The sequence below is a fragment of the Microbacterium aurantiacum genome (assembly GCF_021654035.1).
Lineage (GTDB): Bacteria > Actinomycetota > Actinomycetes > Actinomycetales > Microbacteriaceae > Microbacterium > Microbacterium aurantiacum.
In genome coordinates this window covers 341,584-570,579 of the sequence record NZ_JAJPDW010000002.1, presented here as the reverse complement: position 1 = coordinate 570,579, position 228,996 = coordinate 341,584, and the positions used below count along the sequence as shown (strand labels likewise).

The window sequence follows — 228,996 nt, the reverse complement described above, 5'->3', positions numbered from 1 at the left end:
CGCCGCTCCCTCGGCGTGGCCGCCTGCCCGCGCGCGACGCAGGGCACCCGCCCTCCGTGTGAAGAACGCGGGAGAAACCGACGCCCGCGCGGCGTGTCGGGGCCGGAAACGTCGATATCACCCAGGGGTTTCACCGCCCCCGGACGCGCCCACCTCGGTGCACGCGAAAGCGCGGCACTCAGTCCACACCTCACTGAGACTCGGTACCACTAGACTAGCCAGCGCCCGCCGACCCCAGGAGTCCCCCGCATGAGCGACGAATTCCAGCCCCGCCCCGGACAGAGCGTTCCCCGTTACGACCTCGCCGAACGTCTGGACACCGACTACTACGCCGTGTTCGCCGACATCCCCGCGGCCGACCGCGAGGTGTGGAACCGCGCGAAGGCCTTCGTCGACGGCCTCGGCGACCGGATGCAGCGCGCCTGGGATGCCGCGGAGTACCCGCTGGATCTCGCCATGAGCCTCGGCGCGCATGATCTCTTCAACGACGGCATCGAGCACCCCGACCTCACCTTCTTCTCCCCGCTGGCCGCGGGTCTGGTGAACATGGAGATCTCCCGCGGAGACGGCTCGCTCGGAACCGTCGTCGCCGTCCAGGGCGGCCTCGCCCTCCGCACCCTCGCGGCCTACGGCAGCGCCGAGCAGCAGGCGCGCTGGCTCTCCCCCCTCGCCCGCGGCGAGGTGCCCGGCGCCTTCGCCCTCACCGAACCGGACCACGGCTCCGACTCGGTGGGCCTTGCCACCACCGCGCGGCGCGAGGGCGACGAGTGGGTGCTCGACGGCGCGAAGAAGTGGATCGGCAACGGCGCGTCCGGCGGCGTCACCTTCGTCTGGGCGCGCGTCGACGACCCCGATGCCCCCGAGCACGACGCCGTCCGCTGCTTCCTCGTCGAGCAGTCGGTGCCCGGGTACACCGGCACCGTCATCGGCGGCAAGGCGTCGCTGCGCGGCATCCATCAGGCCCTCATCACCCTCGACGGCGTGCGCCTGCCCGCGGACGCCGTCCTCCCGGGCGCGCGGAGCTTCAAGGACGCCTCGCGCGTGCTGTACGCCACCCGCTCGGGGGTGGCGTGGTCGGCGCTCGGTCACGCGACGGCCTGCTACGAGGCGGCGCTGTCGTACGCGCAGCAGCGCACGCAGTTCGGCAAGCCCCTCGCCCGGTTCCAGATGGTGCAGGAGCGGCTCGCGCAGATGCTCGAGGAGCTCACCGCGATGCAGCTGTACTGCCGCCACCTCGCCGACCTCGAGCGGTCGGGCGGACTCCGCCCGACTCAGGCGTCGCTGGCGAAGTACCACAACACCCGCGCCGCGCGGCGGATCGCGCAGACCGCCCGCGACCTGCTCGGCGGCAACGGCATCCTCATCGAGTACGGCGTGATGACGCACATGGCCGACATCGAGGCGATCCACACCTACGAGGGCACCGAGTCGATCCAGGCCCTCCTCATCGGGCGGGACATCACCGGGATGAGCGCCTTCGCCTGAGGCTCTCGGAACGGATGCCGCGGCCCGACGCGACCGACGCGACCGGGACTATCACCGCGGGTCGAGCGCGGCAAGCCGTCGAGACGACGTCCGCGCGACGGCTACTCTCGCACCCATGGGCCTGTTCCGTGGTGAGCCGAAGACCGTCCGCATCGAGAGCGAGGGCGTCGAGCTGAAGGCGTCGCAGCCGCCGTTGCGTCAATGGGCCGACGGCTTCGGCATCCTCGCCACCCGGGCGCTGCAGGTCATCCTCGTCGTCGCCGTCGCGGCGGGGATCATCTTCGCGATCCAACAGCTCACGCTGGTGACGATCCCCGTGGTGATCGCCCTCATCCTCGCCTGCGCGTTCGCCCCGGTGATGAGGTGGATGCGGGCAAAGGGGGTCCCGTCGCTCCTCGCGACGATCCTGGCGCTGCTGACGATCGTCCTCCTCCTCACCGGTGTCGGCTGGCTCATCGTCTGGGCGGTCCGCGACCAGTGGGACGACCTCTACGCGCAGGCGGAGGACGGCCTCCGATCCCTCATCGACTGGGCTCAGCAGCTGCCGTTCGCACCTACGCAGGCGCAGCTCGACGAGTGGTTGGACACGCTCGTCGACTTCGTCACGAGCGCGCAGTTCGGCTCGGGCGCGCTCGCCGGCGTGAGTGCCCTCGCGAGCTTCGTCACGGGGCTCGTCCTCATGGTCGTGACCCTCTTCTTCTTCCTGAAGGACGGCCCGCAGCTGTGGGAGTTCCTCCTCCGCCCGTTCCGCGGCGAGCACTACGCCCGCGGCCGCCGCATCGGCGACAAGACGGTCACGGTCCTCGGCTCCTACGTCCGCGGCACGGCGACGGTCGCCCTGGTCGACTCGATCGGCATCCTGATCGGTCTGCTCATCCTCCAGGTGCCGCTGGCCGTCCCGCTCGCCGTCCTGGTGTTCCTTTTGGCCTTCATCCCGATCGTCGGCGCGACGCTCGCCGGCACCCTCGCCGCGCTTGTGGCTCTGGTCGCCAACGACCTCGTCACTGCCCTCCTCGTGGTCGGCGTGGTCGTGCTGGTGAACCAGCTCGAGGGGAACCTCCTTCAGCCGGTGCTGATGAGCCGGGCGATGAAATTGCACGCCTTCGTCGTCCTGATCGCCCTGACCATCGGCACGGTCCTCGGCGGCATCGTCGGCGCGGTCCTCGCCGTGCCGATCACCGCCGCGGTGTGGGGCGTCATCCAGGTGTGGGACGGCCCGAACACGCCGGCACGCTGGGCGCGGCCGAAGAAGACCGTCGACGCTTGACCGACCCGGCCGCCGAGCCCCCTACCGGGCAACCGACACCGCGGGCAGGATGAGGGGATGCCGTACGACATCCCCCAGCCGATGCTCGCCAAGGCCGTCCCGGCGGTCCCGGACCCGGCGAAGACCCCCGGCGGGCTGAGCTTCGAACCGAAGTGGGACGGTTTCCGCGCCCTCGTGTCGTGGGACGGCACGGACGTCGAGATCGGATCACGTGGCGCGAAGCCTTTGACGCGGTACTTCCCCGAGCTCGTCGCGGCGTTCCGGGAGCTCCTCCCGGCGCCGTGCCTCATCGACGGTGAGATCGTGGTGCCGACCGGACCCGCGGGAGCGCAGCGTGTGGACTGGGAGGCGCTCAGCCAGCGCATCCACCCCGCCGCCTCACGGGTCGCGACGCTCTCCGCCGAGACCCCGGCGATGTTCATCGGCTTCGATCTGCTGGCCCGGGAGGATGCCGATCTGATGGGGCGTCCGTTCGCCGAGCGTCGTGCCGCGCTGGTCGATCTGCTCGCGGATGTCCCGCACCCGGTGCACGTCACCCGCGCCACCGACGATCCGTCCGTCGCCGAGCGATGGCTGACGGAGTTCGAGGGCGCCGGTCTCGACGGTGTCATCGCGAAGCCCCTGGCCGCAGCCTATGCGCCCGGGAAGCGGGCGATGTTCAAGGTCAAGCACGCCCGCACCGCCGACGTCGTCCTCCTCGGCTACCGCATCCATCGCTCGGGCTCCGGCGTCGGGTCGCTCCTGCTCGGTTTGTACGACGACGCGGGCGAGCTAGTCTCGGTCGGCGGCGCGTCCGCGTTCACCGACCGGCGCCGACGCGAGCTCGCGACCGAACTCGAACCGTGGGTCGAGCGAGACGCCGACGGCGCGGCGGTGACCGCCGAGTCCGACCGCTCCCGTTTCAGTGGCTCGAAGGACGTGTCGTTCGTGCGCCTGCGCCCGGAGCGGGTGCTCGAGGTGCGGTACGACCAGCTCGAGGGGCGGCGGTTCCGGCACACGGTGCAGTTCGACCGGTGGCGACCCGATCGCGACCCCCGCTCGTGCACCTACGACCAGCTCGAGAGCGTGGCCGCCTACGACCTCGCCGACGTCCTGGTCTGAGACCGATCCGGCACCGAGCGCCCGTCAGCTCACTCCGCATCCGGGGTGCGGGCGCGCGAGGGCTGGACCCGCGGCGGCTCCCCCGGCATCTTCGGGAACTCGGGCGGGAACGGCAGTTCCCCGAGGCCTTCGGCGAGGTCGCGCTCCCACCACTCCAGGAGCGTGTCGATGCGTCCGGGGGCCGCGAACATCGTCGCCCACGGGTCGCCGCGCTCGGCGAGGCGACCCGGCACCGTGCGGACGGTGAAGTCGGCGGGGTCGACGTCGACGAGCTCGTCCCACTCCAGCGGCGTGGACACGCGCGCATCCGGCAGCGCCCGCGGACTGTAGGCACCCGCCATCGTGCGGTCGCGGTTGGCCTGGTTGAAATCGATGAAGACGCGCTCCCCCCGCTCCTCCTTCCACCACGCGGTGGTCACGCGGTCCGGCATCCGTCGCTCGACCTCGCGTCCGGCGGCGATCACCGCGTGACGGACCTCGAGGAACTCGTGGGTGGGCTCGATCGGACAGAACACGTGGAGTCCCCGGTTGCCGCTCGTCTTCACGAACGCGGTCAGCCCCGCCTCCGCGAGGACGTCGCGCAGCACCGGCGCCACCAGCGCGGCATCCGCGAAGTCCGTGCCCGGCTGCGGGTCGAGGTCGATGCGCAGCTCGACCGGGTCGTCGGTGTCGGCGGCGCGTGAGGCCCAGGGGTGGAAGACGACGGTGTTCATCTGCACCGCCCACACCGCCGCGGCCGCCTCGGTGAGGACCAGCTGCGGGTGCCGGCGCCCGCTGTTGTAGGTCACGGTCACCGTCTCGACGAACGACGGCGCGCCTTTCGGCGGATTCTTCGAGTAGAAGCGCTCCCCCTCGATCCCCTCCGGGAAGCGCTCGAGGGACACCGGCCGATCGCCGTTCGCCGCGAGGAACGGCCCCTGCACAGCGACGATGTACTCCGCCAGCTCGCGTTTGGTGATCCCGAGCGCGGGCCACAGCACGCGGTTCGGGCTCGAGAGTCCCACCTCACGGTCGCCGTGGGGTCCCGCAACGGTCAGGGTGATGCGCTCGGACGCCATGGTCCGACCCTAGGACGTGCGGATGCCGAGCACAGCCCCGTCGCGGAATCGACCACGCGGTGCGCCCGAGCCGTCACCTCAGCCGGCGTCGGGGGCGGGCGCAGCCGAGCCGGGAGCGGGCGTCTCGTCCGGAAGCGCGAGCACCGGGGCGAGGTCGTCGCGTCGCAGTCGGATCCACGGGCCGGCCGGGTCGATCACGACGCCGGCGAGCTGGGTGTCGCGGCGGAGGGCCGCGGCGAGCTGCGCGCCCGTGACGGGGGCCGCACGGTCCTTGCGCTGCAGCACGGCGAGCTCGAGCGGGTGCGAGAAGAGCTCGAGGAACCGCTCGCCCTCGGCCGATCGCGCCTCCGCGAGGCCGGGGCGTCCGTCCGGGGTCTGGCCGACCGCAACCCACAGCGGTGCGCGGGTGAGCGCGTCGGCGACGGCGGACGGCGTCTGGTCGGTGCGCGCACCGGCCAGCAGCGTCTTGACCGCGGCATCCGCGTCGTGAGTCTCAAGGGCCTTGGTGAGGAGCTCGATGGGGATCACGGCGCGGGCGGGCGCTGAGTAGTTGTCGACGATGAGACCGTCGTACCCCTGCGCGAGCACGTGCCGGAGGATGCTGAGCGAAGGCTGCGCGAGAGCCGATGTCTCGGCGTCGCCGTCGGCCTGGATGCTGGCCTGCAGCGCGGCACCCGAGGAGTAGGCCATGACGAACCGGCGCTCCCCCACGGTCGCGACGGCGAGCGGGATCTCGCGCCCCTCGGACAGGAGGGCGCGCGCGTCGCCCTTCACGCGCAGGAAGAGGTGCCCCTGCATCAGCTGACGCGCGACCTGCAGCAGCTCGGTGGCTGCGGGGGGCGTGCTGAGGTCGGCCAGCGCCGTGCGCACGAGGATGTTGTCGCGCAGCCCGGGAACGGATTCGACGCCCTCGGTGGGCGCCGTCTCGGGCCCGAGCACGCGCTTGGTCGCTCCCTCGGGGGCGGCCGGAGGGGCTGCCGGCGGCGGAGTCGCGGGGCCGGAGCCGAGTCCCCCGAACGACGTCATCGAGATCGACACCGACGGCGCGGGCTCGGCCGTGAGTGCCTCCGCCGAGGCGTCGCCGGACGGCGTCGCGCCGGTCGCGTCGCTGTCCGCAGTCACGGCATCGTCGGCCGGGACGGCGGCGTCGTCGTCGGGAGTGGGGTCTTTGGGTCGGCGCGAGAAGAGAGCCATCGCTCGAGCCTAACGGTCCCGTCCTGTCCCCGCGGTTCCGTTCCCCCTCCGTTCACTTGTCGCCTGTTGCGGGTGCGGACGGCCGGAACCCACAACAGGAGACAAGTGAACGGAATCGCCCCGGCGCCCGAACGGGCCGCGGCGCCGGTCGCCAGTCGCCGGTCAGAGCTTGGTGATCGGGGCGATCTTGATGAGGAGCTTCTTCATGCCCGCGCCGTCGAACCGGACGTGCGCGACGCGCTTGGCCCCCTCGCCGGTGACGGCGTCCACGCGGCCCTCGCCGAAGTCGTCGTGACGGATGCGGTCGCCCTGCGCCAGCTCGAGGTCGCCGTTGTCGCGCACCTTGGCCGGGATCCGGTTGGCGAACTTGTCGATCGATCCGCCCGAGCCCGACGGTGAGCGCTTCGCGAGCGGGACCAGGTCGTCGCCGTAGCGTTTGCCGGTCCCGAAGCCCGAGCCCCCGCCGGGTCGGCGCGCGTTGAGTGCGCGCGACTGCGTTCCCCCCCGACTGTTGACGTCTCCGGGCGACTGACGCCACTCCAGCAGATCCGACGGGATCTCCTGGAGGAACCGACTCGGCATCGCCACGGTGACCTCGCCGAACTGCGCGCGGGTCATCGCGAGCGAGAGGTACAGGCGCTTCCGGGCGCGCGTGATGCCGACGTAGAAGAGGCGTCGCTCCTCCTGGGGACCACCCGGCTCCCCCGCCGAGATGCGGTGCGGGATGAGGTCTTCCTCGACGCCGGTGAGGAACACCGCGTCGTACTCCAGCCCCTTGGCGGTGTGCAGGGTCATGAGCGAGACCGAGCCCGAGGCGTCCTCGAGGTCGTCGGCATCCGAGACGAGTGCGACCTCGGTGAGGAAGTCCAGCAGCGTCCCCTCGGGGTTGTTGCGCGCGAACTCCCGCGTCACCGCGACGAGCTCGTCGAGGTTCTCCACGCGCGCCTCATCCTGCGGGTCCTTGCTGGCGCGGAGGGCGTCGTAGTAGCCGCTCTTGTTCAGCAGCAGCTGCAGTCCTTCCGAGACGGCGGTCGGCGGGGCCAGCTCACCGGATGCCGGGAGCATGATCTCCGCCGCTTCGGCGAGCACGGCATCCAGTCGGGAGATCGCCTGCTGGATCTTGGGCCCGACCCCGATCGCCGAGGCGTTGGCGAGGGCGTCGCGGAACGTGATCTGCTCACCCTGGGCGTAGCGCGCGATCGTCTCGATCGTGACGTCGCCGATGCCGCGGCGCGGCCGGTTGATGATGCGGCGCAGCGCCATCTCGTCGGCGGGGTTGGCGATCGCGACGAGATAGGCCAGCGCGTCCTTGATCTCGGCGCGCTCGTAGAACTTCGTGCCGCCCATGATCTTGTAGGGCACCGCGGCGCGGATGAAGATCTCCTCCAGAGCGCGGGACTGCGAGTTCGTCCGGTAGAACACCGCGATCTGGTTGTAGTCGACCCCGGCGCGATGCAGCGTCTCGATCTCGTCGGCGATGAACTGGGCCTCGTCGTGCTGCGAGTAGCCGGTGAAGCCGACGATCGGCTCGCCCGCCCCCACATCGGTCCAGAGCTTCTTGTCTTTCCGATCGAAGTTGTGGCTGATGACGGCATTCGCGGCGGAGAGGATGTTCTGCGTCGACCGGTAGTTCTGCTCGAGCAGCACCACCTTCGCGCCCGGGTAGTCCTTCTCGAACTCGGCGATGTTGCGGATGTCGGCGCCGCGGAAGGCGTAGATCGACTGGTCGGAGTCACCCACCACGGTGAGCGACGCGGGCTCGGGAGCATCGGCGGCCGGCGCGTCGAAGATCATCATTCCGCTGTCGGCATACTCGTCGCCGCCGCCGCTCGACACCGGTCGCGTCAGCTCGTGGATGAGCGCGTACTGCGCGTGGTTGGTGTCCTGGTACTCGTCCACCATGATGTGCCGGAACCGCCGCCGGTAGACGTCGGCGACGTGCGGGAACGCACGGAACAGGAACACGGTCTGCCCGATGAGGTCGTCGAAGTCGAAGGCGTTGGCGCGCTGCAGTTCGCGCTGGTAGGCGCTGAAGACCTCGACGAACACGCGCTCGGCGGGGTCGCTCATGTTCGCCGACCGGGCGTAGGACTCGGCATCCGCCAGTTCGTTCTTGAGCTTGGAGATCCGCCCCTGCGTCGCCGCCGGCGTGAGCCCGTAGGCGTCGGCCTCGTGCTCTTTCACGAGCCGCTTGATGAGGGCGCGGGAGTCGCCCGAGTCGTAGATGGTGAACGACGTGGTGAACCCGAACTGGGCAGCTTCCCGACGAAGGATCCGCACGCACGCCGAGTGGAACGTCGAGATCCACATGCCGCGCGCGCTCTCACCGATCAGCTGCCCGACGCGCTCGCGCATCTCGCCGGCGGCCTTGTTCGTGAACGTGATGGCGAGGATCTGGCTCGGCCACGCCTCGCGGGTGCGCAGGAGCGACGCCACACGCCGCGTCAGCACGCTCGTCTTGCCCGACCCGGCACCCGCGACGATGAGCAGGGCGGGTCCGCGGTAGGTGACCGCCTCGCGCTGCTGCGGGTTCAGCCCCTCGAGCAGGTCGTCGTCGGGTCGCGGTCCGCTCCCGGGAGCGGCGCCCCCCGTGCGCGGGGAACGGTCGTCGCCGACCACGAGAACAGGGGCGGATGCCGCGCGAGGCGCGGGCGCAGAGGCGTCGGTCATGTCGGTCCCAGTGTAGGCGCGGGCTCCGACACCGCCCTGGGGATCACGGAGGGGTTGTGCGTAGGCTGGGCCCATGACGCGGTGGCGCATCGACGTGGGTTCCACCCACACCCTCCTCACCGAGGTGCTCGACGCCGCCGCAGACGCCGCGACGCCGATCTCCCGCGGCGAGCAGGCACTGCGGGACGCCGCCTCCGCCCTGGCCGGTGTCGACGGCGTCGGGTCCGCCGTGTCCGGTCTCGCGGAGGAGTGGGACGGGCACGGCGCGCGGATCGCATCGCTCGTGCACGCGGGTGTGTCCGCGGTGGGCGCGAACCTCGTGACCTACATCGACGCCGACGAGACGATGGCGTCATCGACCGGATCCGCGGACACGGCATCCGCCTCCGGCGCCCTCCCCGCGCCCCCGCTCCCCGGCCGCGGCTTCGGCCCCCTCGGGTCCACCGGTCCGCAGAGGTCGCTGCGGTGACCGCGAGCGCGACGATCGCGCTGGTCGGCGTGAGCATGATCCCCGACCTCCCGGCAGATCCCGCGAGCGTCGCGGCCGCCGCGACGGCCGTCCGCGCCTCCGTCGACGGCGTCGCCGACGCCGGTCGCGACGCGGTCCGCCGCTGGGGAGGCCTGGTCGCGGCGTACGAGACACCGGAGACCGCCACCGCCGTCGCGAGCCTCTCGCCGGTCGACGACGCCGCCGCCGAATGGGCCACCGCGGCCACCGCGATCGCCCGCGCGCTCGAGGACTACGCCGAGATCCTGGAGCAGCAGAAGCGCGAGATCGACCAGCTGCACCGCGAGATCTCCGGCTTCCTCGCGGGGCTCCGCTCCTTCCAGCGCTCCCAGCGCGAACAGTTCGCGCCCGACGGCGAGGATCTGCCGAGCCACCTGCTGTTCGACCCGTCGCACCTGGTCTACAACGATGATCTCCGCGCGCGCTGCCAGCACGTCGCGGCGATGCTCGACATCGCCGCTGAGACCTGCCGAAGCGACCTCGGCGCCGTGTCGGGCCCGACCACCTCCCTCCCGCCCGCATCCGTTCCCGCGCCGCTGTCGACCCTCGGACCGACCGGCATCGCGACTCTCGACGACCGGGTGGCGGCGGCGATCCTCGACGCGCTCGTCCGCGCCGCCGGAACGGATGCCGACGCCGACGCGGTCGCCGCTCTCCTCGCCGCCCACCCCGACTACCTCGACGTCCTCGCCGCCGGCACCGCAGATCCGGCCGCGGTGGCCGCGTGGTGGGAGTCGGACGTCGTCCCCGGCTCCCCGCTCGCCGCGGCGCTCATCTCCGGCGCGTCGCTCGCGGTGGGCGGCCTGAACGGAATCCCCGCCCCCGCGCGCGTGGCCGCCAATCGAGAGACGGCCGCACGGCGGCTCGCCGAAGCCCGCGCCGAGCTCGAGGACACCCCCGCGTACATCCACCAGGGACGCGTCCTGCGTTCGAACGCGTCCGAGCGGACGGCGCTGGAGGCCGAGATCGCCTATCTCGAACGGGTCGCCGCCGGCGAGCGGTCGCTCTACCTCTACGACCCGCGGCGGGAGCGGATCATCGAGATGATCGGAGACCCGTCACGCGCGGCCTACTCGATCACGTACGTCCCGGGAACGGGCACCAACATGGCGAGCTACTACTCCGGCGGCGTGCAGTCCGTCGCGCAGTACCTGGTCGAGCAGGACACCACCGGTCGCTCCGTCGCCTTCGTGTACACGGACGGGCCGTGGGCGTCGTGGGGCCTGCCCTTCCAAGAGACCAGCAACGCCAACCGCGATTTCGCGAGGGACGAGGGCGCTCAACTCGCGCGGTTCGAAGACGGGCTGCGCAGCGACGCGCAGCTCGCCTCGGCGACCCGCGTCGGCATCGCCCACAGCGCCGGGATGAGCGTCCTGTCGAGCGCGGAAGTCGCGGGAGCCGAGTACGACCAGGTGAAATCCCTCGCCGGGTCCTGGCTCCAGGACGGGTGGAGCGCACGCGAGGGCACGGATTACGCTCATCACCAGTACGGATTCGACGCCATCAACTACCTGAACCCGTTCTACGACACCCCGCAGGAATCGTCCGCGTTCGTACAGCACGAGTACACCCCGTCGTCCTTCCTCGGTATCCAGAACGAGCTCGACAACCACGTGCGGGTGACCGAGGGGCCGCGGCGCAACAGCGAGGTCCTCCGCGACCTCTACAGGGAGATCCATGAATAGGCGGGTGACCCTCGTCGCGGCGGCGGCCGTGCTGATCGCGACGCTGACCGCCTGTCAGCAGCCCACGGAAGGCACCCCCATGACCCTCGACGAAGCGAAGTCCGAGTACCTGGCGGCGCAGGCGGACCTGCGGTCGTCGATTCCCGCGGATGTCGCGCTCGAGGATCTCGGGACCGTCGAGACGGCCACCCTGCTGCCGTGCGACACCGATCCGGAGCGGTTCATCTGGCCCGGCGCGATGACGGTGTCGATCGCCCCGGTCACCGACACGGATGCCGTGCTCGACGGGATCGCCGACGAGTGGGCCGCGAAGGGGGGCTGGACCCCCGAGCGGGGTGCGACGTCCGGCGGGGCACCCACGCTCGATCTCGCCCACGAGGACGGACTCTCGATCGGCATCGCCGCCCTCGAGGGCAACACGGTCCTGCAGATCTCGGGCTTCAGCGCCTGCTTCGCCATGGACGAGTACGACCCGCTCGAGAAGTACTGACGCCCCCACGGGCACCCAGCCGGGTGTCGGGAGCGCCTGGCACAATGAGCGCGTGCGCACCCTCCTGAACATCATCTGGCTGATCTTCGCCGGTTTCTGGCTTTTCGTCGGCTACATGGTCGCGGGGGTGCTCCTGTGCATCCTCATCGTCACCATCCCTTGGGGCATCGCCTCGTTCCGGGTCGGCCTGTACGCACTGTGGCCGTTCGGCCGCGAGGTCGTCTCCAAGCCGACCGCGGGCGTCGGGTCCTTCCTCGGCAACGTCGTCTGGGTCATCCTGGCCGGATGGTGGCTCGCGCTCGGCCACATCATCTCGGGGATCGCCCTGTGCATCACGATCATCGGCATCCCGCTCGGGATCGCCGACTTCAAACTCGTCCCCGTGTCCCTCATGCCGCTCGGCAAAGACATCGTCTCGACCCGCCGCGGCGCGTTCGACCGCACCCTCACCGCGCGCTGACCGCGGCGAGCGCCGGCGGTCCGGACCTCACGGGACGGGAAGGCGCTGCGGCTCCGGCATCCGTGCGAGCACCACGCCGACGACGGCGATCACGACGGCGACGCCCGCGGCGATCCACGGCGCTCCCACCGGGAGCAGCGCGATCGCGTCGAGGACGCGTGCCAGACCTGCGGGAAGGAGCTCGACGTCGGCGGAGGTCGCGGCGGCGAAACGGATGCCGACGAACCCGAGGATGACGGCCGGCACGGCGAGGCCCGCACCGAAAGCCGCGAGGACGGCGCCGGCCGCGCGGCGCGCGCCGATCTGCGCCTCGAGTGCCCACCCGATCGCGATGAACAGCCATCCGAACAGCGCGACACCCACGGCGACGACCAGGGTCGAGGTCGCGGGAGCCGCCCACACGACCGTCCACGCGACCTCGGGGCCGGAGACCGCGATCACCGCGAGTTCGACCACGCACTGGAGGACGACGACGCCGCCGGCTGACGCGATCGCGGGCCACGGCGAGCGATGCCAGATGAACAGTCGCAGCACGACGGCGAAGGGGATCAGCGCCGCGGCGGTGAGGAGGAGCGGCATCCAGAGCACGAACGACGCCTCGATGAGGCGCGTGGCGATGAGGAGCGCCAAAGGGACAGCGAACATCAGCCAGCGGTCGAGCTCGAGCATCCCGAGCGTCGACTCCCGCGCGCGCCACGGACGGGTGGAGGACAGCCAGGACGCCCGCGCGGCAGCCGCACCCGGCCGTGCGACGAGCCGTGTGCGGGCGGCGAGCATGCCGATGACGAGCCACGCGAGAGCGAGGACGAGCACACCGCGGGCGAACCAGGTCATCAGCGCGTTGCGTTCCGGATCGCGTAGGCCGGTCGGCTCCGGCACGGTCGGGGCGAACGCGCCCGCGGCGAGGACGCCGAGGAACAGGCCTACGCCGAGAAGGAATCCGGCCGTGGCGACAGCGAGAATGATCCGCTGTGTCGCCCGCGCCATGGGTCAAAGTTACTCCGATCGAACCTGTGCGTTGACCGGGGAGACGATCCGGACCGCAACGGCTCGCAACAGCGCTAGATTCGGCCTATGTTCGAGGCCGCCGCGACCCTATCCCGCATCGAGGACGAGGAGCGCGAGCTCGTCTTCCCCCGCTTCGACCTGGAGGATGCCTGGATCCTCGGGTCCGCGCTCCGGTAGAGCGCGCGGGAGCGCAGCCTTCCGATCGTGATCGGCATCTCGCTCGGCGAGGCGCGGGTGTTCCACACCGCTCTCCCCGGCTCGTCGTCCGACAACGACGAATGGCTCGAGCGGAAAGCGCGGGTCGCCCGGCGGTACGGACGTTCGTCGTACGGCGTGGGCATGCTCTTCCGCAGCCGCGATCAGGACTTCGACACGCACTCGCGACTGGACCCGAGCGTCTACGCCGCGGCGGGCGGGGTCTTCCCGATCCTCGTCACCGGCGTCGGCATGGTCGGCACCGTCGGCGTCTCCGGCCTCCCCCAGGCCGACGACCACGCCCTCGTCGTGGAGCACCTGCGCGCGCACCTCGCCTCGCGTCGCTGAGCGGCCGACGTCGTCCGCGTGACGTCCCGTGACCGATCGTGACGACGGATGACGCGCCGACCGCGACCCCCCTGGTCCGTGTCGGCGACCCGGGTTAGCGTGGAGGACATCGCGGCGATCCGGGTGGTCCCGGACCCCGGCTCATACCCGGCGGTGTTGCGGGTTCGACTCCCGCCGTCGCGTCGACACAGGCTCGTCACCATGCGCACATGCTCTTAGGCTGGAGCCGTGACAGATCCGACGACTCCCCTCTGGGCGATGCTCGTCACCGTCGTGGGTCTCGGAGCCGCAGGTGTGGCGCTCGTCATCCTGGCGCGCCGGAGCCGCGACGGTCGCCTGCCGCGCAATCAGATCGCCGGCATCCGGACGGCGCTGACGCTGTCGTCGGATGCCGCGTGGTACGCCGCGCAGAGGGCATCCGCTTCGGCGAATGAGATCGCAGGATGGGGCACACTCATCGGCGCCGCCGTACTCGTCGCCATCGTCGCCGCGCCGCTCCCGTCCGGGGTGGCGTTGCTGACGACCGTCGTGGTCGTGCTCGGGACGGCGGCGTGGATGCTGGTCTGGGTCCTGATCGGCGCTGCTCGTGGTCAGCGCGCCGCGCACGCGCACCGCTGAGCGCGGGTCAGTCCGCGGCGTCGTCCAGGGCGTCGAGCTCGGCGAGCGCATCCTCGGCGCGCCGGCGGCGGTCCGCGAGCGTGATCTCCCACCATGGGTCGCCGCGCTCGCCCAGACCGTGCTTCGCGAGCCCCACCCGTCGGCGGGCGAGAGCGACGGCATCGTCGTCGCCGGCGGACTTCGCCGCGCGCACTCCGGACCGCCCGCGACCGAGGTGGGAGGTGAGCGCACGCACGGTCTCCTCGGCGAGCTCGGGGTCGGTGCGGCGCCAACGGCGGCCGTTCACGACGAGCCAGCGTTCGTCGTCGACGCTCATCCCCCCGTCGCCTCACGGGAGACGGGGATGAGCGTCACGTCGCGCAGGACGCCGGCATCCGCCACCGCGGTCATGATCGTGCACTCCGGCTGCCTGCGGCGATCAGTGGGCGAACCGGGGTTCAGCAGCCGGAGGCCGGCGGGCGTTCGCGAGTCCCACGGGATGTGCGAATGACCGAACACCAGGACGTCGGCGTCGGGGAAGGCGGCGTCCATCCGCGCCTCCCGCCCCGACGCTGCGCCGGTCTCGTGCACGACCGCGATCCGCACGCCCTCGACGTCGCGGCGGGCGATCTCGGGGAGCCGAGCCCGAAGGTCCGGACCGTCGTTGTTGCCCCAGACCCCGACGACCTCGCCGTGCTGCGCGAGGTCGTCGAGCACGGACTCTCTGACCCAGTCGCCGGCGTGGACGATGAGGTCGGCGGCATCCGCGGCCCTCCGCACCGCATCCGGAAGGGCTCGCGCCCGCGCCGGGATGTGGGTGTCGGCGAGGAGGAGGAGACGGGAGGTCACGGGCGCACCAATCGCGTCAGGCGATGCGCGTGCCGGGCGGTAGACGGCGCGCGGGGGTGTCGGTGCGACGCCACGCCCACCACAGCAGCAGGGCGGCGAGCGCGATCTGCAGCGCGAGGCCGACGAACCAGCTGGGGGTCGACCCGGCGATGATCTCCTCCGGCGTCGGCTGATCGGTCGGTGGCGTCGGCGCGCAGTCGTCCCAGCGCGTCTCGGTCTCCGGTGCCTCCTGCGCGGCACGGATGCCGAGCTTGATCTGCCCGAAGAGGTCCACGGGGTAGCCCGAGCTGTCGAACGCCGTGGGGGTGGCGTCGGCGAGGATCACGAAGGGGTTCGCCGCCAGCATCCACCACACGGTGTCGAAGCGCGGAGCCTCGTATGTGCTCGTCTGCCAGGGTCCGCAGGTGATCTCCGCCTCCTCGTCGCACGGGTAGGCCGGCGACGAGCTCTCCCCGGGGAAGCACGGCGGGATGCCGTCCGGATCGACCGAGGTGTACTCGAAGGAGCGGTACGAGTTCGTCACCTCGGTCCGAACGGAGGCGCCGACGAGGAGGAAGGCGACGAGTGTGCCGATCACCAGGGCAGCGACGACGAGATAGGTCGTCGCCACCGAGAAGAGCGGACGCGCCAGGATGCCGCTCATGGCCACCCCGATCGCCGCGACGACGCCGATCTCGACGATGAGGACGGCGAGCGCCACCAGCATCGTCGCCGCCGACGTGCCGCCGGCCAGGGTGGCGATGAGGAGGAACGGGATCGAGACCGCGACGAACGCCAGTCCGGTGATCCAGGCGGTGAGGAACTTCCCCATCAGGATCTCGGCGGTCGTGGCGAGGGTCACCTGCACCGGCGCGAGCGTCGCGGCCTCCCGGTCGCCGTTGATCGCATTGCCGCTGAGGGTCGGTGAGACGAGCACCACCAACAGCAACGTGATGTAGACGATGGTCGAGAAGACCCCGGACCCGGCGTCCCGCGGCACGACGCCCCACGCGAGGAACGACAGCGCCGTCACGAGCACGAGCACGAGGGCGAAGACGCCGAGCAGCACGTACCAGGCGACACTCCGCGTCCGCTGCATCAGCTCGAGGCGGACGATCGTGCCGAGTCGCTGCGCGTTCATGCCGTCTCTCCGTCCGCGCCGGAGTCCCCGACGGGGTTCGTCGGCGGGTCCTCGTCGCTCGTGGTCCCGAGGTCGAGGAAGGTCCGCTCGAGGCTCCCCTGCGCCGCGGCGAACTCCACGACGGGGACGTCGGCGGCGACGAGGGCGCGAAGGGCCGCGGCGGCCTCGGACTCCGACGCGAAGGGGACGAGGAGATCCCGCCGGTCGACCGTGATCGTCTCCGCGTCGCGTCCGAGGACCTCGGCGATCCACCCGGCGCTGTTCGCCACGGCGGCCTCGGCACCGGCGGCATCCCCGGCGATCCGGAGACGCCAGGGCCGTGTGCGGGCGGATGCGGCCGCGACGCGGTCGGCGTCGACGCTCCGCCCCTCGACGAGGAACACGGCGTCGTCGACGACTTCCTCGAGCTCGGACAGGATGTGGCTGGAGACGAGGATCGTCCGCCCCTCGGCGGCCATGCGGCGCAGGAGCACGCGCAGCTCCACCCGCGCCTGGGGGTCCAGGCCCGAGGCCGGTTCGTCGAGGAGGAGGATCCGCGGGTCGTGCACGAGCGCGCGAGCGAGGCCCAGGCGCTGCTTCTGCCCGCGGGAGAACACGCGCGCGGGGGCGTCGGCGAGCGGGACGAGCCCCACCTCGCGCAGGAGCACCTCGGCGCGGGCCGCGGCATCCGTCTTCGTGAGCCCGTAGAGGCGCCCGGTCATCACCAGCGTCTCGCGGGCGGTGAGGGTCCCCCACGCACCGAGTGCGTCCGGCATCCACCCGGTGCGAGCGCGCGCGGCGTGCGGGTCGGCGATCGGATCGACGCCATCGAGCCGGATCTCGCCCGCGTCGGGGGCCAGGAGCGAGGCGAGCATCAGCAGGAGCGTCGTCTTCCCCGAGCCGTTCGGGCCGACGAGGCCGGTCACGGCTCCCGGTCGGGCGTGCAGGGTGACGTCCTGAACGGCGTGCACCGATCCGAATGACCGGCGCACCCCCGTCACGACGATCCCCTCGGCGACGGGACTCTCGACGATTCCGGCGCTGGTCATGCGCTCACCCTAGGCGGCGGTCCTCGCCGTCGTCGGCGTCCGCGCCGAAGAACCGCACCCCGAGATCGGCGTGGTCGACGAAGACCCCGTCGATGCCGGATGCCGCCAGCAGCGCCCACTCCCCCTCCCAGTCGCCGAACGCGGCCTTGCCGCCGCGCGTGCGGAACTGCGGGATCAGGAAGGCGTTCTCGCACCGCGCCGTCCACGTGAAGACGCGGAGGCCCCGTACGTGGGCGTCGGCGACGATCGGCGACGGTCCCGTCGCGCGACCGAGCCGGTCGGGCGCGAGGATCATGCGCTTGTCGACGCTGATGCCGTCGACGGTGCCGACGAGGGCGTCGAGACCGGAGGGCGCCGCTGTCTGCGCGTAGGTGGGCGCCGCCTTCCCCTGCGCGGCGACGAGGTCGAACGGACTCCCGGAGGCTTCGAGGAGGTAGATGTACGTGGCGGGCACCGCGCGGGCGCGGAGGTCGGCGAGCACGGTCGATTCGAACGACTCGATCGTGAGCGGCAGCTGCCCCGCCCCCCATCCCGCCGCGTGCAGCTCGTCGGCGACGAGGCGCGCGACGTCCCAGCCGAGGGCGGCGAAGTACGTGGGGTGCTTGATCTCGAGCACCACGCCGATCTCGCGTCCCGCCTCGAGCGACCCGCGCCGCACCAGGTCGAGCACGTCCCGCAGGAGCAGCACCGGCTGGGTGTCGTCGAAGGTCGCGCTGGTGGAGCGGATGCCGGGGATCCGCTCGCGGCAGCGCAGGCTCTGCAGCTCCGCCGCCGTGAAGTCCTCGGTGAACCACCCCTCGAGCTCCTCCCCGTCCACGCGCTTGCGCGTACGGCGGTCGGCGAACTCGGGCCGGTCGGCGACATCCGTGGTGCCGGAGATCTCGTTCTCGTGCCGGACCACCAGCACCCCGTCGCGCGTGACCACGACGTCGGGCTCGACGGCATCCACCCCCATCTCCAGGGCGAGGTCGTAGGACGACCGCGAGTGCTCGGGGCGATACCCCGGGACACCCCGATGGCCGATGACGAGCGGGCGGGATCGTCGCGACACGCTCACACAGTACCCGCGGGCGGCCCGCGTCGAGCGCACTCCCAGCGGGAACAAAGGCGTTTCGAGCGACGTTCGGATATCGTGGATCCACAGCACAGCGCTGTGAGAAAACCCCGACTTTGGAGTGTGAGAGCAGTGGCCCTCAACAACCCCGCGTTCAACAACCCCGCGTTCCAGGATCCGAAGGCCGTGCAGACCTATCCCGGTGGTGCGCAGGCGGCGAACCTGGGTGGTCCCACGCAGTTCGCCACCGCGCAGCGCGCGGGAACGGATGCCGCGGCCAACGCCCGCCTGGAGGGCATGTACGCCGCCCCCACCGCCGGTGCGACCGAGACCGACCGGATGACCGTCGAGGACACCGTCATGAAGACGGTCGGCCTCTTCGCGATCCTCCTCGTCACCGCGGCGGTCGGCTGGGTCTGGACCCTCGGCGGTCTCACGATCACCGGCGACACCGCGCAGCAGATCTCGATGGCCCCGTGGCTCATCGGTCTCGCCGGCGGCTTCATCCTGTCGATGGTCGTCATCTTCACCTCGCGCAAGAAGGTGCGCCCCGCCCTCATCTGGGCGTATGCCGCGTTCGAGGGCCTCTTCATCGGTGGCATCTCGGCGTTCTTCGAGGTCCTCTACCCCGGCATCGTGATGCAGGCGACCCTTGCGACCTTCGCGGTGGTCGGCGTCACCCTCGCCCTCTTCGCCAGCGGCAAGGTCCGCGCGTCGAAGAAGGCCACCAAGATCTTCATGATCGCGATGATCGGCTACATGGTCTTCGCCCTGCTGAACCTGGTCCTCATGTGGACGAACGTCCTCCCCGCCGACCAGGCCTTCGGCCTCTACAGCGCTCGCATCATGGGCATCCCGCTGGGCCTCATCATCGGCGTCCTCGTCGTGATCCTCGCCGCGTACTCGCTGGTGCTCGACTTCGACATGATCCAGCGCGGCGTCCGCAACCGCGCGCCGCGTCAGTACGCGTGGCTCGGGGCCTTCGGCATCATGGTCACCGTCGTCTGGCTGTACGTCGAAATCCTCCGGATGATCGCGATCATCCGCGGCAGCAACTGACATCCCGCGCGATCCTCGGGTCGCGAGTACGAGGGGGTCGCCCATTCCGGGCGGCCCCCTCGTCGTTCGCCCGCGTCCGTCGGGGCGGCAGGCGCTGGTTAGAGTGTCAGAATGGCCGCGTTGCTGCGCACCACCGTCGCTCTGACCCTTCTGGTCCTCGGTGGCGCGCCCTCGGCATCCGCGGCCGCGGCGACACCGGCCGCCGAGACGGTCGCCGCACCCACCGCCGTCACGGAGGAGCTCGACGAGGTCCGCTGCCCGGTGCCCGTCCCGAACGGGCAGGGCGCACGCCTCACGTGCGGCGTCCTGACCGTGCCCGAACGGGGTGCCGGCGACCCGGAGAACACCGTCGCGCTGCCGATCATTGTCATCGACAGCGTGAGCGAGTCGCCGTCGGACGACCCGCTGGTCGTGCCCGTCCTCGGCGATGCCGATGCCTTCGCCCAGGCGCTCCGGACCTTCACCGGCGCGGGGTGGACCGGCGACCGCGACGTCATCCTCGTGGGGCACCGCGGCACCGAGCTGTCACGTCCGACCCTGGACTGCCCCGAGATCGGGCGCGGCCTGGTGGTCGAGGACGGCCGTCTGCTCACCGGAGCCGAGGCGACGCCGCAGCGGATCGCGGAGATCACCGCGTGCCGTGAGCGCCTGACGGAGGAGGGGATCGACATCGCGGCGTACTCGACGCGCGCGATGGTGGACGATCTCGCGGAGTTGCGGGCGACCCTCGGCTACGACCGCTGGAACCTCTACGCGTCCGACCGGGCGACGCGTCTGGCGCTGTCGACGATGCGTTTCGCCCCGGACGGACTCCGCTCCGTCGTCCTCGACGGCACCGTGCCGCCCGGGGTCGACGCCCTGGCCGAAGAATCCACGGCCTTCCGCGCCGCCGCGAGCAGCGTCATCGAGGCCTGCGGCGCCGAACCGGAGTGCCGCGAACGCGCTCCCGGTCTGGAGTCGGCGCTCACCTCGGTGCTCTCGAGCGCCGCATCCGACCCGGCCACCGTCACCGCCGTCTCCCCCGGGGACGGCGGGCGCCTGGACGTCGTCCTCGACGAGGCCGAGGTCGCCCGGACGCTCGCGTGGGCCACCGCCGACGCGGCGACGGTCCGGGCGGTGCCGTTCGTCATCGACCAGCTCGCCTCCGGCAACGCCGAGGCGATCGTCCCGCTCCTGCAGCGTCGGCTGGACGCCCTGACGGCCACCGGCGCCGGGCTCGGCCTCACGCGTGTCTGCGCCGAGCAGGTGCCGTTCACCGCCGCCGAGGGGCTTGCCCTCACGGCCGAGTGCGAGGCCTGGGGTGTCCCCGCACGGGACGGCAGCGAAGCGGAGCGGGTGACGAGCGGCATCCCGACGCTCCTTCTGACCGGCACGTACGACTCCGTCGCGACACCCGCCTGGTCGGATGCCGCGGCGGAGGGCCTCGAGCGCGGAACGGTCGTGCGCGTCCCCCACGCCGGGCAAGGCATCCTCACCGGATCCGGAACGCGCGCGGACTCCCTGGCCCGCAGCTGCGCCGCCCGCGTGGCCGCGGATTTCCTCCGGGACCCCGCCGAGGTGCCGGATGCGGAGTGCACCGTGTCGCTGCGGCCGCCCGCCTTCCTCACCACCGCGCAGATCGATCCGACGACGGCGCTGTTCCGGGCCGATCGCGACCTCGTGCAGCAGCGCGCGCCGCTGCCGCTGGCGATCCTCGGCGCCGCCCTCCTCGCGAGCGTCGGGACGCTGGTCTACGCCGGCCTGTACGTCCTCCGCGGCAGCGCCCGCCGGTCGGGCGATGCGCCTCCGGGGACAATCCTCGCCGCGAGCGCGGCGGCCGGCGGGAACCTCCTCTACGCCGGCATCCTCGTGCTGATCGCCGCGAACGCGGACCCGCTCGCCCTCGCCTTCGGCCTCCCGCCGGCGGTCTGGCCGGTTCTGCTCATCCCCTTCGTCGCCGCGGGCGCGGGCATCCTCTTGGCGGTGCTCGTCGTGCGCGCGTGGATCCTCGAGGAGGGCACCCGAGCGCACCGGATCGCGGTCACCGCGTCGGCGGTCGCCTCCCTGGGATTCACACTGTGGCTGCTGGCCCGCGGCCTGCTGATGCTCTGACCCAGAGGGCGCGGTTCACGCGCGCGGCTGCCCCCGCAGGGCGGACTGGAGCCGGTCGAGGCCCCAGGAGAATGCCGCCTCGACGTCTCCGCCGAGCCGGAAGGCGCCGGCCCGCTCCATCGCGATGAAGCCGGTCATCCATGCCGTCATCAAGCGTGCTCCCGCGAGAGCGTCGCGATCCCCGACCAGCGCCGCGACGGCTGCGAGAACCGGAGCTGCAGCGTCCGCGAGGCGGTCCACCGAGGCGCGGGAACCCAGAATCAGCGCGAAGGCCCCGGGATTCTCCGCCGCGAAGGCGCGGTAGGCCCGGGCGAGCGCGGCAAGCGTCCCCTGGGCATCGCGCAGGCGCTCGGCGAGATCATCGACCGCCGCATCGGTGACGAGCACCAGCATCTCCTCCCTGTCGCGGACGTGCTTGTACAGCGAGGGAGCACGTACGCCGACCCGGGAGGCGACGGCGGCCATGGTCACGGCCTCGACGCCGCCGGTTTCGAGGAGGGCGCGCGCCGCCGAGATGATGTCGGCACGCGTCGTGCGGGCGGGAGTGGGCATCGTCCTTTTCCAAAGCTAAGAATCATAGCTATGATAGCTAGCATCCGTAGCAATCATAGATCCGACACACCCGAGGATTCCATGCAGATCGCGCCGCACCTCCACCGCATCGGCAACGACATCGTCGCCGCCTATCTGATCGTCACGCCCGACGGCATCACCGTCATCGACGCCGGCCTCCCCGGTCATTGGCGAGACCTGCAACGCGAACTCGTCACCCTCGATCGGTCGCTCGCCGACATCCGCGGCATCATCCTCACCCACGGCGACAGCGATCACCTGGGTTTCGCGGAGCGCCTGCGCCGCGAAACCGGCGCGCCGATCCACATCCACCCCGCCGATGCCGACCGCGCGCGCGGAGGGGAGAAGCCGAAGACGCCCTTGGGCCGCTTCCGCGCACTCCCCGTGGTCTCCTTCGCCGCGTACGCGCTGAGGAAGGGCGCCGCGCGTACCACCTATGTCACCGAGACCACCGACATCTCCGACGGCCAGGTGCTTGATCTGCCCGGATCGCCGCGGGTGATCGGCCTCCCGGGGCACTCACCCGGCAGCGTCGCCATCCTGAGCGCCGACGTCCGCGCGCTCTTCGTCGGCGATGCTCTCACGACCCGGAATGTCCTCACCGGCGATCGTGGGCCCCGACCGGCACCCTTCACCGATGAGCCCGCGCAGGCCGTCGCGATCCTCGACCGACTGCGCGGCACCGACGCCGAATGGATCCTGCCCGGGCACGGAGCTCCGTGGCGCGGCACCCCCGACGCGGCGATCGACGCGGTTCAGGCGCTCGTGTCGTAGCGCCCGTGGTACCCGAGGAGCACCGGGTGCGGCAGCTCCGCGCGGGCGATCTCGGTGAAACCCTCGGCGTCGAGCACCAGGAGGAAGGAGGTGCCGCGCTCGGAGTCCAGGACGACCGACAGCACGACGCCGTCGTCTTCGCGCTCGCGTCCGGGGCGGCCCGCGAACACGCCCTCCCCCGGGTAGCATCCGGGCTCGGACCAGATCTTCGTCGACCGGCCGCTCCCGTCGGCGGCACCGGTGTCGATCTTGACGAGCCGGTCGTAGAACCCGCGCTCCCCGCTCAGGCCCACGCCGTAGACGTAGCGCTGATCGGGGCGGGTGTTCATCCGGTCGTAGTCGAGGCTCGGCAGTTCGATCCCCGTGGGCGAGAGCTCCTCGCCGGTCACGGTACCGTCACCCCCGCGCACGGGAAGCCGGAACCGCCGGAGCGTCCCCGGCGGGATCCGCGCATCCGGCTCCTCCAGACGGTGGAGGTAGAACGCGCCGATGATGTCGGCATCGTCGTAGCCCACGAGGTCGACGACCACGTCGTCGCCGTCGTCGTACGCGTTGACGTGGTGGAACGCGAAGAACGCCGGGGCACGCAGGGTCCGCACGTGGGCGCCCGTCTCGCGGTCGAACAGGTGGAAGCGCGCGCCGCGGGGGGGCTCCCACCGGAAGTTCTCGATGTAGGGACGGAGCCACAGCAGGAGCGAGATCGGGTTGACCACGAGGGGGAATTCCGCGAGCACCAGGTAGCGCCCCGACATCCCGAACGAGTGGATGTACGACGGCTTGGCTACCCGCCGGGTGGCGAGATCGGTGCCGTCCAGCGCCCCGCCGTCGGCGAGGTCCACCTGACGGAAGACGTATCGGCTGGAGGCGCCGTAGCGGACCACGAGGTTCACGGCTTCGCCGCGGTCGCCATCGACGTGGGGGTGCACCGTCGTCATCCGCCCGAAGGTGGAGGTGTCCCAGCTGTCGACACCGACGGTCTTCAGGGTCTGCGGGTCGAACTCCACCTGCACCGGCGTCTCCGCCAGCGCCAGGTAGCGCTCGGCGAGGCGGGTGATGTTGACCTTGGCGCTGTCGGTGACCTGCGGGTCGAACACCGCCATCGCGCGGGCGAAGAGCGACCGGCACGGGTCGGTGGCGAACTCGGGGTACGCGATGCGTCCGTCGTCGCGGGCGGCGGAGTAGGCCTTCGTCTCGAGGAACCGGTTCGCGTACGACACGCGGCCGCCCTGGAGGGTGAAGCGGTGCAGCATCGCGAGTCCGTCGAACCAGTGCCGGTACCGGCGCTCCCCCACCTGGAACGTTCCGGGACCGTTGCGCAGCAGCGTGCCCTCGAGCCAGTCCGGCAGGATGCCGCGCACGGGCACGTCGTCGAGCTCGACCTCGGGGCTGTCGCCGAAACCGTGGGTGAGGAAATCCGGGGTGGTCACGAGGCGCTCCGAGCGGATCGGGCCGAACGGGCGGAAGTGCCCGCGCCCGTGCGCTCGGCGATGAGGGTCGCGGCGATCTTGCCGGAGGCGAGGACCGCGGGGACGCCGGCACCCGGGTGGGTGCCCGCGCCGACGAGATACAGACCGTCCACCTTCGGCGAGCGGTTGTGCGGTCGGAACCATCCGGACTGGAACAGCGTCGGTCGAAGGGAGAACGCCGCTCCGCGCGGGGTGTTCAAGACGTCGCGGAAGTGTTCGGGGCCGATGGCGTGTTCGACGACGAGATGGTCACGCAGGCCCGGGAGGTAGCCGGCCTCGAGCACGTCGAGCACGCGGTCGCGGACCCGGGCGTCGACGGCGGCGGCGACATCCGGACCCTCGGGTCGGGACGGGAGCGGCGGCGACGCGACGAGCACGTAGAGCGCCTCGCACCCGGGCGGGGCGATGCTCGCGTCGGTGCGCGTCGGGACGTGGACGTAGAGGAAGAGGTCGTCGGTGGCGTCGGGGGCCGCGCGGCGGCCGCTGCCCGAGCGACCGAACACCCGCCGGAGTGCCCGGTCGGGATCGCCACGGAAGAGCAGGTTGTGGTGGTGGAGCGGCGACGCGGGCCACGTGCGATCGGCGCCGAAGTAGAGGACGTGCAGCGACATGCTCGGCTCGACGGGGCGACGCGACGACGGGCGACGCGCGGCCGAGGCCGGCGCCTTCTGCAGCAGCTCACCATAGGTGTAACCCGGGTCGGCGTTGGAGACGACGACATGCGCCTCCCATTCCCGCCCGTCCCGCGCGCGGACACCCCGCACCGCACCGTCGTCGACGAGGATGCGCTCGACGTCGACGTCGCAGACGATCGTGCCGCCGAGGCGGGTGAAGAGGTCTCCGAGGGCGTCGACGAGCGCGCCGGTCCCCCCGACGGCGTAGTGCACGCCCCAGCGGCGTTCGAACTCGGCGATGAGTTCGTACAGCGCCGGAGTGGATGCCGGGTCGCCGCCGATCAGGAGCGGGTGGAAGGAAAGCGTGCGGCGGAGGAACGGGTCACGGATGCAGCGGTCGACCACGCGCCGCACCCCGAGCGCGGCGCCGTGGCGGAGGAGGTACGGCAGCATCCGGACCATGGCGCGCAGCTGCATCAGCGGCCGCTCCGTGTACGGGTAGAACACGTCGAAGATCCGGCGGATGTGCTCCTGGAGCCTCCGGAATCCGGCGGCATCGCGCGGGCTGCGGCGAGCCACCTCGGCCTGGAGCGCGTCGTCGTCGGCGTGGAAGTCGAACGGCGCACCGTCACCGTCGAAAGCCCGGTAGAAGGGATCGAGCGGCACGAGGGTCACGTGGTCGGCGAGGGTCTCCCCCGCGAGCGCGAACAGCTCCTCGAACATGAACGGCGCGGTGAGCACCGTCGGTCCGGCGTCGAACCGGAAGCCTTCGAGCTCGTACTGGTACGCCCTTCCGCCGATGCGGTCGCGCTTCTCGAGGATCGTCACGTCGTGACCCGCGGCGGACAGCCGGATGGCGGCGGCAAGACCACCGAATCCGGACCCGACGACGACCGCCCGCATGAGGGAATGCTAGTGGCGGAATCCGCACCCCGGGGCGGCCGCAGGAAAACCTCAGGGGAACCGACGCGATCCTCCGGGCATAGGGGATCAGCCCGGGAGCCTCCGTGCGGGGTGCGCGAGCGCCAGGGCGCACGCCGCGGCGAGGGCGGCGGCGGCGTGGGCGGGGTCGACCGCGCGCGCCGACGGCACCGCCTCCGCCGACAGCCGATCGCGGAGCGCGGCATCCCGAAGCACGCCGATGAGCGTCTCGGCGAGCGCGTGCTCATCGCCGTCGGGCACGAGCACGCCGCCTCCCCGCGCGAGGAGTTCGCGCGGGCCGTACGGGGCGTCGTAGGAGACCACCGGGCATCCGGTCGCCAGCGCCTCGGCGAGGGCGAGGCCCTGCCCTTCATACGCGGAGGTCGACAGGAACACGGCGGCCTGGGCGAGGATGCCGACGGGGTCGTCGGTGCGCCCCCGGAGGCGCACGACCCCGGCCAGGCCGAGGCCGTCGATCAGACGCTCCAGTGCCGCGTGCTCGGCCCCCTCGCCGTAGACGTCGAGGGTGGCATGCGGCACCGCCGCCCGCACGTCCGCGAACGCCCGGATCGCGTGGTCGACGCGTTTGCCGGGGGCGAGACGGTTCAGCATCACGACGCGGCCCGCGTGTCCGGTCGATCCGGGCGCGGGGATCGCGGTCGCGGGGATCTCCACTCCGTGCGGCGCGACGACCGACCCGGGGGCGTCTCCGAACCGGCGCGCGACGTCCGAGCGCTGTGCCTCGGTCGGCCACAGGATCGCGTCGAACCGGTCGGCGACGGCGAACCACCGGCTCCACAGCGCGTTGATCGGGGCATCCGGGGTGTACGGCGGCTCGAGGTGGATCGTGTGGATCGCGTGGACGATGCGCGCCCCGGGATCGGACCACGGCACGAGGAGCTCGCCGAGCTGACGCGACTCGCACACGACGACGACCGGCCGCGGGCCGGAGGGTGCGATCGCGCGTTCTCCCGCGACGACATGGTCAAGCCATGCTCGGTACAGGGCGCCGAAACCGGCGAGCGTGCCGACGACGGAGCCGTTCCGCCCGTGCACCCGCACGGCAGCGGTCGAGGTGTGCCAGTCGGGGTCACAGGCGATGACCGGCAGCCCGATCACCGGAGCCCCGTCAGCGCCGGTGATCGCGCGGTACTCCGGGGCGTCGACGGGAGCCGCGGCATCCGCGTCGGTCCCGCGGGCGACCGCCGCCTCCCGAAGCCAAGCGGCCGCGCCCCCGTCCGGATCGGCGGCCTCGTCGAAGAGGTTCCGCATCCGCTCCGGATGCCGCACGAGACCCCGCTCGGCGAAGATCGCGCGGTGTCGCGCGTGATCGGCCGGGCTCCCCGGATCCACCGTCAGCAGGAGCGGACCGGCGCCGCCGGCGACACCGGCATCCGCCATCTGCCGTGCCCGTGCGAGGGTCGCCAGGGTGAACCCCCCGTCGAGATCGGGGATGAGCCGGCTCGACAGCACCAGGTACGCGGCATCCGGGAATGTCGCGTGCGGGGCGGGATCCTGCCGCGGGATCACTCCCACTCGATGGTGCCCGGGGGCTTGGAGGTCACATCCAGCACGACGCGGTTGACGTCGCGGACCTCGTTGGTGATGCGGTTGGAGATCTTCGACAGCACGTCGTAGGGCAGGCGCGTCCAGTCGGCCGTCATCGCGTCTTCGCTGGAGACGGGGCGCAGCACGATCGGGTGACCGTACGTGCGGCCGTCGCCCTGGACGCCCACCGAGCGGACGTCCGCGAGGAGCACGACCGGGCACTGCCAGATCTCGTTGTCCAGGCCCGCCGCCGTCAGCTCCGCGCGGGCGATGGCGTCGGCCTCACGCAGGATCTCGAGACGGTCAGCGGTGACCTCACCCACGATCCGGATGCCGAGGCCGGGCCCCGGAAACGGCTGACGACCCACGATCGCCTCGGGAAGGCCCAGCTGGCGCCCGATCGCACGGACCTCGTCCTTGAAGAGGGTCCGCAACGGCTCGACGAGCTCGAACTGGAGGTCTTCGGGGAGTCCGCCGACGTTGTGGTGGCTCTTGATGTTCGCCGTCCCGCTGCCGCCGCCGGACTCGACGACGTCGGGGTACAGGGTTCCCTGCACGAGGAAGCGGATCGGATCGCCCTCGGCCGCGGCGTCGGCGATGAGGTCGGCCTGCACCTTCTCGAATGCGCGGATGAACTCGCGCCCGATGATCTTGCGCTTCTCCTCGGGGTCGCTGACGCCGGCGAGGGCGTTCAGGAACGTCTCGCGCGCGTCGACGGTGATGAGGCGCACGCCGGTGGAGGCGACGTAGTCGTTCTCGACCTGCTCGCGTTCACCCTTGCGCAGCAGTCCGTGGTCGATGAAGACCGCGGTGAGCTGGTCGCCGACGGCTTCGTGCACGAGCGCGGTGGAGACGGCGGAATCGACGCCGCCGGACAGCGCCGACAGCACGCGGCCGGACCCCACCTGCGCGCGGATCTTCTCGACCTGCTCGGCGATGACATTGCCGCTGTTCCAGTCGGCGGGAAGCCCCGCGGCCTTGTGGAGGAAGTTCTCCAGCACCTGCTGACCGTGATCGGAGTGCTTGACCTCGGGGTGCCACTGCACGCCGTAGAGCCGGCGCTCGTCGTTCGCGAAGGCCGCCACCGCGGTCGCAGCCGTGCGCGCGAGGACCGTGAATCCCGCGGGTGCCTCGGCGACCTGGTCGCCGTGACTCATCCACACGTTCTGCTCGACCGGCTGGCCCTCCAGCAGCACGTTCTCGGTGATGATCGTGGCGTCGGTCGCGCCGTACTCGCGGAGACCGGTGTTGGCGACCTCTCCCCCGAGAGTTCGGGCCATGACCTGGAAGCCGTAGCAGATGCCGAGCGTGGGGACCCCGAGCTCGAAAACGCCGGGGTCGAGGCGCGGCGCCCCCTCTTCGTACACCGACGACGGCCCCCCGGAGAGGACGATGCCGACGGGGTTCCGCGCCGAGATCTCCTCGGCCGAGACGGTGTGCGGGACGATCTCGCTGTACACCCCCGCCTCGCGGACGCGACGTGCGATCAGCTGCGCGTACTGCGCGCCGAAGTCGACGACGAGGACGGGACGTTGGGACGTCTCGGTCTGTTCGGTCACCGGGTGCCTTCCGAAGCGGGGACGGTGGACGACGCGGATGCCGCGGCTGCGGCCTCGCGATCGGCGAGGTAGCGGCGGACCTCACGGGCCACCCGCGCCTCCATGAAGAACGACAGCAGCGGCACGACGCCGCCGAGGGCCAGGGTGATGAAGCGCAGGAACGGCCAGCGCATGAGGCTCCAGATGCGGAAGCACGCGAACAGGTACACGACGTAGAACCAGCCGTGCGCGACGAGGATGAACAGCGAGATGTTGAATCCGTCGCCGGTGGAGATCATCTCGCAGGAGTTCGTGCTCGGGAGGAACAGCGACCACCACTGACAGTCGGCGCCGGCGATGACCGGGGCGAACCACAGGAACCCGCCCGTTCCCCCGAGGAAGAGCTCGATGTGCATCGGGGTGTACTTCAGGATCATCTCCGCCACGAGGAGGAGCAGACCGACACCGGTGATGATCGAGGCGATCTGATAGAACTTCAGCGCACCGCGGATGGCAGGGAAAGACGCGAGTTTGGGGGCGCGGGGCATGCCCCCAGTGTAATCGCGCGCGCGTATCGCCCCGCCCCCGCGGGAGGCTCCCCCAATTCCATCCCGTTCACTTGTCGCCTCCTGCGGGTGCGAAGGCCTCCGACCCGCAGGAAGCGACAAGTGAATCGAGGAGGGGCGTGCTCAGTGGCGCCGTGATGCGGGCGCGGGCGGCTCGGACCCGCCGGAAGGCGCCACCGAGCGCCACCCTGCCCCGCGAGGACCGGGCGACACGCGTCGGGTCAGACGCGCGCGGCGATGATCCCTCCGTCGACATCGATCGTCGCGCCGTGGATGTAGGCCGATTCGTCCGAGGCCAGGAAGCGCACGGCGAACGCGACGTCGACCGGTCGACCGGGTGTGCCGGCCGGCGATCCACTGGTCATCGCTTCGAGTATCGCGACAGCGTCGGCGTTGCCGGGAGTCAGGGTGGCGCCGGGGGCGACGGCGTTCACCCGCACACCGTGCCGACCGTACTCCGCCGCCCAAGCCTTGGTGAGATGGCTCAGCGCGGCCTTGGTCGCGGGATAGAGCGCCACGCCCGGGGTTCCCACGTTCGCCATCCACGAGGTGATGTTCACCACGACACCCCCACCACGCGCCGCCATGGCGGGAGCGAGAGCGCCCACCAAGTCATGCGGGACGCGGATGTTGGTCGCGAGGAGCGCCGCGACATCCGCATCGGGAAGATCAGCGGTCGGGCCGACCGGGAAGATCCCCGCGTTGTTCACCAGGATGTCCACCTGCCCGCCGAGCGCCTCGACCGCACGTGCAGCGAAGTCTCGCGCGGCGGCGGGACTCTCGGCAAGATCTCCTGTGACCACGCTCGCTCTGCCGCCGCGCCCGGTGATGTCGGCGGCGACGGCCGCGGCGCGCGCCGTGCTCCGTCCGTGGACGACGACGTGTGCGCCTGACAGGGCAAGGACGTGCGCTATCGCTTCACCGATCCCACTGGAGGAGCCGGTGACGATCGCTGTCCGACCGGAGAGACGGTCGTCGCGGGAAAGAGGAGGAGGAGAGGAGGTAAGCGTCATGGTTCAAGACTCCCGCTCGACATGACGGGCAGCTTGATCTTCGTCGGCACGACCTTGACGGAAACCGTCTGGGATTGAATGGTCGAATGGATGCTCGCACGTCGACGATCCTCGAGCGAGCGGCCGACAAGGCTCGCCGCCACGTCGGCAACCCTGCCCGCGCGGAGACACTGTCGCTGACGCTCGGACGCACAACAGCGCCGACGCCGATGCTGTTCGTGCGGTACCCGCCCTGCCTCGCGATGGTGCTCCGCGGTCGCAAGCGCACACTCGACGCCGACAGCCTCGAGACGGAATGGGGACCGGAGAGCTTTCTGATCACCCCGGTCAACCTGCCCGTCATCGCACGGGTGATGGAGGTGGGCGAGGAGGGCGACTTCCTCTCGCTGAACTGGCGGCTCGATCCCGCCGTCGTCAGCGAAGTCGCCGGCGCCCTTCAGCGGGACGCTCGAACCGCGCCGCCCGAGCGGTTGGGGACGACGACAGCCGAGATCGCGGACGCCGTCGACCGGCTTCTCGGCCTGCTCGACGCCCCGGAGGACGCCCCGGTCCTGCTTCCGCTCATCACTCGGGAACTCACACTGCGACTGATGCGCAGCGATCAAGCGCCACGTCTTCACGCCGCAGCGCAACACGCGCATGCGGACTCGGTCTCGATCGCGATCGACCACTTCTCCGCCGATCTGGCACGGGCGTGGACGATCGACGACGTGGCTGCGCTCTGCCACATCAGCACCGCGACCCTGACCCGGCGATTCCGCGACGTCACCGGGCTCACGCCGATGCGCTACCTGAAACGTCTCCGTCTGGGCGAGGCCCGTCGTGTGCTGCTCGTTGACGGGCGATCTGCGTCACAGGCGGCGTCGGCCGTGGGCTACCTCAGCGCGGCGCACTTCTCTCGCGACTACCGCGCGGCCTACCAGGTCCCGCCCACCGAAGACATGCGGCGCCTGTCGCGCGGATGAGGCCCGCATTCGCCGAAACCGGTGGGTTAGCCCCGTTCACTCGTCCCGAAGTGCGGGTGCGGAGGCCTCAGACCCGCCAGAGGCGACAAGTGAACCGGGTGGGGCGTCGGGGTCGGGGGCGTCCGCGCCGTCGGGGTCGTCCTCGAGGTCTTCGAGCTCCTTCTCCCACTGGTCGCGGGCGAGGCGGTACCAGAGGTAGAAGGCGAAGCCGGCGAAGATCGCCCATTCCAGCGCGTAGAAGATGTTCAGCCAGTTGACCGGCGACGACGCCTCGGGCGCCGGCGAGTCGATCTCGACGAGTCCCGGAGCGGCCAGGTCATCGACGATGAAGGAGCGGTAGACCGCGAGCCCGTCGGTGTCGCTCCACTGCGCGAGGAGCGCGGGGGGCGACATCCGCGTGATCGTCTGCGGGTCGTCGCCGCTGTCGGGAAGGGCCGGACCCTCGTCGGAGATGAGGCGTCCCGTGATGTCGACGACCTCCCCCTCGGATGCCGCGGCGGCGGCGGTCAGGTCGTCGACCGCGTCCTGGGCGACGGCGGCGTCCGCCGCCCAGCCGACCGCCACCGCGATCGAGGTGGGGACGGCCGCGTCGGCGAGCCGGAGCTGCCCGGTCACCCAGTACCCCTCGACGCCGCCGTTGAAGCGGGAGGAGACGATGAGGAAGTCGCCGGGCACCCACGACCCGCGCGTCTCGACGCGCTGACCGACGAACGGCTCGGGGAGGTACTCGCCCGGCTGGGTGATCTCCTCGAGCGGCTGGACCTGCTCGGTCGCACCGGGCGGCGGCGGGTCGGTGTCGATCGCGCGCGAGAGCTGCCACTGACCGAGCCACGCGAAGATCCCCGCGATCACGAGGCACAGCGCGAGAAGCGCGATCCATTGCGGACGCAGCATCACCTCACGGAGGGTCGGGGGGAACACCTCCGCGTCACCCGGCTCCGCGGGCGGGGCGTCCGGGGTGCGGGTCGTGCTCATCCGGTTCCGTAGGGAGCGACGACGACCTCGACGCGCTGGAATTCCTTCAGGTCGGAGTAGCCGGTCGTGGCCATCGACTTCTTCAGCGCGCCGATGAGGTTCGCGGTGCCGTCGGCGACGGGGGCGGGGCCGTAGAGGATCTCCTCCAGCGGCGCGACCTGGTCGACCTTCACGCGGCGGCCGCGCGGGAGCTTGGGGTGGTGGGCCTCGGGACCCCAGTGGTAGCCCTGACCCGGCGCGTCGGTCGCCCGGGCGAGCGCGACGCCGAGCATGACGGCATCCGCTCCCATGGCGAGGGCCTTCACGATGTCGCCCGAGGTGCCGACACCGCCGTCGGCGATGACGTGCACGTAGCGCCCGCCGGATTCGTCGAGGTAGTCGCGGCGGGCCCCGGCCACGTCGGCGACGGCGGTCGCCATCGGCGCGTGGAGACCGAGAGTCGCGCGGGTGGTGGATGCCGCTCCGCCGCCGAAGCCGACGAGGACGCCCGCGGCGCCCGTCCGCATGAGGTGGAGGGCGGCGGTGTAGGTGGCGGCGCCGCCCACGATGACCGGGACGTCGAGGTCGTAGATGAACTTCTTGAGGTTCAGCGGCTCGTCCACGCTCGACACGTGCTCGGCGGACACCGTGGTGCCGCGGATGACGAAGAGATCGACCCCGGCGGCGACGACGGTCTCGTACAGCTCCTGCGTGCGCTGGGGCGTGAGGGATCCGGCGACGGTGACACCGGCGGCCCGGATCTCGGCGAGACGGTCGCGCACCAGTTCCGGACGCACGGGCTGGGCGTACAGCTCCTGCATGCGGCGGGTCGCCGCGGACTTCTCCATGCCGGTGATCTCGGCCAGCAGCGGCTCCGGGTCGTCGTACCGGGTCCACAGCCCCTCGAGGTCGAGGACGCCGAGGCCGCCGAGCTGCCCCAGCATGATGGCGGTGCGCGGGCTGACGACCGAGTCCATGGGGGCGCCGAGCACCGGGATGTCGAACTGAAAGGCGTCGATGGACCACGCCGTCGAGACGTCCTCAGGGTTGCGCGTGCGCCGGGAGGGCACGACGGCGATGTCGTCGAACGTGTACGCGCGACGGGCGCGCTTGGCGCGGCCGATCTCGATCTCCATGGTCACGCCCTCCAGCCTACCCGGCGCCTGCGACGGGGAACCGGCGTTCGGTCCGACGCGCGAACACGCGCGAGAGCGCCGGATCCAGGGCGAAGAGGAGGAAGGCGATGGAGCCGATCCACGGCGCGGCGACGAGCACGACGGCGCTCAGGGTGAGCGCGCTGGCCGAATCGGCCCCCATGACGGCGGCCTCGCGGCCGGTGACATCCGGCATCAGCTCCTCGCGCCGCCGCCGCGCCCACACGAACTGCAGCCGGCTGAACAGCACCGCGCCGAAGAACACCACCGGCATCGCCAGGCGCCCCGCGAACCACTCCGAGTACTCGGTGGTGACATTGGTGGCGAACGGGACGAGGACGACGAACAGCAGGCGGCCGTTGTTGAGCCACAGCATGACCGCGTCCACCCGCGCGATGTATTCGAACTGCGAGACGTGCACCATCCACAGCAGGCACAGCAGGACGAAGCTGAGCACGAAGTTGAACACCTGCACGGTCATCCCGGTCAGCGCGGACCACATTCCGGCGTCGGAGGTGACGGCCCCGAGGGAGTATGAGGTGAGGTCGAGCACCAGCAGGGTCGCGGCGATCGCGAACACCCCGTCGGTGAAGGCCTCCAGGCGCGTGGTGCGTTGCGTGGACTCCGGATGCCGCCGCGACCTGATCACGCGACCAGGGTAGCGTCCGACCCGCGGGCGTCGAGGGCTACCGCTTGTAGTTCGGCGCCTCGACGACGATCTGCACGTCGTGCGGGTGCGATTCCTTCAGACCCGCCGCCGTGATGCGCACGAACTTGCCCTTCGCCTTCAGCTCGTCGATCGTGCGCGCGCCGACGTAGAACATCGACTGCCGCAGTCCCCCGACGAGCTGGTAGGCGACCGCCGAGACGGGGCCGCGGTACGCCACCTGCCCCTCGATGCCCTCGGGGATGAGCTTGTCGTCGCTGGGCACGTCGGCCTGGAAGTACCGGTCCTTGGAGTAGGAGGTCTTCTTGCCGCGGGTCTGCAGCGCCCCGAGCGAGCCCATCCCGCGGTACAGCTTGAACTGCTTGCCACCCTGGAAGACGATCTCCCCCGGCGACTCGTCGGTGCCGGCGAGGAGCGAGCCGAGCATCACGGTGTCGGCTCCGGCCACCAGCGCCTTGGCGATGTCGCCCGAGTACTGCAGTCCACCGTCGGCGATGACCGGGATGCCGGCCTCGCGGGCGGCCTGGAACGCCTCCCAGATCGCGGTGACCTGGGGCACGCCGACACCGGCGACGATGCGGGTCGTGCAGATCGAGCCGGGCCCGACGCCCACCTTGACGGCATCCACGCCCGCTTCGACGAGCGCCTGCGCACCCTCGCGGGTGGCGACGTTGCCGCCGATGACGTCGATGTGTTCGAACGACGCGTCGGCCTTGATGCGACGGAGCATGTCGATGACGCCGGCGGACTGTCCGTTCGCGGTGTCGACCACGAGGACGTCGACACCGGCGTCGCGGAGCGCCTCGGCACGCTCCCACGCGTCGCCGAAGAAGCCGATGGCCGCGCCGACGCGGAGTCGTCCGTGCTCGTCCTTGGTCGCGAGCGGGTACTTCTCGCTCTTGTCGAAGTCCTTGATGGTGATGAGTCCGGCGAGCTTGCCGTCGTCGTCGATGAGCGGCAGCTTCTCCACGCGGTGCCGCGCGAACAGCGCGATCACCTCGTTGGCGCCGATGCCGACGCGACCGGTGATGAGACCCTCGCGGGTCATGACGTCGCGGACCTTCGTCGTCTGGCGCTCGAACCCGGAGACGAAGCGCATGTCGCGGTTCGTGATGATGCCGAGGAGGATGCCGTCCTCGTCCACGACCGGAAGCCCCGAGATGCGGTACGTCGCGCACAGCGCGTCGACCTCTTCGATGGTCGCGTCGGGGGTGGTGGTGATCGGATCGGTGATCATGCCCGACTCGCTGCGCTTGACGCGGTCGACCATGGACGCCTGCTCGGCGATCGCGAGGTTGCGGTGGATGATGCCGAGGCCGCCCTCGCGGGCGATCGCGATCGCCATGCGCGCCTCGGTCACGGTGTCCATGGCGCTGGAGATCAGCGGGGTGGCCACGGTGATGCGGCGCGTGACCCGCGACGAGGTGTCGGCTTCACTCGGGATCACGTCGGTGTGCCCGGGGAGGAGCAGCACGTCGTCGTAGGTGAGACCGACGAAGCCGAAGGGGTCGTGCTGATCCATGGTTCTCCTGCGCTCGGGGGCATCGCGGGCACGCTCGCGCGCGTGCGCGGGTCGTGCTGACGATTCTAACGTCGGCACCCCGCCGCTATTCCCGGCGAGTCGCGGCCATGCACTCTGCCCGTGCGGCACCGCTCCCAGATCACATCTCGGTATCCGCATCGATCGGAAAGTAGGCGAAACACCGACGAAACAGTAACCTCGTACCGTCGTTCATCACGGCCGATGCGACCCGGACTTCGGCGTGCGCGTGGTGCTGAACTGGAGGTTCCGTGGGTCCTACGACTGTGACCGCAAAGCAGCTGTCGCGCGGTCGACCACTGCATCGGGTGGTGATCATGGCCGGTGCACTGATGGCGGCGGCCATGATGCTGCTGGCCACCCCCACCGGAGCGAATGCCGCTCCTCCCGCATCCGCCGACGCCGTCGCGTCCGCCGACACCGAGATGGCACTCGTCGCTCCCGATGAACCGGGCGGCGACCAGGAGCAGACGCAGTTCTACTTCTCGGGACTCATCAACTTCGAGGACGACCCCGTCCCCGGTGTCGAGGTCTCGATCGAGGGCGGCGGATTCGACGCCACGACCGTGACCGACGCCGACGGCCGCTGGCGCCTGTACGTGCCGGAAAAGGACACCTACACCTTCATCGTCGACGAGGACACGCTCCCGGAGGGCGTCATCGTCGACCCGACCCTCCTGCCCGAGGGCATCGCGCCGGTGCAGGGCACCTCGGCGTCGTTCGAGGTGGAGTTCGGACTCACCAACTCTCGCGTATTGAACCTCTTCCTCGGCGAGGGAACCCGCGTCACCACGTCGTTCGTCGACCAGTTCACCGAACGGATCGTCAACGGCATCAACTTCGGCCTGCTCCTCGCCCTCGCCGCCGTCGGCGTCTCGCTCATCTTCGGGACGACGGGCCTGACGAACTTCGCGCACGCCGAGATGCTGACCTTCGGCGCGGTGATGGCTCTGCTCTTCGCAGGGTTCGGCTTACCCATGTGGATCGTGATCCCCCTGGTCCTCGTCGCCGGCGTCGCCCTGGGATGGGGATTGGATGCCGGGCTCTGGAAACCGCTGCGACGGCGCGGCATCGGGCTCGTGCAGCTGATGATCGTCAGCATCGGTCTGTCGCTGGCCGGCCGCTACGTCTTCCAGTTCTTCATCGGCGGCGGCACCTACCAGTTGCCTGGCGCCGGCTCGCCGAAGATCGACCTGATCGGCCCGATCAGCCTCTCCGTCATCGACATGTGGTCGATGGGCATCAGCGTCCTCGCACTGGCCGGGGTGGCGTACTGGCTGCTGCGCACCCGCATCGGCAAGGCGACGCGGGCCATCTCGGACAACCCGGGACTGGCCGCGGCATCCGGCATCAACGTCGACCGGGTCATCCGGGTCGTGTGGATGCTCTCCGCATCGCTCGCGGCGATCGCCGGCGTGCTGTGGGCCTACTTCCGCCCGGGCGTGAAGTGGGACATGGGCATGCAGGTGCTGCTGCTCATCTTCGCCGCGGTGACCCTCGGCGGTCTCGGGACGGCGTTCGGCGCCCTGATCGGTTCGCTGATCGTCGGCATCCTGGTGGAAGTGTCCACCCTCTGGATCCCGTCGGACCTCAAGTACGTGGGGGCCCTCGTGGTACTGATCCTCATCCTGCTGGTGAGACCTCAGGGAATCCTGGGTCGCAAAGAGAGACTCGGGTAGGGGCCGACCGTGGACTTCGGACAGATCATCAACCTCAGCCTCGGCTACATCTTCAGCCCGGTCACCATCGCGTACGCGCTGGCGGCGGTGGGCCTGGCGGTGCACTTCGGCTACGCGGGCCTGCTCAACTTCGGCATGGCCGGCTTCATGGCCATCGGCGCCTACGGGTACGCCATCTCGATCCTCAGCTTCGGCCTCCCCTGGTGGGTGGGCATCCTCATCGGCTGCGTGGGCGCGATGATCTTCGCGTTCATCCTCGGTATACCGACGCTGAGACTTCGGGCGGACTACCTCGCCATCGTGACGATCGCCGCGGCCGAGATCGTGCGCCTCCTCTTCACGACGCAGGTCTTCGACGAGTACACCAACTCCGCCGACGGTCTGGGCGGCTATCACGCGGGCTTCCGCGGCGCGAACCCCTTCCCGCCGGGAACGTACGGCTTCGGCCCGTTCACCTACTCGGCCGACCAGCTGTGGGTGCGCGTGTTCGGCCTCGTCCTCCTCGGCATCGCGGTCTACCTCGTCTGGGCGCTCATGCGCAGCCCCTGGGGCCGCGTCCTCAAGGGCATCCGCGAAGACGAGGACGCCGTCCGCTCGCTCGGGAAGAACGTCTTCGCCTACAAGATGCAGGCCCTCATGATCGGTGGCGTCTTCGGCGCCCTCGGCGGTGTGGTCTTCGCCCTCCCGTCGGCGGTGGTCCCCGCCGTCTACCAGACGTCGCTGACGTTCTTCATCTGGACGATCCTGCTCCTCGGCGGCGCCGCGACGGTGTTCGGCCCCGTGGTGGGCGCGGTCATCTTCTGGGTGCTGATGGCGTTCCTCGACGCCTTCCTCCCGGCCCTCGCCGCGGTCGGCGTCCTGCCGATCACCTCGATCCAGGCGGCGACCCTGCGATTCATCCTGGTCGGTGTGGCGCTCATGCTCATCGTGATCTTCCGCCCCCAGGGCATCTTCGGAAACAAGAGGGAGCTGACCTTTGTCAAGTAACCCGTCATCCAGCCCTGCTCCGGGCGCGCGTCGCCCGAAGACCACGGGCCTCGCCACCGGCGAGGCGGTCCCCGGCGTCGCCAAGACCGATCCGATCATGGTCATCGACCACGTCACGCGACGCTTCGGCGGTCTCACCGCCGTCGACGTCGAGCACCTCGAGATCCCGCGGAACGCCATCACGGCCCTCATCGGACCCAACGGCGCCGGGAAGACGACCCTGTTCAACCTGCTGTGCGGCTTCGACAAGCCGAACTCGGGCACCTGGTCCTACGACGGCACGCAGCTCTCCGGCATCCCGTCGTTCAAGGTGGCCCGTATGGGTCAGGTGCGCACCTTCCAGCTGACCAAGGCGCTGTCGCTGCTGACGGTGCTCGAGAACATGAAGCTCGGGGCCGCGCACCAGAAGGGCGAGAGCCTTTGGGCGAGCATCATCCCCGCGATCTGGCGCAAGCAGGAGAACGACATCGAGGCGAAGGCGCGCGAGCTCCTCGCCCGCTTCAAGCTCGACGCCAAGTCCGATGACTACGCGGCATCCCTCTCGGGCGGTCAGCGCAAGCTCCTCGAGATGGCGCGCGCGCTCATGAGCGCCCCGCAGCTGGTCATGCTGGACGAGCCGATGGCGGGTGTGAACCCGGCCCTCACGCAGTCGCTGCTCGATCACATCCTCGACCTCAAGGACCTCGGGATGACCGTGCTGTTCGTCGAGCACGACATGCACATGGTCCGCCACATCGCCGACTGGGTCGTCGTCATGGCCGAGGGCCGCGTCGTCGCCGAGGGTCCGCCGGACACGGTCATGAACGACCAGGCCGTCATCGACGCCTATCTCGGCAGCCATCAGGATGTCGACCTCGGCGTGGTGACCGGCCGTGTCGCCGGCGAGATGAACACCGAGGCGATCCAGCTGGTGGAAGAGATCAAGGAGGCCGAGGAGGCCGCCGTGCACGAGGCCGAAGAGGAGCAGAAATGACCGCCGATCCCACCGCCTCCCCCACTCCGCCCGCCGCCTCGACGGCGACGGAGGACCTGGTCGTCAACGTCAAGGACCTCTATGCGGGCTACCTGCCGGGAATCAACATCATCAACGGTGCGAACCTCACCGCCCGTAAGGGCGAGCTGATCGGGATCATCGGCCCGAACGGCGCCGGCAAGTCCACGCTGCTCAAGGCGATCTTCGGCATGGTCAAGGTGCGCGAGGGCGAGATCACCGTCGACGGCAAGAGCGTCGTCGGGCTGAAGTCCGACAAGCTCGTCGCCCGGGGCATCGGTTTCGTACCGCAGAACAACAACGTGTTCTCATCGCTCTCGATCGAAGAGAACCTGCAGATGGGGCTCTACCAGAATCCGAAAGCCTACGCCGAGCGCCTGGAGTTCGTCACGGGCATCTTCGCGGAGCTCGGCAAGCGCCTCAAGCAGCGCGCCGGGTCGCTCTCGGGCGGCGAGCGCCAGATGGTGGCGATGTCGCGCGCCCTCATGATGGACCCCTCGGTGCTGCTTCTCGACGAGCCGTCCGCGGGTCTGTCCCCCGTGCGCCAGGACGACGCCTTCATCCGCGTCTCCGACATCAACAAGGCCGGCGTCACCACGATCATGGTCGAGCAGAACGCCCGCCGGTGCCTGCAGATCTGCGATCGCGGGTACGTCCTCGACCAGGGTCGTGACGCCTACGAGGGCACCGGCCGCGAGCTGCTGAACGATCCGAAGGTCATCGGCCTCTACCTCGGCACGCTCGGGTCCGAAGAGGACTGAGCGCACACGCACACGACACAAGAGAGGAGCCCCCGGGATGATTCCCGGGGGCTCCTCTCTTCCTGCGTGAGTGAGACTCAGAGGTCGATGCGGTTGAACATGTTGTCCGCGTCGAACTCGAAGATGCCGATCGTGGCACCCGTCGGGTCGCCGTTCTCGTCGAACGAGATCGGTCCGGAGTAGCCGTCGTAGTCGGCCACGCCGCCACCGAGGATGATGTCCGCGCACTCCTCGTACGTGGTGCAGGTCTCGCCGTCACCGGTGCCACCGGAGACCTCCTGGAGCTTGCCGGCGATGTCGGCGGCATCCGTGGAGTTCGCGGCGAGGGCCGCGAGGGCGAGCAGCACGACGGCGTCGTAGGACTCGTTGGCGTACGCGAACTCGGCGAGATCCGAGTTGCCCTCGCCGACCCACCACTCGTTCAGGCGCTCCTGGAAGTCCTCCGGCGTGTTCGGGCCGGCGGGCGTGGTGCCCTTGGCGCCCTCGAGGCTCGCGCCCTCGGGCCAGTCTTCCGACTCGCCGAACTGGGCGAGGTTGCCGTCGACGAAGTACAGGTCCGAACCGGGGAAGCCGGCGTTGATCAGCGCCGGGGCGATCGTGTAGACCTCGTCGAAGGTGATCAGGACGATCGCGTCCGGGTCCTCGGCGAGGACGGCCGAGATCTGCGCGTCGAACGTGGTGTCACCGGCGTTGAACGACTCGGACGCCACGACGGTGCCGCCGGCGGCGGTGAACGCGTCGGTGAAGAACTGGTTGAGGCCGGTTCCGTACGAGTCGTTGAGGTAGATCGTGGCGACGTTCTGGCGGCCGTCTTCGGCGACCAGGTTGCCGAGCACCTCACCCTGGAGCACGTCCGAGGGAGCGGTGCGCCAGTACAGGCCGTTGTCGTCCCACGTGGTGAACTCGGCCGAGGTGTTCGCCGGCGAGAAGGTGATGACGCCCGCGGCGACGTGGTCGTCGAGGAAGAGCTTGGTCACACCGGAAGACGCCGCACCGATGGCCGCGGTCACGCCCTCGGAGATGAGGCGCGGGCTCGTGGTCTGCCACGCGTTGTTCGCCGCGTCGCCCGAGTCGCCCCAGACGATGTCGTCGATGGTGAGGCCGGTCGTCTCGGAGTACGCGTTGACGTCGGCGGCGGCGAGGCCGACACCCGCCTCCTCGGGCGGGCCGAGGAAGGCCAGCGCACCGGTCTGCGGGAGGATCGTGCCGATCTTGAGGGTGAGGTCGCGCGTATCGACGGGCTCGCCGGTGGCTCCGCCGCCCGAGTCGCCACCGGCGCAGCCGGCGAGGACGAGGGCGCTGGCGCCGGCGAGCGCGATGCCGCCGAAGGCTGCTTTGCGCGAGCGGGTGAAGACGCTCATCTTGCTCCTTGTGGGTTGTGATCGCGGGAACGGCTCGGGCGCCGACCCAGTGCCCTAAACCTAGTGCGGGCCCCGCGTCGGGAATGTTGCCATTCGTTAACGATGTGTAACGCACCCGAATCGTTACTTCGCGGGCCGAGATTGTGCAGATCGCTCGATTCCCGCACCCGATACCCAGGAGGGGTATACGATGGTGCGTTGCACCCCCCCTCCCGTATTCCCCACGAAGGAGTCCACCGATGACCCAGACCTCCACGTACCAGGTGACCGGTATGACCTGCGGCCACTGCGAAGCGGCCGTACGCACCGAAGTGACGAAGATCGACGGCGTGCGCGACGTGGCCGTCGACGCCGGCACCGGTGTCCTCGCGATCACCAGCGACGCAGCCCTGACCGACGACGATGTCCTCGCCGCCGTGGACGAAGCCGGCTACGAGGCGGTCCGCTCCTCGTGAGCGTCGTCCCGCCCGACAGCCTCACCGAGCCGCGCGCCCGGATCGGGCTCGACATCGGCGGGATGACGTGCGCCTCGTGCGCCGCGCGGATCGAGAAGCGCCTGAACCGGATGCCGGGGGTCTCGGCATCCGTCAACTTCGCCACCGAGCGCGCCGTCGTCACGGCCCCGGTCGATCTCGACCCGGCCGACCTCGTCGCGGAGGTCGGCCGGACCGGATACTCCGCCACGCTCCCCGCCGCCCCCGGAGACGCCGGCACATCCGCCGAGCCCGCGCCCGGTGCGGATGCCGGCAACGAGGCTCCGCGCGAGGGCACCGAGCTCCGCGCCCTCCGGCAGCGCCTCATCGGCGCCGTCGTCCTGTCGGTGCCGGTGATCGTGCTCGCGATGGTGCCCGCGCTGCAGTTCACGTACTGGCAGTGGGCGAGCCTCGCCCTCGCGGCCCCCGTGGTGGTGTGGGGCGCGTGGCCGTTCCACCGGGCGGCGGCGATCAATCTGCGCCACGGCGCAGCGACCATGGACACCCTCATCTCGATGGGTGTGACGGCGGCGTTCCTGTGGTCGCTGTACGCCCTCTTCCTCGGACACGCGGGGATGCCGGGCATGACGCATTCCTTCGAGTGGACCGTCCAGCCGAGCGACGGCGCCGGCGACATCTACCTCGAGGTCGCCGCGGGGGTCACCACGTTCGTCCTCGCCGGCCGCTACATCGAGATGCGCGCGAAGCGTCGCGCCGGGGCCGCACTCCGCGCGCTCCTTGATCTCGGTGCGAAGGACGCCGCGGTCCTCCGACCGGACGCCGAAGGCGTCCTGGTCGAGTCCCGCGTGCCGATCGCGACCCTCGCCGTCGGCGACCGCTTCATCGTGCGCCCGGGCGAGAAGGTCGCCACCGACGGAGTCGTGGAGGCGGGCACCTCCGCGGTCGACGTCTCCATGGTCACGGGCGAGTCGGTCCCCCGCGACGTCGCGCCGGGCGACGCCGTCGTCGGCGCGACCGTGAACACCGCCGGCCGCCTCGTGGTGCGCGCCACCCGGGTGGGCGCCGACACCCAGCTCGCCCAGATGGCGCGGCTCGTCAACGAGGCCCAGTCCGGCAAGGCCCGCATCCAGCGCCTCGCCGACCGGATCTCGGGCGTCTTCGTCCCGATCGTGCTGGTGCTCTCCGCCCTGACCCTGACCACCTGGCTCGTGCTCGGCGCCCCCGCGTCGTTCGCCTTCACCGCCGCGGTGACGGTGCTGATCATCGCGTGCCCGTGCGCGCTGGGTCTCGCGACCCCCATCGCGCTCCTCGTCGGCACGGGCCGCGGCGCGCGGCTCGGCATCCTGATCAAGGGTCCGGAGGTGCTCGAGTCCACGCGACGCGTGGACACCGTGGTGCTCGACAAGACCGGGACGGTGACGACCGGGCGGATGTCGGTCACCGAGGTCCGCGCTTTCTCCCCCGCCACCGAGGCCGACCTTCTCCGTGCCGCCGCGGCGCTCGAGGACTCCTCGGAGCATCCGATCGCGCGTGCGATCGCCGCGGCCGCCTCCGGGGAGACTCCGCTGCCTGCGGTCGAGGCGTTCCAGAACATCCCGGGGCTCGGCGTCTCGGGACAGGTCGAGGGCCGGGCGGTGCTCGTCGGACGCGCCGCCCTGCTGCGGGAGTGGGCCGTCGCCGTACCGGACGAGCTCCTGGAAGCGCAGACGGCGGCCGAGGCCGCCGGACGAACGGCCGTGCTGGTCGCCCTCGACGGAATCGCGGCGGGGCTGATCGTCGTGGCCGACGCGCCGAAGCCCGACGCGCGTCAGGCCGTCGCCGACCTCCGCGCCCTCGGGCTCACTCCGATCCTCCTCACCGGCGACAACGCCGGGGCGGCTCAGGCGGTGGCCCGCGAGGTCGGGATCGACGAGGTCGTCTCCGACGTCCTCCCCGCCGACAAGGTCGACGTGGTCCGGAAGCTCCAAGAGTCCGGTCGCGTGGTGGCGATGGTCGGCGATGGCGTGAACGACGCCGCCGCCCTGGCGCAGGCCGACCTCGGCATCGCGATGGGAACGGGAACGGATGCCGCGATCGAGGCGTCGGACCTGACGCTCGTCCGCGGTGACCTGCGCAGCGCCGCCGACGCCATCCGCCTCTCGCGCGCCACGCTCCGCACCATCAAGACCAACCTCTTCTGGGCCTTCGCGTACAACGTCGCCGCACTGCCGCTGGCGGCTCTGGGATTGTTGAACCCGATGATCGCCGGGGCCGCCATGGCGCTGTCCTCGACGTTCGTCGTCGCGAACAGCGCACGGCTCCGCTCGTTCCGGGCACTGCCCGCCGTCCCGTCACCCACCGTCCCGTCGCCCACCGTCTCGCACGCTCCCTCCCCCTCGCCCGCCCCGATGAAGGCACCCTCGTGACCGACGCCCCCGACCCCACGCACGACCACGCCCACCACGGGTACATCACCGACAAGGAGAAGTACCTCGCTCGCCTCAAGCGCATCGAGGGGCAGGCGCGAGGGGTCCACCGCATGGTGGACGAGGAGAAGTACTGCATCGACATCCTGACCCAGATCAGCGCGCTCACGAGTGCGCTCGAAGCGGTCGCCGTCGGGCTGCTCGAGGATCACCTGCGCCACTGCGTCGTCGACGCCGCGCGCCTCGGCGGCCCCGAGGCCGACGAGAAGATCACCGAGGCGACGCAGGCGATCGCGCGCCTGGTCCGCTGAGGGACCCGGGTCGCCGGCCGGTCAGGTCAGCTCGGCGACATCCGAGACCCCCCGTCGACGCGCGTTGACGAGCGAATCGACGGTGAGGACGGCGAGCGCGACCCAGACCAGGGCGAATCCGATCCACCGCTCCACCGGCATCGGCTCCTGGAGGACCCAGACGCCGATGAGAAACTGCAGGATCGGCGCGACGAACTGCAGCAGGCCGATGACGGTGAGCGGGACGCGTCGCGCTCCGGCGGCGAAGAAGAGCAGCGGCACCGCGGTGACGGCACCGACGCCGACCAGGAGCACGGTGTGCAGGGTCCCGGCGGTGCCGAGGGTGAGGCCGGTCGTCATACCGACATCGGTGAGGAGCACCGCGGCCACCGGCATCAGCCACGCCGATTCGAGCGTGAGACCACTGACGGCATCCACCGTCGGTCCGACCCGCTTCTTGACCAGGCCGTAGAGGCTGAAGCTCGCCGCGAGGGTCAGCGCGATCCAGGGGAAGCTCCCGTACCCGACGATGATCACGGCCACCGCGACGGCGGCGAGGCCGATCGCGATCCACTGCGTGATCCGCAGCCGCTCATGCAAGACGAGGACGCCGAGGAGCACGGTCGCGATCGGGTTGATGAAGTAGCCGAGGCTCGTCTCGATCACGTGCCCGGTGAGGGCGCCGATGATGAAGACCTGCCAGTTGACGTAGATGAGCCCGCCCGCGAGCGCCGTGAGCCCGAGGAGCCGCGGCTGTCGGACGATCCGTGCGAGTCGCCCCCACGACCGCGTCACCGACAGCAGCAGCGCGCAGAAGACGAGCGAGAACACGATCCGCCAGGCGACGAGCTCCCACGGCCCGGTGGGGACGAGCAGGACGAAGTAGAGCGGCAGGAACCCCCACAGCAGGTACGCGCTGAAGGCGTAGATCCCGCCGACGGTGCGTTCGCGCGGGGTGTCGCTCGGGGCGGCGTCCCGCGCGCCGGGCCGAGCCGATTCCGCGTTCACCGGATCAGCCTAGGCGCTGTGCTGCTCACGCCGAGCCGCTCCAGGGCGCGGGGACGATCACCCATAGCGCGACCGCCGGCTCGCCTCCCTCGACGCGCCACGTGTGCGGCTCGCGCCCCGGGAAGGTGAGGGCGTCGCCGGCGGTCATCGTGATCGTGCGATCGGTGAAGCGGACGCTGACGGTGCCCGACACGACGTGCAGGGTCTCGACCTCGCAGGTGATCGTGTAGAGGTCCGCGCCGCCGTGCGCGTCGGGCGCGAGGTCGGAGCGCAGCAGCTGCACCCGCTGCTCCCCGCGCGGCGAGAGCAGACGCTCGTCGGCGTTCACCCCGCCGAGATTGATCCGCGGCGCATCCGCGAGCGTGACGTGCTGGACGTCGGGCGCGGCGAAGAGGGCGCCGACGGGCAGGGAGAGCACCTGGCAGAGCTGGACGAGGGTGGCCACGCTCGGCGAGGTCTCGTCGCGCTCGACCCGGCTGAGGAACCCCTTGCTGAGCCCGGTGGTCTGCGCGACCTGCGCGAGCGACATCCCCTGCGCGGTCCGCGCCGCGCGGAGCTTCGCGCCGATGGGGGTCTGCGCCGCGTCGGCGGCGGGGTGGATGGCGCGCACGGAACTCCTGAACGGGTTGACGGCGGTGGCGCACCGCGCGTACGGTGATCGCGATAGTTGACCATAGAGTATCGAAGGTTGCCAAATATGCAACACCCCTCCTCGTCGGACGCGTCCACACCGATCGGCCCGGTGGACGCCAGCGTCGTGCCCCGGTTCGCCGGGATCGCCACCTTCGCGCGCCTGCCCCGGATCGAGGATGTCGCGCACGCCGACATCGCCGTCGTCGGCGTCCCCTTCGACAGCGGCGTCAGCTACCGCCCGGGTGCCCGCTTCGGTCCGGCGCACGTCCGTGAGGCCTCGCGCCTCCTCCGCCCCTACAACCCGGCGCAGGATGTCTTCCCCTTCGGCAGCCAGCAGGTCGCGGATGCCGGAGACATCGCCGCGAACCCGTTCGACATCACCGAGGCCGTCGCCGCCGTCGAGGCCGGTGCCCGCGCGCTCCGCACCCGCGCCGACCGCCTAGTGACCATCGGCGGCGACCACACGATCGCCCTCCCGCTCCTACGAGCCGTCCACGCCGAGCACGGCCCCGTCGCCGTCCTCCACTTCGACGCGCACCTGGACACGTGGGACACGTACTTCGGCGCTCCGACGACCCACGGCACCCCCTTCCGCCGCGCGTCGGAGGAGGGCCTCATCGACATGACGGCGAGCATGCACGTCGGCATCCGCGGCCCGCTGTACTCGAAGGGCGACCTGGAGGACGACGCGCGGCTCGGGTTCGCCGTCGTCACCTGCGAGGACGTCGAGGAGCGCGGGCTCGATGCCGCGATCGAGCGCATCCGCGCGCGCATCGGCGACGCGCCGCTCTACATCTCGATCGACATCGACGTCCTCGACCCCGCGCACGCCCCCGGCACCGGCACCCCCGAAGCCGGCGGGCTCACGAGCCGCGAGCTGCTGCGGATGATCCGCGCCCTCAGCGACCGGCGGATCGTCGGCGCCGACGTCGTGGAGGTCGCGCCCGCGTACGACCACGCGCAGCTGACGGCGGTGTCAGCGAGCCACGTCGTCTACGAGCTGCTGAGCGCCATGGCTCCCCGCGGGGGTGCGCGATGACCGGCGCAGCGCTTCCGGCCCCGACCGAGGACGACGTGCGCGCGGCCGCGGAGTCCATCGTCCGCGCGTTCGCCGCGAACGACGGCGACACCTACTTCTCGCTGTTCAGCGAGGACGCCACCTTCGTCTTCCACACCGAACCCGCGCGCCTCGACATCCGCTCGGCGTACGAGGATCTCTGGCGCGCCTGGATCGCAGAGGGCTGGCGGGTCGCGTCCTGCCGCTCGAGCGACGCCCGCGTGCAGACCTTCCCCGGCGGTGCGGTCTTCACCCACACGGTCCACACCACCGTCGACACCGCCGAGGGGCCGGAGTCCTCGATCGAGCGGGAGACCATCGTCTTCCGGACGACGGATGCCGGGCGACTCGTCGCCGTGCACGAACACCTCTCCCCCCAGCCCTGACCTCTCGCCGACCCGACCCGATTCCCTGAGGAGCCCCGAAGATGTCGCTCTACTCCCGACTGGAGACCCGCCTCCAGAGCAACGCCGATGACGCCGGCCCGGTGCGGGGGACCTCCTCCACCGGCCGGATCCTGATGATCTGGCTCGCCGCGAACCTCGTGGTGACGACGCTCCTGACCGGCACCCTGTTCGTCCCCGACGTGTCGTACCCGCTCGTGATCGGGCTCATCGTCGCCGGTACGGTGCTCGGCGCCGGTGTCCTGGTGACGATCGGCGCGATCGGCACCCGCACGGGTCTTCCGACCATGGCCCTGACGCGCGGGCCCTTCGGCATCCGCGGGAGCCTCCTCGCCGTCGCGGCGAACGTCGTCATCCTCATGGGGTGGAGCTGGGTGCAGGCGATGCTCGCCGGCATCGCCCTCAACTTCCTCGTGGCGACCCTCACAGGCTTCTCGAGCCCCGTCCTCTTCGCGGTGCTGTGCCAGACGATCGTGGTGATCCTCGCGATCTTCGGCCACGCCGGCGTCGCCCGCGTCGAGCCGTGGTTCGCCGCGGCGATCCTCGCCCTCGCCGCCTACATCTTCGTCGTCGCGTTCACCACGTACGCCCCGGCGGACTTCGCGTCCCTCGCCGCGCCGACGGAGCCGTTCTACACGCCGGGTCTCGCGTTCGACGTGGTGCTCGCGACCGCGATCTCGTGGACGGTGCTCTCGGCCGACTTCAACCGCTTCGCCCGCTCGCCGCGACGCGGGGTCATCGGCTCGGGAATCGGCTACACCCTGTCCACCGTCATCGCCATGACCCTCGGGGCCACGGCGATCGGCTACGTCGCCCTGCAGGGGCTGGAGGTCATCCCCTTCGACCCGGTCACGATCATCGAGCCCTTCGGCGCACCGCTGGCGGTCGCGATCTTCCTGTCGGTGATGGCCACGAACACGATGGTCGTCTACGGGATGGTCACGAGCGTCGTCAACGCCCTGCCGGGGAAGCGGGTCCGCTTCCTTCCGACCGCGCTCGTGCTCGGCGTGATCTCGGTGATCGGGGCGACCTTCTTCGGGCTCCTCGACCAGTTCACGACCTTCCTCGTGACGATCAGCGCGCTGTTCGCGCCGGTGTTCGCGATCATGATCGTCGACTACTACGTGATCCGGCGCGGCCGCTACGGCGCCGACATCCTCTCCGCCCGCGGCGGGTCGTTCTGGTACACCGGCGGCGTGAACGTCTGGGCCGTGCTGTCGTGGGTCGTCGGCGCGACCTCGGCCTACGTCTGGGCGTACGTGTGGCCGCTGCCCTTCGGCGCGACCGTGCCCGCGTTCATCCTCACCTTCGTCGTCTATCTGCTCGCCTCCCTCCCCCGCCGGTCGGCTGAGCCGTTCGGGCCGGCCGTCCATCTCGCGGATGCCGTCGACGAGGCGTCGGGATCGGAGCCGGAGACGGGCCCGCGACGGGCGGCGAAACGTGCGTGACCTGTCACACCCGGTTCGTGCGGGGATGACGGTCTACCCGGGCGACCCCGCGGTGTCGTCGGAGGAGGCACTGACGCTGTCGCGCGACGGGGTCGCGGTGACGTCGTGGCACCTCGGGTCGCACACGGGGACGCACGTGGACGCGCCCGCGCACACCGTCGCCGGTGGCCGCACGATGGCGGAGGTGGCGCTGGACGAACTCGTCGGCGACGCGGTCGTCCTGCGGGCGCCTGGACTCCGTGCGGGGCAGCGCTACGGACTGGCGGAGTTGGAGGCCGCGGGGCCGCTGCCCGCCGACGTCCCGCCGATCGTGATCATCGACACCGGCTGGGCGGCCCACTTCGCCGAGGACGCCGCGGTGCGGCATCCGTTCCTGGATCCGGATGCCGCGCGGGAGCTGCGTGCGCGCGGCATGCGCGTGCTCGCCGTCGACACCCTGAGCCCCGACCCGACGGAGCCGGCGACGGAGACGTTCCCGGTGCACGAGGTCGTGCTGGGCGCGGACGGGCTGATCGTGGAGAACGTCTGCGGCCTGGAGGGTCTCCCGCGCCTCGTGCGCGTCGGGTTCTTCCCCCTGCGGATCGACGGCGACGGCGCGCCCGTCCGCGCGGTCGCCTTCCTCCCCTGACGCGATTCTTCTTCGGTTCACTTGTCGCCTCTTGCGGGTCGCTGGCGCGAACACCCGCAAGAGGCGACAAGTGAACCGGGGGGTAGACGAACGAGAGAGGGCCGGATGCCGAAGCATCCGACCCTCTTTGCGAGAAACGCGAAGAACGCGGTTCAGCGGACGACGACCGCCAGGACGTCGCGCGCCGACAGGACGAGGAACTCGTCCGCACCGAACTTGACCTCGGTGCCGCCGTACTTGCTGTAGATCACGCGGTCGCCGACGGCGACGTCGAGCGGGACGCGGTTGCCGTTGTCGTCGATGCGACCGGGGCCCACCGCGACGACCTCGCCCTCCTGGGGCTTCTCCTTCGCGGTGTCGGGAATGACCAGACCGCTGGACGTGGTCTGCTCGGCCTCGACCTGCTTGATGACGATGCGGTCCTCGAGCGGCTTGATGGAAACCGACACGGGTCTACCTCTGCTTTCCTGTGAGACTCAAGACTCGTTAGCAACCTCACGGTGAGAGTGCTAACGCAAGTGTAGGCAAACCGCTGGCACTCATGCAACGTGAGTGCCAACTTCATGACGCCGGGTATCAGGCGCGGCCACCGAGCCTCCTCCCTTTGCGAGAGGCCTCCCTCTCCCATGTCGATCGGTGACGAAAGAATCCGATCGGGCCTCGCGCGGACGGGGCAGGCGTGGTAGACAGTTCCCGGGGGAGGCCGACGCCGAATCGTCATGGGGGACGAAATGCCGAGGCCCTACATATTGGCTGTCGACGCGGGCACAAGCCGCACCGCAGCCGCAATATCGCACACAACAGAAGATGAGGGGAAACCGCAGGTACACATCCTGCCTCTGGGGAGGCATGCTGATGCGGCACCGAGTTCGATCTACGTCTCCGCCGGGGACGTGCTCTTCGGCGATGCCGCAGAACGCAGAGGACTCGTGCAGCCGGAACGTCTCGTCCGCGAGGTCAAGCGCCGCGTGGGCGACGAGGTTCCGGTCAACGTCGGTGGGCGCACCTTCGCACCCGAAGACCTGCTCGCCCTCCTCGTCGACTGGGTGTCGACGGTGGCGACGGAGCGCTTCGGGCGCCTGCCGTCGTCGGTCGTCGTGACCGTCCCGGTCGCCTGGGGCACATACCGCACCGACCTCATCCGCGCCGCCCTCGTGCGCGCCGGCATCGGCCAGGTCGAGATCATCGCCGAGCCGGTCGCGGCAGCGCGCCACTACGAGGCGACCAATCCGCTGGCGCCCGGGTCGACGCTCGCCGTCTACGACTTCGGCGGCGGCACCTTCGACGCCGTCCTGCTCCGCAAGACCGCATCCGGTTCGTTGACGATCATCGGCTCGCCGACCGGCATCGAAGACCTCGGCGGCGCCGACTTCGACGATGCGGTCCTCCGCCACGTCCTGTCCGCCGCGCGGCTGGACGTCGCCACGCTCCTCGGCGATGCCGAGGCGCGGGTCGCCCTCGCAGGGCTGCGGCGCGAATGCGTCGAGGCCAAGGAGGCGCTCTCCTTCGACTCCGAGGCCACGGTCCCCGTGCTCCTCGGCGGCACCTCGACCGCCGTCCGCCTGACGCGCGACGAGTTCGAGGCGATGATCGAGAACGACATCGAGCGCACCATCGAGGTGCTCGGCGATGCGATGGAAGCCGCCGCGGTGGAAGCATCCGATCTCGACGCGATCCTCCTCACCGGCGGGTCCTCCCGGATCCCCCGCGTGGCGCAGCTGCTGTCGGAGCGGTTCGACCGGCCGATCGCCGTCGACACCGACCCGAAGGCGGTCATCGCCCTCGGCGCCGCGCTGGAGGCCGCCGACGCGGCTATCGTCTCCGCAGCGGATGCCGCGGCCGAGGCCGAAGCCTCCGACGCCGCGGCCGCAGCCGCCGCCGCAGAGGACGAGGCACCGCCGGCTCGCCCGCGCCTGCCCTGGCTCCGGCGCGTGCCCGCGGCCGCCTACGTCTCGGGCGGAGCGGTCGCTCTGGCCGCTGTGGTCGCCGTCAGCGGCGCCGCCGCGGTGTACGCCCCGGAGGTCTTCGGCGGCGACGCGCAGCTCGCGAGCGAGAACGGCCTCGACCGCGGGGGCTACAGCATCGGCGCGCCGCTGCCGACCAGCGACGCCCTCGCCGCTCCCCTCCGCATCGACGGTGCGCTCTTCACGGGTGACACGACGGATGCCGAGAAGAAGGCCGAGGCGGCGAAGCCCGTCGAGAAGGTCGAGGTTCCGGCGCCGCTCGCACCGGTCGTCGAGTCGCCCTTCCGACGGATCGACCCGCCCCGCGAGCGCGCCAACCCGCGCGCGACGCCCTTCCAGGGCCGCGGAGTGACTCCGAGCGCCGCTCCGCGCGGTGGCAGCGGCGGCGGCTCGTCGTCATCGCCGTCGAAGAGCCCGTCGTCCCAGCCGACGAAGAAGCCGTCCGCCTCGCCGACGAAGCCGAGCACAACTCCGACGACTCCGGCGCCCGGACAGACAACGCCGGCTCCAGGGCAGGTAACGCCTACGCCCGGACAAACCGGAGGCACGGGCGACAACGACACCGGCAGCGGCAACACCGGCGGAGGCGGAGACACCGGCGGGAACACCGGAGGCGGAGACACTGGCGGAAACACCGGCGGCGGCGGCGACACCGGCGGAGGCGGCGACACCGGCGGCGGCGCGGGCGGCGGAAACACCGGCGGAGGCGGAGACACCGGCGGAGGCGGAGACACCGGCGGAGGCGGAGACACCGGCGGCGGAGGCGGAGACACCGGCGGAGGCGGCGACACCGGCGGCGGAGGCGACACCGGCGGCGGAGGCGGAGACACCGGCGGAGGCGGCGACACCGGCGGCGGCGAGCCCACCTCGGAGCCGACCGGCTCGCCCGACGCCACACCCGGCGCCGAGTAAGGGACGGACGATGAGCATCACTCTCCACTCGCGCTCCGTCGCGCCCGCGACCGTCACTCCGCTCCCGCGCCTCGTGCGCCGCCAGGTCGACGACCTCCTCGCCGACGCCGACCAGACGCCCGTGCGGGCCCTCATCCTCGGGCCCGCTGGATCCGGTCGGTCTTCGCTCGTACGCTCGGTGTCGGCCGCACTCCGGGAGGACGGCATCCGTGTCGTCGACCTCGGCACGGCGGGACCGCTCGACGACGTGCCCGCCGACACGGTCCTGGTCGTCGACGATGCGCACCTCCTCGACGACGCGACCCTGCAAGCCGTGCGCGGGCGGGCGGCGCGAACGGATGCCGCACTCGTGGTCGCGGTGCGGCCGGACCCCACGCGGTCCGAGCTCGCGGCCCTGACGCAGGAGCTCGAGCGGTCGCACCCGCCGCTCGTCCTGGGCACGATCCGCGTCGAGGACGTGCTCGCGGACCCCGCGTCCGCGCACCTCTCCCGCGCGTGCGTCCAGGCGATGATCGATCGGTCCGGCGGGCTCGCCTGGCTCGTGTCGACCTCCCTCTCCCTTCACGACGACGACTGCGCCGGCCCCGCGGATCACCACGGGATCGATGAGGCCCTCGCCGACGCGATCGCGCACCGCGTGGCGTCCCTCGCCGACGACCTCCGGGCGTTCCTCGAGGCGGCCTGCTTCGCCGACGCGCCTCTCGGCGGCGACGAGCTCATCGAGCGCGGGCACGCCGCGGGTCTGCTCCGTCGGAACGGTACGCCGCCGCCGACGGTCAAGGCCGCCGTGTGCGCGAGCGCCCCCGCCGAGCGCGTGCTGGCGGGGTGGCATGGTGACACCGCCGACGGAGAGATGGGCGAGGCCCTCGCCGGCGTCGGCGACGAGCGCGTGGCCGCGTTCCTCCTCGACCGGGCCCAGTCCATGCTGCCGACCGATCCGCAGCGCGCCATCGGGCTCTACCGTGACGCGCAGGCCGCGCACGCCCCGCTCGCGGCGACGAGCCGCGGCATCCTCGTCGCCCATCACCTGCTCGGCGACCTCGACGCGGTGAGCGCGGGGCTGGACGCTGCGCTCAACGATCCCGACGAGACGGTGACCGATCTCGCCGCGGCGCACTGGATGGCACGGGGAATGGCGGCGCAGGCCGACGCGACGTATCGGACGCGTCCGCCGCGGTCGTTCGGCGGCCGCGTCCAGGCCGCCCTTGCGGCGCTTGCCCTCGGCGACCGTTCGGCGCTGGACGCGCTGACCGCCGAGCAGGCGCCCGCATCGCTCTCAACCGCCGACACCGCGGCGCAGTTCCTGCTGCGGGGCCTCGCCGCAACGCTCGGCGACACTCCCGCCGCCGCGCTCGGAGACCTCGCCCGAGCCTCGGACCTCTGCACGGCGGCCGGATGCGGACGATTTCTGCCGGAGCTCCCCGCCGTCATCGCCGCCCAGTGCGCGATCAACGTCGGCGAGCTCGACGTCGCGCGCTCGGTCCTCGCGGACGCGCTCCGCGGCGGGCAGGGCGGCATCGCCGGTCGTGACCGTCTGCGCCTGTGGTCGGCGTGGGTGGCGCTTCAGCGCGAGCGGCCGCACGACGCCGAGGCGTTCCTCGCCGACGCCGTCGGGTCGACCCGCCCGCTCGACCCGCGCGACCGTCTCCTGGCCGACGCGCTGCGTCTGGCGACCGCGCGTCGGTACGGCGACGCGACCGACCTCACGATCGCATGGAACGCCGCGCGCGACGACCTCCTGCGCACCTCTTTCGACCTGTTCAGCCTGCTGCCGCTGACGGAGTTCGTCGTCGCCTCCGCGCGTGTGAAGGACCCCGCGCGCGTCGCGGGCTTCTTCACCGACGCCGAGGCACTCGTCGACGGGCTCGGAGCGCCGATCGGCTGGAGCGTGCACCTGCACTGGGCGGGCATCCAACGCGGCATCCTCTCCAGCAAACCCGACGATCTGCCGCCGCACGCGCGGGTCCTCGTCGCCGCTGCGGCACGCAACCGCATCGCGGCGATGATGGCGCACGCCGGGCGGGTCTGGATCGCCGTCCTCGCCGGCCAGGTGGATGCCGATGCCGTGGAGTCGGCGGCGATGGGGTTGGCGTCCGTGGGACTGGCGTGGGACGGGGCACGGATGGCCGGCCACGGTGCGCGCCGGACCGACGACAAGCGGATCGCCGCCCGTCTGCTCGCCTGCGCCCGTCAGCTGCACCCGCGCGAGGAGCACGGCCCGGTCGAGACGGGTTCGACCCAGGCACCGGCGGCGAGCACCGCCGTCGAGCCGAACGGACCGCTGTCGCCGCGCGAACGTGAAGTCGCCGAACTCGTGCTCCAGGGCAAGACGTACACCGAGATCGGGGCGACGATCTTCATCTCCCCCCGGACGGCGGAGCACCACATCGCGCGCATCCGCCGGCGGCTCGGGGCGACCTCCCGCTCGGACCTGCTGGCCAAGCTCCGGGCGGCCCTCGCCGGGGAGGACGCGAGCAGCGCACTCTACCCCGCGGACGACGAATCCGACACCCGTTCGGACCGAACCCCGTCGATCCCCGGATCCCCCTCCCCCCACCCCCTAGTGGGGGAGGACGGACGAGGGGACATCCACCGACGCGGTGAGAGCCGTACCCGTCTTACTGTCTAAATCAGACCAATATCGAAGGAGCCAACCATGAGTATGACGCTCGCGACGGTGGCAGACGCCCTGATCGAGTTCATCCTCAGCCTGCTGCGCGACCCCGCGCTGTCGGATGAGTTCGATGAAGATCCCGAGGCGACGCTGGCCAGCAATGGTCTGAGTGGCGTGACGGCCGAGGATGTGTGCGCCGTGGCGCCCATCATCGCCGACCGCCCGCAGGTCGCGCCCAAGCCGGCGCCCGACCACCCGATGCCCGGACCGCCGAAGCCTCCCGGACCCCCGGAGCCGCCGGCCGTCCACGAGATCATCAACATCAAGAACAACCTCACGTGGATCGACGACCGCGACACGATCGTCGACCAGTCCGTCAACCAGAACATCTGGGCGGGCGGCGACGTGACACAGGTCTTCGACAACGAGGCCATCGTGGCCTCGGGTGACGAGTCGATCGCCGCCGGCGACGACGTCGACGCCTCGACGAACCTCGACGCCTCGACCAACATCGGCAACGGTGCAGAAGGTGACGTGAACGTCGGCAACGAGACCGACGTCGTGGTCATCGACGACTCTTTCAACGACGAGTCCGACAACTCGACCAACACCGAGAACAACGCCGACATCGACGTCGAGGGCTCGTTCAACGAGAGCACCGAGACGACGAACACCGAGGGGTCGTACAACGACACCGCGGTCGTCGACACCACGGTGAACTCGGCCGAAACGACCGTCGTGGTCGACAACTCCAGCGAGGTCGCGGTCTCCGCGGAGAGCGACGCCGCCGTCTTCGAGACCGACGACAGCGCCATGACCCAGGAGTACGTCGCGGATGACGAGTTCTGACGTCACGGGACCCCGCGACAGCCCCGCGAAAGCGTCGGGCGCCACCGAACCCGCCGAGAGCACGGACATCGTGCCCTCGGCGGGTTCGCCCGCGCCGGCGCCCGTGGTGAAGGTGACGCCGGCGCGTCCCCCGTTTGCGGCTCCGACACGCGATGCACCCCTCCGCCCGGCCCTTTACAACAAGGAGGGCATGCCGGTCCTCGTCAAGATGCCGCCGCCCGCCTCGGTGCGGCTGGCGATGGTCTGCTGGATCCTGAGCCTCGTCGCCGGAGCCGCAGGCGCCGCGTATCTGTTCATCATCCGCATCCCGCAGCTCCCCGAGATCGCCGATGTCTTCCGCGAGGTCGAACCGGACCGGGCGGACGAGACCTACGAGCTCGCCGCGGACATCGTGTTCTGGAGTGTGTTCGGCGTCCTGGTGGCCGTCCTGCTCATCCAGATCACGCTCCTGGTGGCGTTCTCGAACCGTCGGCCGCGCATGCGGTGGTGGATCTTCGGCAGCACCATCCTGCTCGGCATCGTGTTCGTGCTCTCCCGCGAGATCATCATGGTCACCGAGCGCGGTGTCCCTCTCGAACGGATCCTGCTGATCCAGCTCGCACTGCTGGTGCTCGGCATCCTGCTGAGCATCCTGCCGGGTGCTCTACGCTGGACCGCCCGCAAGCACGACGTCCGGCGCGGATCGGAGCTTTCCTCGGGCGGCGAGTTCTGACGCCACCCCCTCGATGCTGCGGACGACCGTCCGACACGCCTCGGCGGTGGCGCGGGTGGCCAGCGGCGACTCCCCCAGGGTGCGCCAGCGCGCGAGGAGCTCTTCCACGCGCGCGGCCATGTCGGGGCCGTCAGCGGTCTCGGGGAGCCCCAGCCGCGTGAGCGCATCGGTGCCGGAGCCGCCCACGATCCGCTCCGCCTCGGGGATGTCGGATGCCGGGAGCACTCCGCTGCTCGTGCGGAGTCCGGCGAGAAGGGACAGTTCCCGCAGCTCGTGCGTGGCGGCGATCTGCCGCTCAATACCCGCGAGGAGCTCGGCGTCGCCGTCGCGGCGGCGGGCACGGACGAGCGCATCGAGCCCCGTCAGGACTCCGCGGCTCTTCAGGGCGGCGGCACGGGCGCGGAACTGTGCGGTGATGAAGCGCTGCACCTCGAGGAGTCCGCTCTGCTGCACCAGCCGCTCGGCGAGGTCGGTGGACGTCGTGGCGCCCGCGCGGATGAGGGCCGCCGACAGGCGCACCCCGAATAGCCCGAAGCGCTGCAGGAGGCGTCGGCGGTCGGGCACACTGACGCCGACCTCGTCAGAGCGGCGACAGAACCGGTCGACCGAGATCAGGAGCCGCTCGCGGACGTCGCGGTCGAGATCCGCGATCTGACGAAGCGCGGCGAATTCGCTCTCGCGGAGCGTCCGCGCCCCCTCGGCGAGGAGACCCGCCACCGGGATGACATCGAGCGCGAGGGACTGCAGCTCGCCGTCACGGCGGTAGCGGTCGGCGATCCGAGACGCGGAGAGCAGCGAGTCGATGCGGGCGGACCCGATCTCGTCGGCGCGGGAGAGGACCGCCAAGGCGTTGACGGTCTGTGAGGGGCCGGCAGCGGTGTCGCGGAACGCCTCGAGGAACCCGAGGTCTTCGGCGTGCACGTGTCGCAGCAGGTACACGATGGCGTCGGCGACGCTCGGAGCGTCCTGCGGGAGGAAGAAGTCGGTCGAGCGCTGCGAGGTCTGCGTCGACAGGGAGGCGATTCCCGGGGTGTCGATCAGCACCGTCTGACGCAGGTGCTCGGAGGGCCATTCGATGTCGATCCAGGCGACCTCGTCCGCTTTCCGCTTCCCGAGATCGAGGCTGAGACGACCGTCGACGCGGCGCACCGGCATCCGTACCGGTTCGCCCTCGTGCAGGTGCACCGTGATCTTCGGTGTGCGACCGTACCGGTACCAGGTGATGGTGCGCGTGCACTCCCCCGCGTCGGTGGGTGCGATCTGCTCGCCGATGAGGGCGTTGAGGAGCGTGGACTTCCCCGCCTTGACGATGCCGGCGAGCGCGAGCCGCAGGGGTTCGCGCATGCGCTGGTCGTAGGCGTCGAGGATGTCCATCGCCTCCGGGTCGTCGGCGTACAGCTCGCGAGCCCGATCGACGAGCCCGGCCACATCGGCGATGTCGCTCCGGCTCATCGGCCCTCCTGCCCCGCTTCGACCGCCTTCGCCGTCGGCGCGGCGCGCAGTTCCGCGGCGGGGACGTCGCGGGAGCCGGGGACCTCGGCGCGGAGGGCCTTGATGCGCTCGATCTGCGTGCGCAGCTGACGGACGCGGGCATCGCGGTCGTTCTCGTACATCGCCGCCGCGCGCTTGGCCGCGAGCACCGAGTCGGAGAGCGAGCGGTGCAGCTCTTCGGCGAGGGCGCCGAAGTGATCGCGCGAGGCGCGCTGCACGAACCGCAGGCGGTCCTTCAGCTGCTTGCCGACCTGGAAGACGACGTCTTCGATGTGCCGGCGGACGATGTTCTTCGCCTCCATCTGACGGCGCGCGAGCCGCGACGACATGTCCTCCTTGTAGGCGCGGCGCCCGACGAGGACACCGGCGAGGAGCGAGAGGGGGTTCAGAAGGGTCAGGCCCACGACGCTCGTCGCGAGGCCGACCATCAGCACACCGCCGTAGGAGCCGCGGACGCCGATGTAGATCTTCTCGGCGGCCGACAGGCGTCCCTCGTCGAGCCCGCGGATGTCTTCGACGGGATCGAGGACCCCGTCCATCGCGGAGACCTCGATGGCGGGGATCTCGAGCTCGCCGGCGGCGAACTCCTGCGCGACCTGTTCGGCGAGCCACGTGGATCGCTCGTCGGTCCACACGAAGGTCTCGGAGACGGCCGCGGCGACCCGCTGATCGAGCCATTCGGCGATCTGCTCCCAGATCGGACCGGGATCGCCCTCGTCGATGGAGTTCTCGGCTTCGCGCTGCACCTTGCGGAGGCGGTCGCGGAGGTCGTGCTCGGTGTCGGAGATGAGGTCGGCGATACCGTCGCTGAGGGTTACCTGCCAGCGGGAGGAGCGACCGCGGAACTCGTCCGCGCGCTCCTTGGCGTACTCGAGCTGGGCGATGAGGTGCGGCGTCTCTTCCGGGTGGAGGAGGGCGTTGAGCTCGGTGGACAGCGAGAGCGTGAGCTGGTCGATGACCGAGAGGAGGTCGTGGGAGGCCGCGCGCTGCTGGATGACCTCGGCGCGGCCGACGACGTCGCGTCGCAGGTGAGCCACGAGCGCCGGGAATCCGGACTCCTCGTTGAGTTCGCGATCCTGGTGACCCGCGGCGAGGAGGCGGAGGTCGCTCGAGATGGAGAAGAGCGGGATCTTGCCGACCTCGCCGAGGTGGCTCCGGTCGATCTGCTCGATCTCCCGCCACTGCGGGTACACGTCGGTCTTGGACAGCACCGCCGCGACATTCGGAGAGATCCGCATCGCGTGCTTGAGGAACTGGACCTCGGGCTCGGTGTACTCCTGCGAGGCATCCGAGACGAGGAGCACCGCGTGCGCTCCGGAGAGGGCCGCGAGGGTGCTGAGGGATCGGGTGGACTCGAGTCCGCCGACACCCGGGGAGTCGACGACGCGGAGGCCCCCCTTGAGGATCTCCCGCGGGAGGGACACTTCGGCGCCGACGACGTGCTGGCCGTCCTTCGGCTCCTGGTGCTCGGCGAGGAAGCGCTGCAGGTCGTCGATCGGGACGGGGACACGGTCGACGACGACATCCTCACCGGACTCCGTCTTGACCACCACGAACGCTTCTGGCTCCTCGCCGTAGCCGACGGCGGTGGGGACGCTGGTGGCGACGTCGTCGTCGACGGCGCAGATCGGCGCGTTGATGAGGGCGTTGACGAGCTTGCTCTTGCCCTGCTTGAACTGCCCCACCACGATGACGCGGATGTCGGGGTCGAGCAGACGCGCCTTCGTGTGGTCCAGACGCTGGGCGAGGTCACCGCGCCCGATCTGCTCCGAGACGAGCTTGGTGCGCTCGACGATCGTGACCAACGCGGAGGGATCGGTGGTGCCGCCGGTCGGAACGGCGAGGGGTCCGGGGTTCGATCGTGGGGAAGACGTCACGGCAGCGGCAGGTCCTGATCGGTGTCGGCGGAGGAAGGCCCGGTGACGTCTGCGCCCCAGATGAGGTCGGCATCGATGGTCCAGTCGCCGGCGTCGATGCCGGCGAGTTCTTCCGCGAAAGGGTCGGTGGTGAAGAGGTCCGACGTGAAGACGTCGGAGAAGGCGGCGTCAGCGGCCGGAACATCGTCGAACGAGCCGTCGGCGAGCGGGTCGCGCGGGTCGTCGATGTCCATGGCTTCGGTCGCTTTCGGGTCGTGGGGAGTCTACGCCGAGAGGGCGGAAGACGGGAGGGGCCCGCTCAGCGATTGGGGTTCGCTGAGCGGGCCTCTTCGTGCCGGGGAGGGCTCGAATCAGAAGTCGATGATGTCGTCTCCGGCAACGTTGATGTTGTTGACGATGTCCGTCACATCGATGTCGGTGTTCAGCTCCGTGAAGGTGAGGTCAGCGGTGTTGAACGAGTCGGCAACGTCGAGGTTGGCTTCCCAGGTGTTGAACGAGTCGTCGATGTCGACGTCGATCGAGTTCAGCGTGTTGACCGAGTTGTCCGAGAAGTCGTTGAACGAGCCGACGATGTTCTGGGTGTAGGTCTCGTTGCCCACGTTGACGTCTCCGCCCGCACCGTTGCCGATGTTGGTCGACTGGTCCAGGTTCACCGACGCGTCGACGTCACCGCCGGCAGCGACCGCGCCCTCGGCCGACGCGACGACGGCCTCCGACGCGGAGCCGATGACGACGTTGTCGCCCGCGACGATGTTGCTGTTGACCGACTGGTCGACGATCGTCGAGTTCGACGTGACGTGCGCGGCGCCGGTCGCGGCGGCAGCGGCGCCACCGTCAAAGTTGACACCGGTGTTGTACTGACGCACGCCCGCGTTGATCGACTCGTCGGTCCAGGAGTTGTCGGTGTTGAACGAGTCGTTCACCGAGTTGTCGGACGCGTCGATGGCGACGTTCGTTGAGTTGTCCGTCGTGGAGTTGTCGTTGAACGAGTCCGCGATGTCGACGGCCAGGTTGTCGGAGTAGTCGTTGAACGAGTCCGTGGCGTTGCTCGAGTTGTCGGAGTTGTCGGAGTTGTCCGAGTTGTCGGAGTTGTCGGAGTTGTCCGAGTTGTCCGAGTTGTCCGAGTTGTCGTTGAACGAGTCAGTCGCGGTCGCGTCGACGTCGATGCCGACGGCGGTGTTGGTCGAGCTGTCCGAGTTGAACGAGTCGGTGGCGGAGTTGCCCGAGGCGACGTTGCCCGAGTCGGCGATGCCGACGGCGGTGTTGACCGAGTTGTCCGAGTTGTCCTGAGCAACGAGCGACTCGTTGACGAAACCAATGTCGTTGGCCATGAGTGTGTCCTTTGTTCCCGGGGTCACGGCCCCGATGTGCGGTTGGTAGCTACAAGGTATGACCGGCACCTCGCCCCCCACATCGGGGATGCCTACGGGGATCCCCCGGGGCACCCCCGGGGTTTCGGGGTACGGGGTGCGGGGTGGGAGGGGGATCGGAAATCCCCTCACGAACCGCGGAGCCTAGGGTGGGACGGGTGGACATGGCCGAACTCACCGCCCTGCTGACCCCCGACGGTCTGCGCCTCCTCGACGAGATCCCGACCGTCGGATCGGCCGACGATGTGGCGCGGACCGTGTCTCGGCTGCGGGCCGCCGGCCACTCCCCCGACCTGGTCTCGGCGGTCGTCGGGCAGGCGCGGCTCCGCGCGCGGGCGAAGACGAAGTTCGGTGACTTCGCCTCACGCATGCTCTTCACCCGCGCGGGGCTCGAGCAGGCCACGCGTCTGTCGATCGCGGCCGCGCACGCCGGACGCTTCCAGGATGCCGGCATCCGTCACGTGTTCGATCTCGGGTGCGGGATCGGCGGTGATGCGCTCGGGCTCGCCGCGCTCGGGATGACGGTCGACGCGGTCGACGCCGATGAGGTGACGGCCGCGATCGCCGCGTACAACCTCGCCCCGTTCGGCGAGGACGTCCGGGTGCGACACGCGCGCGCCGAGGACGCTGTCGCCGACCTGGGATCCGCGGCACCCGAGGCGACGGCGGTGTGGCTGGACCCGGCGCGGCGGACCGCGGGGCATTCCGAGACCGCGCGCACCCGCCCGGAGGACTGGTCGCCGTCGCTGGAGTGGGCGTTCGACCTCGCCGCGCGGGTGCCCGCCGGGATCAAGCTCGGTCCGGGCCTGGACCGAGCGCTGATCCCCGACGACGTCGAGGCGCAGTGGGTGAGCGTCGACGGGTCGACCGTGGAACTGGTCCTCTGGTCGGGCGCGCTCGCCCGGGACGGTGTGCGTCGCGCAGCGCTGGTGTTCCGCGGGAAGACGGTGAACGAGATCCGGGCCGCGGAGGACTCCCCGGACGAGCCCGCGCGCGAGCTGGGGGCGTTCCTGCACGAGCCGGACGGCGCGGTGATCCGCGCGCGGCTGATCGGCGATGTCGCGCGGTCGCTCAAGGCTGGGATGCTCGACCCGCAGATCGCGTATCTCACGTCGGACGCCGCGCTGACGAGTCCGTTCGTGCAGTCGTTCCGGGTGCGGGAGGAGCTGCCGACGGATGCGAAGGCGCTCGCGCGGGCGCTCCGCGAGCGCGGGATCGGGACGCTGGAGATCAAGAAGCGGGGCGTCGACGTCGATCCCGCCGCCCTCCGGACGAAACTGAAGCTCCGCGGCGACGAGTCCGCGACCCTCCTCCTGACCCGGGTCGGCACCACGCGCCGCGCCATCCTCGCCGACCGCGTCTGATCGTCAGCCGGGCTCACCCGGGTTCCGCGTCGAAAACGCGGGACGACACGCGACGCCGGGGCCTCCCCCGGGCCCGCCGCGCCGAAATCTCCCGCGTTCTCGACCGGGCGGGGCCCGGGGCGGCCGCCTGCCGCAACGTCAGTCGAAGAGGTTGGTCTGGGTGGCGGCGAAGTACAGCCAACCGCCGCTGTAGACCAGCGACAGGGCGCCGAGGCCGATCGCCCACCAGGCCAGCGCCGTGCTCTCGAGCGCGCGACGGAGGGCGAGGAGCCCCGCGACGATCGCGACAAGCCCGAGCGGGAAGCCGAAACCGACGAAGAGCGACACGACGAGTCCCAGGAGGGCGAAGACCAGCGCCCAGGCCGCGAGTCCGCGACGAGGCGGTGCGGGCGAGGCCATGAGCCACTGCGCGGTGACGGTCGGGGTGGGCCCGGACTCGGTGCCCGGCTCTCGGGGCGCGATCTGCTCGGTGATGCCGACCGGCGCGGTCGGGAGTCGGTGGAATCCGCCCCGGTGCGCACCGGGGAGAGGCGATGCTTCATCGGCGAGCGCGACGTCGGGCGACGGCGGCTCGACCACGGCGGAGACAGCGGGAGGGATGCCGGGCGGCAGCGGCGGGACCGGTGGGCGCGCGGGGATCGGCGCGGCGGGTGCGGCCTCCGCGGGCGCGGTGGGCACCATCGGCGCGCCCGGCGCCTCTGGCGCGGCCGCCGGAATAGGACCGGTCGCCAGCGGCGGGATCGGGCCGGTCACGAGAGGGGGAAGCGAGGGCACGGGCGTCGGCTGCGCACCGCGCGAGCGGCGGCGGAGGGGCGGGTCGCCGGCATCCGTCACGGGTGCGCCTCGGCGGCTTCGCGCGCAGCAACCTGGATCTCGGTCACGGGCAGTGTGGAATCCGCCCCGAACTCGAGCGTGGATGCCGGTCGCCCCGAGCGGATGAGCTCGGCGGCGAGCGCGGCGATCATCGCGCCGTTGTCGGTGCAGAGCGACAGGGGCGGGATGCGCACCGCGACTCCGGCTTTGGCGGCGCGCTCCAGCGCCACCTCGCGGAGACGCCGGTTGGCGATGACTCCCCCGCCGAGCAGCAGGCGCGGGACACCGTGGTCGCGGCACGCGGCGAGCGCCTTCGTCACCAGGACGTCGACGACCGCCTCCCGGAAGGATGCCGCGACATCGGCCACCGGCACCTCCTCGCCTGCCGCCTCGCGCTGCTCGACCCACCGGGCGACGGCGGTCTTGAGGCCCGAGAAGGAGAAGTCGTAGCGGTGCGCGGCCATGTCGGAGGCACGCGACAGCCCGCGCGGGAACGGAATCGCACGGGGATCGCCGGACGCCGCCGCGCGATCGATCTCGGGTCCGCCGGGGTAGGGGAGGCCGAGGATCCGGGCGATCTTGTCGAACGCCTCGCCCGCCGCGTCGTCCATCGTCTCGCCGAGCATCTCCACGTCGGAGGTGAGGTCGCGCACGAGGAGGAGCGAGGTGTGCCCGCCGGAGACCAGCAGGGCGACGGTCGGGTACTCCACCGGCGCGGCATCCGTCTCCGGAGCACTGTCGCCGATCGGACGCAGGATGTCGGCGGCGATGTGTCCGACGAGGTGGTTGACGGCGTAGAGGGGCTTGTCGAGCGCGACGGCGAGCGCCTTGGCGGCGCCGACGCCGACCATGAGCGCCCCGGCGAGGCCCGGTCCGCTGGTGACGGCGATGGCGTCGAGGTCGGCGAGCGAGACTCCGGCCTCGGCGAGCGCGGCGTCGATCGCCGGCTGCAGGGCTTCGAGGTGCGCGCGGGCGGCGACCTCGGGCACGACGCCGCCGTAGCGGGCGTGCTCGTCCATCGAGCTCGCGATGGTGTTCGACAGGAGCGTCCGCCCGCGGACGATGCCGATCCCGGTCTCGTCGCAGCTGGTCTCGATACCGAGGACGAGGGGCTCGCGCGCCACGCCCGCGCCGGCGTCCCCGCTCATGAGCACGCCCCCTGCGTCGCGCCGGCAGTCGCGCCGGCACCGACATCCGCACCGGCGCCCGCGCCCGCGCCCTGCACCGTCCAGCCGGCGAGGTCGAGTCGCATGATGATCGCGTCCACGTCGTCGGGCTGGTAGTACCGGGGGCGGCGTCCCATCTCGACGAACCCCTCGCTGCGGTAGAGCTCCTGGGCGACCGGGTTGTCGGCGCGCACCTCGAGGAACACCGTCCGCGCCCCGCGTTCGTCGGCGGTGCGGAGGAGTTCGCGCAGCATCGTCCGGCCGCGCCCTCGTCGGCGCGCCGCACCGTCGACCGTGATGGTCTGGATGTCGGCATCCGCCGCTCCGGACACCGCGCGCAGGCCTGCGTACCCGACCACGCGGCCGGCCTCTTCATCGACGATGTAGCGTCCGTGCGGCGAGACCAGCTCGGCGCGCATCATCTCGGCGCTCCACGCGTCGGAGGGGAAGGACGCCCGCTCGAGCGCCATGATCGCGTCGAGATCGGATGCCTCGGCGGTGCGGATGCTCACGCGATCACCTTCTTGCGGGGTGCCGGCAGGGTCACATCGGGCGAGCGGAGGTACAGCGCGTCGTCCGGTCCGATCACGCGCCCGGCGGCCACGGCGCGGGCGGCGGCGACGGCGAGGAGGGAGGCGGGGATCCGTTCGGCATCCCGACGCAGGATGCCGCCGGCGGCGAGCAGCCCGTCGATCTCGGTGCGGAGGGCGAGCGCCGGTTCGGCGAGTCGGCGCGGGAGGCCGTCGTCGTCGAGGCCACGGTAGACGGTGTACGCGACCTCGCGGCGGCGGGCGTCGGTGACGACGGCGAACGCCTCGTCGTCGGCATCGTCGAGTCCGCCGGTGAGCGCACTGTGAAGGAGGAGTTCGAGGGCGACGGCGTCGTGGCTCACGACCGGGACCACACGGATGCCGCGCCCGCGGTCACCGCCGAGGGCGAAGGCGCGCGCGGCGGCGATGCCGACCCGGAGGCCGGTGAAAGGCCCGGGACCCATGCCCGCGGCGACGCGGGTGATGTCGGCGGAGACCGCGCCGGCCTCGGCGAGGACCCGCTCGAGGAGCGAGCCGATGACTTCGGCGTGACCGCGCGGATCGACGCTCTCGACCTCGGCGCGGACGTGCCCGTCGTCGTCGATCACCGCGACGGCGGTGCCGAGGGAGGTGTCGATGCCGAGGATCACGGTTCCCAGGGTAGTCGGGGTGCCCGCGGCGGTGCGCTCAGGGCCGCCGGTCAGGGCCGCCGGGTCACCGTCACGAGCCGCGGGGCGGCCGCGTCGAGTTCGTCCTCGCGCCCGATCGTGCCGCACGCGTTGTCGACACCGTGTCCGTGCCACTCGCGACCGATCTCCACGTCCCACCACGTGTCGCGGAGGCCCTCGACCATGCCGCGTCCCCACTCGACGATCGTGACCGAACCGTCGAGGTCGAGGTCGAGGTCGTCCAGCTCGGCGGGCGAGCCGAGCCGGTAGGCGTCGACGTGGATGAGCGGCATCCGTCCGACGAGGGACGGGTGCGTCCGCGCGATGACGAATGTGGGGCTCTGGATCGGACCGCGGACGCCGAGGGCCTCGGCGATGCCGCGGGTGAGGGTCGTCTTCCCCGCCCCGAGAGGGCCGGTGAGGACGACGAGGTCGCCGGGTCCGAGGAGGGCGCCGATCTCGCGCCCGAGGTCTTCCATCGCTTCCGGAGAAGCGATCTCGCGCTCGCCGATCAGCGCGTCGAGTCCGGCCATGGTGCGCTCCTCCCCCGTGCCCGGCCTCACGCTGTCGCCGGTCACGACGTCACCGGCGTGCGGACGACGCGCGGTCCGATGCGCGTGACGATCTCGTAGTTGATCGTGTCGGCGGCGCGCGCCCACTCGTCGGCGGACGGCATCCCGAGCGTGGGATCGCCGAAGAGCACCGCCTCGTCGCCGACCGCGACGGGATGGTCGCCGACGTCGACGACGAACTGGTCCATGGCGATCCGGCCGCTCACGGCGAAGCGGCGTCCGCCGATCACCACCGGACCGGCGCTCGAGGCCTGCCGCGGGACGCCGTCGGCATAGCCCAGGGGCACGAGCGCGAGGGTGGTCTCGGCATCCGTGCGGTGGGTGTAGCCGTACGAGACACCGGCGCCGGCCGGCACGCGCCGGACCGCCGCGACCGGCGCGCGGAGGGTCATCGCGGGGCGGAGGCCGAGGTCGGCGGAGGTCTTGTCGTCGAACGGGGACAGACCGTAGATCGACACCCCCAGGCGCACGCAGCCGAACCGCGCCTCGGGGAGGGCGATCGCCGCGTGCGAGGCCGCGAGGTGCCGGAGGGGCGGGGCGAGGCCGGCGACCGCGGCGGCGCCGAGGCCTTCTTCGAACCGGCGGAGGGCTGCCCGGTCGTCGTCGACGGAGGTGTTGGAGAGGTGCGAGAAGATCCCGCGGACGCGCAGGTGTCCGATGCGCTCGAGCCGTGCGGCTTCGGCGAAGAGGACCCGCCAGTCGGCCGGGGCGACCCCGTTGCGCGAGAGGCCCGTCTCGAGCTTCAGGTGCACGGCGACGGGATGATCGGCGGATGCCGCGGCCGCGGCCTGCTGCAGCTGCTCGTAGCGCGAGATCCCGAGCTCGATGCCGTGGGCGGCGGCCTCGCGGAAGTCCTCGCCGGGTGCGTGCAGCCACGCGAGGACCGGCGCGTCGATGCCGCCGCGGCGGAGCGCGAGCGCCTCGCCGACGTCGGCGACGCCGAGCCGGGCGGCGCCGCCCGCGAGCGCGGCGGCGGCGGAGCGCACCGCGCCGTGGCCGTACCCGTCGGCCTTGACGACGGCGATGACCTCCGACCCGGTGAGGGCGCGGAGGTGGCGGACGTTGTGCTCGATCGCCGAGACGTCGACGAGCGCTTCGCGGAAGCGCGGCGTGGCCGGGAGGCTCATGCGTGCTCTCCCGGAACGGTCGGCGGAGCGTGTCCCGCTTCGGCGACGACGTACGCGGTCGCGAGGTTCGCGTCGTGCGACATCGACAGGTGCAGCGTCGTGATCCCGCGGGCGGCGACGACCTCGGCGGTCGACCCGGTGAGGGTGAACCACGGACGCCCCGACGCTTCGGGGGTGATCTCGATCTCGGTCCAGTGGACGCCGTCCGAACCGCCGAGAGCCTTGATGAGCGCTTCCTTGGCGGCGTAGCGGGCGGCGAGCGAGCGGGGCTTGCGCTCGCGCTCGGATGCCGAGAACAGGCGCTCGGCGAGGCGCGGGGTCCGCGCGAGGGTGCGCTCGAAGCGGTCGATGTCGACCAGGTCGATGCCGATCCCGACGATCACCGGGGCCTCCCTCCGCGCCGCGGCGCGGCATCCGCCACTTTATCGCGCGCCGTGCCCCGAGCCTTCGGCGCGGAGTCGGTGAAAGCGCGGGCACCGGCTCGCGCGTCGAAAACGCGGGAGATCGGGGCGTCGGGGCCGACCGCCGGGGCCGGCGACCGCGTGTCGTCCCGCGTTTTCGACGCGAGACCGCGGTGCCGGCCTCCGGGGTGTCCGCCTCAGGCGGCGCGGCGGCGGATGACCAGCAGCGCCCCCAGGGCGAGGAGCAGGAGCGCGCCGCCCGCGGCGAGCCCGAGCGCGAGCCCGTCGGTGCCGGTGGCGGGGAGCGCCCCCGGCCCGGCGGCGTTCCCGGAGTCGGCCGGCGCGCCGGTCACGGGCGGGTCGACCGGGTCGATCGGGGCCCCGCCGGCGGCGGGGAGGACCTCCAGGCCCGCCCAGCCGAGGACGCCGTCCGCGGTCTGCACCACGAGCGTGTGCGCACCGGTGGCGGTACCGGCCGGGACCACGGCCCAGACGGTGCCGTCGGCGCCGACCTGGGTCCACGTCCCGAGCGCGACCGGGTCGGAGTGCAGCCACAGCTGGACCCAGGTCCCGGCGAGCGCAGCATCCATGCGGACGGTGAACGGGTCGCCGATGCGGACGGCATCCGGCACCGTGATGGCGCCCTCGAGAGCCGGGTCGATGTCGTCGAGCGCGACCGGCACCGACGGGGTCTGCGGACGTCCGTCGCCGGCCTCGCCGTCGCCGGGTCCCTCGCCGTCACCGGGCCCCTCACCGTCACCGGGCCCCTCACCGTCACCAGGGCCCTCGCCGTCACCCGGCCCTTCGGCCGCCTCGACGATCAGCGTCCGCACTTCCGAATCCGCCGTCGCCCCGTACGGGTCGACCGAGGTGAGGTACCACCCGTGCGTGCCGAGACCCGGCTGCCACGAGGCGGTGACGTCCGCACCGCTCTCGACGTCGGCGAGCTCCGCGATCGGCGTCGAGGTCAGGATGTCGGCTCGGAACGCGTCGGTTGCGAGCACCTTCTGCATCGGCTGGATGCCGAGCCCCGCATAGGGCATCGAGAACTCCTGGTGCTCGAGCTCCAGGGTCGGGTCGTCGGCGTTGTAGTCGGCGAGTGACGGGCTGTAGGTGCGCGAGATGACCTGCTGCCCCGCGTTGTCGAAGTGCATCAGACGGAGGTAGCCCATGCCTCCCTCGGCGAGCCCCTGGTAGTCGAAGAGGATCTGGTAGACCTCGCGCTCCTCGATGCCGTCACCGTCGTCGTCGAACGTGTCGATGCGCGTGAAGGCGTCGTGATAGTGGCCGGAGAACACCGTCCGGACGTTGGGATTCGGCGCGACGACCTCCTCGAGGATCCGCTGCGGCATGGGCCCGAGTCCGCCGGTGGTCAGCATGTACTCGTGCAGGTTCAGCATGACCGTGCGCTCGGGGTACTGCGCGATGATCTCGTTCATCCAGTCGATCTCGGCATCCGCCGGTCCCCAGCCCATGTACAGCATGAGGAAGTCGATGCCGCCCGCGGTGATGAGGTCGTAGTGTCCGCGGTTGTCGAGGTAGTCGCCGCCCCACCAGGGGTTGTCCTGGAACCGCGCCGCCCCGAAGTACCGGCTGTAGTTGTCGTAGTTCGCGTCGAACGCGCCCACGTCGTGGTTGCCGGCGAGGACGCCGTAGGGCAGTCCCGCCTGGTCGAGCATGGCGTAGGCCGGGTCGGCCCGCTCCCACTGCGCCAGGTCTTCGGCGACGTTGACGACGTCGCCGGTGTGGAAGAGGTACTGCAGGTTCAGGTCGGCCCGTTCCGCCAGCAGGTACTCGTGCATGGCGAGCTGGTGGTGGTAGAAGGTCTCGTTGTAGTACTGCGTGTCGGACTCCCACGCGAAGGTGAAGTCGTACTCCGACCGCGGGGTGTCCTCCGGGTGGTTCGGCTCGATCGCGCTGTCGCGCGCGGAGAGGTTCTCCCCGGCGAAGCCCTCCGAGTGCTGCACGAGCACGGTCACGATCCCGTCGGCGACGTGGCCGGCGACCGGCACCATCGCTTCCAGCGTGAACGCGGTGGGCGCACCGCCGGTGGTCAGCGCGCGGTCGAACTCGTGCCACGCGCCGTCGGTGCCGAGGACGTACAGGAGCACCTTCGCGTCGGCGTTGGCCGAGCCGTCCCAGCGCACGCGCACGCGGGCGTCATCGCCGGACTCGGCCGGGACCTCCACCTCGAACAGCTGGTACGGGAACGCGGTGTCCGACGTCTGGGTCGCGGCATCCTCGTCCCAGCGGCCGATCTGCGCGGCCTCCTCGGTGGTCAGCGCGCGTGCGGCCGTGCGGTCGGTCGACAGCGCCGTGCCGGTCTCGCCGGTGAAGGCCTGGATGCCTTCGCCGATCGCGGGACGATACGCCTCGCGGAACGCCACGTCCAACACGTCGCCGGTCGGGTCGGTCGCGCGGGCGGCGAGGTCGATCTCGTCGTCCTCGGTGAAGACGGCCCCGTCCTCCGGCGAGAGGAGCTCGTTGCCGGGCTCCTCGACCGGGGTCGCGAACACGACGGTGCGTTCGGCGACGTTGCCCGCGGCATCCGTCGCCCGGAACAGCACCGTGTGGTCGCCGTCGCCGAGTGAGAGGGACCCGGTCAGGTACGGCAACTCGATCGCGCGCCCGTCGAGGGTGGCGGAGAGCGCGGTGACGCCGGCTCCGGCATCCGTCGCCTGACCGTCGATGACGAACTCGCCCTGGTAGAGGCGGCCCTCCTCGAGATCGGTGGTGATCTCGGGCGCGGTGTTGTCGACGTTCACGCCGACCTCGACCGTGTTCTCACCGGATGCCGCAGCCACGCGGTGCGGGCCGTCGGCGACGGTCGTGGTGTCCCACGTGTAGCCGACCGCGGTGCGCGCGTCCGCGGGGATCGTGAAGGTGCCGTCGAAGTTGTCGAGGCGCCCCGTGCTGTCACCCATCGGCAGGATGCGGGTGGGGTCGTCGTATCCGGCGGGGGTCAGCGTGCGACCGTCGGGCAGGATCAGGCGGACGCCGCGGATCGAGAAGTCGTCGTTGTTCTCGTTCAGGTCGATGCCGGGCTTGGCCTTCGTGCCCGCCCACACCCCGATCGTGACCTCGTCGCCTTCCAGGTACGACACGGGGACCTCGACCGAGATCGTCTCCCAGTTCGCGTAGGTGCCGCGCTCGAAGATGTGCAGGATGTCGTCGCCGATGAGCACGCCGTTGCGGAAGAGGTTGTCGGTGCCGCTCGCCTCGAACGCGAACACGGCGGGGAGCTCGATGCGCGGATCGGCCGCGACCTCGGTGCCGTCGATCGAGAGGCGGAGGTCGGTCGGGTAGGTGGTGCCGCCGGCGGCGACGTCCACCTGTCCGGCGAGCCACTGGCCGTCCTCGAGCTGCAGACGCACCGGGGAGGTGTCGACGCCGGCGACGGCGACGCGTGTGGTCTCGCCCTCGGTCTGGTTGCGGCCGTCCCGCGCGATGACGCGGTACTCGAACCACGCCTTGCCGGTCAGATCGACCGCGGGGATGACGTAGCGGTAGGTCTGCCCGTCGCGCTCGGCGAGGAGGTCGAAGCGGATCGGCGCCTCGTCGAGGTTGCTCTTCACCTCGAGCGTGACCGTCCGCACCTGCGTGTCGTCGGTGATGGTGTGGACGATCGGGAAGTCCGCACCGGGCGCGATCTCGGCGGCCGTGGTGTCGGTGACGGTCGGCGCCGTGGAGTCGGCGGGGGCGACCATGAGGCCGGGCTCGACCTGTTCGGCGTAGACGGCGCCGGGCGTTGCGGCGGCGGTGCCGAGCTTCGTCTGGATGGTGAGGTCGTCGCGTCCGGCCGCGTACTGCACCGGCTGGTCGGCGGCCGTGTCGTCGACGCCGCCGAGGTTGTAGTAGGCGCGGTTGACGCTGAAGCCGGTGTTGGTGACGATCTCGAGGCCCCGGGGCGAGCCGTTGGCCATGCCGCCGGAGGCGATCTCGAAGAGCGACTCGTCGGCGATGAGGGTGCTGCCGAAGTGGGTGTTGAAGTCGGCGGCGGTCAGGGCGTCGTTCGCGCCGTTCTTGATCCAGAAGACGATCGTCCCGCCGGAGGGGATGACGGCGTTCCGGTTCGTCGCGGGCCACAGCACCGCGTTGGAGTTCGTGAGGTCCTCGAGCGGATACAGGTACTTCAGGCTGTAGTCGCGGAAGTCGATCGCCTCGGTCGTGGCGTTGTAGACCTCGATGAACTCGTACGCGTCGGCGCCGGCGATGTTCGCGGTGTCGGGCGCGACCTCGGTGATCTGCAGGGGCGCCGTGACGAGGTCCGGATCGGGGTCGCGGACGATCGGGGCCGGGACCAGCGCCTCGGGGTCGACGATGCCCGGGGTCGCGGGGGCGAGCTCGCGGAGGGTCGCCATGGCGGTGGACGCGCCGTCGGAGGGCAGGCGGTAGTCGACGCCGAGGCCGTTGCCGACCTGGGCCGCGAGGTAGCGCGCCTCGCTCAGGACGGTGTCGCCGGCCTGGAGACGGATGCCGCGCTCGGCGCTGTTGGCGAAGCCGGCCTGACCGGTGATCGGGATGACGGTGTAGGAGACCTCCGAGGAGTAGAAGGCGCGGAAGTCCTCGTCGGTGAGACCGTCGGTGTTCGGGGAGTACTGCAGCCACAGGACCGCCACTCCCCCCGCGGGGACCACGGCGCCGGCGGGGTAGGCGAGGTCCTTCTCTGCGGTGAGGTAGTCGTAGACGACGCGGACCCCGGCATCCGTCAGGTCGATGTCGCGCGCGGTGGTGTTGACGATCTCGACGTACTCGTAGGCGTCGGTGCCGACGTTGTTGGGCGCGAACTCGGTGACGAGGAGGTCGCGGACGACGAGCGGCTCGGCGACGGGCTCCTCGGGCTCTTCGGGGGCGGGCGGGGTGAGCGTGCCGTCGTTCAGGATGCCGGGGGTCGGCGCCGCGAGGGCCTGCAGGACCGCGGCGCTCGTGCCGGACGCGGGGGCGCGGAAGGTCGTGCCCATGTCGGTCGCGAACCCGCCGGAGGGGACGAAGGAGCGGCTGATCTCGGCATCCGTCGAGGCGATGCGGATGCCGCGATTGCCGCCGTTGGCGATACCCGCCTGGCCCTCGACGCGCACGACGTCGTACGCGGCATCCGGCTGGGTGGCGGCGAAGTGCGCGCGGAAGTCGTCGACCGAGCGGGCGAAGCTGTCGACGGTGGTCGTGGAGTAGCTGACCCAGAAGACGGTGGTCTCGCCGGAGTCGATCGTGGTGCCCGCCGGCACGGTGAGGCGGACGTCGGAACCGCGGTCGTCGGTGTCGCCGAAGATGTACGAGAAGCCCACACCCTCGGCGTCGAGGTCGATCGTCCGGTCCGAGGAGTTGTGCACCTCGAAGAACTCGTAGTCGTCGTAGCCGACGTTGTCGCCGACGATCTCGGTGACGAGGAGGTCGGGAAGGGCGGCCGGTTCGGCCGCGGCCGCGCCTGCCGGGACGGAGAGCCCGACGAGGCCGAGGACGAGGGCCGGGGCGAGAGTGACGGACAGGATCGAGCGGGCGGAGCGGGAACGCAGGCGTGACATGAATCGCTTTCGTGTGGGGGGTTCCCGTCACGCTAGGGATCCCGTCCACCGGGAGCGGTCGGCGCGGTGAACCGCCGGTGAACGCCCCGCCAACGTCACGTGCGCGGCCTCCCCAACGCCGCGTCCGCCGGCTCGCGTGTCGAAAACGCGGGAGATCCGAGCCTCTGGGCCGGCCGCCGGGGCCGACGGCCGCGTGTCATCCCGCGTTTTCGACGCGTGACCGCGGTGCCGGTTCGGCGCGGCGGACGGTGAAACGCGGGGACCGCGCGTTACTCGACGGTGACGGACTTGGCGAGGTTGCGCGGCTGGTCGACGTCCAGGCCCTTGGCCGTGGCCAGTCCCATCGCGAAGATGTGGAGCGGCACGACGGTGAGCAGCGACTGCGTGATGGCGCCGGTCAGCGGGATGCGCAGGACCTCGTCCGAGATCGGCAGGACCGCGGCATCCCCTTCCTCCGCCACCGCGATGACACGGGCGCCACGGGCGTGGATCTCGCGGATGTTCGACACGACCTTCGAGTGCAGCACCGGCGACTCGCGCGGCGACGGCACGACGACGAAGACGGGCTGGCCGGGCTCGATGAGCGCGATCGGTCCGTGCTTGAGCTCGCCCGCGGCGAAGCCCTCGGCGTGGATGTACGAGATCTCCTTGAGCTTCAGCGCACCCTCGAGGGCGATCGGGTACCCGACGTGGCGACCGAGGAAGAGCACCGAGCGGGTGTCGGCCATCCAGTGCGCGAACTGCTCGATGTGCGGCTGCTCGTCGTCGAGGATGTGCTGGATCTTCGCGGGGATCTGCTCGAGCTCGGCGACCTGCTCCGCGACCTGATCGGCGGAGAGCTCGCCGCGCACCGTGGCGATGTGGAGGGCGAGGAGGTTCAGCGCGGTGATCTGCGCGACGAAGGCTTTCGTCGAGGCGACGGCGACCTCGGGTCCGGCGTGCGTGTAGACGATCGCGTCGGACTCGCGCGGGATCGTCGCGCCCTGCGTGTTGCAGATCGACAGCGTCTTCGCGCCGCGCTCCCGGGCGTACTTGACCGCCATGAGGGTGTCCATCGTCTCGCCGGACTGGCTGATGGAGATGACGAGGGTGTCCGGACCGATGACGGGGTTGCGGTAGTGGAACTCGTGAGCGAGGTCGACGTCGACCGGCACGCGCGCCCACTCTTCGAGGGCGTACTTGCCGACCATGCCGGCATAGGCGGCGGTTCCGGCGGCGATGATGACGATGCGTGAGATCCCGCGGAAGAGGTCGTCGAGCCCGTCGAGCTCGGTGATCGCCACGGCGCCGTCACGGATGCGGCCGCGCAGCGTGTTCGCGACGGCCTCGGGCTCCTCGGAGACCTCCTTGGCCATGAAGCTCGACCAGCCGCCCTTCTCGGCGGCAGAGGCGTCCCACGTCACCTCGAACGGCTCGACCTCGACGGCGTCGCCTGCGAAGTCGGTCACGGTCACGCCCTCGGGAGTGATCGCGACGATCTGGTCCTGGCCGATCGCGAGGGCGTTGCGGGTGTGCTCGACGAAGGCCGCGACATCCGATCCGAGGAAGTTCTCGCCCTCGCCGAGGCCGATCACGAGCGGAGAGTTGCGGCGCGCGCCGACGACGAGGCCGGGGTGGTCGGTGTGGACGGCGAGGAGGGTGAAGGCTCCTTCGAGACGCCCGACGGTCGCGCGGAAGGCGGCCTCGAGGTCGCCGTCGTGGGCGCGGTACTCGCGGGCGAGGAGCGCGGCGGCCACCTCGGTGTCGGTCTCACTGAGGAAGGTGTGGCCCTCTTCGAGGAGCTCCTCCTTCAGGGGGGCGTAGTTCTCGACGATGCCGTTGTGGATGACGGCGAGCTTGTCGTCGTCGGCGAGGTGGGGGTGGGCGTTGGCGTCGGTGGGGCCGCCGTGGGTGGCCCAGCGCGTGTGGCCGATGCCGGTCGTGCCGGCGGGCAGCGGGTGGGACTCGAGGTCGTCGCGGAGGACGGCGAGCTTGCCGGCCTTCTTCCGCATGCCGAGGTCGCCCTGGTCATCGATGACGGCGATGCCGGCGGAGTCGTACCCCCGGTACTCCAGGCGCGACAGACCCGCGAGGAGGATGGACTGGCTGGGCCGCGGGCCCACGTAACCGACGATTCCGCACATGGGGACAATCCTAGATCTGACCCGGGTGGGAGCTTGCCGCATGCCCGCGCGCGTGGCCCGGGTACCCCGTGCGTAACTCCTCCGATCCGGCGCGCGCAGCCCCGAAACCGGCCGATACCGGCGCATCGCGCGCAGATCGGAGGAGTTCGGTACGCCCCGGCGGGGTCAGAGCTTGCGGAGCAGCACCCGCTCGACGGTGTGGTCGGCGGCCTTCTGCAGCACCAGCGACGCGCGATGCCGGGTCGGCAGGACGTTCTCGACGAGGTTCGGCAGGTTGATCGAGTTCCAGAACCCCAGGGCCGTGGATTCGGCCTCGGCGTCGTCGAGCTCGGCGTAGACGTTGAAGTACGAGTTGGGGTTCGCGAACGCGCCGCTGCGCAGCTTCATGAAGCGCTCCACGTACCACTGGGCGATGTGGGCGGGATCGGCGTCGACGTACACCGAGAAGTCGAACAGCTCGCTGACGGCGACGTCGTTCGGGGCGGGCGGCGGCTGGAGCACGTTGAGCCCCTCGACGATGACGACGTCCGGCCGACGCACCGTGATGGAGGCGTTCGGCACGATGTCGTACTGCATGTGCGAATAGAACGGCGCACGCACCTCGTCGGCCCCGCTCTTGACGTCGGTGAGGAAGGAGACCAGCGCGCGCCGGTCGTACGACTCGGGGAAGCCCTTGCGCGACATCAGCCCGCGCCGTTCGAGCTCCTCGTTCGGGTAGAGGAACCCGTCGGTGGTGACCAGGGCGACCCGCGGGGTTCCCGGCCACCGGCTCATGAGCTCGCGAAGGAGGCGCGCGATCGTGGACTTCCCGACCGCCACCGACCCGGCGACGCCCACGACGAACGGCGTGGTCGAATCGGGCTCGCGCAGGAACTCGGACGTGTCGGCGCCGAGTCGCTTCGTCGTCTCGGCGTAGAGCGAGAGCAGGCGACTCAGCGGCAGGTAGACGTGCTTGACCTCGTCGAGGTCGAGGCGGTCGCCGAGGCCCCGGATCTGGAGGAGCTCGGTCTCGGACAGCGGCTGCGCCATCCCCGCGGCCAGCCGCGCCCAGTCGTCCCGGGCGATCTCGCGGTACAGCGACAGCGCCGTGGGCGCGGGGGCGCTCGCGAGCGCGTCTTCTGTCGACATCGCGCCCATCGTAGTCGCGCGGCTAAGGATGCCGGATCACGACGGCCCCCGACCCCCGGCCCCCGGCACCGGACCGGCGACGGATGCCGCGCCCACTACGCTGAAGCGCGTGCGCCTGGGAGTCCTCGACATCGGCTCGAACACCGTCCATCTGCTCGTCGCCGACGTCCGGCCCGGCGGACGGCCGCTCGCCACGACCAGTCAGCGGACGGTCCTGCGCCTGATGCGGTACCTCGGTCCGGACGGCGAGATCGTCGAGGAGGGGGTCGCCGCCCTCGAGCGCGCGGTCGCCGAGGCCCGCGCCACCGCGACGAAAGAGGGGGTGGACGAGCTCCTCGCCACCGCCACCAGCGCCGTGCGGGAAGCCGCCAACGGCGTCGAGGTCATCGCGCGCATCGAGGCCGCGCTCGGTCAGCCCCTCCAGGTGCTCGGCGGCGAGACCGAGGCGCGGTACACGTTCCTCGCCGTCCGCCGCTGGTTCGGATGGTCGGCGGGGCAGATCCTCCTGTTCGACATCGGCGGCGGGTCGCTCGAGATCGCCGCGGGGGCGGATGAACTCCCGGATGCCGCGATATCGGTCCCGCTCGGCGCGGGGCGCATGACCGTGGAGTTCCTGCCGTCCGACCCGCCCGATATGGACGACATCCAGCGTCTGCGCGAGCATGCCGCGGCCACCCTCGAGCCGGTCGTCGACATGCTCCGCGACCACCCGCGACCGGATCACGTCGTGGGATCGTCGAAGGCGATCCGCTCGCTCGCGAAGCTCGCCGGCGTCCCGATGCCCGGCTGGTCGGGCATCGAGCGCATGGTGCTGCCGCGTAAAGAACTGAAGGCATGGATTCCGCGCCTCGCGCGCATCCCCGCCGAGGCGCGGCAGCAACTCCCCGGAATCACCGCCGATCGCACGTTCCAGATCGTTGCCGGCGCGGTGGTGCTGCATCAGGCCATGAAGGCACTCGACATCGACGAGCTCGAGACCTCACCCTGGGCGCTGCGCGAAGGGGTGCTGCTGCGGTACATCGAGTCGCTGTCGTGGCACCCGGCATCCTGATCCGCGACCTCAACACCTGAACGCAGGGGCCTCGGCGTCTCCCGCACCACACGACCGTCGCCGTCACCACCCCCTGATGCGCGCGGGCGGATGGTCTTAGGATGGGTCATCCGCGTGACGACTCCGCCCACGGTTCCATCGAGACACAATCCACCAGAGGACCGCATGCCCACTTCTTCTTCGTCCCGCCCCACCGATGGCTGAGTCGACGCCGGCCGCAGCCTCGGGCCGTCCCCGCGCCGCACGCATCCCGCAGGAGGAGCTGCGCGAGCGGCTCCTCGCCGAAGCCGAGCGGATGCTCGACGGCCGAGGCCTCGGCGTCAATGCCTACCCGCTGAACATGGAGGACCTCATCCGCCAGGTGGGGGTTCCGCGCAGCTCCGCGTTCCACGCGTTCGGCAGCAAGGAGAACCTTTTCTTCCAGCTCGCCCTGCGCCTCCTCTCCCCCTCGAGCCCCCTGGCCATGCGGTTCGCGGCCCTTTTGACCGGGAGTGCCGACGCCGTCGTCGCCGAGCACGAGACGCTGATGACGGATGCCGCGGGCCGGCGCGCCCTGCTGCGGGAGAGTGTGCGACGCGCGCTCCCGCCGATGCACGAGACCCTCGTGCGCGCTCCGCGGTGGCGGACGTTCCGCGCGCTGTCGATGTCGCTGGACAGCTTCCCGGAGGCCGAACGGGACGAGCTCCGCGCACGCCTCGGGACGATCCAGGACATCTATCTCGACACGATGTCGCGCGCCTACGAGGCGACGTTCGAGCGCTTCGGCGTGCGGATGCGGCCCGGCCTGTCGATCACGCACTTCGTCAGCGCGGCCTCCTCGACGCTCGAGGGTGTGGCGACGGGTCCGGCCTTCGGGCAGCCGCTCGCCGCGGAGTGGGTGGCCCTCCCCGGCATCGGCGGCGCCGAGGTGCAGTGGCACCTGTCCGCGGTCGCCCTGATGGCGCTCGTGGACGGCATGACCGAGGCGGTCTGATTCCGCGCAGACGGATGCCGCGACGGGGGCTGGCCCGGCATCCACTCCCCAGAGAACACCGGACCAGCCGCTCATGAGTCTTACTCCCCTGCGTGCCCGGGACTCCACATCGGGGGTCGGGCGCGACTCACGGCTCGTTGAGAGTAGGTGACCCGGGCACCTCGGGGCAATGGTGCGGCGCCGACCTGCGGAAATCTTGTGCCGGCGCTCAGGTCCGGCGGGACGAAGGCCTGCCGCGAGGTATCACCCGGGTGCCACAATGCTCCTCAACGGCGAGGCTGCCATGGCGCCGAACCTCGCCGCACCTCGCCGCACCCCGCCGAATCAGGAGCCCTCATGCGATCACCCGACCCGCTCGCCCGTTCCGTCGCCCGCCCCCGCCCCGCGCGTCTCCTCGTCGCCGCGACGGCGGCGGCGGCATCCGTTCTCGTCCTCGCCGGATGCACCAACCCCATCGACCAGCTCGTGCAGGGCGGGATCCAGGACGGTGTGGAGCGCATCATCGAGGAGCAGACCGGGTCCGACATCGAAGTCAACACCGGCGGAGGCGCGTCGCTCCCCGAGGGGTGGCCCGCCGAGATCCCGGTTCCGGACGGCAGCCCGATGTTCTCCATGGCCGCCGAGGGCGGCTACCAGGCGACCTTCGAGGTGGCCGATGCCGCGGAGGGCGAGCGGATCAAGGATCAGCTCGTCGCCGACGGCTATGTCATGGAGGGCGAGACCGACATGGGGCAGATGAAGATCTGGATCCTCGCGGGGCCCGAGTGGCGGGTGTCGCTGTCCGCGATCCTGCCGGAGGAGGGCGACACCAGCACGTCGCCGAGCCTGACCTACCTGGTTTCGCCGGTCGCCGGCTGACCCGCCGACCGGCACACCGGTCGCGCTCGCACAGAAAGAGCCGACCCGGCGCGATGGCCCCCCGGTCATCACGCCGGGTCAGCAACGCGGCCGAATACTCACCCCCAGGCCTACGCGTCGAATTCGACCGCGTAGACAGCAAACATCGGCAGAGACGAGACTAGACGAAGAACCGCCCCGGTTCAAGACTTTGGATTCACAGTCCATACATACATGACGTCGGGTTACGGTTCTCGTACCGCGGGCGACCCGAAACCCCCGCGGAACGCCCTCGCCCGACGTTCCACGCACCCGAATCGAATCCACCGAATGGTCTCTTCCGCGTCCCCCCGCGCACCCCGCACGCCCACCACCGACCGGCCCGCCCGCGCCGAACGCCCACCACGTATGAGCCGCGAGGAACTGCGCACCCGCGTCCTCGCCGCCGCTCACGACATGCTCGGCGACGACGGTCTCACCGTCGGCCTGCACCACCTCAACATGGAGGAGCTCATCCGCCGCGTGGGGGTGCCGCGCAGATCCGCGTTCGCCGCGTTCGGCGGCAAGGAGCAGCTGATGGCCGACCTCATGGTCGACACTCTGCGCCCCCGCCTCGTCGACGGCGGCGCGCTGTCGATCGTCTCGGACGGATCCGTGGAGGAGGTGCGGCGGATCCTCATCGAGAACGCCCATCGATTGACGGATGCCGCGGGCCGACCCGACCCCGCCGGCGGCACCGTCGTGCTCCGTGAGGCGGTGCGCGTGGCCCTCGTGCGGAACTTCCACGACACCATGGCCTCACCCGAGTGGAAGAGCTACATGGCCCTGTCGGTCTCGGTGAACAGCCTCCCCGAGGAGCGGCGTCAGGTGGTCCGCGAGACGCTGCAGCAGACCGACACCGTCTTCCTCGAGCGCATGGCGCGGTTCTACGAGCAGATCTTCGCCGTGGTCCACCGCCGTCCGCGCCCGGGCGTGACCTATCGCCAGCTGGTCACCGCCGGGGCATCCGTCGTCGAGGGGCTCGTCAGCCGCGCCCTGATCGGCTCGGAGTCGTTCTCGGACGACCTGCGCGGCCCGGGACTCGACGGCGAGGACGTGCCCTGGTCGCTCGTCGCGACGGCGTTCTGGGCGCTCGTGGCGGGCCTGAGCGAGGAGATCCCGGTCTCGCGCGCCGGCGCCCCCGAGCACGAGGGGGTGCTGAGCCGCTGACCGCGCGAAGGCGCCGCCGAGCACAGTTCGCTTGTCGCCTCTTGCGGGTCGCGGAGCGCGACACCCGCAAGAGGCGACGAGTGAACGGATGGGACTCGGTCCGTCAGAGGGCGAGGCGCTCGCGCACGACCGCGGCGAGGGTCTCCGCGTGCCGTTTCGCGTCGTCCTCGGACGCGGCCTCGACCATCACGCGCACGAGCGGCTCGGTGCCGGACGGACGCAGCAGCACGCGCCCCGCATCGCCGAGTTGGGCGATGGCGGCGGCGACGGCATCCGTCACTCCCGGGTCATCCGCGACGCGCGTCCGATCGACGCCCGAGACGTTGATGAGCACCTGCGGGTACACCGTCATGACGGAGGCGAGCTCGGCGAGGGTCTTCCCCTGCCGCACCATCTCGGCCGCCAGGTGCAGACCCGTGAGGAGCCCGTCGCCGGTCGTGGCGAAGTCGCTCATGATGACGTGACCCGACTGCTCGCCGCCGAGCGAGAAGCCGCCCTCGTTCATGCGCTCGAGGACGTACCTGTCGCCGACGGCCGTCGTCTCGACGCGGATGCCGCGCTCGGCCATCGCGCGATGCAGACCCAGGTTGCTCATGACGGTCGTGACGAGCGTGTCGTCGACGAGGCGTCCGCGGTCCTTGAGGGCGACCGCGAGGATCGCCATGATCTGGTCGCCGTCGACGATGCGCCCCTCGGCGTCCACCGCGAGGCACCGGTCGGCGTCGCCGTCGTGCGCGATGCCGAGGTCGGCACCGGCGTCGACGACCGCGCGGGCGAGCTGGTCGAGGTGGGTCGATCCGACGCCGTCGTTGATGTTGAGGCCGTCGGGGTCGGCGCCGATGACCGTGACCTCGGCTCCGGCGTCGCGGAACGTCTCCGGCGACACCCCCGATGCCGCACCGTGCGCGCAGTCGAGCACGACGTGCAGGCCCTCGAGGGTGTTCGGGAGCGATCCGAGCAGGTGGACGACGTAGCGGTCCTCGGCGTCGGCGAAACGACGGATGCGGCCGACGGCGGCGCCGGTCGGCTGGAGCTTCGGCTGGGTCAGCGCCTCTTCGATGCGCTTCTCGACGACATCCGGGAGCTTCACTCCCCCGCGCGCGAAGATCTTGATGCCGTTGTCGGCGGCGGGGTTGTGGGATGCGGAGATCATCACGCCGAAGTCGGCGTCGACGTCACCGACGAGGAAGGCCGCGGCCGGGGTCGGGAGCGTTCCGGCTTCGAGCACGTCGACGCCGGACGAGGCGAGGCCCGCTTCGACCGCGGCGCTCAGGAAGTGTCCCGAGATGCGCGGGTCGCGCGCGACCACGGCCGTGAGGCGCTTGCCGGCTGCCCGGCGCGCCTCGGCCGTACGCCCCTGGCCCAGGACGACCGCGGTCGCCTGGGCCAGGGTGAGTGCGAGTTCGGCGGTGAGGACCTCGCCGTTGGCGAGGCCACGCACACCGTCCGTGCCGAAGAGAGGCATCGGAACCCGCGTGATCAGCGCTTCGAGTACTGAGGCGCCTTACGGGCCTTCTTGAGTCCGGCCTTCTTGCGCTCCTTGACGCGCGCGTCGCGCGACAGGAAGCCGGCCTTCTTCAGCGTCGGGCGGTTGTTCTCTTCGTCGATCCCGTTCAGCGAGCGGGCGATGCCGAGACGCAGCGCACCGGCCTGGCCGGAGGGGCCACCGCCGTGGATGCGCGCGATGACGTCGTACGCGCCCGTGAGGTTCAGGACCGTGAACGGGTCGGTGACCAGCTGCTGGTGGAGCTTGTTCGGGAAGTAGTCCTCGAACGAGCGGCCGTTGATGGTGATGGTGCCGGTGCCGGGGACCAGGCGCACGCGCGCGATGGCCTGCTTACGGCGACCGACGGCCGCACCGGGAACCGAGAGCACGGGGCGCTCGGTCGCGACGGCGGTCTCGTCGGCCGGGGTCTCGGTCGAGAAGTTGGTGGATTCTTCGATGTTCGCCACGAGTATGTCCTTGTCTGTGCGGCGCTTACTGGGCGACCTGGTCGAGGGTGTACGTCTTGGGCTGCTGAGCCGCGTGCGGGTGCTCGGCACCGACGTAGACCTTGAGCTTCGACAGCTGCTGGCGACCCAGGCTGTTCTTGGGGAGCATGCCGCGGACGGCCTTCTCCACGGCGCGGACGGGGTTCTTCTCGAGGAGCTCGGAGTAGGTGACCGACGTCAGGCCGCCCGGGTAGCCCGAGTGGCGGTAGGCCTTCTTCTGCTCGAGCTTCTGGCCGGTCAGGGCCACCTTGTCGGCGTTGATGATGACGACGAAGTCGCCGGTGTCGACGTGGGGAGCGAAGGTCGGCTTGTGCTTCCCGCGGAGGAGAGCGGCCGCCTGCGAGGCGAGACGTCCGAGGACGACGTCGTTCGCGTCGATGACCAGCCACTCGCGCTGGATTTCACCAGTCTTCGGGGTGTAGGTGCGCGTCACAATAGTGCTGCTTTCTTGATCGAACGGAGAGGTTCGTGAATCCCACTCCGGGGTCCTTCCGGTGGGGAAGAAAACCAGTGGAGGGCTCACGTTCGTGGTGCCGGGTCAGCTGAGCCGCACACCAAAGGTCAACCTTACGGCATCCCGGGGTGCGGGCCAAACCGCGTCGAGGCGGGCGGGCGGGCGCGGCCCGGCGGGCGTGTGCGGGTCGGGCCGGCCGCGGCCCGGCGACCGTCTGCGGGTCGGGCGGCGTACCTAACTCCTCAAGAACGCGGCGATCCGGGCCGGGAGGGCGCCTAGCGGCGCCTCCCGACCCGGATCGGAGGAGTTCGGTACGTCCCGTCCGGCGCCCCGGAATCGGAAAACCCTTTCTGGATAGGGTCGGACGATGGCCACCACAGATTTCCCGACGCTGCTCGCCACCCTCGACGACGCCGCGCGCGGTTCCGGCTTCGACGGCGTCGTCTCAGTCGACGTCGACGGCGACCTCGTCGGCGCGCGTGCCTACGGATTCGCCGACCGCGCATACGGCGTCGTCAACACCGTCGACACGCGGTTCGGCGTCGCCAGCATCGCCAAGGGGTTCACCGCCGTCGCGGTGCGCGCCCTGATCCGCGACGGCGTGCTCGCCGCCGACACGACGGTGCGCGGCATCCTCCGCGACGATCTGCCCCTCATCGACGCCGCCGTCACCGTCGAGCAGCTGCTCGCACACACGTCGGGGATCGGCGACTACCTCGACGAGTCCGGCGACGGCGAGATCACCGACTACGTCCTGGACGTGCCGACGCACCGCCTCGACACCACCGAGGCGTTCCTCGCGGTGCTCGACGGGCGCCCGCAGGTCTCCTCCCCCGGCACGACGTTCGCGTACAACAACAGCGGATACGTCGTGCTCGCCCTCATCGCCGAACGGGCGAGCGGCGTCCCGTTCCATGATCTGGTCGCCGAGCGCGTGTTCGCCCCCGCCGGGATGACGCGCACCGGCTACCTCCGCATGGACAACCTCCCCGGCGACGCCGCGCGGGGCTACCTGTTCGACGACGAAGACGACCGCACCAACGTGCTGCACCTGCCCGTCCGCGGCAGCGGCGACGGCGGCGTCTACACGACCGCCGCCGACCTGAGCCGGTTCTGGCGGGCGCTCACGGACGGCACGCTGCTGCCGACGGATGCCGTGCACGACCTCGTCCGTCCGCGCGAGACCGTCGACGACGAAGACCTGCGGTACGGCGCGGGGTTCTGGCTCGACCTCGACGGGCCCGGCATCCTGCTCGAGGGATACGACGCCGGAGTCTCGGGCCGGTCCCGGTTCGACCCCGCGACGCGCGTGACGGTGTCGATCCTGGCCAACACGTCCGAGGGCGCGTGGCCCGTGATCGGGCGCTACGCCGAGCTACTCGACTGACGTCGGACCAGGTCCGCGAGGCGCTCGCGCTCCCAGGTCGGAACGCGCAGGAAGTAGTCGTGCGAGAAGAGGTCGATCGGCGCATCGACCTGGGACGGCGTCGGATCGACGAGCTCGTGCGGCAGGTCGGTCTGCGCGAAGGTCGTCCGCGACCGGGGCGGGCGGAGGCGGCTCGCGAGCGTGTCGGCGAGGACGACGAGGTCGAATCGGGTGCGCAGGACGATGACCCGATCGACGGCGCGACGGATCGTCGCCCACTGCCCCGGCATCCGTTCGACCGCCGGTGCGTGAATCAAGACCAGCACCCGGATGCGTTGGCCGACGGATGCCGCGTTCAGCGCGACCGTCCCTCCGTGGCTGTGGGCGTAGACGACGTCGAGGGTGTCGGCATCCGTTGCGGCGGACGTCCACGCGACGAGCGCGTCGCCGGCGGCGCGGCGCGCAGAATCGGAATACTGCCCTGACCAGGTGAAGAAGCCGGGGCCATCGTAGAGGTTTCGGCCGACGCGGGCCTCGAGGTGGTCGTGGAGCGGTGCGCCCGGGATGTACCAGCGGGAGCCGGTGTCGCCGAGCATCGCGAACGTGCCGTGGACCGTGGTGCTGACCGCGGCACGCGAGCGGGTGGGGGCCGGTGGGGCCGGTGGCGTGGGTGCGGCCGTGGGGGCGGGTGTCCCGGGGGCGGGTGGTGCCGCGGGGGCGACGGTCTGGGCGATCGCTCGGGCGAGCGGATCCGCGGAACGGACGAGCCGTGCCAGCGCGGCCACCGCCCCGGGGTGATCGGGCATCATCGCGTGCAGCGCCACGGACGCCGCCGCGGCTTCGACGGGGGTGGCGGCGCGGAGGCGTCCGGCGAGCAGACGGGCGAGAGTGGTCGGGTCGCCGGTGGTGGTGACCTCCGCGTACAGCGCCGCGGCAGCCGCGAGGTCGATCGGGTCCGTCGGGGGTCGCGTCACGCGCGCAGCAGCCGGGGCGACGGCGGGCGCATCAAGCGCGTCACCCTCCGGCGCCGTCCCGCTCAGCGACGACGCCGCCATGAGGAGGTACTGCGCGGCACGCGAGGAGGCGGCGAGGTCCTCGATCGACTCGGCCGACGCTCCGGCCAGCGCCTGCACCGCGGGCACCGCGGGCACCGCCTGCACCGCGAAGGCGGCCATCCCCCGGGGAATCTGCGGTCCCATCCCCTTCCTCCCTTCCGGTCGTCAGCCTTGTACGCGGCGCCGGTGTCCTCCGCACGCCGTGCCGAACTCCTCTGATCCGAACGCAATAGCCCCAAGACCCGGTCTTCTGGCCCGCTGACCGCCGAAGAGGAGGAGTTCGGCTCGCCTCGACGCCGTGGCCGGCCGGCGAATGCGGGGAGACGGACGCGACGCCGTCCGCCGCGACGACCGCGGGTGCGCCGAGTGGCGTGTACCGAAATCCTCCGATCCGGACCGAAAACTGCCGAAAACCGGTTCTCCGGCCCCCTCACTGTCGAAAAGGAGGAGTTCGGCTCGCCTCGGATCCGTGACTGACCGGCTCACGCGCCCTGCCGCAGGTCACAGCCCGTGCCGCGCCCGGACCGCGGCGATCGCAGACAGCCCGCGCTCCGTCGATGCGGGATCCGAGCCCGATCCGGGCCCGATCTGCGCAGCGAGGGCATCGAGTTGGCGGGTGAGCGCGGCGCGCACCGCGGCATCCGTGCTGAGCGTGGCGATCTCGTCGACCGCCTGCACGAACCGCGCAGCCACGGCCGGATGCTCAGCCCCGTAGTGCCGCATCGGGCTGAGCGCGGCGTCGACCTGCTCGGCCGCACCGGGGGCGATCGTCACCACGCGCGGCGAACCGTCATCCCCCGTGAGCACGCGCGGGAACGCCGGCATGTCGACGATGCGGGTCGTGATGGCGCTGAGGTGGCCGAGCGCGTGCACGGCCGTCGTCGGGTCGTTCACCCCCGGCGATAGTGCCCTCAGTCCGATGTCGAGGATCTGCTGGACCCCGTAGTCGATGTCCTCGGCGGCAGTCCGCTCGTAGCCGACTCCGTACGCCGCGCGGATCGCCTCGTCGATCTCGGCCTGACGCTCCCCCGCCCGGCGCTCAGAACCTCGATTCGGCTGCGGCTCGACATCCCACCATGCCGAAAGCGGCATCCCCGCCACGATGTTCGCCCCCACGCGGGCGCGTTCCTCGATGACGAGCCCGTGCTCGCTCGCGATCTCGACCAGACGCGCGTGGTCGTGACTGGTGATGAAGCCGCTCGACGTCGATTTGGTGACGTGCATCTCATCGGGACGGATGCCGGGCTCACGCGCCGCCGACGCCGCACGGTTGCGTGCCGACACGCGATCGATCGTGCGGTCGGTCTCGGCGTGGATGTCCTTGAGCATCGTCTCCACCCGCAGCTGCGCCGCCAGATGCGCGAGGAAGAACACGAGGGTGCAGACGCTCACGAGCGTCAGCACGAAGGCGAGGGTGACCGCGATCCGCGGGACGAACTCGGGGATCTGCTCGGTATCGGATCGCACCGAGCGCAGGACGGTGAGCGAGTACGCGAAGGTGCCGAGGAAGGCGGCGAGCGTCCAGTGCACCTGCCGGTCGCGGGCGAACAAGCGCAGCACGCGGGGGGAAGCCTGGCTGCTCGCCAGCTGCAGCGCCACGACGGTGAGGGAGAACGTCAGCGAGGTGACGGTGATGAGCGATCCCGCGATCGACGACAGGACGGTGCGGGCGGTCTCGGCTCCGCCGTTGAAGACGAGCGAATCGACGGTGTCGGGCAACGACTCGTCGACGGCGATGTCGAGCTGCGGCATCACGATGCCGAGCAGGACCGCCAGCACGACGATGGTGAACGGCACCGGCCACAGCCGCGACTCGATCGACTCGGTCACCCGCGCCCACCATCCCCTCCGCCGCGCGTCGGTTCCGGAAGTGGCGCGGGTGGAAGAGCTCATGCGTCGATCCTCTCCCGCGCCATCGACGGATGCCGCACCCTTGCGTCCGGCGGACACGAGGAGTAGCGGGGCGGGGCGAGGTGAGGTACCGGCATCAGCCCGGGCCGAACTCCTCAGATCCGGGCATCCCGGCGCCGCAGCGCGCCTACGCGTCCCGTTTCGCTCCGAATAGGAGGAGTTCGGTACGCACGGAGGTCGATATCGGATCGATTCCCGCACCGCGGGCCGGCCGTCCGGGCGTACAGTTCTTGCACGGAGGATGCCCGATCCTCCCGCTGGATACCCCTGGGGAGGGGGATCTGTGATGGACGACGTCGTCTCCACAGTCATCGTCATCACCGCCGCGATCGCGCTCTGGCTCGCGGCGGCGGTCATCGTCGGCATCCTGATAGGCGGCATGGTCCGTCGCCGAGACCGGTGACGTGCGCGCTGCCCGCGGGGCTCCGCGTGGCCGTCAGCGCGGGCAACGCGGGCAACGCGGGCAACGCGGGCAACGCGGGCAGCGCGGGCCGAACTCCTCGAAATGCGGCGGTGGCGCGCTCGAGAGCCCTGGGAAGTGCCCCCAACACGCCGGGATGGAGGAGTTCGGCACGGGCCAGCGGGGTGACGGCGCCCGGGACCGCGCACCACAACCGTCGAGCTCGGGAACGGCGCAGCCGGATCGGATGAGCCGGGGCCCGCGACCAGCCGGGCCGAACTCCTCAGAAACGTCGGCTGAGCCCGCCCAACCCCTCGGAAGCGCCCCCGACACCCCGGGATTGAGGAGTTCGGCACGGCAGGGCGCCGGATCGGACGCCCGGCGCCGGCGCGGCACGGGGCCGGATCAGCCGGCGGGCGCCGCCCTCGGGCAAAAATGAAGCGGCCCGCGGTGGGGGGCCGCGGGCCGCTGTCCGTCCGGATGATACGAGTCGCACCCGAAGCGACGATCTGGGACGGACATGAAGAGCAGGCTGGGGTCCGTACTCTCGAGCTCCAGCCTACGCAGGCGTCACAGCCGACGTCTGTAGGCCTTTCGGGGGACAAAACACACGAAAACGGTTAGAGAACGATGAGAAGGATGCCGAGGGCGTTGAAGACGACGTGCGCGACGAGGGCGCCACCGATGCGTCCGGTGACCACCGCGAGCACCCCGCATCCGACTCCGATCCCGATCGTCCCGACCAGAAGGCCCGCGGGCGCGAACGGCCCGAGCGTGACCAGGTGCAGCACCACGAACGCCGCGGTCGACACAGCCACCGCGATGACGGCGGCGAGCGCGCGCCCCCGTCGGCCGAGCGCATCGATGAGGGCCCGCAGCATCACCCCGCGGAAGAACACCTCCTCCACGACGGGCGACACCACCACCGCCCCCAGCACGCTGACCGCAACGACGCCGGGCGGGGCACCGAACGGTCCACCCAGGGTCCCGGTCGTCGGCTCGACCACCTCGACGGCGGCGCGCACCACGAGCGCGATCGCCACGCCCGCGAGGGCGTCACTCCACCGCCACGGACGGATGCCGAGCACCCGTCCGATCGCGCCGCGCCCCGCCCACCGTGCGGCGACCAGGGCACCCGCGGTGAGCGGGACCGCGACGAAGGCGAGCGCGAGAAGCTGGCGTTCGAGTTCGCCGAGCATCCAGAACCAGCCGGGGCCCGTTCCGTCCGCGCCCGCACCGTCGTCGGTCCACAGCAAGAGCCCCGCGGTGACGAGCCACGCCCCCGCCGCTACGGCAAGCGCGAAAGACGGCCGGGTGTAGGCCACCCGGCCGTCTTTCGTGAGCGTTGTCACCGCGGAGTGCGCGGATTCAGCGAGATCAGGCGCGCGATGCGCGGCGACGCGCCGCCGCGGCCGCAACCGCGATACCGCCGACGCCGAGCGCGCCGACGCCGAGCCACAGGGCTGCACCGGGGACGTCGCCACCGGTGGCGGGCAGGCCGCCGGTCGAGCCGGTGCCGCCGGATGCGGAGCCCTCGACGACGGTGACGGTGACTGTGTCGGTGAAGGTGCCGAACGATTCGTCACCCTGGGTGACGGTGATCGCGTAGTCGGCCGCGGTCGGCGGGGTGAAGGTCGCGGAGGTCGCGCCGCCGACGACGGGCTTGGTGACGGATGCCGTTCCGGTCGCGGCGGAAGCGGCGACGGAGGTGAGGGTCACGCCCTGCTGCACTCCGGGGCCGGTGACGCTGAACGTGGCGTCGAAGTCGTCGTTCAGGCCGGTGCAGGAGATGGTGGTCGAGCCGCCGAGGGCAACCGTGGTGGGGTTGGCGACGCACTCGATGTCGACGGGGTAGGCGTGGGCCGCAGAGGCGCCGGTCAAGACGATGGCACCGGCAACTGCAACAGCCGCGAGGGATTTCTTCATGGGGAGTTCCGTATCTCTTGGGGAGTGGTTGTGTAGCGACCCTCGGGCAGGTCTATGTTCGAGCAACCATAGCGATTGTCAGGAAAAACGCAGAATCAGCGCAGTTACAAGCTGGTAACGATAGCGCGCCGTTCCCATAGCGTTCCCGCTAACATCCGCTAGGACACAACGGATGCCGCCCGCCGGCCGCGCCGCGAACTCACCCGGCCGCGCCCGGAGCCTGCCCGGCGTCGGCGAAGAACGCGACTTCGTGGCGCGACGACCTCCGGAACGCCTCGAGCATCGCCGCGCGCGTTCCTTCGTCCGCCGTCGCCGCGGCCGTCGTCACGATCTCGATCGCCCGGGCGGTGGATGCCGCGAACGCCGCGTCACCGTACGTGTCGAGCCAGGAGCGATAGGGGTGTTCGGCATGGGAGAGAGCATGCAGGCGGGTTCCGACATCCTGATACAGCCAGAAGCAGGGCAGCAGCGCCGCGATCAGTACCGCGTAGTCTCCCCGCGCGGCGACGGCGAGGAGATGGTCGAGATACGCGACTGTGACGGGCGCCGGGGCGACGGCATCCGCGCGCTCCGCACCCGGTCGTCGGCCACCGCCCGGCTCCGCCAGCCAGCTCTCGTGGAGCTGCATCTCGGCGGCGAGCGCCCCGTGCGCGCCGAGGGCCCAGAACGCCTGCGCATCCTGGTCGGGCGCGAGTCTGCTGGCCTCGGCGAGCACCCGCGCGTAGTCGCGGAGGTACAGCGCATCCTGCGCGAGGTAGGTCGTGAATTCCTCCCGCGCGAGCGTGCCGTCACCGAGCCCGCGGACGAACGGCAACGCATCGATCGCCGCCCGCTCCGACGCGATCTCCTCCCACCACGCCGTCCGCACGGCCTCGGGCGTCGGCCGCGTCGACAGCCCGCCCCGGGCCCACAGCCCTGCGAAGTGACTGACCGGACCGTTCCCGCCGCCGACCTCGAGCGCCGCGCCGTGACGGATGCTCTCCGCGAGCCATCGCTTGCTCTCCGTGGTCGCCGCCACCCAGTCGCCGGTCTGCGCCACACGGGTCGCGAGCGCGGCGGACAGCGAGCATCCGGTGCCGTGGGTGTTCGTCGTCTCGATGCGGACGCCCGCGACCTCGACCACGTCACCGTTCGGATGCACGAGCGCATCCGGCATCCGCTCCCCCGCCCTGGCGCGCGCCCCCGCCCCGGCGCCCGCAAGGTGGCCGCCCTTCGCGAGCACCCGCACGCCGTGCCGCTCGGCGACCCGCATGGCCTGCGCGATCACGTCGTCCCAGCCCGTCGCCACCGGCTCCCCGGCGAGGATCGCCAGCTCCGGAATGTTCGGCGTCACCAGGTCCACCCGCGCCACGAGCGTCCGCAGCGCCTCCTCCGCCGCCCGGTCGAGCAGGCGATCACCGCTCGTCGCGATCATGACCGGATCGAGCACAACCACCGGCGGCGTCACGCGCCCCAGCCATTCCTCGACCGCGCGGATGACCTCGACCGTGCCGAGCATCCCGATCTTCACCGCGTCGATCGCGACGTCGTCGGAGACGGCATCCAGCTGCTGCGTGAGGAATTCCACGGGCGGCATATGCACCGAGCGCACCCCGCGTGTGTTCTGCGCGACGAGGGCGGTGACCACTGCCATCCCGTAGCCGCCGTTCGCGGCGATGCTCTTCAGGTCGGCGTGGACGCCTGCGCCCCCGGTCGGGTCCGTCCCCGCGATGCTCAGCACCCGCGGCACGGCCCGCGGCGCGACCCGCGGCGACGCGCTCACTTGCCGACCTCCCACGCGCGTCGCAGCTCTCGGGCAGCGGATGCCGGATCCGCCGCCGCGCACACCGCCGACACCACCGCGGCACCGGCTGCCCCGGCGGCTCGCAGCCGCGGCAGATCGGCGACGGTCACGCCCCCGATCGCGACGGACGGCACCGCGACGGATGCCGCGAGTTCGGCGAACCGCGCATGCCCGAGCGGTGCGGGCGCATCCTTCTTCGTCTGCGTGACGTGGAGCGCGCCGATCCCGACGTAGTCGATGCGCGCCGGGCTGGAGGCGGCCTCCGCGAGCTGCGCCGGAGTCGCGGCGCTGAGTCCGAGCACGGCGTCGGCGCCGATGAGCTCGCGGACGACCGGCGTGGGCAGATCGGACTGTCCGACGTGCACACCGTGGGCGCGGTCGGCGAACCCGCGCGGGAACGCCCGGCGCGCGGCGAGATACACGTCGACGCGGTCGTTGACGAGCAGCGCGACCTCGTCGGGCAATGCCTCGGCGAGACGGACGACGGTGTCGAGGAACCCCGCCGCCGCGGCATCCTTCTCCCGCACCTGGACCGCGGTGACACCGCCTCGCGCGGCGGCGACGGCGAGGTCGACGAGGTCGTGCCCGGCATCCGTCGCCTGCCGCGTGTCGGTGACGAGGTAGACCGAGAGGTCGAGGCGGGTCATGACGCCGCGTCCGTCGCGTCCGTCGCGTCCGTCGCGTCCGTCGCAAGGACCGCCGTGCGCCGCAGCGCGTCGCCGTCGATCTCGGCGAGCGCGTCGAGGAATCCCACCGCGAAGCTACCGGGACCGCTCGCCCGGGCCGCGGCGCGCTGCGCGGCGACCGTGTACACCGTGATCGCGGCGACGGTGGTGGCGAGGCGGTCGTCGTCCACGGCCGCGAAAGCCGCCATGACCGCGCCGAGCGCGCAGCCGCCGCCGGTGACCTGGGTCAGGAGCGGGGTCCCGTTGGAGATCCGGACGCTCTCCCGCCCGTCGGTCACGAGGTCGACCGGCCCCGAGACCGCGACGATGCCGCCGGTCCGGAGGGCGAGAGCCCGAGCGTGCGGCTCGGCGGCGGCGAGGTCGTCGTCGGCGTCGACACCGCGTCCGCCCGCACCGGCACCGCCGACAGCGATGATCTCGGACGCATTCCCCCGGATGATCGTCGGCCCGGCATCCCGCAGCTCGAACCCGAGCGGGGTCCGGACCGGAAGCGCACCGACGGCGACCGGATCCAGGACCCACGGGGTCCCGGCATCCGTCGCCGACGCCACCGCCTCGCGCATCGCGGTGCGCTGCTCGGCGGTGGGGGTCCCGAGGTTCACGAGCAGCCCCGAGGCGATGCCCGCGAAGGGCCCCGCCTCGTCGGGGATGTCGACCATCGCGGCCGACGCCCCGAGGGCGAGCAGTGCATTCGCGGTGAAGTTCACCACCACGCTGTTGGTGATGCAGTGCACGAGGGGCGCGGATCTCCGCACCTCCTGCAACGCATCGACGGAGAACTCGAGCAGGTGCTGTGGCGTGCGCGTCATGCGCGACATCCCTTCGCTAGTACGAACTAGATCAGGTTCGACGGGTGTCATCTCAGCCCCGTGGGGCACCCCGTGTCACGTGTTGCGCTCCACCCTACCGATGCTCCGGATGCCGGGGGTCGGCCGGTCGGACGGGAGTCGCAACGCGGTGAAAGCGCGGGAGATTCGGTCGTGCCGGCGGCGTGTCGTGGCCGGGGACGTCGACTTCTCCCCGGCGTTTCACGCGGACCGGCCGAGACCGCCCCCGCGCGCGGGACCCCGGCCGCACTCCACGGCGGCCGGTGTCGCGGGTTCATCTCGGTCGTTTCCTGTCGAGAACGCGGGATATCCGGACCCCGGCACCCCGCCATACGGCCCGAAACGGCCGCTCGCACCGCGTTCTTCTCCGCGTGGTCCGGTGGTCCGGTGGGCGGCCCCTGGCCCCGCGCGCCCCACCGGGTTACTCTCGCGGCATGTCTTCCGACCCGCGCCGGCCGTCGCTCATCAGCCGGATCCGGCAGTTCTTCTGGCCGGCCACCGAGACCTACGACACCCGGCGCTCCGGCGGCGCCGAGCCCAGCACCCCACAACCGCACTACGACCCGGCCACCGACCAGCGCCGCAACGGCAACGTCGGCGGTTACGGCAGCTGACGGGGCGCCGCCAGAGACGCCGCGGTGAAACCCCGGGGTGAATCAGGCCCAAACCCCGGTCTCAGACGCCGAATTCGTCGGTTCCTCCCCGCGGTTTCACGGCCAGCCGCACGCGACTTCCCCGTCTTTCCTTCGAGAGACGCGGGAGATTTCGGGGGTTCGGAGCGTTTCCGGGCCCCCGAGTGTCGATTCGTCCCGCGTTCTTCACGACCGATGCGGGAGACGGACGCCCGGGGGATGCCGCGCCGACCGCCGCGGGTCTATCCTGAGCGCATGGCGGGGCACGCGGACGAGCCGCACGGGGCGGGCATTGCGGGACGGTTGAACTGGCTGCGGGCCGCCGTTCTCGGCGCGAACGACGGCATCGTGTCGGTCGCGGCGATCGCCGTCGGTGTGGCCGCGGCGACGCCCGACCTCGCCGCGATCGTCCCGGCATCCTCGGCGGCACTCGTCGGCGGGGCGATCTCGATGGCGCTCGGAGAGTACGTGTCGGTCAGCAGTCAGAGCGACAGCGAGAAGGCCCTGATCGCGAAGGAACGCGAAGAGCTGCGGACGATGCCGGCGCAGGAGCTCGAGGAGCTCACCGAGCTGTACCGCGCGCAGGGGCTGACGGATGCGACCGCGCGCCAGGTGGCCGTGGAGCTGACCGAGCGCGACGCGCTTCGGGCGCACCTCGCCGCCGAGCTGCACATCGATCCCGACGACCTGGTGAGCCCGTGGCGGGCGGCGATGGCGTCGGCACTCGCGTTCGTCAGCGGCGGCATCCTGCCGTTCCTGACCATCCTCTTGCCGGAGCCCTATCGGATCCCGGTGACGTTCATCCTCGTCATGCTCGCCCTGGCGGCGACCGGAGCGCTCGGCGCCAAGCTCGGCGGGGCGCGGCCGCTGCGCGGCACGCTGCGCGTCGTGATCGGCGGGGCGATCGCCCTCGCGGCGACCTTCGCGATCGGCGCGCTCCTGAACACGGCCGGCATCGTCTAGCGGATTCCGCGCTCCCGCGCCCGGTGAAACCGTGGGGCGATTCGGTCACTTCGGCGCTGTTTCGAGCCCGGAAGTGTCGACTTCTCCCCGGGCTTTCACACCGAGCGGTCGACACCCGCCGCCGAGGCCACCGGGCCGGGCCGGGTCACGGCCCACAACGCGATGCCCGCCCCCACCCCGAGGCCCAGGGCCACGAAGCCGGCGACGCGCGACAGGGTGAAGTCGAAGACGAGGCTGCAGACCCCGGCGACCAGGAGGCTCACGACGACCGTGTTCGCGATGAGGTACCGGTTGGCGATCCGGACGACGTCGACCTTCTGGTGCCGCCGGAACCGCGACCGGTGCAGCACGACCGGCACGAGACTTAGAAAGGTCGCCGTCGCGGCGAGCGCCACCAGCGTCAGGTACAGGCCGAGCTGGTAGGCGTCGAGGTCTTCGAACCGCGACTGGAACGCCACCGCGAGCAGAAAACCGCTGATCAGCTGGGTTCCGGTCTGGGTCACCCGCAGTTCCTGAAGGATCTCGTTCCAGTTGCGGTCGGCCCGCTCGTTCGCCGATTCGTCGCGCCCGTCGGGCGATACGTCGTCGCTCCGCTCGCTCATGGCCGCGATCATAGCCACGCGCCCCCGGCGGCGCCGCCCGTTCGTGTGAAAGCCCCGGGCGATTCGGTCATTTCGGGGCTGTTTCGCGCACGGAGGTGTCGATTTCACCCCGGGGTTTCACGCCGACCGGCCCCGCCCCCGACGACCCAGACCGGGCACGGCAGCCCGGCCCCGCGTCGAAAACGCGGGCCCAGCCGACACCCCGGCGGCGCGCCGCACCCCGCGGGGCCGATCCGCCCCGCGTTTTCGACGCCGAAGCTCCGGCACCACCCCGGGCGCGACGAAGCCCCCGGGGTTTTCCCGGGGGCTTCGTCGGAAACGCGAGAAGCGTCAGCCGGCGACGGATGCCGCGCGGCGACGTGCCACGGCGGCAGCGACGGCGATACCGCCGAGGCCGAGGGCCCCGACGCCGAGCCAGACGACCTCACCGGCGACCGAGCCTCCGGTGACGGCCAGGCCGCCACCCGAGGCCGAGCCACCGGTGCCCGTGCCGGACGCGGCCGGAAGGGTCTCGGAAACAACGGTCGCCCCCTCGGCGTCCACAACCGTGATCGAGTACGAGGCGGTCTGGGGCGGGGTGAAGGTGGCCGAGACGGCGCCGTCCTCGCCGGCGGTCTTGGTGACCGAGGCGGAAGCGGATGCCGAAGCCGAGGCGACCGAGGCGATCACACCGGGGGTGACCCCGGGGCCGACGACGGTGAACGTGGTGGGTCCGGCGGGGAGGCCGACGCACGCGATGGTGGAGGGGACGCCCGCGGTGAACGCAGCGGGCGAGACCGTGCACCCGGGAGCCGGGGCGACGGGGTAGGCGAATGCCGGGGTTGCGGAGCCGAGCGCGATGACGCCGGCAACCGCAAGAGCGGCGGCTGTCTTCTTGAGCATGGGACTCCTCTGAGTCTCGAGAGTGCTGATTGCTGGGGAGGTGTACTTCGATAATCAGTACGGTCGGGACTACGGTGGCCCACGCCCAACCTTAGCGGCAGCTGGATGCCGCCTGTGTTACATGTCGGTAAACAACACCGGATGCCGGGGAACTCTCAGCCGAAGAGCGTGCCGACCAGCGCGAGCGCGACGAAGACCGCGTTGTACGTGATGTGCAGGAGCACCGCGGCCCAGATGCGGCCGGTGAGGAGCACGAGGGCGCCGCCGACGCCGGCGACGAGCACGAGTCCGATGATCGCGTCGACACCGAGGGCACCCGCGAGGCCGTGGACGAGCACGAACGCGCCGGTCGTCACGAGCAGCGCGCCGATACCCGCGGCCAGACGCCCGACCGGACGCCGGAGCACGGTGTAGAGGGCGACGAGCAGCACGCCGTGGAAGAAGAACTCCTCGAGCACCGGGGCGATGAGCACCGCGCCGAAGCCGTCGACGATGAGCCAGGTCGAGGGTAGCTGCCCGTCGAACACGGCATAGGAGGGGAATGCGGTGTCACCCCCGCTCGCGGCGACGCCACCCTGGATGAACCGGATCAGCACGCCGAGGACGACGCCGAACAGGAGGTCGACGGCGCGGAAGCGCAGCAGCCCCGCCGGGCGCGACCGCGCGAAGCCCCACACGATCGGGACGGCGAGCGCGATCCACAGCACGACCGCCGCGAGCACGGTCGCTCCCGGCAGCACGACGCCGATCACGGCCGAGCCGAGCAGCCCCGCGCCGAGCGAGAACAGCGCGATCGCGAGGAGGCCCTCGCGCCAGCGGGCGACGGTCGACCCGCCCTGGCGCCAGTCGTTGCGACGCACGCGACGTCGCCGCGAGCGCGAGGCCCCGGCATCCGTCTCCGCGTCGATGCCCGCCTCCACGGCGGTGTCGGTCTCGATCGCCTCGCTAGTCTGGTCCGGCACGCGCCCACGCTACCCTGCCCCGGAGACACCGCCATGTTCGAGATCCTCACGGTGTGCACCGGCAACATCTGCCGCTCGCCCCTCGCGCAGCTGCTGCTCGATGCGCAGCTCGCCCCGCTCGGCGCGCGCGTCTCGAGCGCCGGCACCCGCGGAGCCGCCGGCGCGACCATGACGCCCGAGGCCGTGCAGTTGGCGACGGATGCCGGAATCCCCCTCGAATCCGCGACCGCCCACCGCGCCCGCTACCTGACCGAGGCGATGGCGGACGAGCCCGATCTGCTCCTCGCGATGACCCGCGAGCACCGCCGCACCCTCGCGGAGTACGCGCCGGGGCGCCTCCGCCACACGTTCACGGTGCGCGAGTTCGCTCGCCTGGCCGCACAGCTCGACGACGCCACGATCACACAGGCAGCGGATGCCGCGGGCCCCGACCCCCGCGACCGGGTGCGCGCGATGGCCGCGGCCGTCGCGGCATACCGCGGGGTGGCCGAGCCGCTCGCCGACCCCGCCGACAACGACGTGATCGACCCGTACCGCCGGTCGTGGCAGACCTACCAGCTGTCGTCGCAGCAGCTGACGCCCGCGGTCGCCGAGGTGGTCCGCGCCGTGCGCCTGGCCGTCGCCCCCGCCTGACCCGCTCGACAGAAACTTCCAACCTCGAAAAGCCCCTCTCACCAGCGAAAAGTTCCCGCCGCCACCCTCGGCCGGGAACTTTTTTGTGACGTTTCCCTCCCTCGGTGACTCCTATTCCCGAAGCGAACAACAGCCGCTTCGAGGCGCAGGCGCCAGACGCCGCGCCCTCAGACATCACACGAGAAAGAGGAGAGATTCATGGCTGACACCACGAACGCCACCACCCCGACCCCCGCCGAGGTCACCACCGCGACCCCCGCGACCCGCGTCGACCGTCCGGCCGGCGCGAACGCTGCGGCCGGCACCACGCAGACCACCAACGGCGGCTCGACCGTCATCGCCGATTCCGTCGTGGCAAAGGTCGCCGGAATCGCAGCTCGCGAGGTCCGCGGCGTGTACGCGCTCGGTGGCGGCGGAGCCCGTGCCTTCGGTGCGATCCGCGACGCCGTCAACGCCACCGACTTGACGCAGGGTGTCCGCGTCGAGGTGGGCCAGACCCAGGCCGCGGCCGACATCACCCTCGTCGTCGAGTACCCGATGCCGATCCACTCCGTCGCCGCCGAGGTCCGCTCCACGGTCGCCGGTGCGATCACCCGCCTCACCGGCCTCGAGGTCGTCGAGGTCAACATCGAGGTCAACGACATCCACGTTCCGGGTGAGGACAACGACGACGACGACACCGAGGCGCGTGTCGCGTGAACGCCACCGTCGTCGGCGCCCTGATCGGCGCAGTCCTCGCGTTCGCCGCGCTCGTGTTCGGCTTCTGGGGCTTCCTCCTGGTCGCCCTGTTCATGGGAGTCGGCGCGCTGGTCGGACGTTTCGCCTCCGGCAAGGTCGATGTCCGCGGACTGACCGACGCCCTGACCGGACGCCGGTCGTCGTGAGCGGGGCCGCCCCGGGCCGGATCGTCGTCCGTGACCGGGTGACTCAGAAGGTCACCGAGGCGGTTGCCGCATCGATCATCGGCGTGGACCGGGACCAGGTCAGCGCCACCGTGAGCGGCTCCCGCGGAGCCCTCGGGGTGCAGCTGCGGTCCCCGTTCCCGGTCCCGCCGCTCGACGACACCGCTGCGATCGCCGCCGCCGGCCCGGTCCTCGACCGGGCGGCGGAGGTGCAGACGGATGTCGCGCATCGCCTCGCCGAGATCCTCGGCCGCAACGTCGTCCGGGTCGACGTCACCATCACCGGTGCCGTCACCCCCACCAGAAGGAGAGTCCGATGAGCAGTCCCGTCCTCCGACGGGTCGTGCGCCGCGAGACCCACTCGCCCCGCACGGTCGCGATGATCGTCGCGGTGATCGTGGTGATCCTCGCGCTCGTCTACGTCGGCACCGAGATCGTCCTGAGCGTCCTCGGTCAGCCCGCGTTGCTCCTCGGCCCGGCGGCCGCGTTCACGGGTGTCGTGGGTCTTCCCACCGACGTCCCGGCCGGCATCAGCATCGCCGTAGGCGTGGTGATGGCCCTCATCGGCTTGATCCTCATCGTTCTCGCGGTGAAGCCCGGGCGCCTCCCCAAGCACGCGCTCACCCCCGCGGGTGACGCGCGCGAGGACCGCGCGATCGTGGCCGACAACGGCGTGATCGCGGCATCCGTCGCCCAGCGCATCAGCGAGAACACCGGCCTCATGCGCGACCAGGTGCGGGTGGGCGTCGCCCACCGCCGGGTCGACGTGACCATCACCCCCGGGTTCGGCGAACAGATCGACCGTGACGAGATCCGTCGAGTGACGGATGCCGAGCTCCAGTCGTACGGGCTCGCCCCGGCCGTCCGCACCTCGGTGCGGGTCGAGCAGAAGAAGGAAGAGGTCGTGCGATGAACAGCACCAATCGAGCCCTCAACCGCATCGTCCTGCTGATCCTCGGGATCGTCCTGGTGGGCATCGGCGGAATCGTCGCCACCGCGGCATCCGTTCCCGTCGTCGCCGACACGTGGGCCACCTCAGCCGAGGCCGTGCAGCAGTGGGCCACCGGCGCGTGGGAGTCCACGCAGATCGCCGGCACGCAGCTGACCTGGGTGGCCGTGGCCCTCCTCGCCGCCTTCGTCCTGCTGATCGCCCTGCTGATCACGCTCGTCGTCCGGGGCGTCCGCGGCCGTCGCCAGACCGCCTTCGGCGCCACCGGCTCGAACGGCGAGGCGGGTCGCGTCACCGTGACCGAGGGGTTCGCCAGCGACCTCCTGAGAAACGCCCTCACCGAGCGCGACGAGATCCTCACCGCGAAGGTGACCGCCAGCGAGATCAAGAAGCAGCCGGTGCTGCACGTGAGCGTCACGCCGCGGCAGAACACCTCGCCGGTCGCCGTCGCCGAGACGGTCGACCAGCTGGTCTCGAACCTCGCCGCCCTCACCGGTCGGCAGCTGCCGACCTACATCTCGGTCCATTCCGGACTCCGGGCCCGCCTGGCGCACGACCAGCGGCGCCTCAACTGACACAAGGAGCACCACCCATGCGCAACACCATCATCATCGTCGGCGTCGTCGCGCTCGGCGCGTACGCCCTCGGCCGCTGGAACGACCCCGAGGTCCGCAAGGAGCGCGAGCGTCAGGCGAAGAAGCTCGCCAAGAAGTACAAGCGCACCACGAAGGACCTCGAGAAGAAGTCCAAGAAGCTCAAGAAGAAGTTCAGCTGAGGAGCATCATGACCAACGCAGACAACACCATCGCCACCGCCAAGGACAGCATCCGCAAGGCCGCCCGTGACGCGGCCGCGTCGACCGAGTCGTTCGGCGACGACATGGCGGATGCCGGAGCGAAGGTCGCCGACCGGATCTCCGACGCCGCCGATGCCCTGAAGGGCAAGAACGACACCGTCGACACCGTGATCGACAAGGCGACCGGCTTCGTGAAGGACCACCCGACGCTGACGAAGGTCATCGGCGCGGTCGCCATCGCGGTCGTCGCTTCGGGCATCGCCCGTCGCATGAGCCGCTGACACGCGGCATCCGTCCGCAGCAGCACCGCAGCACCCGCACCACCTACCAGGCACATCACAAGGAGCAACACCATGGGATTCATCGGATTCCTCATCCTCGGACTTCTCGCCGGCGCGATCGCCAAGCTGATCCTCCCGGGCAAGCAGGGCGGCGGCTGGTTCATCACGCTGATCCTCGGCGTCGTCGGAGCCCTCCTCGGCGGATGGCTCGGCGGACTCATCTTCGGCGTCAGCCTGAATGAGTTCTTCTCGCTCTCCACCTGGGCGCTGGCGATCGGTGGATCGCTCATCGTCCTGCTGATCTACGGCCTCATCTTCGGCCGCAAGAAGGCCTGACACACACCCGCAGTCATGCCGCGCCGCGCGCGGGCGATATCCGAACGGATGCCGCCCGCGCGCGATTTTGTGTACGCGGCCACGCGTGTGCCGCTGGTTCGGGGCGCGTTTGCGACGTTGGGGCGCACATTCCGCGCCCCAACGTCAGGAACGCGCCCCAAACCCCCCGAAGCCAGCCCCGCTACCTCCTCCTCGCCTCCGCGTCAAGACGCAACACCGATCCGCGGTGACTGCGAATCTGGTTCCACGCTTCCGCACCCGCACCCTGCGCGGCCGAGGCCGGAGCCGAGGTTGAATCCACCATGACGCGAACCGCCGAGATGTCCGACGCCCTCCAGGGCGCCGTCGACCGTGGCGAAATGGTGCCCTGGTTCCAGCCGCAGTACGACTTGCGCACCTACCGTCTGGTGGGCGCCGAAGTGCTGTGTCGGTGGGACCACCCGGAGTGGGGCCTCGTCCGTCCGAACGACTTCATCCCGCTGGCCGAAGAGATCGGCGTCATCGACGAGATCGGTCAGTGCATGACCGAGCACGCGCTCGAAGCGATCGGCGAGTGGGGCATCGACATCTCGGTGAACGTGTCTCCGGTGCAGTTGGAGAGTGCGGAGTTCACCCTCTGGCTCGAGGACTCGCTGGCACGCCTCCGTCACCCCGCGAAGCGACTGACGGTGGAGATCACCGAGGGCCGCGACCTGGGCGACGTCCCGCCGCTCGTCGCCCGCTTGGACCGCCTTCGGAGGCACGGCGTGGGCATCGCGATCGACGATTTCGGCGCGGGCCATGCGTCACTCGCGCAGGCTCGCCGCCTGCACGCGACCGAGCTGAAGATCGATCGCCACCTGACCGGCGACGACTCCCCCGAGACCACGGCGCAGATCGCGAAGGCCGTCGCCTTCGCCCGCGACGCCGAGCTCCGCACCGTCGCCGAGGGCGTCGAGACCACGGCACAGCTGCAGCGGATGCGCCAGCTCGGCTGCGACCGCGGCCAGGGCTACCTCTGGAGCCGTCCCGTCCCCCGCGACGAGATGGCCCGACTGATCGCGGTCGCGTAAGCGGCGACGGTCAGGTGCCACCGCGTACAGTGAATCCCACGTGACCCGTCGGACGCACCGTGCGTCTCTCCGAGTTGGGTAGAGAGACGATCGTCATGACCATCACGGAAGTCGACTTCACCTCCGCAGCGCCCAGCGGCGATCCCCTGCTCCGCAACAACGTCACCATCACCGGCGACGTGGCCGGGCCGACCATCGTCTTCGCGCACGGTTTCGGATGCAGTCAGGAGACCTGGAACCTCGTCGCCCCGCACTTCGAAGCCGACCACCGCGTCGTCGTGTTCGACCACGTCGGCGCGGGCAACTCGGACTGGAACGCGTACGACCGGGTGAAGTACAACTCCCTCGAGGGGTACGCCGCCGACGTCGTCGAGATCCTCGAGACCCTCGATGTGGCCGAGGTCACCTTCGTCGGCCACTCCGTCGGGTCGACCATCGGCGTTCTCGCCGCCAACCGCGCGCCCGAGCGGTTTCGCCGACTCGTCCTCGTGAGCCCCTCACCGTGCTACCTCAACGACGGCTCCTACCAGGGCGGGTTCGAACCGCACGACATCACCGCGCTCCTCGAGTCGCTGGAGGCGAACCACCTCGACTGGTCGCGGCAGACCGCGCCGATGATCATGGGCACGCCCGACCGCCCGGCGCTCGGCGACCGGCTGACCGACAGCTTCTGCCGTGTCGACCCCGCGATCGCGGCGCACTTCGCCCGGGTGACCTTCACCTCCGACAACCGCGATGACCTCGGTCGCGTGTCGGTCTCCACCCTCGTGCTGCAGACCCGGCAGGACGCCATCGCGCCGCCCGCAGTCGGCCGCTATGTCCACGAATCGATCCCCGCGAGCCGGTACGTTGAACTGGACACGACCGGCCACGTGCCGATCCTTTCCGCCCCCGACCAGGTGGTCCGCAGCATCCGGGAGTTCATGACATGAGTACGACGGATGCCGCGTGGTACGACCAGGCACCCTGCGGCCTCATCTCGACTCACCTCGACGGAACCATCGTCGACGTCAACGAGACGCTGCTCCGGTGGACCGGATACGAGCGCGCCCAGCTGATCGGTCAGCCGTTCACCCTGCTGCTCGACCGCGGCGGACAGATGTTCTTCGAGACCCGGCACCGCCAGCTCCTGCACCTTCAAGGCGCGGTCGAAGAGGTGTCGCTGACCATCCGCACGACGGCCGGTGAGGATCTGCCCGTGCTCGTCAACGCCGCTCGGGACGAGGATGCCGCGCTGATCCGCTTCGCGATCCTCAACGCCACCGGGCGCGTGCAGTACGAGCGCGAGCTCGTCACCGCCCGCCGGATCGCCGAGGAGTCCGCGCAGCGCGTGCGGATCCTGCAGGAGGTGTCGACGGCGTTCGGGGTGAGCGCCACCGACGAGGACGTCGCGCAGACCTTCGCCGCCGTCGCGCGCGAGGCGCTCTCCGCGCGCGACACCGCGGTGCTCCTCCTCGACGACGACGGCGAGCTGGCGCTGGTCGCCGGCGCGAACCCGCTCGAGGGCAAGGTCGCGCCCGTCCGGGAGCTGCGTGAGACCACCCTCGTCACCGTCGTCCACGACGACGATGAGAACTTCCCCGACGTCGCCCGTGCACTCAGGAACGAGGAGCTCGCGAGCCTCAGCGTCATGCCGCTGTCGGCCGAGGGCGAGCGCCTGGGCGTGCTCGTGTGCTTCTTCGCCGCCCGCACCGACTTCGACGCCCACTTCTTCGACCTGCAGCAGGCGCTCGGCCGTCAGGCGTCGCAGACCCTGCAGCGCGTGCGTCTCCAGCGCCGACTCGCGGTGCTGGCCCTCCACGACCAGCTCACCGGCGTCGCGAACCGCCAGCTGCTGCAGCTCACGCTCGACGAGGCTCTGGTCACTGCGACGACGGCGGGCGATCCACTCGCGGTGCTGTTCCTCGACATCGACGATTTCAAGAGCATCAATGACTCGTTCGGGCACGCCACCGGCGACATGGTCCTGATCGAGCTCGCCACGCGTCTGCGCGAGGGTGTCCGCGCCGGCGACGTCGTCGGCCGCATCGGCGGCGACGAGTTCGTCGCGCTCTGCCCGGGCACCGACGCGATCGCGGCCGAAGCGATCGCCGAGCGGATCCTCGCCGTCTGTCGGAAGCCCATCGCCGTGCCGAGCGGCGTCATCTCGGCATCCGTCAGCGTGGGCCTGTCGCTGTACGACCCCGCCGTCGACACCCTCGAGACCGGTGCGCAGCTGCTCGTCCGGGCGGATGCCGCCATGTACGACGCCAAGCGCGCCGGCAAGGACCGCGTCACCGTCAGCGCCGCGTAGCAAATCAGAACTATCCATCGCACTATTTCCACTTGTACCCTGTAAAGGGAAACAGTGGAGGGCGAGATGACGGGCTACGGGGCCGGGACGGGCGATTGGCCCCCGCACGGTCATGACGTCGTTCCCTGGCGCCAAGAGCGCCGTGGAGGAAGTCGCGAGGACCGCACCCTCACCGAGGTGACGACCTCCGTCCCGCCGTTCATCGCGGATCTCGACTACGCCGTCCCTGCGGATCTCACCGGACTGAGCGAGCGTGCCCTCGTGGCTCTCGGCGCCATGGACAGCGAGGCGGCACACCAGCCGGCAGCCATGGCGCGATTCATGATCCGCAGCGAGTCGGTCGCATCCTCCCGGATCGAGCGCGTCTCGGCGAGCGTCGAGGACTTCGCGCGCGCCCTGGCCGGCCAGAGGTCGAACTCCTCGGCGATGAGCATGGTCGCGGCCAGCTCCGCTCTGTCGACGATGATCGCGGCAGCGGGCGAGAACGGAGCGATCACCCGCGACGACATCCTTCTCGCCCACAGGGCGCTGATGCGGGACGACCCGAGCGAGGGCCCGTACGCAGGAAGCATCCGTGACAGCCAGAACTGGATCGGCGGCAGCGACCACAGCCCTCGCTCGGCTCTGTACGTTCCCCCCGACCACGCACGCGTTCCCGAGCTACTCGACGACCTGCTCGCGTTCGCGAACAGGGACGATCTGCCGACGCTCGCACAGGCGACGATCGCGCACGCGCAGTTCGAGTCGATCCATCCCTTCGGGGACGGCAACGGTCGGACGGGTCGCGCCCTGATCGGCGCGATACTCCGGCGCCGGGGCGTCACCTCGCGGACGGTGGTGCCCGTGGCCAGCGGCCTGCTCGCCCGACGCGACGAGTACTTCGACGCGCTCGGGAGCTACCGACGCGGGAGCGTGCGGCCGCTCCTCGAGCTGATGCTCCGCTCGGCGGTCGTCGCGGCAGAAGAGGGGCGCGTGTCGGTGCAGAGGATCGCTCGCCTCCCCGGGCGGTGGGAGATGCAGGCCGACGCCCGGCGGGGATCGATGGCCGCCCGGCTGATTCCCGCCTTCTTCGACAACCCGGTGATGGGCGTCGCCGAGATCGAACGCATCGCGGGCCCGGTATCGCCTCGGCTCTACTCCGCCCTCGATCGCCTGGAAGGAGCGGGGGTGGTCCAGGAGATCACCGGACGCAAGCGGGACCGCGTCTGGGCGGCCGTCGATCTCATGGCCGAGCTCGACGATCTCGACGCGCGCATCGCCGCCGCGATGCGAACCCGGGTGGGATGATCGGCCGCGCGGCCTCGAGCTTGTCGCGGCGGGGTTGCGGCTCGATCGGATGCGTGGGCGTCTGTGTACGATCGGGAACCGTCGCGCGGACCGCTCCCCCGCGCCCCCAGGAAAGGCCCGCACGCGCCGTGTACTCGCTCCTTCTGGCGATCATCTACATCGCCTTCATCAGCCTCGGGCTGCCCGACTCGCTCATCGGCGCGGGCTGGCCGGTCATGCACCGCGACCTCGATGTGCCGATCGGCGTCGCCGGCATCCTGACCATGATCATCGCCGGTGGCACGATCTTCTCCTCGCTCGCCTCCGAGCGGGTGACGCGCCGGTTCGGCGTCGGCCTCGTGACCGCGGTCAGCGTGGGGATGACGGCGGCGGCGCTCATCGGCTTCTCGGTCAGCGGAGAGTTCTGGATGCTGTGCCTCTGGGCGATCCCGTACGGCCTGGGTGCCGGCGCGGTGGACGCGGCGCTGAACAATTACGTGGCCGTGCACTACGCCGCCCGCCACATGAACTGGCTGCACGCGTGCTGGGGACTCGGGGCGTCGATCAGTCCGTTCGTCATGAGCTGGTCGCTCACCGCCGGGCTCGGGTGGACGAGCGCGTACCTGATCATCGGTGTCATCCAGGTGGCGCTGACCCTCGCGCTGCTGTCGAGCATCCCCCTGTGGGGGAAGGTGAACCCCGTCCGCCCGCCGGAGTCAACGGATGCCGCAGATGCCGAAACCGCCGAGTCCTCCCCCGCCCCGGCGCGCGCGCACGTCCCGCTGTCCCGCGCGGTGCGGATCCCGGGAGTACCGCTCATCCTCGCGGCGTTCTTCGCGTACTGCGCGCTGGAGACCACCGCGATCCTGTGGGCGTCGAGCTACCTCGTCGCCGATCGCGGGGTCTCCCCGGCCACCGCCGCCGCCTTCGCCTCGCTGTTCGTGCTCGGGATCACGGCGGGGCGGTTCCTCGCCGGGTTCGTCGCCGATCGGATCGGCGACCGGTGGATGATCCGCGGCGGGTTCATCGCGGTCGGGGTGGGCGCGGTGATGCTCGCCCTCCCGGTGGGGACGGACGCCGTCGCCCTCGTCGGACTCGTCGTCGCGGGCCTCGGGTCCGCCCCCATCTATCCGGCGATCATCCACTCCACCCCGGTGAACTTCGGCCGCGAGAACTCGCAGGCCGTCATCGGCATCCAGATGGCGGCGGCCTACGCCGGATCGACCCTCGCCCCACCCCTGTTCGGGGCGATCGCCGCCGTGACGGGGCTGGGGATCTTCCCCGTCTACATCCTGCTCCTCGTGGCGCTGGGCCTGGTGATGTCGGAGCGGCTCAACGTCCGCGTGCGCGGGCGCGACACCGTCACCGCCGCATAGCCGACGGGAGTACCGCTACGCCGCGCCGTCCGGGTCGACCGGCTCGGCAGCGAACGCCTCGAGGAGCTCGCCGATGTGGCGCCCCTTGTCGAGCGGATGCCGGAGCGGTCGGTCCGGGTTCAGCCGGTAGACGTTGCGCCGGCCGACCCGCTCACGGGAGAGGTAACCCTCGGCCTCCAGCTCGCCGACGATGCGGAGCGCGGCGCGCTCGGTCACGCCGACGAGGGTCGCGATGTCCTTCAGCAGGATCTCCGGATTCGCCGCCACGCACAGCAGCACGTGCGCGTGGTTGGTCAGGAAGGTCCACTGCGCCATCCGCTCAGCCTACCCGCGCGCCCTCTGAGACCGGATGGTGAAAACACGACTATCAAAACCTGCTATGTTTTTCGTGTTTTGAGTATCCGGTCATGAAAGGCGTCTGATGGAACTGGTGTTGATCGTCGTCGCGCTGGCCACACCGTGGGTCGGCGCGGTCCTGGCCGCCGCCCTTCGACCGGCCGGCCTCGGGGCGCGCGCCGCCGCGTGGGCCGCCGGCGGCGGAACGGTCGCCGCCGTCGCGGCCGGGCTCGCCGCGACCCTCGGCCTCACCTCCCCCGGCGGGCCCGCTGATGCGCTCGCCCACGTGATGCTGATCCTCGTGCTGGGCCTGAGCGCGCTCATCCAGGCGTACGCCCTGCGCTACCTCCGGGGCGATCTGCGGCAGCGGTGGTTCGCCGTGTGGGCCGGGGCGCTGACCGGCAGCACCGCGGCGCTCGTCACGGCGCAGACGGTGGTGGTCTTCACCCTCGCCTGGGTCGCCGCGGGCCTCTCGCTCGTCCTGCTGCTCGCCACCTACCGCTCACTGCCGCAGGCGCGCCAGGGCGTGCGGCGTGCGGCGTGGAGCTTCGCGCTCGCCGACACACCCCTCGTGATCGCGGCCGTCGTCCTGGTTGTCACGGCGGGCGGGGACGCCCGCCTCGACGACCTCGCCACCGTCGCGGCCGCCCTTCCGGACGCCACCGCGGTGATCCTCGCGCTCCTCGTGGTGATCGCCGCTCTCGGCCGCTCGGCGCAGATCCCCTTCCACCGCTGGCTGCCGGCCACGCTGTCGGCGCCGACGCCCGTCTCCGCGCTCCTGCACGCCGGGGTGGTGAACGCCGGCGCGATCCTGCTGATCCGGTTCTCGCCTCTGGTCGCCCCGGCGGCGGTGGCGATGGCGGTGGTCTTCGCTACCGGCGCGGCGACGCTCGTGTACGCCACGGTGCTCCGCCTGGTGAAGACCGACGTGAAGGGCCGGCTGGTCCATTCCACCGCGGGGCAGATGGGCTTCATGATGATGGCCGTCGGGCTCGGCGCCTTCGCCGCGGCGGTGTTCCACCTCGTCGCGCACGGTCTGTACAAGTCGACCCTGTTCCTCTCCGCCGGCACCGGTGTGGCCGCGGGTGCCGAGAAGCGCGCGTGGCCGGCCCCGTCCCCCGCATCCGCGAAGACCACCACCGCGGCCGTCCTCATCGGCTCCGCGCTGACGATCGGCGTCCTGGCCGTCGGCAAGGCCGTGATCGCTCCCGCGACGACCCCGGTGAGCCTCGCCCTGCTCGCCTTCCTCGCGTGCACCGCGATCGTCGCGGTCGCCGCGGGACTCCGGAGACGGATGTCGCTGCGCACCGTCGCCGCGGCGGCCGTGGTCGTCGCGGCCCTCGGTCTGTCGTACATCGCCGCCGTCGGCTGGTTCGAGCAGCTGATCCCCACCCCGACCGGGACGCAGGCGCCGTCGCCGTGGCTGCTGGTCATCCCCGCGGCGCTCCTCATGGCCATCGAGCTGATGAGTCGCTCACCGCGGTTCGCCCCGGCCCTCTCGTCCGCGGTGTACGCCCGCGCCCTCGCGGCATCCACCGTCCCCACCCCCGACCCGGGCGGCGCGACCCGCCCGCGCACCCCGTCACTCACGAAGGAGGTCGCACGATGACCCTGCTCGTCCAGGCGCAGGTGGCGCAGGCTGCCCGCGACACCGTCGCCGGTTGGCCCATCGCGTCGTTCATCGCCACGAACCCGCTCGCGCCGTACGAGGCGACGCGCTTCGATCACGCGGCGGCGCGCGGCACGCATCTCACCCTGCCCGTCGAGGCGTACCGCGCCGCGTTCGCTTCCGGACGCATCACGCGCGACGACCTCGTCCTGGCCCTCCGGGCACGCGGAGCAGAGCTGCGGGAGGTACCCCCGTTCACCGGCGCCCTCGCCCATCTCTCGCCCGACGACGTCCTGATCGAGGACATGCTCCACGCCGACGCCCCACCCGCGCCGGCGCCAGCCACCCCGACCGACCCGGTCGCCGACCTCGTCGTCCCGTGGCTCGCCGCCTTCCTCGACCCCGACCCGCAGTGGCAGCTCCCCGAGCGCGACCGGGGCTTCTATGCCGCGTGGCGCGCACTCGCGACTCACGACCCGCGGATGTCGCGGCCCGCGCGGCGCCGGCTTCGGGATGCCCCCGAGCAGGCCTCGGCGGCGATCGCCGCATGCTTCACCGCGTGGGGCACGCACGACGCCGACCGCGTCGCGCTCCTGAAGGCCGAGCTCGCCGCCCTCCCCGGATGGACGGGCTACCTGAAGTGGCGCGGCGAGCACGACGGCGACATCGACCTCACCGAGTACCTCGCGGTGCGGCTCACCGTCCGCCTCCTCCTCGACCTCCCCCCGATTGAGGCCCAGCTCGACGCCGACCCCGACGCCGCCACGACCGCGCCCACGCCGACGCCCGGCGCCGAGGTCCACGCCCGCGCCGGGCGCCTCGCCGACACGCTCGCCCCCGAGGCGGCACCCGCCGATGTCGCGACGCTCGCGCGGCTGCTCGCCCTGCATCCGCTCGCCGATCACCCGTTCACGTGGCAGGCGGCGTACGAGGGCCACTACCGCCGCGACGTCCTTGCGTCGCTGACACCGCACCCCCTCGCGCCCACCGCCCCGCATACGCAGGTGGTGCTGTGCATCGACCCGCGGTCCGAGGGACTCCGGCGGCACCTCGAGACGGATGCCGGCATCGAGACGTTCGGGTTCGCCGGGTTCTTCGGCGTCCCGGTCCGCTTCGCGACGTATGAGGGTCGCGGCTCGATCGACTCGCTCCCGGCGCTGCTGCAGCCGAAGCACGCCGTCACGGAGGAGCCCGCGGATGCCGACCGGGCGCGCGCCCGCACGCGCGGCCTCCGGGCGCTGGATGCCGCATCCCACTCGCTGCACGTGACCGAGAACGCCACGGCGACCCCGTTCGCGCTCGCGGAGGCGACGGGGTTCCTGTTCGGGGTGTCGTCGGTGGTCCGCACCCTCGCCCCGACGCTGCATCACACGCTGACCCGCCGGTGGCGCGACCGCATCGCCCCGCCTGTCGACTCGCGCGTCACGATCGCGGCGGCGGTCACCGTCGAGGAGCGCGCGACGCTCGCCGAGGCGGGGCTCCGGATGATGGGGCTCGGGCGGTTCGCGCCGCTGGTCGTCCTCGCCGGGCACGGCTCGGTCAGCACGAACAACCTTTACCAGGCAGCGTTCGACTGCGGTGCGTGCGGCGGCAACCCGGGGGCGGTGAACGCCCGGGCCGCGGCCGAGATCTTCAACGACCCCGAGGTGCGCGAGATCCTCGCCACGCGGGGCCTCGAGATCCCCGCCGGCACCCACTTCGTCGCGGCCCTCCACGACACCGTCGCCGACCGCGTCACGATCCTCGATCGGCACCTCATTCCCGACACGCACGCGACCCTCGTCGACGACTTCACCACCCGGGCGGATGCCGCGGCCGATGGCCTCGTCCGCGAGCGCGCCGCCGACCTTCCCGGTGCCGACCCGATGGACTCGCTCGCGAAGCTCCGGGCGCGCGCCCACGACTGGGCGGAGGTGTATCCCGAGCTCGGTCTCGCCGGGAACGCGGCGATGATCATCGGCCCGCGCGAGATGACCCAGAGCGCGAACCTGCGCCGGCGGGTTTTCCTGCACTCGTACGACGCCGCCCTCGACCCGGAAGGCACGGGGCTCGAGACGATCCTCACCGCCCCGGTCGTCGTCGCCCAGTGGATCAACCACCAGTACTACTTCTCGACCCTCAACCCCGACACCCTGGGTGCGGGCACGAAGACGATCCACAACGCCATCGGCGGCATCGGTGTGCTCGCCGGGCACAGCGGCGACCTGCGGCGCGGGCTCCCCCGCCAGTCCGTCGCCGTGGGCGACGAGCTGCTGCACGAGCCGCTCCGCCTGAGCGTCATCGTCCAGGCGCCGATCGACCGGGTGTCGGCGATCGTGTCGGGCAACCAGGTGCTCCGCGACCTGTTCGACAACGAGTGGATCAGCCTCACCGCGCGCTCCACCGCCGATGACCCCTGGCGGACCTACACCGCCCTCGGCTGGGCGCCCACGCCCACCACGACACCGGACCCAACCCCTACCGCGACCCCCACCCTCACGAGAACGGAGACCCCGTGATGCACGGACTCACCAAGATGATCAAAGTCGAGATCGTCGTGCCCGGAAAGGATGCCGCCCCCATCCGATCGCTGATCACCGCGTCCGGCGCGACGGGCTACACCGCGGTGTCCGGAGTGTCGGGCCTCGGCCATCACGGCCCGCACTCGGGCGCGCTGCTGTTCAACGACTACGACACCCTCACGATGCTGATCACCGTCCTCCCGCCCGAGCGCGCGGACGACCTGATCGGCGCGGCGAAGGAGCTCCTCACCACCCGGAGCGGGGTGATGTTCGTCACCGAGACCTTCGTGAGCAGGCCCGAGTACTTCCAGTGACGGCGTCGCCGTACCGCGGGGAGGTCATCGCCTTCGCCACGATGCACGGCAAGGAGCATCTCGCGCGCGACGCGATCCACGACGTGCTCGGTGCGCGTGTCGTCGCGCCGGCCGGGCTCGACACCGACGCGTTCGGCAGCTTCTCCGGAGAGGTTCCGCGAACGCGGAGCGTGCTCGAGACCAACTTACCGCTGTGGAACGACCTCAGTCTCGCCCTCCCAGGCCGGTTCGCGTCCCTCGTCGAGAGCCACGTCGAACGGCTTCTGATCGCTCAGCGTCCACTCCGGCAGGTAGGTCTTCTGGCCTCCGTTGATGGCCGACTCGTGGGACAGGATGCCCGCACACGTGATGTTCGCCGCCTGCACCGCGTTGGGGAACACCTCCCCCTCACCGGCGACCGCCATCAGCAGCGCGTGGGCGAGATGCGGGTGCGATCCCCCGTGCCCGCCGCCCTGCACGAACGACCGGTGCTCCGACTCCCCCTCATCGGTGTAGACGCCCGCGGTCGTGAACGACTGGATCTCGGCGGGCAGCCGGCTCGCGAAGTCGGGCACCTCGACCCGCTCCGCACGCTCGCCGAGGTAGACCACGTGCGCGCCGTCCTCCGTCTGCGACCACTCGAAGGAACGGATCGCACCGTACGCGTCGAAGCTCTCTCGGTACTCCCGGGCGACGGCCCACAGATGCCGGGTGACCTCCGCGCCCAGATCGGCGTCGAGGAACTTGATGTGGGTCGACTCGATCGCGAACGGCGATCCGTAGGCGGACTTCATCCGCTCGAACACCGAGCCCGACCCGAGCGCCTGAACGTACTCGGCCTGGTGGCGGCCGAGTGCGAGCGTGGGGCTGATCGCGTGCGTCGCGTTGTACATCGGCGGCATGCCGTCCCAGTAGGACGGCCACCCGGTCATGTCCTGGTGGTGCGAGGCGCGCAGGAACTGGAGCTTGCCGAGCGCGCCGGAGCGATAGAGGTCCTGGACGAAGAGGAATTCACGGCTGTACACCGTCGTCTCCATCATCATGTAGGTCAGGCCCGTGCGACGCTGGGCGTCGACGATGCGCTTGCAGTCTTCGACGGAGATCGCCATGGGAATGGTGCAGCCGACGTGCTTGCCCGCCTCCAGCGCCGCGACGACATGGTCGGCATGGAACTGCAATGGGGTGTTGATGTGGATGATGTCGATGGATGCGTCGGCCAGCATCCGGTCGTAATCGGTGTAGCGCACCTCCACGCCGTAGCGGTCACCGACCTCGTCGAGCTTCGATTGCGTGCGCTGGCAGATGGCGTACATCTCGGCATTCGGGTGACGCTGGTAGATGGGGATAAACTCCGCACCGAATTCCAGTCCCACGATGCCCACTCGGTACACGTCCTTGATGGCCATGTTCTCGTCCTTTCCTGCTCCGACGGAGCTGCTCACTTCTTCGTTTCTCCCGCGTCGACGGTCATCGCGAGCCCGGTGACGCGGCGTGCCTCGTCCGACAGCAACCAGGTGACCGCTGCCGTGACGTCGTCGATCTCGACGTTCCGCGCGATCAGCTGCCGCTCGCGAAACCCGCTCAGTAGTTCCTCGCGTGGTATTCCGTTCAGCTCGACCATCGCGGTCGTCATGTCCGTGTCGACCCCGGCGGGGTGAACGGAGTTGCAGCGGATGCCGTAGGGTCCGAGTTCCGCGGCGAGCGCTTCCGCCAATCCCACGAGACCGGCTTTGGCCGCCACATAGTGGCTGAGTCCGGGCACCGCCCTGATCGCGACCCCCGAGCCAATGAGGACGACGGATGCGGTCTCGGCTCTCTGCAGCAGATGGGGCACGACCGCACGACAGGTGTAGAAGGCCCCCGAGAGAGTGACGTCGATCATCGTGCGCCAGTTCTCGACGGGGAGCTCCCACACGTTGTGGAACCCGTCCGTGATGCCCGCGTTCACCACGAGGTGGTCGATCCCGCCGAGCCTCTCGGCGGCGGCATCGGCGGCCGCTTGAAGCCCCGCCGGATCGCGCACGTCGACCTCGAACACCGCGGCGGAGCGACCGATCGCGCGCACCTCCGCGGCCACGGCAGCGAGATCGGCGCTTGTCGCGGTCGGATAAGGCGGGTGATCGATCGCCCCGGCACCTCCCAGGTCGACGAGTGCGAGATCCGCTCCCTCGCGGGCGAGCCGAAGCGCGTGGCTGCGACCCTGCCCGCGACCCGCGCCCGTCACGAACGCGACCCGGCCGCTGAAGCGGTCGCCCACTATGCGACCATCGGCGTCGAGCTGGCGAGCCGGAGGCCGTTGGAGGCGAGCAGGTTTTCGGCGCTCAGGTATGCGAGTGCCTGCACGGTCTGGTTCGGGTTGTACCCGCCGTAGCTGACGAACTGGCCCCCGCCGACGGCGAACAGGCCGCGGCACTCGTGGACCTCGCCGTAGACGTTCGTCACCGATGTCGCGGGGTCGAGGCCCATCCGATGCACCCCCACATCGTGAGTCGACAGGTGGTAGGGCGGCCGCGGCGAGTCCATCCAGTACTCCGTCGCACCCATCTCTTTCGCGATGCGCTCCTTGTACCGACCCATCAGGGTCACCGAGTTGGCGTCGTGATCCTCCCAATCGTGAGTGATGCGCAGTGCCGGCTGACCCCAGCGGTCCTTGACCACCGGGTCCAGGTCGGCGTAGTGGCGCGCATAGGGGAAGTTGGTCGTCTGCGAGTACATGCGGTGCATGTGACGGTACTTGTCCCGCATCCAGTGCTTGAACTCGAGGCCGAACTTCGCGACGCCCGGGTTCATGTTGTGGTATGCCTCGATAGGCTGAAGATCACCGGTGACGCTGATGATCGGCGATCCCCAGAGCACGCCGAGATCGTTGTCGGGGACGAGCTCGGAGGTGTAGTCGTCGATCGCGCTGGATGCGTTGAAGGTCCCCATGAACGGGTTGGTGACCTCCGGGAGCACCGAGGTGAACCAGCCGAAGTTGTGCGTCATGAAGTGCTGACCCACCTGACCGTTCGCATTGATGCCCGAGATGAGCATCAGCCGAACGTTCTCGAGCGCATACGCCGTCAGCACGACGGTTTTCGAGAACACGTCATGCGTCTCACCGAGCGCGTCGACGTAGGTCACCCCGCGCACTTCGCGCCCGTCGGGAGAGCGGTTGATGCGCAGCACCCGGCTGCGCGCGCGAAGCTCGAGGTTGCCCGTGGCCTTGGCCGCGGGCACCGACGTCACCTGTGTCGTGGACTTCGCCTTCACATGGCACGGGAAGCCATGGCAGAACCCGCAGTTCACGCAGGCCGGACGACCCCGATACTCCTCGGAGTTGATGGCGAGGGGCTGACGGAACGGATGCAGACCGAGGCGCTTCGTCGCTGCCACCCACGGCACATCTCCCGGCCCCTGCGCGACCGGCGGCATCGGGTAGTCGCGCTCACGTGGCGGATCGAAGGGGTTTCCGCCCTCCTGGAGCACGCCGCCGACGTTCCCTGCCCGTCCGGAAAGGCCCTGCTCCTGCTCGACCCGCTCGTAGTATGGCTCGAGGTCGGCGTAGCTGATCGGCCAGTCCGCGAGCGAGGACCCCTCCGGCAGCGCGGCCTCACCGAACCTCTCCGCGATCGCCGACCGCATCCGAAAATCCGCCTCCCGGAACCGGTACGCGGCGCATCCCCAGTGCAGGGTCCCGCCCCCCGTGCCGATCGAAGGCAGCCCGTAGAGCGGCTCGTCGGTCCCGAGCGCGCCCGCCGACCACGGCAGCACTCGCGCGGTCGACGACTCGTTCGAACGCCACGTCACAGGATCGACGTTCACGCCGGCCACGATCGCCCCGCGCTGGTAGTACCGCAGTTCGTCCTGCTTGACCATGAAGTCCTCCTGCGTATAGTCAGGACCCTTCTCGAGTGCCAGCACGTGCGCACCAGCCTTGGTCAGCTGCTCGGCGATGATTCCTCCAGCCGAGCCCATTCCGACGATGATCGCGTCGTATTCCGCTCTCATTTCATACTTCCAATCCGGGCGTAAAGATCTTTCACCGTGAGGATGGGGATGCTCGACGAATCGACCCCCGGGCGCATCTGCTCGGGCGTGTAGCCCCACTGCGCCCCGGGGAATCCCACCAGCTTCCAACCAACGACGTCGCGATTGCCGCCGTAGGCCGGATCACCGAAGAACCCCTGGACGGTGTGTTCACGGACGATGCGGTAGAACTGCCCCAAGAAGGCGTCCGGTCTAGCGCCGCTGAGCTCGTCGAGCTCTGCGATGACCGCGAGCTGCTGCTCGCCGTCGAGGTCGAGATATGTGGCTCCCGCGGTCTCCACGGCGAACGCCTCGAACTCCGCGAGCCCCTCGCGGTAGACCGGCTGAAGGTCGCGCATGAATCCCGACAACGCACGGTCGATGTACTCCGTGACCCCGGCTTCCCGCGCCCCCGGCGACCCCTCCTCGGAGGGGATGATCTGGCCGACGATCGCGTCGATGGTCGCGGCTTCCCGCGGATTCAGGAAGAGAAGGGCGAAGTCGGGGTGAAACGTCGACCCGGTCATCATCACTGCCTTTCGTCGTTCGGACTACGCGCTGGGGTTCGCGCGGGCTGCCAGCTTCTGCTCGACGAGCGGACGCAAGTACTCGATGGAGGTACGCGCGTCCTCGTCGGGCTCGATGCCACGGCGGTGGAATCCGGTCTCCATCGTCAGGAACCCGTCGAACTTCACATCGATCAGTGCGTCGATCAGAGACGGGAAGTCGCCCACACCAGACCCGGGGGGAAGCCGGTCGTTGTCGGAGATGTGGATGTGCTTGAGGTTCTCGCCCATCTTGTAGGCGTAGTCGCTCAAGACCTCCTTGTTGTACATGATGTGGAAGGTGTCGAACATGAGCTTCACGTTGGGGCGGTTGACGTCTTCCATCAGCTCGATCGCATCGTCGGCGCTCATGCACAGGTTGGTGTCGTGCGAGGTCGGCTCGATCACGAGCGTCACCCCGGTGTGCGCGATCGCGTCGGCGACCTCGGTGAGAACCTCGCGGCTCCACTTCCAGGCCTGACGACGCGTGGTGCCGAAGATGATCCAGCCGGGCAGGTAGATGAGGGTCTTGCCGCCCCATTGCGCGGTGATCTCGGCAAGCTCCTTGTAGTGCTCCACCGTCGCGCGGCGTTCTTCGATGTAGGGCGAGGCGGGGTTGTTCCCGGGCCCTCCGGAGGGAGCCGGCAGCATGCTGGAGAGCTGGAGGCCGTGCTCGTCGAGGAGTTCCCGCACCTGCTTGCGCCGGTCTGCGCCGAGGTGCGGAGGGTAGGCGTGCGGCGCAGCGGCGCCGATCTCGATTCCGTCGTAGCCGAGTCCCGCGATGCGCTTGATCGTCTCGTCGAGGGTGTATGCCGGAACCCAGACGAAGAAGCTGGAGTAGGCCCAGGTGTTGTAGGAGATCTTCATTGCGTGTGTCCTTTCAAGGTCAGGAAGAAAAGTGGGGCCGGGCACTCACCGGCGTACCCGGCCCCGGGCCGATCACTGGGGAGCGCGCCCCATGTACTCGTCGACGTTCTCGGCGTTGATGAGGGTCGAGTCGAGCACGATGCGCTCGTCGATGGGCTCGCCGGCGCACAGCTTCGCGGCGGCGATGACCGACTCCTTCACGACGAGCGGGTATCCGACCGTCGCCGCGTACTCCCCCGCCTGGACGAGGTCGAGGGCGCCCGACTCGCCGTCGATCCCGTAGACGCTGATCTCGCCCTCTCGACCGGCCTCCTTGATGGCCTGGATGGCGCCGAAGGACATCTGGTCGTTGTGCGTGTAGACGGCGTCAATCTCGCCGGATCCGAAACGCTGGAGGAAGTCCTCCATCACCTGCAGACCCTCGGCGCGATCGTAGTTCGCCGTCTGAGTAGCGATGATCTCGACGTCCGAGCCCTCGAGGGCCTGTCGGAATCCATCGCCGCGATCGATCGTCGGCGATGCGCCCAGGCTGCCCGCGAGCTCGACGACGTTCGCGCCGTCGGGGAAGTCGGCGACGATGGCCTCGCCGCTCACGATCCCGGCCTCGACGTTGTCGGACCCGATGTAGGTCGAGACCTCGGTGTCGACGGCACGATCGGCCGCGATCACCTGGATGCCGGCAGCGGTCGCTCGATCGACGGCACCGGCCAAGGCCGCGGCGTCCTGCGGGGAGATGATCAGCACGTCGATGCCCTGAGCGATCATGTCATCGACCTGACCGGACTGGACCGTGGAATCCCCCTGACCGTCACTCACGGTGACGTTCATGCCGGGGAAGAATGCCTCCGCGAACTCGGGGATCTGCTGTGTCGACTTCGCGCCGTACGGGAAGGAGGCGCTACTCCACGAGACGCCGACGGAACAGTCGATCGACGCGGGGTCCACCTCGAGCGCGAGCTGCTCCTGGCACTCATCGCCGCAGTAGATACTCGGAGCGAGTTCGTCACCGACTGCCTCATTCTCCGATGTGGTTCCTGCAGACCCGGTCGACGTGCAACCCGCGGTCATCAGGGCGATGGAACCGATGGCCGCCGCCAGGACGAGCCGACTTCCTCTGTTCTTTCTCAGGGCGTGCATCGTTGCACCTTTCTTCTTGGTGGTGGTGGGGATCTTCTGATGAGCCCGGGGCACAGGGATGCTTTGCTACGTGCCTGCCATGGCGCCGCGCGTGTCGCCTGAACCGGACTGAGGGGAGGCCGGCTTCGCTCCCGATTTCGGCGCGGACGGCTTCCTCTCGCTCAGTCGTCGTCTCGTCGCCTGCACCGCGACGAGCACCGCGATGACGATGACGACGCCCTTGACGATCTGCTGGTCGAAGGGCGAGATGCCGATCAGGTTCATGACGTTCGAGAGCACTGCGAGCAAGAGCGCGCCGAACACCGTCCCGACAGCGCCGCCGGTGCCGCCCATCAGGCTGGTTCCGCCGATGACGACCGCGGTGATGGCGTCGAGGTTCGCAAGGCTGCCCGCGGTGGGGTCGCCGACGCCGAGTCGTGAGGCTGTCATCACTCCGGCGAGACCCGCGCAGAGGCCGCTGATCGCGTAGGCCATGACCAGCGTGCGCTTGGTGCGTACGCCCGAGAGACGTGCAGCTTCGAGGCTTCCGCCAATTGCGTAGATGTAGCGACCGAAGGAGAGATAGCGGAGCACCAGGATGCCGACGATCGCGACGATGACGAACACGAGGAAGGGGCCGGGAATCCCGAGCACGTTTCCGCTTCCGATGACCCGGAAGATCTCGGCGGCGTTGTTGAATTGCTGGGGTCCCCCGTTGGTCAGGCGCAGCGACAATCCCTGGATGGCAACCATCGTCGCCAACGTCATGATGAAGGGTTGGATGCCCAGAACCGCGACGCCGATCCCGTTCAGGATGCCGACGCCGACACCGACGAGCAACGCGACGATCATGGCGAGGGGAACGACCATTCCGTTGTTGATCAAGATGGCGGTCGTGACACCCGAGAGCGCCAGGATCGATCCGACGCTGAGGTCGATCCCGCCGGTGAGGATGACGAACGTCATCCCGATCGCAATCACTCCGACGATGGCCGACTGGCGGCCGACGTTCAGGAGGTTGTTGGGCTGGAAGAAGGCCGGGACGAAGACCGCGACGAGCACGATGATCCCGATGAAGATCACGATGGGGAGCCAGTTTCCGCGCACCTTCATCGACAGAGAATTCAAGGCGCCGTTGCCTGCTGTAAACGTGCTCATCGGTTTCCTCCCACTGCGTGGAACATGATCTCTTCTTCGGTTGCGCTTGCGCCGTCGAGCTCGGCCGCAATCCCGCCGTGATACATCACGAGGATCCGGTGACTCAGCGCCAGCACCTCGGGCAGCTCCGAGGAGATGACGATCACCGCACGACCCTGTTCGCAAAGAGTCTGGATGAGCTCGTAGATCTCCTGTTTCGCACCGATGTCGATCCCGCGTGTCGGCTCGTCGAGGATGAGCACGTCGGCCCCCGCCTCCAGCCACTTCGCAAGCACGACCTTCTGCTGGTTGCCCCCGGACAGGGTGCCGACCGGTGCGCCGACGTCGCCGGCCTTGATACGCAGCTTCGTGACGTACTCGGCGGCGGTGCGGCGATCAGCCGCGGGGCGAGACCGCGCGGCTCCGCGCTTGAGCATTCGCACGATCGGGATGTTGGCGGCGGTGGAGAGCGCGATGAACAGGCCCTGACTCTTCCGCTCCTCCGGGACCAGCCCGATCCCGGCACGGATCGCCCGAAGGGGGCTGTTGATCGTGGTCTTGGTACCGGCGACAGCGACGGTGCCGCTCGTGATGGCGTCCGCGCCGTAGATGGCGCGCGCGAGCTCGGTGCGTCCCGCGCCGCGCAGGCCCGCGATGCCCAGCACCTCCCCCGCACGGACGGAGAACGAGATGTCATCGAGCACGCCCGCGCGCGAGAGGTTCTTCACCTCCAGCGCTACTTCGCCGAAGGTCTGATTGACCGCACGAGGCGCCCGGGTGAACTCCCGTCCGACCATCTTCGAGACGAGGTCGTCATGGTCGGTCTCAGAGATCTTTCCGGCGCCGGTAAGCGTCCCGTCCTTCAGCACGACGTAGCGGTCGGCAAGGCCAAAGACCTCCTCGAGGCGGTGCGAGACGAAGATGACGCTCACCCCGCGCTCTTTCAGACCGTGGACGAGCGCGAGAAGATGGTCGACGTCCTCGCCTCCGAGAACCGCAGTGGGCTCGTCGAGGATCACGATCTGCGCGCGCCTGTGGAGCGCCTTCGCAATCTCGAGCATCTGCTTCTCCGCGATGCCAAGCTGACGCACCTTCATGGTGACGTCGACGGCCAGTCCGAGATCGCTCAGGAACGCGGCGGCCTCCTTGTTGGCCGCCCGCCAGTTGATAATCCCCTTTCCGGGGTACGCGCCGAAGAGGAGGTTCTCGGCGACCGAGAGGTCGGGGAAGAGGCTGAGCTCCTGGTAGACGGTCGCGATGCCGAGGTCCTCGGCGGCTGCGGGGCCGTTGATCGTCGCGCGTCGTCCGTTGACGAAGATCTCGCCGGCGTCCGGAGCGTGGGCTCCCGAGAGGATGCGGATCAGCGTCGACTTGCCGGCTCCGTTCTCACCGATCAGAGCGACGACCTGCCCGGGCTCGATCCCGAAGCTCACGTCGTCCAGTGCCTGGACTCCCAGGAAGTGCTTCGAGAGCCCCTTCACCTCGAGTCTGAGCGTCATCGTCGACCTCTTTCGTTCGGCAGTCGTCTGTGGCTGTCTTGCTGACTTTGATCTACCGTAGATAAGGTCACAAACAGAAAAAAGACGCCCGAATTATTTTGTTTTCTGCATAAATCGGGACCAGTGAAGGGTCGATTCCACGCCAATGGGAACACTGTGGACAGAAGTTCAGCTTCTGAAGCCGGACCGCAACCTCGCACCCGATGCCCATGCCGCCCGCAGCGTCATCGCGCGGATGATCGCCGACGGCGGACTTGTGAGCCGGCGGGAGATCGTGAAGGTGACGGGACTTGCGCGGTCGACGATCGACGGCCACCTGGGCGTTCTGCTCGAGAACGGCCTCATCGAGGACGGCGGTCTCGGCGGGAGCAATCTCCGGGGCCGTCCCGCGCAGGTCTTCAAGGTCAGTGCGGCCAGGGGCGTCGTACTGGTGGCCGACGTCTCGATCGAGGTGACCCGCCTGGCGCTGACCACCCTCGACAAGGTGGTGGTCGAGCGGCGCGACATCGACATGCACGTCGAGGTGGGGCCCACGGTGCTGCTCGGCGCCATCTGCGACGCCTTCGCCGAGATGCTCCATGCGAACTCGCTCGCCGCGGACGATGCCCTGGCGATATCCGTCGGACTCCCCGGGCCGGTGGACTCGCATCTCGGCTTCGCCGTCCGCCCTCCGCTCATGCCGGGGTGGGACGGCTTCAGCGTCTGCAAGTTCATGGCGGAACGCTTCGTCTGCGACGTCATCGTCGACAACGACGTCAACCTCATGGCGCTGGGCGAGGCACGCGCCTACGGCGGCGCCCACCTCCCCCTGTTGATGATCAACATCAGCACGGGAGTCGGCGCCGGTTTTGTCAGCGAGAGCGGCCTGCTGCTGCACGGGGCGGATGGTGCGGCCGCTGACATCGGGCACATCCAGATGCGCGACATGAGCGACGTGCTCTGCAGCTGCGGGAACCGCGGGTGCCTCGAAGCGATCGCGTCGGTCGGGGCAATGGCAGATCGCGTATCGAAGACGCTTGGCACTCCCATCGACTCCAAGGAACTCATCAGCAGACTCGTGCTCGGCGACGCCACGACCGTGAGCGTCGTGCGCGAGACCGCCGCGACCCTCGGGCGCGCGATCGCCGACCTTGTGAACTTCTGCAATCCGGCTCGGATCGTGATCGGGGGCGATGTCACGGAGTGCACGGAGGACGTGCTCTCGCAGATTCGAAGCGTCGTCTACCAACAGGCGCAGCCACTGGCAACCCGGAACCTCTCCGTCACGCACAGTTCGCTGGGAAACGAGGCCGGCCTCATCGGCGGAATGGTCTCGGGTATCGAGCAGGTGCTCTCACCGCGCGGGATCCAGTACCTCACGCGTCCGGCTGACTCCACGATGCTTCCCCTCGGACTGCAGATCGGAGCATAGGCCCGCACCCACGCCGCGCACCGACGTGACAGCCACTGCAACCTCCCCCACCCACCCCCGTTTCCTCCGACGCCATATAAGCGACTCCTGAGCGAAACATGAGCTGTGAGAAGATGTCCCGACTGGGGCTGTGACCACAGACGCAACACGAGAGGTGGGCATGGAGCTCACGGATTACATCCGCATCCTGCGCAAGAACTGGCTGATCATCGTCTTGGCGACCGTTCTCGGCGTCGGCGCAGCAGCCGGTTATTCGCTCACCCGCACCCCGATGTACGAGGCGCAGAGCACTGTCTTCGTGTCGTCGCAGGCCGGCAACACGATTCAGGATCTGCAGCAGGGGTCGAGCTTCACGCAGGCCCGCGTGACGACGTACACGAACCTCGTCTCGACGCCGATCGTGATGAACCCGGTCATCGCCGAGCTCGATCTCGGAGTCACCGCCGACCAGCTCGCCGGCATGGTCTCGGCCAACAGCCCGCTGAACACGACGCTCATCGCGATCACGGTCGAGAACGCCGACCCGATCCTCGCGGCGAACATCGCCAACGCGATGGCGGCGAGCCTCACCTCCGCGGTCGAGGCGATCGAGACGCCGAACGGCACCGACACGAGCCCCGTCCGCCTCACGCGGGTGAAGGACGCGATCCCGCCGCTCAGCCCCTCGAGCCCGAACGTTCCGCTGAACATCGCCCTCGGCGCCCTCGTGGGTCTCGCCCTCGGCGTCGGTGTCGCCGTGCTCCGCGCGGTGCTCGACACCAAGGTCCGTTCGCCCCGCGACGTCGAGCTCGTCACCGACCGCCCGATGATCGGCGCGATCGCGTACGACCCGAAGGCCAAGGAGCGCCCGCTCATCGTGCACGCCGACCCGCTCAGCCCGCGGGCCGAGTCGTTCCGCGCGCTCCGCACGAACCTCCAGTTCCTCGACATGGGCGGCCGCGCGTCGTTCGTCGTCACCTCCAGCCTCCCCAGCGAAGGCAAGTCGACGACCGCGATCAACCTCGCGATCGCCCTGGCGGATGCTGGCAAGCGCGTCGCCCTGCTCGACACCGATCTCCGCAAGCCCAAGGTCGCCGAGTACCTCGGTATCGAGGGTGGCGCGGGCCTCACCGACGTGCTGATCGGCCGCACCCGCGTGGGCGATGTCATGCTCCCGTGGGGTCAGCGGAGCCTCTTCGTGCTCCCCGCCGGCAAGATCCCGCCGAACCCGAGCGAGCTGCTCGGCTCGCCGCAGATGCACACGTTGCTCGAGGTGCTCGAGCGCGACTTCGACGTCGTCATCTGCGACGCTCCTCCGCTTCTCCCCGTGACGGATGCCGCGATCCTCGCCAAGGCGACCAGCGGCGCGATCGTCGTCGTGTCGTCCGGGCGCCCGACCCGTCACCAGCTCGGCGGCGCGATCGACGCGCTCGAGACGGTCGACGCGAAGGTCGCGGGCCTGGTCATGTCGATGGTCCCCACCCGCGGTCCTGACTCGTACGCCTACGGGTACGGATACGGATACGGCTACATGCAGGAGCCGGCGAAGAAGGCTAAGGCAGCCAAGGCGCCGAAGCCCGCGAAGGGCCCCAAGCAGGCCCGCCGCGGCCAGCGCGCCGCCGACCCGGTGCAGAACGACGCCGCCATGGCCGCGCAGCTCGGCTTCGGCGACACTCCCCCGCAGATGACGGATGCCGCACCGCCCACGCCGGCGTTCCGCTCCGACCGTCCCTGACCCGAGGACATGGGCGCCACCTCGAGGTCTGGCTCAGCGCGATGGCTTGCCATCGCGCTGACCGGCGTCCTCGCGGTCGGCGTCGGCGTGCTCGCGGTGGCGGCATACCAGCACGCGAACCCTGACCTCTCGGATCTCGCGGCCGAGCCCGCGCCGACGTTCGACCTCGGGGTCGAGACGGCCGAGCCGACGCCCGAGGTGACGCAGACCGCCGAGGCGATCGCGCGTTCGGAGGAGCGCTTCTTCGCGATCGGTGAGGGCGCCTGGTGGCGCGCGACCGCCGGATCGTGCGGCACCACCGAGCCGCTCCTCGAGCGCTCGACGGATGCCGGGGCCAGCTGGACCGACGTCACCCCGCGCTACCGGAACATCGGTCAGATCGCGAGCCTCGATCCGCTCGCCGGCACCGAGGCCGAGATGGTGAGCTCGATGGGTGAGGCGTGCGAGACGCAGGCGCTCCGCACCTACACGCAGGGCACCTACTGGGATTCGTACCCCGACGTCCTCCCCGCGATCCGCTACATCGACCCGCTCGACCCCGCCGTCGTCCACATCGGCGGCGGCCAGACGACCGACGCCCCGTGCGCTAATCCGGTCGGTCTGCGCGCAAGCGGCGACGTCGTCGCGCTGATCTGTGACGGCACTCCGCACCGCTGGATCGACGGATCCTGGCAGCCGGTCGAGGTCGCGGGGGCGACCGCGCTTGCGGCCACTCCTCCGTCGCTCCTCGTTGCCCACACGGATGCCGCGTGCCCCGGTCTCGCGATCACCGAGGTCGCCGACACCACGGCGCTCGTCGGGTGCCTCCCCGAGGCCGACCCGGCGGCGCCGCTCGCGATCACACGCGATGGCGAAGCCATACGCGCCTGGTCGGGCGACGCCGTGAGTGAGGTCGCAGCACCGTGAACGAGCCGGGGGGCATCGACGAAGTGAACAGTGGGGAACGTCGCGTAACCGACGCCGTCACGCAACAGAGCGGTAACAGCGCTCGTAGTAACCTGCACGAAGGCTGGGCGCCAGAGAGGCAGGTGGAGTTGACGTCAGACACACGCGTCGCCGAAGCAACGACCGCTTCGAGCAACACGAGCGAAAAATCGACTCCCGCACCGGGCCCCACCCCGACGAATCTCGGTGCGCCCGCGCGCGGAGACACCGCGGGATGGCGCCGCACGTACAGCCGGATTCTCTGGTTCAGCGACCTATTCGTCCTGATCTGGGCCGTGTACGGTTCGCAACTGCTGTGGTTCGGCTTCGGCAACGTCGAGGTCGCGATCCGCGCCGACTCTCGCATCACCGAGTTCTCCTATTGGCTCTTCTCCGGCGGCCTCGTCGTCGCGTGGATGTGGGTGCTCGCCCTCGTTGACTCGCGCAGCCATCGAACCGTCGGAACCGGAAACGCGGAATACGTTCGCGTCGTCGATTCGAGCCTCCGACTCTTCGGAGCGATCGCGATCATTGCGTTTCTCACACGAGTGGATGTCGCCCGCGGATATCTGCTGATCGCGCTCCCCCTCGGAGTCCTGGCGCTGCTCATCACACGTTGGCTATGGCGCCAGTGGCTGATCGCGCAGCGCATGCGCGGCAACTACTCCGCCCGCATGATCCTTGTAGGCTCGGTCGACTCCGTCGCGCAGGTCGCGCGTGAACTCCAACGCGCGCCTCGCGCCGGGTACACCGTGGTAGGCGCTTGCACGCCGAGCGGTACAGTCGGCGATGTCGTCCCCGGCACGTCCATCCCCATGATGGGAAGCGTCAACGCCGTCGAGCGCGCGATGGAGCTAACAGGCGCAGACACCGTCGCCGTAACGAGCACGGACGAGCTGCCGCCCGACAAGGTCAAGCAAATTTCATGGGGCTTGCAGCCCGGACAGCAGCACCTCGTGCTTGCGCCCAGCATCACTGATATCGCAGGCCCGCGGCTTCATACGCGGCCGGTAGCTGGCCTCCCGCTTATTCACGTCGAGACACCCCGGTTTACGCTTGGCCAGAAGTTCGTCAAGCGATCCTTCGACCTTGTCGCAGCGGCAGCATTCATCCTCGTGCTATCTCCCATCCTGATCGCTGTGGCTGCCGCGGTGGCGAGCTCGAGCCAAGGCCCTCTCCTCTACAGACAGCAGCGGATAGGCCTCTATGGAAAGCCCTTCTTCATGCTCAAGTTCCGCTCAATGCGAGTTGGTGCGGACAAGGAGCTGAAGGCACTCCTCGAAGCACAGGGAACGAGCGAGGAACCGCTCTTTAAGGTGAGGAACGATCCGCGGATCACCCCTGTCGGGAGATTCATTCGCAAGTACTCCCTGGACGAACTCCCTCAGTTGTTCAACGTACTCGGGGGCACCATGAGTCTGGTTGGTCCCCGACCCCAGATTGCAGCTGAGGTCGCACTCTATACGGACGCGGCAAGACGAAGACTGCTGACCCGCCCCGGTTTGACCGGACTGTGGCAAGTCAGCGGCCGCTCGACACTCAACTGGGAGGATGCCGTTCGCCTCGACCTGTACTACGTCGAGAACTGGAGCCTCTTTGGAGATCTCGCAATCCTTGCAAAAACAGCACGAGCCGTCATCGCCCCAGGGGATAGCGCGCACTGAGTGAAGCACTCGGGGTGGCACGCCCCACCGAAGCCTGACCTCCGCTTGTCGAATATCAACCCGAAGGAACAAACATGCCTAGCTTTCTCGCCAAACACTGGGCAGGGCTCCATCGTGAATGACCTTTCACCCCGTTGGACGTTCATCACAGTGAGCTACAACAGTTCCGCAGCGATCAGGAATCACTGGTCAGACATAAAACTGCCCCAGTGGGTTGAATGGATCGTTGTAGACAACGCTTCGACCGACGATTCGGTGGACGCAGCACGTCGCCTGGGCGCAAAGTGTATAGCGCTTCCGAAAAACCTCGGCTTCTCCGCCGCAAACAACATCGGCTTCAACTCAAGTGCAGGTCAGTATGTCGCGTTCCTGAATCCTGACGTCTCACCCAATATCGAGTCGCTAGGGGCGATTGAGAAGTTCATAGACGCGCATCCTCGCTCACTTGTCGCTCCTCAGCTCCTCAACTCCGATGGGACCCTGCAGCCGAACGGGAGAGGCTTACCATACCTTGCCCACAAGGTAATGCATCGTCTTCAGCCCGAGGCGCTGGACGGCACATACAGGATGTTCGCTGAGGACTCAGCTACCGTCAAGGTTGACTGGCTGATCGGCGCAGTCGTTATGGGCTTGCGCCAACATCTTGACTCTATTGGCCCATGGGACAGCCGCTTCTTTGTGTACTACGAAGATTCAGATTTGGGGCTTCGAAACGCCCTGGTCGGTGGCGATTCTTTCGTATTGGGCAACCATCGTTGGGAACACGGGTGGGCTCGGGACACCAAAGGCTTTAGAATGCGACCCTGGATTCTCGAGATACGGTCGATGATTCGCTTCTACGCGCGGTATCCGAGGCTTGCCTTTCCGCCGTCCCGAAAACCTGCAAAGATGTCATTCACACCCCGCGACCAAACCGAATCCTAGAAAAACGAAAAGGCGAAGAAATCAGATGAAGGCACTTGTTACAGGGGCAGCCGGCTTTGTGGGCAGCACCCTCTCTGAGCGACTCATTGCACAAGGCTGGGAAGTCGTCGGGGTAGACGCATTTAGCGACTATTACGCTCCTGCGCTGAAGAGGGAGAATCTTCGCAATCTCGCCCGCAACCCTCGATTCACGCTTGTCGAGGCGGATCTGATGGAGGTCGACCTCACACCGCTGCTCGCATCTACAAATGTGATTTTTCATCAAGCGGGACAACCCGGAGTTAGGAAGTCATGGGGCACCGACTTCGCGCAGTACACTCGCGCGAACATCCAGGTGACACAGAAGCTTCTTGAGGCAGCGAAAGCTAGCCCTAATCTCCAACGGTTCGTCTATGCATCCTCGTCTTCCGTATACGGGGACGCCGAGAGCTACCCAACGAGCGAGTCCCTACGTCCCGCACCCATGAGCCCGTACGGCGTGACCAAGCTCGCGGCCGAACATTTGTGCACCCTCTACGCCAAGAACTACGACGTACCGACCACGTCACTCAGATACTTCACTGTTTACGGCCCTCGTCAGCGCCCGGATATGGCGTTTACCCGATTCCTCCACGCTGCAAATACGGGTGGCACCATATCGATCTATGGTGACGGAGAGCAGATACGCGATTTCACCTACATCGACGATATTGTGGAGGCAAACGTGCGGGCGGCAACCATGCCCACCCCGAACGGCGCCGTGATGAACGTTTGTGGCGGCAGCAGTGTCTCCGTCAACCAGGTGCTGCAAACTATCGAGCAGATAACTCAGCGTAGTCTCAATGTGGAGTACCACGATACTGTCCCAGGTGATGTACGACGAACTGGCGGCGACAATTCATTGATCGCCAATCTTCTCGAATGGAGCCCTGAAACCTCTGTGGCCGCGGGCCTTGCGCATCAGTGGGAATGGGTTCGAGCCTCGTCCACGACGGGTCGAATTTGATGCCAACGGTCACGTTTGCGCTGCGCGGCGACGCAATAACAAAGCCGGGTGGCGACAGCACAAAGGTCGCACGCTATGCAGAAGCTCTGCGGTCGCGAGGCTGGGATAGTAACACCGTCACATCAAGTCACGAACTCCGTGACTCCCGCGCCGATATTGTTCATATCGTCAACCTGGACCTCCCCCTCGAGAATCTTGCCTACACGCGAGAAGCGAAGCGGTCAGGCAGCCCCGTCGTGCTGTCCTCAATAAGGCATCCGGTCGACGGAGTCCGCTCCATGTATGACCACGGTGCGGATCGCATGTACAGGCGGACTCGGCTGGCTAAAGTGCCCTTTAATCGCGCGGTCGCACTTCGTGAACAGCTAAAGCTCGCTAAACGTGGCAACCTCCGCGCCGCGCTCACGACTCACGGATTTCATCAGGCGCAGGCCAACCTCTTGACGACCGTCGACGCGGTTCTTCCAATGGCCGAGGGTGAAAGATCGGCGCTCGAGAGAGACTTCTCGTTGCCCAAATTCACCTACGTAGTCCGCAACGGGCAGTCGTTCACCGTCGCGACTGAATCGACATTAGGGTCCCCGGACGCAACATTCGACCTAGTAGCCGTGGGCAGAGTAGAGCCTCGAAAGAACACCCTGGAGCTCGCTCGCGCCGCGGACGCCGCCAAAATGAGCATCCTGATCCTCGGGGCGGTAAACCCGCTCCATACCGAGTACGTGAGCGAGTTTCATCAGCTCGCGGAAAGGTCAAAGTATGTGACATACGCGGGTAGAGTGGATCACTCGGAGCTTCCCCACCAAATGCGGCGTGCCCGCGTGTATGTGAACGCGGCCTGGTTCGAGGTGGTCTCCCAAGCGGACGTCGAGGCCGCTTCACTGGGCATGCCGATCGTAACCACGATGCACAGCTACATCGAGGACGCCTTGGGGAACGGTGTCGCGCGATTGGATCCGCGAGAGGTCGCTCTAGCCAGGGGCGACGCACTTCGGGACATTGTCGACACGGCACGTTTGGCTCCAATGCCGAAACGACGCGATTGGGACCTGTGCGGTGACGACCTCGTCACCGCCTACTCGTCGGTTCTGGAGCAACGATGAAGAGAATCATGGCGCATTGGTCCGAGGACGCCGCTTTCCACTATTCACCGAGAACAGCGCCGCGTTCCGTCCTCCGCCGAATAGCTAACCCTTCCCTCGCAGCCGCACTATTGTTCAGGGTTGCGGCGAGTGAACGCCCGCTCACCCGCTTTCTGGCGAGGTGGCTTCTTCTCACCACGTTCTCGTGCGATGTTTCGCCGGGCGCTCGATTCGCGGGCCCGATTGATTTGCCCCATCCCGTCGGTATTGTGATCGGAAAGGGCGCATCGTTCGGCTCGAGAGTTCGCCTGTTTCAAAACGTGACCGTCGGCTCGAGCCGGCGCGGTGAGTATCCAAGTCTGGGTGACGATGTAACGGTCTACTCCAACGCCGTCATAGCGGGGCGCGTGACGATAAGTGATCATGCCGTGATTGGCGCCAATGCAACTGTAACGAGAGACGTCTCCGCCCAGGTGGTCGTCCGGGCGGCTCAAACACGGTGAAGCTCTTAGGTTCCTCTGGCCTCGCCGCCACAAGCTGGGCGTTGCTCTCTCTCTCAGTGCTGCTTCCGCCGTTTTTCGGAGTGGATCCCCGGACCACGATCATGATCGCGGCAACAATCGTCGGTATACAATCTGCGCAGTCTACGGTCGTGCAGGTAGCCCCTCGAAACCAGAACTCGCGGTACTGGCTATGGGCCTGGCATTTAGGCGCCATCGCAGTTGCTTGCACAGCGATTATTGTGGAGGGCGAGTTTCTCTCCGCAGGCGTAGCAACAGTATCCGGCGCACTCTTGGGGATACCGCTCGGCATGCAATCGCTCGCCGTCCTGGACGACAAGGGTGGCACGGCGTATCAGCGCTTCCAGGCCTCTCGATCATCCGCGATTCTAGCTGGCGCTCTTGCCTGCACGTGGCTCGCCCAGGCGGAGCTCACAGAGCTGAGCGCGATCGCTCTCGCGGTGGTGATCAGCATCTACTCTGCCGCTTCTTCTCTACTGCCCCGCCGGGCCAGAAGCGTCCACGCTCCCAACTACCCACCTGGGAAAGCGGTTTGGGTTGTAGTTGGGCTCTGCGCAGCATTGTTCTACCGTAATGACACGACCTGGCTTCGCGCTTCACTTGCATCGACGGAAGACTTCCTAGTCTGGAACGCAGGCTTAGTTGCGTACACCGCGGTTCAAGGAATTGTGGGATTCATTGTCATCCAGAAACTCCTCTCAAAACGTCGAGACGCGAAACAGTGGTTCTTCGGGGTCGCCACGCGCTATCGCGGTCGGATCGTGATCCTGTTCTTTGCGTTGTGTATCGCAAGCATCGCCCTCGCGGCAGCACTACCCGCCGCCGCCGCCATAGTGATCGCGGCAGGGCTGGCGGTCGCGGTTGGCCTACTGTCCGGGGCTGTCCACGCGATGGGGCTGAACTGGGCGCCATACCTCGCTGGGACGTTGGGCGTGGTGTCGCTTCTTGCACTTCTTACTCTCGGCACATCGCCGCAGATAGCACTGGTGGTCGAGAATGTCCTGATCGCCGGATTGTTGGTGGCCGCCTTTGTGACGGCGAGACCTCGATGCAACTAAGCGCTCTGATTCTGATTCTACTTCTGCTTGCAGGACTCACGCAGGTAATCTCATGGGCCCTCCGGCGTCTTCTCGCTCGCAGTCTCATAATGGCCGTCTTCCTCGTGTGTTATCCTGCAGATCTCCTCGCAGTCGCCATTTCTGACGAGGTTTATCTAACCCCCACGATCTACTGGTCCGCTAGAACGTCGGAAACGGACTTCGTCTACGCAACCCTCACCATCCTTCTCGCCTGGGTCACGGCAACTTGCGTTCTCGCCCTGTTTCCACCTCCCTTACGCCCAGGCAATCCGCTACTTGCCCTGCGATCCGGCCGCACCCTTGTTATCGTTGGACTCGCCGCTGTGCTCGGTGGCGTTGTTTTCTCTCGCGTCCTTGCCGTCGGTATCGATGCTGCTCTCGCATTGAGGCAATCGGTTTTTGGCGATGACGCGGTCACACTAATTGCATATTTCGCACTTCCGGTCCTCGTGCCCTTCGCGGTCGCTTCTTTTCCCGCAGCGCGCCTAGTGCCGAGAGTCGTGCTTAGCTTTGCTATAACAGCCGCATTGCTCGCTACGTTTCTCACGGGGAGCCGCTCTGGCCTATTTCTCAGCGCCTTGTTGCCTGCTGGCATCGTGCTCTGGCGGCTTGTCGGCCGCCGCGCTTCGGCGGTGGGCAGAGACATCCTCCGCCTGACTCTAATCGTTACGACTGGAACTCTCGTTGCATTTGGGGGCGCCTGGTATCTCTCGGAGTTTCGAGGAGTGTCAACCTCGGAGGGTTTCTTTCGAAGCACGGATGTTTCGCAGGCAGATGTGCTTATTGCGCTGATTGCAGAGGGTGAAGCGCCCGCTATGGGTTCGACCTACCTGGCCGGCATCACTACTCTTATCCCTCGCTCACTTTGGCCCGAAAAGCCTCTGCCGGGAAACGTGGTCTCCAGCGTCATTCTTACGCCAGACCGATATCAATTGACCGGCGCCGAGACCACCGCAGGTCTCCTCGGTGAGGCCTTCATAAACTTCGGTTTCACCGGAGGAATAATTGGCGGACTAATCCTGGCGACGCTCCTCATCATCCTGGAGCGATTGCTCGCTAGCGAAGACCTCGCTGTCTGGGCACTTGGAGTGCTCTTGACGCTGAGGTTCGTCAATGTCGTCCGCGGAGATCTCGCGAACATCGCCGCACCATCGCTAATCGCGGTGGCCGTGTGGTTACTCGTCTATGGAGGCCGGAAGACGGCTAGCTTTAGATCACGAGTTGAGCGTCAATCCTCGCCACGATCTCCTGTCCAGGCTGACCGCTACACACCTGAGGTCGGTTCAGCCGCGCACGCCGATGGACGCAGTTGGAGTCAACGAGGTGAGAGCAGGTTCAAGATGCCGGATGTCAGCGTCGTGCGACGACCGCCGGATGCAGGGAGGACGTCATTGTGAAGGGCATCATTTTGGCCGGCGGGTCTGGGACGCGTTTGCATCCGATCACGTTGGGTGTGTCGAAGCAGTTGATTCCGGTGTTCGACAAGCCGATGGTGTACTACCCGTTGTCGACGTTGATGTTGGCGGGTGTGCGGGAGATTCTGATCATCACGACTCCGCATGATGCGCCGTTCTTTCAGCGTCTTCTTGGGGATGGGTCGCAGTTCGGGATTGAGTTGTCGTTCGCGGTGCAGGAGTCTCCGGACGGGTTGGCGCAGGCGTTCACGATCGGTGCGGACTTCATCGGGGATGACAAGGTCGCCCTGGTCCTCGGCGACAACCTCCTCTACGGTCCTGGCCTGGGCTCGCAGTTGAAGCGGTATGCGGACGTGGACGGTGGTGCGGTGTTCGCGTACTGGGTCGCGGAGCCCTCTGCGTACGGGGTGGTGGAGTTCGATGATGCCGGTCGGGCGGTGTCGTTGGAGGAGAAACCCGCGAACCCGAAAAGCAACTACGCGGTGCCGGGCCTGTATTTCTACGACAACGACGTGGTCGAGATCGCCCGGAATCTGCAGCCGTCGGCGCGGGGTGAGTATGAGATCACGGATGTAAACGCGGAGTATCTGCGGCGCGGGAAGCTGCAGGTGGAAGTCCTCCCCCGCGGCACCGCCTGGTTGGACACGGGCACGTTTGATCAGATGACGGACGCGGCGGACTATGTCCGCACGATCCAACGCCGCACGGGGCTGTCGATCGGGGTGCCCGAGGAAGTCGCATGGCGGCAGGGGTTCCTCACGGACGCGGAGTTGCGGGAGCGGGCGGAGAAGCTGGTGAAGTCCGGGTACGGGACGTACCTGTTGGAGACCCTGGAAAGAGGCCGCTGATGGCACGTCTGCTTGTGACCGGTGGGGCCGGGTTCATCGGATCGAACTTCGTCCACCACGTCCTCGACCACACCGACCACCAGGTGGTGGTGTTGGACAAACTCACCTACGCCGGAAACCTCGCCTCCCTCGACGGGTTGCCTGCGGGCCGGTTCCGGTTCGTCCAGGGTGACATCGCTGATGCCGGCGTGGTGGATGATCTCGTGGGTGGGGTGGATGCGGTGGTGCATTACGCCGCGGAGTCTCACAACGACAATTCCTTGCATGATCCGCGTCCGTTCTTGGACACCAACATCATCGGCACCTACACGCTCCTGGAAGCCGTCCGTCGGCACGAGAAGCGGTTCCACCACATCTCCACCGACGAGGTTTACGGCGACCTGGAACTCGATGACCCGGCCCGGTTCACCGAAACCACCCCCTACAACCCCTCCTCCCCTTATTCGTCCACGAAGGCCGGGTCGGATCTGTTGGTGCGGGCGTGGGTGCGGTCGTTCGGGGTGCAGGCCACGATCAGCAACTGCTCGAACAATTACGGGCCGTATCAGCATGTGGAGAAGTTCATTCCGCGGCAGATCACGAACGTGATCCGTGGGATCCGCCCCAAGCTCTACGGGGCCGGGGAGAACGTGCGCGACTGGATCCACGCGGACGATCACTCCTCCGCCGTCCTCACCATCCTCGATCGGGGTGTGATCGGGGAGACGTATCTGATCGGGGCGGATGGGGAGAAGAACAACAAGGACGTCGTGGAACTGATCCTCACGCTCATGGGTCAGCCCGCGGACGCGTATGACCATGTCACTGATCGGGCAGGTCACGACCTGCGGTACGCGATCGATTCCACCAAACTCCGCACCGACCTCGGCTGGGCACCCCAGTACTCCGACTTCGAAGCGGGGCTCGCTGCGACCATCGACTGGTATCGGCACAACGAAGCGTGGTGGGCACCCACCAAAGACGGTGTGGAAGCGTTCTACGCCAGCAAAGGCCAGTGATGACGCAGTTCGGTAAAGCCCTGACGGTCACCCCCACCCCGATCCCGGGGCTGGTGGTGGTGGATCTTCCCGTGCACGGGGATGCGCGGGGGTGGTTCAAGGAGAACTGGCAGCGGGAGAAGATGACCGCGGCGGGGGTGGACCTGCCCGATTTCGGTCCGGTGCAGAACAACATCTCCTTCAACGACGCCGCCGGCACCACCCGGGGGATCCACGCCGAACCCTGGGACAAATACGTCTCCGTCGCCACCGGCAGGATCTTCGGCGCCTGGGTGGACCTTCGTGAGGGCCCGACGTTCGGGGCGGTGTTCACCACGGAACTTGACCCGTCGAAAGCGATCTTCGTGCCCCGAGGGGTGGGGAACTCCTACCAAACCCTCGAACCGGACACCGCGTACACCTACCTCGTCAACGACCACTGGTCCCCCACCGCGACCTACACGTTCCTGAACCTCGCCGACGAGACCGCCGGGATCGACTGGCCGATCCCGCTGGACCAGGTGGAGATCAGCGAGAAAGACAAGAACCACCCGCGCCTGGCGGACGTGGTCCCGATGGCGGGGAAGAAGACCCTCATCACCGGCGCGAACGGGCAGCTCGGACGCGCCCTCCGAAACCTCTACGGCGACTCCCCGCAGGTCGAATACACCACCCGCGACACCCTTGACCTGACCTCCCCCACCCTCGCGACCGACCGGCGGTGGCGGGACTACGACACCATCATCAACGCCGCCGCCTACACCGCCGTCGACACCGCCGAAACACCCACCGGCCGCACCACCGCGTGGGCCAGCAACGTCACCGCGACCGCAGCGCTCGCCCGGATCGCCACCGACAACGGCATCACCCTCGTCCACGTCTCCAGCGACTACGTCTACGACGGCACCCACACCGGCGAATACACAGAGGAGGCCCCGGTCAGTCCTCTCAGTGTGTACGGGCAAACCAAAGCCGCCGCCGACACGATCGTTGCCACCGTCCCCCGCCACTACATCATCCGCACCAGCTGGGTCATCGGCGACGGCAACAACTTCGTCCGCACCATGGCATCCCTCGCCGAACGCGGCATCAACCCCACCGTCGTCAACGACCAGACCGGACGCCTCACCTTCACCACCGACCTCGCCCAAGGCATCCACCACCTCCTCACCGCCTCGGCGGCCTACGGCATCTACAACCTCACCGGCACCGGCCAACCCACCACCTGGTACGACATCGCCCGACACGTCTACCAACACACCGGACACAACCCCGACCGCGTCACCCCCGTCACCACCGAGCAGTACTACGCCAACACCACCGGACCCATCGCACCCCGACCCCACAACAGCCTCCTCAACACCGACAAGCTGATCGCAACAGGGTTCACGCCGGGCGACGCGGTGGAGAGTCTTCGCGGGCATCTCGGCGCCGACATGAAAGCAGAGGGCATCCGCGCCTGAGCGGCGAGGCTCATCGGGCGCGACGTATCGCGAGGGGCCCCGTCGCCGCTCCGGCATCCGTCATCGCGTCGGATGGGGTACCCGTCATCAATCGGGTGTAGAAGAGGAACCACCATGGGTGCAGGACACAGCCACGCCGCCGGGGACGCGACGCCCCGGAAGAAGCTCGTGATCGCTTTCTCCATCACCGCATCCGTGTTCGTGATCGAAGTCATCGGCGCGATCATCACCGGCAGCCTCGCCCTGCTCGTCGACGCCGCCCACATGCTCACCGACGTGATCGGCCTGGCAATGGCGGTCACGGCCGCCCACCTGATGAACCGGCCGCCGTCGGAGAGGTACACGTTCGGGCTTCGGCGTGCGGAAGTGCTCGCGGCCCTCGCTCAGGCCGCGCTGCTGCTCGGCGTGGGACTCTTCGCGCTGGTCGAGGGCATCCGTCGCCTGTTCGAGCCGCCCGAGATCGCGTCCGGCAGCCTGCTGTTCTTCGGCATCATCGGCCTGGTCGCCAACATCGCCGCGCTCCTCGTTCTGATGAGCGACCGCGCACGGAACCTGAACATGCGGGCCGCGTTCCTCGAAGTCCTCAACGATGCACTCGGCTCGGTCGGGGTCATCGCCAGCGCCATCCTGATCGCCACCCTCGGCTGGTACCGAGCCGACGCGGTCGCCGGCATCCTGATCGCCCTGCTCATCATTCCGCGCACGATCATCCTGTTCCGCGCGTCCGGCAGCGTCCTGCTGGAAGCCACCCCACCCGGTCTCGACCTCGCGGACGTGCGCCGCCACATCCTCGAGCTCCCCCACGTCGTCGCCGTGCACGACCTGCACGCCACCCTCGTCTCAACCGACCTGCCGATCCTGACCGCGCACGTCGTCGTCGACGACACCCTTGCGCCGGAGGAGTCGGCGAGGTTGCTGCGGAGGCTTCAGGAATGCGTCGCCGAACACTTCCCGGTGAGCATCGAGCACGCGACGTTCCAGTTGGAGACGGAATCGCACGGTGGGGAGGGGGCGGCGCACTCGTGAGGGGGTGCGGGGGGTGGGTTGCTGGGAGGTTCGGCGGGTCTCGAAACGTCCGCTCCGCGGACACTCGACCACCGGGGGGGGTGGTGTCGGGCGGGTGTGTCAGACGCGGCGGGTGCTGTCAGCGGACGGCGACGGTGACCGCGGTGGCGTTCTCGAGCACCGCGGTGCTGGTCGAGCCGAGGAGAAGGCGGGCGAGGCCGCTGCGGCCGTGGGTGCCGACGACGGTCAGGCGCGCGGAGGTCGAGGCGTCGGTGATGGCGATGGCGGCGTCTCCCTCGGCGACCAGCGTGCGCACGTTGAGGCCGGGGTGGCGGGTGTGCGCCTCATCGACCGCCGACTGCGCGAAGGCCTCGGTGGGTGCCTGCAGGTCGTAGGGCGTCGGGTCGTAGGTCAGGTTCACGTCGAGGGACACCGGTACCGGCATCCACGTCGACACGATGGTCAGCGGCTCGCGCAGGCGCGCGGCCTCGTCGGCGGCGAAGGCGAGAGCGCGGTGGGAGACGTCGGAGCCGTCGACTCCGACGACGACACCTTCGCGTCGCTGGGCTTGGTCGAGGTCGGGGACGACGGCGACGGAGCAGTGGGCGTGGGAGACCAGGTGACGGCTCAGGTGCCCGCGCTCACGTCGGCTACCCGGGACGTGGTCGGTGCCGATGACGAGGAGGGCGGCATCCGTTGCTGCATCCGGGAGGGCGCGGTCGACGTGACGGTCGTCGATGACCTCGACCGTGACCGTGAGGCCAGTGGCGCGGAGGGGGATGGCGAGGGCCTCGAGAGGTGCGATGGCCAGGGCGTCGAGACCTTCGGCCTTCGGGTCGACGACGGCCACGAGCTTCAGGTCGGCTCCGGTGGCGCGGGCGCGCTCGACGGCCCAGGCGAGGACGGGGTGGGCTTCGGTGGGTTCGGGGCGGGCTGCGCCGGGGACCTCGGGGTCGCGGCGGACGGTGTCGGGGCGGATGCCGACGACGATGAGCGGGGAGGACGGCGCCGCGGCATCCGTCTGGGGTGCGGAGGAATCCGTCATGGCGCCAGCCTAGGGGGCGAGGGTGCCGGGAGGGAGGGGTGTCACAGGGTGGGGCGATGGCGGTGCCGACGGGAGATGGCCACCTAGTAGGTTTCTACTCGTGACGGCGGGGGACCTTTGGCAGCAGCGTTTCATTCAGTACGACAATCAAGCTCGCATCCTGCAGACCAAGGTGTTCGAGCTCATAGCCATAGGCCTCACCGCCGTGTCGGCGTTGTCCGGGGTAGCCATCTCCTACTCCCGGTACGAATTTTTCGCGTTCATCCCAATCATCTGCTTGCTCCTTTGGGCGATCGCTGCACGGATGCTTCACGAACACCTCATCCTCAGTGCGTTCAGAGACTTCTGCGAGGCTCGCGCCGTCATGCTCTTGGGCACGAGTAACCCGTCCGCTTTCGACTCCTGGCGCGAGTTCGGCGGACAGCGCGCCATGAAGGGGTGGCCGAACTACTTCGCGTTCAGTGTGGTCGCTGCCGTCACGCTCGGCCTGATGGCCGGGAGTATGGCATTCCTCTTCACGGTAGACGTCGTGCCCGTCGGATGGTTGCTCGCGGAGTCAATCGCACTCGGGGTAGTACTGCTCATTGGAGTGGTTGTTTTCGTCGTGGCTATGGTCGACCACTCCAGACTCGAACGCCTGGTAGCAAACGAAATCGAGCGACTTCGATAGCGACCGCTTGACGTCGCGAGCCGATCGCGCGGGTGCGCAGGTCAGGCGGAGGAGCCGTCGGCGGCCTCGATGATCTCGCGCATGAGTTGGACGGCGATCTCTTCGCGGGATCCGTCGACCCATTCGTGGAGCGTGAACGGGATGCCGAGCCCGCCGAGGTAGTCGACCGTCTTCTCAAGGCGAGGGACGACATCGATGTGATCGGTGCCGAAGAGGGCAGCGGTGAAGATCGGCTCGCCGGCGCGGATCGCGCGGCGCAGCTCAGGGGTGGAGCGCCGCGTGATGCGGTAGAGCGCCTGGAGAACCACGCTCGGGAAGTCGGGGGTTCCATCGAGGGTGAGAGAGATCGCGTTCTGCGGGGCGGGCATGGGCCTATTCGACCACGCGCGGGTCGCCGGGGTCGCCGGGGTCGCGTGGGGCCGGCGTTGCGGGTCGTCCGGGTCTCGGTACGGCCGCTACGCGGACACTCGACCATCCGAAAGCGGGGGGGGGAGGACGGGGATTCCGGGCGGGTGGGGTCGCGAAGGGCGTATCTAGGTTCGATATTTGTTATCCACATTGGGGATCATCCCCCACTCAATGTCGTAGCTGTGTTCTATACTATGAGGACGGAACATCGATCGAGACGAGAAGCCATGGACGAGAATTCGGAGCCGGTGGGCGACAGCGATGATGGTGATGTCGCGGCGCGGAAGACGGGCGAATTCGTCGATGAGATCGTGGGCTGGCGTCGGCTGATGGCCGAGGCGCAAGCGGGTGAGGCGATGGCGATGGCGAAGGCGTATGCGTACGCGCAGGAGCAGACCGCGTGTCTCGGGTCGGCGACGGCGAAGGCGCGGGAGATGCCGTTGCGGGCGATGGCGGCCGAGATCGGCGCGGCCACTCGGGTGAATGACAGTACGGTGCAGAACCGGTTGTTCGAATGCCACCGGCTCGTAACCGAGTACTCCCGGACGTTCGAGGCGTGGCGGGCGGGGCAGGTGTCCCAGGCGCACACGAAGGTGATCGTGGAGTTCGGGTCGGACCTGCCCGACCCGGCTGCGCGGGCCGCGTATGAGAAGGATGTTCTGGATTACGCGGTGAAGACTGCGACGGGCCGGTTGCGTCCGTATGCGCAGCAGGTCGCCGACAAGCTCAACCCGCGGACGGTGCAGGAGCGGCACGAGGTCGCGGCGTGTAAGCAGCGGGTGTTCGTCGAAGACTTGCCCGACGGGATGTCGATGCTCGGAACGATCGCGCCCACCACCTACGTCCACGGAGCGTACGACCGCGCGACCCAGGTGGCGCGGGAGATCAAGGCCGCCGACCTGCGGGCCCGGCGCGAGTACGCCGAGCGACGGGCACGCGGCGAAGAGGCCGAGGAACCGTGGTTCGACGAGCGCACCCTGGATCAGATCCGTGCGGATGTCGTGATGGACATGCTCCTCACCGCCGCGCCCACCGTTGACCCCACCGGGGGTGGGCTCGCAGCGATCCGTGCGAGCGTGCAGGTCAGCATCCCCGCCACCACCCTCGCCGGAACCACCTCGGGTGGGGCGGAGCTGAACGGGAAGTGCGCGATCGACCCGGCCACGGTGCGGATCCTCACGGGGAATGCTCCCGGGTTCGACCGGGTGTTCCTCCACCCCGTCACCGCGGAGGTCTTGACCACGGATCGGTACACGCCGACGGCGGGGATCAAGAGGTTCCTGCAAGCCCGATACGTGCGATGCGCGTTCCCGGGATGCCGCCGACCCGCGATGCGATCCGAGATCGATCACCATCAGGAGTACGCGAACGGTGGGAAGACCGACGGCGACAACCTCGGTCCGTGCTGCACCCGACACCACGTCACCAGGCACGCCGCGGGATGGGCCGTCGAACAACTCCCCGGCGGGAGGCTGAAGTTCACCGCACCGTCGGGGAAGGTCTACATCGAGGATCCACCACCGCGAGTGATGTTCATCCCGGAGCCGGATCCGGGTCCCGGCCTCGAACCGGATCGCGAATCGTCTTCGATCTTTCCGCCGTTCTGATCACTGGCGTCCGCGCGCCCCTGGGATGGCTGCCGCGGGTTCGCTCCGCGAACCCTTGCCCTCGACGGGGGTAACCCACGTCGGACCGGGGAAGAGGTGTGGCTAGAGTCGTGCGGTGGACCTCAGCGATGCGACAACGTCGCTCAACGTCTTCTTGGCGCTCGTCGGCATCGTCACCCTGGCGGCGGTGATCACATCGATCCGACCGGTCCGCGCATACATCGGCGAAGACACCGCGAACCTGGTCAACGTCAGCCTCGCCACCATCGCCGCACTCGGAACCGCCACCCTCGTCATCATCGAGTTCCGGAACTCCCTCGGCGGACTCGCGGGCATCATCCTGCTCGCCCTCGGAATCATCGTCGCGACAACCCTGTTCGTCCTCGCCTGGCGCGCATGCGCGCGTGGCGGGAAGCTCGTGGTCGTAATCGGCGCCGTCGTCGGCACGACCGCACTCGTGGCGATCGCGGATGCGTGGGCGTGGGGATTCGTCTGGGCACTGTGGGCGATCATCCTGTTCACACTGCTGCCGACCGTGCTCGCACGGCACCGCCCGGAACGCGAAACCGGAACGGGAGGCGTGGTCGCGCTCCTCGTCGGAATCATCGTGCTCGGGGTGCTCAGCGCGGTGGGACTCGAGGCGTCTGGGGTATCGGCTCCCTGGCGGTTCGCGATCCTCGCCGAACTGACGGTGTACCTCGCATGGCTTGGGACCTGGCACGCCGGTCACGGGGTGGAGGCGGGGCCGGCAGCATCCGCGGCTGAGGCGGCGCCGGAGGGGACGCAGCCGGAGGGGGACGGCATCCGTCAGGGGTGACGACGCGGGGCTGGGCCGGGACTGGCGTCGCGGGCCGCCCGGGTCTCGATACGCCCGCTGCGCGGGCTACTCGACCACCGGAAGAGTGCGGGCTGCGCGAGCGGTGAGGGTGCCGCGCGGGTGAGGGCGGAGCGCCGGCGGGCGAGGTGGCGTGCGGGCGGGGTGGGGAAAAAGGGGGAAAGAAAAGGGACGGGACATTCCGGGGGAATCTGGGCGACTTGCTTTATTTTCTTTTCGGGCTATGGTGAGGGGCATGTCCGTCACCGCACCCTTTGTCAGCGCAGCGCTTTTGCGCAGCGCTCGAACCGTGCGATATGTCCTGGACATCGCCGGAGCCCGGCACGAGGTGCTTCCGCCCCGGAAGACGGGAGCGGAAGCCGGATCGCTTCCGCTCCTCACCCGTCGCGCGCCACCGTAGATGGACCCGTGTTTTCACGGCTCTTTCTCTTATCCCAGCGCGTCGCATATGCGGCGCCTTTTTTGTATTCGCACGACGGTGCCTGAATTGCACCATTATTCGTCGCGCCCACTTTCAGGAGTTCTCATGTCCGTAGACACTGCATTTCCGTCCGCACCGACCGTGGATTACTCGCGCACTCGCCAGTTCCTGCAGAAGGAACTCGAAGAGCGAGAAGCCGCCATCCGCGAATCCCGCCCGACCTCCGCACCCAACGTCGACCCCGTCTCCTGGGCGACGAGCCAAGCGACCCAGCGCGTGATCGACCAGATCACCGCCGCACTGGAGCGCATCGACGCCGGAACCTACGGCCGCTGCATCCGTTGTCGTGGACCGATCGTCGCGGCACGGCTGGAGATCATGCCGTACGCCGAGAACTGCATCGATTGCCAGCGCAGTGTCGATAAACGTTGACGCAGCGGTCGGTGTCACCGATGCGGTGACCCTCGGCACGGAACCCTCGCGAACACCATTGATCGCAGTGATCGGCGACCCGCTGCCGTGCCTGGCGGCGCTGGCCGCGGCGCCGGAAGTCGAACACTTCCCCGGCGTCGACGCCGTGACAGGGAACCCTCGCGCGGTGGTCATCGGCATCGACATCCGTGCACTGCGCACGCGGAGACACCTGCGCTCGGCACTTCGCGACATCGAAGACCAATGCGCCGCGCTCTGCGCGCGGCTGCGAGGACTCGAACACATCGTTCTCGTCCTCAACGGCTCGCCCGTCGTCTCGGAGCCGAGCGTGCTGCGGATCTGCGACAGCGCCACACGACGCATCCACACACGACTCGAGCAGGCATACGCGCGATCGGTCGTGATCACGGCCGTCCTGGCCGAACGGTGCAACGACCGCGACCGCCTCGCCGAACGCGTCATCACCCGCGCTCGAGAGCGCGAATCCCTCGACGCAGGAGTCGCGCTGCGCTGGCAGGAGATCGCGCACACCTCGATCGGCGCCGCCGGCATGAACGAATACCTCTGACCCCACGACTCAGGAGCACACCATGTTCACCACTCCCCCGACCTCGACCGAGACCCGCGGATGGGGACCCGCGTTCCTCCGAAGACGGAGAACGGACAGCCGCCGGGCGGTCGTCGCAGGCCGGATCGACGCAGGCCGTGTCGACGAGAGGATGCCGTCCGCGAAGTGGCTCGCGCTCGGCTGACCCCACGAAAAGACCTCTGTGACGGATCAGCAGACCCCCGCTGATCGACGCGGGCCTCGAGAGCCCGACGACGCCAATGAAGGAAAGGAAGCGTGCATCGCCATGTCTGGAAAGTCGCCTCGAAACGCCAACACGAAGAAGGAACCGAAGCTCAGCCTCAAGGAGAAGCGCGAAGCCAAGCGCTCGAAGGCCGCCACAGAGCCGGCGCGGCCGCGCAAGTCCCGCTGACGGGGCCTGGGAAGAGAGACGCCGAGACCGCCCCAGCCCGTAGGGGCTGGGGCGGTCTCTTGTCATCACGGGGGCGTGAGCCTCAGTACTTGGCGGACTGGCCACCGTCGATCGGGATGACCGTGGCATTGACGTAGGAGGCGTCGTCGGAGAGGAGGAAGGCGACCACCGCCGCGATCTCGGGAGCCTCGCCGTAGCGCTTGGTGGGGTTCGCCTGAATGAACTGCTCGGCCGCGCCGCGGGGGTCGTCGGGGTCGAGCTGCTTCATGGAGTTCTCGACCATGGGCGTCCAGATCGCACCCGGGGCGATCGAGTTCAGGCGGACACCGAACTCGCCGTACTCGACGGCCGAGTTGCGCGTCAGGCCCACGACGCCGTGCTTCGCGGCGGCGTAACCGGACTGGCGACCGATGCCGCGGATACCACCGACGCTCGCGGTGTTCACGACAGCGCCGCTCCCCTGCTCACGCATGACCTTCAGGACCTTCTCGAGACCGAGGAAGACGCCACGCAGGTTGATCGAGACGACACGATCGAACTCGTCGGCACTGAAGTCCTCGGTGAGGTTCTGCTTGCCCTCGATGCCGGCGTTGTTGAAAAAGCCGTCGATGCGCCCGAACGTCGACAGGGTCTCGTCGACGTAGCGCTGCGTGTCCTCCTCGCTCGAGACATCGGCGGTGACGGTGAGGAGCTTGGCGTCGGGGGCGACCTCGCGGACGGCATCCGTCGTCGCCGTCAAGCCCTCTTCGGAGAGGTCGACGAGCGAGAAGTTCGCACGCTGCGGTAGAAGACGAAGGCACCGGGAGGCGCGGGATCGGCGGTATGGGTCGCTCCGTACAGGTCGGCGGATTCGCCGGCGTAACCGCCACCGAAGATCTCGACCTCGTTCGCCCGCTCGATCGCGTCTTCGACGAAGGCAAGGCACCGGGTCGTGTACGCCGTGGAGTCGAGATGCTCTTCGGCCCAGCGGAGCGCGTATCGGGAGATGGTGTCAACGTCGACGGTCACGGGGGCGATCCTCGCGAGGCGATGAGCGGAGGATCAGAGCGGCGGCCTGGGTGCGACTCTCGACACCGAGCTTGCCGAGCACCCGGCTGACGTGGGTCTTCACCGTGGGGATGGAGAGGAACAGCTCGGCGGAGATCTCGGCGTTCGAGGCGCCGCGCGCGACGGCCTGCGCGATCTCGAGCTCGCGCGGCGTGAGGGACGCCAGAGCCTTCTGATCGGCGGCGTCGGGGAGTCGGGTGTGGTCGGCGGCCAGGCGCATCACGGTGTCGAGCACCCCCGGCGCGAGGACGGGGCGACCCTCCGCCGCGGCGCGGATCGCGGCGACGAGCTCCGACGGCGGCGCATCCTTCAGGAGGAATCCACGGGCGCCGGCGCGGAGCGCGCGGACGACATCCTCATCAGCATCGAAGGTCGTGAGCACGATGATCGCCTGCGACGGATCGCGCGCGATCTCGCGGGCGGTCGCGGTGAGGCCGTCGCAGCGCGGCATCCGGATGTCCATGAGGACGACATCGGGGCGGTGACGGGCGATGACCGCTTCGGCCTCGAGTCCGTCCGCCGCCTCGCCGACGACGGTGAGGGCCGTGTCGGTTCCGAGAACGAGACGCAGCGCCGATCGCACCTGCGGGTCGTCGTCGACAAGGACGACGGTGACGGCATCCGTCATGCGCTGATCGACCACGGGAGGCTCACCTCCACGCGGAACTCGTCGGGACCCTGGGTGATGTCGAGGGTGCCCTGGACGGCGCGGACGCGCTCATCGATCCCGATCAGGCCGAAGCCGGGGGTGGGGGTCTGGCCGTGTGTGGGGGTCTGGGCGTCGGCGGGCAGGGAGTTGCGGACGGTGAGGGCGAGGCGGTCGCCGACCGTGCCGGCGACGATGAGGGTGACCGGCGCACCGGGGGCGTGACGGCGGGCATTCGTGAGGCACTCCTGCACGATGCGGTACGCGTGGCGACTGACCGTCGGGGACAGCGACGCGGTGTCGACGGCGATGCGGGTGTCGACCGAGGTGGCGGCGGTGACGGTGGCGATGAGGGCCTCGAGGTCGTCGAGGGTCGGCTGCGGGTGGTCGGACTCGGCCGACCCGGGAGCGCGGACGACGGCGAGGATGTCACGGAGCTCACCGAGCGACGCGCGGGCGTTGTCGTGGACGGTCTCGACGACCGCAGCGCGCTCGTCGGCGTCGAGATCGTCGCGGTAGCGGAGCGCACTCGCGTGCATCGCCGTCAGGGACAGGCGGTGCGCGAGCGAGTCGTGCATCTCGCGGGCGATGCGGGCGCGCTCGTGGTCGCGCGCGGCATCCTCGCGGAGGCGCTGCTCTTCTTCGACGAGGATCGCGCGCTCCTGGAGGGAGGCGACGAGGGCGCGGCGGGATCCGATCGAGACGCCGATGGCGATCGCGACGGCGAGGAGGAGCGCCGTGACCGCGAGGGTGATCGCGAGATCGACGGGGGCGAGCGGGACGCCGATCAGGTCGAGGCCGAGAAGCGCGGCGGCGGCGCCGGAAACGAGCCAGACCGCGGTCGCGATGGCGATGTCACGCGTGCGGCGGTGGGTGGCGAGCGACACGAGCGCGAGCAGAGCCGCCGGGACCGCGAACGAGGACACGGCGGCGATGACCGCGAGGAGGATCGCGATCGTGAGCGGCGCGAGGCGGCGGAGAGTGACGAGCCCCACGGCGAGGAGGCCGAGGAGGATGTCGAGGAAGAAGATACCGGCGAAGCGCAGGGTGGTGTCATCGGCGCCGGAGTCGACGCTGAGGCCGAAGTTGATGATGAAGATCAGGGCGCCCGCGAGGGTGACGGAGACGATCGCGGCGATCTCGCGTCCGACGCGGCGGGCGCGGGTTCTCTCTGAGGACGCGGGCGTGAGGGCGGTCGCGGGCTCCGGTGTGGTCGCGGTCATGGATCCAGCGTAGGAAGCGGGGTCGGGCGAGGGCATCGTCCGAAAGTGTCACATCCGGGGCGGGTTGGGGGGGAGGCGCGTCTCGGCATTAGGTTGTGGGCAATTGAGTTGTGTGCAATGCTTTTGCGATGGCAGCCACCACGCTCGACGAGTTCGTGTGCTTCGCGATGTACTCCGCGTCGCACGCGACGACGCAGGCGTACCGCGAAGTGCTGAAGCCGTGGTCGCTGACGTACCCGCAGTACCTCGCGATGGTGGTGCTCGCCACCGGCGAGCGCACCGTGAGCTCCCTCGGCGAGGAACTGGCCCTCGACTCCGGCACCCTGTCGCCCCTGCTGCGCCGACTGGAAACCCGCGGACTCGTCGACCGTCGCCGTGACGATCAGGACGAGCGCGTGGTCCGAGTCTCGCTGAGCGAGGACGGGCGACGCGTGCACGGAGAAGTCATCGGCGCGGTGGGCTGCCTCGTGCCCGCCTTCGTCGACAGCGGCCGCAGCCTGCCGGAACTGCTGGAGCAGCTCACGGCCATCACGGCGAACATGCGCGCGCTGGCGAGCGGGCTGCGCGCGGCATCCTGACTCCCCTGTCTTTCCCTCGTACCCCTCCCCCGAAAGAAAGGAACTCCCCCATGGAGACTCTCTACACCGCAGAAGCGCTCGCCACCGGCGGAGGCCGTGACGGTCACGTCCGCACCGCGGACGGCATCCTCGACACCGACGTCCGCACCCCGAAGGAGCTCGGCGGCGCCGGCGGCGCACCGAACCCCGAACTGCTCTTCGCCGCCGGCTACGCGGCCTGCTTCCACAGCGCCCTCCAGAGCGTCGCGCGCGCCCAGAAGGTCTCGATCGAAGGCTCGAGCGTCGGATCCCGCGTCGCCCTCGGATCGAACGGACAGGGCGGATTCGGCCTCGCCGTCGCCCTCGAAGTGAACATCCCCGAGCTCGACCACGCCGTCGCCCAGCAGCTGGCGGACGCGGCGCACCAGGTATGCCCGTACTCCAACGCCACCCGCGGCAACATCGAGGTCACGGTCACCGTCGTCGACGACTGAGCCCGCGGGGTCTGTCAACCCGGGCCTGTCAACCCCGGACCGGGTGTCGACGGGCGGGCCTACCTTCAACCCATGTCCACAACGAACCCCACCCCCGACGACGACCGCGAGATGCTCGGCGCCACCGAGCCCGACGCGGGTTCCGACAACTCCGCCGAGAAGGACCCGTCGACGTGGGTCACGGGCGATGAGCCCATGACCGGCCCGCAGCGGTCCTACCTCGACACCCTCGCCCGCGAAGCCGGGGAGCAGGTGCCCGCCGACCTCACCAAGGCGCAGGCATCCGAAGAGATCGAACGCCTCCAGGCCGCATCGGGACGCGGTCAGAGCTGAAGAACCGAGCAGGATCGAGCGCGCTCATCCGGCGAGGTCGTCGAGCCACGACGACCGCAACCGGAGGGCGCGCTCTGTCGTGGCGAGCACGACCGCGAGGGTCACCGCGACGTTCCCGGCCGTCGACAGGCGGAACGGCGACGTGAACGTCCCGACCGTGTCGGCGACCTGCGGGATCTGCGTCAGCGTCTCCACGAGCTGAGGCACCGCGATGCACACCCCGACGAGCACGATGAGGGTCGCGAGAGTTCCGATCGCGCGGCTGAGCGACGGATGCCGATGATGCAGACGCGCGCGCAGACCCTCGGCCGAACGAGGGTGCGGGTCGAGCTGACGCTCGTCGCCGGCATCCGTCACGAAATGACAGCGACGGAGCCCCGTGGTGCGCGCAGCCACCTCGATGTGCCCGCCGAGGACGGCGAAGCGGGCAGGAAGCCGCGACACTGCCGTCTGCACGCCGTCGCGGTAGAGACGCGCGCGGACCTCACCGTCGTCGCGATCGCCGAGCTGGCGAACATCGACGGCGTACGTCGTCATGACCGGGATTCCGGCAGGGCTGACGCCGGCCGGCCGATCGAGGAGGAAGAGCGACCGGGTGAGCGTGTGCCACCAGCGGTAGGGCGGAAGCGGACGACCGTCACCGGGCTTCGCGCGGCGCTCGGCGAGACGGGCTCGCCACGACGGCGCGCGGTTCGAGGGCGTGGGCATGTCTCCATCGCACCCGAATCGCCCCCGCGGCGGGAGTGCCGCCTGTCACGTCGAGGGGTGACATCCGTCACGAACGGGCGAGGTCGCCCTCCCGAGGTGACCCCTCGGTCGGGACCGTCTTGAGGAGGTCGCGGGCGGCGACGCCGACGATGGCGGTGTAGGTCGGATAGGCGAACTTCACCGCCGCGAGCGAGGACACGTCGGCTCCGGCGGCCATCGCGGTGGTGACGGCCTGGATGACCTCGACGGCGTTCTCGCCGACCGCGTGGGCGCCGAGGATGAGCGAGCGGCGACTGTCGGCGATGAGCTTCAGGAAACCGACCGCGCGGTCGTCGATGATCGCCCTCTCGAGGCGGTCGTAGCGCGCGAGGGCGACGACGCACTGCGGATCCCGGTCCCGCGCCTGCTCCTCGGTGAGACCGACCGAGGCGTAGTCGGGGTCCGTGAACGCGCCGACCGGCAGGAGGTGGTGCGGGGTGGCGCGGTTGGCACCGAGGACGGCGTTCTCGGCCGCCGCCTCGGCCTCGAACTGGGCGGCCTGGACGAGCATGTCCTGCCCCGTGATGTCGCCGACGGCGAAGATGTGCGGAGCGGAGGAGCGGAAGTAGCGATCGACGGCGACCGCGGAGCGCTCGATCTCGACGCCGGCCTCTTCGAGGCCGAGTCCCTCGACGTTCGCCGGCCACCCCGCCGCCATGATCACGACGTCGAACACCGCGGTGGTCGGATCATCGCCCTCAGCGTCACGCCAGGTGAGGAGGATGGTGCCGTCGGGCTGCTTCTCGAGGGAGTCGACGCCGGCGAGACCCGTGCGCACGGTGATGCCGAGGCGCGTGAACTCGTGCGTGATCGCCTCGCTCACATCGGGATCGGAGGGCATGAGGATCCGCGGAGCGACGTCGAGGAGGGTCACCTGCACCCCGAACGAGTCCAGGATCGTCGACACCTGCGCCCCGGTGTTGCCTCCGCCGATGATCGCGACCGACCGCGGCAGCTCCGTCACGGTGAGGATGTGCTCAGGAAGGAGCGCGTGCTCGGCGCCGGGGATCGGGAGGACGCGGGAATGGCCGCCGACGCACAGGATCACCGACGAGGCGGAGACCTCGGTGGGCTCGGCGTCGGTGCCGTCGGCGCTGTCATCACGGAGTCGCAGGGTGTCGGCATCCGTGAACTCGGCCGTCGTGCTGAGGCGGACGTCGACACCGGCCTTCTCGAGTCGGTTCAGGTCGGCCTTGCTCTCACGGACGAGATCCACCCGCTCGCGCACGAGGGTGGCGGTGGCCGACCAGTCGAGCTCGGGATCGGACACGCGGATGCCGTACGCCCCCGCCGCGCGGATCTCGCGCATCAAGCGCGCAGCCTTCGCGAGCGCGCGCGTCGGCACGCAGCCGGTGTTCACACAGGTGCCGCCGACGTGATCGGCTCGCTCTATGAGGACGACGGAGGCCCCCAGCTCGGCGGCGCGGAGAGCCGCGGCGATGCCCGCAGGTCCCGCCCCGACGACGGCGACATCGAACTGCTCGGTCATTTCGTCTCCCTCGGACGCCTCCCCGACGGGGTGGGTCGTGACCCATTCTGGCGCGGGTAGGGGTAGGCGGGGGTGGACGAGTCAGATCGCCTCGCGTCGCCCCGCCCGCTCAGCGAAACGATCGATGGCACCCAAGATCTCGTCACTGCGCCAGAACGGACCGAGGCGGTGCTCCGCCTTCGACTTCAGGATCCCCGCCTCGACGAGCGCACGCAGCGGTGGGTAGACGTTGGGCTGTTTCACCCCGACCTCACGAGCGGCCGTGGCGGAATCGAGTACGGGACGGCTGAGGAGGATATCGAGGAGCTTCCACGCGTTGCTGTCTCGGCGGGCGGTCAGAACGTCATCCCACGACCGTCGGATCGCGTCGATCTCGGCCACCAGCCGGCGTGCGTTGCGCACAGCTCGGAGAGACGCGTCCGCGAAGGCGCGGACGATAGGGGCGAGGTCACCCCCGCGGTACGCCGTGAGCGCAGCGTGGTACCCGCGGACATCGGCGAGAAGCCCGGCAGAGACCGGTACCGCAACCGACCGCGTCACCCCGCGATACCGAAGCATGGATTGCGCGAGAGCGCGGCCAGTACGCCCGTTCCCGTCCGTGAACGGGTGGATGGTCTCGAAGTGCGCGTGGGCGATGGCCACGGAGAGGAGGGGCGCCACATCGCGCCGCCGGGCGAACTCGGTCACGTCCACGATCAGCTCGGAGACGCGTTCGTGCCAGGGTGCGACGAACTCTGCACCCACCGGGGAGTCCCCGCGCGTTCCGATCCACACTGCCTCTTCGCGCCAGCGACCTGCAGCGTGCCGCGGCTGTCCGACCATCAGCGCTTCGTGCATTCGGCGGATCGAGTCCGGCGAGACGGCGTCGGCGAGCTCGATCGCGGCCTGCATGGCGCGGGTGTTCGCCGCGATCTGCTCTGCGTCCCGGCCCGACTTCGCGCCGAGTTCCGCGCTGAAGATCGCGCGGGCCGAGGCGGTGAGATTCTCAATCTGGGAGGAAGACGCGGACTCCGAGCGAAGCAACACCGGCGCGAAGGAGTGGACCCGAGCGCCCAGCTCTGCGTCGAATCGGCTGAGTTCGCGGGTGGCTTCCTCCGCCGCCGCCATCGACGTGGCGTCGAGCTGTGGAGTCAGCCCTGCGATGAACGGGGGTATCGCGGCTTCATAGTCGACGACTGGCGCGCCAAGCTCCGCGTCGATGCCCCACTGCGCCGCAGGCGTCCACGTTCGCGTCTCCCACTCCACCGCGGGCCAGGTGATCTCTGTATCTGCCATTGCCTTCACCTCCCGAGGGCTGACCTGTTCATAACGACCTCTGTCTAAATTATGAATTCTATTGCTAAATCATAATTCGGGCAGGGAGCATTCTGATGTCGGTCACGCCTCGGGCGTAGCGTGGAGCCCTGCGACGGATGAGGAGTGCGATGATCGCGCGGATCGAAGAACTGGACTGGCAGCCGACCCGCATGGGCGACCTGACCCTGCGGCGACGGACGAATCCCGCGACGGGTGAACTCATCTACGAGGTGAAGCTCGGCGAGGAGTTCCTGATGTCGAGCCTGTTCACCGTCGCTGAAGAAGAGCTGTCGACGCTCGGGCTGGCCGCGGCATCCGGCGACCGCCTCGACGTGCTCGTCGGTGGACTGGGACTCGGATACACCGCGGTGACGGCGCTGGCCGATGCGCGCGTGCAGCGCGTCGACGTCATCGACGCCCTGCCGGCGGTCATCGACTGGCATCGGCGCGAACTGCTGCCGGTGTCGGCGACGCTCGTGCGGGACGAACGGACGACGCTCATCCACGACGACTTCTTCGCCGTCGCCCGGCGCGAGCCCGGCGCCGACGACCGGGTGTACGACGTCATCCTGCTCGACGTCGACCACTCGCCGCGCCACACGCTCGACCCGAGCCACGCCGACCTGTACACCGTCGCCGGACTCACCGCGCTCCGCGGACATCTGCGACCCGGCGGCGTGTTCGCGCTGTGGTCGGACGACCCGACCGACGAGCCGTTCCTGCGCGACCTCGAGACGGTGTTCGGCGCGGCCGAGGCACACGAGGTGCGATTCGCCAACCACCTCACCGGCGGGACATCGGCGAACACCGTCTACGTCGCGACGACCTCGGAGGCGTGAGGGGTCTCCGGGGATCCGATCGCATCAGACCGTGATGTGAAACCCCGGGGAGAAATCGACGTTTTCGGGCGCGACACGCGCCGACACGACCGAATCTCCCGCGTTCTTCACCGCGTTGCGGCTCATCACCGGCCGGGCCCCGGCAGCAGGCGTGGCGGCAACGGCGACCGAGTAGTTTCCGTCGAACCCGTGGCGCTTGGGTAGCCGGATGAGCAATCTCTACTCATTGCAGGATGGGGCGGTCACGCGCACGATCGGACACATGCCCGAACATCTCCTCACCCCCGCCCGACCGGCGCGCGGTCGCCTCCTCTCCTTCCTCGTGATGAGCCCCGTCCTCCTGGCCGGACTCGTCGGATGCGCCTCACTTGTGCCGACGCCGGAGAACATCGTCGAAGGCGTCGTCGAACAGGTGGCCGAGCAGAGCGGGCAAGACCTCGACGTGGATGTCGACGCCACGGGCGACGGCGTCACGCTGCCGGCGGACTGGCCGGGACTCCCAGTGCCGGAGGGGCGCCTCTTCTCGGCGATCAAGATGGGCGACAGCTTCAGCCTGTCGGTCGAGGTCGACAGCGAAGACGCCGCGCGCGCGACCGCGGACGAACTCGCCGCGTCCGGCTTCGAGGTCCTCAGCGAGACCGACTACGGCGAGCTGAAGGGGCTGGTCCTGAAGTCCGCCGCGTGGAGCGTCGTCTACGGATGGACCGTCTCCGACGAAGGGATCACGGTCTCGTACACGATCACGCCCGTGACTTCCTGATCGCGAGCGGACCTGAGACCCGCTGAGCGCCGCCCGGGGGGCGGCGGCGCTCAGCGCGCAGCCGAGGGATCGTCCGCATCGAGCAGCGTCGCGAGGTCGTCGCGTCCGGAGACACCGAGCTTGCGGTAGACCCGCGCGAGGTGGTTGTCGACCGTTCGCGCCGAGAGGCCGAGCTCGGCGGCGATCTCGCGACTGCGCCGTCGCATCGCCGCGGCACGCGCGATCTGCCATTCCCGGGGCGACAGCATCATCTCGTCCACGCTTCGGCCGGTGCCGGGAAGGCGCAGCGGATCCGCGGACGTGAGCGCCGCGAGGTCGGCCGCGGCGATCCGCCCCTGCGTGCGCGCCCGACCCTGCCCCGCCCGCACCCCCGCATCCTCCGCGATGCGGCGCGCGACGCCGAGGAGGCCCGCGCGACGAAGCGACGGAAGAAGGTCCACGCAGCGCGCGTAATCACCCCGAGCCCGGGCGCGCGCGACATCGGCGAGAAGGACGCAGAGCGGTGCTCCCCCCGCATCGGCGGCGCTCTCGAGGAGATCGACGACATCACGCGCGCGACCCAGCCGGATCGCCGTAGACGCCGTGAGCGCGGCGAGGACATGGTGGCGCTGGCGCACCCCCTCCTCCACCGCGGCGCGGAGGATCGCGACGGCCTCGTCCTCGCGACCGGCACGCGCGGCCGTCCATGCGTCGGCCTCGGCGAGCTGCAGCACCGCCTTCACCTCCGTCGGCGCGGGGCCGCCGGAGGAGTCCCGCACCGCGGACGCGTCGTCACCGCTCATGGCCGCGCAGGTGCGGGCGAGTGCTCGAGCCACGTCCACCAGACCGGTGAAATCGCGCCATTCCAGCAGTCGCACCGCGAGCCGTGCCAGATCGAACGCGTCATCGTGACGCCCCCCGTGGAGGGCGATGAGGGCGAGTGTGTAGGTCCACAGACCGGCGGCATCCGCCTCTCCGTCGAGCCGCCGCCCCTCGGCGAGCACCCGTGCACTGCCGATGTCGCCGGACCCGACGAAGACGAGGAACTGCGAGAGAGCGAGCAGGCTCTCGGCGTGCGGCAGTTCGGCGCGATGCCGGTCGGCCAGCGGCCGGCCGCGGTCGATCGCCGCCTGCGCCTGCGCGATGCTCCCGCCCATCGTCGCGAACATCGCCTCGGTGAGCACACCGCCCAGCTGCGCGAGGGAGGACTGCACGGCCGACGGCTCATAGGACGCCACGTCGCCGGCCATTGCGCGCCACTTCGCGGCTTCGGCGGCGAGGGCACCACTCGCTTCCGGATCGATGCGATCGATGACCCCGCGAGCCAAATCGGCCGCGGCACGCGGGTCGCGACGGCGGTAGGCGAGGTGCTGTCCGTGCCGCAACGCCACGATGGCACGCACCTCATCACTGTCGGCCCGGTCGGACGCCGCGACGAACGCCGCGTCGGCGGCGCGGTCGAGCGCCGAGAGCGCCACTGCGCGGACGAGAGCGGCGACAGCCGTGGGGCGGAGACGATCGGCGGCGTCGGCCAGGCGCAGTGCCGTCTCGGGGTCGCCCGCGGATGCGGCCGCCTGAGCGGCCCACTCGAGCTCTGCGGCATCCGCGTCCCCCTCACGGAGGAGGTGGATCGCCGTGCGGCGATCGTCCTGGTCCCCGGTGGAGCGGAGCGCCTCCGCCGCGCGCCGGACGAGCTGGATGCGCCGCTCGGGATCGAGATCGGCGAGAAGCGCCTCGGTGAGGAGAGGGTGCGCGAGGCGCACCCGGCGCCGGCCGGCATCGACGGTCTCCCGAACGACGGCACGAGACACGAGGTTCCGGAGCGCCCGATCGTCGATGGCGGATGCGAGGTCCACGGTCCACGGCTGCGCCAGCGCCAGCAGTTCGGCGACCTCCCGCTCGGACGGGGACAACGGGGCGAGGTGCGCACGGGCGGAGTCGAGGACGTGCGGTGCGAGTCGGACCTCCTCGATGGCCAGGCCGACCGGGGTGGGGTGAACGCGTCCCTCCCGCGAGGCGGTCATCAGCAGTTCGCGGAGCACGAGCGGATTGCCCGCACTGGCGTCCGCGAGGCGGCGAGCGGCATCCGGATGCAGAGGGTCACCGAGGTACTCCTCCGCGAGCGCGACGACCTGCGCCGGGGCCAGTGGGGGAACATCGACGCGATCGAGCAACCCCTCGGCGTCGAGCCGCGCGACGGTCGCCGACAGCGCCCGCTCGACGCGGTCGGTGAACACGGCCGGCACCCCGAAGACGCGAACGAGCTGATAGACCACACCGGCCGTGACGTCGTCGACGAGCGAGACGTCATCGACCGCGAGGACATACCGCGACGCACCCGCCCCAACGGTGGCGACGAAGCGGTGCACGCGATCACCGATCGTGACCGACTCGTCGTCGTCGCCGACGTTCGTCGTCAGCACAGGGGCGAGCGCTGCCGCCGGAACACCCTGCAGCTCGGCGACGCCGATGATCGGCACCACGACCCGACCCCCAGACTGCACCGCGGCGACGATCGCGCGAGCAAGGGTTGTCTTCCCGACCCCCGTGCCGCCCGACAGCAGCTGGGCGCGCGAGGGGCGAGCGCTCATCCGCCGCACGACGTCGTCGACGAGATCGGGGCGCGCGTCGAGCGGCCACGACGGGGTGGGGCCTTCGGCGGTCACACCCCGACGCTATCGATGTCTGACGCACCGGGGCGCCCCTGCGGGAACAGGCCGGTCAGCCCAGGCCCATCCGCTCGAACAGGACGCGGCATCCGGGCCAGAGGTCGTCGGGCAGGGCATCCGTGGCGAAGAAGGCGAAGTCGAGGGCCTCCTCCTGGGGCTGCGGATCGCCCTCGAGCGCGATCGTGAACGACAGGCCGATCGCGTGCTTGCGGGGATCGTCGCCGAAGACGGTGCCGTCCGTCGGAGCAACGGAGGGCGGAAACCACTCGTAGACGTACGCGGGCTGCGGGTTCAGCGGCAGGACGGGCTCGAGGCCGAGGGTGTCGACACAGTGGCGACGGATCGCGACGGCGATCGTCTCGCCGCGCTGAATGCGACCACCCAGGTGGCACCACACGCGACCGTGCGGAGAATCGCGCAGGATGAGACCGATCTCGCGACGTCCGTCGACCTCGCGCACGGGCACGAAGTCGACGCAGGCGATGGGCATGGACTCCTCGATCCGGGCGTACAGATCGGCGGGGAGGAACGTCATGGCTCGATTCTTGCGCGGATGAGAACTGCGGGAGAAACCGCGGATTCCTTGACGCGAAACTGCGGAACGGGCCAAAATGGGACACGGCTTGGGAAACGCTTTCCTTAACTGACTCGAGGGAGATTCAGTGACTGCTCTGCGACGTACGATGAGGTTCCGCACCGCGATCGCCGCCCTGGCGGGAGGCGCGATCGTCGTCTCCGGCGGGATCGTGACGGCTCCGGCATCCGCGAACGAGGAGATCGATCTGCGCTTCGACTTCGGCGGACCCGCTTCCCCTGTCGCCGAGGGGTGGACCGGCGTGCACCCCGGATCGGCCTACAGCGCCGAGACCGGCTACGGATTCACCGTCGCACCGGGGGCGTTCCGCGACCGGGGCGGCGACGACCTCGTCGCACGCGACTTCACGATCGCCGGCAGCTCGACCTTCGCCGTCGACGTCCCCAACGGCACCTACGAGGTCACGACGTGGGCGGGCGACCTCATCGCCGGCAACCGCACGACGTTCGACATCGAAGGCACCGCGTTCTCGGGCCCGCGGACGGCGAGCGGCGACGTGCACGAGGAGTTCTTCCCCGAGATCGTCGTGGCCGACGGACAGCTCACCATCTCGGCATCCGGCGACGGACGGATCAACGGCATCCTCGTGCAGACGCCCCTGCCCGCACCGCTCGCGCTGGCCACCTCCGTGAACGCCGACGTCCCCGTCGTCGCGCTCGGGTGGGAGCCGGTCGCCGGCGCCACCGGCTACAGGATCTATCGCGCCGCCCCCGACGGAGACCTGGCCGAGATCGCCACCGTGGCGGCGCCCTTCGACGCGGCGACTCCCCCGACGTACGTCGACAGCGACGTCGAGCTCGGCGAGAGCTACGACTATGCCGTGGCGACGGTGAAGGGCGAACGGACCTCCCGCACCGGCGAGCGCGTCACGGCCTCGGTCACGGACGCCTCGGTTGCCCCACCCGCGCAGCCCTCCGGGCTGGTGACGACGTCGATCGAGCGCAACAGCGTGACCATCGCGTGGGACAGCGTCGAGGGCGCCGCGCTCTACCGGGTGTTCCGTTCCACGCGCGAGGATCTCCCCTTCACCGAGATCGCACGCGTGGGCGAGCCGACCTACACCGACACGGATGTCCTCACCACGCGCCCGTACCTCTACCGTGTGGTCGCGGTGAACGCCGGCGGTGCGTCGGAGGAGTCCGCGGTGCACGCGACGGATGCCGCCACCACCCTGGTGCGGAACGTCGAGTACCTCGACCGCTCCCCGGTCGCGGTGACGACGGATGCCGGGGTCTACCTTGGCTGGCGCCTCCTCGGCCTCGACGACCGCGACCTCGGGTTCACCGTCTACCGCGACGGCGTGAAGATCACCGACGCCCCGATCACCGAGACCACCAACCTCGTCGACCCCGACGGCACGGCCGATTCGACTTACCTCGTCACGGCGCAGATCGGCGACCGCGAGGTCTCGGTGACCGACGAGTTCGGGCTGTGGGCATCCGGGTACCTCGACATCGCGCTGGACACCCCGGCGCCGCAGACGATGCCCGACGGCAGCACCGCGACCTACGCCCCCGGCGACGGCACGGTGGCCGATCTCGACGGCGACGGGCAGTACGAGCTGATCTTCCTCTGGAACCCCTCGAACGCGAAGGACAACTCCCAGTCCGGCTACACCGGCAACGTCTACATCGAAGCGGTGCGTCTCGACGGCACGAGCCTGTGGCGCATCGACCTCGGGCGGAACATCCGCGCCGGTGCGCACTACACCCAGCTCGAAGCGTTCGACCTCGACAGCGACGGCCGTGCCGAGATCGCCGTGAAGACCGCCGACGGCACGATCGACGGCGAGGGCACCGTCATCGGCGACCCCGACGCGGACCACCGGAACTCCGGCGGCTACATCCTCACCGGCCCCGAGTACCTCACCGTCTTCGACGGCGAGACCGGCGCCGCGATCGACACCGTCGACTACCTGCCCGGCCGAGGCAATGTCGCTGCGTGGGGCGATGGATACGGCAACCGCGTCGACCGGTTCCTCGGGGGCGTGGCCTACCTCGACGGCGAGAACCCGTCGCTGGTGATGAGCCGCGGCTACTACACCCGCTCCGTCATCGTCGCGTGGGACCTCGTGGACGGGCGGCTCGTCGAGCGCTGGACGTTCGACTCCGACGCGGCGGGTGCGCAGTACGAGGGGCAGGGCAACCACCAGTTCACCGTCGCCGACGTCGACCGGGACGGCCTGGACGAGATCGTCTTCGGCGCCCTGACGATCGATGACGACGGCACGCCGCTGTACAACTCGCGCCTCTTCCACGGCGACGCGCAGCACGTCGGCGACTTCGTCATCGATCGCCCGGGACTGGAGGTCTACAGCGTCTTCGAGAGCCCGAGCGGCAACGGTGGCATCATCGCCGCGATGCGGGACGCCGAGACCGGTGAGATCCTCTGGGCCAACGAGGGCAGCCGCGACACCGGCCGCGGGACCGCCGCCGACATCGACCCCACCTCGCCCGGCGCGGAGGCGTGGAACATCGGCGGGGACTTCGCGTGGAACTCCCGCGTGGGGACCCTCAACGCCGCCGACGGCACGGTGCTGTCGAACGACATCCCCGCGGCGAACTTCGTCACCTGGTGGGACGGCGACCTCACACGGGAGATCACCGACCACGACTACGACACCGCCATCTCGGCGGGCGTCCCGACGATCTCGAAGTGGGACCCGGCGGCGCAGGAGGAGGTCGAGATCGCCCGCTTCGAGGGGACCCTCACGAACAACACCACGAAGGGCAATCCCGTCATCCAGGCCGACCTCTTCGGCGATTGGCGCGAGGAGGTCGCGGTGCGGCTCGCCGACGGCAGCGGCATCCGCATCCACACGACGACGGATGTCGCGGACACGCGGATCCCGACCCTCATGCACGACTCGCAGTATCGGCTGGCTGTGGCGAACCAGAACTCCGCGTACAACCAGCCGCCGAACCCGTCGTTCTTCCTCGGCGCCGGGATGGAGGAGCCGCCCACGGCCGCCATCTCGTACGTCGGTGCGCCCGCGGCGGACGAGTCCGCGCCGGTGATCGACGGGATGCCGTGGGGCATCGTCTCGGTCGACGACCCGCTCGCCCTGGCGGTGACCGCGGACGACCCGGAGAGCGGTGTGCGGACCGTGGTGGTCACCGTCGACGGGGTCGAGGTGCCGGCATCCGGCGAGGTGATCCTGTCCGAGCTCGGGATCGAGGGCGACGGGCGCGAGGTGGAGGTCACCGCCACCGCGGTGAACAACGCCGGGCTCGAGGCGACCGAGACCTCGACCGTGCTGCTCGTGCCCGGTGATCCGTTCACCGCCGCTCCCGGACGCGGCGCCCTCTCGAACACGAGCGGGTGGGACTACGGCCTCCACGACGGGAACTACGACGTCGTCATGAACCTGTGGTGGGGCGTGCCGGGGACGGTGTTCCGCCTGTTCGAGAACGGCGAGCTGATCGAGACCCGCGCGCTCGAGCCGACCGCGGGGATGTCGCAGACGACGGGGCTCCGCATCGAGGGCAAGCCCAACGGCCGCTACGTGTACACCGCCGAGCTCGTCAACGCGCAGGGTGTGACGGAGACGACGTCGACGACGGTCGTCGTGAACGCCGCAGCCCCGGGGAAGCCGGTCGTGTCCCACGACAACGGGGATCGGGACGGCGACTTCACGGTGACGGCGAACCTCTGGTGGGGCACCAACGCCGACGCGTACGACCTTCTGCTCGACGGCGAGGTCGTCGACTCCGGCGAGCTCGCCGCCGCGACACCCTCCGCCCAGCGGGTACGGGTGGAACTCGAGGGCGTCACGGCGGGCACCCACGAGCTCGTGGCGGTGTTCCGCGACGCCGCCGGAGAGACGGCATCCGCTCCGGTGACGGTGACCGTGCGGTAGGGGAACCGCGCGGGGTGCTACCCGACGTCTCGGATGAGCAGAGTGATGGCGACCAGAGCGCTGGTCGTCACGGCGGGTTCGAGACCCGGAGCGACGTCAATCGCGCCGTCCTTCACCGTGATGAGTCCCGTGAGGGCGAGCTGCTCGAGCACGCGGGCAACGCGGGGAGCGAGGAACTGCTCCTCACCCTCGACATCGACATCGACATCGATCGGATCGGAATCCTCGGCGACCGTCGAGAAGAGCCGAGCGACGACGATACGACCGGCGAGCTCGTCGAAGAAGGTCCGCTCGGCACCGCCGGTGATGAGGAAGGCCGAGCACATCGTCGTGATCTGTTCGGCGAGTGCGAGCGAAGGGGGTGTCTCACCTCGCCATGACATGGCCGCCGGGCCCGGACGCACGCGTGTGGCGCTGGACTCGAGGATATCGGCGGCGTGCAGGGCGTTCCACCAGGCCATGAACTCGGGCACTTCACGGAGGGAAAGGACGTACCGCCGGCCCGATGGCCCCCGCAGATCATCGGCGGCGGCCCGGGATCGGACGCCCAGCGCGTCGATTCCGAGGAACGCGGCGGCGTCGGGGATGTCGACACGGCGGAGCATTCCCGAGGAGGTGAGGGCGCGACCGGCGCCGATCCAGTCGAGGAACGGCGAGACGGATCGAACGACGGGGAGGGCCGACAGCGCGGTCCTCTGCGCGACGTCGCCGACATGAGCGGACGCCTCCAACGCGGCAGCGACGTGCGGCGGCATCGGAGCGTCTTCATCGACCTCGTCGAGCTCGTCGATGGCTGACTCGACCGCGGCATGCGCAGCCTTCCAGGCTGCTGACCCCTCGGCGCTTCGCTCCAGCCGAAAATGCACATAGTCATGAAGCACCTCGAGGGCGTTGCCGAGGGTCTGTTCCTGCTCGGGGTCGTCGGGGTCCGAGATACCGAAGAGCGTCTCGATGAAGGGATCGACGTCGTCCGGGTCGGAGAGATCGAGATCGACCCTCACGGCCAGAGCGAGAAGATCTTGGAGGAGCTCGACCTCTCCCACCTCGATGCGGTCGTGACCATCCGGTTGAGTGGCGAGCCAGCGGGTGAACGCTTCTGACGTGTCAGAACCACGTTCGGGTCTCGTCGATCCGATACCGAACGCAGCGCCGCGCGCCTCAGTCGCGGCGGCCACGAGCATGGGAGCCTCCAGGGTCGTCTCCGCGTCGAGGTCCAACTCCCGCCGGGCGACGACCTCCACGGCCAGATTCTCGCGACGCGACCACGCGGTCAGCGCCGCGGCCACCGCGAGCGCACCCGCTTCATACAGCGCAAGGCCTGAGTGCGCGAAGTGCAGACGGTCGAGCGAGTCGAACCCGCGCCCCTTGCGCGCAAGCCCGACGATGTCGGTGCCCGCCTTCCGGGCAGATGCCGCCCAGCGGGGGAATCGTGCCGCGGACAGCCCGGTGACGGTAACGGGGTCGGAGTACCAGCGGTCGAGCAACCCGATGCTCACTCCCATGACATCCGAGATCGCGGGAAGGTCCACGGTCGCCTCCGGAGAGATCCGACCGAGTTCCCGGCGCGCCGCTACCTCGTCGTCGTCCGCGACCGCACGGGCGACCCGCACCAAGACGGCCAGAGCCTGCTGCCGCCGGTCACCGATGGGAGTGAACAGAGTGAGATTGTGGCGTTCGGTCGCGCGCGCCAGGGCCGCATTGAGTCCGTCGACGTCCGCTTCGCCGAGGTTCTCAAGATCGAAGCCCTCGTCGGCGACGAGCGGGCCGAGATCTCGCATGAGCTTCGCCGCCATACCCGGTGTGCGAACGATCCCCTCCCGTGCCAGGAAAGCCTGGACTTCCGGATCATCGAACGGGTCGTCGGGAGATACGCGGGCGTCGTCGTTCACGACCCCAGCGTAGGCCGCCGACCGTTGAGCGTGGTCCCACTGTGGAGAACCCGATGGCGAACGTGCGACACGGTGCTACGCTCCCCTCATGGAGAGGATCAGCCACCGGGAGATGCGCAACCGCAGCGGCGAGATCCTGCGCCGCGTCGAAGCCGGAGAGTCATTCGAGATCACCAATCACGGGCGCCCGGCAGCGCGGATCGTCCCACCGGGTGACGCGTCTCTCGACGCACTGATCGCCCACGGTGAGGCGCGAGGCGCCCGGCGCAGCATCGACGCACTCTCCGACCTCCGACGCTCCATCTCCGCACGCTGCTCGCGGGACCTCGTCGACGACGCCCGAGGGCACTGGTGACCACCGCCTACCTCGACACCTCAGCCGCGATGAAGCTTCTCATCGACGAACCGGAGTCGGAGGCGCTCTCGCTCACCCTCGTCGGCTCCGGCCGACGTCTCGCGGCGTCGTGGCTGCTTCACACCGAGCTGCACCGCGCGGCAGGGCGAAACCCCTCCGACATCCCGCTCGACTCCATCGCGCTCCTCCTCGACACGGTCACACTGGTCGACATCACGCGCGGTGATCTCCTCAGCGCCGGGACGCACGCGCCCCTGCGGTCGAACGACGCGATCCATCTCGCGACGGCCCTGAGAATCGGCGCCGACGAGGTGGTCACATACGACCCCGAGCTCTCGACGGCGGCCACGGCGGCGGGCCTCAGCGTCATCGCCCCGCGCTGACGACCGTTCTTCCGCCCTCGATCAGAGGACGCGCACCGTGCAGGTCGCACCCGGAATGCGTGCGAGCTTCGCGTCCATGGTGATCAGATCCGCCCCGACCCGCTCCGCGAGGGCGACGTAGGCCGCGTCATACGCCGTGGCGTTCAGTGCGAGTTCGGCGATGCGTGCGAGGAGCGGAGCGACCGAGTGTTCGTCGACGTCCGCAGCCCGCAGCGCCGCCACGGCGTGGATGAACTGCTCCGTCGTGATCGCCCCGGCGAGTCGTCGCCCGCGAAGGGCGCTCGCCACCTCGACGAGGAAGTGCGCCGGCACGATCCAGACGACGTCATCGGCGAGCGCGTCGAGCGCGCGGAGATTCCTCGGCGACGAAGGGTCCAGCGCCTCCGCCATAACGGAGGCGTCGACGATGACGGTCACGCGGCGCTGTCCCGATCCCGACGAATCAGCTCGGTCGCGCTTTCACCCCGCCCATCACCCGGCGCAGCCGGCCGGACGTCGGTGAGCCAGCGTCGACGCCGGGCGTTTCGGGCCTCCTGCTCGAGCACGCCGAGAAGGTACTGCTGCAGGGAAACGCCCTGTGTGCGCGCTGCCTCGATCAGCGCTTCGCGAACCGCGTCGGGCACGTGGCGGACCTGAAGAGCAACCATGCATGCATTTTCGCATGCATCCGCCTGCTCGGCAACCGGCCTCACGCTGGGCCCGAGGTCAGCGGGCAGCGGCGCTTGCGCGTGCGCGTGCGCGGTGGGTGCGGTCGTGGCGGATGCGGGCGACCACGGTCGCGACGACGATGAGGACCACCGCGACGATCGCGGCGACACCGGTCGCGGGCGAGTAGGGCTCGTCGGTGAACCGCGCGACGGCGACCCACGCGACACCCCAGCTGAGCGACAGGGCCGGCGCGATGCGGCCACCGCCCCAGAAGGCGAGCGCGATGCCGATGATCGCTGCGACACCGAGCACGAGCGAGGACCAGAACTCCGGCGCGATGCCGAAGCCGTCGAAGCCGGTCGCGACGAGGATGGCGGTCGCGTTCGCGGCGGTGGCGATGATGACCCACCCGAGGTAGAGGCCGATGGCGCCGTCGGCGACGACGATCTCGACCTTGTTCTTCGGGGTGGTGCGGCGGAGGATCACGAAGATGCGGCAGAGGACCGCCAGCAGCGCGGCGATGACCGGAAGGCTCAGCCACAGGAGGTCGGCCTGGACGACACCGATCCAGATGGCGTTGAGGATGAGGGATGCCGCCACCCACCAGCCGATGCGCGCCTGCCGCGCATCGTTCCGCTGCGCGGGGAGCGCCTGCCAGATCGCGTAGGCGAGCATGCCCGTGTAGATGACGCTCCAGATCCGGAATGCGCCGGTACCGGGCGCGATGAGCGTCGAGTCGGAGTTCAGGAACCCGCCCGCCGCCTCCTGGATGGGCGTCCCGAAGAACGCGCCCGACCCGATGAAGGCGGCGACGATCGCGAGGACGGAGCTCACGAGGATGATGATCTGCTGCGCGATCCCCCGCGAGGGGAGGGTGCTGTCGCGGCGGTCGGCGCGCGTCTTCGCTGTCGTGGACACGGGTGGCTCCTCTGGGTCGATCAGCTCGGGCGAGCGGCGCCGTCGGGCGCGGTGGGCGAGAGTCTCTCCTATCTCTTCCTACTCGCAAGGCCGGACGGCTGCAGGGGGTTGCGCGCAGCTTGACCCTGTGGTGGGAACACGGTGTTCCCTGGAGTCATGAGCGCTGACCGATCCCCCTCCGCCGAGCCGATCCCCACCGAGCCCTCCCTCGTCGAGGACGTGCTGCTGCTGCTGTTCCAACCGGATTCCGGAACCATCGCCGGGGAGAACATCCTCTACTACGTCCTCGGCGGCGCCGCCGTCGCCGACCTCGCCCTGACCGGGGCCGTCGACGTCGACGACACGCGACTGTTCGCTCGGCCCGTCTCGACGACGGCGGACGAGCGACCGGCGGACGAGCTTCTCGCCCCGGTCTGGGACGACCTGCAGAAGAAGCCCCGCGACGTGCAGACGGTGCTCGCGGCGGTCGGGCCGAACCTGCGCGAACCGACCCTCGAGCGCCTGGTCGCGCGCGGCGAGCTGCGGGCCGAGACCCGCAGAACCCTCGGCGTCTTCTCCTCGACGCACTACACGCTCGGCGGAGATCGTCGCGCCCGGCTCCTCGATGCGGTGCGCGCGGCACTCGTCGACGGCGCCAACCCCGACGCCCGCACGGCGGCGCTCGCCGGACTCCTCTCCGCCAGCGACACCCTCCCCTGGTTCGATCGCGAGATCCCGTGGACCTCGGCCGTGTACACCCGGGGGAAGGCGTTCGAGCAGGGCGACTGGGGCGCCGCCGCCGCGGCATCCGCCGTCGCCCGTACGGTGATCGCCGGTGTCGCGAGCTCCCTCGTCATCGCGGGGGTCATCTCGAGTCGGCCGTGAGGCGCCGGCAGGTCCGGTCAGGTGCCGCAGTACGTGACGTACGGTCCGAAGGCGTCGGGAGCGGGCTCGGCGTAGCGCTCGAGACCGAGGCGTTCGGTGAACGGCGAGCGGACGGCATCCGTCAGTCGGTGGAGCAGCGTCAGATCGCCGGTGTCGGATGCCGCGGCGAGCGCCTCCTCGACGAGGTGGTTGCGGGGGATGTAGAGCGGGTTGACGCGGTCCATCGCCTCCGGATCGGGGGCGAGGGCGAGCCAGCGCGCGAGCCAGAGGTCGAGGGGGCCGGCGTCGGCGACGAGGGAGCGGAGCGGCTTGGCGTCACCGCGGGCGGCCGTCGCGAGGTGGCGGAAGAAGAGCGTGTAGTCCGCGCGCGAGACGGCGAGGAGGTCGAAGAGGTCGGACACGAGCGCCGGCACGGCGTCCTCGTCGCGACGCGCATCGGGGGCGCCGATGCCGAGCTTCTCGCGGATGCCGGCCGACCACGCCTCGTTGTACGCGGGGCGGTAGGCGTCGAGGGCGTCCTGCGCGACCGAGATGGCGGCATCCGTGTCGTCCGCGAGGAGTGGGAGGAGGGCCTCGGCGAGGCGGGCGAGGTTCCACTCGCCGATGCCGGGCTGATTGCCGTAGGCGTAACGGCCTTGACGGTCGATGGAGCTGAAGACCGCGCCGGGGTCGAAGGCGTCCAGGAACGCGCAGGGGCCGTAGTCGATCGTCTCGCCCGAGAGCGTCATGTTGTCGGTGTTCATCACGCCGTGGACGAAGCCGACGAGCATCCACCGCGCGATGAGGTCGGCCTGGCGGGCGATGACAACGTCGAGGAGCGCGCGGGCGCGGTCGGTCGGGGTGGCGGCGGCTGTCTCGGGGTCGATGCCGGGGTCGTGGCGCTCGATCGCGTGGTCGACGAGGCGTTCGAGCACGTCGCGGTCGCCGGTCGCGTTCGCGAACACGACGCTGCCGACGCGGAGATGGCTGGAGGCGGTGCGGACGAGGACGGCGCCGGGGAGGATCTGCTCGCGGACGACATCCCGGCCGGTCGCGACGACCGCGAGCGCGCGCGTTGTCGGGATGCCGAGCGCGTGCATCGCCTCGCTGACGACGTATTCGCGGAGCATCGGCCCGACCGCGGCGTACCCGTCGCCGCCGCGGGCGAAGGGCGTCGGTCCGGAGCCCTTCAGGTGGAGGTCGTGGGTCGCGCCGTCGCGCGCGGTGAGCTCGCCGAGGAGGAGGGCGCGCCCGTCACCGAGCCGGGGGTTGTAGCCGCCGAACTGGTGCCCGGCGTAGGCCTGCGCGACCGGCTGCGCGCCGTCGGGCAGGGCGGTGCCGGTGAGGAACGCCAGGCCCGCCGGGGTGCGGAGGAATGCCGGATCGAGGCCGAGCTCGGTCGCGAGCGCATCGTCGAGGACGAGGAGCGCCGGCGCCGGCGGTGCATCTGCCCGCCACGCGACCGCCATCTCCGGCACCGCGTCGGCGAACCGGTGCGTGAGCGTCGCGGGCGCGGTCCGGGCGGTCGGGGTCATCCCTCGAGCGTACGTCGCGCTCCCTTCCCGTTGAGGAGGGGAGCAGCACCGCGCGTTCACCTGGAGGTCACCGGATGGGTCGGGTCGATACGTAGGGTCGCCGCGTCGGCCTCCGTGACCGAGTGAGGTTCGGCACCACTCCCCCACTCGAACCGGAAGGTGTTCCACTTGCCTGCGCTCGATACTCGACGCTCTTCGCTGCCCTCATCCCGACGCCGTCGCACGGGCGCGGCTCTCCTCGCCACCATCGTCGCCGTCTCGGCGGTGGGGGTCGGCACACTCGCACCGCCCCCTGCCCTCGCCGCCTCCGCCGTCGACCTCGACCTGAGCGGCGGCGACTCGACGCTCCTGACGTCGTCGTCGCAGACCCTCGCCCCTGGCCTGGAGCTCACCGACTTCCGTCGCCTCCAGCCGGCCGGCTGGGTCACCGGGCACGTCATGCGCGCCGATCTGACGACCCCGACACTGTCGCTCGATGTCCTGGATGCCGGATCCGTCACGGGCGGCGCCACCCTCAGCGATCAGATCGCGGGCACCGGCGCCGTCGCCGCTGTCAACGGCGACTACTTCGACATGAACAACTCCACCGCCCCCGTCGGCACGAACATCTCCCCCTCTCAGGGAGTGCGCACCCTCGCACCCGATACGCGTCCGGCGTTCACGATCGCCGACGGGCTCGCCGCCGTGCAGGCACTCACCTCCGCCGCGACCGTGACGATCGACGGCACGACTCACGACGTCACCGGGGTGAACAGCCCGACCATCGGAACCGGCGGCATCGGCTGGTACACCCCGGCCTGGGGCACCCACACCCTCGCCCGACCGCTCGGCGCCCCCGCCACCGTGGTCACCCCGATGACGAAGGTCACCGTCGCGGACGGCGTGGTCACCGAAGTCAGCACCGATCCGGCCTCGGTGGACGGCGACGCCGCGATCGCCGAGGGCACCGGTGTGCTCATCGGCCGGGAAGCCGGTGCCGCCACCCTCGCGATGCTCGAGGTCGGCGACACCGTCGACGTCACCGTGTCGGCATCCGCGGATGTCGACCTCGCCGTCAGCGGATCGCAGCGCCTCATCATCGACGGTGAGCAGACCGACGCCGACCAGGTCGAGGCATCGCGCACCGCCATCGGCGTCAACCGCGACGGCACGGAGATCACGGTCGTCACGATCGACGGCCGCGCGGGCGACAGCCGCGGCATGACCCTCCGCGAGCTCGGCGACCTCATGCTCGACCTGAACGTGCACAACGCCGTCAACCTCGACGGCGGCGGCTCCACGATGCTCGCCGTCCGCGAGCCGGGCGAGACCGACGCATCGATCCACAACCGGCCGTCCGATGGGAGCGAGCGCGTCGTCGCGAACAGCCTCGCGTTCTTCTCAACCGCCGAGACGGGTGTCGTCTCCGACGTCCGCGTCGCTCCCGCACTCGATGTGACGGACGCCGATGCGGTCTTCCCCGGACTGCAGCGCACCGTCTCCGGCACCGGGGTCGACGACAACCTCACCGGGGTCGCCGTCGCGGGCTCGTTCTCCGCGTCGACGGATGCCGCCGTGCGCGTGGCGTCGTCGACCGAGGCCTCGGCGCAGCTGGAAGGCCTCACGCCCGGCACGGCGACCGTCTCGTTCACCGCCGAGGGGAAGACCGCCAGCACTCAGCTCCGCGTCCTCGGGGAGCTCGAGCGGATCCGCCCGAGCGCGACCGTGGTCGCTCTGTCCGAGCCCGGCCAGACGGCGACCGTGCGGCTGACCGGCCTCGACGCCGACGGCTTCAGCGCCCCGATCGAGACCGGTGACGTCACCGTGGAGCACGGCGCCGACGTCACCGTCGAGGCGACCGGGCTCGGTGAGTTCACCGTCGCGCCCGTCGTTGACAGCGGATCGGCGACGGTGACCTTCACCGCCGGTGGACGCAGCGTCGATGTCGCCGTGACCGTGGGCTACCGCACCATCGGGATCGCCGACTTCGCCGATGCCGCCGAGTGGACCGCCGGTGTCGCGCGCGCGACGGGCACTCTCACCCCCGCGACGGGACCCGAGGGGCAGCCGGCACTGACGATGTCGTACGACTTCACCACCTCCACCGGCACCCGCGGGTACTACGCGATCGTCCCGGGTGAGGCCGCCACCGGCGGGCGCGTCCTCGAGGGACAGCCGCAGGCGCTGACGCTCTGGATGCACGGCGACGGGTCAGGCGCCTGGCCACGGCTGCAGCTCAAGACCGGCGTGGGCACCACCATCAACCTCGACGGACCGATGGTGGACTGGACCGGATGGCGCCAGGCCCGCTTCAACGTTCCCGCCGGCACCGCGTACCCGTTGACCTTCCAGCGCGTGCGCATGATGGAGACGCGCCCGGCGGCGAGCTACCAGGGCGAGATCACGATCGCCTCGCTCGAGTCGGTGGTCGCCCCCGACGTCGACCAGCCCGTCGCAGCCCGCGTGTTCGACCCGGCGATCGTCGCCGACGGCTCGGTCGACGACCGGGCGCAGCGCATCGCCGTGATGAGCGACGCGCAGTTCGTCGCCCGCAACCCCGACAGCGACCTCGTCCAGGCCACGCGCGACACGCTGCGCGAGATCGTCGCGGCCGAGCCCGACTACCTCGTCATCAACGGCGACCTCGTGGACGAGGCATCCGTCGCCGACTTCGAGCTGGCCGCACGCATCCTGGACGAAGAGGTCGGCGACCGGATCCCCTACGTCTACGTGCCGGGGAACCACGAGATCATGGGCGGCGCGATCTCGAACTTCATCGACGCGTTCGGCGATCCGTACCGGTCGATGGACCTCGGCGGAACCCGCATGATCACCCTCAACAGTGCAGCCGGCTCGTTCCGGGCGTCGGGGCTGGACCAGCTGCGCTTCCTCGAGGAGCGCCTGGATGACGCCGCCGCCGACCCGACGGTCACCGGGGTGCTCGTGTTCTCGCACCACCCGGTCGACGATCCGCTGCCGACCAAGGCCAGCCAGCTGTCGGACCGGACGGAGGCGGCGCAGTTCGTCGAGACGCTGACGAGCTTCCGCGCCGAGACGGGGAAGTCGGCCGCGATGGTCAACGGTCACGTCGGGGTCTTCGACGCCACCAGCTACGACGGCGTCAGCCGCATCCTCGGCGGCAACGCCGGCAAGGGCCCCTCGGGCACTCCGGATGCCGGCGGCTTCACCGGCTGGACCATGCTGGGCGTCAACCCCGGCTCGGGCGTCGTCGGGTCGTCGCCGGAGGTGGTCGCGGACCGGATCCGATGGATGCAGGCCGAGACCAAGCCGCGGGTCGAGTCCGTGACGCTGCAGGCTCCGTCCGTCATGGAGGTCGGCGAGACGGCGGCCGTGTCGGCGTCCCTCATGCAGGATGGCGCACGCGTCGTCCCGGTCACCTGGCCGGTGTCGGCAGAGTGGGGCGGCGAGGGCGTGGACGTGGTCGGCGCCTCGGGCGTCGACGCGACCGCACGCGGTCTGACCTCCGGACTCGAAGCGGCGGCCGCCGGCGCACTGCGCGTGAACCCGGCGACGGGCGAGGTCACGGCCGTCGCCCCAGGTGAGGCATCGCTGTCGGTGACGGTGAACGGCGTCACCGAGACCGTCGCGGTGTCGGTCGTCGGGGAGGAGCCGGGCGAGCCCGAAGAGCCCGGCGAGGGGTCGGGCGAAGAGCCCGGCGAGGGTGAGAACCCCACACCCGCCCCGACCCCGACGCCCACGCCGACGGACTCCGCCTCGCCCGCACCCGCGCCCGGAAACGGTGGCACCGATGTCGGCGACACCGGTGGCGATGGCGCGGCGGTGGGTTCGTCCTCCGACGACCCGCTCGCCGTGACCGGCGCGGATCTCGCCCATGCTCTGCGGGCGGTGTTCCTGGCGCTGGTGCTCCTCGCCGGGGGCGTCGGCGCCCGTCTCTGGTACGTGCGTCGCATCCGCGCCACCCGCAGCGCGGTCTGAGTCCGGATCCACGAGAGCCCCTGGCGCCCCTTCGGCGTCGGGGGCTCTCCCCGTCCCGCCCATGCACACACGTGCGGACGCACGGCAAGCCCCTCGCCCACCAGCCGAGAGGGGTGTTCGGTAGGAGCAGCATCCACCACCCCGGAGGTCTCCATGAACGACGACCGTCAGCACGAGAACGACCACAACGACGCGGCATCCGCCGGCTCGGAATCGCCCGAAGAGGGCCAGGCGGCGATGGCGGATGCCGAAGACGCCGTCGCGGACGATGACGCGAACGGCGACAGCCGCTAGCGTGTGAGCAGTCGCCCGCGAACGGCGGGCGCGACCCCATGGGAGCTCGCATGAACCGTCCCCTCGGCGTCACCCTCGTCGCCATCGTCGCGTGGCTGAACGGCTTCTTCCAGACCATCGGCGCGATCTTCGTCGTCATCGGCGGACTGCTCATCACGCCGGTCGCGCTCATCGGCTGGCTGAGCCTCGCGATCGGCATCATCACACTGGTCGTCGGTGTGGGCCTCTGGAAGGGCAACCCCACCGCCCGCACCGTCGCGATCATCGTGTTCTCGATCACGATCATCCTGGGGATCGTGAGCCTCTTCTCGGGCGAAGGATTCTGGTCGGTGCTCGCGGGATCGTTCCTGTCGATCGTCGGCCTCATCCTGCTGTCGACCCAGAACGCGCGGCGCTACTTCGCGCGCTGATGGACTGGAGCACGCGCGAACTCGCCGACCTCGCCGGCACGACCGTCAACACCGTCCGGCACTACCACCGCCTCGGTCTGCTCGCCGAGCCGGACCGGCAGCACAACGGCTACAAGCAGTACCGCACCGAGCACCTCGTCGCACTCCTGCGCATCCGTCGCCTCGTCGACCTCGGCGTCCCGCTGGCGCAGGTCGGCGATGTCGGCGCCGACAGCCTGACCGCGGCGGAGGCCCTGGCGGAGGTGGATGCCGACCTTCAGGCGAAGATCGAACGCCTCCAGGAAGCCCGCGCCGCCATCGCCACGATCCTCGAGACGGACGCACCCGCCGACACCCCGGCGGGCTTCGAGGCCGTGGGGTCGCGCCTGTCGAGCGCGGACTCCTCGATGATCCACCTCTACACGCGCCTCTACGACGAGGAGTCCCTCACCGACCTCCGTGAGATCGTCGCGCACGACGACGACCCCGTCACCCTCGAGATCGATCGACTGCCGGCGGATGCCGACGAGCAGACCCGCCGGGACCTCGCCGAGCGCCTGGCGCCGAGCCTCGCCCAGAACCTCCGCGACTACCCCTGGCTGCTCGATCCGGGAGACCGCCTCACGCGGGGCGAACAGGCCACGCGCGACACGGTCGTCGACGCGATGCGCGAGGTGTACAACCCCGCGCAGCTCGAAGTGCTGGCGCGCGCGAGCATCCTGGCGCACAGACTCGCCGCAGAGGACTGACTTCGACTCAGCCGCTCCCGGCGCGCAGGAACCCCTCAGTGGACACCGTGTTCTCAGAACACAGTCAAGTCATAGGCTCGGAAGATGGTCGCCACACTCGTCATCGTCGACATCCAGAACGACTACTTCCCCGGTTACGCCTTCCCCCTTGTCGGGGCGGACGACGCCGCCGCACGCGCGGGCGAGCTCCTCGCCGGGTGGCGCGATCGCGGTGCTCCGGTCGTGCACGTCCGGCACGTGTGGGAAGGACCGGATGCCGCCTTCATGCGGCCCGACACCGCCGGCTCCGAGATCCATCCGCTCGTCGCCCCGCGCGGCGAGGAGACCGTCATCATCAAGGAGCATCCGAACGCCTTCCGCGACACCCCGCTCGACGGCATCCTGACGCGGCTCGACACCCGCGAGCTCGTCGTCTGCGGCATGATGTCCAGCCTCTGCGTCGATGCGACCGTCCGCGCCGCCGCCGACCTCGGGTACGTCGTCACCGTCGCGCACGACGCGTGCGCCGCACCCGATCTCACCTTCGAGGGCGAAACAGTGCCGGGTCGTCAGGTGCATGCGGCGTTCATGGCCGCTCTCGCCGACAGCTACGCCACGATGACCCCCGTGCGCGAGCTCGTCGCCTAGTCGGGCGGTCGGCGGGCGGTCGCCGTGTCAAGAACGCGGGACGAATCGACCTTTTCGGCCTCCCCCGCCCCTCAGGACGCCCGAATTTCCCCGCGTTTTCACGCGGAATCAGTCGCGGAGCTTCGCGATGGCCTCGAGGGCGGCATCCGTTCCGCGATCGTGCGGCATCCGCGCGGCGACCTCCGCGACCGCGGCGGCGTATCGCGGGGCCGCGGCGAGCGCGTCCGCGAGCCGGTCGGCGGTCAGCCGGCGCGCGGGGATCGCCGCGGGACCGAGAGCCCGACGGCGCAGCACGGCACCCCAGAACGGCTGATCGGCGATGAACGGGACCACGATCGACACGGTCCCCGCGCGGAGCGCCGCCTGCACCGTGCCGATCCCGCCGTGATGGATCGCCGCGACCGCGCGCGGGAGCACGAGGTCGTGCGGCACGGTGTCGACGACGAGAAGATCGTCGCCCCGCAGGTCGTCGGCGACGGCAAGCCCTCCGAGTCCCGTCGCGATGAGGAGGCGATGGCCGGCACGGCGCGCGGCCTCCACGACGATCTGCCCCCGCTTCCGAGGGTCGCCGGCGGCCATCGAGCCGAATCCCGCGTAGACGAACGGCCCCGCTTCGGCGAAGTCGGCGATCTCCGCGGGGAGGTGAACGGATGCCGCGGCCGCGTCGCGCCAGGGCCCCGTGAGGTGGATCGAGGTGGGCCAGTCGACCGGGCGCGGGAGGAGGGCGGGGCTGATCGGGAGCAGCGTCGCCGCCGGCGGGGTCGCGTGCCGCGGCATCCGGATCCCGAGGACTCCCGTCGCCTCCTGCAGGTCGCGACGGAAGAGCGCAGCGGCGCCGGACGCAGCACGGTAGGTGAGCCGATTGAGCGGGCCGAGGTCGGCACTGACGGTGCCGGCGGCCGCGAACGCGCGCGTCGCCGTGACGGCGGGGACCATCTCGACCAGCACGTGCGGGATGCCGAGCGCCTCGCCGATCAGCGGCGCCGAGAGCACCTTGGGGTGGGCGACGACGACGTCGGGTCGGAAGTCCCGGGCGATGCGGGCGGGCTCGACGATCACCTTCCGCATCGCGGGCTTCACCGCGCGACGATAGTTCGCGATCGCGGCGCGGATCGACACCCCCTGAGCCTGGATGAGGTGCGAGTAGTCGACGCCGAGACTCGCGACGTCGACACCGTCGGCCGCCACGCCGGAGTTGTCGGGCGCGACGACGCGCACCGTGTGCCCGGCGCGTTGCGCGGCCCGGGCCAGAGCGACGAACGGCTCGACATCGCCGCGGGATCCCGCCGTCACCAGCAGCATCCTCATCGCGCGCCCTCCAGCCTGTCGTCCACCATGAACCCTCGAGTGAAGACCTCGGCGAGGGGCCCCGCGATCCGGCGGATCCCGGCATCCGTTCCCTCCGCCCACTCGTCCAAACGGCGCCGCCACGCGAACGGCGCGAGGGCCAGGACGACCAGGGCAACGGCCTGGCCGTTGCGATCCTCGGCGGGTCGGATGCCGCTGCCGGCGTCGTCGATCGCGGCGCGCGCGAGGGCGACGAGGCGCGCGAACAGCCGCCGCGCACTGTCGGTGTCGTCGTCGAGGGTCGCCGCGAGGTAGGGCCCGTACGTGTCGATGACGGCGTCGAGCGACTCACGGTCGCCGGCCAGTTTCGCGCTGATCGCCGACTCGACGCGCGCATCGCATTCCTCACGCAGCGCGGCCTTCGAGCCGAAGTGGTGCGTCAGCAGAGCCGCACTCACGCCCGCCGCCGCAGCAATCTGCCGCACGGACGCCGACGCGTACCCCGCGGTGGTGAAGCACGCGAACGCGGCGTCGACGATCCGGGCGCGCGCCGTGCGGTCGGCGAGCGGGTCTGTGGAAGCTACTGTACGCATGTACAGCATCCTGTACGACCGTACAGAGCCGCGCAAGCGCGGGCGCATGCGGTGACCGGACGTTCACGTCAAACGCCGGGGACGAATCAACGTTTCCACCCCCGGAAGCGCCCCGACACGCCCGAATCTCCCCACGCTTTCACGCGGAGTCGGTCAGCTGAGCTTCGCGACGATCGCGGAGATGCGGCGCGCGCGGGTCTCCGGCGCTTTCGCGCCCTCGACGTTCGTGACGTGCGCCTTCCTCGCGCTCGGCGCCAGGGCGTCGAAAGCCGCGGCGACGCCCGCTTCGGCGAGCGCGGCGGCGAGGTCGTCCGGAACCTCGACGGTCCGCGGGGCAGTATCGAGCTCCAGGTCCACGACGATCGGGTCGCCGCCGGCGAGTCCCGTCGCGGCGCGCTTGTCGGACGAGAACGGCAGGAGGTGCCGACCGCCCATCACCGCGAGGGTGCTCCGATAGGTGAACCCGTTGACGGTGACCGTCACCGCGGCCCGCTTGCCGCCGCCGAGCGCCTCCACGATCTCGGACGGCACCACGATGCCGGTGTTGTTGCCCATCTGCGACAGCGTCGTCTCGAACCGCATGCGGCGAGTGTGCCAGAGCCGCGACATCCCGTCGAGGGCGCCGTCGACGCGTCGAGAACGCGGGACGAACGCGCACGGACCAGGCCCGCGCGGCCACCAAGGCTCCGGATCTCCCGCGTTCTCGACGTCGCCGGCGCGAACTGGGGTGACGGACACCGAACCGCTGAGACCGGCGGATGCCGCGCCCGCGGTCAGCGCACGCGGATGGCGCCCGGCTGCAGGGTGACCTCGAACTCGCCGGTCTTGCCGATGCCCTCACCGTCGATCTCGAACTCGCGCGGGTCGGGCAGGGTCACCCGGATGCGGCGGGCCCGGCCGTGGGTGACGGCGTCCGAGTTCGTCGCTTCGTCCTTGTTGCCGATCAGACGCCCGAGACCGTTGTCCCACACCATGGTCTTCAGCGTCCCGAGCCATTCGCCGAGCCCCTCGGCGCTGAGCAGCAGGTAGTCGAGCTCGCCGTCGGAGGGATCGGCATCCGGCATGAGGGTGAGACCGCCCTGCAGGGTGCCGCAGTTGGCGATCAGGAGCGTGTGCCCCTCCTCGTCGCGACCGGGGAGGTCGTCGGCGGCGAGGTGGAACGGGACGATGTCGCTCGCGGTCAGCGCACGCCCGAGCGACTCGACGTACGCCAGCCACCCGGCCCGGGCCTTGAGGTCCTCGTTCGTCTCGGCGATCATGTGCGCGTCGATGCCGAAGCCGATCATCACGACAAACGCGTGCCGCTCCCGCCCGTTCTCCAGGTCGACGTCGACCCAGCCCACGTCGACCGGCAGCGCGTCGCCCGAAAGGGCCCGCTCGACCGCGGCGGGCACGTCGTTGATCGGGACGCCGAGGTTCCGGGCGAGGAGGTTCCCGGTGCCGAGGGGAACGATGCCGAGGTCGGCGTCCGCCTTCGCATCGGCGAGCGCCTCGGCCACAGCGCGCACCGTCCCATCACCGCCGGCGACGAGGATGAGGTCGGCTCCGGCGGCCAGCGCCTGGGTGGTGGCACCCTGACCGGGGTCGTCGACGGTGGTCTCGAACCAGGACACCTCGGCGTCACCGACGGTGCCCGCCTTCTCCTGCACCTCCGCCAGGGCGTCGGCGAGGACGTCCTTCTCGGTCTTGGACGGGTTCCACACGACGGCGATGCGCGCACTCATGGGACCATCATGCACGCCCGACGGCGGAGAGAGAGGGGGATGCGCCTCGCTCACGGAGTGAGTACGGTCACTCCGGCGTTCTGCAGCTCCTCCGCCAGCTCCTCGCTGGGCTCCTCATCGGTGACGAGGTAGTCGGCACGTTCGAGATCGTCGTGTTCGCCCTGATCTTCGGCTGGATCGCGGTGTTCATCCGCTTCCTCGTCAGCGCCCGCAGCTGACCGGTCAGGACGTCGGCATCGGCGTGGTGACGACGTCGACCGACCCGAACGGGAAGGGGAAGACGTAGGTTCCCTGGCCGTCGATCCCGTACAGCGGCAGCACCCAGAACCAGACCTGCGCGACGACGACCGCCACCGCGGCGACGATGACGATCGTCCGTGCCGTCCGGCGGAGCGTGCGGATCGCGTCGACATCGTTCGGCGACCGCCGCAGCACCCGGCGGATCGCCCACAGGACGGCACCGATGAAGAAGAGGAAGACGAGTGGACTCGGCGCGAGGGTCATCTGCGTGCACACCGGCTCGAGATCGGTGGCCGTGCCGTTCCCGTCCACCATGCGGCCCGACGCATCACGGCCGGGCGAGCACCCGGCCTTCGACGCCACGGTGAGCACCGAGGAGAGGATCGATGCCAGGAAGGCCGTCCACAGCAGCGTCCGGATCTGCGCGATCACGGGTGCGCCGCTGACGAGCGGCGTCGTCGAGAGGGTGTCGTCCGCGCGGGTCATCGGTCGCTCCGTCCGGCCGTCAGGGGGTAGACGGCGAGTTCGCCGGCGGATGCCGTGACCCGGAGGTCGGCACCCCGGGGAGCGATCGCGGCGGCGTACAGCCCGGCGTCGGATGCGAGCTCGAGGACGGGACCGTCGAGGATCACCCGCACGGTCCCGGCGGCGGGGACCGTCGACGTCGCATCTCCGATGCGGACCACGACGGCATCCGGGATCCGGGTCACGGAGACGATGACCTCCGCGGCGGAGACGACGGTGAGTTCCCCGTCCGCGCGGTCCCAGACGATGTCGGCGGCGAGTCCGTCCACCGCGCCGTCGGCGGCGAGCGGTCCGCGGTGCGCGTCGACATCCGGGTGCGGCGTCGCGATGAGGGCGCCGTCGGGGCGCCCGTCCGGGACCGAGAGCCGGAAGGGGACGCTGTGCGCGCCCGCCCAGCCGGCCGCTTCGTCGGAGATGCCGCGGATCCAGAACACCAGGCACGGCATCCCCTCCGCGTCGATGAAGAGCGACGGGGCGTAGTAGCCCTCGCCGTAGGTGAGGCGCCCCCAGGATCCCGCCGCGAAGCGACCGTCGGCGTAGGTGCCGGTGGCGTACCCGGCGTAGTGCAGGACGTCGTCGTCCCACACCGAAGAGACCATGACCTCGACGCCGTCGATGGTGACGAACTGCGGGCACTCCCACAGCGCCCCCATCCAGACCGGGTCGGTCTCGTCGCGCGAGCGCTCGAGCGTCACGCCGTCGTAGGTCCAGGTGCGGAGGTCGGGAGACGTCCACGAGAGGGCCATCGCGATGCCCTCGCGGTGCTCACCCCCGAGGAACATGCGCCACCCCTCGCCCTCGCGGCGCACCACGGGGTCGCGGAACGAGGTCAGGTCGACACCGGGGGGCGCCTCGACGACGACCTCACCCTTCCGCCAGTGCGTCCAGCCCTCGTCGAGGGGGTACGCCGCGCGCACGCGCCCGATCGCGAAGTTCGGCTCGGACGTCGCGGTGTAGAACGCGACGGTGTCGGCGGGGTCCTCCGTCATGACGATGCAGCCGGTCCAGATTCCGCCGTCGCCGTCGCCCGGAGCGAGGGCGATCGGCCCCTCGGCGAGCGACAGCAGGTCGGGCCCGCTCGCGTGACCCCAGTGGCAGCCCGGCGCCCACGCGGTGCTGCCGGGCACGTACTGGTAGAACGCCTCGTACCGCCCGTTCCGGAACGTGATGCCGTGCGGGTCGTTGATCCAGCCGGTGCTCGCGGTGAAGTGCAGGGTGGGGCGCATCAGACCATCCTCCGGGCCGCCGGGCGTTCGCGCCAGCCGCCGTCCCGGTCAAACGCCGGGGAGATTTCGACACTTTCCGCTCCTGAACCGGCTCTTGGTGTCGATTTCCCCGCGTTCTTCACGCGGTCTCGGGGTAGTCGTCCGCGCAGCGCCGACCTAGCGTGGGTGGATGAGCGTCCGCATCGTGCACCCCGTCACCAAGATCGGCGTCGTTCTGGGCGTCGGCATCGCCGCCACGCTCAGCGCCCCCCTGATCCCAGGCGAGCGAGGGCTCCGGCGATCTGCCCCATCACGGGACCGGGGACGTCGAACAGCACGGCGGCGAGAGGACTCCGCAGCGTCCAATCCGTGCGGCTGCGGATGCGCGCCGCCAACTCCGGGTCGGCGTCGCGCAGCGTGTCGATGACCGCGCGGTAGGCGGCTGCGGAATCGGCCACGACCCGCACGGGCGTGCCGAGGTTCCACCCTCCTTCGGGACCGGATGCCGGAGCCCCGGCGTTCGCCACAACCCACGTGTGCTGACCGGACCCGATGTCCTCGCCGTGCAGGCCGGGTACATCGAGCTCGGCGCGGGAATGCGCCGGAACCTCGAGCGAGACCTCGATGCCCGCGTCCGTCCTCCTCCATCCGGCCGCGACCCTGCCCGCGACGGTGTCGATGCGCGCGGAGGCGTGGTCGATACCGGGCAGGAAGACCGGTGCGAACCTGATCCGGCGGTACCCGGGTTCGGTCGAGGCGACGCCGACCAGCCGTCGGTAGAACCAGTCCACCACCGCGCCGAGGGCGTAGTGGTTGAAGGAAGTCATCTCTCCGGGGTTGATCGATCCGTCCTCGAGCATCGAGTCCCACCGCTCCCACACCGTGGTGGCTCCCATCGTCACGGGGTGCAACCACGAGGGCGACTCCTCCTGCAGCAGCAGACGGGCAGCCGCGTCGAGGTGTCCGGCATCCGTCAACGCGTCGAGGATGAGCGGGGTGCCGACGAATCCCGTCGCGATGTGGAACGCTTCGCGCCGGGTGACCTCGGCCAATCGATCGCCCAGGGCTGTGCGCAGCGCGGGCTCATCGACGATTCCGAACGTCAGCGCGAGCGCGTACGCCGTGGGCGCGTCGGACATCATCCTTCCCGCCGCGGTGACGAACGTCCGGAGGAACCCCTCGCGCGTTCGCTCGGCCGCCGCGGCGTATCGGGTCTCATCGTCGACGAGCCCGAGCTCGCGTGCCGCCCGCGCGGTGAGCTGCGCGGAGCGGAAGAGGTAGGCGGTAGCCACGATTGCGGCGTCGACCTTGGATGCGCCGGGCTGGTCGGGCGGCGCCGAGGGATCCAACCAGTCCCCCAGCTGCGAGTCGCCCTGCCACACACCATCGGGTCCTGCCGCCGCGATCAGGCGATCGGTCCAGGCGCGCATGCTGTCGTACTGCCCGGCGATGACCGCTCGGTCGCCGAAGCGGTCCGCGAGGACGGAGGGGACGATCGTCGCAGCGTCTCCCCACGCCGCGGTCGGCCCGACGGGGAATCGGAGGGCGTCCGGCACCGTGAAGGGAACCACACCACCCAGGGCGTTCTGCGCGATCTCGAGGTCGCGCAACCAGCTCCCCAGCATCGCGTCGCAGTCGAACAGCGTCGCGGCCGTCGGCGCGAACACCTGCGCGTCACCGGTCCAGCCCATGCGCTCGTCCCGCTGAGGGCAGTCGGTCGGGATGGAGAGGAAGTTGCCGCTCATGCTCCACACGACGTTCTCGTGCAGGCGGTTCAGCAGCGCGTGCGAGCTGTCGAACCAGGCCGTGCGCACCATGTCCGTACGGAGCACCACGGCGGTGATCGCGGCGGGATCGACCTCTCCGGGCCACCCGTCCACCTGCGCGTAGCGGAATCCGTGGAACGTCCCGCTCGGCTCGAAGACCTCGTCCGCGCCCCCGCCCGCGAGGATCAGCCGATCCGTCGCGGCGGCGCGGCGGAGGGGGCGGATGCCGAGCTCGCCGTCCTCGAGCACCTCCGCGTGCCGCAACACGACCTCGGTGCCCTCCGGCCCCGCGACGCGCACCCGCAGGCGTCCGACGAGGTTCTGTCCGAAGTCCAGCAGCACCGCCCCCGACGGCGAGCGCAACACCTGTTGCACCGCGATCTCGTCGACGCGGCGCACCGGCTCCGCCGCCCGCATCTCCGGGACGACATCGTGCGCGACGACGGCGGCAGGAGCCCACGCATCGGGACGGCGCCGGTGGTCGATCGTCTCCCCGGCGTAGATACCGGATGCCGTGACTTCACCGCCGGCGGACGCCTCCCACCCGGCATCGGTGACGATGATCTCTTCGGATCCGTCGGCGTAGTGCACATGCAGCTGCAGCGCCGCGGCCGGCTGCTCGCCGTAGATGCGCGTGCCCTCACCGCCGAACCCGTACTCCTCGGTGTACCAGGCTCCGGTCAGCGCGATGCGGATCTCGTGCGCGCCGGCGGTGAGCAGCGCCGTGACGTCGACGGCGTCGTGCAGAATGCGCTCTCCATACGTCGTCCATCCCGGCGAGAGCACGGTGTCGTCGATGTCGCGTCCGTCGATCGAGACCGAGAGGGCGCCGAGCGCGGTGGCGTAGAGGGTCGCGTGCGCAACCGGGGCGCCGACCTCGATCGTCCGGCGCAGGAGCGCCGGCTGCGCCGGACGCTCGGGGGCGGCGAGGCCGATGAACTGCGCCCGCCATTCCCCGGGCGCGAGGGCCCCGAGGCGAACCTCGTGGGGCGCGCTCCAGTCGGACCACTCTCCGACGGTGTCCGAGACGCGAACCTCCACACGATGCACGCACCGCGGCATGAGCGGCGGGAAGGGCCAGGCGACGAACGCGTGATCGGAACCCTCGAGGCGCGCGGTCGCCTTTCCGTCGAGGCGGATCTCCGCAGCCCCCTGCTCCCAGCCGGGCTGATCCGCGGCATCGACGATCCAGCTCAGCCGCGGCTCGGCGACCGCCACGAACGGACTGTCGCGCCGATACTCGGCCCGCAGCGCTGCCACGCGCGCGCTCACGAGCGCACACTCCCGCCGCGCGCGCTCCATCCGATCGGGAAGAGCGGGTCCTCCGTGTCCGAGGGGACGTCGGGGCTGCTGCATCGGACGGCGTCCATGCTGCGCGGAAGCTCGAACGGCAGGCGTCCGACCGGCTCGACCTCGCCCGTCAGCGCCGCGATCACCGCGGCGTCTCCGGCACCGAAGTCGCCGACCAGAGCGGCGACCGTGTCGGCGAGAGGGGTGAGGATCGCGGGGCGACTGAGCGTGACCACGAGCACCACCGGCATCCGCTCGGCGAGCGCGCGGATGCCGTCGACGACGGTGGTGTCGAACGCGAGCGACCCCTGCTCCATCGAACTCTCGAGGAAGTAGGTGTCACGGGGCTCGAAAGGCGCGCCCACACGAACCACGGCGATCTCCGCGTCCTCGGGAGCAACGACCTGCCATCCCGCCGGGGCAGCGGCCGGCGCGAGGTCGCGCAGGTGCACGCGGAGCTCCGGACCGAGGGGCAGGATCCCCTCGCGCTCGGCGAGGACCGTCATGGCCTGCGACTGCGCGCGGATCCCGAGCGCGATGTGCTCGGGGGAAGCGACGAACCCATCCGCACCCCCGGCAGCCGCATCGCCTTCCGCCTTCGCGCGCCCGTCGCCATCCGGCTCATCCAGCAAACCGAGTTGCAGCTGGAGGCGCACCAGTCGCGTCGCCGACGCGTCGACGCGGGCCGTGTCGATCTCGCCGCGATCGATCAGTTCCAAGACCAGAGCCGGGTCGTTCTCCCCGCCGAGCTGGTCGACGCCGGCGTCGAAGAGGCGCCGAACGCGCTCGATCGGCGACAGGTGCTCCACTCCCCACGCCCGCGCGGGGAACGGCTTGCCGAATACGGTCGCGTCGGTGACGAGACCGAAGTCGCTGAGCACGACGCCGTCGAAGCCGAGCCGCTCACGCAGAAGCCCGGTGATCAGCTGACGGTTGAAGGCGAAGCCGACCTCTTCGATCCGCTCTCCATGCAGGTCCAGTCCGACCGGCATGCCGTAGTAGGGCATGATCGCGGCCGTTCCCGCCTCGATCGCGGCACGGAAGGGAACGAGGTGATCCTCGAACCGACCGCCGGGATACACCTGCTCGCGGCCATACACGAAGTGCGGATCCTCGCCGTCCTTCTGCGGCCCACCGCCGGGGAAGTGCTTCGTCGTCGCGGCGATGCTCTCCGGTCCGAGATGCGCCCCCTGCAGCCCCTCGAGGTACGCGCGGACCAGACGGGCGCTGTGCTCGGGGTCGGCCCCGAAACTCTGCGCCTGGCGCGCCCAACGCGGCTCCGTGGCGAGGTCGATCTGCGGGTGCAGCGCCATCCGGATACCGAGGGCCCGATAGTCGGCACGCACGACCTCGCCGAAGCGTCGGACGAGGTCTTCGTCGCCGATCGCGCCCAGCCCGATGGGTTCCGGCCATTGCGAGACGCCGTCGGCCCGGTGACTCGCGCCGTCGTTCTGGACGAACGAGTGACGCGGGTCGGTGGAGAAGACGATCGGCAATCGCGACCCGGTCGACCGGGCGAGTGCCTGGAGATCGTCGAGCGCCTCGCGGACATGCGCCACCGGGGGAATCGCGCCGAGGCAGAAGTAACGGATGCCGCGCTCGACGATCAGCTCGCGCAGCGAGGGTCCGAGGGGTGACGGCTGGTCGACCTCGACGGGCGAGCCCACGAAGATCATGGGGTGGAACAGCAGTCCGACGCGCTCCGCCACGGTCATCCGCTCGACGATCGTGCGTGCGCGCACGTCGATGTCGGTCGATGATGAGATGGCGGGGCTCAGTGTGGTGCCGGTCATGCGGCGTTCTCCGTCTGGGGTCGGGTGCGGGCGAACTCGGCGCGGCGCTCGGCCTGCGCGCGGGGATCCGCCACGGGTGAAGCCAGCAGCAGGCGCTGGGTGTAGGGATGGGCCGGGGCGGTCGTGACCTGCGCCGCCGGACCGTGTTCGACGATCTCTCCTCGGTACATCACCGAAACGCGGTGGCTCATGACCCGGACGACGTTGAGATCGTGCGAGACGAAGAGATACGCCACACCCGTCCGTTGCTGCACCTCCTTCAGCAGGTCCAGCACGCGCGCCTGGGTCGTCAGGTCGAGTGCGGAGACGGGCTCGTCGCACACGATGAGTGCCGGTTCGAGCGCCAGAGCGCGAGCGATCGCCACGCGCTGGCGCTGTCCGCCGCTGAACTCACGGGGGAGCCGTCGCACCGAATCCGACGGCATCCCGACGAGATCGAGCAGCTCCGCGATCCGCGCCGTGGCGTCGCGGCCGGCCATCCCCTGCGCGCGCAGCGGCTCGGCGAGCGTGTCTCCCACGGTCAGGGAGGGGCTGAGCGAGGAATACGGGTCCTGGAAGATGACCTGGATGTCGCTCGAGAGCGCGCGCCGCTCCCTTCTCCCGAGGTGCGCGATGTCGCGATCGCGGTAGCGGATGACGCCGGCGGTCACGGGCGCGAGGCCGAGGATGGCGCGGCCGAGCGTGCTCTTTCCCGAGCCGGACTCGCCGACCAGTCCCACCGTCTCGCCCGGCCGGATATCCAGGCTCACCCCCGCGAGCGCGCGGAAGGAGCGTGACCGGAGGCCACGGGCGACATAGGTGACCTCGAGATCCTCGATCTCGAGCAGCGACGAGGACGCGGTCATCGCGACACCTCCGAGGTGGTCAGGTCCTCGCGCGGCGGGGCATCGTCGAGGAGGGCGCCGAAGAGAGCCCGGGTGTACGGGTGACGAGGCTCGTCGAAGACCGCCAGGACCGGCCCCGTCTCGACGATCGTCCCGGTGCGCATGACCGAGACGCGGTCGGCGAGGTCGGCGACGACGCCGAAGTTGTGGGTGACGAGGAGCATCGCCGCCCCGGTCTCGCGTTGTGCATGGCGCAGGAGTTCCAAGATCTCGGCCTGCACCGTCACATCCAGCGCCGTCGTGGGCTCATCGGCGATGATGAGCGAAGGCTCGCACGCGATCGCACCGGCGATGAGCACTCGCTGCGCCATCCCCCCGGATATCTCGTGCGGATAGGCCCGGAAAGTCCGCGCGGGGTCGGGGATCCCGACCTTGCGCAGCAGCTCCAGGGCACGCGCCTTCGCCTCGCCACGAGGAAGTCCGAGAACGACCCGCATCGGCTCGACGAGCTGATGCCCCACGGTGTACGAGGGGTCGAGGTTGCTCAACGGCTCTTGCGGCACATACCCGATGCGGTGTCCGCGCAGGCCGGCGAGCGTCGCCGCGTCCGCACCGGCCAGCTGGGTGTCCTCGAACACGATGCTGCCCGAGACCACGGTGCCGCCCTGCGGGAGGAGGCCCAGGATCGACCATGCGGTCTGGGTCTTGCCCGACCCAGACTCTCCGATCAGGGCGTGCACCTCGCCGGGGCGGATGCGCAGCGAGATCGCGTCCACCACCGTCTTCCACCCGCCCTCCACCGGGTAGGCGACGGAGAGGTCGCTGACGTCGAGTAGCGGCGCCGACGCGGTGTCCGGGCTCTCGGCGTGCACGATCGGCGGTTCCGGTCGCGCATCCGGTTCGACCCAGCCCGCGGATGCGCGGCGGACCTTGTCGCCCGCGAGTTCGAGCTCGTCCCGCAGCGCCGTGCCGAACAGGGTGAAGGCGATGCAGGTCAGCGCGATCGCCACGGTCGGCCAGATGAGCAGGGTCGGCGCGCGGAAGATGTTGTAGAAGCCCTCGGAGAGCATTCCTCCCCAGGTCGGCAGCGACGGATCCCCGAGACCGAGGAAGTCGAGGGTGGCCTGGATGCCGATGCCGACTGCGAAGACACCCGACGTCAGCAGGATGGCAGGGGCGCGCACCGCGGTGAGCACATGGCGCCCGATAATGCGCCAGTCACTCAGACCCGCGACCCGCGCGGCATCGATGTACAGCTCTTCGCGCACGGCGCGGACGGCGTTGAAGACGACGCGGTAGTAGGAGGGCGCGACGATGACGCCGAAGATCGCCATGATGGTCCACATCGACGGGCCGATGACCGCGCGCGCAGCGAGGAGCACGACGATCCCGGGCAGCGCGAGCAGGAGACCCGCCGCCCACGCGATGATCGAGTCGGCCCACCCGCCGCGGTATCCGGCGATGAGACCGGCGGGGATGCCGAGCAGGGCAGCGACGACGACGGTGATCGTCGCGCCCGCAAGGCTGACCGAGGTGGCCACGACCAGTCGAGACAGGACGTCGCGGCCCGCACTGTCGCCACCGAGGAGGTATTCCGTACCCGGCGGGAGGAACACGTTTGCGAGCACCGACTTCGTCGGGTCGAACGGAACCAGGAAGGGCCCGATCGCGGCCACGAGGAGGACGAGGAGCAGGAAGCTCGCCGCGATGACGCCCAGCGGATTGCGCAGCATCCGGGCGGCGATCGAACCGCGCGGCGCCGGCGGGGTGGGGATGGAAGTGGTGGTCATCAGCTGAGCCGCACTTTCGGATTGAGCCAGGCCTGCGCGAGGTCGACGGCGAGGTTGACGAGCACGACGATCACAGCGGTGACCAGGATGACGCCCATGATGAGCGGAACGTCACCCCGCGATGTCGCCGAGATCGCGGACTGCCCGAGGCCGGGGAGGGAGAACACCTGCTCGACGACGACAGCGCCGCCGAAGATGATGACGAACTGCAGGCCGAGCATGCTGAGGGCGGGCCCTGCGGCGTTGCGCAGGACGTGGCGATAGACCACGCGCCGGTCCGGGAGCCCACGGGCGCGGAGCGTTCGGACGTAGTCCAGACGCAGCGCGTCGATCATCGAGCCGCGTACCTGCTGGGCGACGGCGGCGATCGCCCCGACCGACAGCGCGATGACCGGGAGGGTGATGGTGGCGAGCCACCCCAGCACCGATGCCTCGGGCCGGACGTAGCCGGTGGCCGGGAACCACCCGAGGTTCAGCGCGAAGATCACGACCAGGATCAGCGCGAGGAGGAATCCGGGGATCGAAGCCCCGACGACGGAGAGGATCTGCACCGAGCGATCGGCCGCTCCTCGGCGCCCGGCGGCGAGCGCACCGATGACGATGGCGACGATCGCGGAGAGCACCACCGCACCGATGGTGAGCGACAGGGTGACCGGCAAACGCCCGACGACGGCATCCGCCACCGGCTCGCCGGTGAACCAGGAGCGACCGAAGTCGCCGGTCAGCGCGGATCCGGCCCAGTCGGCGAACTGCACCGCGATCGGCCGGTCGAGTCCGAGCTCGGCCTCCTTGCGAGCGACGATCTCCAGTGATGCGGTCTGACCGACGATGTTGCGCGCGGTGTCGCGCGCACCGAGGTAGAGGAGGAAGAAGGCGGCGACGGCGAGCGTCACGACCGTGACTGCTCCCTCGAGGAGCCTGCGCAGAATGTACGGGATCATGGGTGTCTTCCGTTGGCCGGAGCGGGAGGTGCGTCCTCCCGCTCCGGCGGGCGGTCTACTGTGCGGGGGTGATGTTCCAGAGGTAGGGCACCGCGTTGTCGCTCTGCATCTCAACGACGGTGTCCGCGTTCGTGAGGAAGGCGCTCTGGTTGCGGAACACCGGTGCGTACCAGGCCTGCTCCACGATGTAGGTGTTGAGCTCGGCGCCGATCGCTTCGGCCTCGGCACCCTCCGCGGTGCGCAGCTCGGTCATGTACTCCATGATCTGCGGGTCCTCGACGCGGAAGGGATTCCACGTCGACCAGGGGAGCATCGAGAACTGCATCGTCTGCCACGGCGTCGGGTCGACCTGCAGCTGCATCGAGAAGGCCTCGTAGCTGCCGCCGAGGAGCTGTCCGAAGAAGTCGTCTCCGGACATCTCCCACACGATGTCGAAGCCGCCTTCGCCGAGCTGCTCGGAGTAGAGCGCGAAGGTCGATTCCGGCACGAAGTCGGTCGAGGGCATCGTGATCGTCACGCCGTCGGGGTACCCCGCCTCGGCGAGCAGCTCCCGCGCGCGCTCGGGGTCGTAGGGGTAGGCGTCGTCGAGCGCGTCGACGTACGCGCCGGACGTGGTCGAGAAGACCTGGGTCGTCGGGGTGCCGTAGCCCCCGGCGAGCGCCTGGACGAGACCCTCTCGATCGAGCGACAGGTTGAACGCCTGACGCACCAGGGGGTCTCCGAGCGCCGGATTGAGCGTGCCGTCGCGGTCAGCGAGGACGAATCCGGTCCAGGTCTGCTCGATGAGGTTCGCCGTGTACCCGGCCGCCTCGGCCTCCGGGATCTGGGTGGGGGTCTGGGTGTTCGTCGCATCGACCTGGCCGCCCTTGACGGCGTTCATGAGGGCCGTCGCGTCGCCGTAGACGTTCATGATGATCTCGTCATAGTGCACGGACTCGGGATCCCAGTAGTCCTCCTTCGCCTCGAAGACGTAGGTCGAACCGGGGACGGTGCCCGAGGCGTCCAGCGTGTACGGTCCTGTGCCGATCGGCGTCGTCTGCGCGTCCGGAGAATCCCACATCGCCGACCCGCCGACGAGTCCGGCGTTCTGGGTCAGATATGTCTCCATCGCCGGATCGGGCTCGGACAGGATGATGACGACGGTGCCGGCGTCGGGCGTCTCGACGCTCTCGACCGCCGCGAGGAAGCCGGCGTTCTCACTGGTTCCGTCGCGGAAGCGCGTGAGCGACTCCGCGACGACCTCCGAGGTCAGGGCCTCGCCGTCGCTGAACTCCACACCCTCGCGGAGCGTGAGCGTGAGTTCGGTGCGCTCGTCATTCCACACCCACTCGCTCGCGAGGCCGGGGACGACCGTGCCGTCCGGCTCGGCACGCAGCAGCGTGTCGTAGACCGCTTGGAGATACGGGGACTGGTTCGCCCACGACGCCTCCCACGGGGCGAAGGACGTCAGCGGCGTGACCATTCCGAGACGAAGCTCCGCGTCGTCGGCCCCACCTCCCGGCGTCGAGGAACAGCCGGCGAGAGCCAGCGCGGAGACGGTGCCGAGTGCGGCGAGGGTGAGGGCGGTCTTGCGGTGCGTCATCGCACGTCCTTCCGGGTACGGGTGATTGCGACTGCGGCGTCGTGCCAACGTCGTCACGCTAACACCAATTTCTTAGAGGGCAAAGGTTTTTATCGTGTTGTTATCTTGATGCGATGGCGACATCGGTGAAAGCCCGCGGGGAGTACCGCAAGACCGCTCAGCGTCGAGAGCAGATCGTCGACGCCGCCTTCTCCGTCTTCTCGCAGGTCGGCTTCAGCGGCGCCACGGTCGCGGAGATCGCCAAGCGCGCCGGCATGACCGCGCCCGGTCTCACCCACCACTTCGCCAGCAAGACCGAGCTCCTCGAGGCCGTTTTCGAGCGCCGTGACCTCGACGCGCAGACCCGTCTGGAAGGGCGCAGTGGCCTCGACCTCCTGCGAGGGCTCGTCGCGATCGCCGAACGCGACGAGGCCGACCGAGACCTGACTCGCATGTTCGCGATCATCGCCGCAGAGGCCACAGACGTCGATCATCCGATGCACGAGTACTTCCAGGATCGATACGCACTGATCTACGACAACGTGCTCTCGAGCTTCCTCCAACTGCAAGCCGATGGCCTGCTGCGGGGCGACATGCTCCCCGCCGACGCGGCTCGGACGTACGTCGCCCTCTCCGACGGCCTCCAACTCCAAGCTCTCTATACCGACTCCGGCATACATCAATCCGCGGTGATCCGCCGCATCCTGTCGGGCTTCCTTGCCGTCCCGCTGTAAGAGGCGGACGCTCACCCGCGCGCGAGATCGGGGCCGTACGTGTTCACGGCCCGCGCGTGGCGCACGGCATCCAGCGGGATCCGCGCGACCGCGACGTCCTCGCTGTCGCCGAGGAGCACCGCGTGACGACCGAACGGTGTCGCGATGCAGCTGCGGCCGGTGAAACCCGGGCCGCAGTGGTTGGCGTACGCGATGGCGACGCCGCTCTCCAGAGCACGCGCGGGCACCTGCAGCGTCGACGTCAGCGACGCGGAGTACCGCCACGCCTCCCCGAGCCCGACGACGCCTTCCTCGGCGACCGGCACGGCGGTCGGGATCAAGAGGATGTCGGCGCCCGCGAGCGCCTGCGCTCGGGCGAATTCGGGGAACTCCACGTCGTAGCAGATGCCACCGCCCCAGGAGACACCCGCCCACGTGAACGGCGGCGCATAGGCGTCCGCTGGTGTCATCCACGCCCGCTCGGTCTCGCCGAACAGGTGTCGCTTGCCGAATCGGACGACCTCTCCGGCATCCGGATCGAACAGCGACGCGGTGATGCGGTGCGCGGCGCCCTCGACGCCGGTGACGGACTCGACGCTCGAGGCGACCAATGCGATCTGCTCGGCGCGCGCGATGGCCGCCAAAGAATCGCGTACGGCCGCGCCGTCGTGACGCCACGCTCGGTCGGGGGCGTATCCGGTCGCGAACAGCTCCGGGGTCACGACGAGGTCCGCACCGAGATCGCGCGCTCGCGCGGCCAGGCGGGCGAGGGTCACCAGGTTCCGGTCGACGTCATCGACGACGGCCTCGGACTGCGCCACGGCCACCACGGGGGCCACGAGATCATCCATTTCGTCCTCCTGACGCAATCATCGTTGACACCCGCGTCCTGACGCCGCCATGATGTCACAAACCAAAACGGATTTGGTTTAGCCCCCCGCTCTCCACATCCGTCCACCTCACCCGAACAGAGGATCCCCATGTCGACACAGAGACGTGCCGCCGCCGGCACCACCGGCGTCGAGTTCGAACGCGCCATGATCGCCGGAGGCACCGAGCCCGCCGTCGCGTCGGAGCTCGAACGACGCATCGCGGTCATCGAATCCGAGGAGAAGGACGACTCCTCGCGCCTCCCCCTCACCGGAGCCGAGCTGGCCGTCTACGTCGGCGTGACCGTGGCCGCCGTCGCCATCGGCGCTGTGATGGTGATCCTGTGAGCGCGCGCGATGCGAAGGCGACGAGCTCCCGCGCCGCCGCCCGCCGCTCGGCCGCCCGAGACCGCGCACCCCTCGCCGACCCGATGCTCTCCAGCGAGCACGTCTTCGGCACGTTCCCGCTGCTGAAGAAGGAACGCACCTGGAGCGCGCTCGACTTCACGTGGGTGAACACCGCGCTCGCGATCGCGACCTGGGCCTTCCTGGTCGGCGGGTCCACGGCCCTCCTCGTCGGCTTCCAGGCCGGCATCGCCGCGATGCTCATCGGCAACGCGATCGGCCTGTGCATCATGGTGCTCGCCTCCGTCGTCGCCTCTCAGCGCTGGGGGTCCGAGCAGTACACCCTCCTCCGCGGCGCCTTCGGGGTGGTGGGTGTCGGCATCCTCGTCTTCACCGTCATCCTGATCACCGAGATGGGCTGGTCCTCGCTCCTCGCCGTCATGGCCGGTCGCGCCACCAGCCAGGTCGCCGCGACCCTCACCGGCGCCGAACTGGACCAGTACGGTCCTCTCGTCACCGCCGGTGGGCTCGTCGCGATCCTCCTCGCCTGGTGGGTGCTCTCGCGCGGGCCGGTGACGATCGGGCGCTTCAACGCCTACATCGCCCCGGGTCTCGCCGTGATCACCGTCATCATGATGGTGTTCCTCGTCATCAACACCTCGTGGGGCACCCTCTTCACCGCAGCCCCGCTCGCCCCCTTCGACAACGACGTGCTGAACTTCATGATCGCGGTCGAGTTCAACGCCGGCGTCGGCGTCTCCTGGTACCCGGTGATGGGGTCGCTCGCGCGCATGACGCGCACGCGCAAGGCGGCCGTGTGGCCGGCCTACGGCGGTCTCCTCATCGCCACGCTCGTCGCGCAGATCGTCGGGATGGCCGCGGCACTCACCCTCGGAGACTCCGACCCGACCGTCTGGATGGTGCCCTTCGGCGGCGCCGTGCTGGGCGTGGCGGTGCTCATCTTCATCGCCTTCGCCAACATCACCTCGATGTCGTCGATCGTCTACTCGACGATCCTGGCGATCCGTCAGTCGTCGGGGAGGCTTCTGGCGCGCGTCCCCTGGAAGGTGCTGACCGCGGCGTTCTTCGTCCTGCCGGCGATCATGACGTTCTTCCCGCAGTTCATGTACGAGCAGTTCATCGTCTTCGTCACGCTGTCCGGCGCCTTCCTCGCATCCGTCTGCGGTGTCGCCCTCGCCGACTACTTCTTCCTGCGGAAGCAGCGGATCGACCTGCGCGAGATCCACCTCGGTCAGCGCGGCACGCTGTACGCGTTCCGAGGCGGAGTGAACTGGGCCGGGATGATCTCCCTGCTCCTCGGCGCGATCTTCTACCTGTGGCTGTACAACCCGATCACGCTCGAAACGCAGCCGGCCTTCCTCGTGATCACGGCATCCGTTCCCGCCGCCGTCGTCGCGGCGGTGGCCTACCTCGCCCTCACCGCGGCGTTCTACCGCACCCGCCCTCTGGAGATCACCCGATGAGCGACGTCCTCACCACCACCGCCGCCGTCTACACCGGATCCGAGCGACTCGACCTCCGCGAGGTCACCCTGCGCGCTCCGGGTCGCGGCGAAGTGCGCGTGCGCATCGGCGCCTCCGGTGTCTGCGGATCCGACCGCCACGTCCTCGACGGCGACTGGCAGATGCCGACCCCGACGATCATGGGCCACGAAGGCGCCGGTGTCGTGGAGGCCGTCGGCGAGGGCGTCACGTCCCTCGCGGTCGGCGACCACGTCATCATGACCTGGTTCTACCCGTGCGGCACGTGCGCAAGCTGCCGACAGGGGCGCACCTGGGTGTGCACCGGTTCGCGGTCGGAAGAGTGCCTCCTCCCGGACGGCTCCACCCCGACGACGATCGACGACGCCCGGGTCTACCCCTATCTCGCCGTCGGATCGATGAGCGAAAGGGTGGTCGTCGCCGAGCAGGCCGCGATCCGGGTGCCCGCGGAGGTGCCGTTCGACGTCGCCGCGCTGATCGGATGCTCCATCGCCACCGGCGTCGGCGCGGTCGTCAACGACGCCCGCGTCCAGGCGGGGCGCTCGGCCGTCGTGATCGGGGCCGGAGGTGTCGGCCTCAGCATCATCATGGGCCTGGCCCTCGCCGGCGCGAGCCCGATCATCGCGGCCGACGTGAATGACGACGCCCTCGCCCTCGCGAAGGAGTTCGGAGCGACGCACACGGTGCGCTCCGGTCCCGACCTCGCCGAGCGGGTGCGCGAGATCGTCGCGGACGGGGCGGACTTCGCCTTCGAGGCGATCGGCCGTCCCGATACGATCGCCCTGATGCCCACCACCCTCCAGCGCGGCGGAACCGCCGTCATCGTCGGTCTTCCGCCGCAGGACCGCCCGGTCCCGATCGACGCGCTCGCGCTCGCCGAGGAGGGGAAGGCACTTCTCGGGTCCAACTACGGCGGAACGGTGCCGGCGCGTGACTTCCCGATGCTCTCGCGCCTCTATCTCGACGGGAAACTCCCCATCGATCGGCTCATAACCCACCGCTTCGCGCTCGCCGACGTCAACGACGCCTTCGACCTCATGCGCGCCGGCGCCAAGGGACGCAGCGTCCTGGTTCTCTGATCCGATCGGAAACGGATGCCCCGTCCCTCGCAGAACATCCTCTCGACGAGCGCGATCGCCCGCGCGGCGCTCGCGCTCGTCGAGGAGAAGGGCGACTTCACGATCCCCGGTATCGCGCGGGCACTGAAGGTGAACCCCTCCTCGCTCTACCACCACCTGCCGGGCGGACGGCTGGAGATCATCCATCGGATGCGGGAGGAGCTGTACGCGCGCATCGACGTGCAGGCGCTGCGGGACGGCACCCGGTCTCCGGAGGAGCGCCTCCGCTCCTGGATGGGCGACGTGCGCGCGGCCCTCGCGACCGCCCCCGGGGTCGTGATCGTCCTGGTCTCCTCCCCCGTGCAGGACGCCCTCACCCTGGCGATCTACGAGGCGCTGTTCGAGATCCTCCGTGACTTCGGCACCCCGGTGGACCGCCGAATGGCCTTCGCCGCCATGATCGACGCGGTGGTCCTCGGTTCGGCGGTGGATGCAGGATCGCCGGTGCCGCTGTGGCAGGCGGACCCGGCGGAGAACCCCGAGCTGTTCGCCGCGGCGGCCCGTGAGGACGACGCCTCGCGTGCGTCTGCGGGGTTCGCGCTGGCCGTCGACGTGGCCATCGCTGCCGTGCAAGCGGCCGCTGTGACGACATCGCCGTGAAAAACGCGGGAAATGCCAACGCCGGCGGCCCTCAGATCGGCCCTCAGCATCCGGATCTCCCGCGTTTTCGACGGGTGGCGGGCCGCCGCCGACCGGGCGCCGGCCGTCAGTCGACGCGGATGACCCGGCCGTCGAGGACGTCGAGGTAGATCTCCACGTCGTCGGCGAAGCCGATCTCCCACGCCACGGTGTCGCCCTCGGTCGTGAGGTCGGCGTCGTCCAGACGCGCGGTGCCGGTGTACTCGGATACGGCGATCCCGATCGCCTCGGAGAGGCTGATCTGCACACCATTCAGGCGTCCCGCGTCCTCTCCGTCGAGCGAGTCGTCGCGCTCGCTGCGCAGCACCTCGGTGCCGGCGGCATCCACGACGACCTCGAACTCCTCGCTCTCGACCGCGACGCGGACCTCCCAGTTGCCGCCGTCCTCGTCGTCCAGCTCGAAGGCCATCCCCCCGGCGGTGCGCTCGGCGAGGTCGACCGCGGCGCGCGCCGCCTCGTACTGCGCGACGACGTCGGCGTCGGACCCCGACCCGGCGGCCGGAGCGGATGCCGAGGGCGAGGCGTCCTCGGCGGGAGCACCCTCCGCCGACGGAGCCGGACCGACGGGATCCACGGGCTCGGGCGGCGAGCACGAGGTCAGTGCGAGGGCGGTTGCGGCCAGACCGACGGCGAGCGCGCGACGGAGCGGGAACGATGAACGAGCCATGCGTCCAGCCTGAACGCCCACGACCGGACGCGCCGGTCCCTTGCCTCGCGCGCGCGAGGCTGATAGGCGCCGGCGAAACGTCCGTGTCATGCGGGTCTGGTAGAGATGTAAGGCTTGTCCCGGCCCTCGCGGGCTTCCTCTGCACCCTCACCCCAGGAGATCACGTGCGACTTTCCGTCATCGGATGCGGTTACCTCGGCGCCGTCCACGCGGCCGCCATGGCCTCGATCGGCCACGACGTGGTCGGCATCGACGTGGACGAGCACAAGATCGCCGCGCTCTCGAAGGGCGAGGCTCCCTTCTTCGAGCCGGGCCTGCAGGAGATCCTCACCGAGGGGATCGCGTCGGGGAAGCTCCGCTTCACCACCGACATGGCCGAGGCCCGCGGCGCCGCGGTGCACTTCGTCGGGGTCGGCACGCCCCAGCAGAAGGACGGCTACGCCGCCGACCTCACCTACGTCAACGCCGCCGTCGACGCGCTCGTCCCCTTCCTCGCCGAGGGCGACATCGTCGCGGGCAAGTCCACGGTTCCGGTCGGCACCGCCGCCGCGCTCACCGAGAAGGTCGCCCCGACGGGCGCGACCCTGGTGTGGAACCCCGAGTTCCTCCGCGAGGGCTGGGCCGTCCAGGACACCATCGACCCCGACCGGCTCGTCGCGGGCGTCCCCGAGGGCGCCGCCGGCGAGCGCGCCGCCGACATCCTCCGCGAGGTCTACCACCCCTCGGTCGCGAAGAACACGCCGTTCATCGTCACCGATCTCGCCACCGCTGAGCTCGTGAAAGTCGCCGCCAACGCGTTCCTCGCCACGAAGATCAGCTTCATCAACGCCATGGCCGAGATCGCCGAGGTCACCGGCGCCGACGTCACCACGCTCGCCGACGCGATCGGGCACGACGCCCGCATCGGACGCCGCTTCCTCGGCGCCGGCATCGGCTTCGGCGGCGGCTGCCTCCCCAAGGACATCCGCGCGTTCTCGGCTCGCGCCGAAGAGCTCGGCCGCGGTGAGTCGATCGCGTTCCTCCGCGAGGTCGACGCGATCAACCTCCGGCGGCGCGACCGCGCGGTCGAGCTGGTCGTGAACGCCCTCGACGGCCAGGTGTTCGAGCGGAAGATCGCGGTCCTCGGCGCGGCCTTCAAGCCGCACAGCGACGACATCCGCGACTCCCCCGCCCTCGACGTCGCCGTCCGCCTGAAGGGCCTCGGCGCGAACGTCGTCGTCACCGACCCCGAGGCGATCGAGAACGCCCGCCGCATCCACCCCCAGCTGACCTACGTCGCCGACCTCGACGAGGCGCTGCGCGACGCGGATGCCGTCATCGTCGTCACCGAATGGGACGAGTACCGGCGCGAGCTCGACCCCACGCACGCGGCGTCCCTCGTCGCCCAGCGGGTCATCGTCGACGGACGCAACTGCCTGGATGCCGCCGCCTGGCGGGCGGCCGGCTTCACCTACACCGGGATGGGCCGCCCCTGACGGTTCCGTAGGCTGGGCTCGTGACGACCCCCACCCTCCCCCGCCCGGCACGGACCGCCGGACGGGTGTTCGTGATCGTCCTGGCCGTGCTCGTGGGCCTGACGGTCCTGGCTGCGGCGTGGATCGGCATCCGCGGCGCCCTCGCCTACGGCCACCTGCGTGACGCTCAGACCGCTGCGGTCGCCGCGCGCGCGTCGCTCGCCGATCCCGCGACCGCCGCCGACGCGATCGCGGAGATCTCCGCGGAAACCGCCGCCGCGCACCGCCTCACGAGCGATCCGGTGTGGCGCGCCGCCGAGGGCGTGGCCTGGATCGGCCCGCAGCTGCGCGCCGTCTCGACGGTGGCGGCGTCGCTCGACGACGTCGCGGGATCCGCCCTCGCACCGCTGGTCGACGTGGCGTCGTCGTTCTCGGTGGATTCCCTCGCACCCGTCGACGGACGCATCGATCTCGCCGCGTTCACCGCACTGGAGGAGCCGGCCGCCGCGGGAGCCGCCGGGGTGCGCGACGCTGCCGCGGCCCTCGACGGCCTCGACCGCCCTGCGCTCCTCGCGCCGCTCCGCGACGCCGTCGACGAGGTCTCCGACCTCCTCGACGAGGTCCAGCTCGGTGCCGGTGCCCTCGCCCGGGCCACCGCACTCATCCCGGGCATGCTCGGCGCCGACGGCCCGCGGAACTACCTGATCCTGTTCCAGAACAACGCCGAGTGGCGCTCCCTCGGGGGGATCCCGGGCGCGGTCGCCCTCCTCTCCACCGACGACGGACGGATGTCGCTGGCCGCGCAGGAGTCCTCCGGCGACTTCCCCACCTACGACACCTCGGTCCTGCCGCTCGGCCCGGAGGTGCAGGGCATCTACGGCGAGCGTCCCGGGCGCTGGATCCAGAACGTCACACAGGTCCCCGACTTCCCCCTCGCCGCACAGCTGGCGCAGGAGATGTGGGCGCGCGGGCACGACGGCCAGGTCGTCGACGGCGTGATCGCGATGGATCCCGTCGCCCTGTCCTACCTCCTCGAGGCGACCGGACCAGTCGAGCTGCCCACGGGCGACGTCCTCACGAGCGAGAACGCCGTCCCCCTTCTCCTCAACGAGGTCTACCTCCGCTACGAGAACCCGTCCGATCAGGACGACTTCTTCGCGCTCGCCGCGGCATCCGTCTTCGATGCCCTCTCCACCGGCGGGTTCAGCCCCGCCGACCTCGTGAGCGCCCTGGCCCGCGCCGGCGACGAGCGCCGCCTGCTGCTGTGGAGCGCCCACGAGGACGACCAGACGCTGCTCGCCGACACCACCCTGGCCGGGGGTCTTCCCCGGACGGATGCCGATGTCGCACGATTCGGGGTGTACCTGAACGACGGCACGGGGTCGAAGATGACCTACTACGCCGGCGCCGACACCACCGTTGACTGGACGTCCTGCATGGCGGGCCCGCGCGGGGTCACCGGTCAGGCCGAGCTCACCGTGACGGTCCGCAACGACGCTCCGGCGGATGCCGCCACTCTTCCGGGCTACATCACCGGCGGCGGCAGCTTCGGCGTGCCGCCGGGCGTCGCCCGCACCGTCGGGTACCTCTACCTGCCGGCCGGCTTCACCCTCGCCGATGCGACGATGAGCGACGGGAGCGGCTTCGGCGGCGGTGTCCACGACGGCCGCCGGGTCCTCACGTTCTCGGTCGACCTGGCCCCTGGAGAGAGCGCCACCGCGACCGTCCGGGCCGACACCGCCGAGCCGTCGGCATCCGTGCTGGAGGTCGTCCAGACCCCCGGGGTGACGGCATCGGCGGTCCCCACCGCGGCGTGCGGGAGCGCCGCGCCCTGACCCGATCGTGACCGTTCTCTCATCCCCCCGACACGAGGCGGTCACAGGTGCCGCTTAGACTTGGCGAGCCATGAGACGACTCCCCACGTTCTTCGCCGCCACGACGATCGCCGCCGTCGCGGCTTTGAGCGTGCCCGCCGCAGCCCACGCCTCGACCATCTATCCGCCGTCGGGGTCGTGCACCGCGACGCCCGCCACGGCCGTTCCGGGGGGCACGACGCTCTTCGCGTGCGACCCCGCCACCTTCTCCGCGAACGAACCGGTGACCATCACCGTCACGGGAGAGAACGCTTCGGATGCCGTCATCGGGATGATCCGCACCGTCTCCACCGCGAGCGGAAACGCCGTCTCGACCGCCGACGGCTCGCTCGCCGGGGTCCGCATCACCTTCCCCGCCGATGCGCGCGGCACCTACAACATCGCGGCGTTCTCCTCGACCTCGGCCGGCGGCACCTCCGCGGTCTCGGTCACGAACCCGGACGGGAGCCTCCCGGTGACCGGCTTCGACAGTGCGACGATGACCGGTCTCTGGATCGGCGGGGGCCTCCTCCTCGTCGCCGGCGCCGCCCTCGGCGTCGTGGCGGTCGTGCGCCGCCGCCGCGACAGCCTCTGACGCGCGGCCCCTGCCGGTCCCGCACCCTCAGCGGCGGGATGCCGGAACCCGCGGACGCGGCGGCATCGCCGTGACGGGCGCCGCGATCTGGTGCTCCTCCTGGAGCCAGCGGACGAAGACCACGACGAGCAGGCCGACGCACACCCCGGCCATGTTCGCGACGAGGTCGAGGACGCTCGGCGTCCGACGGTCCAGCAGCAGCGCCTGCGCAGTCTCGATCATGAGGGTCGTGAGGAACCCCAGCGGGAGCACCAGCCACGCCTGCCGTACAAGCAGGGTGACGAGCACGCCGAACGGGACGAAGAGGGCGATGTTCGCCGCGAACTCGATCCGGTCGTACGTCAGCACGGGGAACACCCGCGTGATCGCATGCAGGAGCGGGCCCGCCCCGCTGTCCACCGGCACCGGCCAGAACGCGATGGCCGCCAGCGCGACGGCGTAGGCCAGGAGCACGAGGGCGGCGGGTCTCGAGCGGTGCGGCACCCGCCGAGCCTATCCGCGCCGCGGGTCCCCTCGAGGGCATCGTGTTTCCGGCGCGTGAATTCTCGCGCCGGGCGCAGAAAGTGGTGCGGCCCGCGGTGGGGAGACCGCGGACCGCACACCCGTCTGTAAAGATGCCGGGGCTCGCACCCGAAGCAAGCCGTCGGCGACGGGGAGGTGAGGATGCTGGGGACACCCTCCCCTCAAGGGTAAGCGAAACCCGCGCGCGGCCACAGCATGCGGTGCGCGGGATGCGCCGGTGTCTCACTGCCCGACACGGGCGCGCAACACCGGGCAACCGTCGGGAAATCCGCCGGTGCCAGGGTGGGCGGCATCCCGACACCCGGTGCATCCCCCCCATCCGGAAGGACCCGCTCCCGCATGCCCGAGAACACCCCCGCACGGCGTCCGCTCCAACGACGCTCACGCGCCGTCGCGGCCCTCGCCGCCGCCACCGCCCTCCTCGGCGGCTCCCTCGCCCTCGCACCGTCCGCGGTCGCGGCCGAGGCGCCACCGACCATCGGTGCGGTGAGCATCACCGCCCCCGCCGCCGCGGATGAAGGCGACACCGTCGAGGTCGTCATCGCCGTCGACGCCTCCGCCGACGTCTTCGCCTACGAGCTCGCCGTCACCTACGACCCGGCGCTGCTCGGCCTGGTCGACGGGGAGAGCACCTTCCCGACCGGCGGCTTCGACGCCGTCGCCGACGACGCCGGCACCGCCACCTTCACGCACACGCGCCTGGGCACCTCACCCGGCCTGTCGGGTGCGCAGGAGCTCGTGACCTTCTCGTTCACCGCCCTCGGTGGTGGCACCGCCGAGATCGCAGTGTCCGACGCGACGTTCCTCAGCGCCTCCGGCACAGCGATCGGCCTCCCCGAAGGCGCGGTGGTCTCGGCGACCACGGCGCTGACGGCCGCGCCCGAGCCGCCGAGCCCGTCGCCGACGCCCACGTCCTCGGCGACGACTTCCCCCCTGCCGCCGACCGATGACGCCACCCCCGCCCCCGACACCGCCGGCCCGCCGCTCGCGGTGACCGGTCAGGACGCAGCCGTCTGGATCGTCCTCGGCGTCCTCGCCGCGGGCGTCATCGCCGTGGGCGTCGTGATCGTCCTCCGTCGTCGGGCGGTGACCCGATGAGCGCCCGCTCCGCCTCCTCGACCCCTCTCGCATCCGCCCCCACGACCCGGAGGACCCCCGCGGTGAAGACCCCCACCTCCCGAGCGATCGCGACCCTCGCGATCGCCGGCACCCTGACGGCCGGCGCGGTGACGCTCCCCGCGACCGCCGTCGCCGACGACACGGCATCCGCGCCGTTCCTGATGCCGTACTACACCGAGCTCGACCTCACCGGCGACCACCAGGTCACCGCGGACGATCTCGACGTCATCGCCTCCGCCTTCGGCACGACATCGACGGATGCCGGATGGGCGGCGGTGTCGAAGGTCGACCTCGACACCGACGGCGTCATCACGGTCGCCGACCTCGCCGCGGCCTCGCAGCGCATCATCTACGACGACGGACCGTTCGAGCTCGTCGAGGCGTCGGTGATCGAGATGCAGGCGGCGATGAACGCCGGCGTCACCACCTCGGTCGAGATCACCCAGGCCTACATCGACCGGATCGCCGCGTACGACCGGGTCGCGCAGGGCGACGGTCAGCGGGCGCTGAACTCCATCGTCACGGTCGGCTCCGCGCCGGCGCTCGCCGCCGCGGCCGCCGCCGACGCCGTGCGCGCCGAGTCGGGGCTCACGAGCATGCTGCTCGGCATCCCGGTCGCGCTGAAGGACAACTACAACACGCTCGACATGCCCACCACCGCCGGCTGCGGATGCTGGGACGGCAACCAGACGACCACCGACGCGTTCATGGTCGAAGGCCTCCGGGCCGACGGCGCCGTGATCCTCGCGAAGGCGAGCATGGACGAGTTCGCCGTCAACCTGTCCTCGACCTTCAGCGCCGGGCAGGCCGCGGGATCGACGCTGGACGTGTCGAGCCCGTACAACACCGCGCGCAACGCCGGCGGCTCCTCCGGCGGCACGGGCGCCTCGATCGCGGCGAACTTCGCCGCTCTCGGCTTCGGCACCGACACCGGCGGGTCGATCCGCATCCCGTCGAACTACAACCAGCTCGTCGGTGTCCGCCCCACGGTGGGCCTGGCCAGCCGCGACGGCATCGTGCCGCTCGCCCTGTCGCAGGACACCGGGGGCCCCATGGCCCGCTCGGTCGTGGATGCCGCCGTCGCCCTCGACGCGGTCGTCGGCATCGACGACGGCGACCCGGTCACCGCCCGCCAGAGCGGTCTGGTTCCCGCGTCGTACACCTCGGGGCTGTCGTCGACCGCCCTGGAGGGCGCGAAGATCGGCTACGTCACGGCGATGATCGGCTCCAACACCAGCACGGTGCGTCTGTTCGACGCCGCGATCGCCGACCTGCGCGCGCAGGGCGCCGAGGTCGTCGAGGTCGCCACCCCCGAGGGCTGGGCGGCGATCCTCGCCGAGGGCAGCGGTTCGGGCCCGGAGTTCAACCACGACCTGCAGATCTACATCGACGCGTACCTCAACCCCGCGGTGACGACGCGGAGCCTCGCGCAGATCAGCGAGTCGCCGAACATCATCCCGAACCGCGGCATCACCGCGAGCAACCCGAACAACGCCACCTACGTCTCGCGCTCCCGCGTGACCCCCGAGGCGTACGAGGCGTGGGCGGGGCCGGAGGGCACGCACACCCTGCAGCTGGCGCGCGGCAAGCAGATCGTCACCGCGATGATGGAGGCCGAAGGTCTGGACGCCCTCGTCTACCCGACGGGAAACCCGTACGGCACGATCGGGACGAACATGCGCCTGAGCCCGAACACCGGTCTCCCCGCGGTGACGGTGCCGATGGGACAGGCCGTCGAGGGCGAGCAGATCCCCGGCGGTGGAGCGAACATCGAGTTCCTCGGTCGCGACTTCTCCGAGGGCGCCCTGCTCGGGTTCGCGTTCGACTACGAGCAGGCCACCGGTCACCGCACGTCGCCGACGCTGTACCCGGCGCTCGACTGACCGCACCCCCGCTGCCCCCGAGACCCGAGGCCCCGGCATCCGCATCAGGATGCCGGGGCCTCGGCGTCATCTCGGAGTCGGTGTCGGGGTGGGTGTCGGCGTGGGCGTCGCCGTGGGTGTCGGCGGGAGCACCCGCCACGGCGAACGGTCGTGGTCGGTGAGGCCGAGCGCGGGGTCGTCTCCCTGCGTCCACCACTTCGCGACGTACGGGATGCCCTCGAGCTGGACCCGGTCGCCCGCGGTGTACACCGCCTCGGGCTTCCAGACGGGGTAGGTCCCGTCCGGCACGGTCGGCGGCGCATACGGCGCATCGTTCGCCATCACCGGGCCGACGAGCGTCCAGGGGGTCTCGTCGCCCTCCAGCGTCGGGTCGTCCGGTTCGGCGTCGCCGAGCGTCCACCACTTCGCGCTGTAGACGTTGCCGTGCCACACCACCCGCACGCCGGTGGAGTACGCCGTGTCCGGCGACCAGATCGGATACGGGCTGGTCTCGGGGTCGTCCGCCACGGGCGTCGGAGCCGTCGTCGGGGCCGCCGGGGCGGCCGGCATGCCGTCGAACCCCTCCGAGAGGATCGCGGCGAAGCTCTCCCCCTTCTGGTCGATCCCGCTGCACGAATCGGACACGATCTGGATGTCCGGATAGTTCGCCCCGCAGGTGCGATCGCGATTGAGCGACCACATCGACATACGGCCCAGCGCGTGATCGGAGGCGAAGTCGTGGAGCATCTCGGCATCGCGGAGCGTGAAGACCTCGCCGGCGACGTCGTTCTGGCCGATCATGGGTGTGACCCCGAGGATCGCCCACGCCCCCTCGGGCGGGAGGTCGACGTCCATGCGGTCGTACAGGGTCGTCAGCTGTCCGCGCGTGGCGGTGACCGCGTCGATGGCGATGTCCCCCATCGACCGGTCGCCGAGGTCGGTGTTGTAGTTCATCGTCATGACGTTGACCCCCGTGAGGTCGACGCCGGAGGAGAGCATCTGACGCACCACCGTGAGGCCCTCGTCGGTGAGACCGTCCATCGCCACCGGGAGGGTCAGCCACACCTCCAACGGCTGTCCCGCGCGCTCACGCTCCCGTTGCACCTGCGCGACCGCAGCGGCGCGACGGTAGCCGGCGGCCTCGTCGCTGAGGTTGGCGTACTCCAGGTCGAGATCGATCGTGCCGACCCCGTACCGCTCGATCACGTCGCGGTAGGCGGCCGCGACCTCGCCGGAGGTCTGGCAGGCACTGGCGAGCTCGGTGTTGATCGCGCCGCCGAAGGACACCACGATGTCGGCGCCGCCCTGCCGAAGCCGTGCGACCCGGCGATCGAGGTCGAGTTCGCGCTCGGCCTCGTCGAGGCCGTAGAAGGTGCCCCACGACGGTTCGCAGACGTCCTCGGCCTCCGCCACGACGAACGCGAGGACGATCGCCGCGTCCTCCCCCACCGTCGGGGTGTCCGACACCGCCGCGGCGGGGACGTCGAAGTAGCCGCCGAACCAGCGGGGTCCGGCCACGGTGGCCTCCGCTGCCGCCTGTCGGCCGAGGACCGCGCCCACGACGAACGGGGCCGCGACGATCGCGGCGACCACGGCGACGGCCGTTCCGACCCGCCAGGGCGACAGGCGCTTGCCGGCGTGCCGACCGCGCGTCGCGACCCTCACGACCGACCCCCCGGCGCCGGGTGGCCCTGCCGGAGCACCGTGCGCCAGTCGGGGCTGTCGTCCTCGCCGTCGCCGGCGCGGGACGACGCGGGAGCGGCATCCACCCACATCCAGTCCGTGAGCCCGATCCAGGTGTCCACGAGGGAGTTCCGGATGCCGATGTTGGCGAGGATCGCCCACGAGCAGCAGAACGCGTTGAACGCCGAGAACGCGAGGGTCCCCCACGCGCCGTCGAGCCAGCTGCGCCAGGCGACGAAGAGCGAGAAGCCCACGATGACGTAGGGCGCGACGACGTAGAGCACCTGTGTGGCGGTGCGGTCCTTCACCTTCGGCGTCCGGGCGAAGGGGATCTTCTTGCCCGTCAGCCCCTGCTGGATGGACTTCAGCACGCCGGCGATGTTCACCGGCAGCAGGATCAGGTTGAACCCGTAGATGCGGAAGATGTCGGTGCGCTTGTAGCCGCAGTAGTGCAGGTCGCTCGCCATGGCCAGGAAGTACGGGAGCGCCCCGATGAGGACGAGCGGACTGACGAGGCGGCTGTCGTAGGGGTAGGCGAGGAGGAACACCAGGCCGAGGCTCGCCCACGCGATGGAGGCCATGTAGTTCGCGCGCAGGGCGATCTCGCCGATCGCCATCGGCTTGTGGGCAAGGCGGTGCGCGCGCATCTGCCGCCAGAACTTCGGCAGGATCAGCAGGCCGCCGTTGGCCCATCGCCGCCGCTGGACCACGAGGGTGCCGAAGTCGGGCGGCGTGGCCGAGTAGCTGAGCCGCTCGGGGTAGTTCACCAGCGTCCACCCGTGCTCACCGAGATCGACGCTGGACTCGGTGTCCTCGATCACCGTGCGGTCCTGCACATAGCGGCGGACCTCGAACCCGTCGACGGTGTCGATCTCGAGGATGTCGTCGAGTGCCTCCATGCGGATGACCGCGTTTGCGCCGACCCAGAAGGTGGCGTTGTGGGCCGTCATCCCCTGGTGGAGGATGTGCTGCACGTCGGTCGTCGCGCCCGAGAGCCGCTCGACCCGGGTCGGAGCCCCGCGGAACGACGAGTACGGGGTCTGGGTCACGGCGACCTTGGCGTTCTCGGGCTGCTCGAGGAAGTGCACCAGGCGCAGGCAGTAGTCGCGCAGCAGGACCGAGTCGGCGTCGAGGGTGAGGACGAACTCCGAGTAGGGCACGTCGAGGTCCGCTTCGGCGGCAGTCGTCACCGGGCGCAGGAGCAGGCCCAGTTCGGTCTGCTGCTCGGCGAAGCGCCCCCCGAGCAGACCGATGTAGGAGTTGAGGTTCATCGCCTTGTTCGCCTCGTGCGACAGCGACGCGTAGCGCTTGCGCTCGAACGAGGTCACCTCGGCGGAGAAGATCCACACGAGGCGCCGGAACAGTTCGCGCATGCGCTCGGCGGGGACGACCGCCCCTTCGTCGAGCGCGGTCATGACCGCCCCGGCCGTGGCGTCGAGGTCGTCGGCGAGGCCGAGCACCACCTCGTCGACGAAGAAGTCGTCGACGTGGTCTTCGCGCGCGTGCGTCGCCGCGAGGGCGCGGAGCCAGTCGACGGCGGCGGTGTAGACGTCCACGAGCCTGACCATCAGGTCTTCGTCCGCCTGTCCGGATGCCGCGATCTCGGCCTCGCAGTGCGCAAGGGCCTCGCGGAAGTCCGCCGCGGGACCGGCGAGCGCCCGCGTGATCTCGGGCCCGATCCGACGGGTCTCGGCGAGCTTGGCCGCCACGGCCGGGTCGGCGGGGTCGGGGTTGTCGTCGATGAGGAGGACCACCCGCATCGAGGGGTACTCCTGCAGCGCCGCCGACCAGAGGGTCGTGCGGATCACGCCGGGCTCTTCCGCGTACGAGGGCACGAGCACGGTGAGCGGACCGTGGCTGAACGAGAAGTGCCGATCGAGCTCGGCGCGGTCAGCGCGCCGATGACGGGCGAAGCGCTCGTAGGCACCCTGCCGGGCGACGAGGTACATCAGGGCCGAGAAGGTCAGCACGCTGATGACGAGCAGGTAGGAGACGGCTTCGATGACCCGCCAGGTGGAGTCGAAGGCGCCCGCGAACAGGAGCGTCACGGCGACGGTGAGCATGTACAGCGCCCAGACGGCCACCGTCACCCAGATCGCGACCTGCCCCCAGATGAGCTTGGCGGTCGAGGGACGGGCATGAACCGCGGGGAGCGGGGGCCGCGGGCGTTCCGTGCCCCACTGCCGGCGCCGTCGTCGGGACGCGACGGGCGGCGCGGTGGGCGGGGCGTCGTCCTCGATCGCCGCAACCGCCGGGGACAGGTTGTCGGCGTCGGGGAGGCGCGTCGGATCGTCGGCGAGATCGACCATCGGCGGTGTTCACTTTCGCGAGGAGGGTGCCGCTTCACGGTCACGGCCGATCAGACTCTAGGGCCGAACTGCACCGCCGCGCAGGGCGTTACCGCCGATCTTGGCCTTCTCTTGATCCCGCGTTGAGGTTCGTCGCCTTCCCCGTCAGCGGCCTCGCCGTCACCAGGATCGGCAGGTGGTCGCTGTCCCCCTGTGGGAGGGTGCGGACCCGATCGATCTCGAACCCGATGGAGGTGGCGAAGTCGTAATGGCCGCGGAAGAAACGGTAGCGGGTGTAGGTGCGCGAATCGCTGAGATTCAGCTCGTACCCCTGATCGCGGACGCGCTGCCCCAGGTTCTCCTTGAAGACCGGGTAGTTGTAGTCGCCGACCATGAGGGTGGGGAGTCCGTCGCCCATGAGCTGCAGCTCCGACAGGGCGGTGCGGATCTGGTAGCGGCGGAGGGAGTTGAGCGCCGTCAGCGGGGCCGCGTGGAACGACGCGACGACCACCTCGTGGCCGTCGTCGATGTCGTAGAGCTTGACCCCGAGCAGGCGCTCCTCGGCGGGCTTGAGCACCCGGTCGTGCAAGGACTTCTTCAGCGCCATCATCCGGACGTCCACCGCGCGGAAGGTGTTCTCCCGGTAGTAGACCGCCAGGCCCAGGCGGTTCCGCTGCGTCGAATCCGCCAGGCGCAGGCCGTCGATCCGCTCGGGGATGTCTTTCGTGTCCGCTTCCTGCAGGCACAGCACGTCGGCCGCGTGGCGCTCGACGAGGTGGGCGAGCTCCCCGACAGCGCGGTGCTTGCGCAGGTTGTACGAGATGACTTTCATGACGGGGACAGCCTAGGACTCCCGCGTGACGATCGGGTATCGCGCACGTGGATCCGTCGTGTACTCCCAGGTCGCGGCATCCGCCGGCGTCAGAGCTCGCGGCGGGCCCGAGTCTGCTCGGCCCGGAGGGACAGCAGCTCGTCGGCGGGGTATCCGACCTCGGTGAGGGTGAGGCCCCGCGCGGCGAGGACCTTCACCTCCGGCACCCGCTCACGGGCGTCGCGGATGCGCACGACGTCCTCGGCGGACAGCCGCCCCTCCCCGACCGCGACGCACGCCCCGACGAGCGCGCGGACCATGCTGTGGCAGAACGCGTCGGCCTTCACATGGGCGACGAGAACACCCTCGTCGTCCCTCCGCCACGAGAACGCGAGCAGGGTGCGGATCGTCGTGGCTTCCTCGCGCGGCTTGCAGTAGGCGGCGAAGTCGTGGAGGCCGATGAGCGATCCGGCGGCGGCGTCCATCGCGTCGGCGTCGAGTCGGCCGCGGACGAACGTGGTGCGGTGACGTTCCAGCGGGTCGTAGGTGTCGTCGGCGATGCGGTACTCGTAGCGCCGCCACACCGGGGAGAACCGCGCATCGAATCCGTCGGGAGCGCGGCGGACGCGCCGCACGGTGACGTCCGCGTAGGCCCCGAGCGCACCGTTGACGCGGCGCGCGAGAGCAGCGATGCCGCCGTCGTCCTCTCCCTCCCGCGCGCGCCCGCGTGCGAGGCGCGACGCCTGTGCGTCGTCGAGGTCGAGGTGGGCCACCTGCCCGGTCGCGTGCACCCCGGCATCCGTCCGCCCCGCGACGACCAGACGGCCCTCGCCCCCGAGGACGCGGGCGAGGGCCTCCTCCAGCGTCTGCTGCACGGTGCGCAGGCCCGGCTGCCGCGCCCAGCCGCGGAAGTGGGTGCCGTCGTAGGAGATGTCCAGGCGGAGGCGCACCCGTTCAGCCTACGGCGGGGCGCGGGTAGAGTCCGAGGGTGGAAAAGCGCAGGCGACGCCTCAGCACGGTGATCGGCGCCGTCATCGTCGCCGTGCTCGGGACGGCGGGCGTCGTCGTGGCGGGATTCGTCCTGTGGCAGATGCTGTTCGCGCCGGCCGAGGGTCCGCGCCCCCCGGCGCCCGGGGACGCCTTCTTCGTCTCCCCCGACTCGTTCGCCGCCCGCGCCGCCGCGGAGGGCGGGGAGGATGCCGCGACCGAGGCCGCCGCGTACCTCGCGGCCCAGCCGACCGCGGTGTGGCTCACGCCGGAGACGTACCCGACCGACAGTGTCACCGCCGCCGTCGAGCAGATCCTCGCCGAGGCCCGCGCCCAGGACGCCGTTCCCGTCCTCGCCGTCTACGGCCTGCCGGATCGCGACTGCGGCAACTTCTCCGCCGGCGGGCTGGATGCAGCAGACTACCCCGGCTGGATCGACGCCATCGCCGCGGGGCTCGCCGCCGAGCCCGCGCGATCGACCGTCGTCATCCTCGAACCCGATGCCCTCGCGCTCGACTGCGACCGCCCGGAAGTGCGGGCGGCGCAGATCGCCGACGCCGCCTCGCGGCTCGCGGCGGAGGACACGTTCCTCTACGTCGACGGCGGCCATTCGAACTGGCGCTCCCCTCGGGAGATGGCGACCCTCATCGCCGAGGTCGCCGAGGCGGCCCCCGGTGCGCTCCGCGGCTTCGCCACGAACGTCTCGAACGCGAACTCCGACGCCGATGAGACCGCCTACGCGCGGCAGCTCGTCGGGCAGCTGGAGGCGTGGGGTTTCGACGACCTGCACGCCGTGATCGACACCTCCCGCAACGGCGCCCCGCACACGGGGTCGGAGTGGTGCAACGTCCCCGGGCTCCGGGTGGGCGTGCCCTCGGGGACCTGGGGCGACGATGTGATCGACGCCAACCTGTGGATCAAGCCGCCCGGCGAGAGCGACGGCACCTGCAACGGGGGTCCGCCCGCGGGGGCATGGTGGCCCGAGGCGGCGGTGGAACTCACGCGCGACGTGCGCTGAATCCACAGCGCGTGCGCCGCTAGGCTGACGAGGACGTGGACCGCAAGTCCATAACAATCGGGTGGGGGCGCCCGTCTGCTGTGTACCATGGCGCTGACCCATGGCTCCTGAGGTGTTCGCACCCCGCGGCGCTACCGCGCTCCACTCCCCTCACCATCGAGAGATCCCCATGAACGACTCCAGCGGCGTCCCCAAGACCGCGGTCATCGTCGAAGACGACGCAGAGATCCGCCACCTCCTCGTCGAGGTCTTCGAAGGGGCCGGGTTCTCGACCGTCTCGGTCGGCAACGGCATCGACGGCGTGCAGGCCGTCATCAGCTATCAGCCGACGGTGACGACGCTCGACATCAACATGCCGGGCATCGACGGCTTCGAGGCCGCCCGGCGGATCCGCCAGCAGAGCGACACGTACATCATCATGCTCACGGGGCTCAAGGAGGAGGCCGACCTCGTGCTCGGACTCGGCGCCGGAGCCGACGAGTACCTCACCAAGCCGTTCCGTCCGCGCGAGCTGCGCGCCCGCCTGGATGCGATCCTCCGCCGGCGCGAAACCGCGCAGTCGGCCGGTGCGGGAACGACGGCCGCGCCCGCTCCTCGTCAGGAGCAGGTCGGGCCGTCGTTCCCGGGTGGGCGGCACCCGGTGTCGCGACACGGCGACACCGATGCCGTTCCTCCCCCGCCGTCAGGGGCCTCCGCGACCATGGTGATCGCGGAGTCGGGTGGCGAGGTCCCCGCCTCGCCTGCCTCCGACGGCGCCCTCGAGCACGTCGGGTCGACCGCGGTGCGGCACCGCGACCTCGTGCTCGATCCTGATTCGCGCATCGTCCTGATCGACGATCGCGAAGTCGATCTGACCCGCACCGAATTCGACCTGCTGGCCACCCTCATGGAGTCCAAGCGTCGTGTGCGGACCAAAGCCGATCTCACCCTGGTCCTGCGGGGCGAGTCGTACGTCACCAGCTACTTCGTGGGCGAGGCCGACAAGCGCGCCATCGAGGCCCACATGACCAACCTCCGGCGCAAGCTCGGCGACTCCCCCACCAACCCGCGCTACATCGAGACGGTGCGCGGAGTCGGCTACCGCCTGACGGCGGAGGCCGGCTCGCCGGCGTGACGCCGGGCCGCTCGCGGCCCGGGCGCTCATACCTGGAAGCCCTGGTGACGACGGATCAGTTTGAAGAACATCATGAGGGTCTGCAGGACCGTGATGACGCCGACGATCGGCCAGCCGACCCACAGGATCGTGGACTGCGCCACCGGCGGGAGCACCACCCAGATGACGGCCATCGCCACGAGGGACGCGATCAGGAGCACCAGCGGAACCCAGTAGGTGCTGCCGCCGCCCTTCTCGGCCTTGGCCTGCATCGCCCAGTTGTCGACCTTCTTGCGCGAGAGGAATCGGGTCCACGAGCGCAGGAAGTGGCTGATCCGCACCCACATGAAGACCTCGGCGGGGGCGACGAGCCCGGCGAAGAGGACGTCGCGCGCCGTGCGGTCCTTCATGGTGAAGGCGATGCGCATGTTCAGCGCGACCGCCATCGCCGGCGGGATGAGCCACCACGGGGAGAACACGAACGCCCCGATCGACAGCGAGCCCGCGAGCAGCACGAGGAAGGACACGCGGACGAAGAAGTTCGTGAGCATGCCGACGTTCTCGAACCAGCGCAGGCGCAGGTTCGGGTGCAGCGGCTGGCCCTTGGTGTCGCCGCGCTGCCCCGGCCACATGAGCTCGATGGCGCCGTAGGTCCACTTCACCTGCTGCGCGTCGTACGAGCGGAGGGTGGTCATGCCACCGACATCCGCGCGGGCGAAGGGGCTGATCTTCGTGAGGTATCCGGCGCTCTTGATCTGCAGAGACAGGAGCGAGTCCTCGACCTCGCTATCCTTCACCCAGGGGGTGGACTGGTGGTTCTGCACCATGACGTCGCGCAGAGCGGCGGTGGAGAAGATCGAGAACTGACCGCCGAGCACGGCCATGTTCCGGCCGCGCAGGAGGTTCTGCATGTTGAACGCCGCGAACTGGGTGCGCTGACCCGAGATCAGGAACTTCGCGATCGCCCCCTTGATCGGACGGTCGTCGATCGAGTAGATCGCCGAGATGCCGCCGATGCGGGTGTCGGACATCGCCTCGCTCTCGAGGTACTCCACCGCTTTCGGATCGGCGATCGTGTCTCCGTCGACGCCGAGCAGGTAATCGTAGCCCTCGACGAGCGCGAAGCCGTAGTTCAGGGCGCCGACCTTCTTGTCGGGGTTCTTGCCGATGTCGTGGACGAACACCTCGGTGAACTGCTCGCCGAGGTCGGTGACGACCTCGTGCGGGCCGCTGTACTGCGACGCGATCTTCACGGTCTTGTCGGAGGTGTTGTTGACCACGACGTGGATGACATCCGGAACGCGGGTCTGCCCGAGCAGCGACTCGATGACGTCGGCGATCGACTCCTCCTCGTTGTACGCGGGGATCACGCAGCCGATCGTGGAGCGGCCGACGATCGCGTCGTCGAGGACCGACTCGAACTCGCGGTCGATCTCGCGCTCGATCGGCTCGGTCTCCTCGAGCTGCTCGATGACCGTGCGAGCGAGCGCGCCGCGGCGCACCAGCGTGGTGGAGGGAGTCGTCGTCATGGCTTCCACTCTTCCGGGCCGACCGCAAGACGCCGCCGAGCGCGAGCGAACGGTTCCGCAAGGAAACCTCAACGCGACCGCAATCCCGCGATGAGTCCGCCGGCGACGAGGGGACGATCGTGAGCACCCCGATCCAGATCAGCGGACGCACGCGCTCCATCTGGCTGACGCAGCTCTCCCTGGCGGGTGCGGTGGTGGTCATCGCGCTCCTGGTGATGGTCCTCGACCCCGCCCTCTTCGGGCAGCCCCACTTCCTCGTCGGCACCGCGCTGGTCCTGGCGCTGACCACCTTCACCATCGGCGCGCCGTGGGCACGGATGCCGAAGAACGCCGTCATCGCGATCCCGTTCCTCGACGCGATCGCCATCGGCCTGCTGGCCTACACCACCGACCTCCGCCTGAGCTTCCTGTGGGCCTTCCCCGTGATGTGGGCGGGGATGCACTTCCGTCTCACCGTCCTCGGTGCGATGCTCGGCCTCATCGGGCTCATGATCGCCCTCGAGCTCCTCTACGGCAGCGCGAGCAACACCGCACTCCGCGTCTTCGTGGTCCTGTCCACGCTGTCGTTCATCGGGATCACCGCGCATCTCGCGATGCGGCAGGTGCGCGCGTCACGGCGGCTCATGGCCCGACAGTCCCGTCGCCTCCATGCCACGGTGGAGCGCCGCTCCGAACAGGAGCGACGGACGAACGAGATCCTCAACGTCGTCGACATCGGCGTCGCCCGGGTCACCACGAGCGGACCGGCGCTGTCGATCAACAGCACCTACGCACGCCTGTACGGGATCGATCCGCGCGATCCCGAGCAGCCCGCCCGCTCCGTGGAGTACTCCGGCTACCGCGGGATGCCGGTGCCTCCCGCGGACCGGACCCTCGCCCGCGCCCGCCGCGGCGAGACCTTCCACGATCAGCGCGTGTGGATCTTCACCATCGACGGCCAGTGGCGCACCCTCTCGGTGACCGCCAAGCGTCTGCGCTCCTCTGCGCACGAGGACGAGACGATCCTCCTCCTCGTCCACGACGTCACCACCGTCGTGCAGGCGCAGCGCGATCGCGAACGCCTCGCCGCCATCGCCTCGCACGAGCTGCGGCATCCGCTCACCGTGATGATCGGCACCGCCGAGCTCGCCCTTGAGGACGAGGCGATGTCACCGAAGGCCGTCGAACGCTTCCAGAAGCTCCTCGACGCCAGCGAGCGCATGCTGGAGATGACGCAGCAGATGCTCGGACCGCGCTCCGCCGTCCGATCCGGCACCGTGGTCGAGGACGCCTGCCCGCGAGAGGAAACGGACCTCACCCCGATCCTCGTCGACTCCGTGGCGTCCTACGAGCAAGCCGGTCACGCGAAGGACGTGCGCGTGAGCCTGTCGACTTCGGGGCGCCTCGCCGCCGTCGTGGACGGGTTCCGCATCCGGCAGGTCTTCGACAACCTCGTCAGCAACGCGGTCAAGTACACCCGCGCGGGCGGAACCGTCGACGTGAGTGCGGGCAAGGAGGGAAACGACGTCGTGATCTCGGTCGCCGACACCGGCATCGGAATCGCCCCCGACGACCTCCCCCGCGTGCTCACGCCGTACTTCCGCACCGCCGAGGCGAAGAAGACTGCGGGGGGCACCGGACTCGGGCTCGGGATCACCCAGGAGATCGTCCACGCCCACGACGGCGTCCTCTCCGTGGACAGCGTGTTGGGCGAAGGGACCGTGTTCACGGTGCGCCTGCCCGCCCCCCCAGCCGCCCGCGGATCGGAGGCGACGGCGTGACCGATCTGCTCGCCGCACTCGCGGCCTCGAACCTCGGCATCTGGCAGGCGTTCTTCACGGCGGTCGCCACCATCGTCACCGTCGGGATCGCGTTCCTCAGCGCACCGAGCCGCGCCACGCTCTACTGGAGCTACGCGTTCACCCTGTCGATGATCTCGACCTTCGGCGTTATCGCCGCGGAGTCGAACCAGAACGAAGTCGCGCGCACCTTCATGCTCGGCCTCCTGCTCGGGGCTCCGGCGCTCCTGTGGTCGGGCTTCCGCGCCCACCGCGGCGTGCGGACGTTCGTGTGGGTGGGCCCCGCGTTCGCCCTGCTGGCGGCCACAACCCTCGCGCTCGTGGCGGCCGGCCCCGCCTTCGCCACGACCTACCGTGCGCTGTACTTCCTCTCCGCGATCTCGGCGGGGCTCTTCCTGTGGGAATGGGTCCGGATGCCGGAGCGACGCGAGGCGGTGATCTGGCCGCTCGGCGTGGCTGCCGTGATCTTCGTCGCGACGGGCCTCGCGGGGGTCATCGTGTCGGTCGCCTTCCAGCCCGTGGACGTCGACTTCGCGGTGTCACGACCGTTGGCGTCGGTCGGGATGCTCGTCTACATCGCCAGCGCCCTCATCGCGATCCTCGGGCTCAGCGTGGGCCGTACCCGGCGCGGACAGAATCCGCGGCGCGAGGCCCAATACCGGGAGTTCCAGGAGGCCGCCCGCGAGCGCCTGGCGCGCGCACTGCCGGCCAGCGAACTCTGCTCCGTCCTGGTCCTGCGCCTGGACGACCTACGGCAGGTGCTCGCGACGACCGGGCCCGCACAGGTCACCCACCTCGTGGAGGCGTTCGAAGACAAGGTGCGCGAGGTGGTCGGTACCGGCGGGCTCGTGGGCATGACCGCCGACAGTGACCTGGTCGTGCTCGTGGCGAAACCGGAGGGGGCGACCCGCGACCTGCTCCGGCGGATCCTCCGCAGCGTCGGCGACCTGGAGTTCGACACCCGCATCCCCGTGCAGCCGTCCGCGAGCGCGGGCTGGTGCTCCACCACCGTGGGCGGGTACGACCTCGACGCCCTGCTCTTCATCGCGCGCGGCGCGGCCGAAGTGGCACAGGAGCGCGGGGGCGATCAGTGGGAGCGCGCCGACGGCACCTTCATCGAGCGGCTCGTCACGGGGCTGGAGGAGCGGTGAGCGCCACGGTGAGCACGTCCGTGGCGGTCTGCTTGGCGTAGTCGGCCGAGTCCGGCGCCGTCTGCATGAGGAAGTCGTAGGTGATCTGGAGGATCACCCGATCCGCCTCCTCGGGGACGGCGCCGATCTGGAAGGTCTGCGAGTAACTCTGCGGGCTCAGCACGAGGTAGCCCGGGTTGACGGTCGCCGTGTCCGTCTGCGCCGCGAGGGGCGCGAGCTGGCCGGTGGCCGTGGCGGGGATCGCCACGACGCTCGCCTGCTGCAGATACACCTTCTTGCCGTCATCCGGGGTCACGGTGGTCGTCAGCGACATGGTGAGCGGCTTCAGCGCGCCCGGTGTCCACTGGTCCATCGACAACGGGGACCAGTAGTCCACCGTGGCCGAGACGGCGCCCGCCTGGAGCTCCCGCTGCGTCGAGCCGCTGGAGAGGTCGTTGGGCACCGGAGCGGGAGCCGTCGCCGTCGGCGTGGCGCTGCCGTCGGGCGCGGACCCGCCTCCGTCCTCCCAGGGCGGCGTGCCGCATCCGGTCAGCGCCGCGCCTGTGACGAGGGCGAGGGCGAACGCGAGGGGAACGCGAAGGCGGGGAGTGCGCATGGTCGTCCGTCCGTAAGGGGCCTCCGGACAGTGTAGGGCCCGCTCAGCGCACGATCGCGACGGCGCTGGGCAGCCGGCGCAGCACCTCCTCGCTGACCGACCCGAGCAGGAAGCGGGCGATGGCGCCTCGGCCGTGCGAGCCGAGGACCGTCAGCCGCGCACGGCGCGCGTACGTCTCGATGGCCTCCGACGGGTACCCGCGTTCGACGTGGCGCTCGATGCGCAGGTCGGGATACGTCGACGACAGTCCGGCCAGGGACAGCCCGAGGCTCTCCTCCGACAGCCGCGCCAGCGCGTCCAGGTACTCCGGCGGGTACAGACCGGGGTTCCGCGAGACCTCCATCGGGCTCCACGCGATCACGGTGATCAGCGCCTCGCCGAGTCGGTCGGCCTCCGCGGCGGCGAAGGCGATGGCCCGCTCGGACAGGTCCGAGCCGTCCACACCGACCACCACTCCCGATCGTGCACCGGGGTCCGCGTCGGGGATGACGACGACGGGGGCGTGGGATCCGGCGGCGATGCGGATGCCGTGCGGCCCGCGCGCCGGTCCTGCGTCGCCGCGGAAATCACTGCCGATCACGAGCAGGGCGGCATCCTTCGAGGCGTCGATGAGCTTCGCGACGGGATTGCCGTGGTCCACGCGGACCCGGACGTCGAGGCGATCCGGGTGGGCGTCCGTGAGCGTCCGCGCCTCCGCTTCGAGCTGGGAGCGGAGGTCGTCGCGGGCCTGATCGATCAGGTGCGCCTCACCGACCATCCCCACTGCTCCGCCCACGATGGAGAGGAGCTCCAGACGCTGATGACGGTCCATGGCGCGCTCCGCGGCCCACGCGATCGCGCGCTGTCCGGAGCGCCTGCCCGCCTCGCTGTGGAGCGCGACGCCGACGACGATGGTGTCCTTCATGATGACCTCCTCCGGTCTCCTCCACGCTACGTCCGCACCCCTCCGCCGCGCGGGGACCTTGGTCCCGGCGTCGCCCCCGAACTCCCAGAGTCCGGTCGTACACTGACAGGCGCCGTTCGTCCCCGGCCACTCCCCCTTCGATGACGTTCACCGCGCCCCGCCCGACCGCCGCCCGCTATGCGGGACTGGACGGTCTGCGCGCCGTCGCCGTGATCCTGGTCGTGGTCTACCACCTCTTCGGCCCGGCGCTCCTGCCGGGCGGCTTCCTCGGCGTGGACGTCTTCTTCGTGATCAGCGGCTTTCTCATCACCTCGCTCCTCCTGCGCGAGATCGCCGCGACCGGCGGCATCCGTCTCGTCGAGTTCTGGCGCCGTCGCGCGCGGCGCCTGCTGCCGGCACTGCTGGTGGTCCTCGCCGTCTGCACGAGCATCGCCGGACTGATCGGCGGCGACGTCCTGAGCGGACTCGGCTGGCAGGTGCTGGGCGCCCTCACCTTCAGCTACAACTGGCTCGCCCTGGCCGGCGACACCGGCTACTTCGCCGCGACGACCACGGAGCTCTTCCGGAACGTGTGGTCCCTCGCCGTCGAGGAGCAGTTCTACCTCCTCTGGCCGCTCATCCTGCCCCTGTTCCTGCTGCTACCGCGGCGGACGTGGCGTGCCGCGGCCGCCGCGATCCTGGCCCTGGGGAGCGCGACGGTCATGGCGATCGTGGTCTCGGGCAGTGCGGGAACGGCGACCACCGCCTTCTCGGATGCCGTCACGCGCGCGTATTTCGGCACCGACACCCACGCGTTCGGCATCCTCCTCGGAGTGGCTCTGGCCTTCGCACTTCCCGCCCTCCTCGACCGGATCGGCGAGCGCCGCGGGGGGCTCGCCACGGGTGCGGGCGCGATCGCCGTCGGCGGCGTGATCGCTCTCGCCCTCCTCTCCCCGGGCGACGGCATCGCGACCTTCCCGGGCGTCCTCCTCGCCGCCAGCGCCCTGACGGCGGTGGCGATCCTGTCAGCCGCCGTTCCGGGCTCGCGCGCCGGCGTCATGCTCGACATCGCGCCGCTGCGGTGGATCGGCGACCGGTCCTACGGCATCTACCTGTGGCACTGGCCGCTGCTCGTCCTCGCGCTCGCGTGGCTGCGCGGCACCGGCCCCGACGCGGGCGTCCCCGTCGGCGTGGGCATCGGGGTCCTCCTGACGACCCTCGCCGCCGCCGAGCTCTCCCACCGTTTCGTGGAGACCCCGCTCCGCCGCCACGGCTTCCGCGGTACGGCGGCACGCCTCGGTGCGGCCTTCCGCGGATCGGCGCGCGTGCGTGCCCGCGCGGTGGGCGCCGTCGCCGTGACCGCGCTCTTCCTCGGCGGATCCAGCGCGGCGTTGGCCGCCGCCCCGGGTGAGACCTCCTCCGAGGCGGCGGTGGCCGCGGGCGCCGCCGCGCTCGAGGCGGCCGAGGAGGCCTCGCCCCGCTCCGAGCCGGTCCGCACGCCGACGCCGCCGCCGACCCCCGCGGTGAGCGCGCCGTCACCGACCCCCGTCGCCGGCGAGGAGATCACCGCCGTGGGCGACTCGGTCATGCTCGCCGCCGTCCCCGGGCTCCTCGAGGAGCTCCCCGGCATCCAGGTGGATGCCGCGGTGTCGCGGTCGGTCTGGGCCGGCCCCGGCATCCTTGAATCCCTCGCCGCGCAGGGTCAGCTGCGGCGCTACGTGGTCCTCGCACTCGGCACCAACGGCCCGGTCGACACCGGCGTCCTGGAGCGGATGGTCGACATCGCCGGTCCCGAGCGGGACGTCATCCTCGTCAACGCCCATGCGCCACGGGACTGGATCCCGCAGGTGAACGCCGATCTCGACGCCTTCGCCGCCGCGCATCCCCGCGTGAGCGTCGCCGACTGGTCGAGCGCGATCGCCCCGCGGGAGGAACTCCTCGCCGGCGATCGCATCCACCCCGGTGAGGAGGGCGGCCGGCTGTTCGCCCGCACGGTGGAGGCGGGCGTCACCGCCGTCGAGCACGCCCGCGCGGCAGCGGAGCACGACGCGCAAATGCGCGAGTACCGCCGTCTGCACCACGCCGAGGTCCGCATCCCGCAGTGAGCGGGCGCGCCGGCGGAGCGACGACGGATCAGAAGCGCTCGACGAGCGCCTGCTGGCGGTGCGTCGCGCGGAAACCCAGGCGCTCGTACAGCGTGTTCGCCCCGGTCTTGCTGGCCGTGTCGACGTCGAGGACGGCCTGCTCGAGCCCCGCGTCGCGGGCAGCGGCCAGGGTGCGGGCGATCACGGCGGGGGCGAGCCCTCTCCCCCGCTCGTCGCGGATGACGCCGATGAGGTCGATGTAGGTGTTCGGGGCGCCGAGCGCCGCCCAGTCCTCCTCGTTGACCGACGCCAGGCAGAACGCCACGACGCGGCCGTCCCGCAGCGCCAACGTCGACAGATCCGGCCGGAGGAAGGGACCGTCGACGAACTTCGACCAGCGCTCCGCCGTGCTCGGCAGACTCCCCCAGTGGTCCCGGAAGGCGTCGTTGCGGGCCAGGCGCACGTCCTCGGATCGTTCGGGGGTGTACGGCACGAGCTCGACCCCGTCGGGCGAGGCCACCTCCGCCGCCGGCTCGGACAGGTCGCGCTGCATCGAGCTGAACCAGCGCTCCGTGCGCAGACCCCGCCGCTCTCCCAGGCGCACGGCATCCGTGTTCGTCTCGTCGACGTACTGGAAGATCGCCGCGGGCCCCTCGGCTCCGGTGGCCGCGATGAGCTCGCGGGTGCGGTCGTGGCTCCATGCCAGCAGTTCGCGGCCGATGCCCTGCCGTCGCCGGTCCGGGTGCACGGTCCCGTGGAGGTACCCGTGGATGCCGGCCGACGTGTCCGGGTGCACCATGGCCCACGCGAAGCCGATGATCTCATCGTCCGGGTCGACGGCCACGCGGGTGTCGAGGGCGGGGTCGACGTGGGAGAGCTCGAAGACCTCCTCGAGATCCTCGCGCGGCGTCACCCACGTGGGGTGATCGATCCGGTCGGCGGCGACGACCACGGCGTGGATGCCGTCGAGGTCGTCGACGGTGGCGGGGCGCAGGCGAATCGTCATCCCTCCAGCGTACGCACGAGACCCGCACCCCTGAACAGGGTTGCGGGTCTCGTGCGTACGCGTGGAGTGGCGTCAGGCCTTGTCGTCCTGGACGGCGTCCTCGGCAGCGGCCTCCGCGGCGGCGCCCTCCTCCGGCGACTCCGCGCCGGCGTCGGCGGCGGTGTCGTCAGCGGCGGACTCCTCGGCGGCCGGGGTCTCCTCGGCGGCGGCAGCCGGAGCAGCCGAGCGCTTGGTGGCCTTGGCCTTGGGCTTCACCGGCTCGAGGACGAGCTCGATGACGGCCATGGGGGCGTTGTCGCCCTTGCGGTTGCCGACCTTGGTGATGCGCGTGTAGCCACCCTCACGGTCGGCGACGAGCGGCGCGATCTCGGTGAAGAGGACGTGCACGACTTCCTTGTCACCGATGACGCTCAGCACGCGACGGCGGGCGTGCAGGTCGCCGCGCTTGGCGAACGTGATGAGGCGCTCGGCCAGCGGACGCAGGCGCTTGGCCTTGGTCTCGGTGGTCTTGATGGACTTGTGCGTGAACAGGGCCGCGGCCAGGTTCGCCAGCAGCAGACGCTCGTGTGCGGGTCCGCCTCCGAGGCGGGGTCCCTTCGTGGGCTTGGGCATTGTCAATTACTCCAGTGGGAAAAGTCGGTCAAGTGAGTCGGAAGACTCAGGCGTTCTCGTCGTCGTAGCCGCCGTAGAAGTGCGCGCCGTCGAACCCGGGAACCGAGTCCTTCAGCGACAGCCCGAGCGAAACGAGCTTGTCGCGCACCTCGTCGACCGACTTCTGGCCGAAGTTGCGGATGTTCATCAGCTGCGTCTCGGAGAGGGCGACCAGCTCGGAGACGGTGTTGATGCCCTCGCGCTTGAGGCAGTTGTAGGAGCGCACCGAGAGGTCGAGGTCCTCGATGGGCATCGAGAGCTCGTTGGAGAGCACCTGCTCGACGGGGGCGGGACCGATCTCGATGCCCTCGGCCTCGACGTTCAGCTCGCGGGCGAGACCGAACAGCTCGGTGAGGGTGCGACCGGCGGACGCCACGGCGTCGCGCGGGGCCATCGACGCCTTGCTCTCGACATCCAGGATCAGCTTGTCGAAGTCGGTGCGCTCACCCGCTCGGGTGGCGTCGACGCGGTAGCTGACCTTGAGCACCGGCGAGTAGATCGAGTCGATCGGGATCTGACCGGCCTCGGCGTACTCGTTGCGGTTCTGCGTGGCCGAGACGTAGCCGCGGCCACGCTCGATCGTCAGCTCCAGCTCGAAGCGGGCCGTGTCGTTGAGGGTCGCGATGACCAGGTCGGGGTTGTGCACCTCGACACCGGCGGGAGCGGAGATGTCCGCCGCGGTGACCTCGCCGGAACCGGTCTTGCGCAGGTACGCCGTGATCGGCTCGTCGCGCTCGCTGGAGACGACCAGCTGCTTGATGTTCAGGATGATCTCGGTGACATCCTCCTTGACACCGGGGATGGTGCTGAACTCGTGGAGGACGCCGTCGATGCGGATCGACGTCACGGCAGCACCGGGGATCGACGACAGCAGGCTGCGGCGCAGCGCGTTGCCGATCGTGTAGCCGAAACCGGGCTCGAGCGGCTCGATGATGAACCGGCTGCGGAACTCCCCGATGTTCTCCTCGGTCAGAGTGGGACGCTGTGCGATGAGCACGATGTGTTCCTTTCGATCACGTGCCCGCTATATGACACGTGCGGTGAATGAGGTGTTGAGTTGTTCTCGAGTCCCGTTCCGCCGTCGCGCGGGCGAAGAACATCGCCGCGCGACGGCGGAGCGGGACGGAAAGGAATGTCAGACGCGGCGGCGCTTCGGGGGACGGCAGCCGTTGTGGGCCTGGGGGGTGACGTCCTGGATCGAACCGACCTCGAGGCCGGCAGCGGTCAGCGAACGGATCGCGGTCTCGCGACCCGAACCCGGTCCCTTGACGAAGACGTCGACCTTCTTGACGCCGTGCTCCTGCGCCTGGCGGGCGGCGGACTCCGCGGCCATACCGGCGGCATACGGGGTCGACTTGCGCGAGCCCTTGAAGCCGACGCCACCCGAGGACGCCCAGCTGATCACGGCGCCCGAGGGGTCGGTGATCGAGACGATGGTGTTGTTGAACGTCGACTTGATGTGGGCCTGACCCACGGCGATGTTCTTCTTCTCCTTGCGGCGCGGCTTGCGCGCTGCGGACTTGGCCTGTGCCATGTGCGTGTTCTCCTAAACCCTGGGGCCGCGCTTAGCGCGCCTTCTTCTTGCCGGCGACGGTGCGCTTGGGGCCCTTGCGGGTGCGCGCGTTGGTCTTCGTGCGCTGACCGCGCACGGGGAGCCCACGGCGGTGACGCAGGCCTTCGTAGGAACCGATCTCGACCTTGCGGCGGATGTCGGCGGCGACCTCGCGACGGAGGTCACCCTCCACCTTGTAGGTGCCTTCGATCTGGTCGCGGAGGGCGACGAGCTGGTCGTCGGTGAGGTCCTTCACGCGGATGTCGTGGTCGATGCCGGTGGCGGCGAGGACCTCGTGCGAGCGGGTACGGCCGATGCCGTAGATGTAGGTGAGCGCAATCACCACGCGCTTGTCGCGCGGGATGTCGACGCCGGCAAGACGTGCCATGTCGTTCTCCTGAGGAGTCGTGCGAAGGTGTGGAGCAGTATCGGTGCCCGGGCCTTCGTCCCGAGGTGTCCCCCGCTGCGCGGGTTCTGATACTGCCGGATGTGTTCAGTTGTGTGTGGTCGCCTGGGCGGCGGGGGCTGTCGGGGCTAGATCTCGATACACCGCGCCGGAGGCGCGGCACTCGATCCTGACCCGAGTCGCATCAGCGCGGCTGGGCCGCGGTGATCCGACTCGCGTCAGCCCTGGCGCTGCTTGTGACGCGGGTTGGACTTGCAGATCACCATGACGCGCCCGTGGCGACGGATGACCTTGCAGTGGTCGCAGATGGGCTTGACCGAGGGGTTGACCTTCATGATTTCTTCTCTTCGCTGTCTTCGCCTCCGCCGGCAGAGCCTGCGGAGGCGTTACTTCTCGACCGGTCTAGCGGTAGCGGTAGACGATGCGTCCACGGGTGAGGTCGTAGGGCGAAAGCTCCACGACAACACGGTCCTCGGGGATGATGCGGATGTAGTTCTGCCGCATCTTGCCGGAGATCGTTGCGAGGACCTTGTGTCCGTTGGTCAGCTCGACGCGGAACATCGCGTTGGGCAGGGCCTCGGAGATCACGCCCTCGATCTCGATGACACCGTCTTTCTTCGCCATACGCTCGCTAACACTTCGTGCAGACCGGTCGGTCTGCGGTGGATGGGAGTCGGTGCTGTGGACACGCCGATGAAGGCGCAACGCACCAAAGATCAAGCATACGTGATAGTGGATGCCGCGGCAAATGGGGGCCGCATCCTTTCACACCCGATCAGCCGAAGAGCGTCGCGAGCTGACCCGGCGCAGGGATCTCGGAGTTGGAGATCACCTCGCCGTTCACCGCCAGCGTCGGCGTCGCGATCCCGGCGGCGCCCGGCTGCACCGGGGTCTCCTGCGTGATCGAACCGACGTAGCGGGAGTAGGTCTGATCGGTCACGCACGCGTCGACCCCGTCGACGCCGACGGATGCCGCGATGGCGAGGATCTCCTCGTCCGTGAGCCCCGCGGTGGCCTCCGCGGGCTGCGATGCGAACATCGCCTGCAGGAACGGGAGGGCGGCGTCCTCGTCCGCCACCGCGACGCAGTACATCGCGTTGGCGGCGCGGGTGGAGAACTCCGTCCCCTGCGAGGCCCGGTCGAGGATCGAGATCGGGTGGATCTCGAGAGTGGTCGAGCCGTCCTCGACGAGCCCGTCGATCTCGGGACCGTAGGCGGCCTCGAAGTCACCGCAGACCGGGCACATGAAGTCGATGTAGGTGGCGAGGGTGTTCTCGCCGTCCCCGACGGAGATCGCACCCGTCTCGGCGTTGACGTTCGCCGCCTGCGGCGCTTCCCCCGGACCGGTCGCAGCGTTGTTCAGCACCACGACGAGGCCGCCGACGGCGACGATCGCCACAACCACGGCCGCACTGACCCACACGGCGAACCAATTGACCTTGCGCGCGGCAGCAGCCATCATCTTCCTCTTCCGAACCTCGTCGAACCGAACGCCGGGACTCAGGCGATCGGCTGGGGGGTGACGCCGAACGGCGCGAGCGCCTCGGCACCGCCGTCGGGCGCCGTCAACACCCACACTCCGCCATCATGCACGGCGACGCTATGTTCCCAGTGTGAACCGGCGGTGCCGTCGGCGGTCGACACCGTCCAGCCGTCGTCCTCGACGTCGGTCTCCTGGTCGCCGATGACGACCATGGGCTCGATCGCGACGACCAGTCCCGGGCGCACCTCGGGGCCCTCGTCGTCGACGCGGTAGTTGAACACCGACGGAGACTCGTGCATCTTGCGTCCGATGCCGTGACCCACATAGTCGCGGAGGATCCCGTACCCGCCGTCGGGCGCGTGCGTCTCGATGTATCCCTCGATCGCCGCACCGATCTCCCCGAGGTGACGCGCCGACGCAAGCGCTGCGATGCCCGCCCACAGCGATCCGCGCGTGACCTCCGACAACCGCTCGCGTTCGGCGACGACATCCGGCCGAGTCGGGTCGTCCAGCACGACCGTGAACGCCGAGTCGCCGTTCCACCCCTTGAAGAGCGCTCCGCAGTCGACGGAGAGGATGTCGCCGGGGTGCAGCACCCGCTCCCCCGGGATGCCGTGCACGACCTGCTCGTTCACCGACGCGCAGATGGTGTGCCGGTAGCCGCGGACCAGCTGGAAGTTGCTCGTCGCGCCGCGCTCGGCGATCACGCGGGCGGCGACGGCGTCCAACTCACCCGTGGTGACGCCCGGCGCGACGACCTCGCGGACGGCGTCCAGCGCCGCCGCGGTGATGAGTCCCGGCTCGATCATCGCCCGCAGCTGAGCGGGCGACTTGTAGATGGAACGGCGCAGCACCACGGTCAGCCGACGCGCGCGAGTCCGCGCGCCTCGAGGGCGGCGACGATGCGTTCGGTGATCTCGTCGAGGGAGCCGACGCCGTCGATCGCCACGACCGCTCCGCGCTCGCGGTACACGTCCAGGATCGGGGCGGTCTCCCGCTCGTAGATGGCGAGACGGTTCGCGATGATCTCCTCGGTGTCGTCGCTGCGCCCCTGCTCGGCGGCGCGCTGCGACAGCCGCGCGATGCTCTCCTCGCGGGGGACGTCGAGCTCGATGACGGCATCCAGCTGCTCGCCGCGGTCGGTGAGGAACGCGTCGAGGTCGCCCACCTGTCCGAGGTTGCGCGGATACCCGTCGAGGAGGAATCCGCCTGCGGCGTCCCCCTCCGACAGGCGCTCGCGGACCACGGCGCTGGTGAGCTCGTCCGGAACGAGATCGCCGGCTTCGATGATCGCCTTGACCCGCTCGCCGAGCTCCGACCCGCCGGAGACGGCGGCGCGGAACATGTCGCCGGTCGAGATCGCCGGGATGCCGAAGGCCTCCGCGATCCGCACCCCCTGGGTGCCCTTACCCGAGCCCTGCGGCCCGACGATCAGCAGACGCGCGGTCATCGCAGAAGCCCTTCGTAGTGACGCTGCTGCAGCTGCGCGTCGATCTGCTTGACGGTCTCAAGCCCCACACCCACGATGATGAGGATCGAGGCGCCGCCGAAGGGGAAGTTCTGGTTCGCGCCGACGGTCGCCAGTGCGATCAGCGGCAGGAGCGCGATCAGACCGAGGTAGATCGAGCCGGGCGCCGTGATGCGCGTGAGGACGTAGTCCAGGTACTCGGCCGTCGGACGCCCGGCACGGATGCCGGGGATGAATCCGCCGTACTTCTTCATGTTGTCGGCGACGTCGACCGGGTTGAAGGTGATCGCGACGTAGAAGTACGTGAAGCCGATGATCAGCAGGAAGTACACGAGCATGTAGATCCAGCTGTCGCCGTTGGTGAAGTACTGCTGGATCCACGCGACCCAGCCCGGGATCTCCTCGCCCGGCTGCGGCTGGTTGAACTGCGCGATGAGGGCGGGGATGTACAGCAGCGACGAGGCGAAGATCACGGGCACCACACCGGCCATGTTGACCTTGATGGGGATGTAGGTGTTCGTCCCGCCGTAGGTGCGGCGTCCGACCATGCGCTTGGCGTACTGGACCGGGATGCGGCGCTGGGACTGCTCGACGAAGACGACCAGGGCGATCACCACGATGCCGACGGCGATCACGAGGAGGAAGACCTCGAAGCCGCGGGCCAGCCAGATCGAGCCGAGGGCCGAGGGGAACGTGGCCGCGATCGAGGTGAAGATCAGCAGCGACATGCCGTTGCCGATGCCGCGCTCGGTGACGAGCTCGGCGAACCACATGATCAGGCCGGTGCCGGCGGTCATGGTGATGATCATGAGGAGCTGCGCCCACCACACGTCGTTGGTGAGGAGCTGCTCGCACTCGGGGATGCCGGTGACGCCGAAGAGCTGGCCGGACCGGGCGACGGTGACCAGGGTCGTCGACTGCAGCAGCGCGAGGGCGATGGTGAGGTAGCGGGTGTACTGGGTCAGCTTCGACTGGCCCGCCTGCCCCTCCTTGTAAAGGGTCTCGAAGTGCGGGATGACCACGCGCAGGAGCTGCGTGATGATCGTCGCGGTGATGTAGGGCATGACGCCCAGGGCGAAGATCGACAGCTGCAGCAGGGCGCCGCCGGAGAACAGGTTGACCAGCGACAGCAGACCGTCGGTGCCGCCGGACTGCGCCAGGCACGACTGGACGTTCGGGAAGTCGACGAACGGCGTCGGGACGTGGGCACCGAGCCGATACAGCACGATGATGCCCAGGGTGAAGCCGATCTTCCGCCTCAGGTCGGGGGTGCGGAAGATCCGCGCGATGGCGCTGAACAAGAGCGTTCCTCCAGTGGGGATGACGGCGCGCTCGCGGGCGCACCGTCACAAGACTAGCCCAGCCGGTCCCGCACGCGTCAGCGTCGGTTCTCGCCGGGGACGACAACGGGGGCCGGAGAAACTCTCCGACCCCCGATCGTCATTACTTGACGGTGCCGCCGGCGGCGACGATCTTCTGCTCTGCGGAGCCCGAGACCTTGTCGACGGACACGTTCAGCGCCACGTCGATGTCGCCGGTGCCGAGCACCTTGACCTTCTCGTTCTTGCGCACCGCACCCTTGGCCACGAGGTCGGTGACGGTGACGTCTCCGCCCTTCGGGTAGAGCTCGGCGAGCTTCTCGAGGTTGACCACCTGGTACTCCACGCGGAACGGGTTCTTGAACCCGCGCAGCTTCGGGGTGCGCATGTGCAGCGGCATCTGCCCACCCTCGAAGCCGGCCTTGACCTGGTAGCGGGCCTTCTGGCCCTTGGTGCCACGACCGGCGGTCTTACCCTTCGACCCCTCACCGCGACCCACGCGGGTCTTGGCGGTGTGGGCACCCGGGACGGGACGCAGGTGGTGGACCTTCAGGACGCCGGGACGCGATGCCGCGACATCTTTCTTCGCCTCCGCCTTGGCGGGGGCCTTCTTGGCTGCCGGCTTCTTGGCGGCGGCCTTCTTGGGCTCGGTCGCCTCGACGACGTCGTCCTTCTTCTCAGCCTTGTCGGCCATCAGTCGATCTCCTCAACCTTCACGAGGTGCGCGACGGTCTTGATGTAGCCGCGCGTCTGCGCGTCATCGGGGCGGACGACGGAGTCGTTGATCCGCTTCAGACCGAGCGAACGCAGCGTGTCACGCTGGTTCTGCTTCTCGCTCACCTTGGACTTGACCTGGGTCACCTTCAGGCGCGCGGCCATCAGACACCTGCCTTCGCGGACGCCGTGGCCTCGGCCTCGGCACGGACGAGACGGGCGGGGGCGACCTGGTCGAACTCGAGACCGCGACGCGCGGCGACCGCACGGGGCTCCTCGAGCTGCTTCAGGGCCTCCACCGTCGCGTGGACGATGTTGATCGTGTTCGACGAACCGAGCGACTTCGACAGCACGTCGTGGATACCGGCGCACTCGAGCACGGCGCGCACGGGACCACCCGCGATGACACCGGTTCCGGCGGCAGCCGGACGCAGGAGCACGACACCGGCAGCGGCTTCGCCCTGCACGGGGTGCGGGATGGAGGAGCCGGTGCGCGGAACGCGGAAGAAGTTGCGCTTGGCCTCTTCGACACCCTTCGAGATCGCCAGGGGGACCTCACGGGCCTTGCCGTAGCCGACACCCACCACGCCGTTGCCGTCACCGACGACCACGAGCGCGGTGAAGCTGAACCGACGGCCACCCTTGACGACCTTCGACACGCGGTTGATGGTCACGACGCGCTCGAGGAACTGGCTCTCGTTGCGGTCGCGGCCACCGCGGTCGCGGTTGGGGTTGCGCTCACGACCACCGCGGCGCGGCTCGCGCTCGGCGGGCGCATCGGCGGCGGGCGCCGCTGCCTGCTCGGTAGCGGTCACTTCGTTCTCCACCTTCTGGTTGTTCACTGCATAGCTCACAGGTTCAGACCTCCCTCACGGGCGCCGTCCGCGATCGCCGCGACACGACCGGCGTAGCGGTTGCCACCACGGTCGAACACGACGTCGGAGACGCCGGCGGCCTTCGCGCGCTCGGCGAGGAGCTCGCCGACCTTGCGGGCCTTGGCGGTCTTGTCACCGTCGAAGCCGCGCAGGTCGGTCTCGAGGGTGGAGGCGCTGGCCACGGTGTGACCCTTGGAGTCGTCGACGATCTGCACGAAGACGTGACGTGCGGAACGCGTGACGACCAGACGGGGCCGCTCGGCAGAGCCGACGATCTTCTTGCGCAGGCGGGCGTGACGACGCGAACGCGCCTGAGACTTTGTCTTGACAGCCATCGTTACTTACCACTCTTTCCGGCCTTGCGACGCACGACCTCGCCGGCGTACCGCACACCCTTGCCCTTGTACGGCTCGGGCTTGCGGATCTTGCGGATGTTCGCAGCCGCCTCACCGACGGCCTGCTTGTCGATCCCGCTCACGGTGAGCTTGTTGTTGCCCTCCACCGTGAGGGTGATCCCGGCCGGCGGCTCGATCAGGACGGGGTGCGAGAAGCCGAGGGCGAACTCGACCGAGCTGCCCTTCTGAGCGACGCGGTACCCGGTGCCGACGACCTCGAGGCCCTTGGTGTAGCCCTGGGTCACGCCGACGATGTTGTTGTTGATGAGGGTGCGGGTCAGGCCGTGGAGCGACCGCGACTCGCGCTCGTCGTCGGGGCGGGTGACGAGCACCTGTCCCTCGTCGACGGAGACCTCGATGGGGCTGGCGACGGAGAGCTTCAGCTCGCCCTTCGGGCCCTTGACGGAGACCTCGCGGCCGGCGACCTCGACGGTCACGCCCGCGGGGATGTCGATGGGAAGACGTCCGATTCGCGACATGTCAGATCACCACACGTAGGCGAGGACTTCCCCACCCACGCCCTTCTGCTCGGCCTGACGGTCCGTGAGGAGACCGGAGGAGGTGGACAGGATCGCGACGCCGAGGCCACCGAGGACGGTGGGGATCTCGGTCGACTTCGCGTAGACGCGGAGTCCGGGCTTGGACACGCGCTTGATGCCGGCGATCGACCGCTCGCGGTTCGGGCCGTACTTCAGGTCGAGCGTGAGGGTCTGGCCGACGCGCGCGTCCTCGACGCGCCAGTCGGCGATGTAGCCCTCCTGCTTGAGGATGTCGGCGATGTGGGTCTTGAGCTTCGAGCTCGGCAGCGACACGGTGTCGTGGTGCGCCGAGTTCGCGTTGCGCAGACGGGTCAGCATGTCTGCGACCGGGTCTGTCATCGTCATGGATAGCTTCTTTCGTTCATGAGGTTTCGCCGCGCCGTTCCACGACGGGCGACCTTCCATGGGTGCCCCCGAGCCCCGGGGGCGGGGGTTCTCAGGCCTGGGCGTCTTCCGAGCGGAAGGGGAAGCCCAGGTGACGCAGCAGCGCCCGACCCTCGGCATCCGTCTTCGCCGTGGTGACGATCGTGATGTCGAAGCCGCGGACGCGGTCGATCTTGTCCTGGTCGATCTCGTGGAAGACCGACTGCTCCTGCAGACCGAAGGTGTAGTTGCCGTTGCCGTCGAACTGGTCGCCCGACAGGCCGCGGAAGTCGCGGATGCGGGGCAGCGCCAGGTTGACGAGGCGGTCGACGAACTCCCACGCGCGGTCACCGCGGAGGGTGACGTGCGCGCCGATGGCCTGGCCCTCACGCAGCTTGAACTGCGCGATGGACTTGCGGGCCTTGGTGACGATCGGCTTCTGACCGGTGATCTTGGTGAGGTCGTCGACCGCACCATCGATCACCTTGCTGTCACGAGCGGCCTCGCCGACACCGGTGTTCACGACGACCTTGACCAGGCCCGGGATCTGCATGACGTTGGCGTAGCCGAACTCGTCCTGCAGAGCCTTCTTGATCTCGGAGTTGTACTTCTGCTTGAGGCGGGGCTGGGTCTTGCCAGCCGCCGCGGCAGTCGCGGTGTTGCTCATCAGAGGTCCTTGCCTGACTTCTTCGCGTAGCGGACGCGCACGGTGCGCTTCACGCCGTCCTTCGTCTGCTCCTCGACCCGGTGACCGACACGCGTCGGCTTCTTGGTCGAGGGGTCGACGACGGCGACGTTGGAGATGTGGATCGGGGCTTCCATCGTCTCGATGCCGCCCGTCTTCGTTCCACGCTGGCTCTGGCCGAC

General features: G+C 70.0%; 219 protein-coding genes, 1 tRNA gene, 1 pseudogene and 1 riboswitch (1 of these 222 only partly in view). Of the genes and pseudogenes, 103 read left to right on the top strand and 118 right to left on the bottom strand.

Annotated features, from left to right (window positions below; translation table 11 throughout):
- Positions 1-249: 249 nt before the first annotated feature.
- From LTL01_RS08145 to LTL01_RS08135, 3 genes are all read left to right on the top strand, one after another.
- On the top strand, positions 250-1,485 hold the full coding sequence (locus LTL01_RS08145) for an acyl-CoA dehydrogenase family protein (protein ID WP_236968146.1): 1,236 nt from the start codon (positions 250-252) through the stop codon (positions 1,483-1,485).
- 115 nt (positions 1,486-1,600) lie between these two features.
- Positions 1,601-2,752: an AI-2E family transporter gene (locus LTL01_RS08140; RefSeq protein ID WP_236968145.1), complete on the top strand. Its 1,152-nt coding sequence runs from the start codon at positions 1,601-1,603 to the stop codon at positions 2,750-2,752.
- A gap of 57 nt (positions 2,753-2,809) precedes the next feature.
- Positions 2,810-3,853: an ATP-dependent DNA ligase gene (locus LTL01_RS08135; protein WP_236968144.1), complete on the top strand. Its 1,044-nt coding sequence runs from the start codon at positions 2,810-2,812 to the stop codon at positions 3,851-3,853.
- A gap of 29 nt (positions 3,854-3,882) precedes the next feature.
- Here LTL01_RS08135 and ligD read toward each other — a convergent pair whose 3' ends face one another.
- The 3 genes from ligD to LTL01_RS08120 form a co-directional block, all read right to left on the bottom strand.
- A complete protein-coding gene (ligD, locus tag LTL01_RS08130) occupies positions 3,883-4,911 on the bottom strand; it encodes a non-homologous end-joining DNA ligase (protein ID WP_236968143.1) in 1,029 nt (342 codons plus the stop codon).
- 78 nt (positions 4,912-4,989) lie between these two features.
- Complete coding sequence (locus LTL01_RS08125) at positions 4,990-6,105, bottom strand: SseB family protein (protein WP_236968142.1); 1,116 nt, start codon at positions 6,103-6,105, stop codon at positions 4,990-4,992.
- A gap of 162 nt (positions 6,106-6,267) precedes the next feature.
- Complete coding sequence (locus LTL01_RS08120) at positions 6,268-8,775, bottom strand: ATP-dependent helicase (RefSeq protein WP_236968141.1); 2,508 nt, start codon at positions 8,773-8,775, stop codon at positions 6,268-6,270.
- 73 nt (positions 8,776-8,848) lie between these two features.
- On the opposite strand from LTL01_RS08120, the gene LTL01_RS08115 reads away from it, so the two are divergent.
- The 4 genes from LTL01_RS08115 to LTL01_RS08100 are packed head-to-tail and all read left to right on the top strand — an operon-like array spanning position 8,849 to position 11,918.
- Positions 8,849-9,244, top strand: coding sequence for a DUF6507 family protein (locus tag LTL01_RS08115; protein WP_236968140.1), 396 nt, complete (start codon positions 8,849-8,851; stop codon positions 9,242-9,244).
- Complete coding sequence (locus tag LTL01_RS08110) at positions 9,241-10,968, top strand: hypothetical protein (RefSeq protein WP_236968139.1); 1,728 nt, start codon at positions 9,241-9,243, stop codon at positions 10,966-10,968. Before LTL01_RS08115 ends, LTL01_RS08110 begins: the two co-directional genes overlap by 4 nt.
- 4 nt (positions 10,969-10,972) lie before the next feature.
- Positions 10,973-11,458 carry a hypothetical protein gene (locus tag LTL01_RS08105; RefSeq protein ID WP_236968138.1) on the top strand — a complete coding sequence of 162 codons (486 nt, stop codon included), beginning with the start codon at positions 10,973-10,975 and terminating at the stop codon, positions 11,456-11,458.
- A gap of 52 nt (positions 11,459-11,510) precedes the next feature.
- Positions 11,511-11,918: a YccF domain-containing protein gene (locus LTL01_RS08100; protein WP_053548498.1), complete on the top strand. Its 408-nt coding sequence runs from the start codon at positions 11,511-11,513 to the stop codon at positions 11,916-11,918.
- A gap of 27 nt (positions 11,919-11,945) precedes the next feature.
- Here LTL01_RS08100 and LTL01_RS08095 read toward each other — a convergent pair whose 3' ends face one another.
- Complete coding sequence (locus tag LTL01_RS08095; RefSeq protein WP_236968137.1) at positions 11,946-12,905, bottom strand: hypothetical protein; 960 nt, start codon at positions 12,903-12,905, stop codon at positions 11,946-11,948.
- Between the two features lie 213 nt (positions 12,906-13,118).
- On the opposite strand from LTL01_RS08095, the pseudogene LTL01_RS08090 reads away from it, so the two are divergent.
- The 3 genes and pseudogenes from LTL01_RS08090 to LTL01_RS08080 form a co-directional block, all read left to right on the top strand.
- Positions 13,119-13,469, top strand: a pseudogene (locus LTL01_RS08090) (heme-binding protein); the annotation flags it as partial.
- A gap of 110 nt (positions 13,470-13,579) precedes the next feature.
- A tRNA-Met gene (locus LTL01_RS08085) sits at positions 13,580-13,652 on the top strand.
- Positions 13,653-13,697: 45 nt separating this feature from the next.
- Complete coding sequence (locus LTL01_RS08080) at positions 13,698-14,087, top strand: SdpI family protein (protein WP_236968136.1); 390 nt, start codon at positions 13,698-13,700, stop codon at positions 14,085-14,087.
- A 7-nt stretch (positions 14,088-14,094) separates the two neighbouring features.
- Here LTL01_RS08080 and LTL01_RS08075 read toward each other — a convergent pair whose 3' ends face one another.
- The 5 genes from LTL01_RS08075 to LTL01_RS08055 are packed head-to-tail and all read right to left on the bottom strand — an operon-like array spanning position 14,095 to position 18,114.
- Positions 14,095-14,403: a biopolymer transporter Tol gene (locus tag LTL01_RS08075; RefSeq protein ID WP_236968135.1), complete on the bottom strand. Its 309-nt coding sequence runs from the start codon at positions 14,401-14,403 to the stop codon at positions 14,095-14,097.
- The gene (locus LTL01_RS08070; protein WP_236968134.1) at positions 14,400-14,915 is read right to left on the bottom strand and encodes a metallophosphoesterase family protein; all 516 of its coding nucleotides are present in this window, start codon (positions 14,913-14,915) and stop codon (positions 14,400-14,402) included. Before LTL01_RS08070 ends, LTL01_RS08075 begins: the two co-directional genes overlap by 4 nt.
- Positions 14,916-14,931: 16 nt before the next feature.
- On the bottom strand, positions 14,932-16,035 hold the full coding sequence (locus LTL01_RS08065; RefSeq protein ID WP_236968133.1) for an ABC transporter permease: 1,104 nt from the start codon (positions 16,033-16,035) through the stop codon (positions 14,932-14,934).
- Complete coding sequence (locus tag LTL01_RS08060) at positions 16,032-17,063, bottom strand: ABC transporter ATP-binding protein (protein WP_236968132.1); 1,032 nt, start codon at positions 17,061-17,063, stop codon at positions 16,032-16,034. The genes LTL01_RS08065 and LTL01_RS08060 overlap by 4 nt, the downstream gene beginning before the upstream one ends.
- A gap of 4 nt (positions 17,064-17,067) precedes the next feature.
- Positions 17,068-18,114 carry a glycerophosphodiester phosphodiesterase family protein gene (locus LTL01_RS08055; protein ID WP_236968131.1) on the bottom strand — a complete coding sequence of 349 codons (1,047 nt, stop codon included), beginning with the start codon at positions 18,112-18,114 and terminating at the stop codon, positions 17,068-17,070.
- Positions 18,115-18,249: 135 nt separating this feature from the next.
- Between LTL01_RS08055 and LTL01_RS08050 the strand changes: the two genes are divergently transcribed.
- Positions 18,250-19,176: a Bax inhibitor-1/YccA family protein gene (locus LTL01_RS08050; protein WP_236968201.1), complete on the top strand. Its 927-nt coding sequence runs from the start codon at positions 18,250-18,252 to the stop codon at positions 19,174-19,176.
- A gap of 111 nt (positions 19,177-19,287) precedes the next feature.
- Entirely contained in the window at positions 19,288-21,267 is a 1,980-nt protein-coding gene (locus LTL01_RS08045) for an alpha/beta hydrolase (RefSeq protein WP_236968130.1), read from the top strand.
- A gap of 15 nt (positions 21,268-21,282) precedes the next feature.
- Here LTL01_RS08045 and LTL01_RS08040 read toward each other — a convergent pair whose 3' ends face one another.
- Positions 21,283-21,819, bottom strand: a complete 537-nt coding sequence (locus LTL01_RS08040; protein WP_236968129.1) for a TetR/AcrR family transcriptional regulator — start codon at positions 21,817-21,819, stop codon at positions 21,283-21,285.
- 81 nt (positions 21,820-21,900) lie between these two features.
- Here LTL01_RS08040 and LTL01_RS08035 point away from each other — a divergent pair, with 81 nt between their 5' ends.
- Positions 21,901-22,614, top strand: coding sequence for an MBL fold metallo-hydrolase (locus LTL01_RS08035; RefSeq protein ID WP_236968128.1), 714 nt, complete (start codon positions 21,901-21,903; stop codon positions 22,612-22,614).
- Here LTL01_RS08035 and LTL01_RS08030 read toward each other — a convergent pair.
- The 6 genes from LTL01_RS08030 to LTL01_RS08005 all read right to left on the bottom strand — a co-directional run bounded on the left by LTL01_RS08030 (position 22,596) and on the right by LTL01_RS08005 (position 30,280).
- A complete protein-coding gene (locus LTL01_RS08030; RefSeq protein ID WP_236968127.1) occupies positions 22,596-24,041 on the bottom strand; it encodes a carotenoid oxygenase family protein in 1,446 nt (481 codons plus the stop codon). The genes LTL01_RS08035 and LTL01_RS08030 overlap by 19 nt on opposite strands.
- Positions 24,038-25,597, bottom strand: a complete 1,560-nt coding sequence (gene crtI, locus LTL01_RS08025) for a phytoene desaturase family protein (protein ID WP_236968126.1) — start codon at positions 25,595-25,597, stop codon at positions 24,038-24,040. The genes LTL01_RS08030 and crtI overlap by 4 nt, the downstream gene beginning before the upstream one ends.
- A gap of 87 nt (positions 25,598-25,684) precedes the next feature.
- Complete coding sequence (locus LTL01_RS08020; RefSeq protein ID WP_236968125.1) at positions 25,685-27,145, bottom strand: glycosyltransferase; 1,461 nt, start codon at positions 27,143-27,145, stop codon at positions 25,685-25,687.
- Positions 27,142-28,722: a glutamine-hydrolyzing GMP synthase gene (gene guaA, locus LTL01_RS08015; RefSeq protein ID WP_236968124.1), complete on the bottom strand. Its 1,581-nt coding sequence runs from the start codon at positions 28,720-28,722 to the stop codon at positions 27,142-27,144. The genes LTL01_RS08020 and guaA overlap by 4 nt, the downstream gene beginning before the upstream one ends.
- A complete protein-coding gene (locus tag LTL01_RS08010) occupies positions 28,719-29,249 on the bottom strand; it encodes a DUF3817 domain-containing protein (protein ID WP_053548516.1) in 531 nt (176 codons plus the stop codon). Before LTL01_RS08010 ends, guaA begins: the two co-directional genes overlap by 4 nt.
- A gap of 239 nt (positions 29,250-29,488) precedes the next feature.
- Positions 29,489-30,280, bottom strand: a complete 792-nt coding sequence (locus LTL01_RS08005; protein ID WP_236968123.1) for an SDR family NAD(P)-dependent oxidoreductase — start codon at positions 30,278-30,280, stop codon at positions 29,489-29,491.
- A gap of 86 nt (positions 30,281-30,366) precedes the next feature.
- On the opposite strand from LTL01_RS08005, the gene LTL01_RS08000 reads away from it, so the two are divergent.
- Positions 30,367-31,245 (top strand): AraC family transcriptional regulator, encoded by an 879-nt coding sequence (locus LTL01_RS08000; RefSeq protein ID WP_236968122.1) that lies wholly within the window; start codon positions 30,367-30,369, stop codon positions 31,243-31,245.
- Between the two features lie 36 nt (positions 31,246-31,281).
- Here the strand turns inward: LTL01_RS08000 and LTL01_RS07995 are convergent, their stop codons facing one another.
- The 4 genes from LTL01_RS07995 to guaB are packed head-to-tail and all read right to left on the bottom strand — an operon-like array spanning position 31,282 to position 35,542.
- Positions 31,282-32,220, bottom strand: coding sequence for an SURF1 family protein (locus LTL01_RS07995; protein ID WP_372461316.1), 939 nt, complete (start codon positions 32,218-32,220; stop codon positions 31,282-31,284).
- Positions 32,217-33,335, bottom strand: a complete 1,119-nt coding sequence (locus LTL01_RS07990; RefSeq protein ID WP_236968199.1) for a GuaB3 family IMP dehydrogenase-related protein — start codon at positions 33,333-33,335, stop codon at positions 32,217-32,219. Before LTL01_RS07990 ends, LTL01_RS07995 begins: the two co-directional genes overlap by 4 nt.
- Positions 33,336-33,351: 16 nt before the next feature.
- The gene (locus tag LTL01_RS07985; RefSeq protein WP_236968121.1) at positions 33,352-34,002 is read right to left on the bottom strand and encodes a TMEM175 family protein; all 651 of its coding nucleotides are present in this window, start codon (positions 34,000-34,002) and stop codon (positions 33,352-33,354) included.
- A 37-nt stretch (positions 34,003-34,039) separates the two neighbouring features.
- Entirely contained in the window at positions 34,040-35,542 is a 1,503-nt protein-coding gene (gene guaB, locus LTL01_RS07980; protein WP_236968120.1) for an IMP dehydrogenase, read from the bottom strand.
- 335 nt (positions 35,543-35,877) lie between these two features.
- Between guaB and LTL01_RS07975 the strand changes: the two genes are divergently transcribed.
- From LTL01_RS07975 to LTL01_RS07960, 4 genes are all read left to right on the top strand, one after another.
- Entirely contained in the window at positions 35,878-37,239 is a 1,362-nt protein-coding gene (locus LTL01_RS07975) for an ABC transporter permease subunit (protein WP_272877831.1), read from the top strand.
- A gap of 9 nt (positions 37,240-37,248) precedes the next feature.
- Positions 37,249-38,226: a branched-chain amino acid ABC transporter permease gene (locus LTL01_RS07970; RefSeq protein ID WP_236968119.1), complete on the top strand. Its 978-nt coding sequence runs from the start codon at positions 37,249-37,251 to the stop codon at positions 38,224-38,226.
- Between the two features lie 97 nt (positions 38,227-38,323).
- Complete coding sequence (locus tag LTL01_RS07965) at positions 38,324-39,199, top strand: ABC transporter ATP-binding protein (protein WP_236968197.1); 876 nt, start codon at positions 38,324-38,326, stop codon at positions 39,197-39,199.
- The gene (locus LTL01_RS07960; RefSeq protein WP_236968118.1) at positions 39,196-39,978 is read left to right on the top strand and encodes an ABC transporter ATP-binding protein; all 783 of its coding nucleotides are present in this window, start codon (positions 39,196-39,198) and stop codon (positions 39,976-39,978) included. The genes LTL01_RS07965 and LTL01_RS07960 overlap by 4 nt, the downstream gene beginning before the upstream one ends.
- 77 nt (positions 39,979-40,055) lie before the next feature.
- Here LTL01_RS07960 and LTL01_RS07955 read toward each other — a convergent pair whose 3' ends face one another.
- A complete protein-coding gene (locus tag LTL01_RS07955) occupies positions 40,056-41,339 on the bottom strand; it encodes an ABC transporter substrate-binding protein (protein WP_236968117.1) in 1,284 nt (427 codons plus the stop codon).
- Positions 41,340-41,578: 239 nt separating this feature from the next.
- Between LTL01_RS07955 and LTL01_RS07950 the strand changes: the two genes are divergently transcribed.
- The 3 genes from LTL01_RS07950 to LTL01_RS07940 all read left to right on the top strand — a co-directional run bounded on the left by LTL01_RS07950 (position 41,579) and on the right by LTL01_RS07940 (position 44,489).
- The gene (locus LTL01_RS07950; RefSeq protein WP_236968116.1) at positions 41,579-41,794 is read left to right on the top strand and encodes a heavy-metal-associated domain-containing protein; all 216 of its coding nucleotides are present in this window, start codon (positions 41,579-41,581) and stop codon (positions 41,792-41,794) included.
- Between the two features lie 62 nt (positions 41,795-41,856).
- Positions 41,857-44,178, top strand: a complete 2,322-nt coding sequence (locus LTL01_RS07945) for a heavy metal translocating P-type ATPase (protein ID WP_236968196.1) — start codon at positions 41,857-41,859, stop codon at positions 44,176-44,178.
- Positions 44,175-44,489, top strand: coding sequence for a metal-sensitive transcriptional regulator (locus tag LTL01_RS07940; RefSeq protein WP_236968115.1), 315 nt, complete (start codon positions 44,175-44,177; stop codon positions 44,487-44,489). Before LTL01_RS07945 ends, LTL01_RS07940 begins: the two co-directional genes overlap by 4 nt.
- A gap of 21 nt (positions 44,490-44,510) precedes the next feature.
- Here the strand turns inward: LTL01_RS07940 and rarD are convergent, their stop codons facing one another.
- Together rarD and LTL01_RS07930 are read right to left on the bottom strand one after the other, a co-directional pair.
- Positions 44,511-45,476: an EamA family transporter RarD gene (gene rarD, locus LTL01_RS07935; protein WP_236968114.1), complete on the bottom strand. Its 966-nt coding sequence runs from the start codon at positions 45,474-45,476 to the stop codon at positions 44,511-44,513.
- A gap of 25 nt (positions 45,477-45,501) precedes the next feature.
- Positions 45,502-46,086 (bottom strand): helix-turn-helix domain-containing protein, encoded by a 585-nt coding sequence (locus LTL01_RS07930; protein ID WP_053548529.1) that lies wholly within the window; start codon positions 46,084-46,086, stop codon positions 45,502-45,504.
- Between the two features lie 87 nt (positions 46,087-46,173).
- On the opposite strand from LTL01_RS07930, the gene speB reads away from it, so the two are divergent.
- The 4 genes from speB to LTL01_RS07910 are packed head-to-tail and all read left to right on the top strand — an operon-like array spanning position 46,174 to position 49,646.
- Complete coding sequence (gene speB, locus LTL01_RS07925) at positions 46,174-47,148, top strand: agmatinase (protein WP_053548530.1); 975 nt, start codon at positions 46,174-46,176, stop codon at positions 47,146-47,148.
- Positions 47,145-47,552 carry a YybH family protein gene (locus LTL01_RS07920; protein ID WP_236968113.1) on the top strand — a complete coding sequence of 136 codons (408 nt, stop codon included), beginning with the start codon at positions 47,145-47,147 and terminating at the stop codon, positions 47,550-47,552. The genes speB and LTL01_RS07920 overlap by 4 nt, the downstream gene beginning before the upstream one ends.
- 41 nt (positions 47,553-47,593) lie before the next feature.
- A complete protein-coding gene (locus tag LTL01_RS07915) occupies positions 47,594-49,018 on the top strand; it encodes a purine-cytosine permease family protein (RefSeq protein WP_236968112.1) in 1,425 nt (474 codons plus the stop codon).
- A 25-nt stretch (positions 49,019-49,043) separates the two neighbouring features.
- The gene (locus LTL01_RS07910; protein ID WP_236968111.1) at positions 49,044-49,646 is read left to right on the top strand and encodes a cyclase family protein; all 603 of its coding nucleotides are present in this window, start codon (positions 49,044-49,046) and stop codon (positions 49,644-49,646) included.
- A gap of 152 nt (positions 49,647-49,798) precedes the next feature.
- On the opposite strand, the gene groES is transcribed toward LTL01_RS07910, so the two are convergent.
- Positions 49,799-50,095, bottom strand: a complete 297-nt coding sequence (gene groES, locus LTL01_RS07905) for a co-chaperone GroES (RefSeq protein ID WP_053548534.1) — start codon at positions 50,093-50,095, stop codon at positions 49,799-49,801.
- A gap of 480 nt (positions 50,096-50,575) precedes the next feature.
- Here groES and LTL01_RS07900 point away from each other — a divergent pair, with 480 nt between their 5' ends.
- From LTL01_RS07900 to LTL01_RS07885, 4 genes are read left to right on the top strand one after another with little or no spacing between them, the layout of a single operon-like run.
- Positions 50,576-52,522 carry an Hsp70 family protein gene (locus tag LTL01_RS07900; RefSeq protein ID WP_236968110.1) on the top strand — a complete coding sequence of 649 codons (1,947 nt, stop codon included), beginning with the start codon at positions 50,576-50,578 and terminating at the stop codon, positions 52,520-52,522.
- A 10-nt stretch (positions 52,523-52,532) separates the two neighbouring features.
- A complete protein-coding gene (locus LTL01_RS07895) occupies positions 52,533-55,151 on the top strand; it encodes a helix-turn-helix transcriptional regulator (protein WP_236968109.1) in 2,619 nt (872 codons plus the stop codon).
- A 27-nt stretch (positions 55,152-55,178) separates the two neighbouring features.
- Positions 55,179-55,985 carry an IniB N-terminal domain-containing protein gene (locus LTL01_RS07890; RefSeq protein ID WP_236968108.1) on the top strand — a complete coding sequence of 269 codons (807 nt, stop codon included), beginning with the start codon at positions 55,179-55,181 and terminating at the stop codon, positions 55,983-55,985.
- Positions 55,972-56,697 carry a hypothetical protein gene (locus LTL01_RS07885; RefSeq protein WP_236968107.1) on the top strand — a complete coding sequence of 242 codons (726 nt, stop codon included), beginning with the start codon at positions 55,972-55,974 and terminating at the stop codon, positions 56,695-56,697. The genes LTL01_RS07890 and LTL01_RS07885 overlap by 14 nt, the downstream gene beginning before the upstream one ends.
- Here LTL01_RS07885 and LTL01_RS07880 read toward each other — a convergent pair.
- The 4 genes from LTL01_RS07880 to LTL01_RS07865 form a co-directional block, all read right to left on the bottom strand.
- A complete protein-coding gene (locus LTL01_RS07880; RefSeq protein WP_236968106.1) occupies positions 56,629-58,149 on the bottom strand; it encodes a dynamin family protein in 1,521 nt (506 codons plus the stop codon). The two genes, LTL01_RS07885 and LTL01_RS07880, sit on opposite strands and share 69 nt — an antisense overlap.
- A complete protein-coding gene (locus LTL01_RS07875; RefSeq protein WP_236968105.1) occupies positions 58,146-60,065 on the bottom strand; it encodes a dynamin family protein in 1,920 nt (639 codons plus the stop codon). The genes LTL01_RS07880 and LTL01_RS07875 overlap by 4 nt, the downstream gene beginning before the upstream one ends.
- Complete coding sequence (locus tag LTL01_RS07870) at positions 60,062-60,298, bottom strand: hypothetical protein (protein WP_053548540.1); 237 nt, start codon at positions 60,296-60,298, stop codon at positions 60,062-60,064. Before LTL01_RS07870 ends, LTL01_RS07875 begins: the two co-directional genes overlap by 4 nt.
- A 117-nt stretch (positions 60,299-60,415) precedes the next feature.
- Positions 60,416-61,396, bottom strand: a complete 981-nt coding sequence (locus LTL01_RS07865; protein WP_236968104.1) for a hypothetical protein — start codon at positions 61,394-61,396, stop codon at positions 60,416-60,418.
- 197 nt (positions 61,397-61,593) lie between these two features.
- On the opposite strand from LTL01_RS07865, the gene LTL01_RS07860 reads away from it, so the two are divergent.
- Positions 61,594-62,799, top strand: a complete 1,206-nt coding sequence (locus tag LTL01_RS07860; protein WP_236968103.1) for a class I SAM-dependent methyltransferase — start codon at positions 61,594-61,596, stop codon at positions 62,797-62,799.
- A gap of 138 nt (positions 62,800-62,937) precedes the next feature.
- Here the strand turns inward: LTL01_RS07860 and LTL01_RS07855 are convergent, their stop codons facing one another.
- From LTL01_RS07855 to coaA, 10 genes are all read right to left on the bottom strand, one after another.
- On the bottom strand, positions 62,938-63,633 hold the full coding sequence (locus tag LTL01_RS07855) for a hypothetical protein (RefSeq protein ID WP_236968204.1): 696 nt from the start codon (positions 63,631-63,633) through the stop codon (positions 62,938-62,940).
- Positions 63,630-64,760: a tRNA (adenosine(37)-N6)-threonylcarbamoyltransferase complex transferase subunit TsaD gene (gene tsaD / locus LTL01_RS07850; protein ID WP_236968102.1), complete on the bottom strand. Its 1,131-nt coding sequence runs from the start codon at positions 64,758-64,760 to the stop codon at positions 63,630-63,632. Before tsaD ends, LTL01_RS07855 begins: the two co-directional genes overlap by 4 nt.
- Positions 64,757-65,290 (bottom strand): ribosomal protein S18-alanine N-acetyltransferase, encoded by a 534-nt coding sequence (rimI, locus tag LTL01_RS07845; protein WP_236968101.1) that lies wholly within the window; start codon positions 65,288-65,290, stop codon positions 64,757-64,759. The genes tsaD and rimI overlap by 4 nt, the downstream gene beginning before the upstream one ends.
- Positions 65,287-65,958 carry a tRNA (adenosine(37)-N6)-threonylcarbamoyltransferase complex dimerization subunit type 1 TsaB gene (tsaB, locus tag LTL01_RS07840; protein WP_236968100.1) on the bottom strand — a complete coding sequence of 224 codons (672 nt, stop codon included), beginning with the start codon at positions 65,956-65,958 and terminating at the stop codon, positions 65,287-65,289. The genes rimI and tsaB overlap by 4 nt, the downstream gene beginning before the upstream one ends.
- Before the next feature lie 50 nt (positions 65,959-66,008).
- Positions 66,009-66,509 (bottom strand): tRNA (adenosine(37)-N6)-threonylcarbamoyltransferase complex ATPase subunit type 1 TsaE, encoded by a 501-nt coding sequence (tsaE, locus tag LTL01_RS07835; RefSeq protein WP_236968099.1) that lies wholly within the window; start codon positions 66,507-66,509, stop codon positions 66,009-66,011.
- A 41-nt stretch (positions 66,510-66,550) separates the two neighbouring features.
- Positions 66,551-67,675, bottom strand: coding sequence for an alanine racemase (gene alr / locus LTL01_RS07830; protein WP_236968098.1), 1,125 nt, complete (start codon positions 67,673-67,675; stop codon positions 66,551-66,553).
- Positions 67,672-68,058 (bottom strand): holo-ACP synthase, encoded by a 387-nt coding sequence (locus tag LTL01_RS07825; protein ID WP_236968097.1) that lies wholly within the window; start codon positions 68,056-68,058, stop codon positions 67,672-67,674. Before LTL01_RS07825 ends, alr begins: the two co-directional genes overlap by 4 nt.
- A gap of 215 nt (positions 68,059-68,273) precedes the next feature.
- Positions 68,274-73,598: a metallophosphoesterase gene (locus LTL01_RS07820; RefSeq protein WP_236968096.1), complete on the bottom strand. Its 5,325-nt coding sequence runs from the start codon at positions 73,596-73,598 to the stop codon at positions 68,274-68,276.
- Positions 73,599-73,867: 269 nt separating this feature from the next.
- Positions 73,868-75,721, bottom strand: coding sequence for a glutamine--fructose-6-phosphate transaminase (isomerizing) (glmS, locus tag LTL01_RS07815; RefSeq protein ID WP_236968095.1), 1,854 nt, complete (start codon positions 75,719-75,721; stop codon positions 73,868-73,870).
- A gap of 165 nt (positions 75,722-75,886) precedes the next feature.
- Positions 75,887-76,849, bottom strand: a complete 963-nt coding sequence (coaA, locus tag LTL01_RS07810) for a type I pantothenate kinase (protein ID WP_372461315.1) — start codon at positions 76,847-76,849, stop codon at positions 75,887-75,889.
- Positions 76,850-76,958: 109 nt separating this feature from the next.
- Here coaA and LTL01_RS07805 point away from each other — a divergent pair, with 109 nt between their 5' ends.
- The 4 genes from LTL01_RS07805 (at position 76,959) to LTL01_RS07790 (ending at position 80,919) form a co-directional block, all read left to right on the top strand.
- Complete coding sequence (locus LTL01_RS07805) at positions 76,959-77,900, top strand: Ppx/GppA phosphatase family protein (protein ID WP_236968195.1); 942 nt, start codon at positions 76,959-76,961, stop codon at positions 77,898-77,900.
- Positions 77,901-78,096: 196 nt separating this feature from the next.
- Entirely contained in the window at positions 78,097-78,873 is a 777-nt protein-coding gene (locus LTL01_RS07800) for a TetR/AcrR family transcriptional regulator (protein ID WP_236968093.1), read from the top strand.
- Between the two features lie 336 nt (positions 78,874-79,209).
- The gene (locus LTL01_RS07795; protein ID WP_236968092.1) at positions 79,210-79,731 is read left to right on the top strand and encodes a hypothetical protein; all 522 of its coding nucleotides are present in this window, start codon (positions 79,210-79,212) and stop codon (positions 79,729-79,731) included.
- A 309-nt stretch (positions 79,732-80,040) separates the two neighbouring features.
- Positions 80,041-80,919 carry a TetR/AcrR family transcriptional regulator gene (locus tag LTL01_RS07790; RefSeq protein WP_236968091.1) on the top strand — a complete coding sequence of 293 codons (879 nt, stop codon included), beginning with the start codon at positions 80,041-80,043 and terminating at the stop codon, positions 80,917-80,919.
- A gap of 103 nt (positions 80,920-81,022) precedes the next feature.
- On the opposite strand, the gene glmM is transcribed toward LTL01_RS07790, so the two are convergent.
- From glmM to rplM, 3 genes are read right to left on the bottom strand one after another with little or no spacing between them, the layout of a single operon-like run.
- On the bottom strand, positions 81,023-82,384 hold the full coding sequence (glmM, locus tag LTL01_RS07785; protein ID WP_236968090.1) for a phosphoglucosamine mutase: 1,362 nt from the start codon (positions 82,382-82,384) through the stop codon (positions 81,023-81,025).
- A 14-nt stretch (positions 82,385-82,398) separates the two neighbouring features.
- On the bottom strand, positions 82,399-82,872 hold the full coding sequence (gene rpsI / locus LTL01_RS07780; protein WP_064319293.1) for a 30S ribosomal protein S9: 474 nt from the start codon (positions 82,870-82,872) through the stop codon (positions 82,399-82,401).
- 25 nt (positions 82,873-82,897) lie between these two features.
- Entirely contained in the window at positions 82,898-83,344 is a 447-nt protein-coding gene (gene rplM, locus LTL01_RS07775; protein ID WP_236968089.1) for a 50S ribosomal protein L13, read from the bottom strand.
- A gap of 388 nt (positions 83,345-83,732) precedes the next feature.
- Between rplM and LTL01_RS07770 the strand changes: the two genes are divergently transcribed.
- Positions 83,733-84,752: a serine hydrolase domain-containing protein gene (locus LTL01_RS07770; RefSeq protein ID WP_236968088.1), complete on the top strand. Its 1,020-nt coding sequence runs from the start codon at positions 83,733-83,735 to the stop codon at positions 84,750-84,752.
- On the opposite strand, the gene LTL01_RS07765 is transcribed toward LTL01_RS07770, so the two are convergent.
- The 7 genes from LTL01_RS07765 to thiM form a co-directional block, all read right to left on the bottom strand.
- Positions 84,731-85,930 (bottom strand): glycosyltransferase family protein, encoded by a 1,200-nt coding sequence (locus LTL01_RS07765; RefSeq protein ID WP_236968087.1) that lies wholly within the window; start codon positions 85,928-85,930, stop codon positions 84,731-84,733. The two genes, LTL01_RS07770 and LTL01_RS07765, sit on opposite strands and share 22 nt — an antisense overlap.
- Positions 85,931-86,287: 357 nt before the next feature.
- Positions 86,288-87,679 carry a DUF2254 domain-containing protein gene (locus LTL01_RS07760; protein ID WP_236968086.1) on the bottom strand — a complete coding sequence of 464 codons (1,392 nt, stop codon included), beginning with the start codon at positions 87,677-87,679 and terminating at the stop codon, positions 86,288-86,290.
- Positions 87,680-88,717: 1,038 nt separating this feature from the next.
- Complete coding sequence (locus tag LTL01_RS07755; RefSeq protein ID WP_236968085.1) at positions 88,718-89,422, bottom strand: CPBP family glutamic-type intramembrane protease; 705 nt, start codon at positions 89,420-89,422, stop codon at positions 88,718-88,720.
- Between the two features lie 52 nt (positions 89,423-89,474).
- Positions 89,475-90,023, bottom strand: a complete 549-nt coding sequence (locus tag LTL01_RS07750; protein ID WP_236968084.1) for a hypothetical protein — start codon at positions 90,021-90,023, stop codon at positions 89,475-89,477.
- Positions 90,024-90,222: 199 nt separating this feature from the next.
- On the bottom strand, positions 90,223-91,785 hold the full coding sequence (locus LTL01_RS07745) for a bifunctional hydroxymethylpyrimidine kinase/phosphomethylpyrimidine kinase (RefSeq protein ID WP_236968083.1): 1,563 nt from the start codon (positions 91,783-91,785) through the stop codon (positions 90,223-90,225).
- Complete coding sequence (gene thiE, locus LTL01_RS07740; RefSeq protein WP_236968082.1) at positions 91,782-92,453, bottom strand: thiamine phosphate synthase; 672 nt, start codon at positions 92,451-92,453, stop codon at positions 91,782-91,784. Before thiE ends, LTL01_RS07745 begins: the two co-directional genes overlap by 4 nt.
- Positions 92,450-93,301 carry a hydroxyethylthiazole kinase gene (gene thiM, locus LTL01_RS07735; RefSeq protein WP_236968081.1) on the bottom strand — a complete coding sequence of 284 codons (852 nt, stop codon included), beginning with the start codon at positions 93,299-93,301 and terminating at the stop codon, positions 92,450-92,452. Before thiM ends, thiE begins: the two co-directional genes overlap by 4 nt.
- A riboswitch (TPP riboswitch) is annotated at positions 93,293-93,384 on the bottom strand. (Overlaps the previous gene by 9 nt.)
- A 369-nt stretch (positions 93,385-93,753) precedes the next feature.
- On the opposite strand from thiM, the gene LTL01_RS07730 reads away from it, so the two are divergent.
- Complete coding sequence (locus LTL01_RS07730) at positions 93,754-93,933, top strand: hypothetical protein (RefSeq protein ID WP_236968080.1); 180 nt, start codon at positions 93,754-93,756, stop codon at positions 93,931-93,933.
- Between the two features lie 273 nt (positions 93,934-94,206).
- Complete coding sequence (locus LTL01_RS07725) at positions 94,207-94,914, top strand: VIT1/CCC1 transporter family protein (RefSeq protein WP_053548566.1); 708 nt, start codon at positions 94,207-94,209, stop codon at positions 94,912-94,914.
- A 95-nt stretch (positions 94,915-95,009) separates the two neighbouring features.
- Here the strand turns inward: LTL01_RS07725 and LTL01_RS07720 are convergent, their stop codons facing one another.
- From LTL01_RS07720 to LTL01_RS14850, 3 genes are all read right to left on the bottom strand, one after another.
- Positions 95,010-95,516 (bottom strand): DUF6328 family protein, encoded by a 507-nt coding sequence (locus LTL01_RS07720; RefSeq protein ID WP_236968079.1) that lies wholly within the window; start codon positions 95,514-95,516, stop codon positions 95,010-95,012.
- A 330-nt stretch (positions 95,517-95,846) separates the two neighbouring features.
- Positions 95,847-96,398, bottom strand: a complete 552-nt coding sequence (locus tag LTL01_RS07715; protein WP_236968078.1) for a hypothetical protein — start codon at positions 96,396-96,398, stop codon at positions 95,847-95,849.
- A 155-nt stretch (positions 96,399-96,553) separates the two neighbouring features.
- Positions 96,554-97,360, bottom strand: a complete 807-nt coding sequence (locus LTL01_RS14850; RefSeq protein WP_236968077.1) for a CPBP family intramembrane glutamic endopeptidase — start codon at positions 97,358-97,360, stop codon at positions 96,554-96,556.
- Between the two features lie 33 nt (positions 97,361-97,393).
- On the opposite strand from LTL01_RS14850, the gene LTL01_RS07705 reads away from it, so the two are divergent.
- The 14 genes from LTL01_RS07705 to LTL01_RS07640 all read left to right on the top strand — a co-directional run bounded on the left by LTL01_RS07705 (position 97,394) and on the right by LTL01_RS07640 (position 107,244).
- Entirely contained in the window at positions 97,394-97,993 is a 600-nt protein-coding gene (locus LTL01_RS07705; RefSeq protein WP_236968076.1) for an arsenate reductase/protein-tyrosine-phosphatase family protein, read from the top strand.
- A gap of 198 nt (positions 97,994-98,191) precedes the next feature.
- A complete protein-coding gene (locus LTL01_RS07700) occupies positions 98,192-98,692 on the top strand; it encodes an Asp23/Gls24 family envelope stress response protein (RefSeq protein WP_236968075.1) in 501 nt (166 codons plus the stop codon).
- Positions 98,689-98,877: a DUF2273 domain-containing protein gene (locus tag LTL01_RS07695; protein ID WP_236968074.1), complete on the top strand. Its 189-nt coding sequence runs from the start codon at positions 98,689-98,691 to the stop codon at positions 98,875-98,877. Before LTL01_RS07700 ends, LTL01_RS07695 begins: the two co-directional genes overlap by 4 nt.
- Positions 98,874-99,215 carry a hypothetical protein gene (locus tag LTL01_RS07690; RefSeq protein WP_236968073.1) on the top strand — a complete coding sequence of 114 codons (342 nt, stop codon included), beginning with the start codon at positions 98,874-98,876 and terminating at the stop codon, positions 99,213-99,215. The genes LTL01_RS07695 and LTL01_RS07690 overlap by 4 nt, the downstream gene beginning before the upstream one ends.
- Entirely contained in the window at positions 99,212-99,808 is a 597-nt protein-coding gene (locus LTL01_RS07685) for a DUF6286 domain-containing protein (protein ID WP_236968072.1), read from the top strand. Before LTL01_RS07690 ends, LTL01_RS07685 begins: the two co-directional genes overlap by 4 nt.
- Positions 99,805-100,419 carry an Asp23/Gls24 family envelope stress response protein gene (locus LTL01_RS07680; RefSeq protein WP_236968071.1) on the top strand — a complete coding sequence of 205 codons (615 nt, stop codon included), beginning with the start codon at positions 99,805-99,807 and terminating at the stop codon, positions 100,417-100,419. Before LTL01_RS07685 ends, LTL01_RS07680 begins: the two co-directional genes overlap by 4 nt.
- Positions 100,420-100,436: 17 nt before the next feature.
- Positions 100,437-100,619, top strand: coding sequence for a hypothetical protein (locus LTL01_RS07675; protein WP_236968070.1), 183 nt, complete (start codon positions 100,437-100,439; stop codon positions 100,617-100,619).
- A gap of 8 nt (positions 100,620-100,627) precedes the next feature.
- Complete coding sequence (locus LTL01_RS07670) at positions 100,628-100,921, top strand: hypothetical protein (protein ID WP_236968069.1); 294 nt, start codon at positions 100,628-100,630, stop codon at positions 100,919-100,921.
- Positions 100,922-100,993: 72 nt separating this feature from the next.
- Positions 100,994-101,257, top strand: a complete 264-nt coding sequence (locus LTL01_RS07665; RefSeq protein WP_236968068.1) for a GlsB/YeaQ/YmgE family stress response membrane protein — start codon at positions 100,994-100,996, stop codon at positions 101,255-101,257.
- 302 nt (positions 101,258-101,559) lie between these two features.
- On the top strand, positions 101,560-102,309 hold the full coding sequence (locus LTL01_RS07660) for an EAL domain-containing protein (protein ID WP_236968067.1): 750 nt from the start codon (positions 101,560-101,562) through the stop codon (positions 102,307-102,309).
- A 95-nt stretch (positions 102,310-102,404) separates the two neighbouring features.
- Positions 102,405-103,241, top strand: a complete 837-nt coding sequence (locus LTL01_RS07655) for an alpha/beta fold hydrolase (protein ID WP_236968066.1) — start codon at positions 102,405-102,407, stop codon at positions 103,239-103,241.
- Positions 103,238-104,602, top strand: a complete 1,365-nt coding sequence (locus LTL01_RS07650; protein ID WP_236968065.1) for a sensor domain-containing protein — start codon at positions 103,238-103,240, stop codon at positions 104,600-104,602. The genes LTL01_RS07655 and LTL01_RS07650 overlap by 4 nt, the downstream gene beginning before the upstream one ends.
- A 177-nt stretch (positions 104,603-104,779) precedes the next feature.
- Positions 104,780-105,889: a Fic family protein gene (locus LTL01_RS07645; RefSeq protein WP_236968064.1), complete on the top strand. Its 1,110-nt coding sequence runs from the start codon at positions 104,780-104,782 to the stop codon at positions 105,887-105,889.
- A gap of 128 nt (positions 105,890-106,017) precedes the next feature.
- On the top strand, positions 106,018-107,244 hold the full coding sequence (locus tag LTL01_RS07640; RefSeq protein ID WP_236968063.1) for an MFS transporter: 1,227 nt from the start codon (positions 106,018-106,020) through the stop codon (positions 107,242-107,244).
- Between the two features lie 15 nt (positions 107,245-107,259).
- Here the strand turns inward: LTL01_RS07640 and LTL01_RS07635 are convergent, their stop codons facing one another.
- Positions 107,260-107,559 (bottom strand): helix-turn-helix transcriptional regulator, encoded by a 300-nt coding sequence (locus LTL01_RS07635; protein ID WP_236968062.1) that lies wholly within the window; start codon positions 107,557-107,559, stop codon positions 107,260-107,262.
- 106 nt (positions 107,560-107,665) lie between these two features.
- Here LTL01_RS07635 and LTL01_RS07630 point away from each other — a divergent pair, with 106 nt between their 5' ends.
- The 3 genes from LTL01_RS07630 to LTL01_RS07620 are packed head-to-tail and all read left to right on the top strand — an operon-like array spanning position 107,666 to position 112,004.
- Positions 107,666-109,189, top strand: coding sequence for a proton-conducting transporter transmembrane domain-containing protein (locus LTL01_RS07630; protein ID WP_236968061.1), 1,524 nt, complete (start codon positions 107,666-107,668; stop codon positions 109,187-109,189).
- The gene (locus LTL01_RS07625; RefSeq protein WP_236968060.1) at positions 109,186-111,687 is read left to right on the top strand and encodes a DUF2309 domain-containing protein; all 2,502 of its coding nucleotides are present in this window, start codon (positions 109,186-109,188) and stop codon (positions 111,685-111,687) included. Before LTL01_RS07630 ends, LTL01_RS07625 begins: the two co-directional genes overlap by 4 nt.
- Positions 111,687-112,004 carry a P-II family nitrogen regulator gene (locus LTL01_RS07620; protein WP_053548601.1) on the top strand — a complete coding sequence of 106 codons (318 nt, stop codon included), beginning with the start codon at positions 111,687-111,689 and terminating at the stop codon, positions 112,002-112,004. Before LTL01_RS07625 ends, LTL01_RS07620 begins: the two co-directional genes overlap by 1 nt.
- A gap of 185 nt (positions 112,005-112,189) precedes the next feature.
- Here LTL01_RS07620 and LTL01_RS07615 read toward each other — a convergent pair whose 3' ends face one another.
- From LTL01_RS07615 to LTL01_RS07580, 8 genes are all read right to left on the bottom strand, one after another.
- Positions 112,190-113,425, bottom strand: a complete 1,236-nt coding sequence (locus LTL01_RS07615; protein ID WP_236968059.1) for a Gfo/Idh/MocA family protein — start codon at positions 113,423-113,425, stop codon at positions 112,190-112,192.
- Entirely contained in the window at positions 113,422-114,240 is an 819-nt protein-coding gene (locus LTL01_RS07610) for an SDR family oxidoreductase (protein ID WP_236968058.1), read from the bottom strand. Before LTL01_RS07610 ends, LTL01_RS07615 begins: the two co-directional genes overlap by 4 nt.
- The gene (locus tag LTL01_RS07605; RefSeq protein WP_236968057.1) at positions 114,240-115,973 is read right to left on the bottom strand and encodes a GMC family oxidoreductase; all 1,734 of its coding nucleotides are present in this window, start codon (positions 115,971-115,973) and stop codon (positions 114,240-114,242) included. The genes LTL01_RS07610 and LTL01_RS07605 overlap by 1 nt, the downstream gene beginning before the upstream one ends.
- A complete protein-coding gene (locus LTL01_RS07600; RefSeq protein WP_236968056.1) occupies positions 115,970-116,518 on the bottom strand; it encodes a gluconate 2-dehydrogenase subunit 3 family protein in 549 nt (182 codons plus the stop codon). The genes LTL01_RS07605 and LTL01_RS07600 overlap by 4 nt, the downstream gene beginning before the upstream one ends.
- Positions 116,519-116,542: 24 nt before the next feature.
- Entirely contained in the window at positions 116,543-117,403 is an 861-nt protein-coding gene (locus LTL01_RS07595; protein ID WP_236968055.1) for a sugar phosphate isomerase/epimerase family protein, read from the bottom strand.
- A 72-nt stretch (positions 117,404-117,475) separates the two neighbouring features.
- Positions 117,476-118,540, bottom strand: coding sequence for a substrate-binding domain-containing protein (locus tag LTL01_RS07590; protein WP_236968054.1), 1,065 nt, complete (start codon positions 118,538-118,540; stop codon positions 117,476-117,478).
- 66 nt (positions 118,541-118,606) lie between these two features.
- On the bottom strand, positions 118,607-119,632 hold the full coding sequence (locus tag LTL01_RS07585) for an ABC transporter permease (RefSeq protein ID WP_236968053.1): 1,026 nt from the start codon (positions 119,630-119,632) through the stop codon (positions 118,607-118,609).
- Positions 119,633-119,673: 41 nt separating this feature from the next.
- Positions 119,674-121,155, bottom strand: coding sequence for a sugar ABC transporter ATP-binding protein (locus LTL01_RS07580; RefSeq protein ID WP_236968052.1), 1,482 nt, complete (start codon positions 121,153-121,155; stop codon positions 119,674-119,676).
- 145 nt (positions 121,156-121,300) lie between these two features.
- Between LTL01_RS07580 and LTL01_RS07575 the strand changes: the two genes are divergently transcribed.
- From LTL01_RS07575 to LTL01_RS07515, 14 genes are all read left to right on the top strand, one after another.
- Positions 121,301-122,566, top strand: a complete 1,266-nt coding sequence (locus tag LTL01_RS07575) for an ROK family transcriptional regulator (protein WP_236968051.1) — start codon at positions 121,301-121,303, stop codon at positions 122,564-122,566.
- Between the two features lie 160 nt (positions 122,567-122,726).
- The gene (locus tag LTL01_RS07570) at positions 122,727-124,280 is read left to right on the top strand and encodes a tyrosine-protein kinase domain-containing protein (protein WP_236968194.1); all 1,554 of its coding nucleotides are present in this window, start codon (positions 122,727-122,729) and stop codon (positions 124,278-124,280) included.
- A 9-nt stretch (positions 124,281-124,289) separates the two neighbouring features.
- A complete protein-coding gene (locus LTL01_RS07565; RefSeq protein ID WP_236968050.1) occupies positions 124,290-125,186 on the top strand; it encodes a hypothetical protein in 897 nt (298 codons plus the stop codon).
- A 128-nt stretch (positions 125,187-125,314) separates the two neighbouring features.
- A complete protein-coding gene (locus tag LTL01_RS07560; RefSeq protein WP_272877886.1) occupies positions 125,315-126,868 on the top strand; it encodes a sugar transferase in 1,554 nt (517 codons plus the stop codon).
- A 150-nt stretch (positions 126,869-127,018) separates the two neighbouring features.
- A complete protein-coding gene (locus LTL01_RS07555) occupies positions 127,019-127,792 on the top strand; it encodes a glycosyltransferase (RefSeq protein WP_236968048.1) in 774 nt (257 codons plus the stop codon).
- Between the two features lie 25 nt (positions 127,793-127,817).
- Positions 127,818-128,777 carry an NAD-dependent epimerase/dehydratase family protein gene (locus LTL01_RS07550; protein ID WP_236968047.1) on the top strand — a complete coding sequence of 320 codons (960 nt, stop codon included), beginning with the start codon at positions 127,818-127,820 and terminating at the stop codon, positions 128,775-128,777.
- Complete coding sequence (locus LTL01_RS07545) at positions 128,741-129,877, top strand: glycosyltransferase (protein WP_236968046.1); 1,137 nt, start codon at positions 128,741-128,743, stop codon at positions 129,875-129,877. The genes LTL01_RS07550 and LTL01_RS07545 overlap by 37 nt, the downstream gene beginning before the upstream one ends.
- Positions 129,874-130,359, top strand: a complete 486-nt coding sequence (locus LTL01_RS14935) for a serine acetyltransferase (protein ID WP_372461314.1) — start codon at positions 129,874-129,876, stop codon at positions 130,357-130,359. The genes LTL01_RS07545 and LTL01_RS14935 overlap by 4 nt, the downstream gene beginning before the upstream one ends.
- A complete protein-coding gene (locus LTL01_RS07540; RefSeq protein ID WP_236968045.1) occupies positions 130,356-131,435 on the top strand; it encodes a hypothetical protein in 1,080 nt (359 codons plus the stop codon). Before LTL01_RS14935 ends, LTL01_RS07540 begins: the two co-directional genes overlap by 4 nt.
- Positions 131,436-131,524: 89 nt before the next feature.
- A complete protein-coding gene (locus LTL01_RS07535; RefSeq protein WP_236968044.1) occupies positions 131,525-132,853 on the top strand; it encodes a hypothetical protein in 1,329 nt (442 codons plus the stop codon).
- Entirely contained in the window at positions 132,850-133,719 is an 870-nt protein-coding gene (rfbA, locus tag LTL01_RS07530) for a glucose-1-phosphate thymidylyltransferase RfbA (protein WP_236968043.1), read from the top strand. Before LTL01_RS07535 ends, rfbA begins: the two co-directional genes overlap by 4 nt.
- The gene (gene rfbB / locus LTL01_RS07525; RefSeq protein WP_236968042.1) at positions 133,719-134,717 is read left to right on the top strand and encodes a dTDP-glucose 4,6-dehydratase; all 999 of its coding nucleotides are present in this window, start codon (positions 133,719-133,721) and stop codon (positions 134,715-134,717) included. The genes rfbA and rfbB overlap by 1 nt, the downstream gene beginning before the upstream one ends.
- Positions 134,717-136,159, top strand: a complete 1,443-nt coding sequence (locus LTL01_RS07520) for a sugar nucleotide-binding protein (RefSeq protein ID WP_236968041.1) — start codon at positions 134,717-134,719, stop codon at positions 136,157-136,159. The genes rfbB and LTL01_RS07520 overlap by 1 nt, the downstream gene beginning before the upstream one ends.
- Positions 136,160-136,273: 114 nt before the next feature.
- Positions 136,274-137,185, top strand: coding sequence for a cation diffusion facilitator family transporter (locus tag LTL01_RS07515; RefSeq protein WP_236968040.1), 912 nt, complete (start codon positions 136,274-136,276; stop codon positions 137,183-137,185).
- A gap of 118 nt (positions 137,186-137,303) precedes the next feature.
- Here LTL01_RS07515 and LTL01_RS07510 read toward each other — a convergent pair whose 3' ends face one another.
- Positions 137,304-138,209, bottom strand: coding sequence for a universal stress protein (locus tag LTL01_RS07510; RefSeq protein WP_236968039.1), 906 nt, complete (start codon positions 138,207-138,209; stop codon positions 137,304-137,306).
- Between the two features lie 100 nt (positions 138,210-138,309).
- On the opposite strand from LTL01_RS07510, the gene LTL01_RS07505 reads away from it, so the two are divergent.
- Positions 138,310-138,879 (top strand): hypothetical protein, encoded by a 570-nt coding sequence (locus LTL01_RS07505; RefSeq protein WP_236968038.1) that lies wholly within the window; start codon positions 138,310-138,312, stop codon positions 138,877-138,879.
- Positions 138,880-138,920: 41 nt separating this feature from the next.
- On the opposite strand, the gene LTL01_RS07500 is transcribed toward LTL01_RS07505, so the two are convergent.
- Positions 138,921-139,247 (bottom strand): hypothetical protein, encoded by a 327-nt coding sequence (locus LTL01_RS07500; protein WP_236968037.1) that lies wholly within the window; start codon positions 139,245-139,247, stop codon positions 138,921-138,923.
- 267 nt (positions 139,248-139,514) lie between these two features.
- Between LTL01_RS07500 and LTL01_RS07495 the strand changes: the two genes are divergently transcribed.
- The 5 genes from LTL01_RS07495 (at position 139,515) to LTL01_RS07475 (ending at position 143,562) form a co-directional block, all read left to right on the top strand.
- Positions 139,515-140,894 carry an HNH endonuclease signature motif containing protein gene (locus LTL01_RS07495; protein ID WP_236968036.1) on the top strand — a complete coding sequence of 460 codons (1,380 nt, stop codon included), beginning with the start codon at positions 139,515-139,517 and terminating at the stop codon, positions 140,892-140,894.
- Positions 140,895-141,009: 115 nt separating this feature from the next.
- On the top strand, positions 141,010-141,711 hold the full coding sequence (locus tag LTL01_RS07490) for a hypothetical protein (protein ID WP_236968035.1): 702 nt from the start codon (positions 141,010-141,012) through the stop codon (positions 141,709-141,711).
- Between the two features lie 544 nt (positions 141,712-142,255).
- Positions 142,256-142,582, top strand: a complete 327-nt coding sequence (locus tag LTL01_RS07485; protein WP_236968034.1) for a TraR/DksA family transcriptional regulator — start codon at positions 142,256-142,258, stop codon at positions 142,580-142,582.
- A gap of 67 nt (positions 142,583-142,649) precedes the next feature.
- A complete protein-coding gene (locus LTL01_RS07480; protein WP_236968033.1) occupies positions 142,650-143,150 on the top strand; it encodes a hypothetical protein in 501 nt (166 codons plus the stop codon).
- A 202-nt stretch (positions 143,151-143,352) separates the two neighbouring features.
- The gene (locus LTL01_RS07475) at positions 143,353-143,562 is read left to right on the top strand and encodes a hypothetical protein (protein WP_236968032.1); all 210 of its coding nucleotides are present in this window, start codon (positions 143,353-143,355) and stop codon (positions 143,560-143,562) included.
- 82 nt (positions 143,563-143,644) lie between these two features.
- On the opposite strand, the gene LTL01_RS07470 is transcribed toward LTL01_RS07475, so the two are convergent.
- From LTL01_RS07470 to LTL01_RS07455, 4 genes are read right to left on the bottom strand one after another with little or no spacing between them, the layout of a single operon-like run.
- Positions 143,645-144,301 carry an SDR family oxidoreductase gene (locus tag LTL01_RS07470; protein ID WP_236968031.1) on the bottom strand — a complete coding sequence of 219 codons (657 nt, stop codon included), beginning with the start codon at positions 144,299-144,301 and terminating at the stop codon, positions 143,645-143,647.
- Positions 144,298-144,570, bottom strand: a complete 273-nt coding sequence (locus tag LTL01_RS07465) for a hypothetical protein (RefSeq protein WP_236968030.1) — start codon at positions 144,568-144,570, stop codon at positions 144,298-144,300. The genes LTL01_RS07470 and LTL01_RS07465 overlap by 4 nt, the downstream gene beginning before the upstream one ends.
- On the bottom strand, positions 144,554-145,237 hold the full coding sequence (locus LTL01_RS07460; protein ID WP_236968193.1) for a response regulator: 684 nt from the start codon (positions 145,235-145,237) through the stop codon (positions 144,554-144,556). The genes LTL01_RS07465 and LTL01_RS07460 overlap by 17 nt, the downstream gene beginning before the upstream one ends.
- A complete protein-coding gene (locus LTL01_RS07455) occupies positions 145,234-146,478 on the bottom strand; it encodes a sensor histidine kinase (RefSeq protein WP_236968029.1) in 1,245 nt (414 codons plus the stop codon). Before LTL01_RS07455 ends, LTL01_RS07460 begins: the two co-directional genes overlap by 4 nt.
- Positions 146,479-146,606: 128 nt before the next feature.
- On the opposite strand from LTL01_RS07455, the gene LTL01_RS07450 reads away from it, so the two are divergent.
- The 3 genes from LTL01_RS07450 to LTL01_RS07440 all read left to right on the top strand — a co-directional run bounded on the left by LTL01_RS07450 (position 146,607) and on the right by LTL01_RS07440 (position 147,862).
- On the top strand, positions 146,607-147,056 hold the full coding sequence (locus LTL01_RS07450; protein WP_236968028.1) for a MarR family winged helix-turn-helix transcriptional regulator: 450 nt from the start codon (positions 146,607-146,609) through the stop codon (positions 147,054-147,056).
- A 50-nt stretch (positions 147,057-147,106) separates the two neighbouring features.
- Entirely contained in the window at positions 147,107-147,529 is a 423-nt protein-coding gene (locus LTL01_RS07445; RefSeq protein ID WP_053546319.1) for an organic hydroperoxide resistance protein, read from the top strand.
- 72 nt (positions 147,530-147,601) lie between these two features.
- Positions 147,602-147,862, top strand: a complete 261-nt coding sequence (locus tag LTL01_RS07440) for a DUF3072 domain-containing protein (RefSeq protein ID WP_053546320.1) — start codon at positions 147,602-147,604, stop codon at positions 147,860-147,862.
- A gap of 24 nt (positions 147,863-147,886) precedes the next feature.
- Here LTL01_RS07440 and LTL01_RS07435 read toward each other — a convergent pair whose 3' ends face one another.
- From LTL01_RS07435 to LTL01_RS07425, 3 genes are all read right to left on the bottom strand, one after another.
- Positions 147,887-148,570 (bottom strand): hypothetical protein, encoded by a 684-nt coding sequence (locus LTL01_RS07435; RefSeq protein WP_236968027.1) that lies wholly within the window; start codon positions 148,568-148,570, stop codon positions 147,887-147,889.
- A gap of 67 nt (positions 148,571-148,637) precedes the next feature.
- Complete coding sequence (locus LTL01_RS07430) at positions 148,638-150,098, bottom strand: dihydrolipoyl dehydrogenase family protein (RefSeq protein WP_236968026.1); 1,461 nt, start codon at positions 150,096-150,098, stop codon at positions 148,638-148,640.
- An 81-nt stretch (positions 150,099-150,179) separates the two neighbouring features.
- Positions 150,180-151,373, bottom strand: coding sequence for a Fic family protein (locus LTL01_RS07425; protein WP_272877825.1), 1,194 nt, complete (start codon positions 151,371-151,373; stop codon positions 150,180-150,182).
- 149 nt (positions 151,374-151,522) lie between these two features.
- Between LTL01_RS07425 and LTL01_RS07420 the strand changes: the two genes are divergently transcribed.
- Positions 151,523-152,233, top strand: coding sequence for a spermidine synthase (locus LTL01_RS07420; protein WP_236968025.1), 711 nt, complete (start codon positions 151,523-151,525; stop codon positions 152,231-152,233).
- A gap of 24 nt (positions 152,234-152,257) precedes the next feature.
- Here LTL01_RS07420 and LTL01_RS07415 read toward each other — a convergent pair whose 3' ends face one another.
- Entirely contained in the window at positions 152,258-152,449 is a 192-nt protein-coding gene (locus LTL01_RS07415) for a hypothetical protein (RefSeq protein ID WP_236968024.1), read from the bottom strand.
- Between the two features lie 46 nt (positions 152,450-152,495).
- Between LTL01_RS07415 and LTL01_RS07410 the strand changes: the two genes are divergently transcribed.
- Positions 152,496-152,993 (top strand): hypothetical protein, encoded by a 498-nt coding sequence (locus tag LTL01_RS07410; RefSeq protein WP_236968023.1) that lies wholly within the window; start codon positions 152,496-152,498, stop codon positions 152,991-152,993.
- A gap of 50 nt (positions 152,994-153,043) precedes the next feature.
- Here LTL01_RS07410 and LTL01_RS07405 read toward each other — a convergent pair whose 3' ends face one another.
- Entirely contained in the window at positions 153,044-155,638 is a 2,595-nt protein-coding gene (locus tag LTL01_RS07405) for a LuxR C-terminal-related transcriptional regulator (protein WP_236968022.1), read from the bottom strand.
- 55 nt (positions 155,639-155,693) lie between these two features.
- Positions 155,694-156,176, bottom strand: a complete 483-nt coding sequence (locus LTL01_RS07400; protein WP_236968021.1) for a DUF4916 domain-containing protein — start codon at positions 156,174-156,176, stop codon at positions 155,694-155,696.
- 148 nt (positions 156,177-156,324) lie between these two features.
- Here LTL01_RS07400 and LTL01_RS14680 point away from each other — a divergent pair, with 148 nt between their 5' ends.
- The gene (locus LTL01_RS14680; RefSeq protein WP_272877824.1) at positions 156,325-160,095 is read left to right on the top strand and encodes a rhamnogalacturonan lyase family protein; all 3,771 of its coding nucleotides are present in this window, start codon (positions 156,325-156,327) and stop codon (positions 160,093-160,095) included.
- Positions 160,096-160,112: 17 nt separating this feature from the next.
- Here LTL01_RS14680 and LTL01_RS07390 read toward each other — a convergent pair whose 3' ends face one another.
- A complete protein-coding gene (locus LTL01_RS07390; protein WP_236968020.1) occupies positions 160,113-161,984 on the bottom strand; it encodes a hypothetical protein in 1,872 nt (623 codons plus the stop codon).
- 88 nt (positions 161,985-162,072) lie between these two features.
- Between LTL01_RS07390 and LTL01_RS07385 the strand changes: the two genes are divergently transcribed.
- Together LTL01_RS07385 and LTL01_RS07380 are read left to right on the top strand one after the other, a co-directional pair.
- Positions 162,073-162,339, top strand: coding sequence for a type II toxin-antitoxin system Phd/YefM family antitoxin (locus tag LTL01_RS07385; RefSeq protein WP_236968019.1), 267 nt, complete (start codon positions 162,073-162,075; stop codon positions 162,337-162,339).
- On the top strand, positions 162,336-162,722 hold the full coding sequence (locus LTL01_RS07380; protein ID WP_064319281.1) for a type II toxin-antitoxin system VapC family toxin: 387 nt from the start codon (positions 162,336-162,338) through the stop codon (positions 162,720-162,722). The genes LTL01_RS07385 and LTL01_RS07380 overlap by 4 nt, the downstream gene beginning before the upstream one ends.
- Positions 162,723-162,743: 21 nt before the next feature.
- On the opposite strand, the gene LTL01_RS07375 is transcribed toward LTL01_RS07380, so the two are convergent.
- The 3 genes from LTL01_RS07375 to LTL01_RS07365 are packed head-to-tail and all read right to left on the bottom strand — an operon-like array spanning position 162,744 to position 164,288.
- Positions 162,744-163,139: a type II toxin-antitoxin system VapC family toxin gene (locus tag LTL01_RS07375; protein WP_082334507.1), complete on the bottom strand. Its 396-nt coding sequence runs from the start codon at positions 163,137-163,139 to the stop codon at positions 162,744-162,746.
- Entirely contained in the window at positions 163,136-163,369 is a 234-nt protein-coding gene (locus tag LTL01_RS07370; protein ID WP_053546331.1) for a hypothetical protein, read from the bottom strand. The genes LTL01_RS07375 and LTL01_RS07370 overlap by 4 nt, the downstream gene beginning before the upstream one ends.
- Positions 163,370-163,427: 58 nt before the next feature.
- Positions 163,428-164,288: a TspO-related membrane protein gene (locus LTL01_RS07365; protein WP_236968018.1), complete on the bottom strand. Its 861-nt coding sequence runs from the start codon at positions 164,286-164,288 to the stop codon at positions 163,428-163,430.
- 156 nt (positions 164,289-164,444) lie between these two features.
- Between LTL01_RS07365 and LTL01_RS07360 the strand changes: the two genes are divergently transcribed.
- The gene (locus tag LTL01_RS07360) at positions 164,445-165,152 is read left to right on the top strand and encodes a GOLPH3/VPS74 family protein (protein WP_236968017.1); all 708 of its coding nucleotides are present in this window, start codon (positions 164,445-164,447) and stop codon (positions 165,150-165,152) included.
- Positions 165,153-165,169: 17 nt separating this feature from the next.
- On the opposite strand, the gene LTL01_RS07355 is transcribed toward LTL01_RS07360, so the two are convergent.
- On the bottom strand, positions 165,170-166,666 hold the full coding sequence (locus tag LTL01_RS07355; protein WP_236968016.1) for a protein adenylyltransferase SelO: 1,497 nt from the start codon (positions 166,664-166,666) through the stop codon (positions 165,170-165,172).
- Between the two features lie 168 nt (positions 166,667-166,834).
- Here LTL01_RS07355 and LTL01_RS07350 point away from each other — a divergent pair, with 168 nt between their 5' ends.
- The 5 genes from LTL01_RS07350 (at position 166,835) to LTL01_RS07330 (ending at position 172,661) form a co-directional block, all read left to right on the top strand.
- Positions 166,835-170,602 carry a phosphodiester glycosidase family protein gene (locus LTL01_RS07350; protein WP_236968015.1) on the top strand — a complete coding sequence of 1,256 codons (3,768 nt, stop codon included), beginning with the start codon at positions 166,835-166,837 and terminating at the stop codon, positions 170,600-170,602.
- 153 nt (positions 170,603-170,755) lie between these two features.
- Positions 170,756-170,896, top strand: coding sequence for a hypothetical protein (locus LTL01_RS07345; RefSeq protein WP_236968014.1), 141 nt, complete (start codon positions 170,756-170,758; stop codon positions 170,894-170,896).
- Between the two features lie 50 nt (positions 170,897-170,946).
- Entirely contained in the window at positions 170,947-171,306 is a 360-nt protein-coding gene (locus LTL01_RS07340; protein ID WP_236968013.1) for a hypothetical protein, read from the top strand.
- On the top strand, positions 171,306-172,034 hold the full coding sequence (locus tag LTL01_RS07335) for a helix-turn-helix domain-containing protein (protein ID WP_236968012.1): 729 nt from the start codon (positions 171,306-171,308) through the stop codon (positions 172,032-172,034). The genes LTL01_RS07340 and LTL01_RS07335 overlap by 1 nt, the downstream gene beginning before the upstream one ends.
- An 84-nt stretch (positions 172,035-172,118) precedes the next feature.
- Positions 172,119-172,661 (top strand): cysteine hydrolase family protein, encoded by a 543-nt coding sequence (locus LTL01_RS07330; RefSeq protein ID WP_236968011.1) that lies wholly within the window; start codon positions 172,119-172,121, stop codon positions 172,659-172,661.
- Positions 172,662-172,769: 108 nt separating this feature from the next.
- On the opposite strand, the gene LTL01_RS07325 is transcribed toward LTL01_RS07330, so the two are convergent.
- From LTL01_RS07325 to LTL01_RS07270, 12 genes are all read right to left on the bottom strand, one after another.
- Positions 172,770-173,963: a glycosyltransferase gene (locus LTL01_RS07325; RefSeq protein ID WP_272877882.1), complete on the bottom strand. Its 1,194-nt coding sequence runs from the start codon at positions 173,961-173,963 to the stop codon at positions 172,770-172,772.
- 2 nt (positions 173,964-173,965) lie between these two features.
- Positions 173,966-174,541 carry a TetR/AcrR family transcriptional regulator gene (locus tag LTL01_RS07320; protein ID WP_236968009.1) on the bottom strand — a complete coding sequence of 192 codons (576 nt, stop codon included), beginning with the start codon at positions 174,539-174,541 and terminating at the stop codon, positions 173,966-173,968.
- A gap of 153 nt (positions 174,542-174,694) precedes the next feature.
- Positions 174,695-175,123 (bottom strand): YdeI/OmpD-associated family protein, encoded by a 429-nt coding sequence (locus LTL01_RS07315; protein ID WP_236968008.1) that lies wholly within the window; start codon positions 175,121-175,123, stop codon positions 174,695-174,697.
- 191 nt (positions 175,124-175,314) lie between these two features.
- The gene (locus LTL01_RS07310) at positions 175,315-176,265 is read right to left on the bottom strand and encodes a diacylglycerol/lipid kinase family protein (RefSeq protein ID WP_236968007.1); all 951 of its coding nucleotides are present in this window, start codon (positions 176,263-176,265) and stop codon (positions 175,315-175,317) included.
- A 222-nt stretch (positions 176,266-176,487) separates the two neighbouring features.
- A complete protein-coding gene (locus LTL01_RS07305) occupies positions 176,488-176,991 on the bottom strand; it encodes a hypothetical protein (RefSeq protein WP_236968006.1) in 504 nt (167 codons plus the stop codon).
- Positions 176,988-178,256, bottom strand: a complete 1,269-nt coding sequence (locus LTL01_RS07300) for a glycoside hydrolase family 32 protein (protein WP_236968005.1) — start codon at positions 178,254-178,256, stop codon at positions 176,988-176,990. Before LTL01_RS07300 ends, LTL01_RS07305 begins: the two co-directional genes overlap by 4 nt.
- A 239-nt stretch (positions 178,257-178,495) precedes the next feature.
- A complete protein-coding gene (locus LTL01_RS07295; RefSeq protein ID WP_236968004.1) occupies positions 178,496-181,273 on the bottom strand; it encodes an alpha-L-rhamnosidase in 2,778 nt (925 codons plus the stop codon).
- Entirely contained in the window at positions 181,270-183,084 is a 1,815-nt protein-coding gene (locus tag LTL01_RS07290; protein WP_236968003.1) for a glycoside hydrolase family 3 protein, read from the bottom strand. Before LTL01_RS07290 ends, LTL01_RS07295 begins: the two co-directional genes overlap by 4 nt.
- Positions 183,081-183,929, bottom strand: coding sequence for an ATP-binding cassette domain-containing protein (locus LTL01_RS07285; RefSeq protein ID WP_236968002.1), 849 nt, complete (start codon positions 183,927-183,929; stop codon positions 183,081-183,083). Before LTL01_RS07285 ends, LTL01_RS07290 begins: the two co-directional genes overlap by 4 nt.
- Positions 183,926-185,698, bottom strand: a complete 1,773-nt coding sequence (locus tag LTL01_RS07280; protein WP_236968001.1) for a dipeptide/oligopeptide/nickel ABC transporter permease/ATP-binding protein — start codon at positions 185,696-185,698, stop codon at positions 183,926-183,928. The genes LTL01_RS07285 and LTL01_RS07280 overlap by 4 nt, the downstream gene beginning before the upstream one ends.
- A complete protein-coding gene (locus tag LTL01_RS07275) occupies positions 185,698-186,639 on the bottom strand; it encodes an ABC transporter permease (RefSeq protein WP_236968000.1) in 942 nt (313 codons plus the stop codon). The genes LTL01_RS07280 and LTL01_RS07275 overlap by 1 nt, the downstream gene beginning before the upstream one ends.
- Before the next feature lie 55 nt (positions 186,640-186,694).
- A complete protein-coding gene (locus tag LTL01_RS07270) occupies positions 186,695-188,221 on the bottom strand; it encodes an ABC transporter substrate-binding protein (RefSeq protein ID WP_236967999.1) in 1,527 nt (508 codons plus the stop codon).
- A gap of 113 nt (positions 188,222-188,334) precedes the next feature.
- Here LTL01_RS07270 and LTL01_RS07265 point away from each other — a divergent pair, with 113 nt between their 5' ends.
- Positions 188,335-188,934 (top strand): TetR/AcrR family transcriptional regulator, encoded by a 600-nt coding sequence (locus tag LTL01_RS07265; RefSeq protein WP_236967998.1) that lies wholly within the window; start codon positions 188,335-188,337, stop codon positions 188,932-188,934.
- An 11-nt stretch (positions 188,935-188,945) separates the two neighbouring features.
- On the opposite strand, the gene LTL01_RS07260 is transcribed toward LTL01_RS07265, so the two are convergent.
- Positions 188,946-189,764: a nitrilase-related carbon-nitrogen hydrolase gene (locus tag LTL01_RS07260; protein WP_236967997.1), complete on the bottom strand. Its 819-nt coding sequence runs from the start codon at positions 189,762-189,764 to the stop codon at positions 188,946-188,948.
- Positions 189,765-189,893: 129 nt separating this feature from the next.
- Between LTL01_RS07260 and LTL01_RS07255 the strand changes: the two genes are divergently transcribed.
- From LTL01_RS07255 to LTL01_RS07240, 4 genes are read left to right on the top strand one after another with little or no spacing between them, the layout of a single operon-like run.
- Complete coding sequence (locus tag LTL01_RS07255) at positions 189,894-190,130, top strand: hypothetical protein (protein WP_236967996.1); 237 nt, start codon at positions 189,894-189,896, stop codon at positions 190,128-190,130.
- Entirely contained in the window at positions 190,127-191,611 is a 1,485-nt protein-coding gene (locus LTL01_RS07250) for a purine-cytosine permease family protein (RefSeq protein WP_236967995.1), read from the top strand. Before LTL01_RS07255 ends, LTL01_RS07250 begins: the two co-directional genes overlap by 4 nt.
- On the top strand, positions 191,608-192,708 hold the full coding sequence (locus tag LTL01_RS07245) for an alcohol dehydrogenase catalytic domain-containing protein (protein WP_236967994.1): 1,101 nt from the start codon (positions 191,608-191,610) through the stop codon (positions 192,706-192,708). The genes LTL01_RS07250 and LTL01_RS07245 overlap by 4 nt, the downstream gene beginning before the upstream one ends.
- Before the next feature lie 15 nt (positions 192,709-192,723).
- Complete coding sequence (locus LTL01_RS07240; RefSeq protein ID WP_236967993.1) at positions 192,724-193,347, top strand: TetR/AcrR family transcriptional regulator; 624 nt, start codon at positions 192,724-192,726, stop codon at positions 193,345-193,347.
- Positions 193,348-193,453: 106 nt separating this feature from the next.
- Here LTL01_RS07240 and LTL01_RS07235 read toward each other — a convergent pair whose 3' ends face one another.
- Positions 193,454-194,053: a PepSY domain-containing protein gene (locus LTL01_RS07235; protein WP_236967992.1), complete on the bottom strand. Its 600-nt coding sequence runs from the start codon at positions 194,051-194,053 to the stop codon at positions 193,454-193,456.
- A gap of 164 nt (positions 194,054-194,217) precedes the next feature.
- Here LTL01_RS07235 and LTL01_RS07230 point away from each other — a divergent pair, with 164 nt between their 5' ends.
- The 3 genes from LTL01_RS07230 (at position 194,218) to LTL01_RS07220 (ending at position 197,955) form a co-directional block, all read left to right on the top strand.
- Positions 194,218-195,528: a UDP-glucose dehydrogenase family protein gene (locus LTL01_RS07230; protein WP_236967991.1), complete on the top strand. Its 1,311-nt coding sequence runs from the start codon at positions 194,218-194,220 to the stop codon at positions 195,526-195,528.
- 20 nt (positions 195,529-195,548) lie between these two features.
- Positions 195,549-197,342 (top strand): DUF4012 domain-containing protein, encoded by a 1,794-nt coding sequence (locus LTL01_RS07225; protein ID WP_236967990.1) that lies wholly within the window; start codon positions 195,549-195,551, stop codon positions 197,340-197,342.
- Between the two features lie 70 nt (positions 197,343-197,412).
- A complete protein-coding gene (locus tag LTL01_RS07220) occupies positions 197,413-197,955 on the top strand; it encodes a cell wall protein (protein ID WP_236967989.1) in 543 nt (180 codons plus the stop codon).
- A gap of 27 nt (positions 197,956-197,982) precedes the next feature.
- Here LTL01_RS07220 and LTL01_RS07215 read toward each other — a convergent pair whose 3' ends face one another.
- Positions 197,983-198,438 carry a VanZ family protein gene (locus tag LTL01_RS07215; protein WP_236967988.1) on the bottom strand — a complete coding sequence of 152 codons (456 nt, stop codon included), beginning with the start codon at positions 198,436-198,438 and terminating at the stop codon, positions 197,983-197,985.
- Positions 198,439-198,816: 378 nt separating this feature from the next.
- Between LTL01_RS07215 and LTL01_RS07210 the strand changes: the two genes are divergently transcribed.
- A complete protein-coding gene (locus LTL01_RS07210; RefSeq protein ID WP_236967987.1) occupies positions 198,817-199,575 on the top strand; it encodes a cohesin domain-containing protein in 759 nt (252 codons plus the stop codon).
- Positions 199,576-199,637: 62 nt separating this feature from the next.
- Positions 199,638-201,479: an amidase family protein gene (locus LTL01_RS07205; RefSeq protein ID WP_236967986.1), complete on the top strand. Its 1,842-nt coding sequence runs from the start codon at positions 199,638-199,640 to the stop codon at positions 201,477-201,479.
- Between the two features lie 66 nt (positions 201,480-201,545).
- Here the strand turns inward: LTL01_RS07205 and LTL01_RS07200 are convergent, their stop codons facing one another.
- The 4 genes from LTL01_RS07200 to truA all read right to left on the bottom strand — a co-directional run bounded on the left by LTL01_RS07200 (position 201,546) and on the right by truA (position 207,190).
- Complete coding sequence (locus LTL01_RS07200) at positions 201,546-203,123, bottom strand: chitinase (protein WP_236967985.1); 1,578 nt, start codon at positions 203,121-203,123, stop codon at positions 201,546-201,548.
- On the bottom strand, positions 203,120-205,450 hold the full coding sequence (locus tag LTL01_RS07195; protein ID WP_236967984.1) for a glycosyltransferase family 2 protein: 2,331 nt from the start codon (positions 205,448-205,450) through the stop codon (positions 203,120-203,122). Before LTL01_RS07195 ends, LTL01_RS07200 begins: the two co-directional genes overlap by 4 nt.
- Positions 205,451-205,538: 88 nt before the next feature.
- On the bottom strand, positions 205,539-206,261 hold the full coding sequence (locus tag LTL01_RS07190) for an endonuclease/exonuclease/phosphatase family protein (protein WP_236967983.1): 723 nt from the start codon (positions 206,259-206,261) through the stop codon (positions 205,539-205,541).
- A gap of 89 nt (positions 206,262-206,350) precedes the next feature.
- Positions 206,351-207,190, bottom strand: a complete 840-nt coding sequence (gene truA, locus LTL01_RS07185) for a tRNA pseudouridine(38-40) synthase TruA (protein WP_236967982.1) — start codon at positions 207,188-207,190, stop codon at positions 206,351-206,353.
- 38 nt (positions 207,191-207,228) lie between these two features.
- On the opposite strand from truA, the gene LTL01_RS07180 reads away from it, so the two are divergent.
- Together LTL01_RS07180 and LTL01_RS07175 are read left to right on the top strand one after the other, a co-directional pair.
- Positions 207,229-208,245, top strand: coding sequence for a glycoside hydrolase family 6 protein (locus LTL01_RS07180; protein WP_236967981.1), 1,017 nt, complete (start codon positions 207,229-207,231; stop codon positions 208,243-208,245).
- A 169-nt stretch (positions 208,246-208,414) separates the two neighbouring features.
- Positions 208,415-209,359 (top strand): response regulator transcription factor, encoded by a 945-nt coding sequence (locus LTL01_RS07175; RefSeq protein WP_236967980.1) that lies wholly within the window; start codon positions 208,415-208,417, stop codon positions 209,357-209,359.
- A gap of 26 nt (positions 209,360-209,385) precedes the next feature.
- Here the strand turns inward: LTL01_RS07175 and LTL01_RS07170 are convergent, their stop codons facing one another.
- Positions 209,386-210,867: a glycosyltransferase family 2 protein gene (locus LTL01_RS07170; protein WP_236967979.1), complete on the bottom strand. Its 1,482-nt coding sequence runs from the start codon at positions 210,865-210,867 to the stop codon at positions 209,386-209,388.
- A 119-nt stretch (positions 210,868-210,986) separates the two neighbouring features.
- On the opposite strand from LTL01_RS07170, the gene LTL01_RS07165 reads away from it, so the two are divergent.
- Positions 210,987-212,627: a sensor histidine kinase gene (locus LTL01_RS07165; protein ID WP_236967978.1), complete on the top strand. Its 1,641-nt coding sequence runs from the start codon at positions 210,987-210,989 to the stop codon at positions 212,625-212,627.
- Entirely contained in the window at positions 212,624-213,796 is a 1,173-nt protein-coding gene (locus LTL01_RS07160; RefSeq protein WP_236967977.1) for a diguanylate cyclase domain-containing protein, read from the top strand. The genes LTL01_RS07165 and LTL01_RS07160 overlap by 4 nt, the downstream gene beginning before the upstream one ends.
- On the opposite strand, the gene LTL01_RS07155 is transcribed toward LTL01_RS07160, so the two are convergent.
- Positions 213,774-214,391 carry a hypothetical protein gene (locus LTL01_RS07155; RefSeq protein ID WP_236967976.1) on the bottom strand — a complete coding sequence of 206 codons (618 nt, stop codon included), beginning with the start codon at positions 214,389-214,391 and terminating at the stop codon, positions 213,774-213,776. The genes LTL01_RS07160 and LTL01_RS07155 overlap by 23 nt on opposite strands.
- Positions 214,392-214,434: 43 nt before the next feature.
- Positions 214,435-215,295, bottom strand: coding sequence for a universal stress protein (locus tag LTL01_RS07150; protein ID WP_236967975.1), 861 nt, complete (start codon positions 215,293-215,295; stop codon positions 214,435-214,437).
- A gap of 140 nt (positions 215,296-215,435) precedes the next feature.
- On the opposite strand from LTL01_RS07150, the gene LTL01_RS07145 reads away from it, so the two are divergent.
- Positions 215,436-217,379: an acyltransferase family protein gene (locus LTL01_RS07145; protein WP_236967974.1), complete on the top strand. Its 1,944-nt coding sequence runs from the start codon at positions 215,436-215,438 to the stop codon at positions 217,377-217,379.
- A gap of 28 nt (positions 217,380-217,407) precedes the next feature.
- Here the strand turns inward: LTL01_RS07145 and LTL01_RS07140 are convergent, their stop codons facing one another.
- The 19 genes from LTL01_RS07140 to rplX form a co-directional block, all read right to left on the bottom strand.
- On the bottom strand, positions 217,408-218,364 hold the full coding sequence (locus tag LTL01_RS07140; protein ID WP_236967973.1) for a GNAT family N-acetyltransferase: 957 nt from the start codon (positions 218,362-218,364) through the stop codon (positions 217,408-217,410).
- Between the two features lie 72 nt (positions 218,365-218,436).
- On the bottom strand, positions 218,437-218,976 hold the full coding sequence (gene rplQ / locus LTL01_RS07135) for a 50S ribosomal protein L17 (protein WP_236967972.1): 540 nt from the start codon (positions 218,974-218,976) through the stop codon (positions 218,437-218,439).
- 46 nt (positions 218,977-219,022) lie between these two features.
- Positions 219,023-220,012 (bottom strand): DNA-directed RNA polymerase subunit alpha, encoded by a 990-nt coding sequence (locus LTL01_RS07130; RefSeq protein WP_236967971.1) that lies wholly within the window; start codon positions 220,010-220,012, stop codon positions 219,023-219,025.
- A gap of 138 nt (positions 220,013-220,150) precedes the next feature.
- A complete protein-coding gene (rpsK, locus tag LTL01_RS07125) occupies positions 220,151-220,549 on the bottom strand; it encodes a 30S ribosomal protein S11 (protein ID WP_013583990.1) in 399 nt (132 codons plus the stop codon).
- Positions 220,550-220,580: 31 nt separating this feature from the next.
- Positions 220,581-220,955 (bottom strand): 30S ribosomal protein S13, encoded by a 375-nt coding sequence (rpsM, locus tag LTL01_RS07120; protein ID WP_053546357.1) that lies wholly within the window; start codon positions 220,953-220,955, stop codon positions 220,581-220,583.
- Positions 220,956-221,191: 236 nt separating this feature from the next.
- Positions 221,192-221,308 (bottom strand): 50S ribosomal protein L36, encoded by a 117-nt coding sequence (gene rpmJ, locus LTL01_RS07115; protein WP_005050492.1) that lies wholly within the window; start codon positions 221,306-221,308, stop codon positions 221,192-221,194.
- Between the two features lie 67 nt (positions 221,309-221,375).
- Positions 221,376-221,597: a translation initiation factor IF-1 gene (gene infA, locus LTL01_RS07110; RefSeq protein ID WP_028496510.1), complete on the bottom strand. Its 222-nt coding sequence runs from the start codon at positions 221,595-221,597 to the stop codon at positions 221,376-221,378.
- Positions 221,598-221,748: 151 nt separating this feature from the next.
- Positions 221,749-222,432 (bottom strand): DsbA family protein, encoded by a 684-nt coding sequence (locus LTL01_RS07105; RefSeq protein ID WP_236967970.1) that lies wholly within the window; start codon positions 222,430-222,432, stop codon positions 221,749-221,751.
- A 41-nt stretch (positions 222,433-222,473) separates the two neighbouring features.
- Positions 222,474-223,313 carry a type I methionyl aminopeptidase gene (gene map, locus LTL01_RS07100; protein ID WP_236967969.1) on the bottom strand — a complete coding sequence of 280 codons (840 nt, stop codon included), beginning with the start codon at positions 223,311-223,313 and terminating at the stop codon, positions 222,474-222,476.
- A 2-nt stretch (positions 223,314-223,315) separates the two neighbouring features.
- A complete protein-coding gene (locus LTL01_RS07095; protein ID WP_053546360.1) occupies positions 223,316-223,906 on the bottom strand; it encodes an adenylate kinase in 591 nt (196 codons plus the stop codon).
- Positions 223,903-225,225 carry a preprotein translocase subunit SecY gene (gene secY / locus LTL01_RS07090; RefSeq protein ID WP_053546361.1) on the bottom strand — a complete coding sequence of 441 codons (1,323 nt, stop codon included), beginning with the start codon at positions 225,223-225,225 and terminating at the stop codon, positions 223,903-223,905. The genes LTL01_RS07095 and secY overlap by 4 nt, the downstream gene beginning before the upstream one ends.
- Before the next feature lie 142 nt (positions 225,226-225,367).
- Positions 225,368-225,937 carry a 50S ribosomal protein L15 gene (gene rplO / locus LTL01_RS07085; RefSeq protein WP_082334509.1) on the bottom strand — a complete coding sequence of 190 codons (570 nt, stop codon included), beginning with the start codon at positions 225,935-225,937 and terminating at the stop codon, positions 225,368-225,370.
- Positions 225,937-226,122, bottom strand: coding sequence for a 50S ribosomal protein L30 (gene rpmD / locus LTL01_RS07080; RefSeq protein ID WP_020098644.1), 186 nt, complete (start codon positions 226,120-226,122; stop codon positions 225,937-225,939). Before rpmD ends, rplO begins: the two co-directional genes overlap by 1 nt.
- Complete coding sequence (gene rpsE, locus LTL01_RS07075; protein ID WP_372461312.1) at positions 226,122-226,811, bottom strand: 30S ribosomal protein S5; 690 nt, start codon at positions 226,809-226,811, stop codon at positions 226,122-226,124. Before rpsE ends, rpmD begins: the two co-directional genes overlap by 1 nt.
- On the bottom strand, positions 226,808-227,167 hold the full coding sequence (gene rplR / locus LTL01_RS07070) for a 50S ribosomal protein L18 (protein ID WP_053546362.1): 360 nt from the start codon (positions 227,165-227,167) through the stop codon (positions 226,808-226,810). Before rplR ends, rpsE begins: the two co-directional genes overlap by 4 nt.
- A gap of 2 nt (positions 227,168-227,169) precedes the next feature.
- Entirely contained in the window at positions 227,170-227,706 is a 537-nt protein-coding gene (rplF, locus tag LTL01_RS07065) for a 50S ribosomal protein L6 (protein ID WP_053546363.1), read from the bottom strand.
- A 6-nt stretch (positions 227,707-227,712) separates the two neighbouring features.
- Positions 227,713-228,111, bottom strand: coding sequence for a 30S ribosomal protein S8 (rpsH, locus tag LTL01_RS07060; protein ID WP_053546364.1), 399 nt, complete (start codon positions 228,109-228,111; stop codon positions 227,713-227,715).
- A 91-nt stretch (positions 228,112-228,202) separates the two neighbouring features.
- Positions 228,203-228,796 (bottom strand): 50S ribosomal protein L5, encoded by a 594-nt coding sequence (gene rplE / locus LTL01_RS07055; protein WP_053546365.1) that lies wholly within the window; start codon positions 228,794-228,796, stop codon positions 228,203-228,205.
- Positions 228,796-228,996, bottom strand: partial view of a 50S ribosomal protein L24 gene (gene rplX, locus LTL01_RS07050; protein WP_053546366.1) — the 3' portion only. 159 nt of this gene lie beyond the right edge of the window; 201 of the gene's 360 nt are visible here — the last part of the coding sequence; its start codon lies beyond the right edge, outside the window; the stop codon is at positions 228,796-228,798. The genes rplE and rplX overlap by 1 nt, the downstream gene beginning before the upstream one ends.

Coding starts and splice junctions, on each gene's coding strand:
- LTL01_RS08145 (WP_236968146.1), top strand. CDS start 250: ATGAGCGACGAATTCCAGCCCCGCCCCGGACAGAGCGTTCCCCGTTAC.
- LTL01_RS08140 (WP_236968145.1), top strand. CDS start 1,601: ATGGGCCTGTTCCGTGGTGAGCCGAAGACCGTCCGCATCGAGAGCGAG.
- LTL01_RS08135 (WP_236968144.1), top strand. CDS start 2,810: ATGCCGTACGACATCCCCCAGCCGATGCTCGCCAAGGCCGTCCCGGCG.
- ligD (WP_236968143.1), bottom strand. CDS start 4,911: ATGGCGTCCGAGCGCATCACCCTGACCGTTGCGGGACCCCACGGCGAC.
- LTL01_RS08125 (WP_236968142.1), bottom strand. CDS start 6,105: ATGGCTCTCTTCTCGCGCCGACCCAAAGACCCCACTCCCGACGACGAC.
- LTL01_RS08120 (WP_236968141.1), bottom strand. CDS start 8,775: ATGACCGACGCCTCTGCGCCCGCGCCTCGCGCGGCATCCGCCCCTGTT.
- LTL01_RS08115 (WP_236968140.1), top strand. CDS start 8,849: ATGACGCGGTGGCGCATCGACGTGGGTTCCACCCACACCCTCCTCACC.
- LTL01_RS08095 (WP_236968137.1), bottom strand. CDS start 12,905: ATGGCGCGGGCGACACAGCGGATCATTCTCGCTGTCGCCACGGCCGGA.
- LTL01_RS08075 (WP_236968135.1), bottom strand. CDS start 14,403: ATGAGCGTCGACGACGAACGCTGGCTCGTCGTGAACGGCCGCCGTTGG.
- LTL01_RS08065 (WP_236968133.1), bottom strand. CDS start 16,035: ATGAACGCGCAGCGACTCGGCACGATCGTCCGCCTCGAGCTGATGCAG.
- LTL01_RS08060 (WP_236968132.1), bottom strand. CDS start 17,063: ATGACCAGCGCCGGAATCGTCGAGAGTCCCGTCGCCGAGGGGATCGTC.
- LTL01_RS08045 (WP_236968130.1), top strand. CDS start 19,288: ATGGCCGCGTTGCTGCGCACCACCGTCGCTCTGACCCTTCTGGTCCTC.
- LTL01_RS08040 (WP_236968129.1), bottom strand. CDS start 21,819: ATGCCCACTCCCGCCCGCACGACGCGTGCCGACATCATCTCGGCGGCG.
- LTL01_RS08035 (WP_236968128.1), top strand. CDS start 21,901: ATGCAGATCGCGCCGCACCTCCACCGCATCGGCAACGACATCGTCGCC.
- crtI (WP_236968126.1), bottom strand. CDS start 25,597: ATGCGGGCGGTCGTCGTCGGGTCCGGATTCGGTGGTCTTGCCGCCGCC.
- LTL01_RS08010 (WP_053548516.1), bottom strand. CDS start 29,249: ATGCCCCGCGCCCCCAAACTCGCGTCTTTCCCTGCCATCCGCGGTGCG.
- LTL01_RS08005 (WP_236968123.1), bottom strand. CDS start 30,280: ATGACGCTTACCTCCTCTCCTCCTCCTCTTTCCCGCGACGACCGTCTC.
- LTL01_RS08000 (WP_236968122.1), top strand. CDS start 30,367: ATGGATGCTCGCACGTCGACGATCCTCGAGCGAGCGGCCGACAAGGCT.
- LTL01_RS07995 (WP_372461316.1), bottom strand. CDS start 32,220: ATGAGCACGACCCGCACCCCGGACGCCCCGCCCGCGGAGCCGGGTGAC.
- LTL01_RS07990 (WP_236968199.1), bottom strand. CDS start 33,335: ATGGAGATCGAGATCGGCCGCGCCAAGCGCGCCCGTCGCGCGTACACG.
- guaB (WP_236968120.1), bottom strand. CDS start 35,542: ATGGATCAGCACGACCCCTTCGGCTTCGTCGGTCTCACCTACGACGAC.
- LTL01_RS07975 (WP_272877831.1), top strand. CDS start 35,878: ATGGCCGGTGCACTGATGGCGGCGGCCATGATGCTGCTGGCCACCCCC.
- LTL01_RS07965 (WP_236968197.1), top strand. CDS start 38,324: ATGGTCATCGACCACGTCACGCGACGCTTCGGCGGTCTCACCGCCGTC.
- LTL01_RS07960 (WP_236968118.1), top strand. CDS start 39,196: ATGACCGCCGATCCCACCGCCTCCCCCACTCCGCCCGCCGCCTCGACG.
- LTL01_RS07955 (WP_236968117.1), bottom strand. CDS start 41,339: ATGAGCGTCTTCACCCGCTCGCGCAAAGCAGCCTTCGGCGGCATCGCG.
- LTL01_RS07950 (WP_236968116.1), top strand. CDS start 41,579: ATGACCCAGACCTCCACGTACCAGGTGACCGGTATGACCTGCGGCCAC.
- LTL01_RS07945 (WP_236968196.1), top strand. CDS start 41,857: ATGACGTGCGCCTCGTGCGCCGCGCGGATCGAGAAGCGCCTGAACCGG.
- speB (WP_053548530.1), top strand. CDS start 46,174: ATGCAACACCCCTCCTCGTCGGACGCGTCCACACCGATCGGCCCGGTG.
- LTL01_RS07920 (WP_236968113.1), top strand. CDS start 47,145: ATGACCGGCGCAGCGCTTCCGGCCCCGACCGAGGACGACGTGCGCGCG.
- LTL01_RS07915 (WP_236968112.1), top strand. CDS start 47,594: ATGTCGCTCTACTCCCGACTGGAGACCCGCCTCCAGAGCAACGCCGAT.
- LTL01_RS07910 (WP_236968111.1), top strand. CDS start 49,044: ATGACGGTCTACCCGGGCGACCCCGCGGTGTCGTCGGAGGAGGCACTG.
- LTL01_RS07895 (WP_236968109.1), top strand. CDS start 52,533: ATGAGCATCACTCTCCACTCGCGCTCCGTCGCGCCCGCGACCGTCACT.
- LTL01_RS07890 (WP_236968108.1), top strand. CDS start 55,179: ATGAGTATGACGCTCGCGACGGTGGCAGACGCCCTGATCGAGTTCATC.
- LTL01_RS07885 (WP_236968107.1), top strand. CDS start 55,972: ATGACGAGTTCTGACGTCACGGGACCCCGCGACAGCCCCGCGAAAGCG.
- LTL01_RS07880 (WP_236968106.1), bottom strand. CDS start 58,149: ATGAGCCGGAGCGACATCGCCGATGTGGCCGGGCTCGTCGATCGGGCT.
- LTL01_RS07870 (WP_053548540.1), bottom strand. CDS start 60,298: ATGGACATCGACGACCCGCGCGACCCGCTCGCCGACGGCTCGTTCGAC.
- LTL01_RS07865 (WP_236968104.1), bottom strand. CDS start 61,396: ATGGCCAACGACATTGGTTTCGTCAACGAGTCGCTCGTTGCTCAGGAC.
- tsaD (WP_236968102.1), bottom strand. CDS start 64,760: ATGAGCGGGGACGCCGGCGCGGGCGTGGCGCGCGAGCCCCTCGTCCTC.
- tsaE (WP_236968099.1), bottom strand. CDS start 66,509: ATGGCCGGACTCGACGCGCTGATCGGCGAGCGCGAGATCGCTTCTCCG.
- alr (WP_236968098.1), bottom strand. CDS start 67,675: ATGAGCCTCCCGGCCACGCCGCGCTTCCGCGAAGCGCTCGTCGACGTC.
- LTL01_RS07820 (WP_236968096.1), bottom strand. CDS start 73,598: ATGTCACGCCTGCGTTCCCGCTCCGCCCGCTCGATCCTGTCCGTCACT.
- glmS (WP_236968095.1), bottom strand. CDS start 75,721: ATGTGCGGAATCGTCGGTTACGTGGGCCCGCGGCCCAGCCAGTCCATC.
- coaA (WP_372461315.1), bottom strand. CDS start 76,849: ATGTCGACAGAAGACGCGCTCGCGAGCGCCCCCGCGCCCACGGCGCTG.
- LTL01_RS07800 (WP_236968093.1), top strand. CDS start 78,097: ATGGCTGAGTCGACGCCGGCCGCAGCCTCGGGCCGTCCCCGCGCCGCA.
- LTL01_RS07795 (WP_236968092.1), top strand. CDS start 79,210: ATGCGATCACCCGACCCGCTCGCCCGTTCCGTCGCCCGCCCCCGCCCC.
- LTL01_RS07790 (WP_236968091.1), top strand. CDS start 80,041: ATGGTCTCTTCCGCGTCCCCCCGCGCACCCCGCACGCCCACCACCGAC.
- glmM (WP_236968090.1), bottom strand. CDS start 82,384: ATGCCTCTCTTCGGCACGGACGGTGTGCGTGGCCTCGCCAACGGCGAG.
- LTL01_RS07770 (WP_236968088.1), top strand. CDS start 83,733: ATGGCCACCACAGATTTCCCGACGCTGCTCGCCACCCTCGACGACGCC.
- LTL01_RS07765 (WP_236968087.1), bottom strand. CDS start 85,930: ATGGGACCGCAGATTCCCCGGGGGATGGCCGCCTTCGCGGTGCAGGCG.
- LTL01_RS07760 (WP_236968086.1), bottom strand. CDS start 87,679: ATGAGCTCTTCCACCCGCGCCACTTCCGGAACCGACGCGCGGCGGAGG.
- LTL01_RS07750 (WP_236968084.1), bottom strand. CDS start 90,023: ATGAAGAAATCCCTCGCGGCTGTTGCAGTTGCCGGTGCCATCGTCTTG.
- thiE (WP_236968082.1), bottom strand. CDS start 92,453: ATGACCCGCCTCGACCTCTCGGTCTACCTCGTCACCGACACGCGGCAG.
- thiM (WP_236968081.1), bottom strand. CDS start 93,301: ATGACGCGCACGCCACAGCACCTGCTCGAGTTCTCCGTCGATGCGTTG.
- LTL01_RS07730 (WP_236968080.1), top strand. CDS start 93,754: ATGTCTTCCGACCCGCGCCGGCCGTCGCTCATCAGCCGGATCCGGCAG.
- LTL01_RS07725 (WP_053548566.1), top strand. CDS start 94,207: ATGGCGGGGCACGCGGACGAGCCGCACGGGGCGGGCATTGCGGGACGG.
- LTL01_RS07720 (WP_236968079.1), bottom strand. CDS start 95,516: ATGAGCGAGCGGAGCGACGACGTATCGCCCGACGGGCGCGACGAATCG.
- LTL01_RS07715 (WP_236968078.1), bottom strand. CDS start 96,398: ATGCTCAAGAAGACAGCCGCCGCTCTTGCGGTTGCCGGCGTCATCGCG.
- LTL01_RS07705 (WP_236968076.1), top strand. CDS start 97,394: ATGTTCGAGATCCTCACGGTGTGCACCGGCAACATCTGCCGCTCGCCC.
- LTL01_RS07700 (WP_236968075.1), top strand. CDS start 98,192: ATGGCTGACACCACGAACGCCACCACCCCGACCCCCGCCGAGGTCACC.
- LTL01_RS07685 (WP_236968072.1), top strand. CDS start 99,212: ATGAGCAGTCCCGTCCTCCGACGGGTCGTGCGCCGCGAGACCCACTCG.
- LTL01_RS07680 (WP_236968071.1), top strand. CDS start 99,805: ATGAACAGCACCAATCGAGCCCTCAACCGCATCGTCCTGCTGATCCTC.
- LTL01_RS07675 (WP_236968070.1), top strand. CDS start 100,437: ATGCGCAACACCATCATCATCGTCGGCGTCGTCGCGCTCGGCGCGTAC.
- LTL01_RS07670 (WP_236968069.1), top strand. CDS start 100,628: ATGACCAACGCAGACAACACCATCGCCACCGCCAAGGACAGCATCCGC.
- LTL01_RS07665 (WP_236968068.1), top strand. CDS start 100,994: ATGGGATTCATCGGATTCCTCATCCTCGGACTTCTCGCCGGCGCGATC.
- LTL01_RS07660 (WP_236968067.1), top strand. CDS start 101,560: ATGACGCGAACCGCCGAGATGTCCGACGCCCTCCAGGGCGCCGTCGAC.
- LTL01_RS07655 (WP_236968066.1), top strand. CDS start 102,405: ATGACCATCACGGAAGTCGACTTCACCTCCGCAGCGCCCAGCGGCGAT.
- LTL01_RS07650 (WP_236968065.1), top strand. CDS start 103,238: ATGAGTACGACGGATGCCGCGTGGTACGACCAGGCACCCTGCGGCCTC.
- LTL01_RS07635 (WP_236968062.1), bottom strand. CDS start 107,559: ATGGCGCAGTGGACCTTCCTGACCAACCACGCGCACGTGCTGCTGTGC.
- LTL01_RS07630 (WP_236968061.1), top strand. CDS start 107,666: ATGGAACTGGTGTTGATCGTCGTCGCGCTGGCCACACCGTGGGTCGGC.
- LTL01_RS07625 (WP_236968060.1), top strand. CDS start 109,186: ATGACCCTGCTCGTCCAGGCGCAGGTGGCGCAGGCTGCCCGCGACACC.
- LTL01_RS07620 (WP_053548601.1), top strand. CDS start 111,687: ATGCACGGACTCACCAAGATGATCAAAGTCGAGATCGTCGTGCCCGGA.
- LTL01_RS07605 (WP_236968057.1), bottom strand. CDS start 115,973: ATGAGAGCGGAATACGACGCGATCATCGTCGGAATGGGCTCGGCTGGA.
- LTL01_RS07600 (WP_236968056.1), bottom strand. CDS start 116,518: ATGACCGGGTCGACGTTTCACCCCGACTTCGCCCTTCTCTTCCTGAAT.
- LTL01_RS07595 (WP_236968055.1), bottom strand. CDS start 117,403: ATGAAGATCTCCTACAACACCTGGGCCTACTCCAGCTTCTTCGTCTGG.
- LTL01_RS07590 (WP_236968054.1), bottom strand. CDS start 118,540: ATGCACGCCCTGAGAAAGAACAGAGGAAGTCGGCTCGTCCTGGCGGCG.
- LTL01_RS07585 (WP_236968053.1), bottom strand. CDS start 119,632: ATGAAGGTGCGCGGAAACTGGCTCCCCATCGTGATCTTCATCGGGATC.
- LTL01_RS07580 (WP_236968052.1), bottom strand. CDS start 121,155: ATGACGCTCAGACTCGAGGTGAAGGGGCTCTCGAAGCACTTCCTGGGA.
- LTL01_RS07575 (WP_236968051.1), top strand. CDS start 121,301: ATGGGAACACTGTGGACAGAAGTTCAGCTTCTGAAGCCGGACCGCAAC.
- LTL01_RS07570 (WP_236968194.1), top strand. CDS start 122,727: ATGGAGCTCACGGATTACATCCGCATCCTGCGCAAGAACTGGCTGATC.
- LTL01_RS07565 (WP_236968050.1), top strand. CDS start 124,290: ATGGGCGCCACCTCGAGGTCTGGCTCAGCGCGATGGCTTGCCATCGCG.
- LTL01_RS07550 (WP_236968047.1), top strand. CDS start 127,818: ATGAAGGCACTTGTTACAGGGGCAGCCGGCTTTGTGGGCAGCACCCTC.
- LTL01_RS07545 (WP_236968046.1), top strand. CDS start 128,741: ATGGGTTCGAGCCTCGTCCACGACGGGTCGAATTTGATGCCAACGGTC.
- LTL01_RS14935 (WP_372461314.1), top strand. CDS start 129,874: ATGAAGAGAATCATGGCGCATTGGTCCGAGGACGCCGCTTTCCACTAT.
- LTL01_RS07535 (WP_236968044.1), top strand. CDS start 131,525: ATGGCCGTCTTCCTCGTGTGTTATCCTGCAGATCTCCTCGCAGTCGCC.
- rfbB (WP_236968042.1), top strand. CDS start 133,719: ATGGCACGTCTGCTTGTGACCGGTGGGGCCGGGTTCATCGGATCGAAC.
- LTL01_RS07520 (WP_236968041.1), top strand. CDS start 134,717: ATGACGCAGTTCGGTAAAGCCCTGACGGTCACCCCCACCCCGATCCCG.
- LTL01_RS07515 (WP_236968040.1), top strand. CDS start 136,274: ATGGGTGCAGGACACAGCCACGCCGCCGGGGACGCGACGCCCCGGAAG.
- LTL01_RS07510 (WP_236968039.1), bottom strand. CDS start 138,209: ATGACGGATTCCTCCGCACCCCAGACGGATGCCGCGGCGCCGTCCTCC.
- LTL01_RS07500 (WP_236968037.1), bottom strand. CDS start 139,247: ATGCCCGCCCCGCAGAACGCGATCTCTCTCACCCTCGATGGAACCCCC.
- LTL01_RS07495 (WP_236968036.1), top strand. CDS start 139,515: ATGGACGAGAATTCGGAGCCGGTGGGCGACAGCGATGATGGTGATGTC.
- LTL01_RS07485 (WP_236968034.1), top strand. CDS start 142,256: ATGTCCGTAGACACTGCATTTCCGTCCGCACCGACCGTGGATTACTCG.
- LTL01_RS07460 (WP_236968193.1), bottom strand. CDS start 145,237: ATGACGGATGCCGTCACCGTCGTCCTTGTCGACGACGACCCGCAGGTG.
- LTL01_RS07455 (WP_236968029.1), bottom strand. CDS start 146,478: ATGACCGCGACCACACCGGAGCCCGCGACCGCCCTCACGCCCGCGTCC.
- LTL01_RS07450 (WP_236968028.1), top strand. CDS start 146,607: ATGGCAGCCACCACGCTCGACGAGTTCGTGTGCTTCGCGATGTACTCC.
- LTL01_RS07445 (WP_053546319.1), top strand. CDS start 147,107: ATGGAGACTCTCTACACCGCAGAAGCGCTCGCCACCGGCGGAGGCCGT.
- LTL01_RS07440 (WP_053546320.1), top strand. CDS start 147,602: ATGTCCACAACGAACCCCACCCCCGACGACGACCGCGAGATGCTCGGC.
- LTL01_RS07435 (WP_236968027.1), bottom strand. CDS start 148,570: ATGCCCACGCCCTCGAACCGCGCGCCGTCGTGGCGAGCCCGTCTCGCC.
- LTL01_RS07430 (WP_236968026.1), bottom strand. CDS start 150,098: ATGACCGAGCAGTTCGATGTCGCCGTCGTCGGGGCGGGACCTGCGGGC.
- LTL01_RS07425 (WP_272877825.1), bottom strand. CDS start 151,373: ATGGCAGATACAGAGATCACCTGGCCCGCGGTGGAGTGGGAGACGCGA.
- LTL01_RS07420 (WP_236968025.1), top strand. CDS start 151,523: ATGATCGCGCGGATCGAAGAACTGGACTGGCAGCCGACCCGCATGGGC.
- LTL01_RS07410 (WP_236968023.1), top strand. CDS start 152,496: ATGCCCGAACATCTCCTCACCCCCGCCCGACCGGCGCGCGGTCGCCTC.
- LTL01_RS07400 (WP_236968021.1), bottom strand. CDS start 156,176: ATGACGTTCCTCCCCGCCGATCTGTACGCCCGGATCGAGGAGTCCATG.
- LTL01_RS14680 (WP_272877824.1), top strand. CDS start 156,325: ATGAGGTTCCGCACCGCGATCGCCGCCCTGGCGGGAGGCGCGATCGTC.
- LTL01_RS07385 (WP_236968019.1), top strand. CDS start 162,073: ATGGAGAGGATCAGCCACCGGGAGATGCGCAACCGCAGCGGCGAGATC.
- LTL01_RS07370 (WP_053546331.1), bottom strand. CDS start 163,369: ATGGTTGCTCTTCAGGTCCGCCACGTGCCCGACGCGGTTCGCGAAGCG.
- LTL01_RS07360 (WP_236968017.1), top strand. CDS start 164,445: ATGAGCGCTGACCGATCCCCCTCCGCCGAGCCGATCCCCACCGAGCCC.
- LTL01_RS07355 (WP_236968016.1), bottom strand. CDS start 166,666: ATGACCCCGACCGCCCGGACCGCGCCCGCGACGCTCACGCACCGGTTC.
- LTL01_RS07345 (WP_236968014.1), top strand. CDS start 170,756: ATGAACGACGACCGTCAGCACGAGAACGACCACAACGACGCGGCATCC.
- LTL01_RS07340 (WP_236968013.1), top strand. CDS start 170,947: ATGAACCGTCCCCTCGGCGTCACCCTCGTCGCCATCGTCGCGTGGCTG.
- LTL01_RS07335 (WP_236968012.1), top strand. CDS start 171,306: ATGGACTGGAGCACGCGCGAACTCGCCGACCTCGCCGGCACGACCGTC.
- LTL01_RS07330 (WP_236968011.1), top strand. CDS start 172,119: ATGGTCGCCACACTCGTCATCGTCGACATCCAGAACGACTACTTCCCC.
- LTL01_RS07325 (WP_272877882.1), bottom strand. CDS start 173,963: ATGCTGCTGGTGACGGCGGGATCCCGCGGCGATGTCGAGCCGTTCGTC.
- LTL01_RS07320 (WP_236968009.1), bottom strand. CDS start 174,541: ATGCGTACAGTAGCTTCCACAGACCCGCTCGCCGACCGCACGGCGCGC.
- LTL01_RS07315 (WP_236968008.1), bottom strand. CDS start 175,123: ATGCGGTTCGAGACGACGCTGTCGCAGATGGGCAACAACACCGGCATC.
- LTL01_RS07310 (WP_236968007.1), bottom strand. CDS start 176,265: ATGAGTGCGCGCATCGCCGTCGTGTGGAACCCGTCCAAGACCGAGAAG.
- LTL01_RS07305 (WP_236968006.1), bottom strand. CDS start 176,991: ATGACCCGCGCGGACGACACCCTCTCGACGACGCCGCTCGTCAGCGGC.
- LTL01_RS07300 (WP_236968005.1), bottom strand. CDS start 178,256: ATGCGCCCCACCCTGCACTTCACCGCGAGCACCGGCTGGATCAACGAC.
- LTL01_RS07290 (WP_236968003.1), bottom strand. CDS start 183,084: ATGACCGGCACCACACTGAGCCCCGCCATCTCATCATCGACCGACATC.
- LTL01_RS07285 (WP_236968002.1), bottom strand. CDS start 183,929: ATGACCGCGTCCTCGTCGCTGCTCGAGATCGAGGATCTCGAGGTCACC.
- LTL01_RS07280 (WP_236968001.1), bottom strand. CDS start 185,698: ATGACCACCACTTCCATCCCCACCCCGCCGGCGCCGCGCGGTTCGATC.
- LTL01_RS07275 (WP_236968000.1), bottom strand. CDS start 186,639: ATGATCCCGTACATTCTGCGCAGGCTCCTCGAGGGAGCAGTCACGGTC.
- LTL01_RS07270 (WP_236967999.1), bottom strand. CDS start 188,221: ATGACGCACCGCAAGACCGCCCTCACCCTCGCCGCACTCGGCACCGTC.
- LTL01_RS07265 (WP_236967998.1), top strand. CDS start 188,335: ATGGCGACATCGGTGAAAGCCCGCGGGGAGTACCGCAAGACCGCTCAG.
- LTL01_RS07260 (WP_236967997.1), bottom strand. CDS start 189,764: ATGGATGATCTCGTGGCCCCCGTGGTGGCCGTGGCGCAGTCCGAGGCC.
- LTL01_RS07255 (WP_236967996.1), top strand. CDS start 189,894: ATGTCGACACAGAGACGTGCCGCCGCCGGCACCACCGGCGTCGAGTTC.
- LTL01_RS07245 (WP_236967994.1), top strand. CDS start 191,608: ATGAGCGACGTCCTCACCACCACCGCCGCCGTCTACACCGGATCCGAG.
- LTL01_RS07240 (WP_236967993.1), top strand. CDS start 192,724: ATGCCCCGTCCCTCGCAGAACATCCTCTCGACGAGCGCGATCGCCCGC.
- LTL01_RS07235 (WP_236967992.1), bottom strand. CDS start 194,053: ATGGCTCGTTCATCGTTCCCGCTCCGTCGCGCGCTCGCCGTCGGTCTG.
- LTL01_RS07220 (WP_236967989.1), top strand. CDS start 197,413: ATGAGACGACTCCCCACGTTCTTCGCCGCCACGACGATCGCCGCCGTC.
- LTL01_RS07210 (WP_236967987.1), top strand. CDS start 198,817: ATGCCCGAGAACACCCCCGCACGGCGTCCGCTCCAACGACGCTCACGC.
- LTL01_RS07195 (WP_236967984.1), bottom strand. CDS start 205,450: ATGGTCGATCTCGCCGACGATCCGACGCGCCTCCCCGACGCCGACAAC.
- LTL01_RS07190 (WP_236967983.1), bottom strand. CDS start 206,261: ATGAAAGTCATCTCGTACAACCTGCGCAAGCACCGCGCTGTCGGGGAG.
- LTL01_RS07175 (WP_236967980.1), top strand. CDS start 208,415: ATGAACGACTCCAGCGGCGTCCCCAAGACCGCGGTCATCGTCGAAGAC.
- LTL01_RS07170 (WP_236967979.1), bottom strand. CDS start 210,867: ATGACGACGACTCCCTCCACCACGCTGGTGCGCCGCGGCGCGCTCGCT.
- LTL01_RS07155 (WP_236967976.1), bottom strand. CDS start 214,391: ATGCGCACTCCCCGCCTTCGCGTTCCCCTCGCGTTCGCCCTCGCCCTC.
- LTL01_RS07150 (WP_236967975.1), bottom strand. CDS start 215,295: ATGAAGGACACCATCGTCGTCGGCGTCGCGCTCCACAGCGAGGCGGGC.
- LTL01_RS07145 (WP_236967974.1), top strand. CDS start 215,436: ATGACGTTCACCGCGCCCCGCCCGACCGCCGCCCGCTATGCGGGACTG.
- LTL01_RS07140 (WP_236967973.1), bottom strand. CDS start 218,364: ATGACGATTCGCCTGCGCCCCGCCACCGTCGACGACCTCGACGGCATC.
- rplQ (WP_236967972.1), bottom strand. CDS start 218,976: ATGCCCAAGCCCACGAAGGGACCCCGCCTCGGAGGCGGACCCGCACAC.
- rpsK (WP_013583990.1), bottom strand. CDS start 220,549: ATGGCACAGGCCAAGTCCGCAGCGCGCAAGCCGCGCCGCAAGGAGAAG.
- rpsM (WP_053546357.1), bottom strand. CDS start 220,955: ATGGCACGTCTTGCCGGCGTCGACATCCCGCGCGACAAGCGCGTGGTG.
- rpmJ (WP_005050492.1), bottom strand. CDS start 221,308: ATGAAGGTCAACCCCTCGGTCAAGCCCATCTGCGACCACTGCAAGGTC.
- infA (WP_028496510.1), bottom strand. CDS start 221,597: ATGGCGAAGAAAGACGGTGTCATCGAGATCGAGGGCGTGATCTCCGAG.
- LTL01_RS07105 (WP_236967970.1), bottom strand. CDS start 222,432: ATGGCTGCTGCCGCGCGCAAGGTCAATTGGTTCGCCGTGTGGGTCAGT.
- LTL01_RS07095 (WP_053546360.1), bottom strand. CDS start 223,906: ATGACCGCGCGTCTGCTGATCGTCGGGCCGCAGGGCTCGGGTAAGGGC.
- rplO (WP_082334509.1), bottom strand. CDS start 225,937: ATGGCCGACAAGGCTGAGAAGAAGGACGACGTCGTCGAGGCGACCGAG.
- rpmD (WP_020098644.1), bottom strand. CDS start 226,122: ATGGCCGCGCGCCTGAAGGTGACCCAGGTCAAGTCCAAGGTGAGCGAG.
- rplR (WP_053546362.1), bottom strand. CDS start 227,167: ATGGCTGTCAAGACAAAGTCTCAGGCGCGTTCGCGTCGTCACGCCCGC.
- rplF (WP_053546363.1), bottom strand. CDS start 227,706: ATGTCGCGAATCGGACGTCTTCCCATCGACATCCCCGCGGGCGTGACC.
- rpsH (WP_053546364.1), bottom strand. CDS start 228,111: ATGACGATGACAGACCCGGTCGCAGACATGCTGACCCGTCTGCGCAAC.
- rplE (WP_053546365.1), bottom strand. CDS start 228,796: ATGAGCAACACCGCGACTGCCGCGGCGGCTGGCAAGACCCAGCCCCGC.